Here is a 230,686-nt window from a genome sequence, read left to right on the forward strand (position 1 = left end):
AGCTGTCGAGGTCACGCGAGAGGCGGTTGGTGGGGTCGGCCACCATCGGGAACTGGATCTTGGCGATCTTGTCGTTGGCCTCGTGCCAGGCCTTGTGCACGAACTCGGTGTCGTGGGAGACGCCGTAGATCTCGCAGCCGGCTTTCTTGAACTCCTCGTAGTGGTCCGCCAGGTCCTCCAGTTCGGTGGGGCAGACGAAGCTGAAATCGTTGGGATAGAAGAAGACGAGCGACCAGTGGCCGAGCACGTCGGCCTTGGTGAGTTCCTTGATTTCGTTATTTTGGAAGTACTTGGCCGTGAAGTCGGTCAGTTCGTGTTGAAGCATGGTCATGATGTTGCCTTTACCTTTCTACGGTACTGATGAATTCCCGCTTACGTTTCATGTGTATATCGATGCACGTCGGTTGAGGAATCCCTAGTTGCAATCCTCTTTTATCTTAGTGATTGCGCATGCAAAACGTTAGAGGCTCTGCGTGTGTTACTAGTCACATTCGATGGGAGAGGGTGGATGGCATTCGTGGGATATATGTTCGACGTAGCTGCAGGCGCTCTTATGCTCACAGGCGACGACTGTGCCTTGACGGTAGCTGGAACCAACGATAAATAACTGACAGTAAATAACCTAAAAGTAAATATTGAAGTTCGCAGTGGGGGTGATGCTGTGATTGATGCCATAGTAGAGCGGCAGGAGCATGATTGATGGCAATACGTCTGCACACGCCTACTAAAAGGAACCGATGATGGCAACCAACACCACGTCAAACTTCGCAAATCCGACCGATATGAATGGTTCTGAGGGGCCTCGCGCCACGGCCGCTTGGAGCCAGTTGCTGGAAGGTAATGAACGGTTTGCTGCGGGTAAAGCCATACATCCGCATCAATCCGAGGCGGTGCGATTACGGTTGGTCAATGGTCAGCATCCGCGCTCGGCAGTACTCTCGTGTTCGGATTCTCGCGTGGCGCCTGAACTGATTTTTGACCAAGGGTTTGGTGATATCTTCTCCATCCGAACCGCCGGCGAGATACTTGACGACGCGGTGGTGGCCTCACTCGAATACGCGATTGAGCAACTGGGCGTGTGCCTGCTGGTGGTGCTCGGCCACGAGCATTGCGGCGCTGTGGCTTCGGCGGTCGAGGCGCTTGACGAGATGGCAGCTGGGCTAGGTGACGAATTCGTGGAGGTCGAAGAGCGGTTCGACGAGTTGGACAGGCTCATTGGGCTTTCAGACTCCATCGTGGTGAGGTCGGTGGGCGCCAGCGTGCAACAGGCGCGAGAGGCTGAGCTCGACGACACAGCTGATTTCGAGCGCGTTCACATTGCGCGCACCATCGAGGCTTTGGTAGATCGTTCCGAGGTGATCCGTCAGGCGCTGGCTTCCAGCCAGGTCTCCATTGTGGGCGCTCGCTACATACTTACCACCGGCAAGGTGGAAGTGCTTTCTTTCTGAAGGCGGTTAGACTCTAAGTGGTTCGACTTTCGGCCTCTTGGTGGTTGCGCCTCCGTTGGTTCCCGCAGTTAGCGACGCAAAGTGACGGTTTTTGTAGTGCTTATTCTAATCTGCGGCAATTAATGCCAGAAAATGACACTATGTATTGCGCCTGATTCGATTGATGACATAATGTGTCGAACGATGGCACAATTTGTCGCACTTTCATTCAACGCCGACAGATAGTGCCATTATTCAGCACTATCTGTCGGCATTCATCAACACACCGGCAAATAGTGCCAGATAATGGCATCGTGTGTAGTCTGAACACGGAAGTGCGGTAAATAATGACATTTAACGGCACTATTTACCGCTTTCATTGGAGATAACGGCAAATAATGCCGTCTAGCGTCATTATTTGCCGCATGAATTATGTTTGTTGACGTTTTATGACATCTTGATGATTAGCGTGTGGCGGTCTCAGCGGGAGAAGTTCGTTGGTTTCTGCCTATCTCACACTGATGCGCAGACCCGTTGCCACGTGCTTCGCTTTGGCGCGAGCCTGAGCTTCATCGGCGCCGATTGCCAGCGCTACGGCCATCCGACGATGACCCTCAACGCGTGGCTTGGAGAAGATGCGCAGATCAGTACCGGGCTCGGCCAACGCCTCGTCGATGTTGCTGAACGTCGCCTCCCCATTGCCTTCAACGACTACAGCATGGCTTGCGGCCACTGCGCCAGTTGGCAGTGCCAGCGCCACATGCTCTTGCGTCACTGGCAGTCCGAGTACGGCGCGGGCCTGCAGTGCGAACTCACTCAAGTGTTGCGAAATCATGGTCACCATGCCGGTGTCGTGAGGCCGCGGCGAAACTTCGTTGAAGAGCAACGAGCCGTCAGGCAACACGAACAGTTCCACGCCGTACACTCCCCAGCCGAGTTCGCCCTCCGTCTGCGCCTTACGCACCATGCCCTCGACCAGTGTTTTCGCCATTCGACGGGCCTCGGTCAGAACTCTCGTATCTAAGACTTCCGTATCCGGTACATTCGCCGATGCCGATGCCGATGCCGCTGATGCCTGGACGCCGCCGAATTTGGCAGCATGGGCCGGCAAGGTTGATGGAGTTACCTTCTTTTCGCAATGAGACGGGTTCATCGGTGTTGGCAGCAGTGATGAGGTCAATGACGTAGACGCTGCTGATGAAGTTGATACCGCTGATGTCGGTGTTGCTGATGTAGTTGGCACCGCTGATGTCGGTGTTGCTGATGCCTGGAAGCCAATGGATTTGGCATCATCGGTTGGTTTGTGTACTGTGGCTGCACTGTTAAGCGCATCGTTGGCTGGTGCTGTGGCTGTTGTGGTTGATGCGGCTGATGATGTTGCGATTGTTGTGGTGGTTGCGGCTGGCACGGCTGGTGCGGTTGTTGCGCTGCCGTGAGAGATAGAGTCGCGATACGCTGGTTGCCAGGATTCCCTATAGTCGCCGTGTTCCTGTCGCTGGCCGATGGGCTCGCACGTAACAACTCCGGCGCATGAGCTCACGGTGATGACCGTCAACTCTGCCGTCAGCGGTGCCAACGCTTCCACGATGACGCGTGAGACCTCGCCGGCCCGTGACGCGCGCCGTCCGCTCTGCGCTTCGTTCCAGGCCGCTTCGAGCTCTTCCTTGCTGCGTACCACGCTCTGCCCGTGCCCCGACGAACTCATGATTGGTTTGACCACGCAAGGGAATCCGACCGCAGCTGCCCCGGCCTTGAGCTCCGAAAGCGAGCCGGCGAACCGATACGGAGTGGTGGGCAGGCCGAGCGTCTCGTGCGCGAAGACCCGCAGTTTCTCACGGTCCATGCACATCGCTGCAATGCCTGAGCTGGGCGACACCTGCACGCCGTGCCTTGCAGGTGTCGCAATCCCTTCCTGACCTTTCTGCCTGCTTTGGGCCAATGGCACCGTTTTGCACATCGTTTGCACACTATGGCCCGCCGGTACGGGCTGCCCCGGTGTTTGCCCGTAGCTTGCCGAAGCAACATCCGCCAGCACGGAAGTGGCGATAGCCTCCACCTCGGGGATGACGATATCGGGTTTCACTTCATCGATCAGTTCGTGAAGTTCCGCAGCATTGCTCATGTCCAGCACACGGCATTCATGCGCCACTTGAGCCGCAGGGGCTCCCTCGTAGCTGTCTGCGGCGCACACCCACGCCCCGAGCCGCATCAGTTCGATAGCCATTTCGCGCCCGAGCTCCCCGCTTCCCAGCAACAGCACTCGCGTTGTGCGCCCAGAGTCAGCGCTTAACGGCGCCCCCAGCGGTCGGTCGGTGAGCAAATCGTTCTTCAGGTTCATGGTTCCATTGTGGCACAGCGGGCTTGATGATGTGGCGGAGAATGCATGATTCCGAAATATTTTTATAATGTGCCGCTCTAAGCCATTGGAGGTCGTTGTTCTGCACGTTGTCATCTAAAATGGTGACAACTTCAAATGTGGGCTGGCGTGATGTGGCACTATCGATTGCAATAGCTAAAGCAGTTGAACATACCGAATGAAGCTGGGAAAACAGGTAACGGCAGTGGTGAAGAGGCGTTGCAAAATCGTGCTTTGCCGGGTTGCCCCTCACGGGATCGCCGTTGAGCAGACAAACATCGTTGTGCCTTTGTTCGAAGGCGTCTCCCGCAAGGACCTGCAGCCGCTACCCGGGCTCTCGCAATCAGGCACAGGAGTGTTACCGCGTAGACTTATGAAAGTGGGAGCAAGTCGAAGACTCAGCAATGGGCGCAATACAAGGTACCGTGCAAATCATGACATAGGACTTTCGCAATCACTGACATAGAGACTCTGCAAGTCATGACATAGAAACTTGATTTCGGTTTGAATTTTACGGTTTACCTTTCAATGAAAGCTCCGTGCGGATTTGCACATACGGTCGTACTTTTAAATCGCTGATATGAAGTCACTGGATATTTCGTGCGAGCAGCTGCGCCAAGTCGTACATTTCGTCCGTTAGTAGTTGTGTTTTGCCTGTAAATCAGCCAAAACAATACATTACATTCTTACCTGTAAAGTTATACTTGCCAAAGTCGTGCGTTTGGAAGCGCTCATCGTAAAAGGGTGAGAAATTATGGACGAATTACCAGCATTATTCGACGATGACAATTTGCAGCAATACGTTCCCATTGCTGTCGGTATTGTAGGTGTCATCCTTGTCGTGGTAGTTGCCATCATCTTGTTCAAAATAGTGTGTTGGCTGGTTCGCGCTATTGTACTTCGTGTCCATAAGTCACAAGTCAAGCAACAATATGGTGTCGAGGTTCCCGATTTCATTGTTGTGAAGCGTTCGGAATCCGAGCAATCGATCGGTTCGTTTCGGTTGCGGTATCCGCGCTGGTTGGCTCGCAAACGCGATGGAAACCACGACGGGCGGAGCAAGGATTGGACCGTCATAGAGCCAGAAAGTGTTTTGAGACTCGGACGTTGGGAATTCGTCGGTAAGAATCCCTTTGCATTCTATGACTTCGTCAATGATTTTCGCGCTCACGGGGTGACTATTGGGTATTGCCGTGAGGAACAGCATAAGCGGCAGCTGAACGCACGCAGAAAACAATCAAGGCGCAATGCCAATTCCATTGACAACATCATCGCCCAGTTCCAACAGCAGCCCACTGATTTCGAAAAGTTCTGCGCAGATTTATTTCGTGCGTTGGGATATCGCAACGCCCAAGTCACCCCACCTGTGCGTGACGGTGGTTTTGACATCCTGCTTACCGAAGCCAGCGGAATCAGAACTATTGTGGAATGTAAATGTTATGCCCGCAATCATCACATCGGCCGACCGGTGATTCAGAAGTTACAAGGTGCCAACGCAGTGACAAGGGCTGAGAAAATGATGGTCGTCACGACCAGTTCGTTCACGCCGGATGCCACCACTTATGGCGCTCAAGTGGGTGTGCAGCTTACTGACGGCAATCTGCTCGTTCAACTCTGCCAACGCGCCTGGGGCGCTTTCTTGCCGGATTCGGTCATCCCTGAAATGCCTGTCTACCTCACGCGGGCAGACCTCCTGATGCAGTTGCCTGCTGATTTGCGCGGCCGGTATTAAAGCCGAACCATAGGTTTCGTCTACTGCTCAAACCTCAAATAATCTGAGGCGGGAACCACTCGGAATTGTTTGCCGTATCCGGGTTCGCCGCGATAAATAACACTGCGGCGCTCAGATGGAACGCCTAGGGTGTCACCGATATCGACAAGGGTCTTTCCATACTTGCCGTGATAGGTCTGCGAGGATTTGATCTCGGCCATTGACGGGTTCGCTTGGTCGGTGAAATCGAGCAGGTCCACCTCGCGTTGCGAACTGTCACGATAGAAATAAAGCTCTGGCTGTTCACCCAAGTTGTAGTGGTTCTTAGCTGTTTCTGCGACAATGAGATTCTCGAACACGGCACCGAGCATCGGATGACGCAGTAGCGCGCTCAGGCTATGGATGCCGAGCAGATAGCAGAGCAGGCCGGTGTCGTAGAAGTAGAGTTTCGGCGTTTTGGTGATGCGTTTGCCGAGGTTCTTGTGGTATGGCGGCAGCTCGAAAGTGATGTAACTGGATTCCAGGATGGAAAGCCATGATTTCACGGTTCTGAAACTGATGCTCAGGCTGTCCGCCATGGCGGTGTAGTTGACAAGGTTGCCCGAGTTCTGTGCGCAGAGCTGCAGGAGGTTGAGGAATGCGGATGCGTCGCGCACGTCAAGGTATCCTTGCACATCCCGCTCAATGTATGTGCGAACGTAGCTGTTGAAATATATGCTGAGCGCTCTGCCGACTGCTATCGTTGGATCAGCGGTTTGAGCAGCATCAGTCCCTATGCCGCCGCCATTGCCTGCCGTCCCGGCGACGCCAGGCCTCATTGCATTGAGCATACCGACGTCATAGGGCCGCGGATAGCCTCCAACGAACATGAACTCATCGACGTTCGGCGCGATATCTGTCTGCTGTGCTTCGCTGAAGGAGAGAGGCAGCAGCCGTAGGAGGCCGACGCGGCCGGCGAGCGACTGGGTGATGTTCTTGAGCATCAGGAAATTCTGCGAGCCTGAAAGCACATATTGCCCCGTCGTGCCTCGTTCGTCAGATGCCACCTGGACCATGGAGAAAAGTTCCGGGATGTACTGTGCTTCGTCAATGATGAGCTTGCCGGGCCGCGTATTGATGAAGCCGACTGGATCGTTTTCGGCTAGTTGCCGCGTGCCGGGGTTCTCGAGATTGACATACTCGTAATCATTGAACGCGCTGCGGATCAGTGTGGATTTGCCGCTTTGACGTGGGCCCGTGACCGAGACAACGGGGAACCAGGAGGCAATCTGCTTCATCTGTGTCACCAAGCTGCGTGGAATCATTGCTAGCTCCTATTCACGAATAAAAGATGCACCGTGCAAATCATGACATAGGAACTTCGCAAATCATGACATAGGAGTTCCGCAATCACTGACATAGCTTACCTGCAAATCATGACATAGAAACTCAGATAATCATGACATAGGAATCTGATTTGCGCGTGATTGCGCGGATTCTCACAGTCATCGGACGTTTCGTGCAAATCGGTATGTAGAGTTGTACATTTTGTCTGTTGGCCGCTGCCCACTGGTTGTTTTGTGCGAGCGGCAGCGCGGAATATATCAGGCTGCTTCCTACGTTTTGCGACGTTGGATGTCGCTTTTGGTAGAGGAAAATTGCGAGCGACCGTGATTTGTGCCTTTTGGCCATCCAATGGGTTTTGTCGCCGCTGTTAGAGGCTCAGCGTAAGATAAATGGCGTAATTGACAGTTAGGAGCCACTATGGGTGTACTCGATAAATTTGAGCATGGCATAGAAGGGGCGGTGAATGGCGTTTTTTCGAAGTTCGGTTCGAAGGACCTGAAACCGGTTGACCTTTCCAGCGCTCTTGAGCATGAGATTGACGCCGAGGCCATGCCCGTTGGGCAAGACCGCACCGTGGCACCCAACGAGTACCGCATCAAGCTGAGCACCCCCGATTTCGATCGCATCGAGGAGTGGGGCAGCGCCACACTCGCGGATGAACTGGCCGAAAATCTTACGAAGTATGCCAAAAGCCAGCATTATGCCTTCGTGGGCCCCGTGGTGGTGATCTTTGAGGAAGATCTTGACCTGAGTGCCGGCAACTTCAACGTTACCTCCGAATCCGTGCAGGGCAACGCCGTGCCAGTCACGGTGGAGGACCAGGCTCAAGACAGCCCGGTGCTGGAGATCAACGGCAGCCAGTACCTGCTCACCAAGCCCAAGACGGTGATTGGCCGCGGCTCAGGTTGTGACATCGTCATCGACGACCCGGGCATCTCCCGCAACCACTTGGAGATCGACATTACCGATGCCGGCGTGGTGGCCCGGGACCTCGGCAGCACGAACGGCACGTATGTGGAAGGCCATCAAGTGCCGGCGGCCACGTTGGTGGATGGCAACACCATCACCATTGGCCGTACGCGCATCATGTATTGGGCGTCTTCCCAGGAAGATGCCTGAGCGATGCTTGGCCACGCCTAAGGTTGGGGGGAAATCGTTGGGCGCTGGCCGTGAGTGTGGGTATGAGGTGAGCCGAACCGATCTGTAGTAGTGTTATAACGCCGGCGTTAGAGCCTGCGCGCCGTGGAAGAGATATAGGATGTACACAAAATGATTGGGGGCAAGAAGCGTAATGACTGATTTGACATTCACCATATTCAGGTACGCCTTTTTGATTTTGCTCTGGGTCATGGTCTACTTTGTTGTGCACTCGTTATATAAAGACATCGAAACCTTAAGTCCCCATAAGTCCTTTGGCCATCATATGCGTGACCGTAAGGCGCAGAAAGCGGCAAAGGCTCCCGCCCCTGCGGCTTCGCCATTGGTGGCCGGAAGGCATAGGCCGTCAGGTGGTATGCACAGCGCGGCACCTACGTTGCTCACCGTTCTCGACGGCCCAGCCGCCGGCGCCTCCGTTCCGTTGAAGGGGTCAACCACCATCACCTTGGGTCGCTCCTCCTCCAACACCGTGGTGCTTGATGATGAGTTCGTCTCCTCCCACCACGCTCGCGTCTACTTGGACCCGGTTTCCCAAGCTTGGGCCATTGAGGATTTGAATTCCACCAATGGCACCGTTGTCGATCATCACCGCATCTCCAACCCCGTGACGTTGCAGGCTGGAGTTCCGGTGCGCATCGGCTCCACCACGATTGAGTTGAGGTGATGCGATTGGGCGATACGTCAACTCAAGATCAATCGGGTGTGAAATCTGCGCAGGCTGAGCGTCAAGGGGAGCAACAAGAGGCTGGGCCGAAGAGTTCAGCTGGACACCTGTTTCTATACTCCACCACTGTCTCTGACGTGGGCACGGTGCGTAGCAACAACCAGGATTCATCGTTTGCAGGGGAGCGGCTGGCGGCCGTATGCGACGGCATGGGCGGCCATGCCGGAGGCGATACCGCCTCTACGATTGCCATCAAATCGTTGGCTCATTTGGAGAAATCGGGTGATGATCCAGGTGATGGCGCCGCCGATGCGGATGTAGTGCATGGCGAGCCGGCGCCGGCAACTCAGGGTGCCACGCAAAAGGGCTTGGGAGACACGAACGATGGCGCCGATGATGGCGCTGCCAATCGTGGTGCCCATGACGACGGCAATGAGATTCTCTCTGTTGCCTCTGCGCTGCAAAAGTCCGTTAAGAACGCCCACGATTCCATTGTTGCCACTGCGCAATACGACCGGAGCCTGGCTGGCATGGGCACCACACTTTCAGCCGTGGTGTTGGTCGACGATCACTGGGTGTGCGCTCATATAGGCGATTCCAGGGCGTATATGCTGCGCGATGACCGATTACGCAGGATGACCCACGATCACAGCTACGTTCAGCATTTGGTGGATTCTGGCCGCATCAACGAAAGCGAGGCCCGCAGCCACCCCCAGCGCAACGTGGTGATGCGGGTGCTTGGAGATTTCGACATTGACCCCACGCCCGACATCTCAATCTCTAGGGCATATCCGGGCGATCGCTGGCTGCTTTGCTCCGATGGTTTGTGCGGGGTGTTGGACGATGCCACGATCGAGGATGTGCTGGCAGCCGTTTCCGACCAGCAGGAGTGTGCTCGGCGATTGGTCTCCATGGCGTTGAAGGCGGGCAGCACTGACAACGTCACGGCGGTCATCGCCGATGCCACTGCGGCTCTGCAGCTTGACCATCAGATTCCAGTGGTTGGTGGAGCCGCCACTTCTGGCCTCGATGTCATCGCCGACAATGTAGGCAAACAGGTGATTGCGGCTCCCTCGCTCGTACGGGCTGCGGCTCCTTCGGGGTCCCCTGACGAAGCCGGCGAACAATCCGGTTCTGTCAATCAGGCTGGTGGAGAGCCTTCCGATGAGCCTATAGTGGCGTTGCCGGCTGCCATGGGCGAGGAGGACAAAGGCGATCTGGACACCAGCGAGATTCCGGTGGTCAAAAAGCGGGACGGTCGTCTCTCGTCTGATCCGCATGACCCTGAGGTCGCTGCGTTCATCGAGCATGAAAAACAGAGCAAGACACGTGTGGTCGGCAAGCGTAAGATGCGCAAACGCTTGGCAAAGATCGCAATCGTGCTGCTGGCTGTCTTGCTGGCTGTATTGGGTCTATCTGCGGGGTATCAGTGGACTCGCAGCCAGTATTACATCGGCGAATCCGAGGGAGTGGTGGCCATATATCAAGGGGTCAACACGAATCTATTCGGATTGAGTCTTTCTCGCCCTGTGGAAACAACAAATATCGACGTTGCTGAACTTTCCCAGGATTTGAATGACAAGATCACGCAGGGGGTGAGTGAGGAATCCTTATCTGACGCCCGTGAGGGGATTCGGGTCATCAAACGTGACCTGGCCAAACAAAACCGCGACAAGGCGAAGGATTCCAAAGCCAAGGCCAACTTGGGGAATTCGAATGGCTCCAGTGGCACCAGCTCCGCAGGCAAGGGGGCTCAGTCATGATAGTCACCCGTTTGCGTCAGATTTCGTTGCTACTGTTCTCGTTCGCACTCAGTGCGTTGATTTTCTTTCAGATGTTCGAGCGAACGTTGGGGTATGTTCCGGTCAGATATATCGTCATTCTGTTGGTCACTGCTGTGTTGTTCGTGGTGCTGTGGGCTTTGCTGCTCATCTTCCAGCCGTACGCCAACCAGACCATACTGCCTTGCGTGGTCATGCTCACCGCCATAGGAACGATGATGATTGTCCGTATAGACAATGCGTCGAAGCCTCGAGGCGATGTGGGTTACCAGCAACTTATCTGGGTGTGTCTTGCCCTTGTTCTGACATGCGTTCTCGTTGTGCTGCTACGCAACTACCGTGTGCTTCGTCGTTTTTCCTACCTTAATATGGCCATCGGCCTTGTGCTGCTGCTTTCGCCCATGATTCCCGGTATCGGGCGCACCATTGGGGGCGCTCGCATATGGATCGGCATCGGCAGTCATACGTTTCAGCCAGGAGAGTTTGCCAAACTGTTTCTGGCGTTCTTCTTTGCGGCATATCTGTTTGGGCATCGCGACCAGTTGGCGGTGGGTGGCAAGAAGATTCTCGGCATGCAGCTTCCACGTATCAAGGATCTAGGCCCTATAGCCGTGGTCTGGGTGGTGTCCATCGGAGTGCTCGTGGTGCAAAGGGATTTGGGAACATCCCTGATGTTCTTTGCCCTCTTCGTTTCGATGCTTTACGTTGCCACTGGCCGCAAGAACTGGTTGGTCATCGGCGGTGTGGCCTTTGCCGCGGCTGCCGTGTTCGCCGCGAAGGCGTTTGCCCATGTGGGCTATCGAGTGGATGGTTGGTTGCATGCGTTCGATCCAGCCGTGTACGGGCGTAAATACGGCAGTTCCTACCAGCTGGTCACCGGTCTCTTCGGCATGGCCGCAGGGGGCGTAGCCGGCACCGGCGTGGGGCAGGGTAGCCCATACAAGACCCCCCTCGCCAATTCGGACTTCATCTATGCATCGCTCGGTGAAGAGTTGGGGCTGGCCGGCATGCTGGCCATTCTCATGCTGTACCTGGCCATCATTGCCTCGGGTTTTATCACTGCCATGAAGATCAAGGACGGGTTCGGCAAGCTTTTGGCCTCGGGCTTGGCGTTTACGATGGCTTTTCAGATTTTCACCGTGGTCGGCGGCCTGACGCGGGTGATTCCCATGACCGGCCTCACCATGCCGTTCATGGCGTCAGGTGGCTCCTCCTTACTGGCGAATTATCTGTTGGCGGCATTGATCATCATCATTTCCAACGATGCCAATAGACCGGCTCAAGATGACGAACTTTCTGCGACCATGCAGTATGAGGCGTTGTTGGCCATGAACAACCGTGCGGCGGCCAAAGGCCGTGAGGAAACGGAGAAAAAAGTTCATCGGTCAGGTGGCAATGCCGGCTTGGTGGGCTCTGCCGAGGCTGCAGATTCATCGGCGCCATTGGCTGGGCGCGTCGGTTCGCCTTCCACCGGTTCGCAGAATATGAAAACCGAGGCCATCGACCGTGGCCAGCTCAAGGCGGATGGGCTATTGGCTGGCGCCTCATCTGAAGATGGCATGGGCACGCAGATTCTTGAATCAAAGCCGCGTCAGTCATCGTCGGTTCCAGTTGGTGGGGTTCAGGCAACGTCGGTTCCGTCGGCGCCAGTAGAATCGGCTTTCACGCCGCCGGCGTCCGATTCAGCCGTGCAACCGCAGACTCGAACCGTTCAGTCGGCACCGGCCGGAGAGCAAGGAGGTGAAAACGATGAATAAGTACTTGCGGCAGCTGTTTGCGGTGGTGCTTGTGTTGTTTGTCATCATCGCTTTCTCGAGTTCCTGGTCATCAGTGATTATGTCTGATAAATACAATTCAGACCCTCGAAACATGCGTGCATACGAACTTTCGGTGGGTGCGCCTCGAGGCCCCATTCTTGCCTCGGACGGCACCGTGATCGCCAAGTCGACCCCGGTGAACGACAACTTTGCGTATCAGCGTATCTATACAGACGGCCCGCTCTATGCTCCGGTCACCGGCTACTTCTCCATCAACCAGGCCGCCGATCGCGGTATTGAAGCCTCGCGCAATAAGCCACTTACGGACGAGTCGAGCAACATGTTCTGGAAAAAGCTCAAGAGCACGGTGGACGGTAGCAAGAACAACGGTGCGACCATCGAGACATCGATTGATCCGGAGATGCAGAAAATAGCATATAACGGCTTGTTGAGCACGGGTAAGGAGGGTGCGGTCGTGGCCATCGAGCCCAAAACCGGGAGAATACTGGCCATGGCCAACTCGCCTAGTTATGACCCGAATCAGTTGGCTGGGCATAACGGCGCCGAGGTCAACAAGAACTATGCGGCGCTGACCTCCGGGGATTCAAGCCCCATGGTCAACCGTGCCACCTCCCAGCTCTACCCGCCTGGGTCCACGTTTAAGACCATTGTGGCCACGGCGGCACTTTCATCGGGTAAATACCAGCCTGATACCGTCATACCCGCAGGCTCCTCCTATACATTGCCCGGCACCAACACGCAGCTTACGAACGCAACGCCTGGAGCCGAGGGCGTCGATGGCCATATCTCCTTCGAAGACGCCTTGGCCTATTCGTCGAATACGGCGTTCGCCCAGCTGGGGGTGTCGCTCGGCGGCAATGCGATTGCGGCGCAGGCCAAGAAGTTCGGCTATGGTTCGCCGGTTACGATTGACGGCACGAACGCGACGGGCATGCCGATGCGGACCGTGGCCTCGAAGTTTCCAACCAGTCCAGCCAACGACAAATTGGCATTGGCCTCCATAGGCCAGGGCGACGTGCAGTCCACGGTGCTGCAGAACGCATTGGTGGCCGCGACCGTGGCCAACGGCGGTACGATGATGAAGCCCACGCTCGTTGACAAAGTGCGGGCCAGTGACCTATCAACGATCTCTCAGACCCGCCCTGAGGCGAAGGTGAATGTGATGTCGGGCGATGTGGCCAATAAGCTGACCGGCATGATGGAGTCGGTGGTGACGAAGGAGAATGCGAATCTTTCCTTGCCGGGCATCAAGGTGGCGGCCAAGACCGGAACGGCTCAGATAGGCGTGGGCAATTCAAGCATCGATGGCTGGGTGATAGGATTTGCACCAGCGGACAATCCGCAGATTGCCGTCGCTGTGCTGGTGCACGGCACTGATTTGTTGGGCAGTTTTGCAGCTGGCCCGATTATGAGGTCGATCATGCAGGAGGCGTTGGCGAAATGAGACTTGTGGAAGGGCAGTTGATCCACAATCGCTACCGCTTGGATCGCAGGCTTGCCCAGGGCGGCATGGGAGAGGTGTGGAAAGGTTACGACCTGCAGCTGAACCGCGATGTGGCGGTGAAGGCTCTGCGCGCCGATACGAGGGACACCGGTGCGAAATTGCGCAGGTTGCGTCGCGAGGCTTATAACTCTGCCGATTTGGCGCATCCTAACATTGCGGCATTGTTTGAATACTATGAGCATGACGGCATCGGTTTCATCATCATGGAGTATGTGCCGAGCGATTCGTTGGCCGATCTGTACCGCAGGCAGCGTGGGCCGATGGACCCTCTGGAATTGCTTCCCATTCTCATTCAGGTGGCTCGTGGATTGTTCGTGGCGCACTCTCATGGTGTGGTTCATCGCGATGTGAAGCCGGGAAACATCATGGTTTCGACCGACGGTGAGGTGAAGATCACCGATTTCGGCGTCTCGCACTCCACCAATCAGGTGCAGATCACGCAGGACGGAATGGTGGTGGGCACGGCCCAGTATATTTCTCCGGAGCAGGCGCAGGGTGAGCAGGCCACTGCGCAGTCCGACATCTACTCCTTGGGCGTGGTGGCATATGAAGGGCTGTGTGGCCATAGGCCGTTTACAGGTGCCACGCCGGTTGACATCGCTGCGGCGCATGTCAATGATGCAGTGCCGCCATTGCCTGATTTCATCGATTTGCAGCTTCGGCAATTTGTGATGTGCATGCTTGAAAAAGATCCACGTGACAGACCGAAGAATGCGCTCGTGGTTTCGAGTACGTTGGCGCGCATCGAGCGACGTTTGCTCGACCAGCGCACCGAACTGGAGAACAACGTCATTCGCACCCGTGGTGGACGCGTTCCCCGGCGGGTGGTGAGCATGCCTGGCGGTGTAGGGAGGCCGCGGCGGTCTACTGAGCATTCGGTTGTTGCTGGAGATCTGCAAGACGAGTCAGGTGTGCAGACGGATGCCGGACAGCCAAAGCTTGAGCTCCCTGAGAAGATGAGGGGCGCCGAAGGGCAGCAATCGGAAGCTGAGCAGTCTCAGTCTCAACAACTGCAGCCGGAACTTGATGAACAGACACAGAAGGAGCAACTATGAGCGTGAATTTGCCTTCATCCCTTGCCAATGGACGCTACCAGCTCGGTGCACTTATCGGCAGGGGCGGCATGGCCGAGGTGCATATCGCACAAGACACCAGGCTCGGGCGTGTGGTGGCCATCAAGATCATGCGCAGCGACCTGGCCAATGATGAGATCTTCCTGCGTCGCTTCAGTCGTGAGGCCCATTCCGTGGCGCAGATGAACAATGCCAACATCGTCAACATCTACGATTCCGGCGAAGAGACATTGGTGGACGACAACGGCGGCACCGAACGTGTGCCCTACCTCGTCATGGAGTACGTCAAAGGCCAGACCCTGCGTGACATCATCAAGGCGAACGGGCCCCTGAGCCAGCGCGACGCCGAACAGGTGATGCTCGGCGTGCTCACGGCGCTTGACTACTCGCACCGCATGGGGATCATCCACCGCGACATCAAGCCTGGCAACATCATGATCTCTGAGCAGGGCATCGTCAAGGTGATGGACTTCGGCATTGCCAGGGCCCTGGATGACTCCGTGGCCACCATGACCCAGTCGCAGGGCGTGGTCGGCACTGCGCAGTATCTCTCCCCCGAGCAGGCCCGAGGCGAGACCGTCGATATGCGAAGCGACCTGTATTCCGCAGGCTGCGTGCTTTACGAAATGCTCACCGGCAAGCCGCCGTTCACCGGCGACTCCGCCGTGGCCATCGCCTACCAGCACGTTTCCGAAGTAGCCACCCCGCCTAGCTCCATGGTGCCGGGGCTTCCGCGCATGTGGGACCAGATCTGCGGCAAGGCCATGGCCAAGGACAGGCAGAATCGATACTCGACGGCTGCGGAATTCCGTAACGACATCCTCACCTTCATGAATGGTGGTGTGCCTGTTGCCGCTGCGTTCAACCCGCTTTCAGACCTTTCCAATATGCAGGCTCGCAAGCAGGCCGAGGAAACGGCTGCCACAGAGGCCATGAATCCTCTGGAGACGACGGCCACCCAGGCGTTCAACCCACTTGAATACGACCCCACCACGGGGACGTTGGGCAATACTGCGGGCACGGCAGTGAAGACGCGGGCGGAAGAAGCCGAAGCGGCAAAAGCCAAGAAGAAAAAGAAGATCATCATTGCATCTGTTATTGGCGGTTTGGTGGCGGTTCTGGCCGTGGTTGGCGTGATGTTCGCCCTGACGCATGCCAAGAAGCCGCAGTTTGTCACCGTTCCCTCGTTCAGCGAGAGCACCACGGAGAATCGTGCCCGTAAACAACTGGAAACCGTGGGTCTTAAGATGCAGGTCGAACAAGACACAGATTCCACTCAGCCGGCGGGCACATTCACCAAGCAGTCGCCTGCGGGGGGCAAGAAGGCCGTCAAGGGCTCGACTGTGAAGGTGTGGTTCTCTGCAGGGCCTCAGGCAACGGCTGTGCCCGATGTGAAAGGTGAATCTCAGGAACAGGCCCGAGCCAAGCTTGAAAAGGCCGGCTTCAAGGTGACTGCGAGCACACAGACCGAGGGCAGCGCCGATGTGCCCAAAGACATGGTGACCCGCACCGATCCGGCTGCAGGCAGCTCCGCACCCAAGGGTTCCACGCTGATGCTCTATATTTCCTCCGGCATGACTAAGGTGCCTAATGTGATTGGGCAGCCACAGGCTCAGGCCGTCAAGGCGCTGCAGGATCAGAAGTTCATGGTGAACACCGTTCAGGAGAACAACGATGCCGCCAAGGGAACGGTGTTCCAGACCGATCCCGGGGCCGACACCAGTGTGGCGCAGGGGTCAAGTGTTACGGTGCACGTTTCGTTGGGCAAGGCGCAGGTCACGGTGCCCGATGTGCCCAACGGTACCACGGTCGGCACTGCCAAGCAGATTCTCCAGTCGGTCGGCCTCACTCCTAGCGTGCAAGGTGGCGACAATGACATTGTCACCGGCATCAACCCTGGACAGGGAACGACTGTAGACAAGGGCTCAACCGTTACCATCAGCAGCAAGCCGGCGTCTTCCAGTTCCCAGCCGGGAGGCAATGGCGATGCCAACGGCGGTGGCGGCGAAACCAGCGGCCATTAGAACCATGAGTAGGTATTGACAGCTTACGGTAGTTGAGGCTGCTGTGGTTGTTGATTGGCATGCACTCTCGGAGAGGAATGGGGTGCATGCCGATTTTGCTTCTGCAATGGCTGTTGTGAGGGGGTGAATGGTTGCTGATCTGCCGCTAAACAGATGTTCAAAGCAGATATTAGACGGTTTTTGGGCAATGACTGAGTAATTGCCAGTGGAGCGGTTTCCAAAGTTAGAACTGAAGCCTACAGCTGCCACACAATTTGCTGGTTAAGCTCACGCCGTAGTGCCCGCCAATTGGGCAGATAAGCGTCCATGCGGCGCTGGAACTGCGGGCCGTGGCCATTCTCCCAGAGATGGGTCATTTCGTGCACGAGCACGTATTCCAGGAGCGCCGGGTCCATTAGCCCGAGTTGGAGATTAAGCCTGATTCGGCCGGTGGCGGGTGTACATGAGCCCCAGCGCGAGGTCATGAACCGCAAGGTGATGTGCGAGGGGCCGCGGCCGATGATTGGTTCCCAGTGGTCCAGCAGTGAGGGGAGTTGTGCGTTGATGCGTGCGGATGCCTCTTGTTGACGCCCGTCGGTCCAAAATGCTGAAGTTACAGTGTTGGCATCACTGCTTTGCCGAGGACCATCTACTTGGTTGTTGCTGTTTTGGTGGGTTTTTTCTTCGTGGCCGAGGATGCGCTGGAAGCCCTTTTCGCTGTTTGCCAACGCATCCAGGCTCGTGGCCTGCATATTGTTCACAGCCGCCTGTATGCGTTGCTGTTGTTTGGCTATCCACGTTCTGCGCAGCTGCACGAATCTTGCGATGTCTTCGCTCGGCATTCGATTGGGCGCGCTCACCTCTACCTGCCCGGTCGGAGGCTTGACTCGCAAGTACATGTTGCGTATGGCCTTGCGCGTCACCCGCACGCTCAGTTCATCCACCGCGAGGATCGATTCGCTGGCGGCGTGTGCGTGGCTGGTTCCGTGGCGGTAAGGCATACGAGCATTGTCGCTCGGCGGTTTGACCGCGGCGTTGGTGCGCCTCAAAATAACACTTATGTACTTGGATTTGTTATTTTGTGCTGCTCGTCGCAAGTGAAGCGTCACATCATGGAATTTGCTCGACACGCAACGCACCATGAGTTGACTCGTCTGCATCGGCTGTTAGTATATTTTCTTGTACGTTTTAGTACGTGCGGGCCCATAGCTCAGCTGGTTAGAGCGCATCCCTGATAAGGATGAGGTCGGAGGTTCAAGTCCTCCTGGGCCCACGCAGTGTTCTCTGCTTGTTTTTCATACGCGAATCGATGGCGATATGATGTTGCTTTGAACATGTGCACCACGGGGCTATAGCGCAGTTGGTAGCGCATCTGCTTTGCAAGCAGAGGGTCGCCGGTTCGAATCCGGCTAGCTCCACAATCACCTCAGAATCGTTGAGGTTTTGGTTTTTTACTGTGCATTATGAATGTTCATTTCAGATACGATGCGGTGTGATGGCTGTGACTGTTCTGGACTTTTCGGTCAGAGGGGGTCTTTTCTGGAGAATACTTCATGATGTTGAAATAGGAATGGCAGAATTTCAATGTTTCTATTTTTATAGGGGTATCTGCTTTGAAAAGTCTCCTTTGAGCGGATGAAGCGTGGCTTGCGAGAACGGTGTGGATTTGGGTTCGTCACCGCGTGTGATTGATTCTCACTGGCAATTACAAGCAGAACGATGTCGTTGTCTGCGAACCACTTACGTGTCAAATAAACGCCATTTGAATTTAGGTAGGGAGATTTTCTCGGTATAGTCATGTCGCGGAAAATAGGAATGGCGGATTTCCAATGTTTCTATTTTCCATAGCGGACCAATACCGAGAAAATCTCCCTACCCAAATTTCCCAGACTCATTTTGGGATGAAAATGCGCCGATTTATGGTCTGGCGATGCTTATCGCCTCTATAACCACCGATTTAGGTTTGGACTACAACGCCTCGGTGTCCTGCTCGCCGGTGCGTACGCGGGTTACGGAGTCGATGGGCAGCACCCAGACCTTGCCGTCACCCACACTGCCGGTGTGCGCGGCGTTGACGATGGTGTCCACCACCCCGGCTGCCTCGGCGTCTGTGACCACGAGGTCGATTCGGGTCTTCTGCACCAGTTGCGTGGTTTGCTTGACGCCCCGGTAAACCTCCGAATACCCACGCTGGCAGCCATAGCCGGCCACGTCGCTGACGGTGAGTCCGTTGATGCCTTTGTGTTCCAGTGCCTGCCGTACGTCGCCGAATTGTTGTGGGCGAATGATGGCTGTAATGAGTTTCATGATTCTGCTCCTTGTATTGTCCCTATTGCCCAACGTTGACCAACGACATGGCCGAGGCGAGCACGTCGTAGGCGCTTTCGCCCTGATCGGACAGATCCACGCCCAGCTCTTCATCATCGGAGCTCACCCTCCAACCGAGCGTCTTCTGCAATGCAAACGCAATAGCAAAGGTCACTACAGCCGAATAGACGATAGCTACCAGTGCCACCACGATTTGCACCGCCAGTTGCCTCCAGGATCCACCTGTAAAGAGACCGGTTCCGGCGCCGAACAACCCGACGAGCACAGTGCCCGTGAAGCCGCCCACTCCGTGTACGCCCACCACGTCGAGCGAATCGTCGTAGCCGAAGCGGAACTTCAATCCGCATGCCAAGCAGGTCAGCACTCCTGCAACTGCGCCGATCACCATGGCCCATAGCGGCGAAACCACGTCTGCTGCGGGCGTGATGGCAACCAAACCAGCCACCATGCCGGAGGCTGCGCCGAGAGCTGTAAAGTGGCCGTTGCGAAGGCGCTCCGTGAATCCCCACGAGAGCATTGCCGCACCTGCTGCCACTGAGGTGCTCACCCAGGCGTACCCAGCGGTGCCGTTGGCGGCGAAGGCCGAGCCGGCATTGAAACCGAACCAGCCGAACCACAGCAGGAAGGCACCCAGCATGACGAACGGCACGTTGTGTGGTCGGGTCGCCGTGGTGCCGAAGCCCTTGCGCTTGCCGATGATGAGCACAATGACGAGCGCTGCCACAGCCGCGTTGATGTGGATGACGGTGCCTCCGGCGAAATCGTGTGCTGCGGCCCCAATCGCCTTTGAAATGGCTCCCGTGGGAGAAAGGAGCCCGCCGTTCCACACCATGTGGGCCATAGGCGCATAATCGAAGGTGATCCACAGCACAACGAACACCAACCAGGTGCTGTATTTGATGCGCTCGGCCAGGGCGCCTGTGATGAGTGCCACGCAGATCATGGCGAAGGCCATTTGGAAGGCCACGTCTATTGTCACCGGGTAGTGGCCATTGGCGTTCAGAGCGGTCGAAGTGAACGCTCCATCGTGCCCAACTTTCATGGAATCCTTCAGCAAGAAGCCCGTTGCCGGGTCGCCGAAAATACCGCCGATATCCTTGCCTGCGTATGCGATGGACCAGCCCCAGAACGCCCACACGATGGACCCAATGGCCAGTGCGCCGGCCGAGAGCATCAGCATGTTGAGCACGGCCTTGCGTCTCACCATGCCTCCATAGAAGAATGCCACTGCAGGTGTCATCAGAAATACCAACGATGCCGCCACAAGCATCCACGCTGCGTTTCCGCTATTCATTGCTTTCCCTTCGCTTCCCCTATCCGAGCCGTAACCGGCACGTTAGGATATATGAAACCCTTTGCGTGAGTCGCTGCGGTTACGCCAGATTACGAGCAGTTAAAACCTTGATTACGCGGAGGTAACATGCCGTTAGATTGCAGGTCTTGAGGGTGGATGCCGGGTTGATTGTGCCTATGGGGCGCAGTGTGGGGTTATTTGGCGTCAGTGAGGTCTGGAACGCAGGATTTTGGGTCGAGGTCGATTGGTATTCAGTGGGTGCTTTTGGGCATAGTGAGTGAAAGGCAAATATAAGAATGGCGGAATTCCAACGTTGAGTTGTTTGGTTCGGCGGCAATGTTCCATCGAAAGTACCCACTGAATGAAACTGAGTGAATGGTGGTGATTTTGGATGGCGCTATGGGGTTGTGGTCGTTTTGATGCAAGGGACGGCTCGTGCGCTCATGGAGCGATTGCGCACCATAGAGCGCATTCCATTCAGGCAGATGGGCGGCTTGAGGGTTTGTGGAGCGATTGGGGCGGTGCACTGCGTAACCTCCAACGTATGCAGGGCTGCTCGGGTGTTTATGGGGGCGATTATCAGCGTTATTTTCGTTCAGAGGGAGACTTTTTCTGGGATTTTTGTGGAGACAGAACTTGGAAAGGGCGGAATTATGCCATTCTTTATTTTGAGTCTCCAAGTTTTCATTGGGAAAGTCCACTGTGAACGGGAATCGCTGCGTCTGCCATGAATCGTCGCTTCATATTTGACCGCATCGTATCCCCTTGCATCATCGGGCAGAGGGAATGGGTACGTTTCAGCCGCATAACGGCCGATTCTTGTCTGGAATATCCCCATAATTCCGTACTCATTACGTCAGTGGGTATATTTCGGTCAAGAAGTGGTCAATTACTGTCTGGATTGTACCCACTTAGTTGTGTTTGCGGCGTAAGTGGGTACGGCTTGGTCATGCGGTGGCCAATGATCGTCTGGATCGTACACACTTGGGAACGGAACCCGATATAGTGCGTACGGTTCGGTCGTAAATGACGGGATGACGGCCGAACCGTACACATGATGTCGTATTACGAGCTGTTGTGGGTGCGATTCGGAAACTTCTACTAAGAGGTCAGTCATCTTACAGCTTCTGCCACGCAATGCCGCTAGGAGCAAGGTCGACGTGGAGCGTCAAGGTGTCGTCGTCAGCGCTTGCCGTCGCGCTACTATCTCCGCTGCCGGGCAGTGCCACATCGGTGCTCTGCGGCTGGTCGGTGTTGTTGACCACGCACAGCCACCCGGTTTCGGGGAATGCGGCGGTCTCGCACTCGGAATTGGTGGAGCTGTAGGCGGCATAGTCGGCCTCGCGGCCGGCGGCATAGAACAGAATCCGCTCCAGCAGCCGTGCGTTCTCACCGGAGTACGGCAGGCCGGAAAGGTACACGCCGCGCCCGGCCCCGTACTGGTTCGCCGCCAGTTGCACACGGCCATCCGCCGCCGAAAGCAGTTGAACATTCTCGTCGATGGGGTAGGTGCCGGTTACGGGCTCTCCGAAATCGTAGCCGATGCCGCTCAAAGCGCGAGGAGTGGCGTAGACCGTGCCACCGAAGTCCTCCGGCTGCCCCTGCGCCAAGGCCTCTGCGGTGACGCGCTCCGGTGCATCCGAAGTGATGAAATGCCCCTGCGTCATGGCTGGGAAGTATTTGTCGACCGACAGCGTCTGGCCCGTCTCTTCGTCCACGCCGAACACGTCCGCCAGCTGGAAGTAGCGCCCCTGCCAGGCAACGGCGCTGGGTTCCCCGAGCCCCACCAGGGCGCCGCCGCCGCGCACCCAAGCGCGCAATGCGGTGACGAGTCGGGCATTCTTCCACACCTCGCCGCCGCTGAAGGCTGTGCCGGCCTGACCGCCGGAGATGATGACGTCGATGTCGCCGTCAACACCGTGCGAGATTACGTCATCGAAGCTGATGAACCGCACGTTGACCCGCATGCCCGAGAGCGCCTCAAGCACACCGTAGTAGGAGCGGGTCTGCGGGTAGGGCTTGGCATGGGCCACCGTGTAGGCCATCCACGAGCGCTGGTGCCCCCAGGCGTTGAGCACCGCCACATTGAGCACTCCAGCAGCGCCTTTCCCGCCTGTTTTGGCCGTCAGGTCGCGGAACTCGTCGGCAATCTGCGTCACCGAATCCACGAACTTGGGGAACTTGGCCGCAAGCGAGAGATAGCCGCCGTAGCCCATCCGGTTCAGCGGGCTGCGCAGAATGGCGCGACGGGCCTTGCGCCAGTTGCTCCAGGCCTCGATGCTGGGGTCGTTGCCCTCGTGGAACGTGTCGGGGAAGAAGTATGGCAGGAAGCGGCCTTCCGTATACTTCACGCCTTTGATGTCGGCGATCATGCGCGTGGTGGTGCCGTCGCCCACCGAGCCCACCACCGCGTCAAGGCCGAGGTCTTCGAACCCGTCCACGTATGGCTCCGTGCCGATCCACTGGTCGCCTAGGAACATCATGGCTTCCTTGCCGGCCTCGTGGGTCATGGAAACCATGCGCTTGACGTTGCCGCGCACGGTGTGCATCACGAATTCGAGCCAATCTCGTAAGGCCTTGGTAGGCTGGCGGAAGGTGGAGTTGTAGCCTCCCTCGGTGACGAAGTCCTCCGGGCGCATGCGGTAGCCGTATTCCTGTTCGAACCCGTCGAGTGCGGCTGGGGAGACGGTGCAGGCGCAGCCGAACCAATCCACGATCTTCTCGCGTTTTTGCGAGTTGAAGATGAGTGTGAACTGGTAGAAGAAGGTGGTCAGGCGCACCACATCCACCTCGGGGTTGGACTTGAGCCAGTCACCGTAGGCCTTCATGATGTAGTCGCGCGTGGCCGGCTGATACACGTCCATGGGGATGGCGTGCTCGCGGTCGCCCCAGTTGTTGGTGATGTGATTGTACATCTCCACCGGGTCCCAGATGATGGAGGCCAGAAAGGTGACCGTGTATTCGTGGAACGCTGCCGCACCGTGCACGCTCACCACGTTGCGCTCGCGGTTCGTACTCCATTGCTCGGCTGGAACGACTGCTCCGGTGGTGCGGTCGGTGACTTCCCAGTATCGTTTCGGATCGGCATCGTAATTTGGCTGCAGTTGCTCGCTGTAGAAGGTCTGCATGAACGGAATCTCCACTGTGCCAGTCTTGCCCTCGGCGAGCACGCGCTGGCTCAGCAGGTAGACCATTGGGGTCTCGTCCATGTGCAGTTTGGCCCATTCGTTGTGGCCTCGTGCGGGGAAGTAGGCGCTGTAGATCTTCTTGCCGAGCGCCTTCACCTCGTCGTCCAGATGCGTGCCGTCGGAGTTGCGAATGGCATCCGCTCCCCAAAGCTCCGCCAGTTCCTTGGTCTTGGCCGCGAAGTTCTCCTCCGCCGGAAGTGTGAATAGTCCTTCGGACATCCTTATCCTTTCTTTTTTAAAAGTTATGTTAGTTTACATTATATAGCATCGAAGATATGGAACTCAGAGAAACTCTCAGTAAAAGTATGTCCAATAGCTAGGTTTGCGTGTTTTATGTATTCCGTCTTGTTAAATACATAAATTAATTAGAGATAGTAAGTAATATGGTGCAAAGAATACGTGTCTGAACACTATTCGCATATTGGTTATTCAGACACATGTTCTTATCGGCTTATGAATGTTCCATCATGGCTCAGTGGTCGATGCGACGCATGGAGAGTATGTATCCGGCCATAAGCAGGCAGAAGCATGCGATCATAAGGATGGATGCTCCATCGGTGCCTGTTTGGGCCAGATTCTGTTCATTACCTGAAGGAGAACGACTGATCGGTGTCTCGCCTGGTTTCGTGTCTGGAGCGCTGGCGCCGATTACCTTGACTCGCGTCCAGCCGAGCACGGAATTCATATAATCGGTGACACTGAGAATATGTTTTCCGGAATATCGATTAGGGATTCGAACTTCGATGTAGTGGCGTCCCTGATCGTCAACCTGTGCTGGGATATTGGGGGACCCATTGGAGTCGGACAATAATTGCGGTTCGGAATAGATGAATGCATGCAGCGGTTTGTCGGTTGAAATTGATGGATCAAGGTAGATGTGAACAATGCTTCCAGCATGTACGGTGCGTTCCGCCAATGTGATTTTATCTTTCCGGCCTGCCGGCAATTGATTCATGTCAGGTATGGGGGCAGGCGTTGTTGGCTGGCTCGGTTTAGTTGGATGACTCGGCTTGTTTGGCTGGTCTGGTCTATTCGGTTCATCCGAAGCGCTCAGTGTCGGATGCATTTCGGCGCTGGAAACGTAACCCGTTTTATTGCCTTTGACCTTCATGCCATAGACGCTCAGTGGAACGATGCGAACATTGGTGACGACCTGTTCTGGTATAGTCAGTAGTTTTTCTTTCATACCGGGCTGAATGGAACCTGTGGCGACGCGGGTATAGGAAGTGCCATTGTCGGTGCTGGTCTCAAGGCAATAATCCATGATGGTGCCGTCGGACGTGCTGAACCAGCCTGGATGGATGCCGGTGTAGAAATACCCGCCAATATAGGGTAAATATGTGATGCCATTGACCTTTGTGGGTGTTGCAAATGCAAAATCAACCCACGCCCTTGAAACGTCGCCATACGCGTGCGAGATCCAATTGCTGTTTCTATCGCCGTCGTCGATATAGCTCAGGGAGCCTTCTTTGTTTGCCTGATCATAGTTGTCATACACCGAGCCGGCAGTGACAGTGTATGTGGATTTTTCCGCGCGCTTGACTGCATATGTCGGTTCCACGTCATCGACGTTGAAGTCCATTTTGCCTTCATTGACCCAATCGTTGTCGATGTAGTTGCGGGTCTTGATTTGTACGTGGCTGCCGGTTACGTTAACCTGATAGCCGTTGCCCTCGCTCAGGTCGCTGCCGTAGTCGGTGTTGTGGAAGCTGGGCATGTCCACTACATGGCCAAATGGAGTATTGTAGGTGTCCAGCAGGTCGGCACCGTTGTGCACATGGCCGGTGAAGATTACCGCTTGGGGGTAGTTGGCGAGGATGTCCTTGATCTTCTGCTCGTTGACACCTCCCTCGCTGCCGCCTATGTCGTCTTCGGGCACATGGTCGGCTGTACCGGAAAACGTCTGATGTACAATGAGGAAGATCGGCTTGCCGGTCTGGGCATCGACCGCTATGGTTCTGGAAAGCCATTGTACTTGGGCGTCGGAGATGGCGGCTTGGTCTTTGAGGTCCTTTTCGGTGTTAAGTACTAGGAAATGGTATCCTTTCACCCACTGGTCCCAGTAGAGTTGTCCCTTATCTGCAGCGTTAGCACCAGTTTTGGAATTCGTCATGTATTGCCGGTTATATTTGAAGTAACGCTGGAATACAGGTGTGGTTCCTCCAGGGGCCGTGGTGGGGTCTTGCAGGCCTTTTTGTGGATTGCTTGGGTGCCCGTTCCACCGTACATCATGATTGCCTAATGCCACGATTGGCACTTTGGTGCCTTTGCCTTCCTTTAATGTTTTGAAGAAATCGTGTACTTGGCTTTCGGAGCCGTTGTCTGAATTGTCACCGCCAAACAGCAATGCGGAGGAATCGGGATTGAGGACGGCTATGTCTCCAAGAGCTTTTTTGAGGTCATTCTTGCTTTGCACGCTGGAAAGGTGGATATCTGAAAGCACATCGAAGGTGATGTCAGGGTTGGCCTTCGGCGTCAGCAGTTCCTCCTCCATGAGTTTCAGGTCACGTATGTGCCGTTCAACCGCATCGATGGAGTCTCCTGACGATGACTGTGCCTTGGCGATTGCCTGGCTGAGTTGGTCGCGTTTGGCCGTACTGGCCTCGGGGTGGGTGGTGAGCATGGCTTGTGCCTTCGCTATCTCATCTGTAAGTTCATTCCTGGATTTGCCTATCGTATATTGCTGATATGCGTTGGCGATTGTCTCAGGGCTGAGAGTGCCGCGATAGATGGCGAGATTGTCGATGGCGGAGTCTTCCAAGCCATATGCGCCATTACTGTCGGCTCCAAGAATTACGTCTCCTGCGTCGGCGCTTACACCGGCTAATGGGGCGAGGCTTGTAGTGGAAGTGAGTTCACCGTCACGATAGACATCGAGGTTGCTGTCACGTGCATAATCGGCAACGAGGTAGTGCCATTGGCCGTCAATCGTATTGCCGATTCTTGAGCTCTCGCATCGTGTCGATCCGTTCGCAAGGTTGATTCGGACGTTTTCTTGGAAGCTGCCGAGTACGAATCCTTGGTTGCTCCCGGAGCTGTAATCTTTGTTACCGAGAATCGTTCCGCCGTTGTTGTTTCCTACGGAGGTTTTATACCATAGCGCCACGGCGAAGTTATCTGTCCCGAATTTCAGCGTATTCTGTTTGGCGAATCTTACCGATTGCTCTGCCACCGCTGCGCTGCTGTTTGTGGCGTTGGTAATGTGCAGGGCCTTGCCGTCTATGCCGTCGACGTACTCGGGTGTAATTTTTGCCTGGCCGTCATGTCCATTACCGCTGACATCGTTCAGCTCGTCGTTGAAGTCCAGCTTAAGCATAAGCTGAGCGTTGTTGGTGTCGGCGGCATAGGCCGGTTGCCCCATGGCGAACGCGGTGGCTGTCGCCATAATCATTGCAATTAATGTAAAAATACTTGACAGTATTTTACTTTTATGCATAGAATCCCTTCTTTCTTTGAAGTATGCATCTTCGCATATCTTTGCATTACAGGGGAATGACCGCTGCGTCAATTTTGATTATAATGTAAAGATAGTAAACATTATAGCAATGGGACGATACCGATGAGAAATGGTACCGTCCCATTGCTATTGCAATTAAATATAGGTCATGAGATTATTTATGCGTGTGGTTGTAGTACCAAAGTACGCCTACCACTCCTGCCAGACCTATGCATTCAAGCCCCAGACCTTTCCAGGAGAGGTCGCGCTGGCCAATGATGGTGAGTATCATGAACCCGATGAAAACCAGCAATTCGACTGCAATGATCAGTGCCGAACGAAGTCTGTCACTCATTTGATGCCTCCCATGTTCGAAGTTTCAAGCAGTTTCTTCTGTACAAGTGCGTAGAAGATGAGCACGGGCACCATGACGATGACCATGCCGGCGTAGAGACGGCCGTAATCGGTCGCCGCCTTCTGCGTCTGCATGAGGTTGAGCAGGCCCACTTGCACTGTGCGGTTGTCCACGCCTTCCGATGGCGGCATCAGGGTCTGAGCGATGATATAGTCGTTCCAGTAGCTCAGGAAGTTGAACAGCATCGACATCGAGATTGCCGGTCCTGCCATGGGGAAGAAGATGCGCGTCATGATGGTGAATTGCGAGGCGCCGTCCAGAAGGGCCGCCTCCTCGTAGGTGGTCGGTATCGTGACAAAGAAATCCTGTAGCAGAAAAATGGTGAACGGCAACGATGTGGCCGCGTACACCAACGCAAGTACGAATACGTTGTTGATGAGGAAGCCATTGGGGAAGAGGTTGTAGAGCAGCTTGTCCCCGTCGGAGAGCATGAGGAAGATTGGCACGACGATGTAGTTGACGTTGATGAACAGACCGGCCTGGATGCCGATCTTGATGATTTTCTTGCCAGGGAAATCGAAGCGAGCCAACACGTAGGAGCAGGGCAATGCCACGATGAGCACGATGACAAGTGCCAGAATGGTGACAATGACCGAAGTGCCAAAGTATTTGCCCAAATGGGCATCTCTGAAAGCGGTCACATAGTTCTGCCAATATAGGCCTTTCGGAAGGGACCAAGGGTTGCCGTAGAACTCGCTCTTTTGCTTGAAGGAGGCGAAGAACACCCAGATGGTTGGTATGAGAATGGTGAGGGAGGCCAGGATGAGTACCACCTCACCCACTGCGCGACCCACTGTCCACGCATGGGCGTTGCCGCGATTTTTGGCGGGTTTGAATTTTTTGCTTGTCATGATCCGGATCTCCTAGAATTGCAGGACTTCGCGCTTGGTGGTTTGGTTGACCGCCAAGGAGAGCAGGAAGCTGAAGAGGAAGAGTACCACGCCGATGGCCATGCCGTAGCCGTATGTCGCATCTCCGTATGCCGTTTTATACATATAGCCGAGCACGGTCTGTGAGGCGCCGTCAGGGCCGCCGTTCGTCATGGCGGTAACGAGCACGAAGCTCATGTTCACGGAACTGATGATGAAGAACGTAAGCGTGGTGCGGATGTTCTGCCAGATGAGCGGAATGGTGATGCTGAAGAGTTGTCGTACCTTGCCGGCTCCGTCAATCTCAGAAGCCTCGTAGAGCTCCTGATCGATGCCGGCCATGGCGGACATGTACATCACCATGTAATAGCCGAAGGCCTGCCAGACCATAGCGAAGACGATGGAATAGATGACAATCTTCTGGTCGCCGAGCCACACTCGTTGTAGCGCTTTGAGGCCAAGAAAGCCAAGTGTGCCGTTGAGCAGGCCATCCTTTTGATCGTAGATGGCGGAAAACATGGCCGCAATAACCACAGATGAGAGTACTGAAGGGATATACATGACGAAGCGCAGGAAGCTCGCGCCTACTATCCTGCTCTGTGTGAGGATTGCCGCGAAGATAATCGAGATCGGCAGTGTGATGGCTGTGACAAGCACAAGAAGCAGTACTGTGTTCTGGCACGCCTTCACAAATTTCATATCACCGGCAAGCGTCTGAAAATTGGCCAGTCCCACAAATGTGCTGGAGTCTGAAAGCGGACTTGACTTATATAAGGACATACGAAAGACGTTGATGGTGGGTATCACCATGAAAATGACGAATAAAATGACCGCAGGTGCGGCGCAGATCAGTCCGAATACCGAATGCTGATGTTCGAGTTCGCTGCGTTTACGCTTGGGCTTCCGGGCGGATTTTGACATGGAATCTCCTCTCCCCCTTGAAGAAACTGAGAACAGATTGGCGGGGCTGCAAATCTTCAGAGCCCCGCCAATCTTATGCTGTTATTGTTTAATAGTGACTTGAGCGAAGCGTCCCATTACTTTGAGGCCGCGGCGTTGAGTGCATTGCTGGTGTCGTTGAGGGACTTTTGCCAGGCGTCAAGGCTCTTCTGCTTGGAGGCGATGGAATCAACGGCGGTGTAGAGGTCGTCCTTGATGTTCTTGCCTTCAACGGATGCCGTGGCGGAGAAGGAACCGGTGATGGCCTTCACGCCAGCTTCCTTGTAACCGTCATAGAATACCTGCATGGTTTTGTCCGCTTTGTCTGAGGCGCCCTTGATGGGCTGTACCGCACCGGTCTTGGCGAAGATCTCGGCGGCCTTGTCGGAGTACATGTAAGCCATGAACTTCTTGGCGGCTTCCTTGTTCTTGGCCTTGGCTGGAATCCAGATGCCTTCAATGGTTGTGTTGATGTATCGGGTGCCGCCTGCCTTGGGTGCCGGAACCGGAGCGAAGCCCCAGTCGAAGCCCTTGGTGCGTGGAGCGTCCTTCATCTCGTTGACGATCCAAGTGCCGTTGGGCATGAAGAGCGACTTGCCATCGAGCACGGATTGCTGGTTCTTGGTGAAGTCCTGTGCGTTGGCATAGCCCACGGTGGCGGGGTTTAGGTACTCGGTGACGAGCTTCTGCACGAGTGTCAGCGCTTCCTTGGACCTGCTGTCTTTCCAGATGTCTTTCTTATAGGTCATGACATCCTTGTAGTAATCCTCGCCGCCCATATCGGCCAGCAAGGCGTTGAAGAACGCGTCGAAGTAGCCTGAGGTGGAGTAGGTGAACAGTGAGATGCCCTTGGCCTTCGCCTCATCGCCCAGTTTGAAGAAGTCATCCCAGTTAGTGGGAACCTCCCAGCCGTTTTCCTTGAGCAGGGTCTTGTTGTAGACCAGTCCTGACGGCGCATAGTACATGGGCATCAGGTAGGTCTTGGAATCACCGTAAGGATTGGTGTACAGGCCGATGATGTTGTTGACCAGCTTCTCTTTCACGGTCTTTTTCTCGCCGGGAACCGTCTCGTTGAGCACGTCGCTGACATCTTCCAGCGCATGGTCTTTGAGCATGGTCTCCACGAGTCCAGATTCATTGCCTTGAGCCATTTCGACGATGTCAGGATATTTGCCAGCCTTCATACCTGGTGTTATTTCATCGCCCAACTTCTTGGATGTGGTCAGCTCGATTTTGACATCCGGGTTCAGCTTTTCATAGGCGGCGACCACCTGTCTATAGATGTCGGAACCGTAACCGCCCTCAAACGCGGCGAATTTCAATACCGTCTTGCCGCCATTGGCATCGCTTTTGGAACCACCGCAAGCGCCAACGGACATGAGCATGGCGGCAGCTCCCACAAGCGCCACCGCCTTCTTCATGGTTGCATTCAGTTTCATCTTCGTACCTCCTCGTAATTCCTTTCATGGAGCAGCAGTTGGAACTCCATAATTCCTCCGCAAAACTTCTCTTTACGAGCTACATCTACGTAAAGAACCGCACATAAATTAATGTACACCATCTTTCTTTTAAATGTAAAATCGGTGCGCGTCGGTGATAGGGGAATGAAGGGAATCAATGTGGGTCCAATGTATATTGGACGGGTTGATCTAGTTGTTTGTGTATGGTTATTCTATCCTTAAAGTGTTCTTAATCATTGATTTTCTCTATTTATTATTATCCTTTCTCTACTATTGCCTGAAAAATTGGATATTGGTCCATACTTTAAAAATAAAGAGTGTTATCATAAAAGTGCGTGTCACGGTGACGCGTCTATATGCATAGTTGCAGAGGAGTCTATTTTAATGAAGAAAGATTCATTGTTACGAGCGAGTTTGGCAGCTCTGCTGGCGCTCGGTTTTATGGGAGGGACGGCGTTTGCCGATACATCGGCGCCTCTTCATGCATCTGCGCCGCCCTCAGTTTCACGGGCCGATGCGGCAGAGCCAAGAGCTGTGCCTCTTGTGGCACCACGCGATCTTAATCCGGTCAACGGCTGGACGATGGAGAACCCCGTAGGAGGAGAGACACTGGAATCCAGCGATGGATGGACACATTTCAAGTCCTCAAGCAGCAACGGCAATGCCGCCACAGGCACGAATCTGCCTGCCGTGGCGGTGTATGGCACACCTTTTGACTTCGCCCATGCCGGGTCATTCCATGCCACGGTGAAGAGCCCCCAAGCTGCGGGAAACAATCGTTTCGGCTTTTATCTGGGCTACGCCGATCCAGGCAATGGCCTGTTCATCGGCTTTGATTCTGGTGGATGGTTCTGGCAGAAGTATGTTGGCGGCGAAGGCGACTATTATTCCGGTTCCCGCATCTCGGCACCTGCGGCGAACACCGAAAGCGATGTTTCGGTGTCTTGGACAGGCACAGTGGCCACGCTGACGGTAGATGGGCAGAAAGCCTTCGATGTGGACTACGCCTCCATGACCGCACTGACTGGAACAGTGGCAATGAAGGCCGGAACATACGGTACGGCATTGACTGATATGTATATCAAGGACTTTCCGCAGGCCGACAGATCCACTTACAACGTGAGCGGCACTGTCGTCGACAACAATGGTCCGCTTAGCGGTGCGAAGGTGCGCATCGCCGGAGTCACGAGCGTGGAGACCGATGCCCAAGGCAAATACACACTGACGGATCTGAGAAATGGGAAGTACACCATCAGCGTTGGGAAAGCCGGATATGATGAGATTACCCAGGACGTGATTGTTCAAGGCGGGAATGTTGTAGTGCCGCCAATCGAGCTGGTGAAGTCGAACGCCGTTGAGCCGGCGACTCAGACGCTGAAGACCGATGATATGAGCGTGCGCGTCAAAGAGGCGTTTCCTGCGGTCCTGGACTACACCATGACCAAGTTGGGCGGCAAGAAGATGTATGGCCAGCCCTCTGATGCGCGTGTTGTCAACGTCAACGGCACTGATGTGACACTCGGCGGCCATGATGTGGCATTCACCAGGATGAGCGACACCCAGGCGCACTACTTGCTGCGCGTCAAGGACGTTTCCAAGCACATCGATGCACAGCTCACGGTTGACGTGAACGTCAAGGCCAACACCTTGAGCCTTGAAGTCACGAAGATCGTCAACAACCTCGACGAGAAGACCTATCCTATCCAGACGGTCTCCTTCCCTGGCCAATCGCTTGTTTCTGTGCGGTCCAACCAGACCGGTGCCCAGTTCACGGGTGCCCGCATGTCTTCGGACACCAACAAGAACGGCGATACCACCATCAACGTCACCGACACCACGGCCATTACCGATGCAGGGGATTACATTTACGGTTTCGTTTCCGGCGGCTCGCTGAGCGCCGGTCTGTGGAGCAACTCAGAGCATGACGGCACCACGGTCGCCGCTGTGGCCGGCGGTGCGCAGAACACGCGTGTGGTGGCATCGACAACCGCATTGAACGGCGAGACCTCATTGGGGCTGGCAAGCGCTCCTTGGTATTACCATCGTGTGGTCAAGGATTCGAAGAACAAGTCATATACGGATGACCAGATTGAGATGCCCAAGCTCAAAGTCGCCATCGCCGGTGATGAGAACAACGACGGTGTGACGAATTGGGAGGATGGCGCTCTGGCCTATCGCTCGATTATGAACAATCCAGTGAAGTCCGAGGAAGTCCCCGAGCTTGTTGCCTACCGCATCGCCATGAACTTCGGTTCGCAGGCGCAGAACCCGTTCCTCACCACGCTCGACAACGTGAAGAAGGTGGCTCTCAATACCGACGGTCTCGGTCAGTCAGTGTTGCTCAAGGGCTACGCCAATGAGGGGCATGATTCAGGCCATCCTGATTATGGCGACATAGGCCAGCGAATCGGCGGCGCGAAGGATATGAACACATTGCTGAAGAAGGGTGCGGATTATGGCGCTCGATTCGGTGTGCACGTCAACGCCGGCGAGATGTACCCGGAGGCCAAGGCATTTAGCAATGACCTGGTGCGCCGCAATCCTGATGGATCGCTGCATTATGGCTGGAACTGGCTTGATCAAGCAGTCGCCATCGACAGCATCTATGATCTGAACCATGGCCGTGCCGATCGCTTCCAGGATTTGAAGAACAAGGTGGGCAACAATCTCGATTTTGTCTACGTTGACATCTGGGGCAACCAGACGGGCGGTTCTGATGATTCCTGGCAGACCCGCAGGCTCTCCAAGGAGATCAATAGCCGCGGTTGGCGCATGGCCAACGAATGGGGTGCTGCCAATGAGTATGACTCCACCTTCCAGCACTGGGCTGCGGATTTGACTTACGGCGGCAGTGGGCTTAAGGGCGAGAACTCCCAGGTGATGCGTTTCCTGCGCAATCATCAGAAGGACAGTTGGGACGGCGACTATCCGTCTTATGGCGGCGCGGCGAACGCGCCGTTGCTCGGCGGGTACAGCATGAAGGATTTCGAGGGCTGGCAGGGCCGCAACGACTATGCCGACTACATCGACAACCTTTATAGCCATGATGTCTCAACCAAGTTCCTACAGCATTTCAAGGTGCAGCGTTGGGTGAACAGCCCACTTGATGCATCCTCAATGCAAGACCCCGCTACGAATGGCGGCAACGAACAGATTGTGTTGAAGGACGACGATGGCAACACTGTGGTCGTTTCCCGCAAGAGTAATGATGCTGCCTCTACTGATTATCGCCAGCGCACTATCACCTTCAATGGGCAAGTGGTTTCCAATGGTGCGGTGAAGGCCGGCGACGGCAGCTCGCAGGGTGATGAGGCGTATCTGCTTCCTTGGATCTGGAATGTGAAGACAGGAAAAAAGGAGAAGGCTGCGAATCAGCGGCTGTATCATTGGAATGCCAAGGGTGGCAGGACTACCTGGACGCTGCCCAGCGGTTGGTCGAACCTCTCCAATGTGGTGGTCTACAAGCTTACCGATCAAGGCAAGACGGAAATGCAGTCGGTTCCCGTTACTGGTGGGAAAGTGGCGCTCAACGCTCTGGCTGAGACTCCGTATGTTGTCTATCAGGGCGAGCAGAAGCCGATGCAGGTCAATTGGAGCACAGGCATGCATGTGGTCGATGCCGGTTTCAATGGCGGGCAGAACACCCTCGCCAAGAACTGGAATACCACCATTCCCGCAAAGGGCAATGGCAAGGCTGAGATTGTAGGAACCAACAATGCCATGCTTCGCCTTTCCGGCGCAGCGAGCGCCTCGCAGAAGATTACCGACCTCACCCCGGGCACGCGCTACGCGCTCTACGCAGGCGTCGACAAGCGTGGCGGCGGCAGGGCGTCAATCACCGTCAGCAACGACGGCAAGACGCTGGCCAGCAACTACACCAACCAGAGCATAGCGCAGAACTATGTGAAGGCATATGCCCACAACACCGACACCAAGACCGAAAACGGCATGAGTATGTTCCAGAATATGTACGTCTGGTTCGTGGCCCCGGCAAGCGGCGAGACCCGCGTCACGCTCTCCCAGAGCGGCACGGGCAACGCTGCGGACCACGCCTACTTCGACGACGTGCGCATCCTGGAGAACAGCTACGATGGTCTTTCCCTCGAGAAGGATGGTAGCCTGAAGGAGCTCGACAACGACTTCGAACATAACGCTCAGGGAATGTGGCCGTTTGTGGAGTCAGGCTTGGAGGGCGTGGAGGATAACCGCACCCACCTTTCAGAGCTGCACGCGCCCTATACGCAGGCCGGCTGGGATGTCAAGAAGATGGATGACGTACTCGGCGGCAAGTGGTCGGTGAAGGTCAATGGCCTTGCCGATTACAACTACCTGGTCTATCAGACCATTCCCCAGACGGTGCGTCTGGAGCCCGGTCAGAAGTACGAGGTCTCTTTCGACTACCAGTCAGGCTCCGACGGCATCTACGCCTTCACCACCGGAGACGGGGTCTACGGCTCTCGCAACACCCTCACACCGTTGGGTAAGGCGCTTGGCACTACGGCCCATGCGAAGTTCACGGTGACCGGGTCCCCGAGCGGTGATTCGTGGTTCGGCATCTCGTCCACAGACAAAGAGCCCGACCTGCAAGGATCCACAGGCAGCGCCCAGGACTTCGGTGGCTACAAGGACTTCGTGCTCGACAACCTCTCCGTGAAGCGTGTCGATTCAGGTTCCCACACCAAGGCCGAGGCTGAGGCCAAGCTCAAGGAAGTCGGCGACAAGTATGCCTCCGAAGACTCCCGGTTCAGTGCCGGTGACTGGCAGCTCTTCCAGAAGACGCTCGCCAAGGCCAAGGTGCTGATCAACAAGGACGGAGCGGATGCCGGCAGCTATGCTCAGGCGTACGCCCTGTTGGTGAGTCTCGATGAGTACATGCAGAACGCTCCGGTCGATGCCGACACCGATGCCTTCGACGTGGCCTACGACAACGGCGCTGGCTACACCGTTGAGGCGGGTAGTGCGCAGCCGTCGTCCAGCGGTGGCAAGGAAGGCCCCATTGAATTTGCCCAGGATGGGGACCAGACCACGTATTGGCACACCAAATGGGGCACCGATGAGGTCACTGCCGGTAATGCCTGGTATCAGTTCAACCTCGCTGAGCCGACCACCATCACGGGCCTGCGCTATCTTCCTCGGCCAAACGGCACGAATGGTAGGATCACAAAGTTCAACATTGACGTGGCCACTGCCGACGGTCAGATGCGTAGTGCTTCTGTTGGTCCACAAAGCGTGACTCCGAGCCAGCGTGTGGTCACCGACGGCACGTTCACCACGAATGTCGATTGGCAGCGGGTCGTGTTCGACCAGCCTGTGGAGAATGTCACCGCCGTGCGCATCACCGCCACGCAGACTGCCGGCAGCCCCGCAAACACGTATGCCTCGGCTGCTGAACTTCGAGTGACCACCAATCGTGAGGTGCAGCCGGCGAAGGTGCTCGTCGATAAGTCAGATCTCGAGAGTGATATCAGTTCGGCTGAGGCGCTCAATCAGGCTGACTATACACCGGTGAGCTGGGGCGTGCTGGCCAGTGCATTGAGCAGGGCCAAGACCGTCGATGCCGATGCATCCGCCTCGCTGTATGACGTGGAGCTGAGCCAGACAAATCTGGAGACCGCAATGGGCGCTCTGGTGCATGTGCAGCCGGGCACGCCGGGTCAGCCGGGCACGCCGGGTCAATCGGGTCAGCCAGGTGTGCCTGGCGCTCCGGGTCAGCCGGGCACACCAGTTGTTTCGAACTCCGTTGACGTGGCCAAGCACAACGGCGGCAGGCTGAGCTCCACCGGTAATTCCGTGGTGTGGATTGCGCTCGCAGCTGTCGTGCTGGCCGGTGTGGCACTCCTACTCGCGGCGTTCCTGAAGCGAGGTGGTAGCCAGTCGGATTGTTAATGACATTGAACCATCTGAAGTTCGTCCGAAGCCTGGAAGCAGCTTGGGCCGCATCCCTCACGTTGGCCAGGCAAGACGAATTTGGTTGAATTCTTAAGCTCAGCCGTATGGCATGTCGTGGGGCGGGCTCAAGGCTTTCAGCTACTTTAGGTGCCATGGGAAATGCTGTGGAAAGAAGGTTGACCAGTTAATTGGTGGGGCCAAGATAAGTAATCTTGGCCCCACCAATTTTTCTGTATTTGGCCCAAAGAAGCCACTCAAGATGGTTCTGGCAAGTCATGCCAGCAGCGATTTGAGGTGCGGGTAAGCTATCACGATGCCCACAATGTAGGCATGTTCGTTTGGCGGGCATAGGAACCGCATATTGTACAGCTCAAGCAAACGAACGGTTTGCGGTTCATAATCGCCGAAAGGAGGCTGCCGAGATGAGCAGACTGATTTCCATTGCACTGCATATACAAGTCGTACGAATTATCGTCCTGTCTCCGTCGGCGGTCCAATAGGCAAACTCAAGCTTAGGCCCTACCGATGAAGGCAGGGCAGGCAAACAGCATATAGCAGCTTCATCGGCCATCTTGGTGTTTGCGTTTGTCTTTCCCCATATGTTCTCCGGTCAGCGCAATTTCGTTGAAACCATGCTGTTCCCATGCTTGGGCTTTGCGCTGATGGGCGTTTCATTCGGGCAGCTCGGCGCGGAGTTGCTGGAGCTGTTCCCGGCGAATGTGCGTTACTCCGGCTCTGGTCTGGGCTATAACCTTGCAGCCACCGTTGGTGCGGTCTTTGCCCCATCCATCGCCACTTGGCTCGCCAGTCACTGGGGCGTTGGCTCCGTGGGTCTTTATATGGCTATGATGGCTGTGTGCAGCGTCGTGGCTCTGCTCACCAGTCGTGAGACTAAGGATACTGACTTCGCCCAGTGAGTTGGGCTGGACCCTTGGGGCTCTGGGGTTCCATTCTTGCTGCTTTGAGGGTGACTGGTTGGTTTCGGTTTTCATTTCGTGAGCACTTTTTCTTGGATTTTGGTGAAGATCAAAATCGTGAATGGTGGATTTCCAACGATTGCAAAATTAGTCTCGCAAAAATCGCGCAAAAAGTGCTCACGGAACGAAACAGAGACGAATTTAAGTCGGAATTTGTGCGGAAACGGGGCAATCAGCATGTCATTGGGAGCAAAAATTCTCTTCAGACTCATATTGCCGGCGAAAATGAGTAATAGGCGTGTCTCCATATGGTGGGTGCGGTGTCAACGGAACCGTCGTGGTGGGTTAGCGTCTTTACACCACTAATATGTAGGTTTTCTTATGTAGATTGTAAATATTGTCGGAAACATAAAGGGAATAGAATCCATGCGTTATGGTTTTCGAAACAGCTTTGCCGGATCCGGCCGTGGAAAAGGTAGGAGATGGCTTAAGGTCTATGAATGATTGACGTGAATGATTGATGAGTATGTTGTTCGGATTCAATGGGTTTGTTGGAGGCGGGTATGAGCGGTAGCGATAATGAGAATGGCGTAGGCGGCAAGAAGAACGAACTTGAGCGGGGGCTTTCCAATCGCCATGTGCAGTTTATTGCCATCGGCGGCACCATCGGCACCGGCCTCTTTCTGGGCTCCGGCAAGTCGATAGCCCTCACGGGCCCGAGCATCATCCTCGTCTACATTTTGGTGGGGATCATCATGTTCCTTCTGATGCGTGCCATTGGCGAACTCATGTACCACGACCCGGACCAGCACACGTTCATCAACTTCATCGGCCGCTACCTGGGCCCCGGCTGGGGTCACTTCGCCGGATGGACCTACTGGATTGTCCTTATTCTTATGGGGCTTTCAGAGCTCACGGCGGTGGGCACCTATTTCGTCACGTTCTTCGACACATTCGGCTTCCACTTGGAGCGCTGGCAGTGGCTCATCGAGCTGTGCTTCCTGGCTGCGCTCATCGGCATCAATCTCATCGCGGTCAAGGCGTTCGGCGAGGCCGAGTTCTGGTTCTCCATGATCAAGATCACGCTGATCGTCGGCCTCATCGTCACCGGGGTTGTCATGGTCATTGTGAACTACCATTATCCGGCGGTGCGCGTGCTGGGTATGGATCACATGGGCAAGGCGGGCCATGCCGGGCTTGACAACATCTTCGCCGGCCTGACTCTCATGCCCAACGGGCCTATGGCGTTCCTCATGAGCTTCCAGATGGTCTTCTTTGCCTATGAGATGATCGAGTTCGTTGGGGTTACGGTCTCGGAGACCAAGAACCCACGCAAGGTGCTGCCCAAAGCCATCAACGAGATCATCGGTCGCATCCTCATCTTCTACGTGGGCGCGCTCATCGCCATCATGCTCATCGTCCCTTGGCGCACCTTCCAGCCCAACAAGGATGGCAGCTTCGCCTCGCCGTTCATCATGGTGTTTCAGTACGCTGGCCTCAAATGGGCCTCCGCCTTGGTCTTCTTCGTGGTCATCACTGCTGCGTCCTCGGCGTTGAATTCCCTGCTGTATTCCACTGGGCGCCATCTCATGCAGTTGGCGGGCGAATCGCCGTCGCCATTCATCCGTAAATTCGGTGTGGTTTCAAGTCACAAGGTCCCGGCTCGCGCCATCCTGGTTTCGGCGGCACTCATCCTGCTGGCGCCCGTCATCAACGCCATCCCTCAGGTTTCCAATGTGTTCGTGTTCTTCTCCTCTGCCTCCAGCGCCGTCATCATCTTTGTCTATATTCTCACGATGGTGGCGCACCAGCGTTATCGCCGGTCTAACGATTTTGATCCGGACGGCTATCTTATGCCTGCATATAAGGTGACCAATACATTGACCATCGCATTTTTTGTTTTCATATACGCCACCTTGTTCCTTTCGAAGGACACCATCACCTCGGCGGTGCTTGGCCTGACCTGGCTGGCCCTCTTCGGCGGTTACAGCCTGATTCGCAGCCATAGGGCAGGGGCTCGGCTCGAAGAGTGATTGCTATGTCTCGGCGGAGAATGCACTGAGGCTGTTTTGGAATGTGAGGGGTGCTGGCGTGTGGTGGATGCTGAGATTGTTGCCGTCGAAACTGAGGTTTTTGGCGGCAGACTCTTTACTTGCGGCCTGTAAGTAGGTAGGCTCATAGGTATGCATGATGTAACGTTACGAACCTGCCCTCTGGGTGCGGATGTGGAGATCTGCAGGCTTGAGTTTGCGGGCCGCAGCCAGTTCAGGTTGGGTGAGCTTGGATTTCGTGTGCACGAGTCGGTCAGGGTCATCCAAAAGTCCATGTTCGGCGGTTGCATCGTGGCGCATGGCAGTGAGCGTATCGCGGTGGGTGGCGATACCGCACGTCATATTTTCGTCAAGACAAGATAGTGATTGGCTAGTGGAATTGCGCTGTCAGGTTTCGATGGTCGTGGGCTTGACGCTTATGTTTGGTAGCCGCGCGACCGAAGGTATTGTATGAATGCAGGGCAGGGGCAGGCATGATGGATGTTACCGATGGCAACGATGTCCACGCCATGCCGGAACCGGCTGATTGCCATGGATCCGGTCATCATCACAGGCGTGGCCTCGCCGTGCTTCTGCCGGATAGGCATCACAGTGGCCACGGGAGCCGGGAGGATTCCTGCAGTGTGGATATGGACGGCGGTGCCTCTCATTCCATGGGCCACATGGGGTCTGAGACTTCATGGCAGGCCAATCCTAGAATCGTGTTTGTTGGCAACCCGAACGTGGGTAAGTCGACGCTGTTCAACGCCATCCTAGGCGCCAATGCTTCGGTGATGAACGCCCCGGGAACCACCGTACTGGTGGAGCAGGGGCAATTGCACCGCCCCGATGGCACCACTTGGGATTTCATCGACACCCCAGGCACGGCTTCCCTCGATGCCATCAGCCCGGATGAGCAGGTGGCCAGCGAGGCCGCCATGGGCAGGGCGCATCACCCGGTTCCTGATGTGGTCATTGTTGCATTCAACGCCACTTCACCCTCCAAATCGCTGTATCTTATGAGCCAGCTGATGGACCTGGGGCTTCCGCTTGTGGTTGCCGTCACCATGCTCGATCTGGCCGAAAAACAACATTCCTCCATTTCGATTGAACGGTTGAGCAAGGAATTCCCCAACATTCCGTTCGTGCGCGTGGACGGCCGCAGCGGCGAGGGCACCAACGAGTTGATCAAGGTCGTCGCCAGGATGCTCGCCGCCCTCAAATTGGGCGAGACTGAAGCGATTGGAACAACTGACGCAGTGACTGAAACCCATTCGGGCAACGGAAGGACCGTTCGCGCCATCGCTGCCGTGAATGCCGTGACCAGCAATCCGATCCCGCCTCGTAAAGCTGGCGGTAAGGAAGTGGCGCAGTGGGTTGAGGCTTCCTCTGATGAACGATTCAATTGGATAGCCTCAAAACTGCGCGATCTGAACGAAGGCAACGAGCAAGCCGGGGATGCCGTCACGTTTTCCGACAAGCTCGACCGCATTCTTCTCCACCCCGTTGTCGGCCTTGTGGTGTTCCTTGCCACTATGTTCCTCGTGTTCGAGGCCACAACCACGCTCGCCGGTCCGCTGCAGGACTGGTTCGACGTGACGTTGAGGGGCTGGTGCACCACCGGCATCAGCTGGGTCTTCACCGTGGTCGGCGGCAAGGCGAGCCTCGACGGCTGGCTGTACTCGTTGGTGGTTGACGGACTGCTCAACGGTGCCATCACGGTGTGCACGTTCATTCCGCCGATGGGCATCATGTTCATCATTCTTTCGCTTCTGGAAGACTCGGGTTACCTGGCTCGTGCCGCATTCGTGATGGACCGGGCCATGCGCATGATCGGGCTCGACGGCCGGGCCTTCCTGCCGCTGGTGGTCGGCTTTGGCTGCAACCTTCCGGCCCTGGCCTCAACCCGCACGCTGCCGGATTCGCGCCAACGCCTCATGACCGGATTGCTGATTCCGTTCACTTCCTGCAGCGCACGCCTGAGCGTCTATATTGTGTTGGCGTATGCATTCTTCAAGCAGTATGCCGGTTTGGCCATTTTCCTCATGTACGTAAGCTCCATCGTCATCATTTTGGTGGTCGGCTTCGCTTTGCGCCACACGCAGTTCAAGGACTTGGAGGTCCAGCCGTTCGCCATGGAGCTGCCGCCCTATCAGATGCCGCGCATGATTCAGCTGTTCAAGTCTGTGGCTCTGCGGCTCTGGTCGTTCATCACCGGTGCCAGCTCGGTGATCATCACCATGCTCATCATCGTATGGTTCGCCTCCGCCATCCCGCTTTCCGCCGGGGCCGCGGGCACGAATACGTTCGGCCATGTGGACAACGTGGAGGACTCGCTGTACGGCAGGGTCTCCGGGGCCATCGCGCCCGTCTTCGAGCCCGCTGGCTTCAATGATTGGCACGCCTCCGCGGCTCTCGTCACCGGTTTCGTGGCCAAGGAGGTGCTGGTCAGTTCGCTTTCTCAGAGCTACCAGCTGGGCAATGCGGACAATCAGACCGAGCAGCAGCAAGGGCAGGGCAGCCTTGGCAGCCATCTGCACGATAGTTTCGTGGTTTCCAGCCACGGCCATCCTTCGGCTGCCGCGGCGGCGTTTATGATTTTTGTGTTGGCGTACACACCGTGTTTGGCCACGGTGGCGGAGATGAAGCGGCAATATGGAGGCAAAATTGCATTGCAATCCGTGGCCACGGGGCTGGTGATGGCGTATGTGCTTGCCGTGGCGGTGTTCCAGGTCGGGCGGTTGCTATGAGGTGCCGGCATGAGCGTGGATAACGGGTTCCGTCGCACAGCATTGCACGGCAAGACGACGCGGTCGCAGGCCGCATCACCGAAGATCGCTCGGGCATTGTCGACCGCCGCGCCGCAAGCCGTTTGTCTCACGCCCGACAACGCATCCTTTGACCTCACGCACGCCGACACATCGAGAGGCGCCGATCAAGCGCCGGCCGATGCATCCCTATCCGACCAGGTGCTCGATGCGGTCACGCATGGCCAGACTCCGCGCATGGCTGCGCAGAGTCTTGGACAGCCGTTGGAGCTCATTGACCTCATCGTCGAGCGGCTGCGAGCCCAGGGCCGTCTCACCGTGTACGACTTGACGAGCTGCAATTGTGTCACCGGTGAGGGCTGCAACCCCGACCCAAAGTCGCTGGTGTGCGCCAGCTGCCCAATCCTGCCTAGCCAAATCCGCAAGCGGCAGTCCGTTTTCGGCCGTCTTAAAGACAAATTTGGCAAGTTGAGATAACTCCGGATTGCGCCAGTGTACACAATTTGCACTGTCGGAGCGTTGCATGAAGTATGCTTGTATAGGCGTATTGCGTATTTAGCCATATGAATAACAGCAAATTGCATGGAATGGCTCACAATTCTTTTAAATTCGAACCGCGTTAGTTTCAATGGATTTAACAGTTCCACCATCTGGATGTCGCCTGAAAGCTTTGTTTTGCAGCTTGATTTTTCATTTTGGGAGCGAGGGCCTTTTCTGAAATCTGCTCGGGGCGAATTCGGCGGCAGGTGTCCAGTTCTGGGTCAAGGCCTCTAAGGCAATAAGGTGGCCAACCTCGTCAATTGCGGTGGCGCGCAGTGCTCACCATCATGGGTGTGCTGCTCTCGCTGGCTTTGCTGTGAGCGCCGAGGCATGCAAAAAGCGGGTCACCGGATGGTTCCGGTGACCCGCTTTTGTAGTGATCGGATAGTTAGTGGCTATAGGCCGTCACTGAACATTCAACCATCACTTACAGCGTTGCGACCGCATTGGCTGATGCGGCGCTGCTTTCACGGCGCTTGAGCGCGTAGAGGCAGCCGGCTGTGCCGAGCAGCAGCACGGCGACGACCACGCCGAGGATGGCACCCGCGCCGCCGGTGAGGGGCAGCTGGCTGATGCCGTTGACGGCGTAGACCACAATCGGTGCGCTGTCGGCGTCGGTGGCAGCGGTGTGCTTGGTGACGAGGCCCCAAGTGTCGCCAGTGTTGGTGTAGGTGTTGGCATCACCGGTGGCTGTCGTCACGTCGAATGAGGGCTTGAAGGTGCCGTTGTAGCCGGTAGGCGCGGCAGTCTCCTCAACGGTGTAGGTGTCGGACTCGGCCAGACCGTCGACTTGCAGCTTGCCCTTGTTGGCATCGGAGGGCACGGTGAGGGTGCTGGTTGCATTGGTGTCGTTCTGGTCGGCGGCCTTCTTGTAGGTGAATCCATCGGACTGCTTGATGAACTTGATGGGCTCGTTTGCCTGCGTACCGGTCTTCTCGGTGACGGTGAAGGTGGCTCCGGGCAGGAGGGTGTCATCGGACTTGGCTTTGCTCCGAAGGTTGAAGTGCTTGATGTAGATCTTTCCCTCGTTGTTGTCGCCGCCTGTTGAAGGCACCTTGTCGTTGTTGGTGATTGTCTCGTTGTTGTCGCCGCAAGGTGTGGTCTGGCCAGCGGCGCAGTCTCCATCGTTGCCGTTGTCCTTCGGAACGCCGTCGGTGTCGGGCACCGGCTTGTCGGTGAGCGGCGGGTCGGCAGGGTCGCTGGAGTAGCTGAGCACCACGCCGTTGGAGAGGTTGGTCTCGGCGTTGGCGTTGCTGCTGATCTGCATATGGTAGTCCACGGTGATTTTCTCGCCGTAGTGTGCGGTGTTCTTGGCGTACTTGGAGAGGTCGAAAAGCACGTACGTGGTGTCGCCGTCGGCCTTGGATGCAGTGGTGACCTGGTAGTCGGTGCCTGCGGTCAGCGTGGTGCCATTCGCCTTGACGACGGGCGTGTAGTCCGTGCCATTGATGGTGCCCGTGACGAACTTCAGGCCGGCGCTCGGCTGATCGGTCATGGTGAACAGGTAGTGGTTGTCGGTCGTGGTGAACAGGTAGCGGTTGAAACCGGTTGCCAGCGGTACTGTGGTGGTCAGCGTGTAGGGAATGTATGAGCCGATGGATGGCTTGTTGACGGTGCCCATGGTCTTGGTGACCGATGGGCTGTCGGCCTTCATACTGACGGTGCCTAAGGGCTTGCCGTCGATATTGTTGTAGACGGTGTCCACTCCACCGTTCGTAGCGGGGATGGTAATGGCCGTGCCCAGCAGCATAGGGATGGCGTTTTTGGGGCCGTCCGTCTTGCCGCGCGCGGTGGTGACGTCCTCGACCACGTAGATGCCTGGGGTCAGGCCGGTAATGGTGGCGGTGCCGTTGGAGGCCTTATATGCGGTGGCGTTGCCCAGTGCTGTTTGGAAGTCACTCTGCTTGACCAGCGAGGTGACGAAGCTACGCAGTGTGCCGTCGTAAGGGGCCTTTCCGGAGGTTGTGTCGGTGTTCGTGGTGCTGCTGGAAGCATAGCCAAGGTAGTCCGCTGCCACCTGGCCCACCGGATTGCCGGTGTAGGCCTGATCCGCTGAGGCGCCGGTGGCGCGCATGGCGGCTTCGGCTCCGGTCAGCACGCTGTTGGTGCCGTCGACGGTGGTGACGGCCACGTTGGAGAGCGTGGAGTTCTTCGGGTCGCCGCTATTGACGGTGCCGGTGGCGTTCTGGTAGTTACCGATACGCACGGCTTTGAACGAGTGTCCGTCGATCTTTGCCGTGCCCGTGCCCGTTGCCGCATCGGTGGTGATGGTGATGGTCTCTATGTTGCCGGGGGCCGACATGTCGATGTTGACGGGATCTGCACTGGCAACGCCCAAGGGCGCGACCGCCAGCAGCGTGGCTGCAGCCACGGCCAGCCCGGCCATCCTGCTGAGTCTTCTTGTGTTGCTCATCTGGATTACTCCTTGTTCTATTCTTTATTTGTTGTTTTGAAAAGATGCATATAACACCAACTTCTGGCGATTTACGCCGATGAGCGGCTCGTCGGAGGTCTGGGCCTACATCGAGGGAAGACGTGCGCAGTCGTGCTGCCAAGATTATCAGATTGCATGGCGGCCTCGGTTCTGCCTGCTGCGCATGACGGTCATGCCAAGCGCTGGAAATATGGCTGCAAGAGCGGTGATGACCAGCCAAAGACTGCCCCCTTGCAAGGCCGATGTCATTTTGCCTTTTGCACCGTCCTGTTTGACGCTCACGGTGGTGGCCAAGCCGGTCTGCGGAGCCCAAAAGTCGACGAGCTGGTTGGGCAGGGTGTTGCCTGAGGAGGTCATGTTGTCAGCAATTTTGGCCGTAAAATCGAATCTTGCGGCGCTTGCTGCGGCATTATCGTGGAACCATTGGGTTGCGGATCCGGAATATGTGCAGGTATAGGACGCTGTGGCACCCGCCGCAACATTGGTTACGTCCCAGCTTGGAGCTGGGCCGTTGACTGTGGCGCTGCCTGTGCCATGGATTGTGGCTTCAGAGTCGGCATCGTCCCTGCTTTTGACTTTGAGCGTGGTTTTTGTGTCGCTCAGCGCATGATTGAAGGAATCACTCGGATTAATGGTCTTGAGCTGTTTCGGGTCGTTTCCCATGGCTTTGTCGTCGATGTTGTTGGAGACGCTGTCAATGGTGGGTGGGTCAGGACACTTGACGTCAAATTTGTAATGCGCAGTGTCGAGGGTCCATCCCACTTGTATGCGCCTCTGCACGTTCGTCTGCATATTGGCGATGCGTTGTGCCGTCGGATTGGCCGGCAGCGATGTATTGATGTCGGTGGGGTAGGTGGTGCTCGTGTCTGTAGCCTCATTGGGGATGTTCATGTCGCCTTCCACGCTGATGGTGAGGTAGTCGTATATGCTGGATTCGATGGCCTTCTCGATGATGTAGTACTCACCGTTGTTGGCCCAGGTCACACCGCCTTTGGGGCCGTTCAGCGTCTTTTTGCAGTTTACGGCGTGCCCGTAGTTGGGTACGTATGAGTTTTGCGGCCCGGAGCCGTCGTCATAGTTGTAGATGATGTGTATTCCGGGGTTACCGCCCATGTTGACCGAGGAGTCAACCTCGTCATGGGCCGCGCGCAGCACAAGGTCCATACGCAGTTCGTCGTTTTGCGCGTCGATTTTGTTGTTCTCGGCCAGCATCTGGTAGACCTGTGGCTTGCGGTCTGCACCGGTGTCGGACACGGTGGTGTCGTAGGTGCTGCGCCATGGCCTATCGACAAAGGTAACGGTGCTGGCCGCCTGTGCCTCGGGTTCGAGAGGTCCGCCGCTAATTGCGTTGGGTGCGTAGAAGCTGGCCGGCGGCCAGGGCGACCGTTGCAGACAGTGCAAGCTTGCGTGTGCGCCCGCTTTGGTTGCTGTAACCATGCCTATCCTCTATTCATGAATTGCTAGGTGTGCCGTTGGAATGTGATTGATGGGATTTTTGTTGTCACATAGCGGTGCATACTCCAGTTAAATTCAATATGCATTTACGCAGATTATAAACTCTTTAAAAACTCTCTGTATAATTAACTATTTATTCAATTACTTAAATAATAATACTGCAATCGTTCGAAATATTGAAAATTAATGATTGGGATAAACTCAATTAAATGGTTGGACAGATATTTGAGAAAATTGTAAATAGGTAAAAATGGCGAGAATGTTTAAAAATATAAGCGATATATAAACACGTGAATATTATATATTTATGAATAATTAATAACTTTTGTATAAGACAATTAAAAAAGTACTTATAAATGGACGCATTGTGTGGAAACGCCCAAGAGCTATCAATTTTAGTGCGACGCGAGTTGTGTGGATGAAGGCATGCTTGGCGGCCGATGAGGTCGGACTGATTAGTTGAGTATATAAAAGGGCTTGGCCGCCGGATATGCCCGGTGGCCAAGCCCTTCTTGAATTTGCAGGTTTAGCTACAGGAAGACGTTGAGCTGTGTCAATTGTTTACAGCGTCATGGTCGCGCTGGCAGCGGCTGAAGCGTTGCTCTGACGGCGCTTGAGCGCGTAGAGGCAGCCTGCTGTGCCAAGCAGCAGCACGGCCACGATGACGGCGAGGGCAACGCCCGCGCCACCAGTGAGCGGCAGTTGGCTGATGCCGGTGACGGCGTAGACCACGATTGGAGTGGCATCAGCGTCTGGATCGGTCGCCGGGCTGACGTTGACCAGACCCAAGTGCAGGGTGTCGGCGGTGTTGCTGTAGGTGTTGGCGTCACCTTTGCCGGTCGTCACGTTGAATGTGGGCTTGAAGGTGTCGCTGTAACCGTTCGGGGTCTTGGTTTCGGCCACTGTGTAGGTGGCGTTGGCGGAAAGGCCGTCGATCCTCAGCTTGCCCTTGGCACCGGTCGGGCTGTCTCCGGGCACGGTCAACGTGCTGGTTGCCGTGTTGCTGCTCTGGTCGGCGGCCTGCTTGCAGGTCACGCCGTCCGCAGTAGCTGCGGCGCAGTTGAACTTGATGGGGTCGTTGGCACGAGTTGTCGTCTGCTTGGTGACGGTGAACTGGGCACCGGCCAGCAGACTGCTGTCGGCCTTGGCCTCGGAGTTGATGGTGAAGTGCTTGATGTGGATCTTGCCGCTGTCGCTGCCACCGGTGGCCGCCACGGTGTCGTTGGTGGTGACTTCCTTGTTGTTGTTGCATGGGGTGGTCTGTCCAGGTGTGCAGTCGGTGCCGTTGGTCTCGGGAACGCCGTCGGGGTCGAGCACGGGCTTGTCGGTGGCCGGCGAGTTGGCCGGATCGCTGGAGTAGCTCAGCTTCACACCGTTGGCGATGGGTGCGGTGGCGGTGGCGTTGTCGCTGATCTGCATGTAGTAATCGATGGTGACGGTCTTGCCGTAGTTGGCGGTGTCTTCGGCGTACTTGGAGAGGTCGAACGCCACATAGCGAGTGTCTCCCACCCTGCCTTCGCTGTCGGTGTCGCCGGCGGTCCAAGTGCTGGATGAGATGCTGTAGTCGGCTGTAGGCACGTCGGTGGAGTCGGCTTTGACGGTGGGCGCATGGTCCGTGTCGTCCACATACTTGAGACCTGCGCTCGGCTGGTCGGTCATGGTGAAGAGGTAGTGCTCGAAGCCGGTGGTCAGCGGCACGTTGGCGGTCAGCTCGTACTTGATGTAGGAGCCGATGGACGAATCGCTGTCGTCGAGGATCTTCTTGCTGACGGATGGGCTGTCGGCCTTCATGTTGATGGTGCCCAAGGTGGTGCTGCCCAGCTTGGTGTATTTCACAGGGGTGGAATCGCCGGAGGTGATGCCGGTCTCCACGAACATGGGGATGGAGTTCTTCTTGCCGGTCAAAGTGCCACGGGAAGTCGTGACGTCCTCCACCATGTAGACACCGGGCTTCAGACCGTTGAAATCGGCCTTACCATTTGCGGCGGTGGCGGTTGGCGTCGTGCTCGCCGCAACCGCCGTTGTGAAGGCACTCTGCTTGGCAAGTGCGGTGACGAACTTACGAAGGTAGTTGGAGCCGGAATCGGTGTACGGGGCGGTTGTGGAGCTGGTGTTGCCAGCCACAACCTGACCCACTGGGTTGCCGCCGTACACGTCGGTGTTGGCTGTGGCGCCCGAGTCGGTCAGTGCCGTTTCTGCAGCCGATTTGAGGTCACCCACGGTGCTGACTGCGACGTTGGAAAGTATGTTCGTAGTGCTGTCGCCCATGGCGTTGTCGTAATTGCCGATCTGTACTGCGGCGAACTTATGGCCATTGATCAGCGTGGCGGTGTCGCTGGCAATTTCAATGGTTTCCTGATTGGTGGTCGGCATGGTGACATTCGTGTCAGCCGCACTGGCCACACCGGGCGTGAGCGCCAGCAGTGTCGCTGCGGCCACGGCCAAGCCTGTGAGCTTGGCGAACCTTGTGTTGTTACTCATTTGGATTTCTCCTTGTTCTCATTTTCAACGCTTATTAGTTTAGTTATTATTGCATAAACTGGCGTATTGTATGTGTTGTTTGCGCGTGGCGCACGATTTATGTCGGTGGTGGCCGTAGGTGCCATAGACGGATAATGCCTAGAAATACAATTATGCCGGTCAGCGGTGCTTCACAGCGCATGGCGGCCCCGGTTCTGCCGGCTGTGCACGGCGGACAGTCCAAGGGCCAATGCGATGGCTGCAAGTGCGGCTAGCACCAGTCCGGCGGCGAGCCACCACCATGGCTTGGCGCCGGTGAACGGGAGCGCGGATTGCACGGGTGTCAGCTGGAAGTTAGCGGTCTGCCTGGCGGATTTGCCGTAGACGGCATCCGTGGCCACGGCGCTCACCGTGCCGCTGCCGCTCACGCCGGCAGGAGGCTTGGCGCTCCATGATCCGTCGTCGGCGGCATACACGCGTCGGGTTACGGCGGTACCGGAATTCGGCTTCCAGGTCAGATCCACGTAGGCGGTGTCGTCGATCGCCAGTGATGGATCCGTGGCCAGGGTGGATGTCATCTTGCCTTTGACCCCATCCTTGCTCACTATGGCGTTCTGGTCCATGCCGGGGCTTGGCGCGTAGAAGTCGATGAGCTCGTTCGACCTGGTGGTGGGGCTTGCCACGCCGCCGCCGGTGAGGATGGCGGTGAAGTCGAATCTGGCGTCATTGGTGCTCGAATGGCTACGGAACCATTGCGCGCCGGCACCTGAGAACGTGCAGGTGTAGGTTTCGTCGGAATCGACGGGCAGGCTCGTCACATCGCAGGAGAGGTCGTCGGTGTCGGTGTAGGTGGCCGAGCCGTCGTGGGCCTTGGCGGTCAGCGAGAGCGTCGCCGGGCTGGAATGGGTCACGGCCGAACCGGTGACCACCACTTTGGAGTTCGCCGGCATCTCGCCGTTCTTGGTTGACGTGTATTCGATGTCGTCGATGGAGGGATTGCCGGACTCCACCATGTGGACCACGCCGATGGGTGTGAAGTTCGAGGAAAGCTGCATGCCGGTGGTCTCGGATTGGTAGGCATGGTAGCGGCGGGTGACGGGCAGGCCGGAGAGTGCCTTGGAATCGGTGATCTTCCAAGTGCCGTCGACCCCTACGGTCGCTTTGCCCACCAGCGTGCCCTGGGTGTCGGTCTCCTGCGGATCGCTCTTTTTGATGGCCTTGCCTCCGGCGGCGCTGGGCTCGTCATCGTAGAGCGACACCACGTCTCCGGCTGTGCCTGTGCCGTGGATCTCTGGTGCGGAGTCTATGGCATTGCCGTCCTGCACCTTGATGGTGACTTTGGTGTCGCCCAGGGCGTAGTTGGTGGAGTCGTCTTCGGCAATGGTCTTCAGCGCCTTCGGAGCCGTCTCGGTGGCGGAGGCGTCGATGCCGTTGGAGACGCTGTCGATGGTGGGGGCGTCGGGGCGGTTCACGTCGAACTTGTAGTAGGCGGTGTCGATGGTCCAGCCGGTGTTGATGCGGCGTTGAATGTTTGATTGGTTTGCCTCCACCTGTGCCGGTGTATCGGTATCCGCATCGGCGGTGGAGCTCACGTCCGTGGGATTGGCGGCGTTGGTGTCGCTCGGCTCAAGCGCGCCTTCATACTGTGCATCGTCCACGTTGCAGTCAGAGGGCATGACCGGCCAGGTGACCAATTTGAAGTAGCCGTCGAGGCCTTGGTCGTCCTTGGCCTTTTTGAAGTCGATGGAGCCATCGGCGTTCTGCGCGGGCATGAGATTGCCGGAGGCGTCCTTGGCCATGAGGTTGTAGGGGTTGGTCTGGTTGTCGATATTGGTGACGCTGTTGTATGACGAGGAGTAGTTGGTGTACCAGCCGCCGCCGTCGGTGGGCAACGGTGGCTCCGTCCAGCGCATGGCGGGCTGCCCATCGACTTCCTCGGCCTGCGGAGTCAGGTCCGTGACCGGTTCCCACTTGTCGCCGTCCTTGAGACCGAACCACTGGAACTTGAAATCGGTGTGCCGGAAGCAGGGGTTCGTCTCATGGTCCTTGGCGGCGATGTCGAACCAGTTGACGAAGAAGGAATTCGGCGGGGCGGTGCCCTCCGGATAGTCCGTGCCGTTCTTGTAATATCTGTCGCTGTCCTTGAACCCATTGTCCGTGTCCAGGCCCCAGTTCGACTGGTGTGCGCTCCACAGCTTGGGGTTGGCGTCCCAGCCCACGAACGACGCGGGGTTCTGGCAGCCGCGGTCGAACTGCCCCACGTGGTCGGTGTAGTTGAGGGCCCCGCAGTAGTTGGGGTAGACCGTCGCCTTGTCGTTCTCGCTCGTGATCCTGGCGGTCAGCGGCCAGACGTTGTCCAGATTGTCCGTGGTGGCGTTGCCCAGGGCGTAGTCCCCGCCGTTGACCGAGGCCGGACCCACTGACACGTAGATGTGCTGTTGCAGGGTGAGGCCCTCCGGTGTCGATTTGGCCCACCAACGGTAGTCTTTGCTGTTGGGGTCGTCGCTGTCGTTGTCGGGGTAGTTGAGGTCGCCCTCCACGGAGACCGTGAGGTAGTCATAGGGGCCGGACTCGATGGTTTTCAGGATCGTGAACCGTTCATCCTGGTTGTTGGCCCAAGCCACTGAGCCATCGGCGGAATCGGTGTTGAGGTACGTCACGGTGTGGGTGTAGTCCGGCACGGACGTGTAGCCGCCGTTGCCGTCGGAGGCGTAGCCATCGCCGTAGTCGTAGATGATGCGCATGCCGGGATTGGCGCCGGTGGCGACCGTGGGGTCCACCTCGCCGTGGGCCACACGCAGCACGAAGTCCATGCGCAGCTCGTCGTTGCCGGTCTCCACCTTGTTGTTCTGCCCGAGCAGGTTGTAGAGCACGGGCTTGCGGCTGGCGCCTTCGGGCGTGGTGGCGGCATCGGTGTTGCGCCACGACCGGTCGGGGAAGGCGAACGTGCCGGTCTCGGCGGCCTGCGCTGCGCTGCCGGTCGTGTCGATGAGCGTCATCGGTGCGCATAGGCCCAGTGCCAGTGCCGCCGCCGTCAGTAGGGATGTCAGACGCTTCGCCCTGCGCCCTCCTTGCCTTCGTATATCCATCGTTCGTCGCCTCGTCAATGTCAATTGCATGTCGAGTAACATGTGCAACGTTCGTGCATCGTTGTCGTCGCTATATCAGGAGGTATGCAACTTCATCTTCTTAAAATATAGCCGATTTACTTTTAAAAATCATCCAATGAGTACTTTATCAAAAGATGTCAGAATGCGCAAATGAAGAGCTTTCGACTGTGTAGTTACGACAATACTGAGATGGACGTAAAATTTTGATTTAATGAATTAATATGTCAATATTTTTACTTTGCTGGTGTAAAAGGGTTAAAATGTTGAATTTACAATGGTTAATACGACGTTCGAAAAGCGCATGCTATAACGAGGAGTTGCATCTCAGGGTACTACAAAATGTTTCTGCTTAAGTGATATGCATCACTTTATATTCCATTGTTGTAGATACTGAGCTACGGCATCGCAGCGTTGTGGGCTCATGGTAAGTGGCTTCGAGAATTCAGCTCGGAGCCACTGGTGGATTAATAAGAGGAGGATTGTGCTCATGCGTAATCACGGAGGAAAGAAGTCGCTTCCTCGCTTCCGAATGTAAGACGAAGAAGGGCGGAACCCTGGCTTCGCAATGAAACCAGGATTCCGCCCTCTCAAATACAGCAAATGGGCGGAACTCTTGCGAATTCCGCCCATTCGGGTGATATTGGGCTAAATTGCCATCGAGTCGTTCAGCGGTTCACAACGTTGCAGCTGCGTTCGCGCTGGCGGCCTCCTGACGGCGCTTGAGCGTGTAGAGACAGCCGGCGATGGCGAGCAGCAACGCCGCGACGATAAGAAACAGGATGATTCCTGCGCCGCCGGTCAACGGCAGCTGAGCGGTGGACGTCACGTTTCTTACCATGATGGCGGTCGCCACCGGAGTGGCTGTGTTTTGCGCGTCGACCAGGCCCCAGATGTCGCCGGTGTTCGTGTACATGGACGTTGCGTCTTCGGCTGCGGACTTTGCGGAGGTCGTCACGCTGAAGCTGGGCAGGAAGCGGTTCGAATAGCCGTTGCTTTCTCGGGTCTGCGAGATGTTGTAGGTGGCGTTGCCCAGACCGCTTACTGCAAGGTGACCGTCGATTGAGACATCGAGCGTGGTCACACGTTCGTCGGATTGTACGGCGGGCCCAGTGGGGTCTGACTGGTCGGCGGCCATCTTGTAGGAGCCGTCCGAGATTTTGAGGAACCTGATTGGGGTCTTGCCGTTCATCACTTGGAACTGGGAATCGGCCAAGTGTTGTGTGGTGTCGGTCTTGCTGACCACTTGCAGATTGAAGCTGCGCTGGTAGGAGTGCACCACGGAGTCGGCATCGGCGCTGGTGGAGATGACGGAGCCGTTGCCGTTCGCGCCGTTGGTCACATTGCCGTTGTCGTCGACCGACGCTATGGATGCGGTGCCGTTCGGGTCGCTGGTGCTGGAAACGGGTTGGTGGTTGGTGTCGTTGCTGTAGCTCAGGGACACGCCGTTGGCGAAGCCGTTGGCGGCTGCGTTGTCGGTCACCTTCATGGTGTAGGTGATGGTGATGGCCGCGTTGTAGGGCTGGTTGACGATGCTGGGGGAGAGGTCGAAGACCACGAACCTGGTGTCGTCCTCGCTGGGGAAGGACAGGCCTTCGCTGCCTGCGGCATACGTGGTGTTGGTGATCTTGTAGTCCGTGCCTTTGGTCAGTTCCTTGCCGCCGATGGTGACCTTCACGCTGCCTTCCTCAAGCGCCAGACCGGGGGTCGGTGCGCCGGAGGCGTTGACGGGTCTGTCGACCATGGTGAAGAGGTAGCGCTGATAGCCGGTGGTCATCGGCACATTGCCGGTGAGCCTGTAGTGCAGCTCACCGCCTGCATTGGCGTTGTTGACCATGCCGTCTGAGGTGTCCAGGCTCTTCTTGACGGAGGGAACATCGAGCTTCATGTTGATGGTGCCGAGAGGCTGGCTGTCGATGGTGGTGTATGTGTCGTCTCCGACGGTGATGCCGGTGCTCACGAGCATGGGGATGGAGTTCACGCTGCCGTCCATGGTCGTGGTGTCTTCCACCACGTAGATGCCGGGCTTGGCCACGGTGATGGTGGTTGAGGCGGATCCGTCGGGCACGGCTGCCGAAGCTGTGCCGTTCGACTCCACGTATGCCTTGAACCCAGGGGCCACCGAGTCGTTGAAGAGACCCGTCACAAAGTCGCGCAGTCTGCCGGCGTAGGGTTTGCCCGCGTTGGATGACTCATCGAAGTTGGTGTTTGCCGTGACTGGTTTGTAGCCCAGAAGATGGGCGGCCACCTCGCCCACGGGGTTGCCCTTGTAGCCTATTGCGGCGGTGGATCCCTTGGCGTGTCTCAATGCGCTTGTGGCTGCGTCGGCCACGGTTCCGGAAACGGTGGACACCGCCACGTTGGAGATGGTGTGTGTCTTGGCGTCTCCGGTGGCATCGTCGTAGCCGCCGATCTGCAGTGCCTTGAAGGTGTGGCCGGTGATGGCCGCCGGCGAATCGGCGTTGACTGTGATGGTCTCCGCGCCCGCCTGCGATGTGTTGATGATGTCAGCGGCATTGGCCGCGCCCAGCGGAGCGAAGGCCAGCAGGGACGCTGTGGCCGCCGCCAGGCCTGCGAGCCTGTGGTGTGAGATATGCATGCGCATGTGTTGCTTTCTCCTCTATATATTGTGTTGTTGATGGAAAATCTGAAGTTATGGTGTCAGGAATGATGTTGTGTGGTTCTGGCATGCCTGCCGACGGCCTTCGGCTTGGCCAGGGCAAGGACCGTGCACAGCAGCATGGCCAGCGCCGCGATTCCCGCGAGCAGGAGGGCGAGCCGGAAGTTGCGGTTGCCGGTGAACGGCAGGGACGAGTCCAAAGGCGTGAAGGCGAACGAAAGCGTCTTGGGCGTGGAGCTGTTGCCATATGCATCCGTCGCGGTCACCGTCACCGTTCCCGAAGTGTGTCTCATGATTGAAGGCACAGATTGCTGCCAGACTCCTGTGGCTTTTTTGAACGTGGAATCCTTGGGAATCGTGGTCGTGCCATCCACCGCCTTCCACACCAGGTGCACATGGCCGCCCACGACTCCGTATCCGGGGAAACCAGGCATGGTGGACCGCATGGTGCCCTGCAGCGTGGTCTTGCCCACGGCGTCTCCCACGCCGGCGGTGGGGGAGTAAAGGTACACCCGCTGGTCGGCGAACACCGACGAGGGTGTGAAGGTGAACGTGTCGGTCTGGTCGGGCTTCACCGACATGACCGGCATGAAGTCGAATCTCGCGCCGTCGCCGCCGTTGGAGTGGTCCCTGTACCATTGCACTCCGTTCTCTCCGGGGCCGGAGTCAGTGCATGTGAAACTTACGCCTTTTGCGTTCGCTGGAATCACGTTGGGGGAGCACTGCGACATGGTGTGGATCTCCGATGCCGTATCGGTTCTGGCTGTGGCTGAGTCTCCCGATTCTGCCGTGGGCCTGACGTTGACGAAGAGCCACGTGGGGTCGGAACCCCCGTCCGCCGTGCCGGTGACAGTGACCTTGATGTCGGAGGTGATGGCGTTGCCCACCACCGGCGAGGAATACACGTCGTTGATTTCGGGATTGCCGCCCTTGTGGAAGTCCACCAGATTGATGGTGGAGAAGTTCGAGGAGAGCTGCATGCCGTCCGGTTGCGATTGATAGGCGTGGTACCTCTTGATCGACGGCACGGTGGACACGGGGTCGGGGTCGATGATGACCCATTGCCCAGTGCTCTTGCCGTCCTGCGCGGGTCCGACTGTGGCGGAGCCTATGGAATGGCCTTCGGTGTCGACCTCGTCGGGATTCGCCTTGTCGATGACGCGCTGGTATTTGTCATCGGGGTCTTCGCTGTCGGGGTTGTCGGCGTACAGCGAGACCACGTCGCCGGGCGTGCCCTGGCCTTTGATGGTGATGGCGTCTCCCGCTTTCGACTGCAGGTGGGCCTTTCTGTCGCCGGAGACGAATTTGTTCGTCTCGGTCGGCGAGATGTCGGTGAAGTAGGCATTGGTGCCATTGGTGGTGTCGTCGGCCTGCCCGATTGACGGGGCCTGGGGGCGGGCCACGTCGTACTTGTAATACGCGGTGTCGATTGCCTCGCCGGTGTCGACCTCCTTTTCGGCTTCGGCCGGCGTCATTGTGTCGGTGATGCCGGGGTCAAGGGGGTTGCGCAGGTTGTCCTTGGACGGGGCCGTGGGGCAGGCGGGGTTGATGACCGGCCAGGTGATCAGCTTGAAGTAGCCGTCGAGGCCGCGGTAGCCATCGCTGCCCGGGGTGCCTGGGATCTGGGGGTTTTTCTGGTCGCGCTGTGCCTTGGCGAAGTCGATGGAGCCGTCGGCGTTCTGGGCTGGCATGAGTTTGCCGTCGGTGTCCCTGGCGATGAGGTCGCCGATGGTGCCGCTGCCGTTGTTGATGGTGCTGTTGAACGCCACGTTGTACGAGAGGCCGCTGAAACCGCCCAACACAGGCTGCTTGACTGTGATGGGCTCGGGTGTCAGGTCGTCCACCGCCACCCAGTTGTTGTTCTGCAGCGCCACCCATTGGTATTTGAAGCCCGTCACCTGGTAGCAGGGATTGGAGCCGTCCATCGCATTGGCGAGATCGAACCACTGTACGAAGAAGGAATTGGCGGGGGCCACCCCCGGCTTCAGCCCGTTGAGGCCGTAGTCGGTCACCAGACCCCAGTTGGGTTGGCCGCCGCTCCAGAGAGCCGGTGTGGTGCCGTTCCAGCCCACGAGGGGGCTAGGTACGTCGCAGCCGTTGTGGGCGTAGCCGGAGATGCACGCTGGCGGCAGGACCCTCACCGGGTAGTCCTTGGTGGTGTCGACGCCGAACGGACCCGAATCCATGGCGTTGAGCTGGTCCGGCTGCCAAGTGCCTGCGACGTGCCAGGTGTCGGCGGCCCACGGCCCCACCAGGGCGAATACGTAGGGGTCGGTCTCCTTGCCGTCCTTGTTGATGTTCCTGTCGCCGCTCGGATTGTTCCACCAGCCGTCGAGCTGGCCGGAGTAGTAGAGGTCGCCTTCGATCGAGATGGTCAGGTAGTCATAGGCGCCCGAGGTGATCACTTGATGGATGGTGTAGAACTCGTCGATGTTTTGCGCCCAGACCGTGGCGTTGGCGCTGCCTGTGGCGATATCGTCGGCGTTGTAGGTGTTCTTGATCTTCATCTCGCTTAGGGAGTATGGCGTGGCGCCGCTTGGTTCGTAGTTGAACAGGATGCGCAGCCCCTGGCCGGTCTTGGGGTTCACCTCTCCGTGGGCCACGCGCAGGGTGAAGTCCATGCGCAGCTCGTCGGCCGAGTAGGCGGTGATGCGGGTGTTGTGCGCCGCCACGTTGTAGACCATGGGCTTGCGGTCGGCGCCGTCGTGCGTGGTGATTGATGGGTCGCTCTTCCAGGGGTCGTTCGTCCAATCGCTGGATGCGTCGCGTGTGATGTCGTGCGTCGAGACGGTGTCGGCGGCCGGGCTGCCGGACGGCGATGCCGATGTGCTCGCCGAGGTTCGAAAGGTGTTCGTTGGCTCTGGGGTGGTGGGGGCCGCTGCCTGAACCGTGGGTGCCAGGGCTGCGGCCAATACGGCCGGCCCGAGGATCACGCGTGCACATCTCGCGAAAATGCCCTTGCATCTCACTGCCATCATCTCCTGTCGTTCCGCAGCGAAATTGGCGTATTCCGACTGTGGGTATGTTGTTTTGCGGTTGTTCAAGCGTTGTTTGCCACTGGTGTGGCTGTTTGCGTCCAGATCCATGGCGGCCTGCCTGAGTCGCATATGGCTGCCGGGTTTGGCCGGTTCTCGTTCGTTGGCTTCGGTTCCGTTGTGCGCGGGTGGGGAAGCGTGTTTGCAATTCCTCAACGATTTTGGGATTTGGACTCGTGCAAATATAACAAGATTGCTGAAAGATTTGGGCAGTTCGGCGGCACATGTCGTAATACACGCCACATTGCGTGTATGCGGGGATTGTGAAAACCTACCAATCGGTAGGTTTTCCAGGACGCCGATATTTCCTTGTTATGTATCTCTCTTTTCTCAGAGACGATGGAAAAGTTTGAAGTAGGTCACACTATGAAGCCCGGTGGTCGGTGTTTGCGCGGTGGGATGTCTTGGGCCGGATGTGCGGGAGGGCCCTGATTTGGCTTCGGGCATGGTGAAGTGCATGAGTGTGACGTGGGGCGGCACGGCGCTATGCTCCGTGAGCGTCCCTGATGCATCCCATCCGCTGGTTTGCCGTTTCGTGACGATGCAAAATTATGCTGTCGATAAAATGTTAACAGTGTAAGATATCTTTCATTGTTAGTAATTCTGTGCGGCGATGCCGGTGGTTCTCGTCCAATGGCGTAGGGCTGTGGCTACTCAATATTGGCTCTGTTGTGAATTGTGGCGTATGCCGCATGCCAGACGCGCTGAATGCTGCGGGGAAGGTGAGATATGGAAGGTTTTGAGCAGGAGGCGCTCCGGGAATTGCATGACAGCATGCACCACCAGAAGCCGGGGATGGCGCCTGAGCTTAATCGCACAAGTCGTGGTGGCCCTTATGTGCTGCACCACTTGCTGCGCCACGGCACGTCTACTCCATCGGGGCTCGCGGCTGCTTTGCACGCCAGTTCCGGGCGCATCTCGGCGTTGCTGGGCACGCTGGAGAAGAAGGGGCTCGTCACCCGGCGCATCGATCCTGATGATCGGCGCAATATCCTTGTCTCATTGACCGGTGACGGCAGGCGGCAGGCCAAGGTGGATCACAGCGAGATCAGTTCCGCCGTTTGCTGGGTCTTCTCGCAGATGGGTGAGCGGCGCACGCGCGAGTTCGTCGACCTTGCGGACGAGTTCATGACCTACTTGTCGGTGTGCAAGCCGGGCGAGCCAAGGCCCAGCGCTGATGCGGTGAAGGCTGCGTTCGAGGAGCGTGACAGACACCGCGAGGCGGGGCTTGCGGATGTGCGGCCCGGCGCTCGCGATCGTGCGGCGAATGGTACGGGCGGCTCGGACGGTTCTACGCGCTGAGCAAATCGGTCGTGAAAGATAGTGAAGCCGAGTATGTTGTAGTCTCATACGCGAATATCTAACATTGAAAGATATTACATAGTATTTAACGGTATTTCCTATTCCGGCGCACATACTTGATACGCCTTGGATATCGGAATGTCAATATATAAAGGAGAACAATGCTTCGCATTGCCAAATACCTCTCCAAAACGGAGATAGGGCAGTTCGTGCTGGGCCTGGCGTTCATTGTGGGCCAGGTCTACTTCGACCTGAAGCTGCCCGACTACATGTCGCAGGTCACCAAATTGGTGGAGACCCCCGGCAGCAAGATGGCGGACGTGTGGAAGGAGGGCGGCAAGATGCTGCTCATCTCCTTCGGGTCGCTGGTCTGCGCCATCGCCGTGGGCTACCTCATGGCGCGCATCGGCGCCTCGTTCAGCCAGAGGCTGCGCTCACTGGAGTTTCGCAAGGTGGAGTCGTTCGGGCCGGCGGAGATGGACAGGTTCTCCACCGCCAGCCTCATCACACGTTCCACCAACGACGTCACGCAGATTCAGATGTTCATCACCATGGGTGTGCTCATGATGTTCCGCGCGCCGATCATGGGGGTCTGGGCCGTGTGCAAGATCGCCGGCAAGGGCTTCGAATGGACCTGGGCCACTGCCATCGCCACCATCGTCATGATGGTGTTCATGGCCGTCATCATGGCGTTGGTCATCCCCAAGTTCCGCGCCATGCAGAAACTGACAGACAACATCAACCTCGTGGCCCGCGAGAACCTCACCGGTCTGCGGGTGGTGCGCGCCTACAACGCCGAGGATTATCAGGAGCAGAAGTTCGACAAGGCGAACGCCGACCTGACCAACACGCAGCTGTTCACCACACGGACCATGAACATCATGATTCCCGTCATGAATACCGTCATGAACGGGCTGGGCCTGGCCATCTACTGGATCGGCGCCTATCTCATCAAGGACGCCGGCGCGCTCGACAAGCTGACGCTCTTCTCCAACATGGTCGTCTTCTCCAGTTACGCCATGCAGGTCATCTCCGCCTTCCTGCTGCTTGCCATGGTCTTCGTGCTCTGGCCTCGTGCCGACGTCTCCGCAAGGCGTGTGCTCGAGGTGCTCGACACCGAGCCCGGTGTGAAGAACGGTTCGGCGGTTTCGGGCAAACCGGGCGAGAGCGGCACCGTGGAGTTCAGGAATGTGCAGTTCACCTATCCTGGTGCCCGCGAGCCGATGCTCAGCGACATCAACTTCAAGGCCGGCAAGGGCCAGACGGTGGCCTTCATCGGCTCCACCGGCTCAGGCAAGACCTCGCTGATTAATCTCGTGCCGCGCTTCTACGACGCCACCAAGGGCCAGGTGCTCGTGGACGGTGTGGACGTGCGTGACTGGGACATGGAGGCCTTGCGCGACCGCCTTGGCTACGTGCCGCAGAAGTCTGTGATGTTCAAGGGCACTGTGGCATCCAACGTGAGCTATGGTGCCAAGCCCGAGCGCACCCAGGAGGTGGAGCTCGCCGACACGTCCACCGCCAAGGGGCGGCGTGAGGAGGCGCTCGAGATCGCCGGCAGCTCCGACAACGTGGGGCTCACCGCCGCTCAGAAGGCGGATGTGGTGGCCGCCGGCGAGGTGGCTCAGGCCAGCGAGTTCGTGGACCGCATGGACGGCAAGTGGGATGCCTCCATCGCCCAAGGAGGCTCCAACGTCTCCGGCGGCCAGAAGCAGCGTCTCTCCATCGCCCGAGCCGTGTACCGCAGGCCGGAGATCATGATCTTCGACGATTCGTTCAGCGCCCTTGATTTCAAGACCGACCGCGCGGTGCGCGATGCCCTGAAGAAGGAGGCCGCGGGAACCACCAAGCTCATCGTGGCACAGCGTATCGGCACCATCATGGACGCCGACACCATCGTGGTGCTCGAGGACGGGAAGATGGCCGGGGTTGGCACCCACAAGGAACTGCTCAAGAGCTGCGACGTGTATAAGCAGATCGCCGAATCGCAGCTCAGCCCGGAGGAGCTGGCTTCGTAGGGCTGGTAGACGTCCGGAGCTATTCGCTGTAGGCACACGCCGGACGGATGGAACGAATCGTAACGAATGCTGATTGACGCACTGACAGCGTAAGCGCCGCAGTGCAGGCAAAACTGATATGTAAGGAAGGAACGCAATGCCTAGAAGAAATCGCGGGCCGGTTGAGAAACCGGCCGATTTCGGCGGGGTGATGAAGAAGCTCATCCGCTATTGCAAGAGGTATCTGCCGTCGGTCATCATCGCGCTCATCTTGGGCGCGGTGGGCACCGTCTGCCAGATCGTGGGGCCCGACAAGCTCAAGGACATGACCAACGAGATCCAGAAGGGTCTGCCGGCCTTGGTGCACGGCAAGCCGGTGATGGGCTCCATCGACATGACGGCGGTCACCCGCATCGCCTGGACGCTCGTGGCGCTCTACCTGGCCTACGCCATCCTCGGCTACATCCAGCACTGGATGATGGCCACCGTCACCCAGCGTACGGCCCAGAACCTGCGCGGCGACATCTCCAAGAAGATCAACAGGTTGCCGCTGAGCTACTTCGACAGGACCAGCTACGGCGACGTGCTCTCCCGCATCACCAACGATGTGGACGCCATCGCCCAGACGCTTGGTCAGTCGCTCGGAAGCCTCATCACTTCGGTGACGCTGTTCATCGGCGCCCTCGTCATGATGTTCTGGAACAACGTGCTCATGACCGTCTGCGCCATTGTGGTGGCGGCCTTGGGCGGCGTGCTCATGGTCGTGGTCATGAAGGTCTCGCAGAAGTACTTCACCCGCCAGCAGGTGGCCTTGGGCGACGTCAACGGACATGTGGAGGAGATGTACTCCGGCCACACCATCGTCAAGGCCTACAACGGCGAGAACGACTCCATCCGCCAGTTCGAGAAGTACAATTCCGACCTCTACGATTCGGCTTGGAAGAGCCAGTTCCTCTCCGGACTCATGAACCCGATGATGAACTTCATCGGCAACCTCGGCTTCGTGGTGGTCTGCATCGTGGGCGCTTCGCTGGCCCTGAACGGCAAGATCGAGTTCGGCGTCATCATCGCCTTCATGATGTATGTGCGCCTCTTCACCCAGCCGCTCAGCCAGTTCGCCCAGGCCTTCCAGAATCTGCAGCGCTGCGCCGCCGCTTCCGAGCGAGTCTTTGGCTTCCTTGAGGAGCCTGAGATGAGCGACGAGACCGGCAAGGAGCCTCTGCTTGGATCCAAGGAGCCGGTGAAGGGCGACGTGGAGTTCAAGGACGTCAGCTTCGGCTACGTGCCCGGCAAGACCATCATCCATGACTTCTCCGCGTCTGTCAAGGCTGGCCAGAAGGTGGCCATCGTCGGACCGACCGGTGCCGGCAAGACCACCATGGTCAACCTCCTGATGCACTTCTACCGGATTGACGGCGGATCCATATCCATCGACGGCGTCGACACCGCCCGCGTCACCCGCGCCAACGTGCACGACCAGTTCTCCATGGTCTTGCAGGATACGTGGGTGTTCAAGGGCACGGTCAAGGAGAATGTGGCCTACTCCAAGAAGGGCGTGACCGACAAGCAGATCGAGGACGCGTGCAAGGCCGTGGGCCTCGACCGTTACGTCCGCTCGCTGCCGCAGGGCTACGACACGGTGCTCGACGAGAACTCCTCGCTCTCGCAGGGCCAAAAGCAGCTGCTCACCATCGCCCGTGCCATGGTGCAGGACGCGCCTATTCTCATTCTCGACGAGGCCACCTCGTCGGTCGACACCCGCACCGAGGAGCTCATCCAGAAGGCCATGGATGCGTTGACCGTTGGCCGCACAAGCTTCGTCATCGCGCACCGTCTCTCCACCATCAAGGACGCGGACATGATCCTGGTGATGAACCACGGCGACGTGATTGAACGCGGCACTCACGAGGAGCTGCTGGCGAAGGGCGGCTTCTACGCCGACCTCTACAACAGCCAGTTCTCGGAGCTCGCCGCGTGAGACGCTGAGGTGCACAAGGTAATGAGACCTTGAGATGCTTGAGGTGTCGAGGTGCGTGAGGCGCTGAGACTGTGATGCCGTGTAGCTCCACGGCATCTGTCTGCAAGTTGGCCCGAAAGAACGCAAATTCGTTCTTTCGGGCCAACTTGGGTATCATGAGCCAACCAAATTGACACCGTGGCGAGAGCGGGGCACTCCAGCAGCGGCAAGCGCACGAATGACGGGTGTGCGACTCATCACTTGGTCATAGTCGAATCGAATGATCTGATGCACATTGCGTTCGGCGAACAACGCCCGCTCGCGTACCTGTTCGTCGTGCACCACGGCGCGTAGACTACGATTCCGCGTCATGTCGAGGTCCACATATTTGCGCATACCGTCGAACTCCACAATAACGTTGCCGCCATCCACGGTTGTGAACTCGAAATCGGTTCGGAACGTATGGCCGTGATTGTAAGGATTAGCGTGCCCGACCTGCATCTGAGGCACCGGGAATCCTGCTTCGAGCATGGTTCCGCGGCACAATGATTCGCCCACGCTTTCACTCGAAGCGCTGGCATATTGGATGAGAAGTGGTATGTTTTTCAGGCGTCTGTTTCGTTTTGGCTCCAAAGCGGTGAACATTTCAGTGAGTTCTTCCTTGCTGGTCAGCTGTTGACGCAATGCCGAGTCAAACATAGCCAACATGTCGCGGAATTCGTACCGTAGCGCGCAGTCGATGAGGGTGCGTGCCGCTGGTGTGACGGGCAGACCGTTGACTTTGGTGAGGTTTTGCGCGGGTGTGTATACACGTTGGACGTGGCGTCTCTTGTTGACCGCGTTTTTCTTCTCGCCGCAGATATAGATGTGCTGGTCATGATGCAGCCAGCCGCGGTATTCGAATCCATGAATGGCTGCCGCACTCAGCGAGGCAAAAACCCACTGAGGGTGTTCGCTGGAAAGTGTGGAGATAAGCTCAGCTGCCTGCTGCTGCGGGTATAAGCAATTCCATGCCTGCGTCTCAACGTATATGCCACGGTAGATTCTAGTGATTGTGCCGGTTTTACATTTTCTGATCAGCATTTGTTTTTCAGCTTCGGTTTGGGCAACGATGCACAGACGATGATTGGTGTTGTTTCTTGCCTCAGGGTCGTGTTGTTTGCCGCTCATATTCCAGAATCTACCCTTGTGTTCAGGCTGCGGTCAATGAAATACATCGATGTGGGTAAATGGTGGTCAGCCGTGTCGAGCTGGTAGGACGGTGATAGTTGGCCCTAAAGAACGCGAAATCGTTCTTTAGGGCCAACTAAGCATTGGTTCCGATGAAGAGTAAACTGAAACCAAGGCAATATCGCGACAAACGATAAATAAGGCAATCAATAGAATTACATGGCTTGAGGGTCCTGAACGTAAGCGGGGAAATGCTGCAGATGCGGGGCCAGGGGAGCGGTTATGAAGGTTTTGGTCATCGGCTCGGGCGCTCGCGAACACGCCATTGCATATACCTTGCTCAAGGGTGGGAGCGTTTCGGAGGTCACCGTGGCACCGGGAAACCCGGGCATGGAGCGAGACGGGATTCGTACCATGAGGATTAGCCCTCAGAATCGTATGGAGCTCATCGAATTCGTGCGGGACAACGGTTACGACTGGGTGTTTGTAGGGCCCGAGGTGCCGCTGGTGGAAGGCATTGTGGACGACTTCGCGGATGCGGGAATCAAGGCGTTTGGCCCTACTCGTAAGGCGGCGATGATTGAGGGGTCGAAGACGTTTGCCAAGACGCTGATGCAGGCTCACGGTATCCCTACTGCCGCGTCGCGCACGTTCATCGATTTGGCCAGTGCTGAGGCTTACGTCAGAGGGCATGGGGCGCCGATTGTGGTGAAGGCCGATGGATTGGCTGCCGGCAAAGGCGTGACGGTGGCGATGGACGAGGAAACCGCCGTTGATGCGTTGCATGAGATTTTTGTGGATCATCGGTTTGGCGCGGCGGGACTGCGTGTCGTGCTGGAGGACTACCTGGAAGGGCAGGAGTTCTCGCTGATGAGTTTCGTGAACGGCAGGCGCTTCTGGCCCATGCCGATTTCGCAAGACCACAAGCGGGCTTACGACGATGACAAAGGCCCCAATACCGGCGGCATGGGGGCCTATAGCCCGGTGCCTCAGATAGGTGACGATGTGGTGAAAACTGCCGTCGACACCATAGTTCGGCCAACGGTTGAGGCCATGGCAGATGGGGGAGCTCCCTTCACCGGCGTGTTATACGCAGGTCTCATCGCCACGGATGAGGGCCCGAAGGTGATTGAATTCAACGCCCGATTCGGCGACCCGGAAACCGAAGTAGTGCTTCCGTTGCTCTCTTCTGATTTAGGCAAGGGCATCGACGACATTCTCTCTGGGCGTGAGCCCGAGTTTACTTGGGATACCGATCACGCCGTGGTGGGGGTCGTTCTGGCATCAGATGGATATCCGACGGACGCGAAAACCGGTGCCACTGTGCCGATCATTGAAACCGATGATGACTCTCATGTGTACTATGCCGGCGTGAAGATCGCAGACACTGATATGACGGCGAGCCGCGATTCAGGTATGTCTGCCGCTGCTGGTGAGGACGGCGAGAGCAGTGCGGAAACCACGGTTCGAAGCGGTTCTGGGTCTTCTGGCCATATAGGAACCGTCAACAATATCACCGGTGCCACCTCGTCCATGCTCAAGACCGTGTCGCAGGCTTCGCTCGCCTCAAGTTCGGGCCGCGTGCTGCTGCTCGCCGCCAAAGCGGAAAGCATTGGCGGCGCGCAGACACGTGCCTATGAGCTTCTGAATTCAGTCGACACTGACGGCATGTTCTATCGCCATGACATCGCCGATAAGGCGCTGAGGTAGGAATCAGCCTCAACCGCTGATGGCAGAAAGAATCACAGATACAAGGTTTTGTGTCAATGATTTGTGTTTCGGGTACTATAGGTTTGTAAACTGGCCCAGACTATAACGGTTTGGGCCAAAACTGTGTCATCTTGTCGACTAGGTATCGGAGGTTGTTCATGGACACGGATAAAGGGCGTCTAGATGCACAGCGGGGCGAAGTCCGGGCGGATTCTGAATCCGACGCGAACCAACGGAAACGGGTGGTGATCTACCTCACTCGCCACAGTAGGACCACAGGCAACGAGATGCATTTGATGCAGGGGTGGTGCGATTTCCCGCTTTCTGTGGAAGGGGTCCGCATCGCTCGGCAATTTGGACGTGGGCTGAAGGCATGTGGCATCAGGTTCGGTGCGGCGTACTGTGGCAACCTCACCCGGCACTATGACACGGCTCGCATTGCACTGCAATATTCAGGTAACAGTGGTGTTGTCATTAGGGTTGACCCTGATTTGCGGGAGGATAATTTCGGGAGCTTTGAAGGGCGCCCGGTAGTTGAAACCAGGCGTATGGTGTTGGAGAGATTGAACTGCTGCGATGCTGCCGAGGCCAACGTCAAGTTCGGTGACGATTTTATTGTGCACTGGCAGGATGCATTGCACGATTTGGATTTGGAGAATGCGCTGCACACAGATTTGACCGATGAAGACCGCGCGGAAAGTGTGGCGGAGATTCGCGCTCGTATGGTGCCCGCCATCATCCGGATTGCGCAGGAAACTGAGCGACGCGGCGGCGGCAATGTACTCGTGGTGAGCTCAGGCAGCGTGATTAGCCAATTCCTGCGAGCCGTAGCTCCGGCGGCCGGTGTGCCCAACCAGGAGAACACCGCGGTAACGAAGGTGATCTATGTTGATGGCGAGTTGGCCATTGTCGGTGAGCCAGGGTCGATGGAGTATTACGAGCACGGTGCACAATAACTGTCTGATCCATTGGGAGTGGTGGCGTTCCGCCCGCGGGTTCAGTGTTTGCTCTTCAAATCGTCCCAGCAGCCTGTGGCCTCCAGCTCGTGCACAGTGCGGGAGGTGTCGTCGGTGAGCACGGTGATATGGCCCATCTTGCGGTCCTGACGCACTTCGGCCTTGCCGTAGTCGTGCACGTTCCATTCAGGGTGTTCGCCGATGAGCGCGCGGGTCGGTGCCACATGCTGGCCGAGTACGTTCGCCATCACCGCTGGGCTCAGGAGCTTGACCGGCGGCAGCGGCCATCCAGCGATGCCACGGATGTGGGCATCGTATTGGTTGAGGCTGCAGGCTTCGATGGTGTAATGGCCGGAATTGTGGGGGCGAGGAGCCAGCTCGTTGACAATCACTCGGCCGTCCTTGGTGATGAACAGTTCGATGGCCAGTGTGCCAGCAAGTTCGAAACCGCGGGCAAGGCGAACGGCCAGATCGTGCGCCTCCTGGGCGATTTGTGGCGAAACCTGCGCCGGGGCAATGGTCAGGTGGAGGATGTTGTTTCGGTGTTCGTTGCGCACCAGCGGGAAGGTGACCAGTTCGTCGTTGTTGCCGTTGCCTGAAACGAGCACGGAAGCCTCGAAATCGAAGTCGACGAAACCTTCCAGGATGCTCGGCGGGAACGTTCCTTCGCGCTCTGCGCGCTCGCGGATTCGTTGGAGGTCTTCCGGGCCGCGCAATACGTCTTGGCCGTGGCCGTCGTAGCCACCGCTGCGAGTTTTGAGCACTGCCGGATAGCCTATATGCCTGCGCCTGCAATCCACGGGAGCAATCGATGGGGCTGAGGTTGCCGAAACCGATGTGGCTGTGTTCTTTGAATTGGCACCCGTGAGTGCAGCGGCAGCTGGTGTAGTTGTTGCCGGAGCACCATACTTTGCGCCGGCTGCTGAAGCTTGATCATTGGATGCACCTTCGTCGGTCTTGCTGCTTGGTGTGGCATGCATATTCTCGTTATCCTCGGCTTCCCCATACCCACCTTCCAACGCGTCAGCCAGCTCCTCGATGTTGTCGATTGGCCTCCAGGGTGCAGTGGGTGTGCCGTGGCTGTTTATGAATGTCTTTTCGTGAACGCGTTCCTGGGTGACCCGCAGTAGGTCCGTGCCCTGCGGCACGGCTGCTTTGTCTGCTCCCGTTCCACGCACGGTATCGATGGCATCGGCGTCGACGTTCTCGAATTCGTAGGTGAGCACATCGCTGCGTCTTGCCAGCTCGCGGATGGCGGCCTCGTCATCGTAGTCGGCGGTGATTTGGAAATCGGCCACTTGCGCGCAGGGGCAGTTGGGTGTGGGGTCGAGTGTGCCAACGCGAAACCCGTGGTATTTCGCCGAAATTGCCATCATCTGGCCAAGTTGCCCGCCTCCGATGATGCCGATGGTGGCTCCCGGCATGAGCTGTTTGATTGTTCCATTGGTTTCCTCAGCCAAACTTGGCATGTATGCTTCCTTCCATGGATCTGGTCAATATTGAATAAAATAGTGCACGACAATCTGATATGGGCTGACGGTGCGAATTTTCGTCGAGTTGCCTCAGTCTCAGTCAATGAATCATTGCGATTGAGATGGAATAGGGGGTGCAGGTCTCGGTTTTGTCCGTTCTTGCCGACTTCAATTTTCCAGTTGGGCTAAATGGACGATTTTGCGCCGGATTGTGTCCGTTTTACCCAACTGCGATTGAAAAGTCAGACTAGACGGACAATTGCGGTGTAGCTTGCGGCCTATTGTGGTCCTGTTGAGGAGCGGTCTGCGGCTTGGCCGACTGTGACTCACCCTAGACGAGTTGTGCGTTCGATGCCGCGACCTTCGCCTTGAGCTCGTTGCGGTAGTCCTGCAATTTCTGGGCAAGTTCGGCGTCAACGGTGCTTAGGATGCTGACCGCGAGCAGCCCTGCGTTCTGTGCGCCGGAGTTGCCAATGGCAGTGGTGGCCACGGGAATGCCGCCTGGCATCTGCACGATGGAAAGCAATGAGTCGATGCCTGAGAGCGCATGCGATTGCACCGGCACTCCTATCACAGGAAGTGTGGTCTGCGCAGCCACCATGCCTGGAAGGTGCGCTGCGCCGCCAGCTCCGGCGATGATGACCTTGATTCCAGCTTCTCTGGCACCATGTGCAAAGCCGGCCATAAGCTCGGGTGTGCGATGCGCGGAAATGACCTGCTTTGAATACGTCACACCGAACTGATCGAGCGTTTCGCAGGCGTGCTTCATGGTCTCCCAATCACTCGCTGATCCCATGATCACCGCCACTTTCGGGCGTGTGCCCTGCGGATCTCTCGGGAATGAGGGATTCATGGATTGGGGCTGCAGATTCTGGGAATCTTGGGTTTGAGCATTGTGATTCCGCAGGTTTTTCTGATTTCTCGAATCTGAGGACGTCGGAGAAGGAACCGTACGGCCGCCTCCACCATGAAGCTCCTGGAGATTGCCTGGACTCTCGAGACTGTTGAAATCGTTGGAATTGTTTGATGTTGCCACTGTTGCCATGGAAAGCCTTTCGGTAGGAACGTCTTCAATATTACGCGTCTCGTGTGATGAAATAGACTTTGAATCGCCTCTTTTCTGTTCAGTGGGTACTTTTCTTTAGAAATTTGCTGAGCCACATTTTCGAATCGTTGGAATTCCGACATTTTCGAAATTGGTATTCAGATTTTTCCGAGAAAAAGTGCCCACTGAACGAAAGAAGGGCGGAATTCAGTGATTTTTGACTGTCTGGACACCAAAATTAATTTAATTATGTGGTTTTAAATCTTGTAATGCCCGCTCACAGTGTGCTGCCATGAAGTTTGGATTTATGTAGGGAGATTTGCTCCGATAAGGCCAGAGAATGGTGAAGTAGGATTTTCAATAATCGCCGTAATGGCAATGATTCTGAAAGCGGTATTATGGCAGCCCGCCAAAATCTTCCTACATAAATTTCAAAGGCATTCCTATTGCCACCACAATTGACTTCGAGTGTACTTTAAGAGCTAGCGTAAGTCTTACATTTGCACGGATTACGCGGGTTACAGGGACTACTGGGACTGTAGCGACACATCTATTGCAAAACACTGGAACGGAGGAACAATGACCAACATCATCATTTTAGGAGCATACGGGCAGATCGCACGCCTGACGCGCGCTCGTCTCTTGCGCGAGACTGACGCACATTTGACGCTCTACCTGCGTAATGCGCGGCGTATTACGGATGTTGACCCCAAGCGCGAGACCGTGGTGGAAGGTGACGTGAACGATTACGCCGCCCTTGCCGCCGCAATCAAAGGTCAGGACGTGGTTTTGGCGGATTTGGGTGGCCGTTTCGAACCGATGGCCGCGAACATTGTCAAGGCTATGGATGAGGACGGTGTGAGCCGGCTCATCTATATCACCGGTCTCGGGCTTTACTTCGAGGTGCCGGGTGAGTTCGGCCGCTGGGTTGAGGAGAGCTGTGGCAAGGAGGTCATGGACGACACCCGCCGCGCCGCCAAGATCATTGAGGATTCCGACATCAACTACACCATTATCCGTGCCGCTTACATGGACAACGCGGATGACACTGATTATGAGATTACGCAGAAGGGCGAGCCATTCCGCGGCACCACGATCTCGCGTGCCTCGATTGCCGATTACATCGTGCGGCTGCTGGCCGACCCGAAGCTTGACAACCACGCCAGTGTGGGCATTTGACCGCCCCGGCACCGATGGCGACCGCCCGGTATGGTGACAGCGGCGCTGAATCTACAGTAGTTGAGCATTGTCCGCCGCCAAGCTGGCTCAGCCCCGTATACTGGAAGTATGAGCGAACAAACGAATGTGGATGTATCGGGAAATGGACAGGGCACTGGAGCCGAGGCAAATGGCATGTCTGGTCTGAGCGAGGCGAATAGTGCACATGGGCCCAGTGAGGCGAGGGCCATTGCACAGTTGCCGCGTCGCCGCGCCCAGTCGCTGCGGTTCGGTGCAGGTGCCCCACGTTCGGCCCAGGTGATGGGAGATGGCAGGGTCGCGCTGTTTCTGCGCTCGGATGGGCCGCAGGACGTGGTCACGTCGCTTTGGGCCAGCGTGCTTGACGGCGTCGGCGAACATAGTGGTGCGCATGAACCTCGGGAAGTAAAACTGGCCGACCCGCGCGAGTTGCTTGCCGATGCCGACACTGAAGACGTACCGCCGGAGGAGATGGCCCGCCGTGAGCGTGCGCGAGAGGGCGGCGAGGGCATCGTTTCCTATTCCGCCGATGTCATGGGTGCGCGCGTGGTGTTCACCATCAATTCGAGATTGTATCTGACTGAGATTTCGCAGGTGCTGGTGGAGACTTTTGGAGAAGCGTCTCCCACGTTGCGGAACGTCAGGGAATCAGAAGGTTCTGCGCAGATGCCTGGTGAGGTTGGTAGCTCCGGTGCCTCGCCTGTTTCTAAGGAGTCGGCTACCCGTCAGATTCTGCCGGACGTGCTTGCCGATGCGCAGTGGCAGCCAGTGCTCAACCCACGTATCTCGCCAGACGGCATGCACGTGGTCTATTCCACCGGTAAGCGCTTAGTAATCGTAGATATTCCGAGCATCGACCCTGCTAAAGACTCAGTGCATGAAGTTGCCGCAATCGCCGAGGACGAGGATCCTGAGACTCACAAAATTGGCTTGGCTGAGTTCGTGGCTGGCGAAGAGATGGACCGCTACGAGGGCTTCTGGTGGAGCCCCGATTCGAATGCCTTGCTTTACGAAACATTCGATTCCACACCCGAGCCGATGTGGTACATCAGCGACCCTGCGCATCCCGACCGGTCTGCATCCGGCCGGCGTTACGCCCGTGCACTGACGAAGAACGCCATCGTCACCATGAAGCTTGCCAAGTTGCGTTTCGAGGGTGCAGGCGGCCAGTATCAAGGTTGCGAGACCTGCCTTGTGAGTTGGGACAGCAAGACGTATGAGTATATGTCGGCTGCGAGCTGGAAGCGCGGGCAGCGGCCCGTCATGCTGGTGCAGAACCGGCGGCAGAACCGTGACCAGGTGCTTGAGATCGGCGTTGATGGGGCCACGACGGTGCTTGAAGAACATGAGAACCCGCAGTGGCTTGACATCGTGCTCGGCACGCCTTCTCGTACGCCGGACGGCCGATTGGTCTGTGCTTTCAACGATATGGCTACCGATACCAACCGTCTTACGGTTGACGGCAAGGCCTTCACACCGGTCGGCTGGCAGGTGCGCGAAGTGCTGGACATCAGCGACGAGAATGTGCTCGCAATAGTGCAGCGCACGCCTGAGCTGGCGGATGCCGCAGCTGTCGGTGGTGACTCCAACGCCGCGTTGCCGGCTGCTTGGCGCGGTGACAATAACAGCGAAACCGGCTTGGCGCATGACGCGCGCAGCATGGACGTGGTGACGATTGATTTCACCGGTGCCATCACGCCAGTGAGTATGGAACCAGGTGTGTGGGGCGCTTCCCGCAGCGGCAATGGCATCGTGCTCTCGGGTCGTGGTATGAGCGAGTCTGGTAGTACCATGACGCATACCTTTATTATGCCGGCTACGGGTGGATCAGAGGCATCCAGGCCTCTCAGCGAAAACATTGCCAATTATGCTGATGTTCCGGGGTTCACGCCGAACACTAATTTTGTGCGGCTGGGCAAACGTAGTATGTATGCCGCCATCACCCGTCCGAGCGCTGGCAGCAAGTGGGCCGGTACCAGGAAACTGCCGGTGCTGGTCAAGCCGTATGGTGGCCCTGGGGCGCAGCAGGTGTTACTTAGCCAAGCGAACTACTTGGAGTCGCAGTGGTGGGCAGACCAAGGTTTCATCGTGCTCACCGCCGACAATCGCGGCACCACTGGGCGCGGGCCGAAGTGGGACCGCGAGATGTTCGAAGACATGAAGTATGTGAGTCTTGACGACCAGGTGGAGGCCGTGCAGGCGTTGCCAAGCGTGGCTCCCGAGGCAGATCTCGACCATGTGGCCATGATTGGTTGGTCATACGGCGGATTCCTTTCGGCGCTCGCCGTGCTTGACGCGCCCGACACCTTCCAGGCTGCGTGCGCCGGTGCCCCGCCCACCGATTGGACGCTCTACGACACGCACTACACGGAGCGCTATCTGGGCCTCGACCCGAAGGTCTACGAACGCAATTCGATTGTGGCTGATGCGCCCAAGCTTACCCGGCCATTGATGCTCATCCACGGTTTTGCGGACGATAACGTCACCATCGCGCATTCGTTGCGGCTTTCACAGGCGCTCATGGCCGCTGGCCGTCAGCATACGTACTTGCCGCTCACGGGCATCACCCATATGACCAATGACCCCACGGTGGCGGAGAACCTGCTGGTGCTCCAACGCGACTTCCTCTACAACGCGCTCGGCATTGAGGCATAAAAGGAGAATGAATTTGAAAGGGCCGTTGCCCAACAAGGCAACGGCCCTTTTATTTGTGCGAGTAGGGGGAGTTGAACCCCCACGAGCATTCGCTCACTGCCACCTGAAGACAGCGCGTCTACCATTCCGCCATACTCGCAGACAAATATTAACGATACCTCTGCTTGTCGCCTTATGCAAGGAACTTCGCACGCGTGTCGAAGTCTCGACGGCTGAGAGGCTGTTTGAACCTACTTGCGCTACCTTTTGCGACGTTAGGTGTCGTCATTGGTAGCGCAAGAAGTCGGCAGCCGAATGAAGGTATCGGGTCGTCTGCTTGATCGGATGGCCTACTTGATCAAATGGCTATTCATGAACCAGTTGAAGTGCTCCAGTTCCTGCACGTGGTCTTGGATGATGTTTGAGCTGATGATGTCGATTGGATCGAGCACCTTGATGGACTCACGTTCGGCCACGATGAACTCGGCGTAGTAATCCACGAGCGCCTTCAGGTAGTCCTGCGTATCCTGGCGGCCCCTGAGCGGGAATTCCTTCCAGTCGCGTTGGGAGATGATGAAGTCTGGGCCGCCTTCCGCAGCGGCACCTAAAGTCGCAATGCGCTCGGCGGTCTCATCGGCCATGTTGCGCACGGAATCGACTTCGGGGTCGATCATCTCATGCACGCCGATGAAGCTTGGCCCAGCCACATTCCAGTGCGCGTGCTTAAGCACCAGCGAGGCCTCTTCCTCATGCGCCAGGCACTTGAGCAGGATCTTCGCGATCTTGTCGGATGTTGCTTCGTCAAGTCCGGGACTCAAAAACTTGTCTGCCATAATGTACGTCCTTTCTTACCTTAAACCAACTTTATTCAATTATAAAGGAATAACAGAGTCACGATCAGACTGCGCCGTAAGGCTAATTCTCCACGGAGCTTCAAGTGTGGTATGCGGATATGTATCGCGTATCTTTGATGCCATTGATACTGATACCATTGACACGATGAGCAGGCGATGGGTGTCCGTTGTCTGACGAACTGTGGGATTCAGATGGGTTGGTTGGTAACAGTGTCATTAGCGGTACTATCGACTCGTCGTTGGCATTCATTGGGCACGTAATTGGGCGCTTATTCCGTGTGGTTTTCGGCATTGATGATAGCCGTGCCGTGGCCACTGTTGCCGTTGGCCTCGTTGCTGTCACTGCTGGTCGCCTTGCGCACCTCGATGGTTTCGATTCTCCGGCCGTCCACTTGGGTGACGATCATATCGTACCCGTCATCGGAATGCAGCACATCGCCCACAGCGCCGAGTTTGCCGGTGTGCGCCAGAAAGTATCCGGCGACGGTCTCGTATGGCCCGTCTTCCAGCTCGATGCCGGTCAAGTCGGCGAAATCCTCTATGGTCATCCCGCCGTCAATGGTGGCCACGCCGTCAATGAAGGCTGTTGCCGCCTTGCTGTTACCGTTGTGATCGCGGTCGCCGCCAGGTTCGTCCGGTAAGTCATATTCATCGCGAATGTCTCCCACCAGCTCCTCGGTCATGTCTTCCAGCGTCACGATGCCGTCTGTGCCGCCATATTCGTCGATGACCACGGCCAGATGGATGCCGCGTTTGCGCAGTAGCTCAAGACTTGGCAGCAGTTTGGACGTGCCGGGCAGTGAGATGCCCTCGCGCACCACATCGGCGACCGTCTTGGCATTGGGGTCGCGGATGTCGAGCAGGTCGCGCACATGCACGAAGCCGAGCACGTCGTCGAAATCCTTGCCTGTGACGGGGTAGCGGGAGTAAGGCATTTCGCGCACGTAGGCGGCCGCATCGCCAAGCGGCATGTCTCCGTCGAGAAATGTCACGTCGGCACGAGGGCGCATGACTTCTGCCACAATCGTGCCGGAGGCGTCAAATACGTCATCGAGAATGGTGCGTTCGTCCGAGCTTAGACGTGAATTGGAATCGACCAAAACCCGCAGCTCGTCGTCGCTCACCTCGCTGCCGGTCTCGTTCGGGTCAAAACCTAGAAGCCGCACAATGCCGTTGGTGCATTTGCCAATGGCCCAGATGATTGGCCTGCAGATGGTGGAGAATACGTCGATGGCGGGCACGACGGCGCGGGCGATTTGCACGGTGCGTTGCATGGCGATGCGCTTGGGCACCATCTCGGAGATGACGATGGAGCAGAAGGAGATGATGAGCGTCAACACGATGGTGGTCAATGGCGCAGCGATGTGAGTAGGAACGCCCCAGCCTTCCACCACCGGCACCACGAACGGTGAGATGGAGGATTCGCCGAACGATGCCGAAAGGAAACCTGAGAGCGTCACGCCGATCTGCAGGGTGGAGAGGAATGTGTTTGGATTGCGCGCAATCTTGGCCACCCGAGCCCCGCGCACATCCTGTTCCTCCAACTGGTCAAGCTGGGAGCCGCGCAGACTCACCAATGCCAACTCAGTGCCGGAGAACACCGATCCGAGCACGAGGAAGACGAAAATCAGCAGAACATTGAGCCAAACGGACATATTTCCAGTCTAATATAAGGAATCGATTCATTCAGTGAGCACTTTTTAGAGGGGCAATAGTCGAGGCCAAAATCAAGAACGTTGAAATTCCATATTTTTTGATTTTGACCGTATCGTGTTTTGAAAAAGTGCTCACTGAATGAATGCTAAGTGATTATGGAATGAATTTGCACGATGGGTTCGTCGCAATCCAGATCCTCGACGTTTCTGGAATGTGCTATAATCACAATTACCTACCGTTCGGTAACTAAAGGATGTCGGCCTTCCGAAGTTCGCCAAATCCTGGATGCCGTACGGGTGCACACCACTGTGCACATGGCGTGGCGCCGCTTCTGGAGCATCGAGGTTGACATCAGTTCCAAGCGGCTATACGAATGAAAGGATCAATATGAGTGATCAGAATTCAAGGCATCAGGCGGAGTTGCCAAAAGCGCAGGACCTTACCGTTGAAGAGCAGGCGGCGCTGACCAGCGGCACCAATCCTTGGAGCATCGGCAGTGTGCCGGAAAAGGGCCTGCCCAATTACACCATCACCGATGGTCCTCATGGCTTGCGCAAGGCGCAGAATCTTGAAGGCATGGACGTGGACGTGGCCGTCCCGGCCACCTGCTTCCCCCCGGCTGCAGGCATGTCGAGCAGTTGGAATCCTGACCTTATCAAGAAGACGGGCGAGGCCATGGGTGAGGAGTGTGTGCAGGAGCAGGTCGCTGTCATCCTCGGGCCTGGAGTGAACATCAAACGCAATCCGCTGGGTGGCCGTTGCTTCGAGTTCTGGAGCGAAGACCCCTACCTGGCCGGTCACGAGGCCGTGGGCGAGGTCGAGGGCATCCAGTCCAAGGGCATCGGCACGTCCGTGAAGCATTTCGCGGCCAACAACCAGGAGACCGACCGCCTGCGTATCAGCGCCCGCATCAGCGACCGCGCCCTGCGCGAAATCTATTTCCCCGCATTTGAACACATCGTGAAAACTGCCCAACCTTGGACAATCATGTGTTCCTACAACCAGATTAACGGACAATATTCTTCTCAGAACCACTGGCTCCTTACGGACGTGCTCCGTAAGGAGTGGGGTTTCAAGGGCATTGTCATGAGTGATTGGGGCGCCGTGCACAACCGCGCCGCCGCGCTCAACGCCGGGCTCAACCTTGAGATGCCGCCCACAGGCACCGACGACGAGATTGTGCATGCAGTGCGCGATGGTGAGATCAAGCCCGAGCAGCTTCAAGCCATGGCGCAGGGCATGATTGATTTGGTGGCCAAGGCCCAGCCGGCCATGGAGAAGGGCAAGGCCGGTTACCGCTACGACGTGGATGCACACGACGAGGTGGCGCGTGAAGCCGCCCGCGAGGCCATGGTGCTCCTGAAGAACGAGGATGACCTCCTACCGGTGAAGCCGGGCACGAAGCTCGCCGTCATCGGTGAGTTCGCCCGCACCCCGCGCTATCAGGGCGCTGGATCCTCGCTCATCAATCCCAACAAGCTCACCAGCTTCCTCGATGCGTTGAAGGAGCGTGGCGTGGATGCCGACTTTGCCCCGGGCTTTACGCTCGACGCTGAGGCGCAGGCGCAGTCGCTTACGGATGAGGCAGTGAAGGCCGCCAAGGGCGCGGACACCGTGCTGCTCTTCCTCGGGCTTCCCGCCGAGGCGGAATCCGAAGGCTTCGACCGCACCACGCTGGCCATTCCCGCCAAGCAGATGGAGGTACTCAAGGCCGTGGCCGCGGCCAACAAGAACGTGGTGGTCATCCTTTCCAACGGTTCCGTGGTCTCCATGCCGTGGGCGGGGAAGGCCAAGTCGATTCTTGAGACATGGCTCTTGGGCCAGGCTGGCGGCGCCGCCACAGCCGATGTGGTGTTCGGTGACGTGAGCCCGTCCGGCAAGCTCGCGCAGACCATCATCAACGATCTGGGCGACGACCCGACCTCGATGAACTGGCCCGGTGAGGAAGGCCACGTGGACTATGGCGAGGGCGTGTTCGTGGGCTACCGCTACTACGACACCTTCCACAAGAGCGTCACCTACCCATTCGGCTACGGACTTTCCTACACCACGTTCGACATCCACGATGTCAAGGCCGTCAAGACCGGCCCGCAGAGTGTGCATGTGAGCGCCAGGGTGAGTAACACCGGCACCCTTGCCGGAGCTGAAGTCGTGCAGGTCTATGTGGCCCCACCGGCATGCAAGGTGGCTCGCCCCGTCCATGAGCTCAAAGGGTTCAAGAAGGTCTTCCTGGAGCCTGACGAGACCAAGGAGGTTGGGCTTGACCTCGACTCCCGTGCGTTTGCCTATTGGTCCGAGGGCTTCAACGACTGGAAGGTTGAGGGCGGTTCCTACGGCATCGAAGTGGGCAACTCCTCTCGCAACATCGTCAAGACGGTGCCCGTGCAGCTCGACGATGACGGCAAGGCCATGGAGCTCACCGGTCAGTCCACGCTCGCCGAGTGGCGCGACGATCCACTTGGTGCCAAGGTACTCGACAAGGTGATTCCTGCGCTTAACAAGAAGTATGGCCGCTCGGTCATTCCTGACAGTGACCTTATTGTCATGTTCCTGAATTCGGCGCCTTTGAGTGGCATGTCCATGTTGCTCGGCGCTGATGTGGCGAAGGATATCTACGAATCCGCCATGGAGGAATACAACAAAATGACCAAGTAGCCGGTTGGTTTACTCCAGATAATTGCTTTGGTTCCCTATCGACGTGGTTGGTTGGATGCGTCGGTAGGGTTATTTGTCTCCAACTGCTGATTCGTTCACAGTTTTGAATGAATCGGTGGCCTCGTCCCCATTTCCAAAGAGCGTTGATTTCCCATGAGTCGATAGTTGCGTCTTTGTCCCTCGAACCGATTTGCTCACATTGCGTTTGTCGAGTAAAAGAAGGCTGAATGTTGAATGCCGATGAACAATAATTGCGACAATCTTAGCTATGATGACTGTTGAACGAATGAAAATATCATGATACAGCACTTACCAACCGTTCGGTAACTATGGATGTTACTGATTTCTTGGGGGAGGTAAGCCATGGAGGCAGTCTCATTACCTGATGCAGCGAACTTGGCACCAGACACAGGAAAACCACTGACCAATAAGGTGCGCTTCGGCGTTGGCTTTATCATGGTCTCACTACTTTGGGGCATACCATTTTCCATGGGCTCCGGAGTCCTGCTGCCGCAAGCGTGCGCCGTGGATTGTGCTTGGTGGCGTGATCGGTGCCGCAGGTTATTTCCTCACGGCCCACGCTTCCTCGCTTGCGCTGATCGTCACCGGCTGGTGCATCGTGCAGGTTGGCATCAATTGTCTTATCGCCCCAGCCGTTGCTGTGCTTTCTGACCGCATCCCCGAAGCTGTGCGTGGCACGTTCTCTGCAATTTACGGTGCGGGCCAGATCATTGGCATGCAGCTAGGTAGCTTCATCGGCAGCTTCTTTCTGACCAAGCTCAACACCGGGTTGACCATTGGAACGCTGTTCTTCCTCTTTTCCGGCCTCATCACGGTGCTGATTTGGCCGCGTGAGCAGTCCGCGGAACACAACACGAAGGTTACCTCGTTTTCCGGTATTTTGCGCTCCTTCATTCCGCCCACCAAGAACAGCCGTGATTTTTATCTCGCCCTTATCGGCAGGCTCACCTTCACCATCGGCATGTTCATGATCACTGGATTCCAATACCTCATTCTGAAGAATTACATTCATTTGAGCGTTCCTGATGCAGGCACTGCCACCAGGGTCATCGCGATCATCACTTTGGTCGCCACCATTCTGGCATCTGTGGTTTCCGGCCCGCTTTCCGATTTCCTTCAGCGTCGTAAAGTGATGGTTGCCCTCGGCTGCGTTCTGACCGCCTTGGGTGTGGCTATGCCGTGGATCATGCCCACCACCACAGGCATGTACATCTATGCCGCTCTTGCCGGTCTTGGCAACGGATGCTACATGTCTGTTGACCAGGCGCTCAACGTCGATGTTCTACCTAACGCCGAGCAGGCCGGCAAGGACCTTGGCATCCTGAACCTCTCCAACACCATCGGCCAGGCGTTGGCTCCATGGTGCACCAACGCCATCATCAAGATCGCCAGCAGCTATAAGGCGGTCTTCCCCGTGGCGGCTTGCTTCCTGCTTGTCGGAACCGTCGTCATCATGATGATTCGCAAGGTTAGGTAAGGATGAGGCAGATCACTTCTCTTGGAGAAATGTGAGAAAGTGGGCTCCACCATGTTTTGCCGGTGGAGGCCGCCTGCATAGCTACTGATTTCACTGAAAATCAGACAGTCTACTGTACCGTGCACAATGAGAAACATATCCATAGCGCCAACAGAAGAAAGAAATCATGATATCGCTTCACCGGAGTAGGGAATATGCGAATGGCGCAAACAGACGCGAAGCCATACTCAACGCTGCTGTGGTTTTGTTCGGTCAACGAGGATATTATGGTACCTCGTTGCAGAAGATAGCGAATACCGTTGGCATGACCAAGGCCGGTGTGCTCCATCACGTGGGTAGTAAGGAGGGATTGCTCAGCATTGTGCTCGACGAGGTTTATGACAATGCGGGAGCTGAGGTGCTGAGTCGTTTTGTTGCCGCCCAGCGACCTCTCGTGGCATGTATGTGGCGCGACATGGTCTCGCTCAACGCCAGGCGGCCTGAGCAGGTTCACATGTTTTCCACACTCGATGCCGAGGCCATTGACCCGGCGCACCCCGCGCATCAGTATTTCCTCGACAGGGACAGGAACCTCATAGAGTCGATGATGACGGTGCCATGGGTGCTGCCCGAAGGCGTTGATGCGCGTCAGATACTCAACGCTGGCTTCAGCATGATGGATGGCATTCAGTTGCGGTGGCTCAGGGCCCCGCAAAGTGACCTCAACGAGCTGTGGGCTCAGTGTGAGAACCAGCTGATGCCGTTGCCCATGTGGGAAGGGTATCGGTAAATCGTTCGGTAGGGACTTTTTCGACGAAATACCTCAGAGGCTCAAATCAGGAGTTGCGCAATCCCAACGTTTTGTTCTTAGATTTCTTTCAATGACGCAGGAAAAGTTCCAACCGAACGAACATTGGTTCACTGCGCACACCATCGGAAGCTGTCTGAGGGGGTATTGAGGCCTGCACCTACCTCGAAATTGTAGATTGCGCACCCGAGGCCCACGTTGGCGAAGAGGCCATCGGTAGCCTGAGCGTTTACAGTCATGTCTTCATGAAGGACGAAGGCAAATGGCTGCTGGTTCAGCGAGGTTGGCGCCTGCTCGCCGCTGGGCATGCTGCTTGGCGCCGTGCTGCTCGCCGTCTTCACCAATGACGTGCTGCGCTTCGTGGTGCCCGGCGTCATCGGCATTGTCTGCGACCTCGTCTTCGTGTGCACCCTGAAGGACCGCACGCTCCCCGAAGACACCCACGTGGAGCCGTTCAATGCCAAGGAATTCGTCGGCTCCTTCTTCTTCAACCCGCGCAAGGCCTCCGACCTCGGCTGGGCGTGGCTCTCCAAGGCGCTCATCATGTTCGCCTACGCCACCGTGAGTACGTACCTGACCCTCTTCCTCGGCGCCAAGTTCGGCATGGACACCAATGCGCAGACCAAGTTCAACCTCTACGTCAACATTGTTTCGATGGGCATGATGATCGTCATCTCCGTGGTTGGCGGCAACCTTTCCGACAAGATCGGCAAGCGCAAGATCTTCGTCATCTGGTCCGGCCTGCTCATGGCCATTGGCATCGTCGTCATCGCGTTCTGCCCGTTCGCCGGTCACACCGCTGGCCTCGCCCTGCTACTTGTGGGCGAAGGCTTCCTCGGCGCTGGCGGCGGTCTGTTCTTCTCCGTCGACATGGCCATGTGCACCGATGTGCTTCCTTCCCAGGGAGACACGGCCAAGGATCTTGGTGTGCTCAACATTGCCAACACCCTGCCCCAGTCCATCGCTCCGTTCGCCGCTCAGGCCATTCTTGCGGCGGTCGGTACTGGTGCCGGGTTCTCCGTCTGGTTCTGCGTGGGCGCCGCCGTCGGCTTGGTCGGCAGCTACACCGTCACCAAGCTCAAGGGAGTCAAGTAGACGGTCGCTTGCATGCTGAACCATGAAAAGCGGACAGTTGATATAAGCTAATTGCATAAGGAGTTGTGATTATGACAAATTCAGAAGAGGGGAAGCTTCCCTTCCAGGATTCGAACCGTTCCGTCGACGAGCGTGTGGGCGACCTGTTGGGCCGTATGACGCTTGAGGAGAAGGCGGGGCAGATGTTCCAGAACATCACCGTCTTCGGGCCGGTGGACCAGGGGTCCGAGGCCTTCGGGCTGAAACCGCTTAAGGAGACCATTGAGACGAAGCACATGACGTTCTTCAACCTCAATGGGAACGGCACCACGGGGCGGCAGATGGCCGAGTGGTTCAATTCGGCGCAGAAGGTGGCGATGAGCCAGCGGCTGCCGATTCCGATCACGCTCTCCTCCGACCCGCGCCACGGCTTCACCGACAACCCCGGCACCATGATGGCCGCCGGTCCGTTCTCTGCGTGGCCCGAGTCTCTGGGCTTGGCGGCGCTGCGTTCGAAGGACCGTGTGCGGCAGTTCGGCGACATTGTGCGCCAGGAGTACACGGCTGTGGGCATGCATTCGGCGCTGCATCCGCAGGCCGATGTGATGACCGAGGCTCGCTGGGCCCGTTGCAACGGAACGTTCGGCGAGGATGCGGATTTGGTGAGTGACTGCACCGCGGCCTACATCGAGGGCCTGCAGGGCAAGGAGCTCGGGCCGCACTCGGTGGCGGCCATGGTCAAGCACTTCCCTGGCGGTGGCCCGGAGAAGGACGGCGAGGACAACCACTTCGAGTATGGCCAGGATCAGGTGTACCCCGGAGACAATATGGAGTATCATCTGAAGCCGTTCAAGGCGGCCATCGCTGCTGGGGTCACGCAGGTCATGCCCTCCTACGGCAAGGTGGTGGGCACCAAGTACGAGGAGGTCGGCGCGGCCTTCAACAAGGGGCTGTTGCAGGATTTGCTGCGAGACGAGCTCCGTTTTGGCGACGGCATCATCTGCAGCGACTGGGGTGTGATTTCCGATGCCACCGTCGCCGGTCAGTTCATGCGGGCTCGCGCTTGGGGCATGGATGGCACCACGGCCGAAGAGAAGATGCTCAAGGCGCTCGATGCCGGCGTGGATCAGTTCGGCGGCGAGGAGTGCACCGAGTTGTTGGTCTCTCTGGTCCGGTCCGGCAAGGTGCCCGAGTCACGCATCGACGCTTCGGTGCGCAAGTTGCTGCGCAGCAAATTCGTGCTCGGCCTCTTCGACCACCCGTATGTTGATTCTGATGAGGCCGGGCGAGTGGTGGGCTGCAAGGCGTTCCGCGATGCGGGCGACCAGGCTCAGCGCGATTCGCTGACGCTGCTGCGCAATGTGGCCGGTGCCGATGGCAGGCCGACGTTGCCGCTCAAGGCTGGTGTCAAGGCGTATGTGGAGGGCATCGACCCTGCGGTGGCTGCGGATTACGGCACCGTGGTCGATTCCCCGGAGGCCGCCGATGTGGCGATTCTGCGGATGAAGGCGCCGTATGAGCACCGTAAGGGCGGCTTCGAGCAGTTCATGCACGCCGGTTCGTTGGACTTTACGCCCGAGGAGATCGCGCACGTGCGTGAGGTTGGGGCTGCAGTACCGACCGTCGTCGACCTGTATTGTGACCGTCCGGCCATCGTGGCGCCGCTCGTGGACTCCTGTGCGGCGCTGCTGGTCAATTATGGTGCCAGTGCGCGGAATCTGCTCGACGTGCTCTTCGTTCGCGGCGGTGCCGCGCCCAAGGGTCGCCTGCCGTTCGACATTCCCAGCTCGATGCAGGCTGTGGTGGGCGCAAAGAGCGATGTGCCCTTCGACACCAAGGATCCCACGTTCCACTTCGGTGACGGCTTGAGCTACTGATGGCTGATTTGTGAAAGCAAATTCGTTCAGAAGGGACTTTTCCTGCAAAGATTGTGAGACCAAAATCGGGAATGGTGGAATTCCAATGTTTTTGATTTTGGTCTTTCTGAAATTTGTCGGAAAGGTCCCCTCTGAATGAAAACTGTGATGAAGTAGTGTCGATTGTGGCTGTCGATGGCGTTTTGCCGATCAAATATCGTTGACAACGTGCTGTCGAAGCATCGTTCAATCATTTTAACTGCATTCGCTACTGGCAAATGCAGCTGAGTTGCCATGGTCGACGCTCAAAAAATCGTTATTGCATGGTGTCGCCGTTCTTTGTGGCTTCTTCCTTCGCCTGCGAGCCGTCCATGTATTTATGTAGCAGTTCGCGGCTTTCGGGGCGGGGCAGTGATTCGATGAGGTAGCTGCTGCACTCGACTTCGGTGCGGGTGAAGGGGAAGCGGGTGTCTTTCTTTGCTAACTTGGTGACGAGCAACCAGTCGAACACGATGAGGTAGGAGGCTGCTGGGTAGATCATCGCCACCAGGTACATCCACCAGATCGGGCCATTGCCCGCTGAATAGACGACCTTGAGGTAGGCGATGCCGAGCGGCAGGAAGCCGAGCAGAGCGGTCCACAGGCCTGGGTTGTAGGGGCGCTTCAGAATGACATTGAAGAGCGCGGCGTGCATGAGCACCTCAAGGAAACCGAAGAGCGTGACGCCCAGGGTGAGCCAGGTCTGGGAGGGGAAGAGAAAGGCCGGCAGATAGATGAGGAGCATGAACCAGTTGTTGCCCGTGGCGGCATTCCACTCGTTGAGCGGCCAGCGGTCGGGCACCTCGCTCGCCTTCTCCACGGTGTTGGCGACCAGTGGGAAGCCGCCGGGAGCTGCGAATTCCTCCACGAAGTGCAGGTTGATGACCGTCAGCTGGCCGAGCATGAGCCATTGCACCGCAGGCAGTTTGCCCCAGGTGAGAGCCAGTGCCACTGCGGCCACGATGGCCACGGCACCGTTGAACCAGTACCAGTTGCGGAAGGACCATTTCGCTGTTTTCAGTGTTGTTTCCTTTTCATAACGTGATCAGTTGATTCGTCATGATCAATTGATTCGTTGAGATTTTGCGCGAGTTCCAGTTGCACGGCCGGACTTACCCGTGCCACCAGTTCGTTGAATGGCAGATCGTATACGCCTGGGATGCGGGTGATGTGGCGCATGACGGCGATGCCAAGCAGATTGCCCAGCGCCAGACTCAGCGCGAGGCTCTGATCGGAGTCGAGGCCGCGCTCGTCGTCGAACAGCGCCGCTGAAGTGAACCGGCGCAAGGTTTTCATGCCGTGGCCGCTGGTCAGTGCCGACCGGACGATGGCCATTATCTGCGGGCGGGTGGATTCGTCCTCCCAGATGCCCAAGTAGGCGCGGGTGAGGCGCTCGCCGGTACCGCTATCGGGATTAGAACCGGGGCCGTGCAATGCCGCCCTCAACGTCTCCTTCACCGTCTCCGGTAGCAGCTGCACTTGCCTGAACAGTGCCGCTTTGCTGCCGAAATAGTGGGAGACCAGTGCCACGTTGACTCCTGCGGCTTCGGCGATGGCGCGCATCGTGGTGCCCTCGTAGCCGTGCTGAGCGAACTGCGCGCGTGCCGAGGCGAGGATTTGTTCCTTGGTGTTCTGGTTGCCTGGTCGTCGACCGATGTGGGGGGTGCGTGTTCGGCGTTTGGGTCGAGGATTGACTTGTGCTACAACGCGGCTGGGTTCTGCTCCAACGATGGTGCTCGAAGTAGCGGTGTCTGAATGGGTGCAAGGTGTAGCGGTCATACCTGCCTATTCTAGGAGGCGATACTGAAAATAAACAAATGTTGACATTTCTCCGTTTGAGGATAAGATGTAAATGTATAATTCAACGAATGTTTAATATGCTTGCTGTCGCTGCTGGAGCGTCTCCTCCTTCTGCCTGCTGACGAAAAGTGACGTTTTGGATTCTCAATTCGTCACGTTCGGTCAGGAATCGGGTAACGGAATGATGCAAAGTGACATTTTCGTGGTCCAATCCGTCATCTTGCGTCAAAGCAGAGGGTTGTGGCTGTAGCTATGACGGCATGCGGTGGGCGAATCAGGAGGTTCGTGGGATGAAACGACTCGGCAAATGGTACATGCACAATTGGTACTACGTGGGCGCGGTGATCTTCGCGCTTATGGCGTTCTACATGGGCTTCTGGGGCGCCGGGCAGTTCGGCCGCCTGCGCGTCATCCTCGTCTACAGCATGATGGCGCTGTTCTGCCACCAGTTCGAGGAGTACCGCATCCCCGGCGGTGCCCCGATCATCATCAACGTCGGCACCTATGGCGAGAAGAAGGACTACAGCCACTACCCGGGCAACGCCGTGAGCATCGCCATCGTCAACACCGTGGCCTGGTTCATCTACGCCGCGGCCATCATCTTCGAGAACGCCATCGGCTTCGGACTGGCCACCATGTTCTTTGGCTTCGTTCAGGCACTGGGCCACGGCATCGAGATGAACGTGCAGACCAGGGGCTTCTACAATCCAGGCATGGCCACCGCCCTGCTGCTCCACCTGCCGATCGGCATCTACTACATCGTCTACATCAACCAGCACGGCCTGGTGCACGGCATCGACTACCTCTGGGGCTTCCTCGGCCTCATCGCCATGTTCCTCATCACCGTCATCGGCCCGGTTCAGGGGCTCAAGGACAGGAACTCGAAGAACGCCCTGACGGACGAGGAGATGGATCGCTTCCACATGCGCACCAAGCTCATCAAGCGCGGCATCATCGAGCGGTGAATGCGTCATTTTCAGTCAGCGCGCTTTCTAACGGCAATATTGGGCCAAGACCTCACTTGTTGTGCGGCTGGCCGGTGGAGGCCATCGTTCCGCCGTCCACGTTGAGCACGGTGCCGGTGATGTATGCGGCATCCGGTGAGGCGAGGAACAGCACTGCGGGTGCGATGTCGTCGGGGTGGCCAGGGCGGGCAAGGGCGATGCGGTTGGTGAACTTGGCAAGCTCCTCGGGGCTCTGCGCCACGCCTGCGGTCATGTCGGTCTGGGTGAATGCCGGGGCCACCGCATTGATGCGTACGCCGCGCTCGCCGTAGTCCAGCGCCAGCGACTTGACGAAGCCGACGATGGCGTGCTTCGAGGCGTTGTAGATGGACTGGCCCCAGTCGCCCGCGAGCCCGGAGACCGAAGCGGTGGCGATGAGCGAGCCTTTCGTCTTGGTGAGTTCGGGCAGCGAGGCCTGGGCCAGGTGGAAGAAGCCGTCGATGTTGGTGTTTCGCAAGGCCTCCCACTGGGTTTCGGAAATCTGCTCGAAGTCGCCACTGGCGTAGGCGGCCGCGTTGGAGACCACTACGTCGAGCTGGCCGAACTTGGCGATGACCTGGCGCACTAGGTCGTCCGCACCCTCGGGCTTGGCGATGTCGTTGACCACGGTGAACGTGCGCTCGGCGGGGTAGCCGCTCACGGTTTGCTCCAGCGGTTCGGCTCGACGGCCGGAGACCGCCACGTTCGCGCCGTTGCTCAGGAACGCCTGTGCGATGGCGCGGCCGATGCCGGTGCCGCCGCCGGTGACGAGCACGGTCTTGCCTTCGAATGGGTAGGTGTTGTATGTCATGCGATTGCTCCTTTGGTTGGATATGTTGAATATGGTTGATGATGTCAAGTAGTTGGCTCAAATGAACGGTTTCTATCAGTTTTCGTTCTCTTTTGAGCCAACTTGGCGTGAAGGTTCCTGCTACTTGCCGGTACCGCCTTCCATAGGGCTGAGCGTGGTGCGGTAGCTGTTGACCTTGCCGCCGGTGAAACGCATCGCCTCGCTGAAGCCGGTGGTGAGATTGCGCTGCAGGCCCCGCGGAATCTTCAGCTCATCCATTTCGCTGGGCGAAAGGCTGTAACGGATGCTCGCCTCGTCGCCGGTGAGCACTTTGTCGAGCCAGAGCGGCTCGCGGATGAGCTCGCGGCCCATAGCGGCGAAGTCGGCGCCGTCCGCAAGCGTCTCGTCCGCGTCGGCTGGGGTCTCGATGGAACCGACCTCGATGAGCGGCTTTCGGCCGGCCAAGACCTTCACGATCTTGCTGTTCGTCGGCTCGGTGTCGCTCGGGTCGTTGAGTGAGGTGCGTTTGCGGTCGCCCATAGAAATGTGCAGGTAGTCAATCGGTTGGCCGGCGAGCACGTCCACCAGTGCCAGGGTATCGTCGATGCGGATGCCGGGTTCCTCCAGCTCCTCGGGTGAGAGGCGGTAGCCCAGGATGAAGTCGGGGCGTGCGTAGCGATTGATGGTTTCCCGGCAGGCCTTGATGACCGCGAGCGGAAAGCGCATCCGCTTCTCGCGGGTTCCACCCCACTGGTCGGTGCGGCGGTTGGAGTGCGGGGAGAAGAACTGCTGGATGAGGTAGGTGTTCGCCCCGTGAATCTCCACCCCGTCGAAGCCGGCTTCGACGGCGCGGCGGGTGGCCTGGCCAAAGTCGTCGATGAGTTGCTCGATTTCGTCCTTGGTGAGTGCGTGTGGGATTTCTCCGTCGCCGCGGCGGGCTGACACGGCGCTGGCACTGTAAGGCCGGAGGCCGCGCAGGATTTTCGAGTTTGTCTTGCGTCCGGCGCTGAAGATCTGCAGGATGGCCTTGGAGCTCTTGGTCTTGATGGCGTTGGCGACGAGTGCAAGTCCGGGGATGAATCGGTCTTCGGCCACGGACAGCTCGCCTTCGAAGCCTTTGCCGCCGTTGTCCACGTTGGCCACGGCGGTGATGACCAGGCCCGGCCCTGAGCGGTGGCGGTAGTACTCGATTTCGTCATTGCTCACCGACCCGTCGAAGAAGCTTGACATGGTGGTCATCGGAGCCATGACGATGCGGTTGCGAACCGTGGCCCCGTTGGCGAAGGTGAACGGTTTGAGGAATGCGTGGTCGGCAGCTGCGCCGGATTCGGTGCCGTCCGTTGGCGATGTCTGGTTGCGAGCGTTGGCATCGGTGGTGGCTTTTGCGGGGGTTGCGTCGTAGGACCCATCGGATGTTGCGGAGGTTGTGGTCTTGCTCATGAGTTCCTGCTTTCTTTTGTCTGCTCTCGTGCATGGCAGTGTTGATTGATATTATGGCATCTAACAGCCAACGATGTGAGTAGGTACATTTTTGTTCCTAAGGAACATTTCTAGGTGTAACAACGCTTGAGGCATAGTGCAGGGCGATATTTGCGTGTGCACAGTGATTTTCGAAGAATCAGTGGCGCTGGTGTGTCGATATGCTCACAGTGGAATTGATAGCAGCGTATAGGGAGTGGTGCAGCAATGAAGAAGATCTATCATCTGGGTGTCGAGGTGACGCTCGACGTCATCGGCGGCAAGTGGAAGCCGATCATTCTGTGCCACCTTGGCATGGGCACGATGCGTACCGGTGAGCTGCGCCGCCGTATTCCAGAGATTTCGCAGCGCATCCTTACCAAGCAGCTGCGCGAACTTGAGGCCGACGGCATCATCAGTCGGCGCGTCTACAACGAAGTGCCACCGAAGGTGGAATATTCGCTCACCGATGAGGGGCGGAGCCTGCGCGACATTCTCGTGGCGATGAGCGAATGGGGCGAGCGGCGTGCCAAGGCCCGGCAGGCCAAGGGCGAGCCGGTGGAGATAGAGACACACGAGTTCAACGGTTTCAAGCGCATGGGTGAGGAAGATGTCAATGGCATATGCGGCTCCAATGCTAGTTGTATGGCGATGTTTGGCTCATGCTCCTGAATCCCTCCCACAGCTCGCTGAGATTGCCGTTATGGATCCACGCCTTTCCGCCGAAGAACAGATTCGATGTTAGTGGTGCAATGCGGTCCATATAATCCTCTGAAGATATCTGTGAGCTGTCGCTCGAGTGTTGTCCGTTCAAGACGTAGACCCATTCGCCCATTAACGTTACCAGTCCGCCGGTGATGAACTCTAGGGCCGCGCGTGAGGGCATGTCCGGCTGTGGATCTCTCAGGTTGAATACGCGGTATGCAATCTGTTTGAAACCGTCCTGTAGCATTTTTGCGAGTTCGGGTGTGCCATGTGGGCCGGCTACCAGACTCATACGTTTGAATCGGCGGATGAGCCGTGCAGTGTTTGCCTTATCGTCCCCGTCGATGTTTTCGTTTGCTGAGTTGTTGATGAAGATGAGGCCGTTCAGATTGAGTATCTCATGTCTGAGTGCGGTTTTTGCAAGGTCTTTGAGACTTTTGTAGTGGTAATAGAACGTCGGTCGGGTAACAACGGCGTGAGCGCATATGCTTTTCACGGTGATTGCGTGATACGATCGTTGTTGCAGAAGAAGCCAGAAGGCATTTTCCAGGTTAGTTGCAGCATTGGCGTAAGAGGTGAGATTCTTTCGATTCGAGTGTGTCATAATATTCCTTTTGCTATACGGTATATCCGGTTGGCTGCGCTGATAGGAACGTTTTATATTAAAACTGATATTATCAGCAGGATGTCGATTTACGAAACGCAGTTCTTTTTCAAAACTGGTGAATTTGTTAAAACAAAATTTCACTTAAAGTCTAGTAAATTATATAAATAATAATATTATGTTGAATAAATTTGTATTTTTAGTTCTGAAATGATGCTCAAGCAGCTTTTTATCGTTCATCTTTGTCTGTCTATATTTTGTAAGCTACATATTGTGCTGATAGTTGTCAAACGTTTGCTGAAGGAAGGCGATATATCTATGCGAATATCGATGTTGTCATAGAGGATATGAGAAATTTTCAACTAGGCATGTGATTTTGGCAGGGGCTGTTGGTGTTGTGGCTCCTTGAGGGATTGGAGTTATGGCTTCACACCGTTCGACAACGATGCGCACTGATGATGGGCATCGCGACTGAGGTATTGGTGTCAAGCTGAGTGTTGTTGTGTTTCTCGATTCCCGGTTGATTGATGCAGATTAACAAAAATAAGACATTGAATAAGGGTGAATATGAGAAGAAAGAGATTTACCGTTGTCGCGGCATTGCTGGCATTGGCGCTTTTGGGGGCAGGCGGGGAGATTTTGCCCGCGCAGGCCGAAACTTCTGTCTCCGGCGAGATTCCGACTCAAGTATCTGGTTTGCAGCGTTCGTCTTCCGGCAATGGCGACGGCATATCCAACAGAAGTATCGTGGATGAAAGCGTTTCGATTACCAGTAGCTTTGCGCAGAATGCGACGCTTTACAACAACAATGTATTCACCGTCACGACTGTTTTCTCCAACACTGCCGGTGGCACCATCCCGAAGGGGACGACAATTACATATAGAATAGCTAATCCTCAAACGGTTGTCTGGGATTCTTTCTGTTCAGCCGGCTATAACCCCGGCAGCCATTCGTATGGCACGTGCGCGGCCGATGGGCAGCAAGGCACGGTCACCTATACCACCAATGCCGATCTGCCGCTTTCGGGCAATGCAAAAGTTTCGTTCATATTGAATTTTGAGATCGGTGCACCATCTGCCGATACGACTTCAACGTTGAGCGCCAGCGTAAATTCGGTCGCGAAAACCATTTCAGGCGGCACCTCGTTCTCGGTCAAAGCCGGAGGGGGAGTCGGACCTGCTGCTCCAGGCAGGCATGACGATACGATGCTTTGGGGGTATTCGTTTTTGGCAGACGGCAACACCCGCGGTACGTCGCATTTGCCGAGTCCATATGTTGAGAATGCAATCTATACCAGTGGTCAGTTTGTTCCAAACAGTCAAAGCATGTATGGCACTTTTGGCTATGATCTGAACAATCGAAATAATAGTCTCTACAATGACTATACGGGTCGGAAGATAACGTTCACCGCAAGTTCTGATGTTTCACCTGATGATGTCACGCTGGATAAAAATGACATTCTGATAACCGATGCCGCAGGCAACCATTTTCCATCGAATGCCACTAAGTTCTATGGGCTTTCCAATAAGAACATAACCGCCACACAGGATGATCCGCGGACAGTCACTGTTTCATTGCCGGATCACGATCTGTTTTGGTACAACTACTTTGCTCCTGTCATCAAGGTTACGAATCTTGATGCGACATACAACATCAAGGCTTGCTATACCTCGGACTATGCGACGTATCGGCAGACTCCCAGTTGCGCGACGGCGAATAATCTGCGCTTCCAAAACGTTGGCAATACAGGATTCATTCCTAGGATTGAGGCTGGTAACAAAACGTTGAAACTCGGAAGCGATGTGACTGATGTTCAGGCCTGGCTTCTGCACTCGGTGACGGCGTTTGATGTTCAGGATGGTAATATCAGCTCGAAGGTCACCGTTGCCAGCGATGGAGGTCTGGCTCAGGCTTGGACTGCTCACAAGTCGGGAACCTACACCGTGACTTACAGTGTTACCAACAGCTTGGGAGATACGACGACAAAAAGTATTCAGGTCGTCATCTATGGGGATATTGTCGTAACGTATGAGGACGCCACGCATCCTGGCAATAAGATTCATGCGGATGTTCTTCTTTCTGGCTCCGCAGGAGCGGCCTTCACAATCGATCGCCCGGCTTTATTGACGAGTTCGACAGGGAACTGGGAAGGTCAAAAATTCTATTTGGCAAGTGCTCAGCCGGATATTACGAGCGGCACCTACGGTGAGACTAATCAGCCGGACAAAGTCGTATTGTCTTATAAGGCTGACCAGCGTTCGCTTAGGGCGTCTGATTTCACGATGTATGTTGGCGATGCGGCTCCGTCGGTCTCTGATTTCAAGGCGTCTGCCACCGACCGTGATGGTCGTGCCGAGCAGGTGGGTATGGATCTGTCCGGGGCGGACCTCGGCGCCGCCGGCACCTATGACGTGAGGTTCTCGACGGCGGACGGCCAGTCGAGGACGGTGAGGCTCACGGTGAAGGCTGACCAGCGTTCGCTTAGGGCGTCTGATTTCACGATGTATGTTGGCGATGCGGCTCCGTCGGTCTCTGATTTCAAGGCGTCTGCCACCGACCGTGATGGTCGTGCCGAGCAGGTGGGTATGGATCTGTCCGGGGCGGACCTCGGCGCCGCCGGCACCTATGACGTGAGGTTCTCGACGGCGGACGGCCAGTCGAGGACGGTGAGGCTCACGGTGAAGGCTCATGCGACAGTTAATTCGGCACTTGCCGGTAACAGTTCCAATGCGAATAAATTACAGCCTGGATCACGGTCTGGGTTGTCTGAGACTGGAGCGTCTGTGTTGGCGTTCTTCGTCGGCGTAGCGGCGTTGGTTGCTGCTGGTTTGACAGTGCTCAACTTGCGCCGCAAACGTGCCTTTTGATAGGCGTTGACATAGCGGTTGGTCCCGAATCTGATTAATTCGGTGACGCGCTATGATCTGGCTGGGTACGGGAATGATGTCTCTCCCGTACCCAGCCATTTTGTTTTCCATGCGCCTTAGCGATGGTTTTGTTGCAAATCATATATTGCAACGTGATGTTTTGTAAGGAGCATGGCCCACAGCTACTGTGCGGGATTGATTTTCCTATTGTGCGTTAGCGGCTTTCGTGGCCTTGAGCTGGGCGGCGGCGAGGCGTGCACCGCTGCGGAACTCCACGGCGTAGTGGCGGGCGTGATTCTCCAGATAGATCTTGGGGCAGCCGGCCGGGTAACAGATGCGCAGGCTGACATCCATGCCTTCGGGGGTGTCCTTGTATTCCTGCAGTACGTAGTTGAACAGCGCACCATCGGCGATGGTGGCGCTGCCGACTGTGGCGGTGTCGTAATAGGGGTCCATCAGCTCGGTGACGAAGTCCGGTGCCTCGTCGAGTGGCACGAACTTGGGGAAGGTGCGTGTGAGCAGACCGCCCATTGTCTCGATGCTGCCGCCGTCGGGTGAGGGTGTGTAGTGCTCAGGGTGGCCGGCGAACGCAGCTTCCTGGGCTTCCTCGCGGGTCTTGTGATCCTCGGAGAATGGACGCCGCCGAGCAGCTGGCCCAGCATCGGGGTGAACTCCTTGGTGGAGAGTCCTGCGAAGTGCAGTTTCACTTGGATTCGTGAGAACTTGCCATCGGACTCAGCGATGTACTGCTTGATGAGACGGTCTGATTCCTCCACTTGGTCTTTGATGAGGTCGTACATCTGGTCCTCAAGCCGCACGCGCAGGCTGGCGAGGATGCGGCGAGAGGCCTGCAGCTCCATAGGTCGGTGTCGGTGATGCTGCTGCCGAGGGCCTCGCCAGTCACGGTGGCGCTACTGGCGTCGTTGACTGCGTCTGTTGCAAAGTTGCTCATGAATACTTCTTTTATTTGTTTGATACCAAGCCATCGGACCTTGATACCGGCCAGGTTGTGCATCTGGGTGCGCATAACGTTAGACCTCTCTGTAGAGAATGCACATGCTTATTCTATTGAGAAAAGACCGGCGTGTTGCGTTTGGATTTATGGCAAGATTCGTAGCTTTTCGCAATACTTTCAATGATGGGTTTGCCGTCAGGGGCTAGCTGCGACAGTGATGGCTGGTTTGGCTGCTGGTCCTGGTTGCTGGTTCCGACTGCCCTGAGCGAAAGCGACGAATTCGGTTCCGAAACCGTCATTTTCGCTCAGGGCAGTCGGTCGTCTCGTCAGCCCGTGTCCGTCTGCTCGAGAGACGGCAACCGCTAGACTGGATTCAAGTGATATGGGTCAGATGGGGTGGGCTATGAGGAAGAATGCGGCGTGCGGTGTTTTGGCACGGATGCGTACAGGTTCTGTGCAATCGGAACGGTCCGAAGGTGGTGCCGTCGAAGACGCCCCGAGTCGTAGCACTCTTTCCGATGCCACGGTCCGTGAGGCGCAGGAGCTTGCCACCGCCCAGGCGCTTCAATCGGTGCAGAAGAAGGGCGAGGCAGTAGGGCGGCGTCGTACTTCCCCGATCCTTCGTGTGTATGGCGTGATTGTGCTCGCCTTGGCCTTCGCCAATCTGCCTGGAATGATCCGTGACCTGCTCGTTGCCTGGCGCAATATGTCTGACGGAAAGTTGCACCTGGATGTGCTTGACCTGTCGTTCATGCTTTCGGCCATGCTTACGGCCTCGATTATTGCAAACCTTGTGGTTCTTGCTGTTTTTGGAATTTCGCTGCTGCTCGGCCGCCGTCGTCATGCCGCTCGATGGGCCTGGCTGCTCATGGTGCTGACTGCGCTATGGGGGCTACTCACCTTGGCCTTCGATGGCATCGGCACCAATTTGGTGCCACCCATCGTCCAGCTGTTTGTGTTCGGCGTGCTCTCTGCCATTCTTGACCCGACTCTTGCGCAAGAGCGCAGCCTCAAACACAGCCTCAACCGGCTTACGGCTCGTGAAAGTTACGATCGCTTGCTTTCCCGTGGCATGGCCGGCCGCGACCCTTCAGGTAAAGGGTACATTTCGCTGGATGTGTTCAACGTGGTTTGGCTATTCACCATCGCCAGCGTCGTCGGATTGCTGGTGGAGACGGTGTACCGCTTCGTCTGCGGACATCCCTACGAAAGCCGTGCCGGCCTGTTGTGGGGCCCGTTCTCGCCGATCTATGGCTGTGGCGCGGTGATTCTCACTGTATTTCTCAATCGGCTGTGGCGATCGAGCACCATGCTCATTTTCTTCGCCAGTGCGGTGATCGGCGGTGCGTTCGAATACTTCGTTAGCTGGTTTATGCAAACGGCATTCGGCGTGGTGGCCTGGGACTACAGCGGCCAGTGGCTGTCGATCGACGGTCGCACGAGCGGCCTGTACATGGCATTCTGGGGTGTGCTGGGTGTCGTGTGGGTCAAGCTGTTGCTGCCGCGGTTGCTCTGGCTCATCAATGCGATTCCCTGGCGGGTGCGCTACACGCTTACGGCGCTGCTCGTGGTGTTCCTGGCGGTCGACATTGTGATGACGCTGATGGCGTTGGACTGCTGGTACGGCAGGGTGGCCGGGGTCCAGCAAGGTTCCGCCGCCGCGAGGTTCTTCGCGCGCAACTTCGACAATGCCTACATGCAGCACCGTTTCGCCACCATGAGCATCGACCCCGCCCGTACCGGCCGCTTGGGGTAGGTATGGCTGGTAGTCATTTGGATATGACAAGTTGGCCCGAAAGAACGGAAACTGACGAAATATCGTTCTTTTGAGCCAACTTACCAAAGCCTGCTCAAACAAGTTGGCCCGAAAGAACAGATTTCCAATGATTTTCGTTCTTTCGGGCCAACTTGTGGCGCGTGTGCCAGCGCTACGCCCTGCTTGCAGCATGTAGTTCACACAGTCCTCCACCTCGGTGCATTCGAGCGCCTGCTGACTTTGTTGCGGCGTGGAGCCCCGACTATCGCGCCTGTAGGTCAGGCCACTGGTCTGGGAGCAGGGTACTCAAGGGGACGCCCAGTACCTGTGCTATGGCCATGATGTTTTTCAGGCTCGGATTAGCGGGAGTGCCCGGCCTCGACTCGCCCTTTTCAAGTTGTTGGTATGAGAAGCGTGAGATGTTGGCAGTGTAAGCCAGTTGCTCTTGACTGAGGCCGTGGGTCAGACGTTCGCGTTGAATGTTGATTCCAACTTCACGCATGTAATCGGCCCATTCCACGGTGGTCGAATCTTGGTGCATAACGTCAAGATAAGGCTGTCTCCACCGTAGTGTAGCTTTACTTGTAAAGCTTTATAGGTAAAGCAAAATGGCTGGCGAACTGCTGTGCTGGTTGTCTGTCTGGTGTGCTGTAGAAAATCGAGGCAGATAAAAGAAAGAAAGCGTTTGCAAGATAGAACAACATTGAATAAGAACAGAGAAATGAGAGGAGGCAAAGTGAGCGTTTACTGTGATTCGGCGGTAAGAGAGACGTAGGAAGGTCTGCGTCTCAATGTTCATTCAGAGAAGAGAAAATAGAAAGGAAACTTCGATGCCGAAGTTTTGGAAATATACAAAACGTCATGTGTATGGTGCCTGTACGATATTGGCTGTGTTTCTCTGCGCAATAGGCAGCTTGTTGGCCAATGCGGTGCAGACCGATTTCGGCAATGTGACCAAGGAAAATCTGATTATCGAGTCGGATTCCGGTCATCGCTTGGCTATCGATATGCTCAAACCTAAATCCGTGACCAACAAGAACCCTGCGCCTGCAATCGTTTTCGCCCATGGTGGCAATGGCAACAAGGAACGGTTCGATTTTTATCAAGTGGAATGGGCCAGGCGCGGCTTCGTGGTGTTTTCCTTCGACCTGTATGGTCATGGCAGTTCGGAAGTGCTGAACACCACCGATTGGCTGGTCAATGGACGAGGGCTGTACGACACGGTGAGATATGCTTCTCGGCTACCGTTTGTAGATGCTGACGAGATAGCCGTTTCTGGCCAGTCTCGCGGCGGCAACACGGTGCATGAAACCATGGCGCTTGATAACAAGGCCAAGAAACCGTTGATTAAGGCGGCGTTGTACGTCAGCCGTGATGCCATCTACAAGGATGCGGAAACCCAAGGATTCGGATATGTGCCAGGCAAGACCACCTCCGCCCAGGGCGCCTCCCAGAAAAACGGCAAGTACTTCAACTATTATGGCAACCGTGATGTGGGCATTGTGGCAGGTAAGTGGGACCAGTACTCCTTCAAGGAAGTCGATCCGAAGACCAAGAAGATGTTGCCCAACCCCGACTATCTAAAACACGACAACGCCAAATCATTCCTCCATTTTGGTGCCACACCTACTGCATCCACCCCAGACGGCATCAGTGGAAAGTGGTATACGAAGACCATTGATGGTAAGGAGGCCGCGCGTGTGGTCTACCTGCACGACGGCTTCCACACAGCCCAGCTCTATGAGGGTGGGTCGGTCACCTCGGCGGTCGACTTCATGGATAGAGTGTTCAATATGCCGACTTCGCTGAAGCCGACGAATCATCTCTATCAGTGGAAGATTGTCGGTGGGGCGATCGGCTTCTTCGGAATGTTCATGTTCGCCGTCTTCTGTGCACTCTGGCTCTCGCAAAAACATATGTTCCGCGAAACCAACGAAGGCGTGGCGACCATGCGCATCGCCGCTGATTACAAAGGCAGCAAGGCGTGGTCTTGGGGCACGATGATCGTCAACGCCCTACTGGCAGCCGGCAGTACGTTGGCGCTGTACTTCATGAACGCCGATACCCACATTGGCAACTTCTTCAGGCAAGGGCAGCCGTTGTTCTCCGGTCTGATGTGTGCGGTCTCGGCGGTCTTCACTGGTATCGTGACGTTGGTCTGGTATTACTGCTTCGCCAAGCGCAACGGTTTGAGCCTCGATGAGATCGACATCAAGACCTCGTGGCGGAAGCTATGGAAAACGGTTCTGCTGGCGTTGAGTGTGGTGGCCGGCGCGATGATTCTGGTTTGGGGAGCGCAGTACTTCTTCAAGACGAACTATGGGTTCCTCTATTGGTGCATCATTCCGTTCCCGGCCTATAAGATCACGGAGATGCTCAAGCTGCTACCGATCTTCCTTGTGGCGTACGTCATGTCGTCCGTGTTCATCAATTGCCTGAACTACAACACGTCGTTCAGCAAGAACAAGACGGTGAATATGTTCATCATGGCGTTCATGAACGCGGGCGTGCCGATCATCATCTCCATCGTCGGTTGGGGCCGCTTCATGATCACCGGTGTCAACGACATCTTCGGCGCAGCCTATACAAGGGTCATCGACGGCATTTTCCAGACGATTTTCATGCTGTTTGTCACGCCTATCACCGCGCGCAAGATCTATGAGAAAACTAAGAACCCATATCTTGGCGGCATCATCAACGCCTTCCTCGCACTCGCGATTGCCTGCGTGAACTCACAGATCGCATTCCCGGCCTGAACTGAGGGTGGATGTGAAGCGGTAGAGGCTGCACGCATATAAAATCTGGCTCTAAGCGGCAAATCCACATCTGAAAATGCCATTTTGAGCCAGATTTTGCCCACTAGGCGTTCAATGTGCACTTTTCTGCCGGATTGTTCGAGCGCGAAATCAAGAATGGCGGAATTCCAACGCTTTTGATTTGCATCTTGTCGGTTTGCTGCGGGTAAAGTGCACACTGAACGAAATCGAGTGAAAATGATCCTCACCAGGCAGTGGCGAGAAGGAATTCATCGATATCTAACTGTCGCACTGTGTTATTCTAAATTAAATTTAACTGTCGTATTCTGTGGTTTTCAACGATATTTAACTGTCGTATTGTGTTATACTGTAGTAAATTAACCCTGAATTTCAACGTTTCTGGAGTCGGCAAGCGTGAGTACTCTATTCAAAAGAAAGGCCTACGACAAGTTGTTGCGTTGGAAGCGGGAGAGCAACGGATCCAGTGCGATGCTCATTGAGGGAGCAAGGCGTGTAGGCAAAAGTACGCTTGTACAGGCATTCGGCCGCCGAGAATATGCCGCGTATCTGCTGCTTGACTTTTCGCAGGTCGCGCAAGAGGTCAAGGAGCTGTTTCACACGCAGCGCGGGGATCTGAACACGTTTTTCAGATATCTTTCGGCGTACTACCCGGAATTCAAACCGGTCCTGCGCAACACATTGATTATTTTCGATGAGGTGCAGCTTTTTCCCGAGGCTCGGCAGTTCATTAAGCAGCTTGTGGCTGACGGGCGCTACGACTATGTGGAAACCGGGTCGTTGATTTCGATTCGCCGGAATGTGCAGGATATTCTGTTGCCTTCTGAAGAGGACGCGATGGACCTCGAACCGCTGGATTTCGAGGAATTTCTGTGGGCGTTGGGCGAGGACGCGCTGGCCAGCTTAATCCGTGAATCATACGAGCAACTCGACCCGCTGCCTGATGCTTTGCACCACAAGGCGGAGCGACTGTTCCGCGAGTATATGCTCGTCGGAGGTATGCCCCAGGCGCTGGAAACGTACCTCGATGCTAATAATTTCCAGGCTGTGGATGTGGCCAAGCGCCGTATTCTGCGCCTGTACTGTAACGACATTGCAAAATATGCGGAAGGTGACGAGAAACGAATCGGGGCTATTTTCGATGCAATTCCCTCGCAGCTTGCCAAGCATGAGAAGCGTTTTACATTGGCTTCGTTGGGTTCGGGAGCAAGGTATGACGCTTACGAAAGCGCATTCTTCTGGCTTGCCGATGCGAGACTGACCAATATGTGCGTGAAATCCAACGACCCGAATGTAGGTCTTGGTCTTAATCTTGAACAGTCGGCGTTCAAATGTTATATGGCGGACACGGGGTTGCTGGTCAGCCATGCATTTGCAGACAATAGTAGCACTTCCGATGAGGTATACCGCAGCATCCTTGCCAACAGGCTGCATGTTAATGAGGGCATGATTGTCGAAAACGTTGTGGCGCAGGAGCTTAAGGCGCACGGTCACAAGTTGCACTACTACTCGCATTACGATACCGATGCGCATAAGAGCGATGTGGAAGTGGACTTTCTCTTGGTTCGCCCATTCGTCGATGCTGTGGGCAAGGATCGCGTGAGCCCCATCGAGGTCAAATCCGCCCAGCGATATCGCGGAACCCCCTCGCTCGACAAGTTCCGCACAATGTTTGGCAAACGCGTGGGTACGGAATATGTTCTTCATCCCAAACCGCTGAAGTGCGAAGGGAATCGGATCTATCTCCCGCTGTATATGGCTGGTTTGCTGTAATTGTTGCCGAAATAGGTGGATGGCGATTTCTTCGATATAAGAAATTGCCATCTATTTTCATAAGTTCTTCTCATATGAAAGAAGAATTCCTAAAAGAATGAAAATTCCTTGTATGAAAGAAACTTTCTGGATTGAGGAACCGGAAAATGATGCTGAAGAAAGTCGGAATTCATTCAGTGGGTACTTTTTCTCCGAAATCGCGTGAGACTGAAAACAGGAATGATGGAATTCCAACGTTTGTGATTTTGGGTTTGTAAGGTTGCTGCGGGAAAAGTACACACTAAACGGAATGAGGCATCTATGGAGATATAAAATTGGCTCAAAGTGACAGTTTCATAGGCGAATTCGTCACTATGAGCCAGTGAAATATAGAAAGTTGGCCCAAAAGAACGAGATCCTTGTCATTTTTGTTCTTTCGGACCAACCTGTGCGCGTGGGCAACGCTCCGCTTACAGCATGCAGCTGACGCAGCCCTCCACTTCGGTGCCTTCGAGCGCCTGCTGGCGGATGCGGATGTAGTAGATGGTCTTGATGCCCTTGCGCCAGGCGTAGATCTGCGCCTTGTTGATGTCGCGCGTGGTGGCCTCGGCGGGGAAGAACAGGGTCAGCGACAGGCCCTGGTCCACGTGCTGGGTGGCCTCGGCGTAGGTGTCGACGATCTTCTTCCAGCCGATTTCGTAGGCATCCTGGAAGTATTCGAGGTTGTCGTTGGTCATGTACGGCGCCGGGTAGTAGACGCGGCCGGTCTTGCCTTCCTTGCGAATCTCGATCTTCGAGGCGATCGGGTGGATCGAGCTTGTGGAGTGGTTGATGTAGGAGATCGAGCCGGTCGGCGGCACGGCCTGCAGATACTCGTTGTAGATGCCGTCCTTCAGGATCTCGTCACGCAGCTGCTCCCAGTCGGAGACGGTGGGGATGTGCACGCCGAAGCGCTCGAACAAAGCCTTCACGGTGTCGGTGCGGGGCTCAAGCGAGCGGCGCCCATCGGTGTACTTGTCGAAGTAGTTGCCGGCTCCCGCTGCCTTGGCGTAGTCGGACTTCTCAAAGCCGGCGAACGCGTGGCCGTGCTCCACGGCCAGCTGGTGCGAGGCCTTGTAGGCGTGGAACGCCACGGTCATGAAGTACATGTCGGTGAAGTCCAGCGCCTCCTCGGACCCGTAATACATGTGCTCGCGGGCCAGGAAGCCGTGCAGGTTCATCTGACCAAGGCCGATGGAGTGGCTCTCCTCGTTGCCGCGCTTGATCGACGGTACGGAGTCGATGTGGGTCTGGTCGGAGACGGAGGTGAGGGCGCGCACCGCGGTCTCCACCGGGTCCGCCAGCCCGCCGTCCATCGCCTTGGCGATGTTGAGCGAGCCCAGGTTGCAGGAAATGTCCTTGCCCACATGGTTGTAGGAGAGGTCGTCGTTGTAGGTCGAGGCCTCCTGCACCTGCAGGATCTCGGAGCAGAGGTTGCTCATGGTCACGCGCCCGTCGATGGGGTTGGCGCGGTTGACGGTGTCTTCGAAGAGGATGTAGGGGTAGCCGGACTCGAACTGCACCTCCGCTAGGGTCATGAAGAACTCGCGGGCGTCGATGTAAGTCTTGTGAATTCGTGAATCGGCGAGCATCTCGTCGTAGTGCTCGGTGACGGAGATGTCGGCGAACGGCTTGCCGTACACGCGCTCCACGTCGTAGGGGGAGAAGAGGGCCATCTTCTCCTTGCGCTTGGCCAGCTCGAAGTCGATGTCGGGGATTACCACGCCGAGGGCCAGGGTCTTCACACGAATCTTCTCGTCGGCGTTCTCGCGCTTGGTGTCGAGGAAGCGCAGGATGTCGGGGTGGTTGGCGTTGAGGTACACGGCTCCGGCGCCTTGGCGTGCGCCCAGCTGGTTGGCGTAGGAGAACGAGTCCTCCAGGAGCTTCATGACGGGCACCACTCCGGAGCTTTGGTTCTCGATGTGCTTGATGGGTGCGCCCTGCTCGCGCAGGTTGGAAAGCAGCAGAGCTACGCCACCACCGCGCTTGGAGAGTTGCAGGGCGGAGTTGATGCCACGGGAGATGGACTCCATGTTGTCTTCGGTGCGTACGAGGAAGCAGCTGACGGGCTCGCCGCGCTGCGCCTTGCCGAGGTTCAGGAAGGTCGGGGTGGCAGGCTGGAAGCGTCCGGAGATGATCTCGTCCACGTACTTGACGGCGGCCTTCTCGTTTCCTGCGGCGAGCTCAAGCGCCACGGCTGCGCATCGCTGCGGGAAGTCCTCGAGGTACTGCTTGCCGTCGAAGGTCTTCAGCGCGTAGGAGCGGTAGAACTTGAACGCGCCCAGGAAGGTCTCGAATTCGAAGCCCAGCGACTCCACGTGCTTGTAGAAGTCGTCGAGGAATTCAGGGGCGTACTGGTCGAAGACGGCCTTGTTGTAGTAGAGATTGTCCTCCAGGTATTTGATGCGCTCGGCGGTGGAGGCGAACTTCATGGTGTTGGGCTCCACGTGGCCCTCGATGTAGGCGCGCTCGGCGTCCACATCGGCGTCGAACTGGATCTGCCCGTTCTCGTCGTAGAGGTTGAGCAGTGCGTTGAGGGAGTGGTAGTCGTGCTCCGGGTCGAAGACGTCGTCCTCGTCCTCGGTCTGGTCCATGCTCAGCGCGGTGTCGCTGATGCTTAGGGTGTTGCTGGCCATAGTCGGCAGTTCCTTTCGGTTGTGTTCAGGGCGTTCCGCTTCAAGGCTTCCCGCTTGGTTTGCTGTTGAAAATATTTGGTTATATCGGTTGGGTGCCCTCTCGCCTTTCCTACCCATGTTCAGTTCAACGTTGGTTGCGTTGCGCAAGGGCTGGCAGGCTTGGGCGTGGTGCGCTGGCTCGCTGCTTTCTTCCGTTTTTGCGGCTGCGCCGCATTGCCGGGAAGGTCTGCAGCTGTTCGCTGCCGTTCATGAGTCAACGGCTTGGCGGTCAATGATTCGGCATTGGTGCGGCGGCCAATCTTACTCTTGGCGAGTCTCGCCCCGTGGCCTTGCGCTGTTCGCGGAAGAAGTCGCGCACGCCCTCGCGCACCTTGCGATGGTCGTCGGGGGTGCCGATGAGCTCGAAGTTGTACATGAACGGCACGTGGCATTTCTTGGAGATGATGTCGCCAGCGGCGCAGAAGGCGCTTGCGAAGTTTCGGTTGCCCGAGGAGATCACGCCGCGGATGAAGCTGCGGTTCTTGTGTTCGTTGAGGAACTTACGGATCTGGGGAAGCAGCGCCTTCTCCATGTTGCCGCCGCCGTAGGTGGGCACGATGAGCACGTACGGTTCGCGCACATGCAGTGGCGCCTCCTTCGGTTTGAGCGGAATGCGGTACACGTTGATGCCTTCGTTCGGGAATCCGCACGCCTCAATGAACCGTGCTGTGTTGCCGGAGATCGAGGAGAAGTAGACCACGGCGCCGATATGCTCGGTGCCGGGAGCAACCGGAGTCTCCGGGGCGCTGGGCGTGGGTGCATCGGCCATATCATTGCCATTGCCGTTCTGCGCTGTGGCGGTATCACTCGCCGTATTGCTGCTGACCTGAGCCTTGCCGCCGATCACTGGTACATTGTCGGTGGCACTGGTGTTGTTGGTGCCGCTTGCGCCGGCAACACCGTTTGCATTGCCGGATGGTTCAGCCTCATTCGTAGCGGTGCCGTTGATTCGAGCATCCTCTGCGTCAAGATTTGCCTCTGCAAATGGATCGGCTGCAGTGACGGCGGCTGTAGCGGCGGTCTCGCGGAAGTGTGAGGCCACCGCGTCTGAAACCGATGAATGCTGTTGTTTCATTGAGCCTTTGTTGCTCATGACTATGCTAACGCCTCTTGCTTTTCCTTAGTGACGCTTCCGGAAGCGGCGTTTGCATTCACTGCGGCGCCGGCGGTTTCGGTGCCGTCGCCCAGTTCCTTGATGAGGTCGGGGCGGTAGCCGCTCCACGAGGCGTTCGGCGTGATGACGATGGGGCTCTGCTTGTAGCCGGCATCGATGAGCTGCTGCAGTGTCTCCGGGTTCTCGGCCAGATTCACGGTCTCGAACTCAAGCCCCTGGCGCCTCATCTGGCGCATGGTGGCCATGCATTGCGGGCAGTGTGGTTTGGTGAATACGGTAACGGTCATGATGCCTCCATCAGCTTGGATTCAACTTGCTTGATGAGTACAGATTACATGCTTGTAGTTCAAAAGAAAACACTGCTTGTAGTAGTGTGTCGCGTTCTGAACTACTAGATATAGTGAAACTGGCAGGCTTAATGGTAACTGCCAGTAGTCATGCGAGACTTGTCCACAGGCCTATCCACATGGGCCAGTGTAGCCTATTTCACACAGTCGTGATACTGGTGCGAACCGGATTCGAGTGCATTTTCGTTCAGTGGGTACTTTTCCCAAGTAATTGGGTGAATCCAAAAAACAGAATGGCGAAATTCCAGTGTTTCAGATTTCGAAATGCCGCCTAAGAGCGAAACGTTCCCTCTGAAATGGCATCGATTGAATTTTGGGTTGTTGGAATGGACGTGTGGGTGTTCCTAAGCGGCGTCAGCAGTTCGATTTATGTGAGTTACCCGTATTTCTTTCAATATAATATGGTGTGTTGCTTATCCTTCTTTCTTACAATGCCGTCTTGATTGCTTTCGAAATTATATTGTTGGACAAGAAAGGCGGGGTAGATGACCGCAGCGAGTAGAGCCATTGTTCCCGATTCTGTGCGCGTCAACGGTGCCACGCCGAATCCGTGGTGGGCCAGTGCAGTGGTCTATCAGATCTACCCGCGCAGTTTCCAAGACAGCAATGGCGACGGTATCGGCGATATTCCAGGTATCATCTCACGGCTGGATTACCTCAAGGACCTGGGGGTGGATGTGATTTGGCTTTCGCCCGTCTACAAGTCGCCGCAGGCCGACAATGGCTATGACATAGCGGATTACCAGGCTATTGACCCGATGTTCGGTACCATGGACGACATGGACGAGTTGCTCCGCCAGGCGCACGCCCGCGGCATCAAGGTGATCATGGACCTGGTGGTCAACCACACCTCCGATGAACATCCTTGGTTCCAGGCTTCCCGCGATTCCTCCGACCCGCACGCCGACTGGTATTGGTGGCGCCCTGCACGCCCGGGCCATGAGCCGGGGACTCCGGGTGCAGAGCCAAACCGTTGGGGTGCCACGTTCGGCGGTTCGGCATGGAAATACGATGAGCGCCGAGGTGAGTATTATCTGCACCTGTTCGCTGAAAAGCAGCCGGATCTCAATTGGGAGAATCCGGAGGTGCGCCAGGCGGTATACGCGATGATGAATTGGTGGATGGATCGTGGCATCGACGGCTTCCGCATGGATGTCATCACATTGATCTCCAAGACGCTGGATGCCACCGGGCATCTGCCGGGTGAGGCGGGAAGCACGATTGCCGACTCCGAGGTGGGCGATACGGGCTACGCCGATGCTCGCGTGTTTGTCACTGATGGGCCGCGGCTCGACGAATATTTGCGCGAGATGCGTCATGCCGTGTTCGACGGTCGTGAGGGTTATCTTACGGTTGGTGAGTCCAATGTCACGCCGGCGCGCAGTGCCGAGATCACCGATCCGGCCAACGGTGAGTTGGATATGCTGTTCGTCTTCAACCATCTTGAGGGTGTGACGGCCGACGGGTCAAAGTGGAGGCCGGCGCCGCTGAATCTGCCTGAGCTTAAACGGGTGCTCGGTCAGCAGCAGCGTGCGGTGCGTTCACGAGGTTGGGCCACTGTGTTCTTCGACAACCATGACCAGCCGCGCACGGTCTCGCGCTGGGGCAATGATGCGGATGAGATGAGCCGCATAGCTTCGGCCAAGGCGTTGGCACTGCTGCTGTTCACCCATCGTGGCACACCCTATATCTATCAGGGTGAGGAGCTGGGCATGACCAATGCTCATTTCACGAGGCTAAGCCAATATCGCGATATCGATGCGCTTGATGGCTACAACCAGCGGGTGGAGAGGAGCGGCATTCAGAGCGCTCAGTCGGCTCTGGATGCGCTTGCCGCGCGCAGCCGTGACAATGCCCGTACGCCGATGCAGTGGGACGCTTCACGCTACTCTGGGTTTATGGATGCTGCGGATGCGATGGGCCGGTCGGTTTCAGCCGCCTCTGATGCCGTTGGAACTACGGCTGTGCCTGCCCGACCGTGGATTGATGTCAATCCCAACCACACTGTCGTCAACGTGGCGGCCCAGAAGGACGATCCGGACTCCGTGCTCTCCTTCTTCAAACGCCTCATTGCCTTGCGTCAGAGCGACGAAACGTTGATTGCCGGCACTTGGAATCTGATTGATGCCGCCGATCCGCAGGTCTATGCGTTTACCCGTGAGCTGGATGGGCGTCGCCTGCTGGTGGCGGTGAACTTGTCTGGTAGGCGGGCGCCGGTGCCGGCTGAGAGCGCTGCACTTCTGGGTTTTGGCGAAGAAGTGCCTCAAGCCAGCCGATTCGTCATCGCCACCGATGGTGTTCAATCCGTTCTTGCCGCGCTGTCCCAAGGGGAGTTGCTCCCGTGGCAGGGCTTCGTATTGGAATTGTGAGGTTCCGCTTGGTCCTTGGTAGCAGACCTGTTCTTCAAACTTGAGTGAGAAAGACTCAAGAATTTTTCGAAATATCGGGAATAAAACTTGACGAGAAAAGTTGAGTATAGTAGGCTCAGGTTTTGGAACGAAAACGGACACCGTTTGGTTCCAGCCGGCAGGACGCGAGTCCAAACGGTGGAGCCTGAGCGAGTAAACGTAACGAACACAGTGCGGTTTGGCTGTGCGGTGGTCGGTTCGCAAAAACGAACCGCCAGGCCGCGGGGCAACGGCCGCGAAGATATTAAGGAGTATAGATATGGGACGTGCAGTAGGTATCGATCTGGGTACAACCAATTCTTGCATCGCCACGCTTGAGGGTGGCGAGCCCACCGTCATCGTCAACGCCGAGGGTGCGCGCACCACGCCGAGCGTTGTGGCGTTCAGCAAGTCCGGCGAAGTGCTCGTCGGCGAGGTGGCCAAGCGTCAGGCCGTCACCAACGTCGACCGCACCATCAGCTCCGTCAAGCGCCACATGGGCACCGACTGGACGGTTGACATTGACGGCAAGAAGTGGACTCCCCAGGAGATCTCCGCTCAGATTCTCATGAAGCTCAAGAGGGATGCCGAGGCGTACCTGGGTGAGCCGGTCACCGACGCGGTCATCACCTGCCCTGCATACTTCAACGACGCACAGCGTCAGGCCACGAAGGACGCGGGCAAGATCGCAGGCCTCAACGTGCTGCGTATCATTAACGAGCCCACCGCCGCGGCTTTGGCCTACGGCCTGGAGAAGGGCAAGGAGGATGAGCGCATCCTGGTCTTCGACTTGGGCGGCGGCACCTTCGATGTGTCCCTGCTGGAGATCGGCAAGGACGACGACGGCTTCGCCACCATTCAGGTGCAGGCCACCAATGGCGACAACAAGCTCGGCGGCGACGATTGGGATCAGAAGATCATCGATTGGCTCGTAGAGCAGGTCAAGAACAAGTACGGTGTGGATCTTTCCAAGGACAAGATTGCTCTGCAACGCTTGAAGGAGGCCGCTGAGCAGGCCAAGAAGGAGCTTTCGAGCTCCACCGAGACCCAGATTTCCATGCAATACCTGGCCATGACCCCTGACGGTGCGCCTGTGCACCTCGACGAGACCTTGACACGTGCGCACTTCGAGGAAATGACCTCCGACCTGCTCAACCGTTGCCGCACACCGTTCAACAACGTGCTGCACGATGCGAACATCTCCGTCTCCGACATCGACCACGTGGTGCTTGTCGGTGGTTCCACCCGTATGCCTGCCGTCAAGGACCTGGTGAAGGAATTGACCGGCGGAAAGGCTGCGAACCAGTCCGTCAACCCCGATGAGGTTGTGGCTGTCGGCGCTGCCGTGCAGTCCGGCGTCATCAAGGGCGACCGCAAGGATGTCCTGCTCATCGACGTCACCCCGCTTTCGCTCGGCATCGAGACCAAGGGCGGCATCATGACCAAGCTCATCGACCGCAACACCGCCATCCCGACCAAGCGCAGCGAAGTGTTCTCGACCGCCGAAGACAATCAGCCTTCAGTGTTGATTCAGGTCTATCAGGGCGAGCGTGAGTTCGCTCGTGACAACAAGCCGCTGGGCACCTTCGAGCTGACCGGCATCGCTCCGGCTCCCCGTGGCGTTCCGCAGATCGAGGTCACCTTCGACATCGACGCCAACGGCATCGTGCACGTCGGCGCCAAGGACAAGGGCACCGGCAAGGAACAGTCCATGACCATCACCGGCGGAAGCGCCCTGCCTAAGGACGAGATCGACCGCATGGTCAAGGAAGCCGAGGCTCACGAGGCCGACGACAAGAAGCGTAAGGAAGACGCCGAGACCCGCAACCAAGCCGAGTCCTTCGCCTACCAGATGGAAAAGATGGTGAACGACAACAAGGACAAGCTCTCCGATGACGTGGTCAAGGAAGTCACCGACGATGTCAACGCTCTGAAGGAAGCCCTGAAGGGTGAGGACATCGACAAGATCAAGTCCGCCCAGGAGAAGCTGACTACCTCTTCGCAGAAGATCGGTCAGGCGCTCTATGCCCAGCAGGGTGCTGAGGGCGCAGCTGCTGGTGCAGCCGGTGCCGGCGCTGCAGGTAGCGCTTCCGGTTCGGCCTCCTCATCTGACGATGACGACGTTGTAGACGCCGAAGTCGTGGATGACGATGACGACAAGAAAGACAACAAGTAATCATGTCCCAGTTCGACAAGGATGACTACTTGAGAGACTTGCCGGACCCCGATGATCCAATCCTCAAGGCCGCTGGAACCGGTTCTTCCGGCACCAGCGGCCCAGGGTCGCAAGGCGAGGCTGGAGGATTCGGCGGATCCGGGTCGGTAGGTCAGGCAGAACGTCAGGAGGCGAATATGTCGAAGGATACCGAAAACGGCAACGGTGACAACGGCAACGACGCTGCCACGCATAATGGCCAGCATGCCGGCACTCAGGGCAACCCTGCAGATGCGGATTCTGCTCAGCGTGCAGACGAGGAGGGCTCCATGGGTGCTGATGCTTCGCAGCAGCAGGATGGCGCTCAGCAGGGCAACACTCCGGGTGCCCAATCTGAGGACGGCGCCCCCAACGCTGATGCATCGGCAAATGCCGGGGCTCAGGGGGGCGATGGCGACACGTTAACGCCACTTGGGCAGGCCAAGAAGGAAGCAGCCGAATATCTGGACGCCCTCCAGCGTGAGCGTGCAGAGTTTGTCAATTTCCGTAATCGTGCTCAAAAGGAGCAGGATGTTTTCCGCCAGCATGGCATCATCGACGTGCTCACGGCATTGCTTCCAGCACTTGACGACATCGATCGCATTCGTGAGCACAATGACTTGGATGATTCCTTCGCGGCCGTGGCTACGAAGATTGACAAGGCCTTCCAAAAGTTCGGTGTTGAGAAGTTCGGCGAGAAAGGTGAGGACTTCGACCCCACCAAGCATGAGGCCATTCTCCATAAGCCGGATTCCAACGCCACTAAAGAGACCGTTGACACGGTGGTGGAGGCGGGCTATCGCATTGGTGATCGCGTGATTCGCGCGGCCCGTGTGGTGGTTGTTTCTCCGCAAGCCTAGCAAGGTTCCATTTCAGACGGGTGCGGAACCTTACCGTTGAGTGAGGCCGCACCCGTTATGTATACGTGATTGTCGATGTGCTGGGCGCCCTTTGTGTGGTCGGTGCGTCAGTGGGAACCGGCGAAAGCTAGGAAAGGTGTGAATTATGGCTGAAAATGAGTGGTTGAGTAAAGACTTTTATAAGACACTGGGCATTTCAAAAGATGCATCCAGTTCCGACATTACCAAGGCGTACCGCAAGCTGGCGCGTAAGTATCACCCGGACCTCAACAAGACCAAGGAGGCTGAAGAGAAGTTCAAGGACATCTCCGAGGCATACGACGTGCTGAGCAACGCTGACGAGCGTAAGAAGTATGACGCCATCCGTCAGTTCGGCATGGGTGGGGCTCGCTTCGCGGGCGGCTCCGGCACCGGTCAAGGCGGTTTCAGCGCCGATAACTTCTCCGACCTCTTCGGTTCGATGTTCGGTGGCGGCGCTGGCGGACCTGGCAACATCCGCTTCCAGACCTCCGGCGGCGGGCCAAACAACATCAACGACATCTTCTCGATGTTCGGCGGCGGCGCAGGCGGCTCGGGCGCCGGTGGCTACGCCAGTTCCGGCAGCAGTCCCTATGATGGCGGCAACTCCAGTTATCGCGAGCCGCAGGAGGCTGTGCGTGGTGCCGACCGCAACTCCAAGATCACGTTGACGTTCCGTCAGGCGGTCAAGGGCTCCACGGTCTCGTTGAAGGTGGATGGCAGGACCTTCAAGACGCATGTCCCTGCAGGCGTGAAGACGGGTCAAAAGATACGTCTCGCCGGCAAGGGCAAGCATGGCATGAACGGCGGCTCAAACGGCGACCTGTACTTGAACATCACCGTCAAGCCCGACCCGAAGTTCTCGATGGATGGCAATGACATCGTCATGCCGTTGCCGGTCACCATTGGTGAGGCGGTTGCCGGTGCCAGGGTTTCGGCGACTGATTTTGACGGCAAGGAAGTCAACATCAAGGTGCCTGCAGGCTCGTCCAGCGGCACCGAGGTGCGGGTCTCGGGTAAAGGTGTGCCAGGGCGCGGCGGTGACTTGGTGGCTCGCGTTGAGATTCGTGTGCCTGCAAAGCCAGGCCTTGAGCTCAAGCATGCAGCAAAGGACTTCGACAAGAAGGCTGAGGGGTATGTCGAACAGGTGGCATCCGAGCGCGTGTGAACGACTGGTTCGTAAGGGCTGCAGCCGATTGCGAGTCGAGCATGGTGATATTGGTCGCAGATGTGGTTGAACAGTAGCAGATCGACTGAATCTGCGGCAAATGCACTGATTCTGGATGGTGCTCGTCGGCGGCTTCGCCAAACGCAGTGGTGGTATGGCGGGCTATATGCAACTAGACCGCGCGAAGTGCGATGAAGTGCGCTTCGCATGCATTGGACACCATGGTATTTGTTGTTGGATAATGACGGCTGCTCGGATGCGGTAATGCGATATATTGGTAGTGGAATGTCAAGAAAATAGGCAAAACAGACAAGATAGGTGATTTTGATGGCAAGTGTGGATAGGCAGATGCGTATGTTGTACGCCATGTGCGCCATCGCCTTGGAGCAGCATCGCGCTGATTTGGATGGTGCCGACGATGTTGGCTTCGACATTGACCTTCCTGTGTTCAGCGTCGGCCTTGCCGCACAGTTGGCGGATATTCACCCCCAGACCTTGCGTCAGTATGACCGCATGAAGCTTGTGGTTCCTCAACGCACGGAGGGTGGTGCCCGCCGTTATTCGCTGCGCGACATCGACCGTTTGGTGCAGGCTCAGCATCTGAGCCAGGACGAGGGTATCACGTTGGCGGGCATCTCCAGAATCCTGAATCTGGAGGAGGAGAACCGTCAGCTGCGCCGTGAGGTCAAGCGCCTCAAGAGCGAGGGGCAGCCGAGTGTCTTTGCCGCCGACAAAGACGGTGGCATCACCGAAGTGCAGCGCAGCGCCCAAGCACGCCGTTGGCGCCGTGATATGCATCAGCAAGTCCGCGAGCTCCCCACCCGTGAAGCCGCCTGGGCCGATGCCGCCGCCAGAGCCGGTGCCCGAAACGGTGATAAGAACAACGCGGGTCGTGCCAATGGCTATGCCCCCAGTGAAGGCACTGGCGGTGGAACCCCTGAGGCTTCACTTGTTGAGAACCACGCCTTGGCTCTCTGGGGCGATTTTCTGGACTAGAGGGTTTTTGACCGAGAGCCGTCAGTGTCTGCATTTGATTTTCTTGGGTATCATTCGTCAATAGTTAGGTCTGAGCTCAATGAGCCCGCAAACCTGATGGATGTTTACGAGCGTACACAATTATCAATGTTTACGAACGTGGCCATTCTGGTTATTGCAGGTGATGTTGGGGGTGTGTGGCTCGTAGTGTCTTTTCATTTCGTTTTGCCGGAATCGTGTTATCGGGATGCACTATTTGCCAACTTGGTGATTTCGTTTTGATACTCTTGTTCAACGCCGTTCATCCTTGTCCGAAACATCTTCCAATCCATTGACTGACTAGGGATCTGTATGGATTGGTGGAATATGATGGCTCCGTTTTTATCGCGTCCGGCGAGACGTCCTATTGAGTCGGTTGTAGTGGCGGTCCATGAGGGGTGCACCACTCCTGCCCACGTTGCGTTGCGAATGTAGGCGTAGCTGATGATCTGGTAGAGGTCTTCTCGGCTGATGGAGCTGCCTGGCGCCGCGCCGTGGTCTGCATTGAGCGACGAATCGAGGTCTTTGTATTTGGCATCGAGGATGATTCCCGCCTGATCATTATGGTAATCGGGATAGATGGAGCGGTTGCTATGGTTCCCGAAAGTCTCTTCGTAGACGCTGACTTTTCCGATGCCTTGTTTGTTGTGTGAATGAATGAATCCACTGCCGAGCAAAGTGCTTACGTATTCCTCCCAGAGCCATGCCACATCGAAGAGAATGCCGTGGATTCGGCTTGAATTCCCGCCGAGTGACCGGTGATTGTGCTGCAGGATCATCAGGCAGAGCTGTTGTAACGTACGATACTCGGTGTAGTAGGCGTGGTGCAGGGGGTGTGCTGCGTTACGAAAGACGATTCGGCCTCGGTCGCCGTGGTGGTAGGTTGGCGTTGAACGCTCCACGGCTGCCACGTTCTGACTGGTCTGCGGTGAGGAGACGAATATGCCGAGCCACGTCGATGGGTCCGCGCACGTTCATGTCGTTGTGTTCGAAGCGACGGTACTGATGGAGCAACCCTTTGCGCATGGCGGCGTTGAGATAGTACGGAAACATGTAGGGCAGGAAGTGGTAGAGCTGTTCTTGCATCGAAAGTTTGGTGTCGAGCGAGACGATGTTGATGTGCAGCACCTTCTGCAGCATGTAGTACAAGAAGTTGTCGTCATTGTCATTGCTTGCGTCTCTTGGCGAGAACCGCGAGTGGATGGTCAGCAGGTCGTCTTCGCAACCGATGAACCCGATGGCGTTGCCGAATCGAATTTGGTCGTTGACGGTTTCCACGATTTTCGGCTTGTCTTTTACTTCGAAGTCATCTGTTTGGCAGACTTGCGGTGGGAAGATGAACACATTGCGTTCTTGCGATAACTCGTTGAGCGTCATATCCACAATCGATTGGAATTTGCCGTTGTTCGCAGGTTTCGTGCCGCAGAGAATCGGATGCTGACGCTGGAACTCATGCTTGTCGTAGCCGGTGTTGTCCAGGAAACGCACAGGTGCCTCAGTCCCGCTGGCCATCGGCGTCATCTGCCTGGGCGGAATTGTCGGTTGCTGGGTCTAGATCCACGTTCGTAGCTGGGGACCCATCATCTGCCGCAGTTTGTTCGGCGGCCTGTGAGCCTATTGGTTTCCACTGTGGGTCGCAGATGCTGTGCAGTTTGTCGAGTATTGCCTGCTCATCTTCGAACCCGCGCAGATATTCCTCAAGAAGCGGGCCTATGTAGTCCGCCCAAAGTGTGGAATAATCGTAATTCAGGTCAGGCAGTTTCATGAAGTAGCTTGGTCCGATTTCGTACGATTCGCCAAGTCCATCGGTTGCGGCGATTGTCTCATTCAACGCTGTTAGGCAACGTTTGGCGTCGTCAAGTTTGTTCGTGTCGATCCTGCCGTCGAGCATGAACATGGTGTCTTGTGCGGATATATTGATGAAGCGGAACCGGCGCCGCATGGCGAAGTCGAAGCTCTCAACCGACCGGTCGATGTCGTTCATCGTGCCGATGATGTAGACGTTTTCAGGAATGTAGAACCTATCATTTGGGTCACGGTGCATATTGGCATACTGCGTCTGCACGCCGCCCCTCGGACCGCGGTAATCCGGGTCGAGCGAGAAGAACAGTTCACCGAAGATCTTGGATATCTCTCCTCGGTTGATCTCGTCGATGACGAAGATGTACGGTTTCGATTTGTTGTCTTGATTGTTGTTTTGTGATTGGGAAGGTCTGAGGAAGTCAATAGTTGCTGAAACTGTGTTGTTCCGTTGCGCCTCGTTGAGTATTCCCCAATAATATGTATCTTTGCGTTGTCTGGAACCGCCGCGAGATTGTGCAATTTCCTTGACTTCATCAAAATTAGCCTGACTTTGCAAAAGTCGGATAAGCTCTTGGCGATCAAGATGTGGCAACGGGGAGTCATCGTCATCACCAATGAGTTTTATTGAAACAACATTTCCTGAGATTCCCACGATGGAGAATGTTGGGTACTCGCCGCCGCGTGATGTATCTTTTTTATGGAAGACGTTTTCGGGATTGCCGATTGCTGTCAGGAAACCGTCGACCTGTTGTTGTGTGGTCTTGGTAGGACCAGCGTCATCAGCCGTAACTTCGTTGTCCATGTTGTGCTGTGCTTTTGCGACGAATTCGCTGAAGGTACCGGCCTTGAGCTCGAATCCAAGCGTCCCGTCGGCATCGGTCTTGGGTCTCAGCCCCTCCACGAAGTCGGTGTAGTCGTAGCTCGGGTGAAATTGGACGAATTCAAATTGGTCGGAGTCGGCAAGTTTCTCGTTAATTTCGTCAGAGGTCTTTCCTGTGATGCCAATCATCTGCGCCGCGATTTGTTTGGCGAGGTAGGTCTTGCCCGTCCCCGGTGCCCCGTGGAAGATGATGTTCTTTGACTTCTTCAGTTCGCCTACATACTTGTCGATGCGGTCTTGATTGATGGGTTGAAGCACTGCATCTCCTTGCTGTTGTGCGTTTTGCGCAGCAACGTACGATTGGAAAAATTTGTCATAATCCTTATAGAATTGTTTAAGGTTGTCGTTCGGTTCTTGGTCCGGAGACTTATCGAATACAGATTTGCTGACTAAGCCCAAGCTTGTCAAAGAATGAAAATGGGTATCTTCCGAAAATCGTCGCTTAAGAGGGTCTTGGTTGTTGAAGTGGAACTGAAGTCCTATTATGTCACCCTTGCTTTTATTCCATTTTGCGATGATGTTACATGGGCCTCTACCGATGAAACAACTTACAGAAGTAATTCTAAATACAGCTACGTTGATGTTTATTTTTTGTCCATTTGAAAAAGATAGATATGGAGCGCAGTCTTTCATAAGTCCTTTGTTTCGGTCTCGTGGACCGCTCAGATTCTCTGGGTCTACACGTTCTTCCAAGTGAGCTCCGCGACGCAGCAAGTGCACAAAATGTTCGAGGAGCCGTTGGAAATAAACATAATCTTGCTCAGTCGGTTCAACGGTTTCGTTGGTTTCAGTGTCGGTTTGCGCCATTGCGATTCTGTGTTCCTCTATCTATTGCTACGCTTCATTTAAACATCATGTTGGTATTTGTAAGGTTTGTCAATTGACTGTGAGCTTTGAATGCTGCTTGATGCCTTTAACAGTTTTTTCGATGATGCTGTTGCCGTCGAGTGCCTGCATCTCAGGACTTTCGGCCACCTTCACCAACGCGTGCCACAGCGCCTCGATGGTGCCGCCGACAATTGTTTCGGCCTCGTCTCGCGCCAGACCAAGCGAGTTCGTGCCTTCAGTTATCAGCGTCTCGGGAAACACCTGCTCCAGGTCATAGGTGGCATGGTTCCCGCTGCCAAAGCGCATCGAGAACTTAGGATGTGCTCTGCCCGGCGTGAGATAAGGCGCGATGGAGAGCACGTCGTACATCGGTGCGAGTCGGACGTCTGGCCCGTCAAGCAGCAGTGAGTAGTTCTTGGCATGGGCATCGGTGTTGAGCAGGAACACGTTTGCAGTCAGCTGCTGTAAGAACCCTCGTGCGCACGCGTCCGCATCTTCGGGACTGAGCTTCGTGCGAAACAGCTGACCGATTTGGCGGATGCCGGGCCCGCCGTCGTCACGCTGGTACTTTTTGGTCGGAGGCACGCTCATCGCCTGGCAGAGGTCCTCTTGGTGGAGACGGGAGTAGGTGCCATCGGCATTGCGCCTGCGGTCGTACCGTGTCGAAACGACCGCGCTGATTGACTTGTCTGGAGCGGTCCACAGCGTGGTTTGCGCCGCTGGAATCTCCGCAGCCGAAACCACGCGCTCGCAGAAGAGTTCCACAATGTCGGCATCAGGGAACGCCACCATGCCCGTCGCCCCGGATGCGCCGGTTGGTTGCGGTTTGAAGATATGCGTGGTCGGCACTCCCCGTTCGGGCACGCCCCAACCGCCGGAAGGCAGCTTTGCTAGTGCAATTTTTGCTTGTGCCCCGGCAAGACTCATACGTTGCTGGTCAAGTGCCGGTCCAGCGCCTTCATACAGGGTGAGTGTGTTTTTCAGACGTGTCTCCAGTTCAGCCTCGCTGATTGGCCGTATCGCTGTGCGGTCTGCGATGGCGTCTTCTGATTGCTTGCCTGGCTGGACGATTTGCAGCGCTCCTGCCACATCTTGTCCCATGTGTTCGAGTAATGCAAACGGAGAGGCCGCCGAAACGCCATAGTTTGCGGCGATGGCACCAAGTGCGGCGGCGTTGTCTGGTAGCAACCCCTGCAGAAATGGTAGAACGGGCTTGTTGCCGTACTTTTTCTGGCTCAGTGGCATGGAGAGCGAAAGCGGGGTATTGCTTGGGTTTGCAGCGTAAGCGCTGTCATAGGTGAATGACAGCGTCCCGGCTGAGGTCATGGCGAGCCGGCCGGTGAAGGTGCCGTCCATATAGACGTCAAGTGTGCGTTCGCTCATTGTGCGGTTCCTTGGCTATTGTGTGTGCTTTGCGCTGGAACCGAGTCGGCGAATTCTCTGGTGCTCAAATGGTTCGGATGTCGCGTTTCGGTTTGATTCTGATTTTCGATAATCGCCGTATTTTTAGGCCAATTGTCATCGGCAACGAGAGTCAGGCCGAGTGCCTCAAACGTACTGAGGATCTTGAACAGGTCAATTGAGGGCTTGCCGTTCTCCACGTGCACGAGCCAGCTGCGTGAGACGCGGGCTTTGCGGCACAGCTGTTCCTGGGTGAGACCCTGGCGCTCGCGTTCGTCACGGATCACCCTACCAACTTCCGCCATAGTGCGGATGCGTCGCTGTGCCATGCGCCGGTCACCTCCATTCGTCGGCGCGGAACTTATTCGGTAGTAGATGTTCGCCGAATGACTGCGCTTTTGCGTTATACTGCGTCCTCTTTTGCCGCCTTCCATTCTAACGTAATTGTGTACGAACGGCAACATTCAGCATTGTGTACGGACGAACACAATGCTGAATGTGTTTGCTCGCATACATGGCTGCCACGTACTGCGCACTGCGTACGGGGCAGGTATGGGTGCGGGCGGGCGCGGTGAGAAGCAGCTCTATGCGCTTCATATTGCCTGCTGTGGCTCCACTGATTTGACCCTGTCCAAAAGATGCAAAATGATTTCAGTGATGCTTCAGTGACTTCCTCGAAAAAAGCACTGCCCGCGCTCTCAGACCTTCTCGATCGGCACTTCCATGCGACTCACATAGTCGCTGAAATCGTCTGATTCGTACTCGCCGATCAGGCAGAACTCAATGGGGTCGCCGCACTCGCGGTAGCCTTGCCGCTGCATCTCCTGGTGGATTTTCTCGTAGGCGCCCACGCATTTGGCGAACGATCCGGCGAAGGTCAGCCCGGCGTATAGACCGGCATCCAGGTTGTAATCACCCTTGAAGTCTTGGTTCTTGCAGTACAACAGAATGGTCTTTGCGGGAAAGCATCCGTTGACGCGTTGCGTGGTGTCCACTTGGTAGCAGGGGATGGTGCGCAGCGTCTGCAAGGCCTCGTGGTGGATTGCCGTGTATTGGGCGAAGGCGAACGGGATCTCGTCGTAGGCTACAAGCGTGCGGCTGATGAGCGCGCACTGCCGTTTTGGTGCCTTGAAAATGGAGATGTCGCTGTCCTGCGAGGCTGTCACGGCCTGGGTGTACCGCTGCAAGCTGTCCACAATGCTGTTTTTAACACCAGTGAGGTAGCCGATTTGCCGGTCGATGTGCTGCATCTCGTCGTTCATGAGCCCGATGGTGGAGCTGAATGAGTGGTGATCGAAGTATCGGTGGATTTGATTGAAGCTGAAGTCCATGGCGCGCAGTTCGGTGATGACGTTGAGCTTGGCGAAGTCCTCCGGTCCGTATATACGGTAGGAGTTGACGGGGTTGCGTTTAGGCACAACCAGCCCAATGCGCTCATAGTAATACAGCGTATCGATGGTGATGTTGTAGATTTTCGCTGTTTCTTTAATTGAGCGTCCCCGCTCGATTAGATGTTGGGCCTCCAGCATGTGTGTCTCTTTCCAAGCCTTGTCTAGCACAAAGGATATCGGTATTGTGCCAACTAGCAAAACTGTTGAGTATTGCATTAATAATCATATAGAAACGTTGCGATAACAGTGATTGTTGACGTTTGGTAACCGTGCTTTCATTGTTTTCTGCCAAACACAACGGATGATTTGACTCTTGCCTAACACAAGGGTATACGCTGAGCGTGATTTGAAGGACGGGTGAGAGGAACAGCCTTCAACGTAAGAGAGGTTGCTTAGCTAAGGAGCAGCAATGGTTCAAGTCAAAACGAAATATGGAACGATGGTAGGGCAGGATACGCCTGAGGGAGTGCAACGTTTTCTAGGCATTCCGTTTGCCAAACCGCCGGTCGGCGTTCGCCGCTGGAAGGCTCCGGAGCCGCTGGAACCCAGCGATGAGGTGCGCGACTGCACCGATTACGGCTATTCGGCCATGCAGAAGTACGATCCTGTCATGTACGCCTCCCGTCGCCAGCAGAACGAGGACTGCCTGACGCTCAACATTTGGCGCCGTGACGCCGATGCCAGGAACCTTCCGGTCATGGTCTTCATCCATGGCGGTGCTTACGTGGAGGGAGGCTCGTCCGACCCCATGTATGACGGCACCAACATCGTCAAGCGCAACGATGTCGTCTATGTGACCTTCAACTACCGTGTGAACGTCTTCGGTTATCTCAACCTGGCCGGCCTGCCCGGCGGTGAGGAATACAAGGATTCCGGCCATTGCGGCACGCTCGACCAACTCGCTGCGCTCCAGTGGGTGCACGAGAACATCGAGGACTTCGGCGGCGACCCGAACAATGTCACGCTGTTTGGAGAGTCCTGCGGATCCGGTTCCACGTTCCTGCTGTCCGTCAGCCCCAAGTCGAAGGGCCTCTTCCAACGCGCCATTGGCGAGTCCGGTCCCATTCAGCTTTACAACACGCAGGAGCAGACCGCGCCCTATGCGCAGGAGCTCATGGAGATGCTTGGCTGCAAGAGCGCTCAGGAGATGGCGGCGTTGCCCGTCGGCGACATCATGATGAAGTTCACCGGTGAGTTCTTCGAGAAGCACATTCACGAGGTCTCGCTAATCTTCGCGCCGACCGTTGACGGCGACGTGCTGCCGTTGCAACCGTTCAAGGCCTTCAAAGAGGGCGCGGCCAAGGATGTGCAGCTCATGATGGGCTGCAACGCCAATGAGTTCTCTTACTGGCGCATGTACTTCAAGGATCTTGCCGCTGAGATGCCTGACTTCTGGCATCATCAGGCCGTCTTCCACTTCGATAACAAGCTCGACTCCGCAAAGTACGAAGCCGAATGGAAGAAGTTGCATGCCGGTGAGGACGAGGGTGAAAGCTATCTGGAGTACACCAACCAGATCGGTTTCCGTGTGGGTACCGACCTTATGGCCGAGTTCCAGTCGCAGTATCGTGACGACACGTATGACTATCTCTTCACCTATGCCTCTAAGCTGCCGAATATGGGCTCCTGCCATGCCATCGAGCTGCCGTTCGTCATGCACAACACCCAGCGCCCCGACCTTCCTGCCACAATGACGGGCGAGGTTCCGCCGATGCATCTCTCCGACGAGATGGCCGATGCGTGGGCAAGCTTCGCCGCCAATGGCAAGCCTGTCTCCGGCGTGGGTGACGAGTGGTTGCCGTACGGCGCCAAGGGAGAGCATCACACCATGGTGATCAGCGAGGACAAAGGCTGGAATCTTGGCGTCGATGTGAACAAGGCCAATATCGCCGAACTGCGTCCCGCCTTCGATGAGTGCCTGCTCAAGTAGCGTCGACTGTCTGGTCGGGGGCGACGCGCTCCTTTCCGAAAATTTGGATTTGTGATAATAGAGAAAGAACAATCATGGAAAAGATGAAAAAATCCAGTTATCGCTGGGTCATTTTGGTGGTTGTATGTATCATCGGCATCCTGTCGAACTACATGCAGTATCAGATTTCGTCATTGGCGGTCTCGCTGATGCCGATGCTCCACATCAGCCAGGCGGGCTTCTCCACGCTGCTGACCATGCCTATGCTCACCGCTGTGTTCCTGAGCATCCCCATGGGCACTTACGGTGATCGCATTGGGCCTAAGAAGGTTGTCATGGTCGGTCTGGTCATCGCGGTCATCGGTGCGTTTCTACGCACCTTCTGCCTGAATTTCGTCATGCAAGCAGTTTCTATGTTTCTGCTGGGTGCCGGTATCGCCGCTCTCAACTCGAATCTGGCCAAGATCTTCAGCGTCTGGTTCGGGGCGGACACACAGATGGCCATGGGCTGGTTCTTCGGCTCCGCCGGTGTCGGTGTCATTCTGGCGCAGATGGTCGCTCCGATGATGCCGGTCTTCACCTCCTATCTGACCGCTGCCATTATTCTTGCTGTGGCCACCGTGGTATGGCTTGTGCTCATCAAGGACACCCCTGAAGGCATCACGCTTCCGCCTGCCACCGAGTCGCCGCTCAAGCACTTCGGTGTGGCGGCCAAGAGCCCCAGCGTTTGGCTTATTGCCATGTGCTACGGCTTGCCCATGGCCGCTTCGACCGCATTCGCGGGCTTCATTCCGCAGACTTTGATCAACAGCAATGGTTTCGACCAACGTACCGCCGGTATGGTGGCATCGGCCGCGGCTCTTGGCTCCATCATCGGCTCCGTGCTTGGCCCCGCCATCAGCTCGCGCTTGGGCAAGTGGAAGGCTTATCTGGTCTTCACCATCGTGGTCGGTGCGGCGCTCATGGCCTACTTCTGGGGTGTGGTACTCATGCTCAAGAAGGCTCCGGCACTTATCGTCCTGCTCATCGTCATGTTCATCTCCGGCACGTTCGGTTCCATGAACGGCCCGATCGTGCAGGCCATGCCGCTTGCGGTGCCTGAGATTGGTCCACGTTTCGCCGGTAGTGCGGGTGGGCTTATCAGCACCATCGGTCTGCTCTGCTCCTTCTTCATCCCGATTGTCATCTCTGCGGTGGCCGGTGGCAACTATGTGCTGAATCTCGGCATCGAGAGCGGTGTCTTTCTGCTCTCCGCTCTGTTCGTCATTCTGTTGCCCGAGCTCGGGCCCAAGGGCAAGATTGCCCAGCAGCAGGCTGCCAAGGTTTCATCTCAGTCTCAGCAGGCGTGATGACTGATGCGATTGCCGTGATGAGGCAATGATATTGAGTTGTAGTCTGATATCATGATTACGTCAGTACCATGTCATTGTAGTTATTCCAGGTGGCGGCCGGCTCTCCGGTTCGCCACCTGGAATTTCTTGTATAGGTCACTGTGAAACCGCAGCGACCGATTTTGCCATGTGTGGGTCTCTTTTGTCGCCATTCCATTCTGCATGTATTGGTATGCTGATTTTTGTGTAAAGCCGGCTGTGCTTGTTTTCCGCGAAGAATATTGGTTGTGAGATGCGTGGCGTGGGTTGGTCTCGGCTTTACGACTATGGATTTCTTATTGGTGTTCAAGGAGAGATTTGACGAATGACGTTGCTCAAGGCTGTGCTGTGGGACATGGACGGGACGCTGATCGACTCCGAGCCCATCTGGCATCAGGGTGAGGTGGAGATTGCGCGAGCCCACGGCGGCCAGTGGAGCGATGCCTTGGGCTGGAAGGGCACCGGCAAGCCAGTCCCAGTGGTCGCCCAATGCATGATAGACAACGGCACTCAGCTTAGCGTTGAGGAGATTACAGAGACACTCATCCGGTATGTGTTCGATGCCGAAAAGCGCCAGATGCCTTGGGTTCCGGGCGTCGAGCCGGTGTTGCAGGCGCTCGTGGACGCGGGCGTTCCCTGCGTGCTGGTCACCGCTTCACCCCGAGAGATGGCGGACAATCTCATCGCTCAGGCGCCTAAAGGCGCGTTCGTCGGTAGCGTCAGCGGCTCGGACAACCTTCCCAAGAAGCCCGATCCCGCCTCCTACATCGCCGCGGCACGTGTGGTCGGCATCGATGCGGCGAATGATCCACGAGGCATGGCGCAGTGCGTCGCTCTTGAGGATTCTGTACCCGGGTTGCAATCGGCTTTCGCCAGCGGCGCCACCACCATCGCCCAAACTGCCTTCAATCCTTCCGACACTTCCGCCGGTCCTCGGTTCGCCTCCATCGACGGATACGATGGCGTCACTGTCGAGGTGCTTGAGGACTTTGTGCGCCAGAATCTGGAGATAAATCACTGATTTTTGGAGTGATTTCGTTCAGAGGGGACTTTTTATCGATATGCTTGTGAGCTTCGATTACAGAACTGATGTAAAACCGCCATTTTGTGGGTTTGGGTTTGTGTGGGTCGCTGCATTCTGGCATAAAAAGTCCCCTCTGAACAAGGAAAAGCCTGATTTTTCTGTTTTCCCAATCCATTGTTCGTTCCATGAGCACTTTTTGGTGTGAATGAGCGACTTGGCTGACTATCAAAATAACCAATCGTTGAAATTCCGCCATTCGTGATTTCCGTATTCGCATGGTCTCAGAGAGAAAGTGCTCACGAAACGAACAAACGATGAGGATTGGGTTTTTGTAGGATTCCATGATGATTCTGCGTGACTTTTTACACGCTATAACTGGAGTCTATTGCCGAATTTGTCAGATTCCTTTCATGTCGGTCCGTGGCGGCTTTCGTTGTGGTACGCTTGCCCTCAAGACTACGCGAATCTGCGGGTCTACCGTCGATTGTTTTTAGTGATATTTTGGCGGGGAATCAGTATCAACATAGGAGCATCCCATGAATAATCCCAAAGCACAAGGCGTAACGTCAACCCCGACACTAGCCCAGCGCTCGTCGGATTCGTTCAACGCTCCCATCGCAGAGGCCGACCCTGAAATCGCCGTGTTGCTCGACAAGGAACTTCAGCGTCAGCAAGAGGGTCTTGAAATGATTGCCTCCGAAAACTTCGTGCCTCGCGCGGTGCTGCAGGCGCAGGGTTCCGTGCTCACGAACAAATACGCCGAGGGTTACCCGGGCAGGCGGTATTACGGTGGCTGCGAAGTCGTCGACCAGGTTGAAACCATTGCCCAGAACCGTGCCAAGAGCCTCTATGGTGCCGAGTACGCCAACGTGCAGCCGCATTCCGGTGCGCAGGCCAACGCCGCCGTCTATCAGGCGCTCATCAAGCCGGGGGACACGGTGCTCGGCTTGGCGCTCGACCACGGCGGCCACCTAACTCACGGCACGAAAATGAACTTCTCCGGCAGGTTCTACCATGCCGAATCCTACGGTGTCAATCCCGAAACGTTCCGCATCGACCCCGAGATTGTGCGCCAGCGTGCCCTTGAGGTGCATCCGCAGCTCATCATCGGCGGCTGGAGCGCCTACCCGCGTATCGAAGATTTCAAGGCGATGAAGGAGATCGCCGATGAGGTGGGTGCGAAGTTCTGGGTCGATATGGCCCACTTCGCCGGTCTCGTTGCCGCCGGCCTCCACCCGAGCCCGGTGCCGTACGCCGACGTGGTTTCCTCCACAGCCCACAAAACGCTTGGCGGCCCTCGTTCCGGCTTCATCCTGGCCAGGGAGGAGTATGCCAAGAAGCTCAATTCCGCCGTGTTTCCAGGCCAGCAAGGCGGCCCGCTCATGCACATCATCGCTGCAAAGGCGGTGGCGTTTGGCGTGGCAGCGACATCTGCGTTCAGGGATCGCATGCAGCGCACGCTCGACGGTGCGAAGATTCTGGCCGAGCGCCTGAGTGCCGACGATGTCAAAGCCCAGGGCATCACACTGCTCACCGGCGGCACGGATGTGCACCTTGTCATGGTGGATCTTCGCAACAGCGAGATGGACGGCAGGCAGGGTGAGGATCTGCTGGCCCAGTGCGGCATCACCGTGAACCGCAACACCGTTCCGTTCGACCCGCGCCCGGCTTCCGTGGCCTCCGGCATCCGCATCGGTACGTCTGCGTTGGCGTCCCGTGGTTTCGGTGAGGAACAGTACCGTGAGATTGCCGATGTCATCGGCACTGCGCTCGCAGCGGGCAATGATGCCGACGTGGAGGCTCTCCACGCCCGCGTCACCAAGCTGGCCCATGAGTTCCCGCTCTACCCTGGTCTCGACCAGACCCACTGAGCGGTTCACTCCTATTCTCCGCCCTTGAATCCGAGCTGCCGCCACGCCTCATAGATGGCGATCGACGCGCAGTTAGTGAGGTTGAGCGAGCGCAGGCTCGGCCGCATCGGCAGGCGCACTTGTTCGGCCACGTGCGGCCCAGTCATAATGTCCATCGGATCGGGGATATTCCCGGGTTCCGGCCCGAAGAGCAGGATGTCGTCCGGCCGGTATTGCACGTCCGTATAGTTTTTTGTGGCATGGGCGGTGAACGCGATGATGCGTGAGTTCGGCATGGAGCGCACCAAGTCGTCAAAATTGGGGTGCAAGACCACGTGGGCCATGTCATGGTAGTCGAGCCCGGCTCGGCGTAGCTTGGTGTCGCGAAGGTTGAATCCAAGAGGCTCCACCAAGTGCAGAATCGTCCCGGTCACCGCGCACAGGCGAATGGCGGATCCTGTGTTGCCAGGAATGCGCGGGGAGTAGTAGCACAGGTGCGGTGTGACGGTCTGTGTGGCAGCGGCATCGCGTGCGCTCATCATGGCGTCGGTCACGCTGATGGGGTTGCCGTGTGCGTCGGTCACCAACTCATCTGGTCCGTAGTTTGACTTGCGGTAGCCATATTCATACATATCGCTCACCTTGGCCTGCGGGTCTGCGGCTGGTGCCGGTTCGTTCACATGTGCCACTGATTCGGCCTGCCGCTTTGGTTTCATTGCATCTTGCGTCATGGCTCAAACGTATCCCGGTCAACAGACAGTCTTGACCGTTTCCTGTCTCTTTGCCGGCTGTCGAGCAGAATAGTAGGCAGAGTGGCGATTGAGCAGAGCATGTAATGGTTCTTCCCTCTTACGCTGATTAGCGCGAAGCCGCATTCGAGTGCGGGCTCCACTGAACGTCCGCCGGCGGCGCATTCCGCTGATTTGATAGTACGAAAACACAGTGGGGAAGGCGGTGGTGTCTGATGCCTCGAAGTTTCCAAATTGTGAACCTTTACTCAAAATCTGTGTGGTCGGCCGGTTTGGTGCCCACCTCGCGGCACAATAGGACTGTGAATCAAACCAAATCTCATCAAGAAGAATCAGCAGAAACCTCAGAATCCCAACTGGCTCCGACCATGTTGCACCACATTCAGGGGGAACTGGCAGCTTGGTGGGATGAAAACGCCCGCGACCTGCCGTGGCGCTTTGGCCGCACGTCGCCATGGGGCGTGCTCGTTTCCGAAGTGATGAGCCAACAGACCCAGATGAGCCGCGTGGTGCCGTACTGGGTTTCCTGGATGGAGATTTGGCCCACGCCGCAGGCACTTGCGAAGGCGAGCACCGCTGAGGTCATCACGGCCTGGGGCAGGCTCGGCTATCCTCGCCGTGCACTGAGGCTTCAGGAATGCGCTCGTCAGGTCGCTGAGCAGTACCATTGCAAGCTTCCAACGGACTACGACAGTCTGGTGAAACTCCCCGGCATCGGTGACTACACCGCCAGTGCGGTCTTGAGTTTTGCGATGGGCCGTCGCACAGTGGTGCTCGACACCAACATTCGTCGCGTGCTTTCGCGTGTGTTTCGTGGTGAGGAATCAATCGGCGGCTCAGCAACGGACGCGGATCGAAGCCTTGCACAGACCGTTCTGCCACAGGATGATAACCAAGGTGCGCCTGACAGCAGTGCAAAGGCATGTGCGCTCGCCAACGCTGTCACAGGCTTGCGAGCTGATGCCGACGCTCTTCAATCCGGTTGTGTTGCATCCGTTGGTGGACATGCGAGCGCTTCAGGTCTTGACGCAGTCAGCACCCACGCCAACGGTATTTACCGACGCACCAAGCCCAGCGTGGTGTGGAATCAAGCTGTTATGGAGCTCGGGGCTTTGGTGTGCACTGCAAAGAGCCCGCTCTGCAAAGTCTGCCCAATTGCTGATTCCTGCGCTTTCCTTAAGGCAGGTTTGCCGAACTTGGGAGAACGTCGTACACGCCCACGCCAGCGTTTCAAAGGCACCAATCGCCAGGTGCGTGGCATTGTGCTTGATGCGTTGCGCCCTCTCAATGGCGAAAGACTCTCGCGTGCGGAGGTGGAGCGGCTCTGGCCCGATGCCGTTCAGCTTGACTCCTGCATAGCCTCACTTGATGAGGATGGTCTCGTTGTGATGTACCGAGATGGATCGCTGAGCCTGCCCGATTGATTTCGCGGTTTCGTTGTTCATCTTCCACCGCGTTTAGACTGAAGATATGGTGTCAAAAGAGCCTCGTAGATCAGCCCGAACCGGCAAGCCGCTCCAATCGCCGCGTGTCAGCGCTCAGATGAGCCGTGTCTATGTTCGGCGACGTATTGTGGCCGCTTTGGTGGCGGTGCTTGTGTTGGTGCTTATCGTATTTTGCATCTACAGTCTGGTTCGTGGCGCATCCGTCATCAGCGATGCTCTGCCGAATCAGCACTCTTCGGCAATTTCGCGGTCATCGGCTCCTGCTCCCAAAGGCGGAACATCCAAAGGAGGCAAAAGCACTGCTGCGGATTCGAATACCACGAGCACCGGTGGCAAAGAAAATGATGACGCCAAACTGCTTCCTCATTGCAGCGCCAAGGATGTGAAGCTGGAGCTTTCCACAGGTCAGCCGGAGGTTTCCGTGGGCGAGCCCGTTGATTTCAATGCCGTCATCCGCTATAACGAAGCTGCCTATAAGTCCGGCTTCAAAGGCTGCATCGTCGACGGTTCAAATTCCTCGCGAGTCCTTACCATCTCTTCTGCCTCAGACACAGTCTGGCGCTCGGATGTCTGCCCATCCGACCCGCGTAAACTGGCCCTATATAAGACCTCTGACATGAACAAAGACGAGCAGAAGCTCACTTGGCCTGCCGATCGCACCGGATCCACCTGCCAGGATGATGCCCAGCTGCCTCGCGTCGACCGCGGCACATACACCGCACAGCTCAGTCTCAAGGAGCATCCGAGCTTGAAAAGTAATAAGGTGACCATTACCGTCGAATAATGTAGCCTGTTTGATGAAGTTTGAACGTTTTTGAGTGCCGAAAGGGTGCCGAGCGCTCGAATTGGGGTTTATTTTTTCGATAGGGAGATTTTCCGATTTCGGCGGCATAATCATGTAAAGGAATGGCGGAATTTAGGGCTTTTCATATTTCACAGCAAGGCCAAAATCAAAAAATCTCCCTACGTAAAACACCGGGGCAGATTTGTAGCCAGAATTGAGGATTTTTGTGCGGATTGCGAGCCGGTTGCGCGGTTTTCCGTTAAAATTGCCTTATGACATTGAGTATGGGGCAGGGTTTATCGCGCTCGCGAGCGTTGACGGATCTCTTCGAGCAGATTGCGGGCGTACGCTCCGTCAGCGGCGAAGAGACCGGTCTGGCAGACGCAGTTGAAGAATTTTTGCGTGGCCTTGGCTACGGCAACGCCAACGGCGGCGGTGCTGATAGCGCTGCAAGCAACTGCAGTGCAGACAGTCGTGCTGTCGGCACTGAGAACAGTGGCAACAGAGGTGCCGGCAATTGCACCGTCGGCGGTGAAGGTGTCTGCGACAAGGCCAGCCACAATGAGATTCTTGGATTGCATCGCATGGGCGACACGGTGGTGGCGTCCACCAATTTCGGCCGTCCACAGCGCGTCGTGTTGGCCGGCCACCTCGACACGGTGCCAATCATCGACAATTTCCCACCCGTTTGGCTTGAGCCTGGCGACCCGCGCATCCGTGGGGACGTGGCTGCCGAAGCTCCGGAAGACCGTGTGATGTGGGGTAGGGGTGCCACGGATATGAAGGCCTCCGATGCCGTGTTCCTTTACATTGCGGCCCTTGCTGCTCACAGCGGGGCAAGTGGCATCGCTATGCCGAGGTTTCAGTATGATCTCACGTTTGTTTTCTACGACCACGAAGAGGCGCAGGCCGATCTCAACGGCTTGAAGCGCGTATCTGAGGCGCATCCTGATTGGCTGAACGGTGATTTTGCCGTCATCGGTGAGCCCACGAATTGCGGCATTGAGGGCGGTTGCAACGGCACCATGCGTTTCGATGTGGTCACGCATGGTGTGGCTGCGCATTCGGCCCGTGCGTGGATGGGGCGCAACGCCATTCATGATGCCGCGCCGGTACTGGCCAGGCTTGCGGCCTATGTGCCAAAAGACGTTGAGGTCGATGGTCTGATATTTCGGGAAGGTCTCAACGCCACCATGATCTCGGGCGGCAAGGGCACCAACATCATTCCCGATGAGTGCCGCATCCACGTCAATTATCGGTTTGCCCCCGATAAGACCACCGAGCAGGCCAAGGTGCTCATGTTTGCAGACCCTTTGAATGGTTCGAATGGTCTGAACTGTTCGGGCTGTGCGGATGACGCGGATGGCGTAGACGGTCTGGTTGATTCGGACGGCGCGGATGGCATGGCCAGTTCGGATGGTTTGAGCGACTCCTGCGAGTCTGGAAATCATTCTACCATGCCGCGTCTCGGCGGTGGAGAGCAAGTGGCTCAAGGTGGTTTCTTTGCTGGATTCGGCATTGAGATGAAGGATGAGTCTCCATCTGCGCGGCCTGGCATGGATGCTCCTCTTGCGCGTTCGCTGGCTTCGTTGGTCAAAAGCCGCACAGGTCTTGACCCTCAGGCCAAACTTGGCTGGACCGACGTGGCCCGCTTCTCGCTGCTGGGTGTGCCCGCCGTCAATCTGGGTGCGGGTAGTCCGCTGCTGGCGCACAAGGCCGATGAACAACTGCCGGAATCTCAACTGGAGACGTTGGCATCCATTCTGCTTGACTGGCTGTGTGAATGACCCCGGCCGGCAAATGTACGTCGTCGCACGAAGTAGCGACTCCCACGTTGCGTCGGTTTTGCCCACCTGCGGGTGGGAAATCGGATGAAACGGACGTTTTTATTGTGGGATAGTGTCCGTTTCGTCCGTCTATGGATTGGAAGGTTGATGGAACGGACGTTTTTACTGTAGACGCCGTCCGTTTTGTCCAACAATGCAATCAAAGTCCGACGAAACCAACACTAGCGTCACCTGATTTTCTTCATCGCGTTGATTGAGTTGCCAGCCGAGGCCATTATCGCCACGAGGCGCACCGCCTCAACGTCTCATCGTATGGTTGGGTAAGGTCGGTTGTGGTGATGGCGATAGCCATTCAATAACCGCAGGAGATATGCCCAAAATCTAAGGAAGCGGTTTGTCTGGAGCTGTGGTATAATAAATTTTTTGCATGAGGTATGTCATATTGCGGGCATGCTGCAAGTGACGAAGCGCCCGCGTATTTCAGCGTTTTCAGTGTCTGTGAATCGGTATGAGGCCAGTAGAGTCTTGTCAGGCACATTGCGCGGCGTTTCCACGAAAGTATTGAACATAAGCAAGTGATAAGGAACGTCCATTGGCTGATACAAAGCTTCAGACAAGTACCACACAGGTCATTGCCCGTGCCGATCCGCACGACATCGAATTGCACAAGGCCTCTGACCGTGTGAACTTCGGGTCCATTCGTGAGCCCATCGAACCGCCCTATCTGCTGGGTGTGCAGACCGATAGCTATGACTGGCTCATCGGCAACGACCGCTGGAAGAAGCGCGTCGAAGAGGATGAAAAGAACGGCACCCACGTGGTGGCTCATACTTCGGGCCTCGACGAGGTGTTCCAGGAGATTAGCCCCATCGAGAACTTCGCCCAGACCATGAGTCTGACCTTCTCGGAACCCTATTTCGAGGAACCTCGCCACACGGTGCAGGAGTGCAAGGAAAAGGACTACACCTATTCCGCACCGCTCTACGTCAACGCCGAGTTCGAGAACGAAGAGACCGGCGAGATCAAGAGTCAGACCGTGTTCATGGGTGACTTCCCGCTGCAGACCCCGCATGGCACCTTCATCATCGGCGGCACCGAACGCGTGATCGTCTCGCAGCTCGTGCGCAGCCCTGGTGTGTACTTCAGCGCCGACCAGGACCGTACCTCCGACAAGGAGATCTACGGAGCGAAGATCATCCCGAGCCGTGGCGCATGGCTGGAGTTCGAGATCGACAAGCGCGACGTGCTCGGCGTGCGCGTAGACCGCAAGCGCAAGCAGTCCGCCATCGTCTTCCTCATGGCAATCGGCATGACCAAGAGTGAAATCAAGAAGGCCTTCAAGGGTTACCCGCTGGTGCTCGATGCGCTCGAAAAGGAGACCATCGAAACCCAGGACGAGGCTCTGACCGACCTCTACCGCAAGATTCGCCCGGCGGACACCGCCACTGCGGAAGCCGGACGCAATCTCTTGGATTCCTTCTACTTCAACACCAACCGTTACGATCTCGCACGCGTCGGCCGCTACAAAGTGAACCGCAAGCTGGGCCTCGAACGAGATGCCAACGACCGCGCACTGAGCCGTGAAGACATCATCGCCACCATCAAGTATCTTGTGGCCCTGCATGCCGGCGAGAAGACGTTCCCCGGCAAGCGTGACGGCAAGGACGTCGACCTGCGTGTGGAGACCGACGATATCGACCACTTCGGCAACCGTCGTATCCGCCAGGTGGGCGAGCTCATCCAGAACCAGCTGCGCACCGGCCTGAGCCGTATGGAGCGCGTGGTCCGTGAGCGCATGACCACCCAGGACGCCGAGGCCATCACCCCGCAGTCTCTGATCAATATTCGCCCCGTGAGCGCCACCATCAAGGAGTTCTTCGGAACCTCCCAGCTGAGCCAGTTCATGGATCAGAACAACCCGCTTTCCGGCGTGACCAACAAGCGCCGTCTGTCCGCATTGGGTCCCGGTGGCCTTTCGCGTGACCGCGCCTCCATGGAAGTGCGAGACGTGCACCCCTCCCACTTCGGCCGTATGTGCCCCATCGAGTCACCAGAAGGCCCGAACATCGGCCTCATCGGTTCGCTGGCGACGTTCGGCCGCGTCAACCCGTTCGGTTTCATCGAGACCCCGTACCGCAAGGTCGTCGATGGCCATGTGACCGACGAAATCGAGTATATGACCGCCGACCGCGAGTCCGACCACGTCATTGCCCAGTCCAACCAGAAGCTGGACAAGAACGGCAACTTCGTCGACAAGACCGCACTTGTGCGTTCCGCCACCGACGAGGCCGTCGATGTGCCGGTGAGCACCGTGGATTACATGGATGTCTCACCTCGCCAGATGGTTTCCGTTGGCGCCTCGCTCATTCCGTTCCTGGAGCACGACGAGGGCCACCGAGCGCTAATGGGCACCAACATGCAGCGTCAGGCCGTGCCGCTGGTCAAGTCCGAGCGCCCGCTCGTGGGAACCGGCGCCGAGTGGCGCACCGCCGTGGATTCCGGCGACACCATTCTCTCCGAAAAGGACGGCGTGGTCACCTACGTCTCCGCCGACATGATCCGCGTCATGAACGACGACGGCACCACGTCCAGCTACAAACTGGCCAAGTTCCAGCGTTCCAATCAGACCACTTCCTACAACCAGGTGCCGCTCATCAAGGATGGCGAACGGGTTGAAAAGGGTACGGTTCTGGCCGATGGCCCCGCCACCCAAAAGGGCGATCTGGCCTTGGGCAAGAACGTCCTTGTGGCGTTTATGCCTTGGAACGGATACAACTACGAGGACGCTGTCATCATCTCCCAGCGTCTGGTGAAGGACGATACGCTTTCCTCCATCCACATCGAAGAGTACGAAATCGACTCCCGCGACACCAAGCTTGGCCCCGAGGAGATCACCCGCGACCTGCCGAACGTCGGTGAGGACGCGCTTTCGAACCTCGACGAGCGAGGCATCGTCCGCATCGGCGCCGAGGTCGAGGCCGGTGACATTCTGGTGGGCAAGGTCACGCCTAAGGGCGAGACCGAGCTGACTCCTGAGGAGCGTCTGCTGCGCGCCATCTTTGGCGAGAAGAGCCGCGAGGTGCGCGACACTTCGCTGCGCGTGCCCCACGGTGAGACCGGCACGGTGATTTCCATCAAGGAGATCACCCGAGAGGATGCCGAGGAGGACGGCGACGAGCTGCCCAACGGCGTTAACTCCATGATTCGCGTCTACATCGCCCAGCATCGTAAGATCACCGTGGGAGACAAGCTTTCCGGCCGCCACGGCAACAAGGGCTGCATCTCACGCATCCTGCCCGAGGAAGACATGCCGTTCATGGCCGATGGCACCCCGATCGACATCATGCTGAACCCGCTGGGCGTGCCTAGCCGTATGAACCTGGGCCAGGTGCTGGAGCTGCACTTGGGCTGGATTGCCCATGCCGGTTGGAACATCAAGCTCGACCCGGATCTTGAGGCTGCTTGGAAGCAGTACGTGCCGCAGGGCGCCGAGCAGGGCGAGCCGAACACCCCGGTGGCAACGCCCGTGTTCGACGGTGTACGCCCCGATGTCATCCAGGGCCTCTTGAAGACCACACTGCCCAACCGCGACGGCGACAGACTGGTGGGCGACGACGGCAAGGCCACGCTCTACGATGGCCGCACCGGAGAGCCCTTCCCCAAGCCGATCTCCGTTGGCTATATGTACATGCTCAAGCTGCACCACTTGGTGGACGACAAGATCCATGCCCGTTCCACCGGTCCGTACTCCATGATCACCCAGCAGCCGCTCGGAGGCAAGGCCCAATTCGGCGGTCAGCGTTTCGGCGAGATGGAGGTGTGGGCTTTGGAGGCCTACGGCGCCGCTTACACGCTGCACGAGATGATGACCACCAAGTCCGATGACGTGGACGGCAGGGTCCGCGCCTACGGAGCCATCGTGAAGGGCGAGAACCTGCCGCCGGCAGGCATCCCCGAGTCCTTCAAGGTGCTTCTGAAGGAGATGCAGTCGCTGGCCTTGAACGTCGAGGTCTTGAACGCCGACGGCCAGGCCATCGAGATGAAGGAAAGCGATGACGACATCGAGTCTTCCTCTCACGACCTTGGTTTCAACATCGGTGCCCGCCCGGACGCTGCCGCCAAGGAGGATCAGGTCGCGCCCCAGCCGGAATTCCGCTGAGTCTCCGCTTCATTTCCGCATACCCGTTTGGTGCGGCCGCAAACCGTGCCGCACCAGCGGTGAGCTTACAAATCGTGAACAATCATTAACAGACAGGACAAAACGTGCTGGACGTCAACGCATTTGACAAATTGAGAATCGGCCTGGCAACCACCGAGGATATCCACAATTGGAGCTACGGCGAGGTCAAGAAGCCGGAAACCATTAACTACCGTACTTTGAAGCCCGAGAAGGACGGCCTCTTCGGAGAGCAGATCTTCGGGCCCACCCGCGACTGGGAGTGCGCCTGCGGCAAATACAAGCGCGTGCGCTTCAAGGGCATCGTGTGCGAACGCTGCGGTGTGGAGGTCACCCGCTCGCGCGTGCGCCGTGAACGCATGGGCCACATCGAGTTGGCCGCGCCCGTCACCCATATCTGGTTCTTCAAGGGTGTGCCGAGCAGGCTTGGATACTTGCTCGACATCGCGCCGAAAGACTTGGAGAAGGTCATCTACTTTGCCGCCTATATGGTGACGAGCGTGGACGAGGAGCAGCGCCATCAGGACCTGCCCGATCTTCAGGACGAGTTCGACGCCGAGATCGCCAACATCACCAAACGTCGCGACAACGAAATCGAAGAGCGTGCCAAGAAGGTTGAGGTCGATATGGCCGCCCTTGAGGCTGAAGGCGATGTGAAGGCCGCCTCCAAGTCGAAGCTGCGCAACTCCGCCGATCGAGAGATGGCAGCCATTCGCCAGCGCTACGACGACCAGATTCAGCGCCTCAACGCCGTGTTCGACCGCTTCAAGACCTTGAAGCCCGGTGACATGGAAGGCGACGTGGACCTGTGGCAGGAGATGAAGGACCGCTACGGCGACTACTTCGAGGGTTCCATGGGTGCCGAGGCCATCAAGAAGAGGCTTCAGGACTTCGATCTTGAGGCCGCCGCCAAGCAGCTGCGTGAGGAGATCGACACCGGAAGCGGCCAGCGCAAGGCCCGCGCTCTGAAGAGACTCAAAGTCGTGAACGCATTCCTCACCACCGACAACAAGCCCGAGTCCATGGTGCTCGATGCCATCCCGGTGATTCCGCCCGACCTGCGCCCCATGCTGCAGCTCGACGGTGGCCGTTTCACCACCTCGGATCTGAACGACCTCTACCGTCGTGTGATCAACCGTAACAACCGTTTGAAGAGGCTCATCGAACTCGGCGCCCCCGAGATCATGCTCAATAACGAGAAGCGCATGCTGCAGGAGGCCGTTGACTCCTTGTTCGACAACGGCCGTCGTGGCCGTCCTGTCACTGGCGCCTCCAACCGCCCCTTGAAGTCCCTGGCAGACATGCTCAAGGGCAAGCAGGGCCGCTTCCGTCAGAACCTGCTCGGCAAGCGTGTGGATTACTCCGGCCGTTCCGTGATTGTGGTCGGCCCTTCGCTGCGTATGAGCCAGTGTGGTCTGCCCAAGCCCATGGCCTTGGAGCTGTTCAAGCCCTTCGTCATCAAGCGCTTGGTCGATCAGGACTATGCGCAGAACATGAAGAGCGCCAAGCGCCTCGTCGATCGTGCCGATCCGTCCGTGTGGGACGTGCTCGAAGACGTCATCAGCGAGCACCCCGTGCTGCTGAACCGTGCACCTACGCTGCACCGCTTGGGCATTCAGGCGTTCGAGCCCATCCTCGTCGAGGGCAAGGCCATCCACCTGCCGCCACTGGCCTGCGCCGCATTCAACGCAGACTTCGACGGCGATCAGATGGCAGTCCACCTTCCGCTGAGCGTTGAGGCGCAGGCCGAGGCCCGCTCCTTGATGATGGCTTCCGACAATATTTTGAAGCCTGCGGACGGCCACACCGTCACCATGCCTTCCCAGGATATGATTCTCGGTCTGTATTATCTTTCCACCGTCATCGATGGTGCCAAGGGCCAGGGCCGTGTGCTTGGCTCTGTTGAAGAGCTTGAGATGGCCGTTGACCGTCACGACGTGGACGTTCAGGCCAAGGTGCTGGTGCGCCTGCCCAAGGAATTCGTGCTGCCCACCGATTGGGAGCCTGGTGAGCTCAAGGTCGTCGACCCTGAGCCCGGCAGCCCCGATGTGGTCAAAGAGGAGCGGTTCGAGGACGGCTCTGTGCTCTTTGCCACTTCGTTCGGCCGTCTTCGTTTCAACAAGACGCTGCCCACCGACTATCCGTTTGTCAATGAGCAGGTGGCCAAGGGCAAGCTCTCCACCATCGTCGACGACATCGCCATGCGTTACTCCACCGCCCAGGTGGCGGCCACGCTGGACGCGTTGAAGGACTTGGGCTTCACCCAGGCTCCTTGGTCCGGCGTCACCATGGCCTTCTCCGACATCGTGGAGCCCAAGGAACGCCTTGCCATCATTGCGGACTACGAAAAGCAGGCCGATAAGGTCGGCGATCAGTACGACATGGGTCTGCTTACGGAGGAGGAACGCCGTCAGGAGCTCATCAACCTGTGGACCGAGTGCACCGACAAGGTCGCTGACGCCATGCGCGCGAACTTCAAGGACGACAACAATGTGAACATCATGGTGCAGTCCGGAGCCCGTGGAAACTGGATGCAGATTCGTCAGATCTCCGGTATGCGAGGCCTCGTGGCCAACCCGAAGGGCGAGATCATTCCCCGCCCGGTCAAGTCGAACTACCGCGAAGGTCTGTCCGTCCTGGAGTACTTCATCTCACAGCACGGTGCCCGCAAGGGTTTGGCCGATACGGCACTGCGTACCGCAGAATCCGGCTACCTCACCCGTCGCTTGGTGGATGTGGCCCAGGAGGTCATCGTGCGCGAAGAGGATTGCGGCACGAAGCGTGGTCTTGACATGAAGGTGGCCGAGCGCGACGAAAACGGCAATCTGGTGCTCGTCAAGGCGGCTGATGGTGGTCCATACTCTCGTCTGCTCGCCAAAGACGTTATCGATCCGTCCGACGGCAAGACCGTGCTCTACAAGCGGGGTGACGCACTTTCGATGGATGTGTTGCGCGACCTCGTGGCCCACGGCGTGGAGAGTGTCAATGCCCGCTCCGTGCTTACCTGTGAGTCCAAGCGCGGCGTATGCGCCAAGTGCTACGGCTGGTCGTTGGCCACCAACCATTTGGTGGATGTGGGCGAGGCCGTCGGCGTTGTGGCGGCCCAGTCCATCGGCGAGCCCGGTACGCAGTTGACTCTTCGTTCCTTCCACTCCGGTGGTGTGGCTTCCGCTTCCGATATCACCCAAGGTCTGCCTCGTGTCACTGAGCTCTTCGAAGCCCGTACTCCTAAGGGCGAGGCTCCGATTGTTGAGTTCTCCGGCACCGTCAAGGTGGAGGACAACGACCAAGGCCGCAAGGTCACGCTCACCCCTGACGACCAGAATGTCGAGCCGATCACCTACCCGGTGACCCGTCGAGCTCCGCTGCTGGTCAAGGATGGCGAACATGTCGAAGTCGGCACCCAGCTCATCGAGGGCTCCGTCGATCCCAAGAAGATCCTGCGCATCCTTGGGCCTCGTGCCGCTCAGGTGGCCATTGTCGAGGGTGTGCACGACGTGTACCGCTCCCAGGGCGTGGATATCCACGACAAGCACATCGAGGTCATCGTCCACCAGATGCTTCGCCGCATCACCGTCATTGACTCCGGTTCCACGGCGCTTCTGCCCGGTGAGCTGGTCGACCAGGCCAAGTTCCGTGAGGCCAATATCGAGGCTGTGAAGGCCGGTGGCAAGCCCGCCGCGGGTCGTCCGGAGCTCTTGGGCATCACCAAGGCTTCGCTGGCCACCGATTCCTGGCTCTCTGCGGCTTCGTTCCAGGAGACCACCCGTGTGCTCACGGAAGCGGCTCTGGAGCAGAAGTCCGACGAGCTCAAGGGCCTGAAGGAGAACGTCATCATCGGCAAGCTCATCCCTGCCGGCACCGGTTTGGCTCGCTATCGCAACGCGAAGGTGGAGCCCGACAAGGCCATCCGCGACACCATCTACCCGAACTTCGGCTTGGGTGGCGACGGTACGGTTGATGGCTTCCAAGATGATGCTGGCGATGTGGACTTCTCCAACATCGACTTTGGCGATTTGAAGCTGGGCGATGATTTCAATCCGGACGACTTCCTCGATGACCAAGGTGGCCAAAGCGATTTGAGCGATATCACGTCGAATGATTCAGACAGCACGAATCTTGGTTTTGAAGGTGGTGCAGGATTTGGCGATCATCTGGATCTCGGTGGTGATTTCCATGCAGGCACCGATAGTGCGGATGCTGGCGACAGCAACAACGCTGATTCCGGCAAATCGCAGGAGAAAACCGAATAATAGGTAATTGAGTCGCTAACGCCACTGTTTGGGTTTAACCATGGATTCGAACAGTGGCGTTAGCTATTTCTGCCTGGCGCATTTTGACGCTTCATCTTGTCGATTGGTGCAAACCATCTCTAAAATGCTGCTGATTTGCATTAGGTTCCTAGCTTCACACCTCCACGGTGGTCAGACGTTCCATTGCATCGGTGTGTGTCTCATAGTGCCAGGAATATATCACCAGGCATGCCACTGCGGCGATGGCCATCGGGATGCCGCCCAAGGCCGGCGTGTGGTAGTTCATATTTGAGGACGAAAGCATGAATGCACCAAGGGATGAGCCCACGGCGTTGCCGAAGTTGAAGGCGACCTGCACGCAGGCGCCGCCGATGAGTTCACCGCCTCCCACACCGGCCTGCGCCATGAGCAGCTGCTGAGGTGTGGAGACGAAGAAGAGTGCGAAGGCAATGATGAATGTGCACGCAGCCGTGCTGAGTCTTGCGTTTGCGCTGAATGCCACGAATGCCAACCCGATGACAGAGATGGTCTGGCCCAGGGCTGCAGTGCCTGCCGTGCGCCAATGGTCGGCCATATTCCCGCCGATGAGCCCACCAACCACCATCCCAAAGCCTGCCAACATCATCAGCAGTGGCACAAGCTTGTTCGAGTAGTCGCCGACACGCATAAGCCATGGTGAAACGTAGCTCCACCAGCTCATTATTCCAACATTTCCTAAGAACGTTGCGGCGAGAATGAGCCATGGACCGGGTTCAGCAAGAAATCGAAACTGACCGACGATGCCGTTGTCGGGCACCGGGGCCACATACGGTATCCATTTGAGTGCTAGTCCTATGGTGACGAGTGCAAGGACGGCGAGGAGAAGGAAGGCCAATCTCCAACTGACACGTTCTGCCAGCAGTGTTCCAGCGGGGACGCCGAGCATGTTGGCCACGGTTTGCCCGGTGACCGCCAATGATACCGCTTGCGCCTCTTTCCCCTTATCCGCCACCATCTTTGCGATGAGTGCCGAAGTGCCGAAGAACGCTCCATGTGGTAAGCCTGCAATGAATCTGCCGACCAATAGGAGTGGGGCAGAAGGTGCAAGGGCGCTGAAGAAATCGCCCACGGCCGCAATGACCATGAAGGTCAAAATAAGGTGTTTTGGTGCCATCCTGCGGCCAAACACCAATATCAATGTTCCGGCGCACACGCCGATGGCATAGGCGGAGACGAAGTTTCCTGCGGTGGGTATGCTGACACCCATGTCGCGAGCGGCCTGTGGAAGGATGCCCATCATGACGAATTCGGCCGACCCATAGACGAATGCGCCGCATGCCAGCGCGAACAGGCTCTTTTTCATGTTTCACCTTGCATTTGTTGGTGTGTGCCGGTTTCGACGAGCATGTCACATTTCACACTCGCTGCCTACCAGTTCTCAAGGATAGAAGGGATTGGTCTCCTATGCGTCGTGTGTTGTGAAGAAATGAGATGAGACGGGCACTCCCGCGGCGTTAAGACGAGATAGAGCGAAATTCAGCGACCGTTGTTCAGTGACTGTCATTGTGGCTAACAACGAGATTGGGGTGTTGGCATGCCATGAACGGCAATGTAGCAATGTGATGATGCACGGGAAATTGGAAAGTGGCAATACCATTGCGCAAATGGAATGGCACTGCGCAAAGCAACAAGGCAGATCCTAAAAATAGGAGTCCATGCAAGATAGTGCTGCTACGTAACAATGACTCTCGGCAGGATGACATTGCGGATGACATTTCGTAAGAGAAGTCGTTGATGCAAGTGAGGTGGATTCCGCGTCGTATCGATTTTGGTGACATTTCGTGAGAAATAGCATTCATACGTGTAATTTTGCGCAATGAACTTGAGTATGTTGGTCGGGCTGGCGAGATTTGAACTCGCGGCCTCTTCGTCCCGAACGAAGCGCGCTACCAAGCTGCGCTACAGCCCGATTACAACGCATGTCATTATACTCCACCCGCCCACCTTGCATTCCTAGCGTGTTGTCGTAGCTAAGGCGCGTGTCGCTAGTCATGATAATCGCTTCAAATGTTGCGTATCTTTGTCATTATTGGTCGTATTCATGGCGAACCACAATACATGCTGCTGTATTGCGTCACTACTTGTAGTCATAAACTTTTACTACGGTAATAAGTGCCATTAGCCGGCACTGTCTGTCGTATCTGCTTTGAGATGCGGTAATAAGTGCCGTATTTCGTCACTATCTGGCGCTGTTCATTTCTTGCACGGTAAATTCTGCCGTTTTGTATCACTATTTGTTGTATTTGGATAGGCTTGCGGTAAATAGTGTCGTCGTGACATTATTTGTTGCCGTTCATTTTTTCACGGTAATTTGTGCTGACATTTGTCACTATTCGTCGGCATACAATCTTACGTCGATAAATAGTGCCGAGTGTAGCGTCTCTTCGGTACAATTCGGGTATGAGTGAAACGAATAATATCAACGAAACCAAAGGCGACTCGGCCGATGACGCCGAGGTGGAAGCACCGCACATGACCACTGTAGAGCGTGCCGAACTGTTGCTGAAGCAGGACGATGCCATCGCTGCCAAGGTGAGTGACGGTGCCTCACTTGACGATGCCATCGACCCCACTAATAAGGAATTCGGCCCTGAGGCCCACCCTGAGCAGGTGCAGATGCGCGTGGCCAAGCGTGCCCAGATGCTTAAGAACGGTGTCTCGCCGTACCCCGTCAAGCTTGACGTCACGGACACCATCGAGTCCGTGCGTGCTCGTTACGACGGCAAGCTCCAGCCCGGCGAGGAGACGCAGGACGTGGTCGGTGTGGCCGGTCGCGTGTTGTTCCTGCGCAACGGCGGAGGCCTATGCTTCGTGCAGCTTTCCGCAGGAGACGGCACCAAGATTCAGGGCATGATATCCAAGAAGGAGATTGGCGCCGACCGCTTGAAGGAGTTCAAACAGATGGTCGATTTGGGCGATCATCTCTTCCTTAAGGGGCGCGTTGTCGCTTCCAAGACCGGCGAGCTTTCGGTGTTCGCCAACGAATGGCGTATTGCTGCCAAAGCGCTTCAGCCGTTGCCTGCCCTCCACAAGGAGCTCACGGACGACACCCGCATCCGCAAGCCCTACATCGGTATGATCGCCGACGAGAAGGTGCGTGATATGGTGCGCAGGCGCTCGCATGTGGTTACTTCCCTGCGCGATACCTTCACCAAGCGCGACTTCCTAGAGGTGGAGACGCCGATGCTTCAGACCGTGCATGGCGGTGCCGCGGCCCGTCCGTTCACCACCCATATGAACGCCTTCGACATCGATCTTTATCTACGTATCGCCCCTGAGCTCTTCCTGAAGCGTTGCCTGGTGGGCGGTATCGAGCGTGTCTACGAGATTAACCGTGATTTCCGCAACGAGGGTGTCGACGGCACGCACGCCCCGGAGTTCACCATGCTCGAGGCGTATCAGGCCTATGGCACCTATGACACCATCGCCGAATTGACGAAGAGCCTCATCCAGAACGCGGCGATGGATGCCTTCGGCACCATGAAGGTGACGCTTGCGGACGGCAGCGAGTACGACTTGGGCGGTGAGTGGAAGCAGATCACCATGTATGGTTCGCTTTCCGAGGCGCTTGGCGAGGAGATTACCCCTGAGACGAGTGTGGAGCACCTGAGTGCCATCGCCGATAAGCTCGGTGTGGAGAAGGATGAGGTGGAGAACCACGGCAAGCTGGTGGAGCACCTCTGGGAGCACTTCTACGAAGACAAGCTGTACGAGCCCACCTTCGTGCGTGACTTCCCTGTGGAGACCAGCCCGTTGGTCAAGGCCCACCGCAGCAAACCCGGCATGGTGGAGAAGTGGGACCTGTATGTGCGCGGCTTCGAGTTGGCCACCGGCTACTCCGAGCTCAACGACCCGGTGGTGCAGCGTCAGCGTTTGGTGGACCAGGCGCGCGATGCCATGGCCGGCGACGTGGAGGCCATGGACATCGATGAGGACTTCCTGGAAGCCCTAGGTGTCGGTATGCCCCCCGCTGGCGGCATGGGCATGGGCATCGACCGCTTGCTCATCGCGCTCACCGGTGCCACCATCCGAGACACCATCACCTTCCCGCTGGTCAAGCCCTTGGTTTGAGGCAAGTGGTGGCGTACGCCATCCAGAGGGAATGTCATCGGTCGCCATGTGTGCCCCCTCGACCGTACGAAACGTCCGCTGACACGCACTCAGCGAACGTTTTGTGCGTTTAGGTGCGCTACGTCGTATATTTCGTCCGTTGGCGCGGTTTCAGTAAGCGTTTTGCACGGGAATGTGTTGGGTTTCGTACGTTTTGCCCGCTGAGTCGAAGTTGGCAGGCGAAATGCCTCTATGCGGTGCGCGTCTTGACATGTAAGGTGACGCTTTGGCCTGATGCCACGCTTTCGTGCACTTTCACCGCAGCGCAGTCGCGTAGGTAGACCACTTCGGCCTGATAGCGCCGTGACTGTCCGTCCAGGTCCACGTCCTCCAGCATCTCACCGGGCTGCAGTGCAATCTGAAGCGTCGCGTTCAGAGTCTCGGGCGTGCTGTTGGTGAAGGTGAGTGAATTGCCGTCAAGATGCATGCCGATGGTGCCGCCGCAGAACTCCATGCCGTCCCAGCTGAACTCACGCCAGGGGGCATAGGGTGCCACGGTGATGGACTGCGCGTCCTCGTCTCTGCGGATTCCCGCGATGTCGTGGATGAGGAAAGCCACGTATTCGCCTGCGCACCAGCCGCATTTGCCAAGTCCTCGCTTCACCCGTGAGGGGTCGCTCTCCGCGTGTTCGAACGGCCACCACCAGAATGATCCGTCTACGTCGGTGGTGCGGCGGATGCGGTGCAGCGCGGCCGAAAGCTCATGCCGCGAGCCGGCCGTGCACAGTCCATGGATGGTGCCGGGGTAGGTGATGCCGTTGCTATCGTCGAAGTCCCAGAAGTCGATGCCGCCGGTGATGGGGGCGTAGTAGGGATCGTCGGTGCTGTGGGCCCACTGTGCATGCGCCCGGATTCTGGGGTCGTCGCGGTCGGTGAATCCATATACGCTGGCAAGCGTCAGGTCGCTTTCCTCGCCGTCGTGCACGCCGATCACGGTGCCGTCGCGGTCCACGCCTTCCACAAACATATTGACTCCGCAGACGTTGCGTACACAGCGGCTGCTCAGTGCATCACCAAGTTTTGCCGCGATGCCGCTGAGTTCCTCGCATTGCTGCGGTTCGAGCAGATCCGCGAAATCATGCGTCAGTGCGGTGGCCGCCTTCCAGGCGAGGATGTTGGAACCGGTGTGGAAGTCTCCGCGTGAAGGTCCGTCAGAGATGTAGAGCGTGGTGTAGAGCTCGCCGGGTGCCGGTTTGCATTCGATGAGATTGCCGGCGAGCTTGCGGATATAACCGGTGAACGTGTCGTTCGGCACCTTGAGGCTTGCCCGACCATGGCGTTGCACTAGCATGGACGCAAGCACCGCGCCGAGGCAGGCGTTGCCCAGAGAATGCTCGAAACCGTTTGCCTTGGGGTGCATCCTCGCTTCCCGTTGCCAAGCCATTTCGGGAATTCCGTATCTTGCCAAAAAGTCTATGGCCGCGCAGGCCAGTTCCGGGTTGTTCTCCACTAGGCCCATGGCTCCATACGAGAAGTCACGCGTCCATACGTCAGGCAACGGATTGGCGTTGGAGCCCCAGAATGACCCTGCGGCCCGGCCGTCGTCAAGTAGCAGCATCGATTGGCGCGCCAGCTCCACGGCCCGTGTCGCCATCTCGCCGTACCACGGGTCTTCCGGCACGGTGAGTGATCCCATGGTGCCGTGACGTGCTGCTAGGGTGCTCTCCAGTGCGTCATCGATGGTTTGGGTGGTGTGGAAACAAGCGAGATTCGCGCCGTCCGAGGTGAAGTCCGCCACGAATCCGAAGGTCACGGACAGACCGGCTGGCACGTCTAGCGTCGTTCCGTGCGGCTTCGTCTTGTCGCTGGCGGGCAAGGTTGCCGATGGATCCCGGCGCCTGCCGTCCTGCGTCGCGTTGATGAGGGCAACGTGGCAGGGGAGGGCCTGCGTGGTTTCTTTGGTGCTGGTTTCGTTGTGGCATATCAGCGTGATATGGGCTGCGTCGTCGCCGTTGTTTGTAATGTGGCCGAGCTGCAGTATGCATAGTGGCCTGCGGACTGCATTCGTTTCGTTGCCTGCTGTGTCGATTTGTGGGGCGAAGAGTGTGGTGCTGACGTTCACATCGCCGATTCGACTGGTGAATTCAGGTATCACGCCATCGATGAAATGAAGGCCCGGAGTCTGGCATTGCCGTCCGTCCACAAAAACGTCCAAGCCAATGTGCCCCTCGCAGAAGGCAAGGCGCTTGTTGATGTACACGCCTGGAATGGATTTGCCGCGGACGTCATCAATGCCTGTGGCCACCACTGCGCGACGGATCTGCCCCGATCTGTCGAGCGCGGCCAGCAGCCGGTTGTTCGATACGTCGACGCTGAACGGGTAATGGGTGAATCGGCCGAGGTCGAATTCCATATCCGCTCCGTCCGGCCAGTCCAGACCGGCCGCAGGGAACAGACTTGAGCGGTCGAGTGCCGCGCCGTGGTCGTCGAGGCCGATTGTGGAAAACGTGGAATGCATGGTGTCCTTTCTTTCAGATGGTGCGTAGTTGCGCCTGGTTGAGGTACATTCCGGTGACACCAGCTTGTGCCGTTGGTGGTGCATCAGTTCAATTCCAGAATGATAACGTATACATATTACATTGGCAAATGCCGATACCTGTATTCAGGTGCACACGGATGTGGCATCAGTGGATTGCCGCAGTGGTGTTTCGGGTCACAAGATATGAGGTAGCGATGAAGTGTTGGTGTTCCGGCGATTTCCCGTCAATCAGATTGAGCACTTCCCTGCCGGCCTGCCGCCCGATGGCGTACGGGTTCTGGCGCACGGTGGTCAGTCCGGCCTCCTGCGCATATGTGGAGTCGTCGAAGCCGACCAGCGAGTAGTCTTCCGGAACGCGTAAGCCGCTGCGCAGCATCCGTGTCAGCAGTGGCACAGCGTATTCGTCGTTCATGCAGCAGACGGCGGAGGGGCGTGTTTTCAGGCTGTTGAGTCGGGAGAACGCCTCATCGGCACGATTTGCGTCCTTTTGTGCGAAGATCACTTCGGCATGGTGTACCTGTTCGCTGGCGTCACAGGCGTCGAGAAAGCCCTGCAGACGTTCCGCACCGTTCCATTTGAACGTTTCCTGGCTGGGGTCAAGGCTTACGTATGCCAGGTCGTGATGACCCAGATCGGTGAGATGGCCCACCACCTGACGCATGCTCGATGCCTCGTCGATGTTGATGGTGGCCGAGAATTCCGGCATGGGAGCGGTGTTGATGGCGAGGATGGGTATGTGTGTGGCCTTGAGCTTCGCCGCTTCGTCATGGGATACCTGGAATGAGACGATGAGTACTGCATCGGCGTTGCGCCGTATGGACATGTCTGCGAAAAAGTCGTGCCGCTCCTGCGAGTTGGAGACCTGGAAGAAGGAGATGTCGTATCCAGCCGGGTGCAGTGCCGAATTGAGACCGGCGAACAGATGCGAGTCATACCATGATTCCAGTTCGCCGCCGGTGAGGAAGGCGATTCGTGACGATTTCCCTCTCTTGAGCGCTGAGGCCGAGCGTGAGATGGTGAAGTTGAGCTCGGACGCGGCATCCAGCACGCGTTGGCGGGTCTGGGGCCTCACCTTTTGGGGTTGTGTGAAGGTGCGTGAGACGGTGGCTATGGAGACCCCGGCGTGACGAGCCACGTCATGGATCAAAGACTTTGGCATGGACCTCTCCTCAGTTGATACGGCGAGTCTATCATGAGCAATCTAAATAAGATTACGTATACAATTTTGGCGAAATTGTAGACCATAAAATGTGCATAACAGCATGACAGGTATTAGAAAATGCTTGAAATTCCAGTAAACACGCGAATAAAAGAAGTTTTGATTTCTTTTCTCATTGTGCTAACGTTTACATTTACAAGGCATCCATGTCGTGTGATGACAGTGTATGGTTCGCATGGCATGCGGTTGCAGTCTACGCGTGGACCCACGAGGTGGTCGGTTACGGAACGGTCCGGACCACAGTTGCATGCGCGGACGAACCTTCGAAAGGAGATTGATTGATGAAGATGACAATCAAGCGGGCGGTTCGCACGGTGTTCGTCACCGCCTGTGCGTTCGCTATGGCCGTTTCCACTGCGGCCTGCGGCTCGGGAGGGTCGGGAACGGTGACGTTGAACTTCTTCCAGACCAAGCCCGAGGCCGCTGCCGACTACGACAGGATCATCGCCGATTTCGAGGCCAGCCATCCTGGCATCAAGGTTGTTCAGAACCAGGCTGCGGATGCCGAGACCCAACTGCGTGCGCTGATGATCAAGAACCGTGCCCCGGATGTCATCGCTCTGAATCCCAACGGCAACATGGGCGGCATGGCCAAGGCCGGTGTGTTCTACGACTTCAGTTCCAATCCCATTGTGGGGCGCATCAAGCCCGCCCAGCAGAAGATTCTGGCCGACCTCGGCCACAATGGCAATGAGACGAATATGCTGATGTACGCAGGCAACGTGTGTGGCATCATGTACAACGTCGATATGTTCAAGAAGTATCACGTGGCGGTGCCCAAGGATTGGAACGATCTGGTGGCCGCGGCGAAGGTGTTCGAATCACACGGCGTAGCGCCGTTCATAGGCACTCTAGGCGATTCTACCCGCATAGGCTCACCGTTCGACGGTCTGGCTCCCTACTATACGAAGAATGACTTCTGGGGCAGGATGCGTGCCGAGGGCCGAAATGTGACCCCAAGCTCCGAAGTCTCGTTCAGCAGGAACATGAAGCCGTTGATGGAGCATCTGCACTGGATTTTCCAGCACACCACCAAGGACGTGCGCACCATGAACTACGAGGATGGCAATGCCGCGTTCGCCAACGGCAAAGGGGCCATGATCCCCATCGGCAACTGGGCGCTGACTCCGATTCAGCAGACCAATCCGAAGATGCATGCCAAGTTCTTCCCGTACCCTGCGGACAAGGCCAAGGACGACATCATGATCTCCGGCGGCGATGTGGCCATTACCATGGGCGCCCACCCCAAGCACGAGAAGGAGTCGTTGGAGTTCATCGACTATCTCTTCAAGGAGAGCGTCCAGAAGAAATTCGTCGACGATCAGCAGCTCATTCCTTCCCTGAAGGATCTTAAAGCCAACGCCAATCCTGCTCTTGCCTCGGCCGAGCCGTGGATCGATAAGGGCAAGATCCAAGGCTATGCCGATCACCAGATCCCCACGAGCATCAACTACAGTTCGCTGCTCAACCAGGCCATGATCGACGGTAACCTCACCGGTGCCTTGAACACGCTCGACAGCGAGTGGGCCAAGGTCTACGGCAGGACGATTCAATAGAAAGGACATGTAATGAGTGCTGTTTCAGCTTCAATCCCAAGTTCGTCCGCCAAAGCCGCGGGAAATGCGGGGCAGACTGCGGGAGCGGGGAAGTCCACCTCCAGCCATCGTCGCTTCGCCGATGCCACCTACTACTGGATGGTCTGGCCGTTTGTCATTCTCTTCGCCGTGTTCCAGACGTTGCCCATGCTTATCGGCGTCTTCTACAGCTTCACCAACTACGCCGGTTACGGCAAATGGCATTGGGTGGGGCTTGCCAACTATGGCAACCTGTTCAGGGACGGCCGCACTTGGCATTCCTACCTCTTCACCTTCGTCTTCGCGCTTGTAGCCACATTGCTCACCAATGCGATATCCCTGGCCGTGGCCCTGCTGCTCAATTCGAAGATCAAGTTCCGTAATTTCTTCCGTGGTGTGTTCTTCGTGCCGTATGTGCTTTCCATGCTCATCATCGGTTATGTGTTCCAGTTCCTCTTCTCCAAGTCGATTCCGAAGATATTCTCCTCGGTGCCTATACTGAGGGACAACATCCTGACCAATGAGCACTGGGCTTGGCTGCCCATCGTCATCGTCACGGTGTGGCAGGCGTGCGCGTTCGCCATCATCATCTACCTAGCCGGCCTACAGACCATTCCCCAGGACCTCTACGAAGCGGCCTCGCTCGACGGTGCCACCGGTTTCAAGGCGTTCAAATCCATCACGATGCCGCTCATTATGGGTTATGTGACGGTCAATGTGGTGCTCAACATCAAGAACTTCATGCAGGCCTTCGACCAGATTGTGGCCTTGACCAACGGCGGGCCTGGCACGTCCACCGAATCGGTGACCATGCAGATCTACAACGGCGGCTTCAAGGGCGGGGAGTTTGCCTATCAATCGGCCGATGCAGTGGTGCTGTTCGTCATCATCACCGTCATCTCACTCATCCAGCTCAAAGTCCTGAATCCGAAGGAGGACTGAGGTATGTCCGAAGAAATGTCAATGTCGCAAACGGCCACTGCCGCTTCGTCTGCGTCTTCTGCTGTGCAAAGGCGGCGCAATGCGGATGGCAAGCCGAAGGTCTCGCATGACCGTCATCACATCAATTGGTGGGCCACGGCGCTTGCAGCCGCATGCTCGCTCACCATCTTCGTGCCGCTGTATTTCGCGGTGGTGGTGGCGCTCAAGACACCCAAGCAGCTTACCCAAGGTAATGGCTTCGAATGGCCGAACCCAGTCAACTGGAGCAATTTCGCCGCGGCTTGGCGCCGTACGAACTTCCCGCAGGCGTTGATGAATACGGCGTTCATCACTGTGTTCGCGGTGGTGTTCACCATACTCACCAGTTCGATGGTGGCCTACGCCTTGGCGCGTAACATGCACAGACCATTCTTCAAGTTCGTGTATTACTACCTGCTGGCGTCCATGTTCATCCCGTTCCCCATCATCATGCTGCCGATGGTCAAGGAGACTGGCATGCTGCATCTGGACAACCAAATCGGCCTGATCATCCTTTATACGGTGTATGGCCTTTCGATGAACATCTTCCTGTACACCACATACCTGAAGTCCATCCCCATGGAGCTTGAGGAGGCCGCCCGCGTCGACGGCGCCTCAACGTGGCGTGCGTTCTGGCAGATCATCTTCCCACTGCTTGGGCCCATGAACGCCACCGTTGGCATCATCACCTGCGTCTGGGCCTGGAACGACTTCATGATGCCGCTGGTCACGCTCACCGATCCTTCGGCGCGTACGTTGACGTTGGCCCAGTACGTGTTTCAAGGGCAATACAACACGGATTACACCGTGGCGTTCGCCTCCTACCTCATGGCCATGGCACCGTTGCTCATCGTCTACGTGTTCTCGCAGCGTTGGGTCATCTCGGGTGTGGTACGTGGATCAGTGAAATAGGGCGTATTCATTGCAACTGAGGTTGTGCAGGAACGGCTGCTAGGATATCCTGGCGGCCGTTTGTCGCGTTCTGTTTGACTGTGCCGCACGAAACGTCCGCTGACACGCACTCAGCGAACGTTTTGTGCGTTTAGGTGCGCTACGTCGTATATTTCGTCTGCTGATTGAGTGTCAGAGAATGTTCCGTACGACGTAGTGAATTGACTCGTATATTTCGTCCGTTTGTTGCGTACATGCCGTTGATACCACTAATGTGGATGACGGATTGTTGTTGAGATCGTAGGGACAGTGATTGCATTGAAGAACAAAGAGTTATGGCTTTCGGGAGTGCGCCCCAAGACGTTGCCGGCCTCAGTGGCTCCGGTGCTTGTCGGCATTGCAGCAGGATTGCGCTTGGCAATGTCGCCGAAATCCTGCCGCACGGTGTTTGTGCAGCCTCGGGAGTGCATAGCGACCGCCATGGGTTCTGGGGCGACTGGTTCGGCGGCCGCGTCGGATGCCACCGGCGTGGCTTCGCAGCAGTTCGTCGGCTTGAACGTAGGGTTATTCATTCTGCTGGCGGTGCTCTGCGTCGTCGTGGCGCTGTTCCTGCAGATTGCCGTCAACTTCTCCAATGATTATTCCGATGGCATTCGCGGCACCGATGCCGGCAGAGGCGATACTGAGCTGAAGACCGCCAAGCCGCAGCGCATCACCGCCTCCGGCCTCGTGCCGCCGGGGCGCGTGCTCGCCGCAGCCGGCATCAACGCCGCTGTGGCCTGTGTGGCGGGTTTGGCACTTATCGCCATCACAGGCCATTGGTGGCTGTTGGTTCTAGGTGTGCTGTGCCTTCTGGCCGGCTGGTTCTACACCGGGGGCAAGCATCCTTACGGATATGCCGGTTTCGGCGAGGTCGGCGTGTTCCTCTTCTTCGGTCTGGCCGCGGTGCTCGGCACACAGTATGTGCTGGCTGGCAGTGTGAATCTTGACGGCGTTGTCGGAGCCGTATTCTGCGGCCTGTTCTCCTGCGCCATTCTCATGGTCAACAACCTCCGCGATGTCGATGAGGATGTGGTCAGCGGCAAGCGCACACTTGGTGTGCGGCTTGGCAAGTCCGGTGCCCGCACGGTGTTGTTCGTCACGTATCTCGTTCCTTTGGTTCTCACCGTTGTCATGGCGTTCGTGCCGTTGGTGGCCGTGTTCTACCGTGCGCAAGGCATCAATGTGATTGGTTTGCTGCTTGCCGTTGCGACATTGCTGTTCGCGGTGCCGTGCGTCAAGGCGGCCCGCAATCTGGTCGGCGCCGTGAATGCCGGCAACTTCCGCAAGGCATTGCCCATGTGCAGCATGACGGTGTTGCTGTTTGCAGTCGTTTTCGTGCTCACGGAGCTTTCGCTCATCTTCTGAGAAGTCTTGCCGCCACAACGGCGCTTGGAAGGCCATTTTCTTCGTTTCCTTGCCCTACAGCCCCGGTTCGCGGTGCCGATGCAGAGTTGCTGGTAGCCTAACAGTGTTGTCGATGATTAGATTTGTAGGTTAGGTAGTGAGATTCATTGAAGAATAAAGCATTGTGGCTTTCGGGAGTGCGCCCCAAGACCCTTCCGCAGTCGATTGCACCGGTTTTGGTGGGTGCGGCAGCAGGTTTGCGTCTGGCGGTTTCGCCTCAGGAATGTCATGTGATGTTCTCGTGGTCGAGGCAGTGCGTTGCGGGAACGTCGTTGCTTCATGGTGGTGGTGCGGCCCGTGGCGCGGGTGTCAACGTCGGGTTGTTTGCATTGCTTGCCGTGCTGTGCATGCTTGTGGCCTTGTTCCTTCAGATTGCCTGCAATTTTTCCAATGACTACTCTGACGGCATCCGTGGCACCGATGCCGATCGCGGGGAGGATGAGGAGCAGACCGCCAAGCCCCAGCGCATCACCGCCTCGGGAGTGGTGGCTCCTGTACGCGTGTTGGAGGTGGCCGGAGCCAATGCCGCGATTGCATGCGTGGCTGGTGTGGCCATCACCATCATCAAAGGGGAGTGGTGGCTGCTCATCCTTGGTGCGCTGTGCCTGTTGGCTGGCTGGTTCTACACCGGTGGCAAGCACCCTTACGGGTATGCGGGCCTTGGCGAGGTGGCAGTGTTCCTCTTCTTCGGCCTGGCTGCGGTGCTCGGCACCGAGTATGTGCTGGCTGACGCAGTGAACGTGGATGGCATTGTGGGGGCTGTGATGTGTGGTGTCTTTTCCTGCGTCACGCTCATGGTCGACAACCTTCGCGACATCGATGAGGACAAGGTCTGCGGCAAGATCACGCTCGACGTACGTATGGGGCGTGAGCGTTCCAAGGTCATGGTCTACTTCGTCTACTTGGTGCCGTTGGCAATCACCGTGGTCATGGCCTTCGTGCCGCTGGTCATGGTGTGGTATCAGAGTCACGGTGTCGATTTCATCAGTTTGTTGATGGCCGTTGTCTCCATGCTGTTGGCGGCGTTGTGCATCCGGTCGGCATACGGTCTGGTTGTGCCGCTTCGTGCCGGGCGCATCATGGAGGCGTTTCCTTACAGCGGCAAGACGGTGTTGCTGTTCTCCGCCATATTCATTCTCATGGAGCTTTCCCTGATTTTATGATTTCCGACTGCTGCACCGTGGAGGATTGTGAACGCTAACATACATCGCTTCATCCGTCCTCTTCACCACTTAGACTGATATACATGGCATATAGATTAGTATTGCTCCGGCATGGCCAGAGCGCATGGAATAAAACGAACCAGTTCACTGGCTGGGTGGATGTTCCGCTCACCGACAAGGGCGTAGAGGAGGCGAAGCATGGTGGCGAACTCTTGAAGGAAAAGAACGTGCTGCCCGACATCGTCTTCACCTCTCTGCTGCGTCGCGCCATCAACACCGCGAATTACGCGCTTGATGCCGCCGACCGCCTGTGGATTCCCGTGAAGCGCAGCTGGCGCTTGAACGAGCGCCACTATGGCGCTCTGCAGGGCAAGGACAAGAGCCAGATTCGTCAGGAATATGGCGATAAGCAGTTCATGATCTGGCGTCGTTCCTACGCCACGCCGCCGCCGGACATCAACCCCGACGACCCATACGCACAGAACCACGACCCGCGCTATGCCGGCGACCCGGTGCCGGAGGCCGAGGCGTTGGCCAACGTGGTGGCCCGCGTCACCCCGTATTGGGAGTCCGACATCGTCCCTGAACTCAAGAGTGGCAAGACCGTGCTCATTGCCGCCCATGGCAATTCGCTGCGCGCCATCGTCAAGATGCTTGACGGTTTGAGCGACGAAGAGATCTCCAAGGTCAACATTCCCACTGGCATCCCACTGGTCTATGAGCTTGACGAGAACATGAAGCCCATCAAGCCTCGCGGCGAGTATCTCGACCCGGAGGCTGCTGCCGCCGGGGCCGCAGCCGTGGCCGCTCAAGGTCAAGCCAAGAAGTGATTTGGGGTTGTATCAGAACATGTCGGGCATGGTCTTAATGGCAGCCTGATGACGTTTATTGCGGTGGCTGCCACCCGGATTCCATGTTCCGGGTGGCAGCCACCGTTTGATGTGAGGATTATCTACAGTCCAAGCCGTCGGTAGTCCCAACGGTCGTAGGTTTCCCAAATGAGCAGCGCGGCACCGATGGCCACACCACCTGCGCATATGACCACCGGCTCAACCACATGGAACCCGATGGCTAGGAGAATCAAAGCAACAATCAACGCCACCACCCAGCAGCAGGACACCACAAGGAAGATTTTGCGCAAGTCGACACGCACCGGTTTCGGTGCGGGTTTGCACACGTCTGGGTTGAGTATAGGCGCTATTTTCATGCCATCAGTCTAACTTCAAGCCTACCCGTGCAAAAAGATGCCCACCCTATATGATTTTCCAGCTGCTACAACGTCGTATTGCTGCAATGTCAGTCATATTCCCAAAAAACATCGCCAAAGAGCATAAGCGAACGCTACCTGCGGCCAGGCGTTGATGATATCCGAACGTTTGATTATGCTGTTTTATCCTCTGGCTTCAATAGCGTAAGCTTGTTGAATGTGTCGTTGGCGTGTCAGTGAGCATAGAGCGGCAGCCGAGTGACCATCTTGCAACAGTTCACTTTGAAGAGGTCAGGCACGCCTAATGAGAGGAGAGGCGAACCGTGTATCCGATCCAACCCGTGGCGAAGCGCTATGCCTGGGGTTCGTATACGCGTTTGCAGCGCATGTTTGCGTCGTGTCCGTCCCCATTGACGCCGTTACCTGAAATCGGCGAACCCTTGGCTGAAATGTGGTTCAGCGGGCATTCGGGGTCCCCCTCCACTGTTGAAACGTCAGTTCCCATACTGCTGCCTGAATTGATCAAAAACGACCCAGAGGGCATGCTCGGGGCGCGGTGTTCCGAACAATTCGGGCCGGTTCTGCCGTATCTGCTGAAGATCATCTCTGCTAGGATTCCGCTTTCCCTTCAAGTCCATCCCGTTGATTTCGAGGCCCGACGTGGATTCAACGCACAAAATGCAGCCGGGGTTGCCCTTGACTCTCCTGAGCGTTCGTTCAGTGATCCGGTGGCAAAGAGCGAGATGGTTGTGGCGTTGGAACCGTTCGAGGCGTCGATTGGTTTTGCGCCGGTGGCAACGATGCTCGCGAACCTGACGTTGGTGGAGCATCCGGTGGCCAGGCGCATGGTTCGTGAGCTTACGCCTCATCGCACCGGTTTTCCGCTTTCGGCCGGCAGGGTGGGCAATCCAAGTGGTTCTACTGGTGCCGTTCTTGATTCGTCGGCTGTTTCTCCTACCTACCCGGATGGTTTTCTGAGTGAAACAGGTGGTCTCGGCTTCGAAGCATCCGCCAAGGCCGGTCTGGGCGCAGATCAAGTTGATGCCATCATGCCGCCGTCCGCACAATACTGGAGCCCTTCACGCCGTAGGGTGTTCCGTGCTTTTTGCGCCGCGGTCTGTGCCACGCCCGAAGAGGGGAAGGGGCTCGCCCATGCCCTGCGCCAGGCAGCTGCACAGGTTGGAGAGGAGAAGGCGTCATTGGCGTTCAAACATGCGATGCTTGCCAGTCAGACCTTCAGTGAAGATCCCAGCTCGCTTGCCCTGCTCATGATGAATTCCGTGGCGTTGCAGGAAGGCGAGGCTGTCTTCATACCAGCAGGTACGCCTCATGCCTACATCCACGGCACGGCAGCGGAGATCATGACGAATTCGGATAATGTACTGCGCGCCGGCCTCACCGCGAAGCACAAGGACATCGTTGACTTTCTCCATACACTCGACTGCAGACCGGCTTCTCCCATCGACCCCAGCGTCAACTTGCCTGAGGCGCTTTCGGGCGATCGTGTGGTGTACCGGCCGCATATCAGTGAGTTCATGCTCATATATGGCAGAGTCGGAGGTCAAGGTAGGCAGTGGCCATTGGTTGCCAACCTGACCCGTCGGTATGGCAGGCTTGTGGCAGGGGTGCGCCATCTTCAGCGTCATCACGGACCGCGCATCGTGGTGTGCACACAAGGTGTGGTGCAGTGCGCAACCGCCAATCAACAGCGCATACTCCATCAAGGCGAGGCCTTGTTTGTGCCTGCTTGTGACGGTTGGTTGGAGTTTGCCAGCAGGAAAGGCAGTGCTGGAGAGAATGAAGGAGCTTACGTCTGTGCATCTACGCAGATTTAGACAAGCGAAGATCTCTCAATAAACGTGGACCTCAACTAGCGTAGATCTTGGCAAGCGCTAAGCGCCAAACTGCCGGGCCTAGGCTCTCCGGGAGTTTGTATTTCGTGGCGTGATGAGTGATTTTGCCACTCATCTGCGCCAGCCACTGGAGCCACTTTGCTTTGGTCAAGGTTCGTAACAAGATGCATATACATATAACAAGAATGGCTTCAAAAATGGCTTCGAGACTATTGTAAGGATTCTGTATGGTTTTTGTAAGACACGCCGAACGAATCTTGTGGTTCTTATTGCTGTGTTGCGACATTCTAGGGGGCTATGAGCATTTGCAGTGGAAAAAAATGAAATTAATTGGTATGCTTGTATGATGCTTGATAAATTTACGGCAGTTGTTCATGGCGTTATTCACACGGTTGTGAGCAGTAACGTCCGTCATGAGTAATTGATTGAGTTTGCAGGGAGCAATTAATAAGGAGAGTTGCATGAGTCACGCTGCGCATAAGGCAACGAGAGGCAGCAGTAATGGGATTGTGTCTGCTTGGCTGCCGAGCCTCTCCACACCTTCTCGTACGGGCTCACGGCCGAGGCATAAGATGGGTTCGCGTCATGCTCAGGCATTGGCGGCCAATGGTGCCGTTGTGGATTTGGATGCTGAAGTTTTGACGAGTTTGAACTCGTCTGCGCCTAGTACGCGTAAGGCTTTGCGCGAGGCTCGCAGAGCGCAGACTCACCGTTCGCAGCTTGTAGCCTCGGTTTCTCTGGCGGCTTTGGTCGGCATGACCGCCACTGCTTCTGCATTTTCGGGTCGTGCATCGGGCCTTAATGTGGCCGACGAGCCAACTACAACAATTACGCGTACCATTGCGCCTATCGGTTCGGCTTCGGCGTCGCGTTCCGAAGACAGGTCTGCAATACCAGGCACCGCAATCGACGGCACCAAAGAGCAGACCACCAGCGGTGGTAACTGGCAGCTTGGCCATGATGCCGCCCTTGATGCTGCGCAGATGTCGAAGTCAAAAGCCGGCAATCCCAAAGTTGCCTCGTTCATGGACGGCGATTACGCCTACCTTCCCGCCGGCTTCAATCCGAATCATGATTCGGGAGATAAAGGCAATGCCTACGACTTCAGTGAGTGCACCTGGTGGGTGTACACACGCCGTCAGCAGTTGGGCCTGCCTGTGGGTTCGACTATGGGCGACGGATACATGTGGGCGAATTCAGCCAGAGCCTTGGGCTATTGGGTCGATAACTCTGCAAGGCACGTGGGCGACATCATGGTTTTTGACAAAGGTCAGGACAGCAGCGACCCGGTGTATGGGCATGTGGCCATCATTGAAAAAATCAATGCTGATGGCTCTGTGGAAACTTCGGAATGCGGGGCTTCCCACAACGGAAAGACGTTCTCGCGCACGTTTAGTGCAACCCAGGTTGCCCAGCATCAGATTATCCATTACTGATCGGCGCGGCCGCTCCATTCATTGTTGTCGCAGTTTTTGGAAATGCCGACATCAGTCATCTTTCCACTGCTGCTGAGTGCCCTTAGGCTCAACTGTGTGGTGGCTGTGGGCGATGTTGCTTTTCGGTTCACTGGTCTGCCGCGATACGAGATGGCATTAATTCAGGTTTAGAAGCTGTGTTACCATTGTCTTCATGATGAAATTGTCGAAGATAACGTCTGTCGTTGCGTCTGTTGCGCTTGTAGGCTCCATGGCTGTAGCTGTGCCTACGATGGCCTACGCTACCGATAATTCCACCTCTGCCACATCTTCTCGTGCATTCCGCAAAATGACAACGGTTCGTAAGGACTTGCTGCTTGAATCCGCTTCCGCGCAAGTGGATGCAAAATCAAATTGGGGTGGCGTTGAGTCACTCAACGTGCCTCAGACCCAGTCTCAGGCTGAGAAGGATGCCGCGGCTAAGAAGGCTGCTGACGATGCCGCCGCGGCGGCAAGTCGCTCTGCGGCGCGTGATTCTTTGACTGCCGGCACCTTCACCGTCACACCTCCCAATGGCAAGACCGCCGCCGCGCTCGTAGAGTATGCCCAGCAATTTGCCGGCGTGGTTCCTTACGTGGCTGGCGGCAATACTCCTGCTGGTTGGGATTGCTCCGGGTTCGTGCAGTACGTCTTCGCTCAATTCGGCATTGCTCTGCCGCATTCTTCCGGTTTGCAGGCGCAGGCTGGCCGGCCAGTGGCCAGCATCGCCGATGCCATGCCTGGTGACATCCTCGCCAACGGCACTCATGCGGCCATTTATCTTGGCAATGGCATGCTGATCAACGCTGCTGATCCACAGGATGGTACTTGCATTAAGCCAGTGTCTTGGCCGTGGCGTGAGCCGTATCAGATTCGTCGTGTGCTATAAGGTTTGTTAGGAAGTGCACTGCAGCACTACGATGTGAGCCGGGCCCTGATGGGTCCGGTTTTTGTTTTCTGGGATGGTGGCACGTTGAATGCCGGTATGGCTGGGCATGTGACGATTTCCGTTGTGTGTTAATGCCCGTAGCATTCGGCCAAGGTACACCCCTTGCATCAAGTCAGCCGGTTGCGATCACTGCATGTGTCTTTGTGGAATTTGGACTATTCTGGATGTAGCAGGTGTCGAGGGGGCACTGTCGTCTAAGGGAGTTGACATGGTAAACGAAAAGGTTGTGCTGGTAGGTGTTGACGGTTCCAAGGCCAGTTACAAGGCCACTTGGTGGGCTGCGAACTACGCCAAGCATGCGGGGCTCAAGTTGCAGATTGTCTGCGCCTACTCGCTTCCGAGCTACGCCGCGGTTTCATTTGATTCAACGTACACCTCCATGGGCGACGACAACGCGGCCCATGCCGACGCCCAGGAAATTCTGGCGCAGGCCAAGGCGGTGGCGCAGGAGCAAGGCGTAGAAGCCCAGACGCTCATCGTCACGGGAGACCCGTCTTCGGTCTTTGTTGAGCTTTCGCGCAACTATAATCTCATCGTCATCGGCAACCGTGGCAAGGGCGGCCTCGCTGAGCGTCTGCTGGGCACCACCAGCTCCTCGCTGCCGGCCTACGCCTACTGCCCCATTATCGTGGTGCCCTACACCGACGACGACGGCAATACAATGCATCTAAACAACACCATCTCCAAGGTGGCAGTAGGCATCGATTCAAGCCCATGGGGTCTGAAGGCCCTTGAAATGGCCATGGACCTTGCCGCTGACAACGATGCCACACTTGATGTTATCGATGCTGTGCCGGGCCTTCAGGGGGCAGGCAAGGAAGACGGCGTGATGGACTCCTACATGGAGGATTTGGAGGAGATGATCAAGCCGCTTCGAGAGACTCACGCCAATCTGAAGATCAACAAGACGATTGTGCCGGAGAGCGCTGTGAGCGCCTTGACGAAGGCCAGTCTCGACCACGACGTGGTGGTGGTGGGCTCACGCGGCCGTGGGGGATTCACGGGCCTGCTCGTGGGCTCAACTAGTCAGGGCCTCATCCAGCATGCAGCCGGCCCCGTATTCGTGGTGCCGCGCAAGTATGTGGAGGCTGAAAAGTCTCGCTCCGACGGTGCGATTGACTCGATCGACGGTGTGCAGAAGGTCTCGGTGCAGCCTGCCGACAGCGAGCGGGCAAAGGCGCTTGAGGCCACGATTGACCCGAAGCATGAGGCCTAGCCGTAGCATCATCGGACTTGTTGGCGCAAAATGACGATTTCAGCCTTGATTTCGTCATTTTGCGCCAACTTTATTATTGGGTTGTAGGAATCAGACCCAGTGTTTAAGTCAGATATTTGGTTTTAGCGGTCGTGTGCGTTTGTGGCCGCCGTCGTTATCGAATCAAACGGTTTACTGCACTGACAGATTGACGGTTGTGATGACATTGCGGATTCCGTTAATTAGATAAAAGTAAAGCTTTCAACCATTTTTTACAACGATATTAGCTAGTTTTGTTCAATATCGTATAGACTGTATAATAAAAATTTATATTTCATACATAAGAATAGCTTTTTGCTACCATGTGTGTCATGCACTCCGTTTAAAGCATTTAAAGAGCTATTATATGGGGTTGCATACTTGATATTGTCATGCCGCTTGTAAGATGGGGGATATACAATTTCCGTGTATTTTCATCTGAGAGAGGAATGGATACATGGAAGTGCCAGATGAGCGAATAGTTGGGAAGCGGTACCGCATCCTGACCCAGATCGGCCATGGCGGAATGTCTACAGTGTATCTGGCGCTTGATGTGAATCTTAATAAGCAGTGGGCTGTTAAGGAGATCCGGCATATTGACGACAAGGCCAGCGCTCGCCGCATCATCGACGGCCTCATCAGTGAGGCCAATCTCATCAAGTCTTTTGACCATCCGGCAATTCCTCGCATTGTTGATCTCATTGAAGAGGATGGCAGCCTATACATCGTCATGGACTACGTAGAGGGTCAGACGCTTGAGAAAACCTTGGAGGCCAATGGAAGATGCTCCGATGAGCAGGTGGTTTCATGGGGCATCCAGCTTTGCGACGTTCTCGATTACCTGCATCGACTGGATCCACCCATTGTCTATCGTGATTTGAAGCCGTCGAATGTGATGGTGACACCTGAAGGCGCAGTTCGTGTGATTGACTTCGGCATCGCCTGCCCGATGCCTCCCAAAGAGGGCCCTCTGCCTGAAGGCTATGAGGCCCGAATGGGGACTCCTGGTTTTGCCGCTCCTGAGCAATATGATGAATTTGGTCGATGTGACGCTCGCACGGATGTGTATGGTCTGGGTGCGCTGCTCTACACTCTATTGGTCGGCAAGAGGCCCAAAGGCGAGCCTTATGATCTACCGCCTATCAGGCAGGTGCTGCCCAATGCCTCTGCTGGCCTGGAACGTATCTTGGTAAAGGCACTGCAGAAGGATCCTGACGATCGTTATCAAAGCTGTGCTCAGTTCGCCTATGATTTGGAGCACGCCAACGACAAGGATATGCAGTTGCGCAAATCCATGCAAAACAAATGGCGTGCATTTTGTGCAATGTGCGCGGCAACGGTTGTTTTGGCCGTTGCGGGCGGCGCTTCGTTGGGTGTCGGGGCTCTGGCGGCATCGTCGAGTTATGAGCATTATATGAATTTGGCGAATCAGTCTTCGGATGATGTGGCTGCCGAAGGCTACTACGTGAAAGCCGCCGATATTAGACCCTCTCAGTCCGCACCTTATGAGGGTTTGATCAAACGGTATGAGGCGGATGGGCGCTTCAGCGATGCCGAGAACGAGCAATTGCAGCAGTCCGTCGACGAGCATGCAGACAGCTTGAGAAACCAAGGGGAAAACTGGGGCCAGCTTTCATTCGATATCGGCAAGCTCTATTGGTACTACTACACGCCGCGCGTTGTGAAAAGCGATGGTGGTTTAGGGTCTCAGCTTCAACACGTACGGATACTGGCGGCAGAAAACTGGATGAAAGACGCCGGCGATTCTGGTTTCAATGACCACAAGCTTGCCAAGTTGTATGCCACAATAGCTGATTTTGAGTCCTCAATTGTCCCTCTGATCAATGAAGGGTCAGACCAGGGCAAATATGCCCCTTATTTCAAAGAGCTTTCTCGATTAATGGATTACATGAATTCGAGCAACAACGACGTGATGCGTTTGACTACTGCCAATTTGGCCTTGGACACCGTGCGGACATATTCGCGCAAATTCAGGGCCGATGGTGTCACTCAGGAGAGCTTGATGAAGTTCGTGGAATCTGCGGAGCGTCTGGCCAAAACGTCAAGCATAACTACAGACAAACTTCAACAATTGCAAGGTCAGGCGTTGGGAATCGTTGATTTGGCTAAACAGTCAGTCAATGAAGCGTTTGTGGACATAACGGGTAAAGGGGCAAAGTGATGGCATCCGGATACAAAGTGACGGCTCTTGTGCTGTTTTCGTTGGCCGCAATATGCCTCGTGGCTACTGTGGCGCTGTATTTCATATGGCACATCCGCCAAGTGCGAGATACGTTGACGGGTAAGACCGCCGAACGTCGTATAGCGCAATTGCGCAGTGTCAGTGGTCGCTGGCAAACAACCAAATCTAGGGTTGGTGTTGGTGGCTCGGCTCTTGAGGAGCCTTGGAATGCCAAGGACATTGACAGGGCTCTGGGCTTTTCTTCACTGGGCATTGCTGGCAGTGGGCGCACAGACATGCCTCAAGTCGATGCCGCTGAAGACAAAGACGATGCATTGGGCACCACACTGCTCGGGGACGATGGTGGCGAAACTCATCTCAACCTGGACGCCGAACATGTAACGAAGCCTATGCAACCGCAGGATTTCCAAACCGACTCTGACGATGAACAGGAAACCAACATCTCACTTTCGTCGGGAGAGCGGAAATTTGACGAGGATGATGAGCGCGACACCACGTTGCTGGGGAAGGATAGGCAATGAAACGATTTGCGTCTGAACACCATGGATTCTCCGGGCTTAATGCAAAGCTGATTGTGACTATATCGCTGGCGTTGGCTCTGGGAGGAGCCAGTCTCGGCGCTTCGATGATGGCTTATGCTGACTCCGGCTCGGCTGCCCATGCAACCGACCAATCGACTTCGTCGGCATCCCCTAGTCAAGGTACGTCAACATCGCCAAAGGATGCCGATGGTCAGAACTCACCAACATCTGCACCCACAAACCCGCCATCGAGTTCCGCGAATCCTCCGGCAGACTCTTCGAACTCTCCTTCCACCGAGCCGGGTGGCACAACACCGACCATGCCCGGCGACACCTCGACGGCCGCGGCAAAATCTCCACAGATTGGGCCATATTACAGTAATGCCGATGGATCTATGAGTACTTTGGCCAAGCACATCAAGATTCTCAACTATGGAGGCTGGTTCAGTCCCTCAGGTACTTTCTCTGATGCAACGGTCACCGGGGATTGGCGCAAAACAGAGACGAACACAACGTCTGGCGAGGTATCCGCTTCACCAGAGGGGCTTCACATCTGGCAGCAGGCGAATAATCCCGCGGCGAAGCTCAAGATCTGTGTGGTGGACCCCAGTGCCACTGGTTTATCTATGTGGCAAAACGGCTGCCTGCCTGCAGGGTCGCTCAACAGCGGTGGGTACGAAGTGTCCACTACGCTGAATCCAGACAACACCTGGCCCGAGCAAGCCAATGGGCAGCTTTCCGTGACGGTGAGTCCCATCACTGCACCGAACACTGCAAATCAACCGACTAAATATGTCTATGTGAAGCTTGGCGAGGATTTGAACGAAAACACCGGCACCGCCGACAATCCAAAGACCGAAACATTCCCGGCTGGCACCATCGTCAAGCTTCCTATCGTGCGGGATGCCTCCGCACCGAGCATTGCCCAGGTGAGTGTAAACGAAGTCAACAATGACGGAACGAAAGGGAACGAGGTCGATTTTTCAAACCCCAAGGGAATCGGTCTGAGCAATGACGGTGAGCTTCCCACCAGCGGTAAAGGCATCATGGTGACCGTCGGTATTGATGACGCGTGGCCACAAGGTGCCCACAGCGATGCTGATGTGGCTGCAGTCTCTGGGCCCCAGAAGCTGATGCTGACCTACAAGAACAAGCCCGTGCCGGCGGCATGCACGCCGGAGCCGGCAAGTAAGGGGCCTGCCTTCGACCGTATGGACTGCCAATTCACCATGGGCGCAGATGAAAGTTACCTCAATCTGAATGCCTCTGCATTCGGCAGACTTGGAAAGGTGAGTCTCAGCGACTTCTCCTTGCAGGCGGTCGACAACATGGGTAATACCAGCACGAAGAAGACATTGGTTGATTTTCAGCCATTCAAGGCTGATTCGGCTTCAGCCAATCAGACTGGCGTGCGGTCCGTGGAGTTCTATGCGTTCCCCACGGCGGAGGATGTCAACATGGACCTCCGTGTGAGCAGTATTGTTGGCTCAACGAAGACCGTTGTCTGCGGTTCGAGTCAAACGGGACCCTGTACGAAGAATAAGTTTGTTCAGGCCAAGCAGGCTGTGGTGGAACCGGTGATTTCCCGGAAAGCGGTCTCATGGTTCAATGATTTGGAAGAGTATAAGCCGAGAATTCAATATTCGTGGCGTGATCAGAAGTCTCAAATCCAGTCATCCCAGTGTGATGCTGAACATCCTTGCGACATCTCCACAACCATTCACGAAAATGAAAAGGCGCATCTTACCGAAGGCGAGTATTCGGTGACATACAGTATTTCATATATGAATGCAAACGACCTGCCGCTTATGATTAGTCATGCTATCAGTGGTGCCGTTGGTGATTCCGGCCGCCAGACATTGGCTACGCTTGATGGATTGTGCGTCGACGGCACATCTCCAAGGGTGAATGTCTCTTCCTCCTTCCCGCAGGGCGACTGGCTTGCGGATAACTCGTATACCGATGGCACGGGTAGCCGTGCCATCAAGGTGGTGGCCACGCATCCTGGCGAGAACTTCACGTACACCGTGAGCGCGAAAGACTGCTTGGGCTCGGCTGGCGCCCAGCCGTCTGACTGCGATGAGAACGGCGTTTCGGGCATGAGTGAGCTTTCCCTGACCTATAAGTGGTACGCTAATTATGATGACGCTCTCAAGGCGGCAAGAGGCCAAACCCCTGCCACTCAGCCCGCGACGAAGACCATCACCCCTAAGGAGGGGTACTCTCTTCAGCTGCCGATTCAGTCTGATGGAGCCTACGTTGTCTCCGATATCAGTGTTACTGCCAAAGATATGGCCGGCAACACTGCGGAGTTGAGTGCTGCGGATTCATCTGACTCGTGCCCTGGCGTGATAGTGGTCGATGGTGAGGAGACAAGTGCCAAATCGGTGGCGATCAAGCTGAACGATGCCGCGGGCACACCGACGAGCGACAAGCCGAATTATTACCATCGCGGTTCCGTCAGAGCCACCCTCACTGTCAATGACAAGTGGTTCGAAGCGGCTCGTCAGCTTCCACATCGCGATGATGGCCTGTTCACAGCAAGCCTGTGCAAAGTCGATATGCCCCGGGGAGCGACATGCCCAAGCTCAGACGTGGTTACAATTGCGCCCAATACGTTTGCTGATGTGAAACTGGCCAACTTTAGCCGTGAACATGCAGATGGTGATGCTTGGTCGCTCAACAATGTGAATATGCCCGTTTCGAGCGTACCTTCGGAAACGCGATCCGCAGAAGGCAAATACGCCTTGCATCTGAGCTACGTGCCTATTGGCCATTCCACGAACACGGCGGTACAAGGAGGTTCGGAGTTCTGTATCGATTACACGAGTCCTTGGTTTGGCGCGGTGAATTATTCGACGGTCCAACCGAATCAGTGGGGCTGGATTTTCGCAGATGGCGATGAGACCGTATCCGTCAAGTCGAGCGATGCCGTCTCCGGTGTCAACGACGGACGGTCGGCGTTTGACGGTCAATGGAGCAAGGCCCCGCAGAACCCTGATAGGTTGACCAGCAATGACGGACAGATTGCCATGACCTTTGGCACTGACTCCCAGCGGCTCACACTTTCTGGATCGAAGTTTGTTGCTCGCGACAAAGCTGGCAATGAGTCTCAGATTGATTTGGGCCGCAATCTGCCTCTGCCTGGTGAAACACACGCAATCTTCGGCATTGCCATCGATAGGCAGACGCCTCGGATCTCCGTGGCGTATGACAACAACGATGTACGTAATGGAAAGTATTACAAGGCAAACCGCCATGCAACGGTGACCATCACCGAATCGAACTTTGATTTCATCAAAGACAACGATCAATGGCGGTCGATCGTCACCAGCAATGTGGACGGTTCCAGAGGTGCTTCCGTTGCAGCCAAGGATTTCAAGAACGCAAGTGGCGATGGATTGACTTGGACGGCGCAACTGCCATGTGAGCATGATGGAGATTGGGCAATCGATGTTGGTTTGACGGACCCTGCCGGTCATGTTGCCGCACCCTACCATAGCGACTTTACGATTGATACGGTCAAGCCCCTGCTCGGCATTAAGTTCGACAACAACAGTGCTCAGTCAGGCAATTATTACAAGGCTGCAAGGCATGCTGTCATCAAGCAGACCGAACGCAACTTCAGCGGTGCCGATACTGTGATCACCGTCAGCGCCAAGGATGCGGGCGGCGCTTCCGTGGCGTCGCCTTCGCCCTCGCCTTGGACGGGAGCCGACAAGGACTATGGGCACACCGCCAATGTGGATTTCACTCATGAGTTGCATTACACACTCAAAGTGCAAGCCACCGATCTGGCCGGGAATGTGGCCGAAGCGGTGGAGGAGCCCGAGTTCATCATCGATACCACAAGCCCCAAGCTCTCGATTTCCAACGTGGCGGACAAGACCGCTTACGCCGGTGATGTCATGCCTAAGATTGATTACAGCGACACCAACTTCGACCCAATGCTCACCGACTATACGTTGACGCGTACGCATAAACCAGGCAATTCTCCCGATGAGAACGCCAAAGAGACCAAGAGCAAGGCGAACAGCGTCTATGTGGACGATGCGGAGCATGTCGATGCCACGTCCAAGAACGTGTCGTTCAAAGACATCGAGCATACCGTCGACAACGACGATGTCTACACGCTGACGGCGTCGATTCGAGATAAGGCTGGCAACGAAACCAAGCAGAAGGTGGTTTACAGCTTGAACCGTTTCGGCTCGGACTACATCTTCGACGGAGCCACTCAGAATTCACTTGGCAAGTACATCAAGGCCCCACATGACGTTAGGGTCACGGAAGTGAACGTCAGCGGCATCGATAGTGCCAAATCCCACATGGAGTTGGTGCATGACAGTGACGTGAGGGATTTGAAGGCGTTGACGGACTATTCGGTCGCCAAGGACAGCACCACGGGCTGGCAAGTCACCACGTACGATTTTCCAGCCAAACTGTTTGCCTCCGATGGCTACTACCGTCTGCGGCTCACTTCCGTCGACACTGCGGGTAACCTTTCGCAGAACACGATGAACAAGAAGGACGAACAGCGTAAAAGCTCGGCCGAGGTGAATTTTGCTGTGGATGGTCAGGCACCACAGGCGCAGATCGCAGGCTTGAGCAGCAGATCGATGTTCTATTCGCCTTCTCACGACTTTGTGGCCAACGCCAAGGACGATGTGGCGTTGCGTTCTGTCGAGATGCGTGTGGACGGCAAATCGGTAGGCAAATGGAATGGAAAGTCCACACTTTCTCCCATGTCATACAACCTAAGAGCCGACGAGAAGTCACATGACGTTCAACTCGTGTCCACCGATATGGCTGGAAACAAAACAGTCTCGAACTATGGCAATGTTGTGGTGGCTTCCAGTTGGTGGGCGTATGCCATGGCTCGTGGGTTCCTGTTGCCGGCCATCGCTGTGGCCATCGTCCTTCTAGCCCTCATCATCTTGGCAATCGTACTCATGGTGAGGCACCACAAACAGACAGCCTACCGCAGGAATGTGTTTGGGCGGTAGATAAAAATTTTGCGCCGGCGACGGCGTAAAGATTTCCGGAAATTCCGGAAACACAATGAAAGGAATGTCATTATGGCAGGTCAGATCAGAATTACGCCGGACACCATGCGGCAACGTGCAGGTCAATACCGCACCGAAGCCGGCAATGTGGGAGACGTTATCTCCAAAATGGACAATCTGCTCAATCAGTTGCAGAGTGAATGGGAAGGCGCGGCGAGTCAGTCCTATGCACAGCGTTTTAGCGAGCTTCGCCCAGGGTTTGTGCAGGCGCAGGAACTCATCAACGAGATAGCCCAGTCGCTTGATCAGACCGCAGCCACCTTGGAGGAGACCGATAGCCAGATAGCGAGTGGCTTCAGGGGCTGATTCGAATTTTGGGCTGCCGATGACGCATCATCGTCGGCAGCCCAAACAATTTTGATGTTCTTTTTCCGAATGTCAGATGGGGAGATGCAGTCAAGGCCAGTTGTTTCGGCTTGGGGAGGTCATTGGAACGCTGTTGGCTTGTGTGAATTGGGTCGGTAGCTCTTCTTCGGTGCTGGTTTAAGGCTTGCAGGGGCCAAACTCTTATTTGCGGACGAATACTACTTAAAGGATTGCTGATGTTGATTACGGTTATGGCGAGTGGTCGGGCACGCACCATGTCGTTGCCAGATGTTCCTTCCGGCATGCGCTGGATTGCCTCTCCTGCTGCTCAGGGCAACGAGCGTCTGGTCCAGCTGGAGGCGCGCGACGGCTCTTGGGTGATGACGCCAAAGCACGGAAAGTCGATTCTTGACGCATCCGGGAATGTCGTCAGGAGTGTGAAGCTCAATAGCCAAGGTATGGCTGCGTACAACGTGGACGAGGGTGGCGGGGCCCAGTCGTCGATTATCGTCAGGCCTGATGATGAGGGCGACAAAACCTTTCATATCGTCGGTTTCACCCGTGAGACGCGTGTGACCATAGGCCGTCTTGACGCCAATACGTTCGTTATCGACATACCGTTCGTCTCTGCCAACCATGCCGTCATCGACTTTAGGCAGGATCAGTTCGTCATCACCGACTTGGGTTCGGCGAACGGCACCTACATCAATGGGGTTCGACTAACCGCAAATTCACCTTACATACTGCATCCGTCCGATACCATCGAAATTCTCGGGTTCCTCGTGACTGTGGGCCATAGGTTTCTGTGCTATAACCGCCCTGCGTGTCTTACGATTCGTCCGGACCCTGCCTTGAGCGCCTACCGCGAACCGGATGCGGGCAGCGCGATGCCTGTAGCATCGGATTTCCAGGAAGGTGACGATGAGGAGCCGCAGTATTTCTACCCAGCGCCAAGGTTCAAACGCAATGTGACGCCATTTGCCGTCTCCGTTGACGCCCCTCCCGCACCCCAGAAGCCGGACGAGGAATCTGTAGCCATGAAGATTGGCCCCTCGATGATCATGGCTTTGGCATCGGTGTTTTCGGCGGCAACCATGATCACTCGCGTCAGGCAACCAGGCGGCTCAATCATGACTGCCTTGCCGATGCTCGTCATGGCTGTTTCGATGCTCGCAGGCAGTGTGATTTGGCCCCTGATGAGCCATCACGTGCAGAAAAAACAGCGTATTCGCAGTGACCAGCGGCGCCACCAGCGTTATGCCGAATATCTCGACGGCGTTCGCTCCTGCATCTCCCAGGCCTCCCAAGAGCAACGGCAGATATTGAGTGAGAACAGGGTATCGGTCGAGGAATGCTTGAAACGGGTGGTCTCACATGATCCACATATGATGGACCGCACCGTTGCGCATGACGACTTCCTTGAGCTACGGCTGGGTGTCGGCACGCTGCCGCTCAGCGCCGACATCCGTTACCCAGAGGAGCATTTCACCATTGAGAAGGACGACCTTTCCCAGGTTGTCTATAACCTGGCCAAGGAGCCCAAGGAGGTGGCGGATGTGCCGATTTCCGTCAAGCTTGCGGACCATGCTGTTGTGGGCGTTTGCGGAGAAAGTGCGGTGGCTTCCTCATTGTTGCGAGGCTTGGTGCTTCAGATGGCGGCCTTGCACTCGTACGAAGATGTCAAGTTGGTGCTTCTTTGCGACCCTGAGGAACGTGAGGATTGGATTTGGGCTGCGGAGCTTGCGCACATGTTTTCCAACGACCGCACCGAGCGGTATTTTGCAGACACGCTCGAAGAGGCTTCCCAGCTTTCGCTGAGCCTGGGAAAGGTGGCTCAAGAGCGCCGGAGCAATGCGAAGGATGCCGATGCCGGCAAACCGTTGCCTTGGTATTTGGTGGTATGCACCTCAAAGGACCTAATGGAGAAAAGCGATCTCATAGACGACCTGAGCCGCAAGCCTGCACCGGGTTTCACCTTATTGTGCCAGACGCAGGACCGTAGGGACTTACCCAAGCAGTGCAGCAGCATCATCGACGTCCGCGCTGATACTGGCACGCTGTTCGACGTGAACGATGCTTCGGGGCATGGGCAGCAATTCGTTCCCGATGCCTGCGCCTCCGCCTCTGAGTGCCTGGACTTCTCCCACGCCCTGGCATCGGTGCGCCTTGACACCGCCGAGGCCCATGCGAGTCTGCCCGATTCCCTCGGTTTCCTCGACATGTATGAGGCGGGGAACGTCGAGCAGCTCAACGTGCGCTCGCGGTGGAAGGATTTCAAGGCGGCGGATACGCTTGCCGCCAGAGTCGGCATCGACGCACAGGGTGAGCCTTTCAACCTCAACCTGCATGAGAAGTTCCATGGTCCGCACGGTCTTATCGCAGGCACCACGGGCTCGGGTAAGTCTGAGTTCATCATCACCTGGATCCTATCCATGTGCGTGGAGTATTCGCCGGAAGAGGTGGCCTTTGTGCTCATCGACTACAAAGGCGGCGGTCTGGCGGGAGCCTTTGACAACAGCCGTGTACGGCTGCCCCATCTTGCGGGCACCATCACCAATTTGGATGGCAATGCCATCATGCGCAGCCTGGTCTCCATCCAAAGTGAGCTTAAGCGACGTCAGGCTCTGTTCAACAAGGCACGAGACATCGCCGGCGGCGACAACGTGGACATCTACGACTACCTACGCATGTACCGCGACGGCAAGGTGAGCGAGCCCTGCCCACACCTGTTCATCGTTGCCGACGAGTTCGCGGAGCTCAAAGCGCAGCAGCCCGAGTTCATGACCGAGCTGATTTCGGCGGCTCGCATAGGCCGCTCGCTGGGCGTGCACTTGGTCTTGGCCACCCAGAAACCCAGCGGTGTGGTCAACGACCAGATCTGGAGCAATTCACGATTCAAGGTGTGTTTGAAGGTTTCGGACGCAGGGGATTCCAAGGAGATGATTCGCCGGCCCGATGCAGCCGAGCTGACCCAGGCCGGTAGGTTCTACTTGCTGGTCGGCTACAACGAGCTGTTTGCGTTGGGCCAGGCTTCGTATACAGGCGGTGTCTACACGCCCACCGAGCAATACGCTCACAAGGTGGACGATTCCGTGGAGCTCATTTCCAACCTCGGTGCTGCGGTGGGGTCGCAGCGCCCAGCATCTGAAGCTGTGCAGGAATCTCAGACACCCGAATTGGTGGCGGTGCTCGAGCACATCGCGCAGATAGCCCAAAGTGAGCACATGCAGGCTCAACAGCTTTGGCTTGACCCGTTGCCTGCCCGCCTTCTGGTGGAAGATGTGGAGAAGGCCCGCACGTCGGCTGAAGCTCTTGATTCGAAAGGAACTGTGAAGCATCCGTATGAGCTTGACCCCGTGGTGGGCGTGCTCGATGACCCGGCGAAGCAACAACAGCGTGTACTGACCCTTCCGTTGACTACAGGTGGCAATGCCGTGCTCTATGGAGGGTCGAGTTCAGGGGTTGAATCCGTGCTATTGGCCATGCTGTTTGATTTAGTTAATACGCACACTGCAGCCGAATGCAACATCTATGCCATTGATTTTGGCGCGGAGGCATTGACCGCGCTGCGCGGTGCCCCACAGGTTGGCGACGTGATCACCAGCGGCGATGACGAGAAAATGCTGAGGCTGTTCGACTACCTGGAGTCCGTGTCTGCAGAGCGCAGGAAGGCGCTGATACCGTATGGAGGTTCTTTTGAACGTTATACGCAGGAGCATGAGGATATGCCCGCCATTGTGTTTGTCATCAATGGTATTGCGGCGTTCACCGAGCTGTATGAGCAGACGCTGATGGACCGTTTGGTGAGGCTTTCCCGCGAAGGCACGCGGGTTGGAATTTCCATTGTGCTCGTCGCCGCCGCGCAAAGTGATATTCGTGGCAGGCTGAGGTCGAATTTCAAGAATCAGCTGGTGTTCTCTCTCGACAACGCAGATGATTATCTTGCTGTTCTTGGTTCGATGCGTGGCGTAGCCACTCCTCAGGGCTACGCTCAGGGCCTCGTCAAGATGGGCGATGACACATATCTCTTCCAAGGCGTTCAGGTGCTTGGTCAGGACAAGGATGAGTTCAGATACGTGGAAGAGCAATGCGTCGGAACCGGCGGAGAGGATTCGCGCGCCTTGGCCATTCCAACCATGCCTGAGTCGGTGGATGCGCAGTATCTTCTCTCCCGTTCAAAGGAGGGGGTCGACTTTCCATTCGGCGTGTATGCCGATGATCTTTCGTTGGCCGGTTTTGATTTTGCCGAAAGGCCGATTGAGCGAGTCGCTTTCAACAGGCTTAAGGATGGTACTGATTTCGTATCCGCATTGCTGCAGTTCGAATCGGCGATGGGATGCGAATCGGCTTTGTTGGACGTTGCAGGGCACTTCGGCAGGTTGCCGGGTATTTGCATGTTCGAAACGCAGGACGATAATGAAGCATTGGATTTCCTCTGTGGGCTTGGACATGAAAAATCAGGCAAAGGTGTTGTTTTCGTGTCCGGAATTTCTGGATTGCTCATGCGCGGGCTTCCGGATAAGGTAGAAAAGCTCAAGGAAGTTCTTTCCGGTGCTGACGGCTCAGTGGGAATCGTGTTGTTCGATATGGCCAACGATGTGCTGTATAACTCGGATCCTTGGTTCCTTGCCCATTCGTCTGCTCAAAACGGAATCTGGATTGGTGGCGGTCTGGACGGCCAGCAGCACGTCCAACACGTGTACGGAGTCGGCGAGAAGGTCGATTCGAAAGTCAAGGTACCTTGGGGCTATGTGGTTCTCGATGGCGGGCCACGAAAGGCAAATCTGATTGTAAGTAGTGTAAGTGAAAGGAAAGGCAATGACTGAAATCAAGGTGAGCTCCGCTGATTTGTCGGCTCGGCAGTTTGATTTGAATGCAGCCAATCTGGGTATGCCTCAGGCTGCAAAGCTAAAATGCGGTTCCAGCAGAGGCGAGGGGTTCAATGCCTTCAAGGACCATGTCGGACGCATCGAGCGTTTGGTCAACCAGTATTCGGAGTTGCTGGCCAAGGATATTTCGGCCCTTGGTAATGTGTCTACGAACCTTGCCGAGGCAGATAGGCATGCGGCCTCCGCGTTGGAGGGAGGGAAATGAGTATGTATGTTCGTTGTTTCGTTTCTGGTCTAGGGGGGTTGTGATGGGGTTTGATGTGAGGTCTTCGGATGTGGACGGGCTGTACCAGTCCGTGTCCGCCTATGCGAGGCAGTTGGATTCCGCGGTGAATGAGCTGCAGACGGCCATAGACGGTTTGGCGGGCGACGGCGGGTTCACCGGTGCTGCGGCGGCCAATGTGAAGGCGTATTTCTCCGAGGTCCACGGGGGCGTGGCCTCGGCGCTTTCCGAGTTGGCCTCTGGCCTTAAGGATGATTGCGCGCGGTATGTGAATGCGTATGCTGGTGTGGATTCCTCGCCGTCCTTCAGATTCAGCGATGCCGTGCTGAGGAAGGCGGGTGACGGCATGCAAGGGTATTCGAACCGTGACCGGCGCCTTGCGGAGGATCTGGCGACCGTGTTGGGGTCCGTGGGTGACATCGTCTCGATTGCGAATCCGCCGGTGGGCGGTTTGGACGCGGACCTGCTTGCCGCCAAGTCGGAGGCTTCGGATACGTCCTCGAAGGTGGCCGGGGTGGAAAGTAGTTATGCTTCAGTGGCGGGCGGTTTGGCCCAGCTGGAAGCGGCCCTTCGGTCGGCGATGGCCTCCTGCGGTGCCAGCGGGTCGGCTGGATGTGGCTATGTGAAGGGCTCGTTTGCCAAGAGCGGGGCGGGTGCCGCTCTGAGCTCCGCGGTCGCGTCCTCCGCCAAGGGGCGTGAGGGATGTGCCAGACTGGTGAAGAAGATTGACAAGGCTGTGGATGCCCGGCAGCGCAAACGCACTGAAGATGCTTCGAAGGCGACGGGAAGGGGTGAGCGCATCGGCGAGAATGTCGTGGATGCTTTCCTTGGAAGGCCGCTTTTGAGGGCTATAGGCGGCAAAGTCAAGCGTGGCACGATGGAAGGCCGCAGCCTTTGGGGCAAGGGGGTGCACCGCGCCGACGTAACTGTGCTGAAGTTGGAGGCTAGGGCCAAGGGTGTTGGCTCCAAGGCGCTGGACTGGCTCAAAGTGAGCGATGGCAAGGTTGCTAAGGGCCTCAAGGGAGCTGTCGGCAAGGCGGACAAGAGCGTGGACGGGTTGCTGAGCCATCTACCCTCGTACAAGCACAGCCAGGTGGCCAAGGACCTGAATCAGACCAAAGCGGTCAAACGTCTGAATGCGTTCAAAGGAGGCAAGGCGATCAAGGGCCTCGGCATCCTTGGCACGGTGGTCGGTGTGACATCGGATGCGGTTGGGCTGAATGCGAAGGGCTATGACAATGCCCAGACGATTGCCTTGACGGCCACTCATTTTGCCGTGGACGCGGCGGCCTCCGCCGCCGGAGGAGTGGCGGGAGAAGGAATAGGAACGGTGGCGGGAACAGCCATTGGAGGTCTTGTCGGTCTTATAGGAGGACCGGGTGCTGTTGCTCTTGGTATGTCAGCTGGTGCTGCGATTGGTTCGGCTGTGGGCGGAATATTGGGCAATATCGGTGCCGGCTGGTTTTCGAGCGAGGTGGTTGACGATGCGATTGATGGGATGGTGAGGCCCGATGGCAGGAAAGGGTAATGTTGGTTTCGGTGTTCGGGATGATACTTCTCGTCTGCGTCTGTTCCGCGATTTGGGGCTTGGCGTTGTGGGCAATGATGGACATTTAAGCGCCGTGTGGCATTGGCGGAGTCGTTCGTTTTCGTGGATTGTCTTCTCGGATATACCCAAAAATGTCAATGACAAGGCATATGGGGTCGTGGCGGTGGTTCTTACGGTGGCGAGTATGTTCCCAGGCTCGTTGGGTGCCGTGGGCTTGGTGCGTGCTGCGTCAGGAGTGTCTAGTGTGCGTCTGGTGGATGTGTTAGGCCCGGTGTGGTTCTGGCTGCTGCCGTTCCTACCTGCATTCGTTGGCTGGGTGCTGGCCGAGTTGTGGTCGGTGCGCCGGTACAACCGCTGGCAGGAGCCTGCGGACCCTTCGTTGGAGGAACGCACTAAGTATGTGGAATCGCTGTTGGAGGTGGGGTACAGGCATCCGACGGGCGAGGGCCATTTCCCCCGTCTGAAGATACCGTACCTAGGTCTGATAATTCTATCTTTAGTTATGGCGGGGTGCACAGCATTAATGGAGTGGGTGTTGTGGGATACGGACAACATCCTGGTCATGGTCGTGTTTTTGTTGGGGCTGGTATTAGTGGAGTGGGGTGTGCTGGTGCTGGTGCTGCTTGTGCTTCCTCGTTTGTTGTTGTTGTTGTGTTTGGAGCGGCGGTGCAAGGCTGAGTTGGCGGCCCGTGGCGAGTCTTTGGATTCCGTTAGGCCACGGAAGGCGGTGCGTCGTGGGAAGCGTCCCGTCGTCTCGCGTCCCTGTGGTGCCGGCAGTGCGCGGGATGCTGGAAGGCAGTCCGGCCATGGTGAACGTTCGTCTGGGGCGGTGAAGCCTAATGATGAGAAAAAGTGATGGCGACTTGGCGGTTTGCTCGTTGCCTCGGTTGCATGCGTTCCGTGACATTGGTCTGGGGTATATGGGCGACATGTCTAATCTGGGTGCGGTGTGGCATTGGCGTACGCGTTCGGTGACGTGGATTGTCTTCTCTGGTGAGGCCAGGAAGATGGACGCCAGGTTGTATGAGGTGGCGGCCGTGGCGCTTGCGGTGGCCGGCGTGCTTCCTGGGCCGTTGGGTGCTGTGGGCTTGGTGCGTTCAGCGTCGGGTGTGGTACGTGTGCGTTTGGTGGACGTGTTGGGCCCGGTGTGGTTCTGGCTGCTGCCGTTCCTGCTGGCGTTCGTGGGCTGGGTGGCGGTCGAGTTGGATCAGGTGCGTCGGTACAACCGCTTGCAGGAGCCGGTGGACCCCTCGTTGGAGGAGCGTGCCGGGTTTGTGGAGCTGGTGTTGGAGGAGAGTTACCGGCATAATGATGGCGTGGGTCTTCTCCCACGGTTGAGGACGCCTTATCTGATGTTCGGGCTCGTTGCTGCAGTGACAGTGGGGTGTTCGGCTTTGATGGAGTGGGTGCTGTGGGATACGGACAACATCCTGGTCATGGTCGTGTTCCTGTTGGGGCTGGTATTAGTGGAGTGGGGTGTGCTGGTATCGGTGTTATATGGATTGCCACGTCTGGTGGTGTTGTTGCATTTGGAGCGGCGTTGCAAGGCTGAGCTGGCGGCCCGTGGCGAGTCGCTGGACTCTGTTAGGCCGCGGAAGGCGGTGCATCGTGGGAAGCGTTCCGGCGGGTCGCGTTCCCGCGGTGTGGGCAGCGCGCAGGATGTTGGAAGGCAGGCCGGCCATGGCAAACATTCAGGGGTCGGTGGTTCTGATGGCAGGAAGTAATGATGCGAAGAGCGTGTCTGATTCGTTGCCTCGGCTGCATGCGTTCCGTGATATCGGTCTGGGTGTCTTGGGAAATCCTGGTGATGTGTCGCGTCTGGGTGTGGTGTGGCATTGGCGTACTCGTTCGGTGACGTGGATTGATTGTTCGGGCACTCCGCGTGAGCTTGCGGACAAGGCGTATAACGTTGCCGCAGTGGCCCTTGCAGTGGGTGCGCTGCTTCCGGCTCCGGTGGCTGTGGTGGGTCTGGTGCGTTCTTCGGCTGGTGTGTCGCGTTTCCGTCTGGTGGATGTGTTGGGCCCGGTGTGGTTCTGGCTGCTGCCGTTTCTGCTGGCGCTCGTGGGCTGGGTGGCGGTCGAGATGTTTTCGGTGCGTAGTTACAGCCGTTGGCAGGAGCCTGCGTACCCCTCGTTGGAGGAGCGTGCTGGGTTCGTGGACACGATGCTGGAGCAGACTTGCCGTCATAACGTTACAGAGGGTGAGCTGCTTCCCCGGTTGAAGATCCCGTATCTGACGTTCATACTGATGCTTGCATTGGTGGTTGGGTGTGTGGCTCTGTTGGAGTGGATCCTGTGGGTGGCGCGCAACATCCTTGTTATTGCCGTGATGTTTGTTGGTCTGGTGCTGTTGGAGTGGTGTGGGATGTTAATAGCGTTCTCAGAGTTGCTTCGGTTGCCGTTGTGGCTGCATTTGGAGCGGCGGTGCAAGGCTGAGTTGGCGGCCCGTGGCGAGTCTTTGGATTCCGTTAGGCCACGGAAGGCGGTGCGTCGTGGGAAGCGTTCCGGCGGGTCGCGTTCCCGCGGTGTCGGCAGTCCGCATGATGCTGGAAGGCAATCCAGCCATGGTGAACGTTCGTCTGGGGCGGTGAAGCCTAATGGTAAGAAAAAATGATGGCGGCATAGTGTCTGGCTCGTTGCCTCGGCTGCGCGCATTCCGTGATGTGTGTCTGGGTGTGCTTGGCGATCCTGGTGATACTGGTCGTCTGGGGGCGGTATGGCACTGGCGTAGCCATTCGGTGTCTTGGATAGATTGCTCGGCCACCACGGGGGACATAGCGGCACGCATCTATACGGTGCTTGCGCTATTGGCACCTCTCTCAAGTCCGGTTTTGATCAGTGCGATGGTTCATGGTATGTCCAGAGGTGGCAAGGTCCGTGCGGCGGATGTTCTAGGACCGGTGTGGTGGTGGCTGATTCCCGTTCTGGGCGGTATCGTCGGCTGGGTGTTCATGGAGTTGGGGTCAGTACATAGCTGCAACTATTGGGGCGTGTCAGCGGATCCATCCCTTGAGGAACGAGCCGGATATGCGGAGGTCATGTTGAATCAGAACTACCGCCATGTCGGTGGTGCAGGCTTCGAAATGCCCTATTTGAATTCTCTCATCGTATGGGTTGCCCTTGCTGTGTTCACGGGCTGTCTGGTTTGGCTTGAAATGACTCCCGAGACTGTTGCCATCCTTGTGGTGGATGAACTCGCTCTGGCGATTGTGATGTTCGCCTGGGTTGCCATTTTTTGTGCATTTGTTCCACGTCTGATGCTGTTGTTGCATTTGGAGCGGCAGTGCAAAGCTGAGCTGGCGGTCCGTGGCGAGTCGCTGGACTCCGTTAGGCCGCGGAAGTCGGTGCGTCGCGGGAAGCGTTCCGGCGGGTCGCGTTCCGGTGGTGTCGGCAGCGCGCAGGATGTTTCAAGGCAGGCCGGCCATGGTAAACGTTCGTCTGGCTGACTTATTGGCGGCGCTTTATGCAAGGTCTTGTTAGCTTACAGATGGTGTTCTTGGTTGTATTTTTGTATAAAAATGAATATATGAAAGGTTGATTGATATGAGTGATGTGAAGCAAGGCAGCGGCTCCGCTGATGAAGCTGCCGAAGACGAGAATCCGATTCTACCGATGGGTTCGGTGGTTCGTCTGGTGCCCGATGGTGCGCTGGTGATGGTCACGGGGCGTGGGGCGCTGACTGTGCAGGAGGGGGTGAAAGGCTGGTTCGATTACGTTGGTGTGCCGTATCCGTTCGGTGTGGCTGACGGTGACGCCTTCCTGTTCTTCAACCGTGAGGATGTGCATGAGATTGAATATTTCGGGTACGTGAACGCGGACGAGCAGGTGTACGCGGCGAACTATGACGACGAGGTCGCCAAGAGTCCGTATCCCAAGCTCACCGTGCCGAAGGACGATGAAGATGGTAAGGGTGGCGAGGAGTGAACCATGGCTGAGAAGTATGAGCTGGACCGTCAGATAGCTCAGAGCAGGTCCTGCATCGTTTCCGCGCAGACGGATAATAACAACATCGACAATCGCATAGCTCGCCTGAAGCGGGCCTTGGGGCAGGTTGACGGTGTGTACCAGGGTTGCAAGCGGCTTCGCCGTGATGTTTCGGGTTGTAATCCTGGGTCCGGCTGGCAGGGGGATTGCCGGAATCGTTTCAATCGGAAGCACAGTGCCGCCGAGAGCAGGGCATCGGCCTATGAGCGCGCTGTCGACGGCGTCTACGACCGGATTAAAGACGAGATACGCAATCTGAACAACAGGAAGAACGACAACCTGGGCTTCATCGGCGATTGCGAGGATGTAATCAACAACTGCCTCAATGCGTTGCAGAAGATGGTCCACGACTGGTAGAGCGTTGTGGTGACTGAGAGCGGAGGCCGGGTGGATTCCAGCGAAGAAGGTCGGTGAGAGAGGGGAGGCTGGTGAACGAGTGTGAGGCTCTTCTACCTGTTTCCTTACTTTCAGACGAGCACGAGCTGCGAGCCGTCGACGAGTCCTGCGGCGTGGATGGTGATTGCAGGGTTGAGCAGTCTGCCGGTGCGCTTGTCCATGAGGGCCTTGTCGCCCTTGTCTGTATATCGTTCGGTCTCCTGTTTGGCCAGGATGGATGCGATGAGTGCCGTCGCGCTATGGATGTTCATGTCGGCGGGGACCTTGAGGTCGTAGGAACGTTGCGTCGCCGGAAGTGTGATGTTGAGTATGGTCTTGCTGCCCATGGTCGCCTGCCTTGTCGTATGCTTGTAGTGTGCCCGACTGCCATTCTAGGTTACATGCAGCATACTGCATGGTGCAAGCGGGGCTGTGTGGGTGGTTGTTGTGAGTTGTCAGTGAATGGTTCGCCTTTAGGGTGGCATGCCGGGATATTTGTCTGCCGGCTGTATTTCGTAATGGTGCAAGGGTGGTGTTGGCTGTGGTGAAGGAACGGAAGCTGCATGACAGGCGCACGGGTGCGCAGACGCTGGTGTTGCGCACCACGCGCGGGGAGTCGCTGGACTACAAGCTGGCCGAGCGACTGCGTGAGGGGCGCGATTCCTCGCTGTTGCCGTTCAAGTATGAGTCCAAGAACGACGGCCATAAAAGCACCTTCTATTATGACATCACCGGTTGTGTGACGTTACGCAGCTATCTGGCGGTGGGCATATCGGGGGCGCAGTATGTGCAGCTGCTGCGTTCCATCGCTCGACTGGGTGATTGTTCCTCCTCCACGGGTCTGCCGTTGGAGGCCGTTCGGTTTGACTTGGATTCGGTGTATGTCAGCGGCGGCGACCTGTTGTTCTGCTGTGTGCCCATTACGCCTATGGCTTCCGGGGGCGCGCAGATCCTTTCACTGCTTGCCGTCCTCGCCAATGCATCTGCCATTCGGTTCGTGCTTCCCCAGGATGCGCGGCTCACGGCGGTCACCGGCGACTACGTGAAGCGGGCATCGATCTTCTCATCGTTTGATTTCGACGATTTCCTCTCCAAACGCTTCGGTATTGGCCCTGGAGATAGCGCTGGAGTTGCTTCTGGGAATGGTGCTTCTGAGGGTGGCGCTGTGGGTTCGGCGGGTGTCCGGCGCGCTCCGAGCGGGGTGGCTGGCGAAGGCCCAGCGGCTGATGTGTTTTTTGACCCCTTCGATGCAGATGCGGCCGCAGTAGGGCGGGCAGATGGTGATGGTCGGGCTGTTTCTGAAGATGTACGTCACGCGGATAACCGTTCCGCAGATGAGTCTGATTCCGCTCTTTTTGCCGCCGGTACAGGTTCTGCAACAGGCCTGGTGCCATCGGTAGGGAACCATGCCAGGAACCCCGTCGCCCAATCCGCGTCCGAGCCTGAGCCTTCAAACCCCGGCACGCGACTCCTTGGTGCCTCGGGTCAGCTGGGTGAGCGATTGCATGGTGTTGGGTCTGCAGCCTCGGCCGGCGGATGGGCCTCTTCGGACAGTGCTAGGTTCGTCTCTGCCGGCTCGAAACCATCTGCCGGCTCGACTTACGCACCGAAGAATTCCGCTTCGAGGGATTCGGCTTCGGCGGCATTCTCTGAATTTCACGCCTCTTCGGCGGCATCAGCAGGTTCTGCTTTGGCCCCGGCCAGTGCGAATGCAAATCAGGCCAACCCTATTGTGGCTTCGACGCCGGTTTCTGACCAACCCATTGTGGATCTGGCCCAGCGTCCTGTAGCCGTGAGGCCTGAAGTGGATGGTGCTCCGAAGGCTCCGCAGACGGGTGCTGCCGGCGCTGAGTTCCGCATTATTCTCGACAGGGATGGCTCCTGTTTGTGCAGGGCCAGAGTTGACGCTTCGGTGGGTCGTTCCTCGCGTTGCGTGGCGCGTATCCGTGGAAATACAAACGTGAGTCGCATGCACGCGCTCGTAACGGATATGGGAGGCGGCAGGTTCTGTGTGGAGGACTTGGGCTCAGGCAACGGCACGGTGGTGCGAGGCGTGCGGCTCGCAAAGGGTGAGCGCGCCGAGGTGAGGGCCGGGGAGCGCTTCAACGTGGCCGATGAGGTGATTCACGTCGAAGTATGATGGCGGTTGTGACCTGTGCGCGTTTTGGTGTTTCCTGACTCTCATGCGTTGGCAGTGCCAATCTTGAGCCTGGTGGCATTGAGCGATAGGGTCGCAGTGGGAAGGTGGTTGGTGGTGTCTGATTCTGGTTGGTTTGGTCTGGCTCGTCCGGATGGGTCGCGGCGCTACCGGTTTGTGGATGAGCGTGTGGATGGCTCGCTGCTGCCGGTGGATGGCTCGAAGTGGCGTGTGAGGCATTACAAGTCGATGCGCCGCAGGACGAGGAACTTGGGCCGCTATTGTTTCTTCGCGACAGTGTTTTTTGCCGCAATTGCCGCGTTTTCCATCTGGGTGGGTGTCGACAACAGCTATGGGACGGCGGATCCGATGTATGTTTGGCTTGGTGTGGGTGTGTTGTGCATGGCGTTGTCGATGGTGCCTCAGGGGGTGTTCGCGTTGCGTATGGCGCGGGGCCTGTCGGCGTTGTCGCTGTGGCGGTTCCGTGTGGCGACGCGTGCGGGCCAGGGGCTTACGGTGCTGTGCGGTCTGCTGCTGATGGGTGTGGTGGATGACAGGATGATGGCCGTGATGGTGTGTCTGCTGGCGGTGGTGCCTGGGTTCGTATACGGTATGATTCGTGATTTCATTGTGGAGGTGAAGCCGGGCGGTTCCGGTGTCTATTCGACGGCGGGCTCGCGCTGGTGGTGATTGGAATGCCGCAATTTAAACTTGCCACTTCGCAGTAAACATGCAGAAAAACTGGTCAATGACCTGTTGAGCATCAGTTAACCAGAGCTCACCGTCGCAGTGCTACTTGCGCACGGTAATTTCCATACGCACTGGCGTGGCCTGTTGGTAGGTATGCTTGACGGTGCACCCCTTGTCGATGTGGCGCTTGATGCGTTCCTTGAGTTTTTCGGCATCCTCGTCGCTGATGTCAGAATTCGTGGCGTCCACCACCACCTGCTCATCGAAGGAGGTATATGCGTCCTCATCGTTGTTGTAGGTGCCGTCCACCACGATCCTTGCGCCCCTGCCCTCGCCGAGTGTGTTCTCGATGGGGAATTGGCTGGAAAGCGCGCCGCACGCGGCCAGCGCGACTTTCATCAAATCTCCGGGGTTGAAAAGCCCTTTGCCATGCCCGAACTTCAGGTGAGCGCCTTCGTCGCTGAATGCATCCCATGAACCGTCCTTGTTGCGCTCAACCCATAGTCTTTTAGCCATGTTGTCTCCTTGCGAGCTTGATGTTGTTGTATGGTGTTCCCGTCTAATTCTAGCGCGCGGCATGGGCTGCTACCGGGAGAGAGTCATTGACTTGGTTTCGTGTATCTTGATAAAGACAACGATTGCAAACGATATGCTTTGGTCATGGTGGTTTTTATCTATTTTTGTCGCGAGATGCGATCATTGGGACGTTCCATGTATTATATTTATATAACTATTACCAAAATGATAAATTGTCTATCTTTGTTCAGCCATCTGCAATACAAAATGGATTAATTTGTACCATGATAAACGGGTGAGGCAATAATTGTGGTCCATCGTTGGATTGTAGGTTGGGTTACGGCGGAGCTAGACGATATATATGGAAGGGCATGTCTATGAAAGCATGGGAATTTAATGGTGCGGGTAACCCGCTTGTGCTCAAGGAGGTTCCAGACCCTGTGGCGGGGCCGGGCGAGATCGTTATCGACGTCCAGGCCGTGGGCTTGTGCCATTCCGATGTGTCTGCGCTCGACGATCCGAACTGGGCCGTCAACTTCAGCCGGCTTCCGGTGGTGCTGGGCCATGAGCCGGCCGGTGTTGTTTCGCAGGTGGGTGAAGGTGTGACGAATCTCAAGGTCGGCGACAGGGTGGGCGTACCTTCCGGCCCGCCGAACAACTTAGGTTATTCACGCAACGGTGCATATGCTGAGAAGACCTGCGCCATTGCCGATGCCGTTGTGAAAATTCCCGATGGGGTTGATTTCACTGTTGCGGCCGCATGCACTGATGCGGGTAACGTAGCCTATCATGCCGTGGTCAACCGCGGCCATGTTCAGAAGGGCGAGAAGGTCGCTATCATCGGCGTTGGTGGTCTTGGCCAATTTGGAGTCCGCATCGCATCTCTTCAGGGTGCCGAGGTCTATGTGGCCGAGCCCAAGGAGTCTCAGTGGCGGATGGCCAAGGAACTTGGTGCGGTCAAATGCGCTAAAGACATTCGCGATTTTGCCGGCATGGGTCTGGACGCGGCAATTGACTTCGCTGGCTTTGGAACCACATCCACCGGTGCTATCGATGTGGTCAAAGAGCATGGCCGCGTGGTGCAAGTGGGTATGGGGCGCCTTGAGTTCCCGTTCAACTCGAACAACCTCATCATCCATCAAGTGGACTACATAGGTTCTATGGGCGGCGGTATTGACGACCTTTCGGGCGTATACAGTTTGCTTGGCCCAGGTCGTCTTGAACCAAGGGTCGAGGTTATCCATTTCGATCAGATTGATGAGGGTCTCGATCGTCTGCGCCATGGTCAGGCCAACAATGGCCGCCTCGTGGCTGACTTGCGTCTCGACAAGTAATCGATGACAGATCAGTAGCGGTTCGGTGGGCTGGCGGGTTTCCGTCAGCCCACCTTCACTGTTACCATAGATGTCATGTTGACTCCTGAACAGCTTGAAGAAATTCGCACCCGCATCCCTGCCCGCCCCGAAACCGACATTCCTATGCCGTATGAAGATTTGGTTCGCAAGATCCTTACGGAGGGCACGCTCAAGGGCGACCGCACCGGCACCGGCACCATCTCCCTGTTTGGCCAGCAGATGCGCTTTAGCCTCAAGGATTCCTTCCCTCTGCTCACCACCAAACGTGTCTATTTCAAGGGCATCGCCTACGAGCTGTTGTGGTTCCTCAAAGGTTCCAGCAATGTGCGCTGGCTGCAGGACCACAACGTGCACATCTGGGACGAGTGGGCCGATAAAGATGGCAATCTGGGACCGGTCTACGGCGTGCAATGGCGGAGCTGGCCCGCGCCCACTGCCGATGATCCGGGCCGCACCATCGATCAGATTGCCAATGTGCTGAACCTCATCAAGACCCAGCCAGATTCCCGACGTATGATCGTCACCGCCTGGAACCCTGCCGAGGTCGACCAGATGGCGTTGCCGCCCTGCCATGCGCTCTTCCAGTTCTATGTGGCCGATGGCCGTCTTTCCTGCCAGCTCTACCAGCGCTCGTGCGATATGTTCCTGGGTGTGCCGTTCAACATTGCCTCCTACTCGCTCTTGACGCTCATGATGGCGCAGCAAGCGGGCTTGGAGCCAGGCGAGTTCGTTTGGACAGGCGGCGACTGCCACGTGTACGACAATCACATCGACCAGGTGCTGGAGCAGCTGAGCCGCGAGCCCTATCCATACCCACAGATGAGGATTTGCAAAGCCGATTCGATTTTCGACTACACCTACGAGGACTTCGAGATCGTCAACTACCAATACCACCCCGCCATCAAGGCCCCTGTGGCGGTGTGAGAGCGCAGATTCGTGCTCGGTAGGGAGATTTGTTCGTAATCGTAAATTAATAAGATTCAGAAACGTTGGAATTACGCCATTCTTGTTTATTCTGATTCCAGTGGATTTGAGAGATCTCCCTATCGAACGAAAATCTGACCCGCTGACGCACGATTATCATTGACTATTGCACCGGCGATTTCGCTGTGAGTTCATGTTGCGGATTTGGCCTTTACGCGGTCTGAGCGATTTTGTAGAATATATTTCGTTTATCACTCTCAAGGAGAATCTGAAATGGAGCATGACAGTAGTCGCAGTGGCTATCACGAACCCGAGCCCGGGTATGCCGGGCTTGCAGAGACCGAGGATTGGGGAGACGACGAAGTCAAGACCTTCTCGGTGAATCTCATCTGGGCCTGTGCCCAAAGTGGAAGCGGTCGTTATAATGCATTGGGGCTCAATGGTGGCATGCCATGGCATTTGCATGAAGACATGCGTAGGTTCAAGGAACTGACCGTTTCCCATCCTGTCATCATGGGGCGCAAAACCTGGGACTCGCTCAATCCTAAGTTTCGCCCGCTTTCCAATAGGGACAACATTGTGGTTTCGCACTCCCCGGATTTCAAGGCCCCGGGTGCCACGGTGGCCACGAGCTTTGAAGATGCCCTCGATTTGGCTCGCCAAGAGGCCATTCCTGACGACGGCCTCGATCGCGGTGAAATCTGGGTCATCGGCGGCGCACAGGTTTTCAAGGCAGCCATGCCCTTTGCCAACAAGGCGTATGTCACGTACATCCGCAAGACGGTGGATGCGGACACGCACGCCCCCGACATGGAAGATATGGTGCGTTTAGGCGCGTGGCATGTCTTGAATGAGGGTGGCTGGCAGACCCCGCACAAATCGGAGGATGGCATTGAAGCCTACCGTTTCGTGGACTATGCCAGGAACGAGTAGCGCGAGGAGATTGTTGATGAACGAGCGTAGGCCATATACCGTCATGACCGTGTGCACGGGGAACATCTGCCGTTCTCCGATGGCCGAAATCATCTTGCGCGCTCGATTCGAAGAGCGTGGGCTGGGGCAGGCCGTCCGAGTGGAGTCGAGCGGGGTCAGCGATGAGGAATTCGGCAATCCCATCGATCCCAGGGCCGTTCGTGTGCTACGCGCCCGTGGATACGAGATTCCTCGGCATCATTTTGCCCACCGCATCACGCCCGACGAGATTGAGGAAAGCGACCTCTTCTTGCCCATGACGGCCTCGCACATGCGAGCGCTGCTACCTCAGTTGCCAGCAAGCAAACGCGGTGAGGTGCATCTATACCGCAGTTTCGACCCGGCGCTGCCGAAGCCGGCTCCTGGCCGTGAATCCGAAATCGATCTTGTCGATCCGTGGTATGGGGGCCCCAAGGATTTCGACCTCGCCATCGATCAGATTGACGGTGTGGCGCCCTATATTGTCGATTGGGTGGCGCAACGCTTGGACTAAGTCCTACGTGACTCGTGCCGAAATGCTCTCTGAGTCGTAGTAAGAGATGCTTTTGACACATGATAGTCATTTTGTCTATTTTAGGAATCGCCCTATGGTTTAGCGCAGGAAAGAATGCAGACAATGGTGGCTCCGAGCGGTATCGATCCGCTGACCTAACGATTTTCAGTCGTTCGCTCTACCAACTGAGCTACAGAGCCATAGAAGAGCCCGCTCAAACCGAACGTGAACTTCAAGCGACTCCGGCCGGACTTGAACCGGTGACCTCCGCCGTGACAGGGCGGCGCTCTAACCAGCTGAGCTACGGAGCCGTGGTTGCTTCACAAAACAACCGAAGAAAAGTCTACTTGGAAATCTGGACGCGCGCAAATTTTCCTCGTGTCTGCGTGTCGCTACACTGGGCGATATGTGTGAACATGATGGAATACGCGCCTCACGGTCTTCGTGCGCCGGTGCGCGAGAGTGCGGGCCTCGGCCTGAACAATCGGTGCGCCGCGGTGTTGTGTCATTCGCCTTACGCAACGGCCATATGGACGACCGCCTTCAGCGGGCGTGGGCGAAGTATGCAGGTCGCTATTTGCTCGACGTGGGTGCCGATGCGGTCGACGTACGGCAGGCAGCACCGCACTCCCTTGATGTGCGCCCTGGGTTTCGTTTCAGCAGGGAATTTGTCAGGCAGTCGTGGGGCAACGATAACCCACTCATTGTGGAGATCGGCACGGGGCAGGGAGAGAATATTGTGGCAGCAGCCCAGGCTCGTCAGGACTCCGACTTTCTGGCGGTGGAGGTCTACGACCATGGTGTGGCCCATACCATGTTGCTGGCTGGCAAGGCGGGTCTGAGCAATCTACGCATCGCCCAGGTCAATGCCCCTGAGCTCATTGACCGTGTTGAAGCCGGCGTGGTCAGCGAAGTCTGGACGTATTTCCCTGATCCTTGGCCCAAAATGCGGCATCATAAGCGTAGGATTGTTCAGCCGGCGCTTGCTTCTTCCATTCACAATGCGCTGAGAGCCGGTGGTTTGTGGCGCCTAGCCACCGACATCGAGGACTACGCCTTGCACATCCATGAGGTGATGGATTCTCGAACGGATTTTGAGAATGTGGGAGGGCTTACGGTTTCCCTACCCACCCAGCATGTGGGGAAGGGTACGGCAGACGAGGCAGCAGCCCTGCCGCACGCCGATTTCGCTGAGTCCCACCGATTCGACGGCCGGGTGCTCACCAATTTCGAGCGCAAGGGATTGGCGGCGGGCCGTACCATCCATGATTTCACATATCGTGCACGGTAAAAATCTCGAATGAGCGCAGATATGGCTATTAAGAGCAAAGTAGTGACCGTGGCATGTTGTCTGTGCAACATGCCGACTTGCCTCGGTCTGTGCCATATTTTATGATAATAAGGTTGTTGGCCCCCCTCGTCTAACGGTTAGGACACCAGACTTTCAATCTGACAACGAGAGTCCGACTCTCTCGGGGGGTACTTCTTACAATTGTGGATGAGGCTAAGCTCATTCATTCTTGCGCTGCTTCCATTTTGATGATTTGTTGCCATCAAGCCCCTGTTCCTTGCATGGCTTGTTGCCAGAGATGCGGGTTCGGACTGGATGGAGTGCATCCGAGCGCCGTATGCATGGGGTTGCACGTCTGGTGTGTGAACAATGGGCGTTCATGGACACTCGATTCAAGCGGCTAAATGGTATTTGGTGCGGTGGGGCATTGTTCACATTCCGCCTGTTGCGAACGAAGTGAGAATTAAAACGTTTGACATACCGGTTAGGTTTTGTTTTGCCTAAAGCAATGATGTGGGGTGGTTCCCTTCGTCTTGATTGTTCGCGTTTTGCTTGAAAATGAACGAAAATGTTGCAGTTGGAGTGTTTGGAGTGTTCTGTGAATTCTCCTTGCATGCACATCAACTGAAATTGATTGCAAATGATGTTCCATGGTGGGATTAAAATGCTTAACTGAAAAGGATGTAAGAAGTTCGGTTTCGATTATCTGTTGCTGAAGCCGCGACGTAGAGGCTGCAGCCTTGGAGGAGAAAAATGAAAACTGTGGTTATTGCAGGTGCCGGATATGCGGGTTTGCGTGCAGCGAAGAAGCTTTCGCACGCGAACCTGGATGCACGCATCGTGCTCATCAATAAGAACCCGTACCATTACGAGTCAACCCAGCTGCATCAAGTTGCTGCTGGCACCAAAGATCCGGAGGACATCACATTCGATATTCGTGATGTGGAGCGTAAATCCGTCGATGTCGTCATCGATGAGGTCACGCAAATAGATAGGGCCGCCCATACGGTGTTGCTCAAGGACCACGAACCCATGGCCTATGATTACCTGCTCAACGCATTGGGCTTCGAATCGGAGACCTTCGGCATCAAGGGCGCTGAAGAGAATGGCTGGCCCCTTGTCGACATCGACACGGCCGTGGCCGCCCGTAACCACTTGGAGTCCACGCTTTGTCGTTACAACACGAGCCACGACGAGAACGACCTACACATTGTGGTGTGTGGGGCCGGCTTCACCAGCATCGAGTATTTGGGTGAACTGGTTTGGCGCATGCCAAAGCTGGTCAAGGAATACAATTTGCCGTCTGACAAGATCCGCATCGACTGCATCGAGGCGGCTCCCAAGATTCTTCCCATGTTTGAGGAGCATCTCGGGCAGTGGGCAGTGAAGTATCTGGAAGGTCATGGTGTCAGTTTCCATGCCTCGACCCCAATCACAGAGGTAACCCCTGATAGTGTGGTCAGCAACGATACCCAGTACAAGGCCAATACGATTATCTGGACTACTGGCGTGCGCGGCAGCAGCGTCATTGCGAATTCCGGGTACGACCAGAAGCGTAATCGTGTAATCGTCAAGGATGATCTTTCCGTTGAAGGCAATCCGAACGAATTCCTCATCGGTGACGTTTCCGCCGTTCCGAATCCGGACGCCGGCGGCAGGCCATTTCCTACCACCGCTCAGATTTCCATTGCCCAGGCGGATTGCGCTGCGGACAACGTCATTGCCCTGCTCAGTGGGAGGCCTACAACTAAGTTTGCGTTCAAGAGCGTCGGCACCGTATGCTCCTTGGGTCCGCACACGGGTATCGCTCAGCTCGATGCCCTTGGAGGCATGAAACTTAAGGGCTCGAAGGTTCAGGTCATTAAGAAGATGATAGCCGACCGTGCAGTGCTTGAGTTGGCTGATATTAAGACTATGCTGGAAAGTAACTGACATATATTCTGCTTTTGTTGCAGAATATGGGATTTATAAATGTGCAAAGAGAGAGCATAAGAAAGGAGTGGCGGAATGAATATTCTTGATTTATCGCGGTTCCAATTCGCGATGACCACTGTATTTCATTTCTTCTACGTGCCACTGAGTATTGGTTTGGCGTTTACCGTAGCCGTGATGGAAACTCTGTATGTCGTCAAACGTAAGCAGGTGTATTTGAGGATGACGAAGTTCTGGGGGAAGGTGTTCCTCTTGAGCTTTGCCGTTGGTGTCGTAACCGGCATCATCCAGGAGTTCCAGTTCGGCATGAACTGGTCGAATTATTCTCGGTTCATGGGAGATATTTTTGGTGCTCCTCTGGCCATTGAGGCCCTGTTGGCGTTCTTTATGGAGTCCACATTCATCGGTGTGTGGATGTTCACGTGGAACCGTTTCAAGCCGGGTGTGCATGCCATCTTCATTTGGCTGACCTGGCTAGGTTCCACCATTTCCGCAGTATGGATTTTGGCTGCCAACAGCTTCATGCAGCATCCCGTGGGCTTCCGTATCGATCCCAAGGACGGCCATGCCAAGATGACGAATTTCTGGGCCGTCATCGGTAATCCGCAGTTGTGGAAGGCTTTCCCGCACGTCATCTTCGGCGCGCTGATGACAGGTTCCTTTGTCATCGTCGGTATGGCGGCGTTTGGCCTACTGAACAAGAAGCAGGTGGGCAACCGTGAGTTCTATGTCTCTTCATTGCGCGTGGCGGCTGTGATCGCGCTGGTTTCCGCCGTGCTGGTCATCATCGCAGGCGATCAGCAGACCATGGAGATTATCAAGGACCAGCCCATGAAGTTCGCGGCAACTGAGGGTATCTACAACGATACCAAGGATCCGGCCGCATGGACGGTCATCGCACTCATCAACGAGCAGGCGAAGACCACAAAGGGAATTGAGATTCCGGCCATGCTTTCGCTGTTGGCGTTCCACAGTCTGCATGGCTCTCTGAAAGGCATGAACACCTTGAACCAAGAGTTGCTGACCAAGTTCGGCAAGGCTCATCCTGAGATTTCGAACTACTACGTGCCCACTAATGTGCTGTTTTGGAGCTTCCGCTTCATGGCCGCCGTCGGTTTTGCGGTGCTCATTCTCGCAGCTTTGGCCCTTTGGTTCACACGCCGTAAGAAGAACACTCTGGCCGACAGCCGTTGGAAGCTGTGGGTGTTGGGTGTTTGCCTCTACCTTCCGTTCATCGGCAACACCGGTGGCTGGCTCATCACCGAGCTCGGTCGTTACCCGTGGCTGGTGTACGGCCTGCAGACCATCGCCGATGGTGTTTCGCCCACCGCAACGGTGCCCAGCCTACTGTTCACCAACATCGTCTACTTCCTATTGTTCCTGTGCCTGGGTGGCGTCATGATTTTCTACTCGCACCGTACGTTGCGCCAGGGGCCGCAGTCTATTGACGACAAGGAGAACGAGAAGGATGCTTTAAAGGCCCCGGCTCGTCAGGCCGAAAGAAAGGTGGCATTGGCATGAGTATGGTAGATTTTCTTCAGCTGCTGTGGTTTTTTGTCATAGCTTTGCTGTTTGCGATTTTCCTCTTCTTGGATGGCATTGATTTCGGTGTCGGCATGGCCACTCGTCTGGTGGCTCGCAACGGCGACGAACGCGCGCTCTACATGCGTGCGGTCGGCCCGCATTGGGATGGTAACGAAGTGTGGCTCATCACCGCTGGCGGTGCCATGTTTGCAGCCTTCCCACTGTGGTACGCCAGCCTGTTTTCCGGCTATTACATCCTGCTGTTCCTGGTGCTCGTCGGCCTCATTCTGCGTGGTGTCTCCTTCGAGTTCGCCGCCCACGCCATCACCGAGCGTGAGCGCAACGTGTGGCAGTGGGCCAACTTCATTGGCAGCGTTGTGGCCCCGTTCTTCCTGGGCATGATGCTTACCAGCCTCATCCAGGGCGTGCCGATGGACGCCAAGCAGAACGTTCACGCAGGATTCTTCGACGTAGTCAACTGGCTCTCCATCGTTGGCGGCGTGGCTGTGGTGTTCTTCAGCTTCGTGCATGGCCTGCACTTCCTGAGCCTCAAGCTCGACAAGGAAGATTCCCGCCACATGCTCAATGTCAGTGAGAAGGTCTACTGGATTGCCTACCCGGCCTTGGTCGTCTTCGTCATCCTCGCCTTCTTCTTCACTGACTTCTACAAGGTGCGTACGTTCTCCACACTGTTCATCACCGTGGTGATTCTTGCGGCCACCATCTGCGGACACGTGGCGGCTACGAAGAAGCGCGGCGGCTGGGCGTTCATCTCGTCCGGAGTCACGCTCGCAGCGGTGATTGCGTTCATCTTCAATGGCATGTTCCCGCGCGTCATGGTCGCCAAGGATGCCTCGAAGAATCTGCTCTACACCACGGCGTCCGCTTCTCCGTACACGCTGAAGGCCATGACCATCGTGTTGTGCATCTTCTTGCCCATCGCGCTGATTTACTTCTGCTGGAGCTATTACATCCAGCGCAAGCGGTTGGTCTACAAGCCCACGCAGGTCGCTTCAGTGCAGCCTGCCCAGGCCTGATGGTTCAAGGCTGGTCAGCTGGTGACTGACGAAATGCCCGATGTCTGCAATGTTCCTATCCCGATGAGGGTGCGGGACTGAGACATCGGGCATTTTCTGTTGCAACATAGAAATCGTTTGATAATGTTGATGATGGCATAGCCTACGGGTTTGATGCTCGTTTGGAACCGTCGTTGTAAGGATCGTGTCGTAACCGTGATAGATAAAAGTCTTTTTACGTTCTCGGGGGTTCGCCGCAGCATGGCGCTACTCGCAACGCTGTCGTTTGTTCAGGCGTTCTGCATCGTGGGCCAGGCGTATGGGCTCACCTGGGGTCTGGTGGAGGTCTGGAAGCTTCACAGCCTGCGCACGTTGGGATGGCCTATCGTGATGTTCCTGGCCTGCTATGCGCTGCGTCAGCTATGCGACGTGGCCAAGCAGCATATCTCCGCCAAGCAGGGAGACGACGTGGTCGTTGAGCTTCGCCCGCGAATCCAGGAGAAGGTTTTCCGCCTGGGGCCTTCGGCGTTGGCTTCCCGCGGCACCGGCTCCACGGTGACCATGCTCATCGACGGGCTTGACGAGACCAAGAACTACGTGCAGATCGTGCTGCCGAAGATGCTCGACATGATGCTCATCCCAGTGGTGATTCTGGTGTTCGTATGGGCGCAGAACTGGATCAGCGGACTTGTGCTCTTGCTGATGTTCCCGTTGCTCATCTTCTTCATGGCCATCCTTGGCCTTGCCGCCCGTGACCGGTCAAACAAGCAATACGCCCAATTCAAGATTCTCAACTCCAAGTTCGTCGACAGCATCCTCGGCTTGCCTACGTTGAAGATGCTCGGCGTGAGCGACGATTACGAAGGCGAGATCTATTCGGTGAGTGAGCAGTTCCGCAAACGCACCATCAACGTCATTGCCGTGGCCATGACTTCGACGTTTGCGCTCGACTTCTTCGCCACGCTTGGTATCGCCATTATGGCCGTCTTTCTGGGCATCGGGCTGATCAACGGCACCATTATGCTCTTTCCGGCCCTCTTCGCGCTGATCATGGCTCCCGAATACTTCTTGCCGATTCGCCAGTTCGGTGAGAACTACCACGCCACACTCGATGGCAAGAACGCCATGGCCGATGTGATGAGTTTCCTCGGCACTCCGGAGCACAAGCCCAACGAAACCCTCGATTGGAACGGCTGGAAGAAGGACAGCAAGCTCACCATCAACGGCCTCGACTTTGCGTACGGTAACGATGGGCCGGCACAGGAGAGTGCTAGTGACGGCATCGGCAGCAATTCCATGGCTATGAGAGCCGTGGAACAGCAGCGTGACGATAAGGACGATAAAGGCGAGTCAGCTGGGAAGGTGGCCAAGACCCCGCAGGTGCCCGATGCATTGCACGATGTCTCTCTGACATTGAACGGCAATGAAAAGGTAGCTGTGATCGGCAAGTCCGGTTCCGGCAAGTCCACACTGGTCAATCTGCTGGCCGGTTTCAGCATTCCCCAATCCGGGAAAATCGAGCTGGATGGCAAGGAACTAGGCGATTTCAATGCCTCTGCATGGCAGAGCCATATCAGTTACATACCGCAGACTCCTTATATCTTCAGTGGGAGCATCGCCAGCAACATCCGGTTCTACGTTGAGAGCGCAAGCGACGAAGATGTGGCATCGGCGGCCAGCGCTGCAGGTCTGGATGATTGGATTGCACAACTACCAGAAGGCTTGCAGACCCTAATAGGAGAGGGACATCGCGGCATCAGTGGCGGTCAGGCCCAGCGCATTGCCCTTGCCCGCGTTTTGCTTGACAAGTCACGTGAAATTCTGCTGTTTGACGAGCCGACAGCCCACCTCGACATTGAGACCGAGTATGAGCTGAAGAAAACGTTGCTGCCGATCATGGAAGGTCATCTTGTCATCTTCGCCACGCACCGCCTGCACTGGCTCGCCGATGTCGACAAGGTGGTGGTGCTCGACCATGGCAGAGTGGTGGAGCAAGGCACTCCGCATGAACTGGTCGGGGCCGGCGGCCCGCTGGACTCGCTGATTGAAGAGATGGGAGGTAACCAGATTGACGGATACCGCAAGTGAAACTGTGAACAAACGCACCGACTATCGCAAGGTCTGGCAGGGCGACCACTGGTTCTGGCCGTACCTGAAGCACAACAAGGGCAAGCTTGCGCTCATCTTCTTCCTAGGTGTGATGACGTTCGTCTGCGGTGCCGGGCTCATGTTCACCTCAGGCTACCTCATCAGCCGTTCCGCGCGCAGACCGTACAACATCCTGATGGTCTATGTGCCCATCGTGCTCACCCGTGCATTCGGCATCGGCAGGCCCACGTTCAAATATGTCGAGCGCCTGCAGAGCCATGACTGGGTGTTGCACGTCATCTCCAAATTGCGTGTGCAGCTCTACCGCACCCTATCCAAGGACGCCTCGTTCCTGACCGAACACGAACGCACCGGCACCGTGCTGAGTCTGCTTGCCGATGATCTCGATCATCTGGAGAATTTCTACCTGCGCACCATCTTCCCGACCGTGGTGGCCTACGTCATGTGGGTTGTCGTCACCTTGGCAATGGGCGTGTTTTCGTGGGTCTCCAGCCTGTTGCTGTTTTTGATGCTGGCGTTGGTGTTGGTGCTGATTCCGCTCATTTCACTCACATTCTCAGATGGTCATTATCTGTTGGAAAAGGCGCGTCAGCGTGACGAATACACCCAGGTAACCGAAAGCTATCTGGGGCTGAGCGATTGGATTATCACCCATCGTGGCAAGGAGTTCGCCGGGATCGGTGCGGACGACTTTAAAGAGACCACGCGCAGCAAGGCCGCGCAGAAGCGTTTCGAGCGGTGGCGCAATTTTGCCATTCAGATGATCTTCGCACTCATCGCTGTCGCTCTTATGGTCGGGGCCGACCTGACCATGACCAGTTCCAAGTCGCTCGCCGATTTTGCCGCAGCGGTGGTGCTCGCCATCTTCCCGCTGGTCGACTGCTTCATCAACGTGGCGCAGGCCGCTGCAGAAGTGCCGTTGTATACGGATTCGTTGACCCATCTCAACGATCTGACCGACCGGGTGGAGGCCCGGCAGGTGGAGCCGATGGCTCAGCAAAAGCTGAATGGTCCTGTGGAATCCATCGATTTCAACCACGTCACGTTCTCATATGGCCCTGGCCAGCCGGTGCTGCTCGACGACTTCTCGTTGCACGTGGATCGTGGGCAGAAGGTGGCTCTGCTCGGGCCCAGCGGCGAGGGGAAGACCACCATCCTGCAGCTCCTGCTAGGCGATTTGCAGCCTCAGAGCGGGGCAATTCTGGTCAACGGCATTCCCGTCATGGCATTGCAGGATGAGCGAGCACGCATCTTCGGGTACCTGAACCAGCAGGCGTTCCTCTTCAACTCCACGGTCGGCGAGAATGTGCGGCTTGGTGTTCCCGATGCCAGTGATGATGACGTTTGGGCGGCGCTTCAGGCTGTGCAGCTCGACGACGTGGTGCGGACTTTGCCTGGCGGTCTTGACGCTTCCATCGAAGAATCCGGCCAGCGTCTTTCCGGGGGGCAGCGTCAGCGTCTGGCGCTTGCCCGCATTGTGCTCAAAGACAACCCGGTGGTGTTGCTTGACGAACCGACCATCGGCCTCGACCCCATCACCGAGCGTGAGGTGATGGCCACGATGATGCAGGCCGTGGGCTCTCGCACGCTGCTTTGGGTGACGCACCATCTGCAGGGCCTTGAGGACGCGGACAATGTGGTGTTCCTGGAGAACGGCCACATTGCCATGCAGGGCCGCCCTGCGGATCTGTACCAAGGCAATGAGCGGTTCAGAGAGTTGTATCGTCTGGATGTAGGAGACCTGGTCTCCCGCTGAATCAGCCTCACAGTCGTCCATGAACGTATGTTGTTGCCGTCCCCGCTGCGGGCCGTCCTGGCCAAGTCTTTGCACAAACGGCGACATACGTCTGTGGACGACTGCTCTTGCAGAGTCAGGTGCTCTCTTTTGAGAGGGAATATTGCAAACCCTGGGATTTTAGGTTAGTGGGAACGCACCTATTCCATGCGGTTGTGCCCGTAGATTTCCTCGAAATGAGGGCCCGTGGATTTCAGCTCCCGCATAAAATCGCCCTGCCACCCACTGAACGGCCGTGCGGCGAGGCCATCGTTGGAGAATCGCGCTTGATCGGTGATTTCGGTGACGCAGAAGTCAGGTATGACTAGGTTCGTGACGGGCCTGCTGCGTTTTGCCTCAGCAATGACGAGGGGGTGATTTGCCCCGCCAAAGATGTCGATATCCCAGCCGTCCTCGCCGATCCAAGCGTTGTAGCGGTTCTTGATGATGTCTGCGCCGCCGCGCCGGATGAGTTCGGCGGCGATGCCGGCATCGATGGGCATCTCCGCTTCATACCGTGTGCCGCCTACGGACGGCCCCTTCACCGTCACCGAGCCATAGGTGAAGTCGTCGCGGTGCCTGCTCAGCACTGTCTCCGGGTCGGTGTCGGGTGTCATCTCGATGCGCAGGCTATGGCTGATCAGACGCACCCGCAGCGCGTAGTTGTCGCTGTCCACGTAGTAGCTCTGTACGATCAGAGTGGGAGCGGAGCCGTCATCGAGCTCCGCTGGCATTTCATGGCAGAAAAAGCGCCGGTCATACTCAAATTCCTTGGCTTCGGGAATGCCATTCATCGCGTTCAAAGCAGTCATACCTTTATTCTAACGGATGCATCCGGTACAGCGTACGTTTCGTTCGCTGGGCGTGCATCAGTGGTCTAACTGTGCGAGGTTAGGGTTGCGGTCGTGCCGGATGTTCGTTGGGTGTGTGTCGGCGGACGAAACGTACGAATGGTGGCGGTATATCGTACTAGACCCTCGCCAATGTGTGGCTTTTGGTCGGGCGACGGTGTAGACTTAACTGCGCTGAGGGCTGGTAGCTCAGTGGATAGAGCGTCTGTCTCCGGAACAGAAGGTCGTGGGTTCGAATCCCATTCAGCCCACTTACAAGTGTTGGGAACGTTGGTGTTCCTGATTGTGATCGAATGTCTCTTCAGCAGTCTGTTTCATTGCACGATGAGGCGAAGGCCGTGAGCGTGTTGGCCGTGCTGTGGCCGTGTGGCTGCTGCAAGCGTGTGCCTCATCGTGACGTGTAGACTATATGTACTTTTACTGTGGCAATACGGTCTGAGCCCAGGTGCGGATGAGCGCCTCATTGTCTACGGCTGTGGCAAGTCGGACCTTCACCGGGCTGCTGGCATCTGCGGGTAGGTCTGGATTGTCGGCCAGATAGAGCTTGCCGTTTGCCCCAATCGAAAGCATCTGGGGCTTGATGCTGACCAAGTCTGGATTGCTCAGTGCGGCCAAGGCGACGAGGTCGTGAATCCACATGCCATCCACTGGCCTGGTGCGCTCGCTGAAGTCGAGCCAAGGGCTCAGCCAATCGTTGATGCTGGATTTCCAAGGTGCCCGACTGCCGTCCGCTTCGTTGAGCAGACGCTGCCAGGTGGCTCGTGAAAGACAGGTCGTGCGGGTCACATCGAGTGGCACGAGCGTCATCGGGATTCCGGATTCCAGCAAGGTACGTGCAGCCTGGGGGTCGACGGCGAAATTGGTGTCGACGAGGGAGCCGAACCCAATGGCGCCGCCCATGGCATAGACTGAACGAATGGCTGCCGCTGCTTTGGGCTGCGAGGTAATCAACGAGGCAATGTTGGTCATCGGGCCGATGGCTACAACGTCGACTGGGCCGTTGTGGCGCAGAATGTCTTGTGCAAGGTCCTCTGGCTGGCTGACCGGCGGAACGCTTGACATTGCAGCCTGAGTTGCCGGCGAATTCGCCTCCGTTTCGCTGCGCCAGGTCAATGGTGCATCATTCGAGGCGGCGGAGTTGAGTCTGTTGTCAATCCAATGTTGCCGGTCCCCGGTCTGTGGCCCGTCAGCGCCACGCAGCACTGTGACATTGTTGACTCCGATGGACTGGAGCAGGTTCGTGGCGCTGTAGTAGCCCAGGTCCGATGTGGTGTTGCCGAACACCGTCCAGATGGAGGCCAGATTGATGTCAGGATTGAGCGCGGCGTAGGCCAGAGCGATGGCGTCGTCGACGTTGGCTCCTGGAATGTTGTTGCCTGGGTCACAGTCAATGATCAATGGAATATTGGTTTGCATGAAGTTCCTTTTTTGACAGTGTCTTTGAGCTGCGCGTTGTTGATTCGTGGCACCCGCAGCTGCGTCCGATGACCAATTGTGGTTCCACCGCAATGACATCGCCACTGTCGTCTTGCGTGCCCTGGGTGAGGATCTCGGCGATGTTCATCGCCAATGATTCGTGGGGCAGCGTCACCGTGGTCAGCGCCGGAATGAGGTATTTCGAACCTAAGGTGCCATTCATCGAAACCAGAGCGATGTCGCGAGGCACATCGCGTCCGGCGTCGTGGAGGCCGGCGAGCATGCCGATGGCCTGCAGTTCGTTGGAGACGAATATGGCATCCGTGTTCGCGCTCACCTGTGCCGCCGCGTCATACCCGCCTCGGCGTGTATAGGGTTCGGTGATGATGTCACCTTCTTCAAGGCTGGCCTCCTTAACGGCTTCGCGCCAGCCCCGGATGCGCTCGCGGGAATTAAGGCGTTCCTTAGGCCCGCACACCATACAAGGGTGCTTATAGCCGTGGGAAAGCAGATGTGATGTGGCTATTCGCGCCTCGTCGAATTCACTCACGGCAACGCGTATACGGCGGCCGCTCTGATTGCCGCTGACGTAGCCTTTCGGCTGATTGAGCAGCACGGCGGTGCCGGGAAAGTCCGCGATGGCGTCCAGCGGCAGCGGCTGGTCGACGCCGTACCAGACCAGCCCCGCCACTTGCTGACGTTGGAAGGCCTCAAGCAGCTCGATTTGCCTGCTGGCGTCGTCCCCGCAGTCCCCAATGAGCAGTGTCTTTCCCTTGGCAAACAGACTGCGTTCCAACGCTTGGGCTATTTGGGAAAGGAAGGGATTGGTCATGTCGGTCACCAACAGGGCGAAGGTGTTGGTGTTGCCGTGAGCCAATGATTGTGCAATGCCATTGGGCCGGTATCCGGTGGATTTGATGGCTGCCAGCACCTTGGCTCGGGTCTGGTCGGAGACGTGGCGTGGGCCGTTGTTGATCACATAGCTCACTGAGGCTGTGGAAAGGCCTGCAGCCCTCGCCACGTCGTCTCGCGTTGGTCGTTTGCTCATATTGCAGGCTTATATGGCATCATCGACGAGTGTCAGGTCCCTTCCACGTGTTTCAGGTGCGAAGAAGGTGGTGATCAGGCCGATGGCCGCCATGATGCAGAAGTAGGTGGCCAGAGGTACCCATGAATTGGTTGCCGCCAGTAGGGCGGAGGCGATCATTGGTGCGGTGCCGCCGGAGAGAATCGAACCCAGCTCCTTGGCGATGGCCATGTGGGAGTAGCGGTATTTGATGCCGAAGAGCTCGACGCCGTAGGCTGCCTGCACCCCGAAGATGCCCAGCGAGCCCAGACACATGCCGATGATGATGACGACGCTCACCACCACTGGATTTGTTGTCTGCAGTGCCCAGAATGCCGGGTAGGCGTAGATGACCAGCAGAATGCAGAAGACGCGATAGACGATGCGCCTGCCGAACTTATCGGAGAGCCATCCGGCGAACGGGATGACCGCGAATCCGAGGATGGAGGCGATCATGACGGCGGTGGTGGGCACGGACTTCTTGACACCGAGCGTCACCACATAGCCGAGCAGGAAGCTTTGGGCAAGGTATGAAGGGCCGTTTTCTCCGATACGCAGGCCAAGCATGACGAAGAAGGCCTTCCAGCCCTTGTTGTGCTTTGTCTGTGCCTCCGGTTCATCCTGGTGTTGCTGCTCTGAGGCGGATAGGATGTTCGCTTCCTTCTTGCGCTTCTCCTGGTAGGCCAGGTAGGCCGGAGTCTCTTGCATGGACTTACGCAGATAGACGGCAAACAGGGCAATGAGCACGGAGAGCAGGAACGGGATGCGCCAGCCCCAGGCAATGAGTTTGTCGTGGGGAAGCATCAACACCAGCAGCCACACGCCGGAAGCCAGCAACGTGCCGGTGTTGGAGCCGACTCCGATGAGCGAGGCCACCAGCCCGCGGTGTTTGACCGGGGCGTATTCCGACAGCATCACAGCGCCGCCCGAAAGTTCGGCGCCGGCGCCGAATCCTTGGGTGACACGGCAGAGGATGAGCAGAATGGGTGCCCATATGCCGATTTGCTGGTAGGTGGGCAGGAGCCCGAGCAACGTGGTGGAGACGCCCATGAGCAGCACGGTGAACACCATGACGAACTTACGGCCGTGTTTGTCGCCGACGCGACCGAGCACGAACGCCCCGATGGGGCGTGCGATGAAGCCAACCGCGTAGGCGGCAAATGAGGAGAGTAGGGCGATCACCGGGGTCTGGCCAGGGAAGAAGAGCTCGCCGAACACCAGGCCTGCTGCCAATCCGTACAGTGCAAAGTCAACATATTCCATTGTGGTGCCCAGCCAGACCGAAACGATGTTGACCCAGAAGTTCTTGCGCCCTGTTTTGGTGCGCAGGTTGAGGTCAGCGGCCTGGTCTGTGCTTTCTTTGGGCGACACTGAGTCGTTTGCCTTGTCGATTGGCTGGGAATTGGCCTTCTTGTGGTGTGAGTCGTCTGGTATGTCTGACGAATCATGAGGCGATGTCATGTTTCCTCCTTGTAAACGTGCAGCATCAACTACTGTGATACTGTGACAAATCGATAGTATTCTGCGTTTCTATGCGCGTAGCTATCGAAAACAGAATAACACAAAATTGCATAATTTAACCATTCGGCCTGTCGGATAAGGCAGTGATAACGGTTCAGACTACAATCGTGGCATACCTTACGGTTTCATGTCCTTCGATGGCGGAAGCGGCTGCAAACGCCTGAGGATGCTGGCTTTCAGCCAGATTCAGCTCGCGCGCTAACCTTGAGGTATGAGTGGGTTGTTTATTTCGTTTGAAGGCGTGGACGGCGTTGGAAAAACCACACAGGTGGAGCGTCTGAGGCGCTATGCAGAGTCACAGGGGCGAGAGGTCGTGGTGACGCGTGAGCCGGGTGGCACAGCGTTGGGGCAGAAGTTGCGTGAATTACTGCTTCGGGAGCACGGCGATGCCCAGGATGCAGCCTGCGCCAATGAATCTGCCGATATTGCGCCGCGCGCCGAGGCGCTGATGTTCGCCGCGGACAGGGCCCAGCACGTGGCGGAGGTCATCGCTCCGGGGCTTGCGCGCAATGCCGTGGTGGTTTCCGACCGGTACATCGACTCTTCGCTGGCCTATCAGGCTGGTGGCCGCGAACTGACGGTGGGGGATGTGCGGCGCTTGAGCCTTTGGGCCACGAACGGTCTCATGCCGGCGCGTACGTACCTGCTTGACATGGACCCTGCGGCTGCGCATAGCCGTCTGACGCATAGTGCAGACCGAATGGAGTCGGCAGGGTTGCAGTTCCAGGAGCGCACGCGCGAGGAGTTTTTGAATTTGGCGGGTGAGGAGCCTGAACGCTTCCGCGTGGTCGATGCCTCGCAGGGCGTCGATGCGGTGTGGCAGACGATTAAGTCTGATCTCAGTGCATTGCTGCGTTAGTCGCTGCGTTGATTTAATCCGCTGGGCCTCAGGGGTGCGGCTCGAAACAACAATATTGCAGATGGTTCCGCCGCAATATCTCCAACCCCGTATGATGGGAGTAAACGGTAAGCGGCGCAAGATGCGTAAGTGGTGGTGGACGCAGGAAGAGAGGGTGCAATGAGCGTGTGGAACGCGATGGTCGGGCAGGACCGTGTGGTTGCGCAATTGAGCGCCATCGCCGCTGGCGACCCAAAGGCGCTCGCCCAGTCATGGCTCATTTGCGGCCCTCCGGGGTCTGGTCGTTCGAATATGGCTAAAGCGTTCGCTGCTGCGCTCGAGAGCCCAGACCATGGGCTGAGTGACGAGCCCACCCGCGTCACCCGTGAGGTGCTTGCCGGCACTCACCCGGATGTGACGGTTCTGACGACCAACAAGGTGACCATTGGCATTGATGAAGTGCGTGGCCTCATCGAGGCTTCGGAGCAGACTCCAAGCATCTCGCCGTGGCGCATCATCATCATCGAGGACGTGGACCGCATGTTGGAGCGCACCACCAACGTGTTGCTTAAAGAGATTGAGGAACCCAGCCCTCACACCATCTGGCTGCTCTGTGCACCGAGTGCCCAGGATGTGCTGCCAACCATTCGTTCGCGCACGCGTGTGGTCAATCTGGCGATACCGCAGAGTGCCGATGTGGCGAAGTATCTGCATTCGGAGTATGGAGTCGAGCCTGCGCTCGCCAGTCGTGCCGCTAGGCTTTCCGAGGGCCATATCGGTGTGGCAAAGCTCTATGCCGGTGTTCAGGGAAATGGGTTGGACGGTGTTACCGGTGGTACAGATGCTGGCACTGGTGCCAGCCGGAGCGGCATTGGGCAGACAGTCAAGGGTTCAGAAGGTCGCAATGAGGGCGCATGGAACCAGAGTGGCACCGTGCGGAGAGCCAGGGGCAAGGGGCGGTCTGCAGCTAAGTCCGGAGCCAAAAGTCGCAAGCAAAGTACGGCGGAACTTGATCCGTTGCGGGTGTTGCATGATCGCGACAATTTGGTTGTAGCCGTGCTTTCCCTCGCTCGTGCCTCGGACGCCGTGTTACTGGCCGATCGGCTGATCGACAATGCCAAGTCTCAGGCGCAGGTTGATATCGAAAAGCAAGTCGCAGCTCAGGAGCGGGCGTTCCGTAGTGACAACGGCTTGAGCGACGATGACCGCATTCCCTCGCAGCTGCGTGGTGCCTTCAATGCCATTGGCAAAAAGGACGAAGTCAAGCGGCGCGTCACTCGCCGTAGCCGCGATGTGCTTGACCGCGCGCTCAACACCATTGCCAGCATCTATCGGGATGTTTCGGTGATTCAGAACGATGCCGAAAGTGCTGCGGGTTTGGTGAACCTTGAAAACCGAAGCGCTATAACCGACTTATCAGTTCGACTTACGTGTGAGGCCGCCGTGCAGCGTATGGATGCCGTTGCCACTGCCCGCCGCCGCTTGAACGGGAACGGCAACCAGCTTTTGGATTTCGAGGCCCTGTTTTGTGCGCTGATTCCTTGAGTCGACAGTCCTTCTGTCTTGCAAGACCAAATCCAGCAGGAGTTTTCATGTGTGGTGACGAGTGGTGGGAATCTGGCTCGTCACAGCGCTGAGCGATACTTGAAGCATGAGGATTTTAGCTGATTTCAAGGTTATACCCGATGCATACACCGGTGCAGCCGCGTTGGCGGACAAGATTAACGGCACGCCGGTGGTGTCGTTCCCATTCGACATCGATTCATTGAGTCCACAAGCCCAATACCTTCACTGGCAGCTTGTTGACCCCGATTCCATTCCGGTCTGCGGATTTGCTTGGATTCACTGGGCTGTAGCGAACGTGCCGGTGGATGCGCTCATGTATGATTTCAACGATTCGCAGGCTTTGCAGATTCCTCCTGATTTTTCAAGGACATTGCCCTCAATGATTCCGGAAGCATTGCAAGGGCGTACGTCCGCTGCCAGCAAATTCGTGGGGGCTAGCGATCCCGCTGTGACCATGCATTACAATGGGCCCACTCCTCCGGACAAGCCGCATGGCTATGAGCTGGCTGTTTGGGCTACAGCTGAGCCGCTGCCAGGGCTCAGACAAGGCTTCTGGCTCAATGAGCTGGAACATGCCATTGACCGTTATTCCGGTCCTCTCGACGCTTCAGGGATTGTTTTGACGGGTAATCCCGCTAAATAGCAATTCAGCTGGTGAGGCTCCCGCTTCATCGCTGTAATTGTTGATTTCTCTGAGACTGTAGAATCTAATGATTAATCATCATCCACAAAATTCTGTTGTATCCGCCGCCAGCTATATGCAGAACAAATATACTTGGGTCTCACCAAGGCGAATCTGCAGATGACGGCAGCGCGTAATGGCATATTGGAAAAATAGAAGTGCAAAGGAAGTAAGACTATGGGTTGCACCACCCTTTTAGTAGGTAAGGATGCGAGCTACGACGGCTCCACCATCATCGCTCGCAACGAGGATTCGGCGAATGGGGAGTTCAATCCCAAGCGATTTGTTGTTGTTCGCCCCAGCGATCAGCCTCGGCATTATCGCAGCGTTTTGAGCCATGTTGAGTTCGATTTGCCGGATAATCCGTTGCAATACACCTCCATGCCCAACGCAGACACCAAAGATGGCATCTGGGGTGAGGCCGGTGTCAACGAGGCGAACGTGGCCATGAGCGCCACCGAGACCCTGACCACCAATGAGCGTGTGCTCGGCGCCGATCCATTTGTGGAACTCGTGCCTGCCAAAGGCAAGGAAGGTGATTCCGGATATGTGCCTGAGGTGGCTGGCGGCATTGGTGAGGAGGATTTCCTCACCATCGTGCTGCCGTACATCAAAACGGCTCGTGAGGGTGTGGAGCGTTTGGGTGCGCTGCTGGAGCAGTATGGCACGTACGAGATGAATGGTGTGGCGTTTTCTGATGTCAACGAGATCTGGTGGCTTGAGACGGTGGGTGGCCACCACTGGATCGCCAAGAAGGTGCCGGACGAGTCATATGTGACCATGCCCAATCAGCTTGGCATCGATGAGTTTGACCTCACCGATGCGTTCGGCGACAAGCAGGAGCACATGTGCTCGTCTGATTTGAAGGAGTTCATCGAAGCCAACCACCTTGACTTGGCGGTAGAACCCAGTTCGCCGTTCAACCCACGCGATGCCTTTGGTTCGCATTCGGATTCGGACCACGTCTACAATACCCCGCGCGCATGGTACATGCAGCGCTTCCTAAACCCTTATGATGAGGTTTGGGACGGACCAGAGGCGGATCATACGCCGGAATCGAACGACATTCCGTGGGCACGTCAGCCTGAGTGCAAGGTGACCATTGAGGACGTGAAGTACGTGCTCAGTTCGCACTACCAAGGTACGCCGTTTGACCCTTACGGCCACAAGGGCGACGAACATACGCATCACATGTATCGCACCATCGGCATCAACCGTCAGAGTCAGCTGTCCTTGATGCAGATTCGTCCGTATTGCCCGCAGTCGAATCGCGCCATCCAGTGGATTTCCTATGGCTCCAACCCGTTCAATACGTTGATGCCGTTCTACCCGAATGTCGATCGCACCCCGGAATATCTGGAGAGCACCTCCACCCGAGTGACTTCAGAAAACTATTATTGGGTCAACCGGATTATTGCTGCGTTGTGCAACTCCGCATTCGACGAGACCGCGAACGCCGTGGAACGTTACCAGGAGAAGACGGGCAGTATGGCACACCGTATGGTGGCGGCCACAGACGGGCAGGTCGGCCGTCTGGCCGGTGGCCGTGACACCAATGCTGAGAAGCTGGCGCACGCTAAGATCAAGGCTGGAGATTTTGAGGGGGACGTGGAACCCATCACTCCCGACGAGATTATTACCGCCACTCGCAATCCGGAGATTAGAGAAGTGCTCGCCGTCGCCAACGATGCCACCGCTGCCACGCTCAAGTCGGAGACCGATGAGCTGCTCAATGAGGTGCTCTACACCGTGAGCATGCGGATGTCCAATGGATTCAATCGCTCCGATAACTAATTGGCCTCAAAGCGGAGATAATGAGGAACCGGCTACTTCTGCGGTCTCGACTATAAGGCTGCGGAAGTAACCGGCTCCTTTTTATCCAGGTAGCTGATCTTAGCTAGGTAGTTGCTATTCGCGCCAGGCAGTCTACTCCTGTTTATAATTATTCTGTGTATTTGATGAGCTTCAAACAGTTTTGATTGGCCTTGTGCCAGCATTATCTTAGTTCTTAGTATTCAGTGGGATACCATACAGAGATTTATAGTAATCGGCGAGAATGTTGACCCCATGGGTCTCTTTGCGACGTGCCTCAAATTCGCGTTTAGTATCCGCATAGATTTTCTTTTCCATTTCTTCGTAGAACTCGTTTATACGTTGCTGTGTATCATCAGAGTCTTCAGCGTTGTCCAAGGCTTTCAACGTGGCCTCCTCAAGTTTATGTTTTGGATAAAGTTTCAAATATTACAGTAGTGCAGGGTTATGCTTCATATATTAGTTGCTTTCGACTTGTTTTTCCACTTTTCCACAGTGAAGTGAATGCCGATGAGCGGTGTTTCATCGGTTGTTTCGAGACTTAATGACATTTGACTTTTACCGATGAATTCGAGAAATTCATGATGAATTACAGGATAGACGATATCGTCAAGCATCAGATCGCAACGGATATATGTGCAAAGTTGTTCGAGCTCGGAAAACAGAACATGAATTCCAGCTCTTCCCTGAGTTTGAACTATAAGCATGTCTTTCATAGAATCCGGAATCGGGTGGTCGGGAAAGTCGTCGATTTGGGATGTTCCGGTTTGCACAAAGCTGTTGAGTAAGACTTGGTATTCTGCTTCAAATTTTCGCTGGTAAGTTTCCAGCTGCGGTAGAAAAGTGTCATTGAACATTCCGATAACGTCCATGGAGTTGCGCATTAGTTGCGTTTGGTTGGCTTTGCTGGTGTCGTGCACGGACTTGCGATAGGTGACCACAGCCACAATGATGCCGACTATAGTGGTGATTTCGGCGGCACGGCCTGAAAGCCAGGCGACCCACTGCCACCAGCTGTTCATTTTTCACCTCCCTGACTACGTATAGATGTGTAACGATATGAATAGGCTAAGGATGTGTAAGGTTGAATACTAATTTGAACATGGGTATGTGGTCAAATGCTAATGAGCTATCCACATTCTGGGCGTGTCTGGTCATCCTTATCAACAGGGTATCAATCATTGTTTCGCGCGCAGGAACATTTCCAGAGGCGTTGGTTTAAATAAACAAAACAGTATCAATCTAAGGTATGCTGAGTAGAGCATTCATAAAGAAAGGCAATGGCATGGCACTGATCGACGAATTCACCACGCAGTACGGGTTGGTCCAGAAAATTGACGCATTCGGCTATCTTGACAGGCTCAAGGCCGATTCAGCCGAACCGCGCAAGCACGGGAAAGTGGTGCTTGTCACCGCCGATACCCCGCTCAAGGCCTCGCGTGGGGAGGGTAAGACCACCACCACCATTGCGCTGATCGATGCGCTGCGCGCTCGCGGCGTGGATGCCACGGCGGTGCTTCGTCAGCCGAGCATGGGCATCACTGCGGCCGGTTCCAAGGGCGGTGCTTCGGGAGGCGGCAAGGCATCGCTCATGCACCCCGAGCTGATTGACTGGGGCTTGACCGGCGAGATGGGTGCCATCGAAGCCGCGCAGAACCTGCTCGTGTCCTTTGCCGAGAAGGCCGTGGACGATGGGCTGATTGATACAATCCTGGTGCCGCGTGTCTCTGAAGTGCCAAGCCGTTCGCTGCGTCAGATTGCTGTGGACCGCGGCAAGGGCGATGTCCCCGAACGCGTGGTGCTCACCCCGACCTGCGAGCTGATGCAGATTGTGGTGCTTTCGCGCTCGATGGACGAAATCAGCGATCGCGTGGCGGCCATGGTGGCAGGTACGAAGGACGGCAGGCCAGTACGGTTCGGTGAATTCATCGATCTTTGGCGCGTCACAGGCATCCTGGGCGACGCGGTGAAGCCGGCGAAGACAGAGACGATGAATGGCTCTCCGGTCTATGTGCACGGAGGACCTTTCGCCAATGTTTCGCTGGGCATTCCCACCCTTATTTCCGTTGAAATGGCTTGTGCCTTGCACGACGTGGTTGTGGTGGAGGCCGGCTATGGTGCTGATGCCGGCGCCCAGAAGTGGCTTGACATCGCCTGCCGCGAGTTCGGCGCACAGTGGCCTGCCGCCGCAGTAGTGGTCACGCGTGCTTCCACGTGGCGAGATGATCCGGCGCTGCAGTGGCGCTACCCATTCCATGTGAACCGCTTGGAAAAGCTCGGGATTCCTACGTTCCCGTTGGTCAATCTCTGGGATGGCGAGGACGATCAGATCGACTCGCTTAAAGTGACTGCTTCTTCGCTCGGTTTCCGTAAGCCCATTCTCGGAAACCTCTTCCGCGACGGCGGCTTGGCGCTGACCGAGCAGCTCGACGGCTTCGTGGCTGCGTTAGGCGGTGCTAATGCCGGCTCTCATGGAGCTGATGCTGATATTGCAAGTGCCGGCAGTGATGGTGAAGGTGCAAGTGTTGGCAGTACAGCTGCGGCTGGTTCGACAAGCTCGGGCAGCCTACAGTACAGCCATAAGGGCATGGACGTGGTGGAGAACGCCAAGTGGGTCGCTGCTCATGCCTACGGTGTGTCTGCCGAGCGTGTGATGGAAAAGCCTGGATTCGAGGAGTCATTGGAAAGCGCTCGCCAGCTGTGCAGCAAGGCGGGCGCTGACATCGATGATCTCGCCTTCCTTGCGGTGAAGTCGCCTGCCACCATGACCGACAACGATTCCGCGCCCGAGTCCGAACGTACGGTGACGTTGAAGAAGGTGGAGCCTCACTTTGGTGCCGGCGTGCTTCACGTCAACCTTACGACGAGCTTGACCACCCCGATGCCCAAGATTGTGTGAGGTATTCAGCAGGATTGTGCAGTGATGCCGCTCAAGGCGAGGTTCTGTGCAGGAACGGTTGTTCAGAGGGGGCTGTTTGATGGCTCTACTGTGTCGTTGAAAATCAAAAATGGCGATTTTTCAACGCATTTTGCAAAACGGATACGTCCATTATCTGTAAAAGTCCCCTCTGAACGGTTTTGATGTTTTGGGATGCCTAGTCGTGAGGCTTCCTGACAATGGCAGGGAGTTAAATGGTGGATTATGAAGAAATTGTTTGAACAGATTGTGAAATTCGGCTTTGTGGGTGTCATCGCCTTCGTCATTGATGAGGGGGTGATGAACCTTCTGCTGCTGGTGCATCTGCACAACGTGGTGGCAAGCACCATTTCGTTCTTGGTCTCGCTGGTATTCAACTATTGGGCAAGCATGAAATACGTCTTTGTGCATCGCAACGACATGGCGCGCTGGATGGAGGCGCTTATTTTCCTCGTCTCGTCGGTCATCGGTTTGGGAATCAACGAGCTCATCATTTGGGCCAGCACCTTGGGCATGGGTCCCGGCGCGATGATATCGCAGCATGGCATGTACACCCTGCGCACCAACATCGGCAAGCTCATCGCCACGGTGGTGGTGGCTGTCTGGAACTTCATCATCCGCAAGTGGCTGCTCGATGCCACGAGCAGCGCGAATGCAGGCGTCGCTGGTGTTGGCGCTGCTTCCGCGAAAACAGGTATGGCAGCGGCGAAGCGGACAACGGATTCTGCTGGTTTTGCACAAGGCGCCGCCCATGTTTCCGATGATGGGGCTTCGGGCGTTCCTCAGGCAACTGACGGCACTGCCGAGCCCGTCAGTAGTGCCGGGGAAAACGCGTTCTCGCACAAACTCGGCATTTGGTCGATTGAGCATACGCCCAAGGGTTGGAAGTGAGAGCATGCAATGACGGATACACCTTTTACTGATAATCCATCGTCGGGCTCAGACTTGCAGGCTCCGCGCGTATCCAGAGGGGATGGCCAGCTTCAAACCACGACATTGCATTTTGTCAGGCACGGGAAAGTGGAGAATCCTGAGCATCTGCTATATGAGCGGCTGCCAGGGTTCCATCTTTCCGCACTTGGGCAGCGCATGGTTGAGGCAACGGCTCGGTATATCGTAGCCGATAGGCAAATGAGCCAGGCTGTGGCCGTGTATTCTTCGCCGCTTGAGCGCACGCGTGAAACCGCTGAGGCCATTCTTTCGCAGTTGAATGGCAGACGAGTTGAGCTGGGTGAGCCTCTTCTTACAATCAAGACCGACGATCGGCTCATCGAGGCCGGCAACGACTTTCGGGGCACACGTATAGGCCACGGCGCTGGTGCGTTATGGAGGCCTCGTAATTTGAAACTTGTGTGTAATCTTTGGCGCCCAAGCTGGGGAGAGAGCTATCAGAGCATTGCTGACAGAGTTTCGGATTTCGCCCAGCAAACGGTGCAACATCATCCAGGTGAACAGGTCATTGTCGTGAGTCATGAATCGCCTATATGGAGTTACAGGCATTTGTTGGAGACCGGTCGGCCGGAGCACAATATGCTGTTGCGTCATACGGCGCTCGCCTCCATAACCTCGATCACATACAACAGCAAAACCGGCAAGGTCGTCAGCGTTGTTTATACAGATCCGGCTAAGGATGTGAGGTAGCTCGCTTTACAGTCGCTCGTGCCGAACGTGCTGAAGGGTTGAGATAGAATAGACGCAGAATCAAAGTTGAGGCCGTGATTGGCGAGGGAGCGGTTATGTCGTTTCAGATTGAAACTGGTATGTTGGGGCAGGTTGCAATGCTGCCGGAAGTGCGCAATGCAGCGAAGGTGGGGGCAAAGCTGATTGGCCTTTGGCCATTGCAGGAAGCCATTCGCATGGCAAATGACGTGCAATATGCTGAGACGCTTCAGGTGCGGGTTACACGTGCCGTGGCGCAACTGATATTAGGTACTGAGGTTCCTATGGCCGATGCCGAATTTGTGTACGATGGCGCCCAGAGCATTCCGGGCAGGCCTGATGCCGAAGTCGCTGTGCTTGTGGATGTCACCGAGGCTTATGAGCAAATGGCAGACTATTTCGAAAGTGGCGATACAACGCAGATCATGGCCGGTGCCGGGGACATGAAAGTGAGCTGGAGTGGGCAAGCCGTTACGCAAATCTCCAACGCGCTTCAGACTGTTGAGACGCTGATCGGCACAGGCACCCACGAGGGAAACCAAGGGGCGCAGAGTGCGGACGTGGAGTCCGTGTCTCAGCGATTTTCTCTGGTCTGTGTAGCCTATGCCGAATTGCTTGGAATCCTCAGTGAGGATTCAGCCGCTCAGGACGCTGATGCGACTCAGGTGTTGGCTCGTCGAAGCGCTCCTTTGCCGCTGTACGCCAATGAGCTGTGTGAAAGGCTCTCATTGCCACGTCTGGCATTGCAGCCTGATGATTTACTGAGACTGGTGAATGTGTATGTCGGTGACGGGGCAGTGCAGAATGATGTAGAAATAGTGCAGCACGTGACGTCTATTTTGGCTCCCTTGGCTGCCAAGGAGTGGCAACATCACTATGATGAAGTGGTTTACGATGCCGAAGCAGCAAAGAAAGCCGCTGAGGAGAAGGAAGAAAAAGAGAAGAAAGCCAAGCTTGCCGCCAAGTTTGCGGATATTCCGGAAGACCCGAATAAAGAGCCGGTTGATTTGTAACGGTATCAGGGTCTTTTGACGCAAAGAATTCGATTCGCAGAAGCGGACGGCATGCTCAAGTTCGGTCTATAAATAAAGGCTTCTTAAGCGTTCGGCTTGCCGAAGGCACGTGTATGCATGCTTGTGTATGCTGTGCAACAAGACAATATGATGTTTCCTGTCCTTCAGTTTGCACTGAGGGAGGCAAAGAGCGAGCTCAAGAGGTTGAAGAGCACAGTGCCAAACCGAAAACCTAATTGTAAAAAGAACTAGTCTGGTTCGTAGATATGGTTTCTAGCAATAATCTAGTTTTGCACATGCGTGCCCGACTCTTATGTGTCATCGTATAAGACTCCCCATAGCACAATATGTTGCTATGGGGAGCCCACTGATTGAGTCTGTATTGCCATCAAAGCCTCATTGTCCCAGGCCTGATGGTTTCAGATGGTCACTTCTATTTTCAGTTGAATCACTGTTCTAAGCCACCGCTGTGGTTTTCATGAGCCTGCTTGAATTCGTTTCCTTGATCTCCGGATTGTGGATTGTCCGTAGATGGTGTTGTCGTCTGATGAGTCTGTTGGGCATCTTGCTCTTGTTCCGGGTAGTAGTAAGGAGATCCTTCCTGGGATTCGGGAGCATTGTTTTGAGTGGATGTCGGGAATTGCGATGATGTCTGTCCAGATTCGAAGGGATATCCGGCCGTGGAACGCTGGTCAGTTTGCAATGGCTGTTGCATTGGCTGGTAAGGCTGTGGCTGAGGTTGTGCTTGTTCCGATGGCTGATACGTTGCCTGTGGCTGAACCTGCTGGTTCATCGGTTGTTCGGCAGCGTAAGACTGCTGTGGATTGCCGGGATTCTGCTGGAACGGTTGCTGCCAGGCACCGGCGGGCTGCTGTTGCTGGCCTTGCGGATATGTGGGTTGTTGCGGCTGCCCCATCTGTTGTGTCGGTGGCATTCCTTGGCTTGTCGGATACTGCTGCCCCATAGGCTGCTGCGACCCGTAGTTCGGTTGGCTTTGCATCCCTGCAGTATAACCATACATGGCATTAGGGAGGGAAGTTACAGGAGCGTCGAATCGGGCTCCCTCAGGCTTTGAGTGGGCCACCATGAGCAGAATATAAATGATGAATCCTGCGACATAGGCAATCAATCCGATGACGAGAATCATCACACTCCCGACGCCGGGTGTGCCGAAGTTGGTGTCGGGGTGGAGAACCATCGTGATTGCGGCGGTGCCTATGCCTGCCACCATCAAGATGATTCCACCGAATATCGGACCGTATGCCGCAAACCACCAGCCACCGGATTTGCCTGAATCATGTAGTCGACGCACGCTCAGGGAGATGTTGGGCACAAGAACGGCAAGTTGCCACACTCCGTAAAGCACTGAGATCAAACTCCTTAACCCTCCTCCTACTACGCCTTCAAGGAAGGTAGCCACAAAAGCCACCAAAGCGAGGAACAGCTGGGCATACCAGAATTCGCTGCGGGAAGCCCGGCCCTTGAACACAATGTACTTGAGGAAGAAGCGTTTGATGGACTCTATAAATGAGCAACCGTAGTGCGGAAGCTCCAGGGAAATCTGCGGAATGAATGCTGGGTTCGGCGCCGGTGCGCCATTCATATTCATATTAGGGTCGTTCATGCTGCCTTTCGGTCGAATGCGGTAACTACGCGTGCGCCGCCAACCTGCCATGTGGCGTAGGTATATTTGTTATATTCGTAATGCCTAAACACTTTCATTATACTGCTTGTATTCCCTGATGTATGTGCCACCGTTCAATGTGAATAAACGGTTGCCCGCATTGCACATGCCATATATTGAAATTCTTCAGTGCTCGCGGGTGCAGAAATGCTTGTATCATTGGCGTCTCGCCGAGCATCTACTTGTTGCGGCTCAATGTTTCGTTGGGTGTGTTTTGCCAATCATCAGTAGGATTTCGCATACAACGCCGACGCTGGTGAATATGAGATATGCGTAGCCACCCAAGATGACGAACGCCACCGCCCCTAGGGTGTTGCCGTTTGTGCCCTCAGTATCCGGAGCCTCCAGGGAGATTTTGGCACAGATCAGGGCAACGATGATGACAACGATGCTCGCTGCGTAGAAACCGTAGGGGAGGGCCAGCATTCGCTTGGAATATCCTGCGTCAAGCAGACGGCGCACGCTGACTGAAAGTGTCGGCACAAGATTGAGAAGCGCCCACAGAGCAAGTACCGTAACTGTGATCAGGTTGCATCGTTCGGTGCTGGTGTAATCTTCGATACGGTCGAAATGCTTATAGAACATTGATCCAATGATGTAGATCGCACCTGCCACACCTAAGGTGAACAGCCTTGGCCACCAGAATTCACCGCGCGTGGATCGCCCATGGAATTGTCGATTCCATGTAGAACCGTTTGATCGCTTCCAGACCGGTGATATGCATCCCATGCGTTTTGCGCATTTGGAGTTGAGCGGGTTCGACTGACTCGACCGACTTTGGCGTTCGTACCATGATGCCGCTCCTGCCTTTGAACCCCGAATGCTAACGAATATAATATTGCCTCAATCGTGATGGTGTACCATTTCCACCAATATGTGCACGCTACCTTCACGTTCCGCCCTGAGGCAATGCTTCGCGGGAATATATGCTTGTCTTCTTATCAAAGAGCAGGCGGTTGCTGACTAAGGCGTGGTGCGTCTATTCTTCACTCTCGTCCAAGGTCTTTGCGCTGTCGTCACTGGCAGGCCCAAGCATGACTCTTTCCATTAGCCCCACTAGCGCGAGCAATATTGCGGTCAGCATCACCGCCACAAGGGTGGCGGAAAAGATCATGGGTGTCTGGAACGAGTTGAACGCTCCCTGCAGCCAGACCCCCAAGCCATTGGTGGCGCCGAGGTATTCGGCCGTCACCGCGGTGCCGAACACATAGGCCGCACTGATGCGAATGCCGCTGAAAATCTGACGTGCGGCCACCCGAAGTTTGACGTGGAACAGCGTCCAAGTGCGCCCGGCCCCGCAGGTCAGCGCCACCGCCTCGTAGAAGTCAGGCACTGCCGTGAGCCCGCGCGAGGTTTCCACAGCAATGGAAAACACGCTGAACACTGCAACCAGAACAATCTTACCGGCGACGTTGAAACCAAACCAGATCATGAACAGCGGGGCGATGGTGATGATGGGGATGGTCTGGGCAGCAACGAGTAGCGGGTATATGGCGCGGTGCATCGCCTTTGAAACGTAGAGTCCCATGCCGAGCGCTACACCGACCGCTATGGAGATGAGGAAGCCGCTTACCGCTTCAAACGTAGTGATGGCGGCTGCATTCGCCAGGTCCGCCCAGGTCTGGCCGATGGAGACGGCAATGTCGGAGGGGGATGCGAGCGACTGCTCAGGCACCCATTTGGCGCTCACTGCCACCTGCCAGAGCACCAGTACGGCGCCGATGGTGATGGCTGGCGGCAGCGCCTTGCTCCACCAGTGTTCGCGTTGCTTGCGATTGAGATGCATATTGATTTCTTTCGTCCTCGTTGAAGGTTTGCCCCGATATTTGATGATTTCCATGTCCGTTATCACGCTGTTTTCATTCCGTGAGCATTCGATGAGTGCTGTTCAGAGGAAACTGCAGCGTTTTTGGGAGCTCAATCGTTGGATTTTCGCTGTTCTGCATTCTTGGCCTCATCGATCTCGATAGGTGAAGTGCTCGCGGAATGAAATTCGCCGCCCATTTCGACTATTTTGAGCTTCGCATCAACTGATTTGCCTGAATTCTGATCAATCATTTCGTTCAGAGGGGACTTTTCCGCGGATCTTTAGTGAGACAAAAAACATAAATGTTGGAATTCCGCCATTTGGGATTGCCGAGATCCCAGATTCGCCTCAAAAGTCCCCTCTGAATGAAAACGAGCGGCAAAATGAGTGGATTTCTGCTCATTTCTTGTCAATTCTGCTCATTTCTTGTCGATTGGGCTCATTTCGTATGGATTCTGGCCCACTCCGCAAGATTTTGTCGCTTTCTTTAGGATTGCAGCTTTTCATGATTTTTGCCCAAAATATGCAAACTGCACAAGGTCGAGTCCTCACCTACTGCTTGCTGAGGAACTCGTTGGTGCTCAGTTCACTGGCCTGCGGGGCGCGGGCGAGCTTCTTGTGCGCCTTGTCTGTGTAGGTGCCGGCCGCCTGCTGGAAGTCGAGGTACTTTTGGCCTTCTGCGGTGTTCACAGTGCCGGGCATGTGCTTGGACCCGCTTTCCGATGTGGTCCAGAAGTTGTTCTTGATGATGGTCTTCATCGAGGCCTTGGTGAGCTTCGGGTCGAGGTGCGAGGTGTGGGTCTCTTCGACGAGTATGTCGGAGGCCTTGTCTGGATTGGCCAGCGCGTAGTCATATCCCTTCTGCGCGGCCTGTACGAACTTGCGCACGTTTGTGGCGTTGGTTTTGTTCTTGAGCCATGAGTTCTTCACGGCGAATCCGAGCTGATCGGGATTGCCGGGCACACCCCACTGGTCGGCGGCGAAGCAGTTCAAGGCAGGCCCGTTGAGTTTGCTCTCCACCTCCTCCCAATTGGCGTAGAAGCCTGCGAAATCGCCCTTGCCACTGGTCAGTGTGCGGAAGGTGTTGGTGCCTGCAGTGGCGGTCTTGAACTCACCATTGCCGCCGGCGTACTTGATCATTTGGCGCACGGAAGCGCTTTGCTCGGCAGATCCGAAGGTGACGAATGTCTTGTCTTGGAAGTCTTTCGGGGTCTTGATATCCTTGCGGCTGGCCAGCGAGCACCAGCGTGCGATTGGCTTCTGCGTCAGGTCGAAGACCAGCTTGAGGTCCGCTCCCTGAGCGTCGGCGTTGGCGAGGTCGGTGAGCTTGGAGAAACCGATGTTGGCCACGCCTGAGTTCACACTGGTTTCGGCGCCGGCCTGCGCGGTCGGCAGGATTTTCACATTGATGCCGGCGTTTTTGAAGTAGCCGAGTTTTTGGGCTACATAGATGCCGATGTGGTTCGTGTTCGGTGTCCAGTCGAGCATGAAGGTGAGGGTGGGGGAGCCGTTTGCGCTATTGTTGCCGGTGCTGTTACTGCCGGACCCGCCGCATGCGCTTAGGGAGAGCCCCAACGCCGTTGCCACGCCTGCCGCCACCAGCGTCTTGACTCGTTGCCTGCCCTTTGGAAGGGCTGCTCGGATGGCTGTGCTGAATCTATTCATGGTTCACCTTGGCTTTCTTTCATGGCCTGGCTGCGTCAGCGGAAAGGTGAGGAGTCCGTACGGCCGCTAGGCCCAATGTAATGGGATGATGCGCGGTTGCTGCCACCGACCGCGCGAACGCATTCCAAAGTATAGTGTGCGGTGCGCATAAGAAGATGGATGGGTGAGCGAGTTATGCACCCTGACTGTAGCCGATTTTGACTGGCGGAATGCACATGCCTGATTATGGAGGATGACATGTGGAGGGCGATGTTTCTCAGCCAGCGAAGGGACGGCAACTTATGGCAACCGGCGTCGTTGGAGCCTTATTCGGACCAAGATTAGACTTGGCGTCATATTTGGCGAATGGTGCCGTATGGAGGCCCTGCGAGACTGCCGTCTGGAATATGGGTGTTTAGCATGGGCAGCGGTGGATCGAGGCCTGTTTATCGATGATGAGGTGAAATGATGAGGAATATTCAGCAATATGCCAGATCGATAGGAGTGGTTTGCTTGGCAGTGGCGGTGTCGGCATCGTTGGGTTGCGCGTTGCCGGCCTACGCCGATGACGATGTTCCGGCTGTTCAATCGGCCGCCGGTTTCTCGGATAAATCGGCATTGCGTGACCATGGGCGTGCGGTCGTTGCGCAAGGATGCATGCATGTCGATGACAGTTCCGTGCACACCGGGAAGGGAACCACCTATTATGTCAGCTCCGCTGATGGAGACGATTCCAACAATGGTACGAGTGCAAGCACGCCGTGGCGGTCGTTCCATAATGTTAATGGCCGGGTCTTCAAAAGCGGCGACCGCATTTTGCTCAAGGCCGGAAGCGTGTGGAACGCACAGGGGTCGAGCATTGCCAAGGAAGCGTATCAATACACCGATTGGAGCGGCAGCACGGCAATCGACAGGACGGCTCCCGGAGGTGCCGACTCCTCGGCGTTGCTCAGTCCTAAAGGCTCCGGTGTGAGATCGGCCCCCATAGCCATCTCAAGCTATGGCAACGGGAATGCGCCGAAGCTCAATGGGCGTGGCGTGGTCAACGATGTGATCAAACTGAGGAACCAACAGCATTGGGAAATCTCAAATCTCGAGATCACCAATGAAAAGTCCGGTTTCGACGCCACCCATTTCACAGCGCAATCAGGCAATGGGCAGACGCCAGGCACGCAGAACCCTGATACCAGCGATTTGAGAGGTGTGCATATCGAGGCGGAGAACGCCGGAACCTTGAGTGGTTTCAACATCCATAACCTGTTCATTCACGACATCGCAGGAGTGACATGGTCGGTGAGCAAAGCCGGCGTCGACCGGTCGAAACGAACTGGCGGCGTTGTGTTTGAAGGGCTTAAGGGCGACGGCAGAACGGTTTCGTAGTTCTCCTACGCGCACGTGCTCAATAATGTGATAGCCAACACCTCATTTGCGAACATCACGTTCAAGCAGTTCTCGGGGATGGGCACCGCTCGCTACCAGGACAAGGCCCCGGGTTGGGGAGACCGTGCCGTGGCCAAGGCCGACACGAAGGGCAATGTCAGTGAGGATCCCGACTGGCGGCCACATGACCATGTTTCCGTCGAGGGCAACTATTTGACTAACCGAAACACGCAATATGGCTGGGATGCCATGTATCTGACCAGCGTGCGTGGTGCTGAGGTCGATGACAACCTCATCGATGGTGCCGGCGTGTGCGGCATCGAGATGTATTGGTCCGACAACATCGATGTGGAGAACAACGACATTGGAGAACTCGCCAAGCGGGTCGGGGCCACGGACTCCAACGGCATCGACCCCGACAGGGGCACATCGAACATCCTGGTCCAGAAGAATTTCGTCCATGACTCCGGTGAAGGCATTCTGCTGTGCGGCTTCATGTTCAGCACTGCGATCATTCGATACAACATTATCGAGAACATCGATCGCAACTATGTCAATCCCCACGGCAACTCCGGCCTGCAGGTCGTCTACAACAACCTCATGTACAACACGCAGGCGCCCGGGAGCATGAACTCCGACGGCAAGGTGCATTTCTTCGCGACCTCGGGCGACCCCAGCGGCATCTATCGGGGTTCGAACAGGCACTATCTGGTCAACAACGCTTTCGTGAACACCAATACCAGTGCCGCAGGCGTGCTGTTCCAGGACGGCCACACAGGTGTGACGTTTGACAACAACGCATATTATGGAGCACGAATGACCGTACCGGCGACCGATGCCCATGCCGTCACGGCGGATCCACAACTGATGGGGGACCCGAGCTCCGATATCGGCAATGCGCGGCTGGCTTCCGCGTCCTCCGCGCTCGCTGGGCACGGCGCTGTGGTCGACCTTGCCCAAATTGCCCCGGGGGTTCGCGTGACGGGGAACTCCGATTCCGATTGGCTGTCGGGGCTCACTGACTTCTTCGGCGTTCCTGTGTCTGCCAAGCCCAACATCGGTGCCACTTCGGTTGCCGGTGTCTAAACGGCATTGCCGTATCGAAGCCTCGAAAGCGTGGGGGAGGGGAGCAGTGCCTTCCCCACGCTTTCGCTTCGGGAATGGGTGGTGGCCGATGGCTCAGAAGGTTTGGAAGCCCTGTGATTTGGCATAGTCCATGAGGTCGGTTTGCCAGGATTTCAGCACGTCGGGGGAATGCATTCCCGGACGCAGTTGGGGAATCATGCTCTGTTTGAACAGCGTGCCAAGGTAGGATGCGAAGGGTAGGCAATCCCAGTTGTGATTCACCAGTTGCGAGGACTGTTCGTAGATCGGGTAGATCGGCTGATTGAAGTATGAGTCGACCTCGGTGCTGGCCTTGCTCTTCTCCTCGAAATATTTGGTGGCTGAGTATCCGCCGGCAGTGCGCATGTCCACAGAGCGTGGCGCGCTTTGGAACCAGTGGACGAAGCGGAGTGCGGCATCCCTATGGCTGCTTGGCAGCCCGGAGCTGATGGTGAGCATCGAGCCGCCTATCTCCGCCGTGCGCAGCCTGCCGTCGTTGAATGCGGGCGGCAGCGCCACTTTCCAGAGGTCGCGGTCCTGTGGGTATGACGTGGCGATGATTTTGCCGAACCAATTGGCATAGACGATGGTCACGTATTTTCCGTCATGGGGCAGGGAGTACTTGCCGTCCCAAAGCGGTTCGGCATTGAGTACGCCGTCGTCGATGCAACGTTGGATGAAGGCTGCGGTCTTCGCGATCCTGGGGTCGTCAAGGGTGAATTCGATGATGCTGGTTCCCGTGGTGCTCCACGGTTTGGCGTCTGCCATGCGGAAGAACGAGAGATAATGCTGCACGTCTGTGGTGTCGATGATTCCCATGTATCTGTTGGGGTTCTGGCGGTGAAGCCTGATGCCCTCCTCGTAGAACTGCTGCCACGTGGCGGGCAGGGCCAGGTGATACTTCCTGAGCAGGTCCTGCCTGTAGAACATGACGGTTTGCGATTGGTCGCCCGGAAGTCCGTATAATCTGCCAGCAAAATGGGCCGACTGCCAGACGGAGGGGTTGAATTCCCTGCTCCATCGGTGTTCGGTGGTCTCGTTGCCGATGTCGAGCAGGGCGCCGCTGGCTGCGAATTGAGGCATCTTGTCGTATTCCACGTTGAAAAGATCCGGTGCCGGCTGTCCGGATTGCAGGCGTTCCCAGTACAGGTTCATCGTGCTTTCCTGGGTGTGGCCTTCGATGGGGTCGACCACGATGTCAGGGTTCTCCTTCATGAACGTGTTGATCCTAGGCATCGTTTCGTTGAAGGAGCTTGAAAGCATGGTGAGTACGGTCGGGCGTTTTGTGTTGTCCGCAGGTTTGGCGTACGGGCCGAGTTTCATCAAGCGACGTTTTGCACTGCTGACCGATTTGCGTGAGTTGAAGGACGAGGTGATGGAGATGGTTTTGGTATGCCGTCTGCTTGACCCGATTTGTTCGAGAAGGATGGTGGCGGCCTGCCTGCCGAGCGACTTGGCGTGTGGCTCGATGACGCTCAGGGCGGGGGATGAGAGCATGGCGGCCTCATCGTTGCCGAAGCCGATGACGGATAGGTCGTCGGGCACCCTCATTCCTGCCTTTTTTGCGCCGTTGATGAAGCCTGTGGCCAGTTGGTTGTTGTAGGCAAAGACTGCGTCGGTGGGCTGCGCGAGGAATTGGCTGACGGCCTCCTCCCCTCCTTCATAGTCCGAGGTGAAGCTGTGCAGCACGTGGTAGGTGGTGTCATAGCGGTATGAGGCGGTGCGGATGTTTCTTCGGTACGTTTCGCTGAACCACGAAGTTGACGCGCCGGCAAGGTAGGTCACCGACCGATGGCCTGTGGCGTACAGGTATGCCATGGCTTCGCTGACGGCCGCCTGCAGGTCGCTGACGGTTCCCGAAACGCCTGTGACCGCTGCGTTGACGGTCACGGTCGGCACCTCCATGGCGTAGCGAAGCAAGTCGGGTTCGCTCAATAGCGAGGAGACGACGATGAGTCCGTTTGAGATGTGGATGAGCTGTGAGAGCGCCTGGCGGTCGAACCGACGTGTGATGTCGCTTTGCAGCACGACCAGTGAGAACTGCCTGGCCCCCAAGGTCTTCTGCATCGCCGTCATGAGGGGTTCGTATGTGCGGTTGAGATAGTCGGGGATGACCGCCGTGACTATTTTCGTATGTCGTGGTTGCCAATCCGGTTTGTCCCCGAAGTCCAGGTATCCCAACGACTTGGCCACATTGCGGATGCGCAGCTCCGTGTCCATGGCGAGCCGTCCAGGGTGCGAAAGCGCTCGGGAGACGGTGGAAGGACTCACTTTGGCGGCCTTGGCGACGTCATAGATGGTGACGGGTTTCCTGTTCATGTGCTGCATTCCTTTGGAAGGACTCAGTATACAAGAATACTCGTTGGTGTGGCAACTTTTGGCAACAATATGCGGTTCGATGGCACCTGCTCAATAATGAAGCTACTGCGGGGAATACCGACGAAGTGTTTCCCGGCTGGCTGTATCCATTGATGTTGGGAGGAACAATGGTGATTTCTGTCACGCATTCCACAACAGTGAAGGGCAATCCTTCGCGAGCCGTTCAATATGCCGTTGAGGACATCGAGCGCGATATCGCTGCCGTGACGACCAACGATGGCGGCCAGGGTGCCGACATCGTTCTACGCTCCGAGCAGTGCGAGCCGGAGACATATCGTGTTAATGTGGAGGATGGCCAGCTGATCGTTCGCGCCGGCGATGATTTCGGTTTTATCTTTGGTTTGTATGCCATCAGCCGCAGCATCCTAGGCGTGCAGGATTTCTGGTTCTGGAACGATCAGCGCTTTAGCAAGCGGCCTCGGATCGAGGTGGCCGGTGACCTCAGCCTGCACAGTGGGAAAAGCGCCGTGAAGTACAAAGGGTTCTTCATCAACGACGAAGTGCTTCTGGAGAATTGGCAGGTCGACAACGACCATGAAAAGCCGTGGCGGCTTGCTTTCGAGACCGTCTACCGCCTCGGTGGCAACATGGTGATCCCCGGCTCCGGCCAGCGCGGTGAGCCACACCTCAAGCTGGCGCAGGACATGGGCTTCTACATCAACCAGCACCACGCCACTCCGCTGGGTGCCCGCATGTTCGCCGCTGCGTATCCGGGTGTGCAGCCCAAGTGGCCTGAGGAGAAGGACCGCTTCGAGGCGTTGTGGAGCGAGGCCGTTGAGGCTCAGAAGGGCAAACGGACGGTATGGACCCTGGGCTTCAGAGGCCAGGGCGACAAGCCGTTCTGGGATGCCGATCCTAGGTATGCCACCGATGAGGCGCGCGGCAAGCTGCTCAGTGAGATCATCGAGCAGCAGTACGAGCTGGTGCAGAAAAACGACCCAGGCTCGCAGTGCTGCATCTACCTGTATGGCGAGGCGATGGATCTCTATCGTAAAGGCGTGCTGACCTACCCTAAGGAGGTCGCGAAGATTTGGGCCGACAACGGCTTTGGGCGCATGGTCTCCCGCCGGCAGGACAACTGGAATCCGCGTGTGCCGTCGATGCCCGAGGGCGACGGTGCCAACGGCATCTACTTCCACGCGAGCTTCTACGATTTGCAGGCTGCGAACCACATCACGCACCTGTGCAACGACCCTCGGCTGGTGGCCCATGAACTTGAGGACGTCATCAAGAACGGCGGAGACGACGTATGGATTATCAATGCTTCCAACATCAAGCCTCACGTCTATATGCTCAACATGATTGCCTCCATCTGGCGGGATGGCAGCATCGATTTTGAACAGTGCGCCAAGCGGTACATCGCCACGTACTATGGCGAGGCCGCAACCGACCGGGTCTTCGACCTGTACGAGGACTACTGGAAAGTGGCTGTACCCTATGGTCCAAACTGGGACGACCATGCCGGCGAGCAGTATTTCAACCATGTGCCACGAATGCTGATCACACAGTTCCTCCGGGATCGCGGCAGCGCCTCTGAGGATCTCAAGTGGATGTTCGACGGCAAGGATCTCAAGGAGCAGATCGCCCATTACAGTGGGCAGATTGACGGTGGAGTGGAGCGTTATGAGCGCTTGTCCGACAAGATGAGGCGTTGCGTCTGTGACCTTCGGCTGGAGGGAGAGGACCACGCCGCGCAGTTGGTCCTCGACTCCATCGGTCTTTCCATCAATATCTACAAGCATTGTGTGAAGGCCGCCTCACTGGTGTGCAAGGCCCTCTTCGCTGCCTATGACGAGCACTACCGCCACGCATTCTATTACGCAGGTCTGGCCCGCGAGGAATACACGGCCGGCAATCAGTCCATGCGCGGGCGTGAACATGGCAAATGGGCCGGGTTCTGGGCCAATGATTGCCTTACCGATGTCAAGCAAAGCGCTTGGGTCTGCTCGCAGCTCATGGGCTATCTGCGTTGCGTCGGCGACGGCCCGCACTACTACCAGTGGAAGCGTGACTTCACGTATCCGCAGTGGGAGAAGGATGTCTTCGTGATTATGAACATGGAGAACCACGAGACGGACGACCAGATTTTCGAGGCCATGAAGAGGGCGTGGCAGGACTAAGGCTGCCATGCGCTCATCTATGGCGTTGCAAATGTTTACAAGGAAGAGAAAGGTATTGTAATGAAGCAAGAAAAAGCCGCTTCTGGGGTGCAGTCGTCTCAGGGCCGCAAAGTGAGGCTTATTGACGCCATCGGATATGCATTCGGTGATTTCTATGGTGGCGGTTTCGGCCAAGTGGCCACGTTCCTGACGCTGTTCTGGACAACGTACGCCGGCCTGGAAGTCGCGCAGGCCGGTTCGATTGTAGGCATCGCAACGATTCTCGCCGCGTTCTCCGCGTTGGTGTTCGGCACGCTGTCCGACAGTCTGTACAAGTACAAGATCGGCCGCAAATTCGGTAGGCGCCATCTGCTGATTCTTCTTGGCATCCCGCTGCTGCTGGTCACCTCCATCATGTGGTTCCCTCACATGCCGGTGTGGGTCTACTTCGTGGCCTACGCGCTGTGGATCGTCGTCAACCAGTTGGTGATGACCCCGTACTCGGTGCTGCCCAATGAGATGACGACCGACTTCAACGGACGCACCATGCTCTCCACCACCCGTATGCTCTTCTCCGGTATCTCCACCGTCATCGTGCCGATTGCGGTCGCCGCCGTGCTCAAGGTGCTCGGTGAGAACAAGTCCTCGAGCTATACCATCGCCATGGTCGGCTTCATCATCGTCTTCGCCATCTGCATCTTCATCGCCTACAAGTCAACTTGGGAGCTGACTCCCGAGGAGGCTGGCTTCACCGGTGAGGAGACCGAGCAGAAGGAGCCGTTCAGCTTCAGGAAGTTCTGGAAGGGCTTTGTCGACATCTTCGCAGGCTATTTCTCGACCCTGCGCAATTCCTCGTTCCGCAAGCACATCCTGATCTATTTGCTCGGCCAGACGTTCCTCGACATCTTCGGCCAGGTGTGGCTGTTCTTCGTGTTGTTCGACCTGAAGAAGCCGGTGGCTTTCGGTACGGCGCTTCTTGGCCTGGCTATCATTGGCGAGCCTTTGAAGCCTGTGTTTGGCTGGCTGTTCGCCAAGCTTGGGCCTCGTAAGCTCTATTCGATCAACTTCGCAGGTGCCATCCTCGGCCTGCTTGGCCTGTTCTTCCTTTGGAAGACCGAGCCGACCATGAACTCCGGGTTGTGGACCACGCTGCTGTACGTCGTGATGGTCTGGTGGCTCATCTTCCGTGCACTGGTCTGGTTCATTCCGTGGAACGTGTTCCCCCTGATCCCCGATGTCGACGAGATCATGTCGGGCAAGAACCGTTCAGGCATCTACATCGGCTTCCAGCAGTTCGCCCGTAAGATCACCGCCGGCCTTGCCGCCATGGCCTGGGGCTTCTACCTTGGTGGCCTTGGCTTTGTCAAGGGTGCCAAGACGCAGCCGGCTGCCGCGGTCAACGGCATCGGCACGGTCATCATCTGGTGGATCATCGCAGGTCTTGCCATCGCCTGGATTATCTCGTTGTTCTTCAAGCTCGACAAGAACACCGACAGTATCGTCTTGAAGGAGATCAAGAGGCTGCGCGCCGGTGGCAAGAAGAAGGACGTCGATCCCGAGACCAAGAAGGTGGTCGAAAATCTGACCGGCATCAAATATGAGAAGTGCTGGCCGCAGACCACTGAGTGAGGTTAGGTGAGCAGAGGCTGCTGTCCTGTGATTTCGTGCAGCAGCCATAGATGATTAGTGAGTTTAGGCGATTCCTATGGTTTCGCCTAAACTTGTCATAGCCTGGATCAACAGGGTAGTCATTGGATTGTATTGTGTACATGCAGGGATGAATGTGCATAGTGCCGGCAATGGTGCCGGAGCAGAGAAAGGAAGATGCTGATGAACGCCATCTCCGAGCTGGAGGCCCTATTCCATAAACGCTCAAGGAGCGAGCCGGAATCGAAGGACAACAAGGCCGCCTTTGGATTTCTTGCGCCGTGGCTGATTGGTGCGGTTGTTCTGTCGCTATTGCCGATGATCGCCTCTCTGGTGATTTCGTTCACCAAATACAATATGATCACCAAACCGCAATTCGTCGGCCTGCGAAACTATGAACATATGCTGAAGGATCCTCGCTTTTTCATGGCGCTCAAGGTGACGTTCAGCTATGTGGTGGTTTCGGTTCCTCTGCAGCTGCTTGCCGCGCTTGTTCTGGCGATGGTGCTCAATCGGGGCATGAGAGGCCTCGCCTTCTATCGTTCCGCGCTCTATCTGCCCTCAATGCTTGGGGGATCCGTGGCTGTGGCCGTGCTCTGGAAGATGGTGTTCGGCTCGTCGGGGCTGTTCAATGCGTTGCTGTCGCTGTTCGGCATTGCAAGCTCACAGTCGTGGATCGGCAATCCATCCACGGCGGGATGGACCTTGGTCGTTCTTCATGTCTGGCAGTTCGGCTCGCCCATGATCGTCTTTCTCGCCGGTCTGCGCCAGATTCCACGTGAGCTCTACGAAGCCGCCAGCGTGGATGGAGCCGGGCGATGGATGAAGTTCTGGCATATCACGCTGCCCACGCTCAGCCCGATCATTTTCTTCAACCTGGTCATGAGCGTCATCAATTCGTTCCAGACGTTCACGCAGGCGTACGTGGTCTCCGACGGAACGGGAGGTCCCAGCGATTCCACGTTGTTCTACGCCTTGTATCTTTATCAGCAGGGATTCGCATCACTGAGGATGGGGTATGCTTCGGCCCTTGCCTGGGTGCTCGTTGTGATCGTCGCAGTGCTGACGATATTGAACTTCGCCCTTTCGAAACTGTGGGTGCATTATGATGACTGATGTTCATAGTGGCGCATCGCCGAAGGTTCTTGCCGCCAACAGGCGGTCTGCCGTATTCAAGGGCTGCCTGCACGTGGTGCAGCAGGTCTTGGTGTTCATCCTGGCCGTCGTGATGCTCTACCCCGTACTGTGGATGGTCGCGAGCTCGGTGCGCTCGAATGCGGACATTTTCACCAACATGGGTCTTGTGACGAGGAATTTCAAGTGGAGCAACTATGTGCAGGGATGGAATGCACTGAGTTATCCGTTCAGTAAGTATTTCATCAACTCGTTTATTCTGGTGGTCTTTGCGGTGATTGGCAACACGTTGACCTGCTCGATGGCTGCATATGCGTTTGCACGGTTGCGTTTCAGGTTCCGGGGCCTGCTGTTCGGCTTCATGCTGTTGATGCTGATGATTCCCGTCCAGGTCACGGCGATTCCGCAGTACATCATGTGGAACGCCTTGCATCTGATCAACACGTTCGTTCCGCTCATCGTGCCGAAATTTCTGGCGATGGACGGTTTCTTCACATTCCTGTTCTATCAGTTCATCCGTGGCCTTCCGCGTGAGCTCGATGAGGCGGCGACGCTGGACGGGGCGGGGCATGTGCGGATTTTCTTTGGTATCCTGCTACCGTTGATGAAGCCTGCGGTGGGTACCTGCATTGTCTTCACCTTCATCTGGACCTGGAACGACTTCTTCAGCCAGTTGCTCTACCTGACCAAGCCGGAGATGTACACCGTGCCGATTGCGCTGCGCAACTTCATCGACGCCCAGAGCCAGTCCGACTACGGGCCGATGCTGGCCATGAGCGTGCTGAGCCTGATACCGCTGTTCTTGGTGTTCCTGTTTGGGCAGAGATATCTGGTCTCTGGAATCTCGACCACTGGAGGCAAGTGATGAGATCGATGTTGCGCATGCTGAAACGCTGCATTGGGCTGGTGGTTTCCTGTGTTCTCGTGCTTACTGTTGCCGGATGCGGCTCTTCGGTGGGCCAGAGTGATGCGAAAGTTGCGCTCGCCGACGGCGATGTGACCCTCACCTTGGATTGGTGGGGTGGCGATAGCCGTATCAAGGCGACCCAGCAGGCCGTTCATCTCTTTGAGCGGCGGCATCCGCGCGTTCATGTTGATGTGCAGTACGCTGATTGGACTGGCTATTGGGACAGATTGGCTGTGCAGTCGGCGGGCGGCAATGCACCGGATGTGATGCAGATGGATGAGCTGTATCTGGCATTCTATGGGTCGATGGATTCGTTGTTCGATCTGGGGAAGGTGAAGCGGTATCTAAAGACCGATGACATCGATCCGTCCGTTCTGAAGCTTGGACAGGTGGACGGAAGCCAGTTTGCCGTGCCGATGACCACCACCCAGTATGGTGTCATCGTCAATACGGATGTTCTTAAGCGGCTTGGCTTGGCGTTGCCCGACACCACGCACTGGACGTGGAGTCAGTTCGAGAATTTCGCCCGGCAGGTGGGTCGTAGTTCACATGGCCGCATCACCGGTGCCATTGCGCCAAATAACGGATTCGGCTTGCAGGTGTGGGCGCGACAGCACGGTGAGAATCTATTCACAGGCAACAGGATTACGATTTCCGCAAAGACGCTTGCGTCATTCCTCGCACTTCCCGCCTCATGGGTGAAGAATGGGATTTCCGGCAGTTCGGAGCGTTGGAGCGAAAACACCACGGCTTCTCTCAACGATACCGATTTCGGCAAGGGAAAGCAGGCGATGCAGATTTCCCAGGTGACCCAAATCACGCCGTATGCTCAGGCTGCGGGCAATGCCAATATGACTTTGGTCCCGCTGCCACAGGACAATCGCGAGGCTCGGTCGATGTATCAGAAGGCCGGCATGTATTGGGCCATCTCTTCGCAGTGCCGGCATCCGGCGGAGGCCGCCATGCTCATCGATTTTCTGATCAATGACCCGCAGGCGGGCAGGATTCTGGGCACGGAGCGGGGCATCCCGGCCAATAACGGCATTCGCAGACGGTTGAGTCGCACGGCTCAGGGCACGGATCGAACCTCGCTGAATTTCATTGACCGGATTCGTTCGACGACCGGCAAGGCTCCGGACATCACCCCCAGCGGTGCCTCCGACCTGGACACCACCATCGTGCGGTTTGAGCAAAATGTGGTGTTCGGGAAGAGCACGCCATTGCAGGCTGCGCGAACGATGATTGACCAGCTGCAAGAATCGATTGATTTTTCGTCTTGAGCCACGTCCGAGTTTCGCGGCACAATGGAGACATGACTGAAATGAGTAGTGAGAACACCGAAAAAAATGACACCAAGCCCGAACTGCCCAAGGATGTGCGAGTTCGGTTCTGCCCCTCGCCCACGGGCACCCCGCACGTGGGAATGGTGCGTACCGCGCTGTTCAACTGGGCTGAGGCGCGGCACACGCACGGCACGTTCGTCTTCCGCATCGAAGACACCGACAATGTGCGTGATACGGAGGAGAGCTACAACCAAATCCTCGAGGCGCTCGACTGGCTGGGCATCGACTGGGACGAGGGCATCAACGTGGGCGGTCCCGATGGTCCGTACAAGCAGTCGGAGCGCGGTGACATTTATAAGGACGTGGCTCAGAAGCTGCTCGATGCCGGTTATGCGTATGAGTCCTTCTCCACATCCGAAGAGATTGCCGATCGTAACGTGAAGGCCGGTCGTCCCAAGGAATTCGGCTACGACGGCTATGACCGCAACCTGACCGAAGAGCAGAAGGCCGCCTTCCGTGCCGAGGGCCGCAAGCCCGCCTTGCGAGTGAAGATGCCCGACGAGGACATCGCCTTCGACGACCTCATTCGCGGCCGCATCGAGTTCAAGGCCGGCTCTGTGCCCGACTACGTCATCGTGCGCCCGAACGGCGACCCGCTTTACACGCTCACCAACCCGGTGGACGATGCGTTGATGCGGATCAATGTGGTGCTTCGCGGCGAGGATCTGCTGAGTTCCACGCCCCGCCAGGTGGTGCTCTACCGTTACCTTATCAAGCTTGGCATTGCCAAGCAGATGCCGCTCTTCGGCCACATGCCGTACGTCATGGGCAAGGGCAAGAAGAAGCTCTCCAAGCGCGACCCGGAGTCGAACCTGTTCCTGCACCGCGAGAACGGCTTCATTCCCGAGGGTCTGCTCAATTACCTAGCGCTGCTTGGCTGGTCTATCGGCCCCGATCGCGACGTGTTTTCCATGGATGAGATGGTTCAGAAGTTCGACATCCGCGACGTGAAGGCCAACCCAGCCCATTTCGACATCGACAAGGCCACCGCCATCAACGCCGAGCACATCCGTATGCTCGATCCGCAGGACTTCATCAGCCGTTCCGTGCCGTATTTGCACCGCGATGGCGTCGTCTCGGCGGATTCCTGGGACGCGCTCACCGATGACGAGCGCCGCATCCTCGCCGCCGCTGCACCGCTGGTGCAGTCCCGCGTGCGTCTTCTTGGTGAGGTCTCCGGCATGGTCGGCAGCCTGCTGAGCCGCGCCGAATACATTGCTCCAGAGGACGATGCCAAGAAGCAGATTAAAAAGCAGCTCAAGGACGGTTCCGCCGCCGACGTGCTCGCCAAGGCCATCGAGACGCTTGAAGGTGTGGACGAGGCCGCTGGCGAATGGAAGGCCGAGTCGCTGCACAATCTGCTTGACAAGGCGCTTGTGGAGGAGGGCGGCTACAAGCCGCGTCTGGCGTACGGCCCGGTGCGCGTGGCCCTTTCTGGCCGTCGTGTCTCTCCGCCGCTCTTCGAATCTATGGAGATCATCGGTAAGGATCTGACCATTGCGCGTCTGAAGGGTCTCAAGGAGCATTTGGACGAGCTTGAATAGCTGAAAATTTGCCCTTGAGTTTTAGGTAGGGATTTTTTCTCGGTACAATGAGATTTGTGTTTTCGGGAATGGCGGAATTCCGCCATTCCCATTTTTGTTATCAAAGGATTGCTCAAAATCTTCCTACCTAAATAAAAGTCAGGATTCAACTTCGACATGCTACCTTGCATGCGGTGCGACACTTTTTTCAGTGAATCATTGAGACCGGAATTATGAATGGCCATTACCGCCATTCATGAGTGTGATTGTAACGTTTGCTTTGAGAAAAGTTCCCTCTGAACGAAACTATGTATCGTGGCGTGGCTCATGTAGTGCATTTGGCCGACTGCAAAGGCTGCCAAGCGTCGTTGCACAACCATCACAGTGACTGCGGCTGACACTGTGATGTCAACCGCAGTCCATCGCCTTTCCTCTTTGTTATGGTGTATTCTTCTTTATTCGAACCCATCGATGGTTGTATGCGGTCGTAATCTAAAATGAAAGCAGTTCACTAAGGAAGCGGAGGAGTGTAGTCGAAATGGGTGCTAGAAGACAACGCGTGACTCTCCGTGAAGTGGCATCGGCTGCAGGGGTGTCGCTCAAAACGGCATCCAATGTGATTAACAACAGCGGCCGTATGACTGATGAAACCAGAGAACGGGTCAGACATACGGTGCAGGACCTTGGCTACCAGGTCAATGTTGCTGCGCGCAATCTCAATCGAGGTCATACGGGGTTTATCACGCTTGCAGTCCCCTCGCTTACTCCACCTTATCTTGCCGAGCTGGCGAACTGTGTCATTGCGGAGGCACGTAGGCGGCATTATTCCGTGTATGTTGTCACCTATGACGAGGCGTCGGGGACAAGCATATGGGATGTGATTCGTGATTTTAACGTCACCGTTTCGGATGGGATGATTCTTTCATTGGGTGAAGTGGGGCCAATGAAGCCGCAGGATTTGGATGTGGATTTCCCCCTAGTGGCGGTGGGGGCCAGGGACACGTGGGGCAAGGTCGATCATGTTTCGATCGATGATGTGGATGCTGCGGCTCGTGCTGCGGATTTTCTTCTCGATCGGGGTAGCAAAGACATTGCGGTGGTAGGTGTTCGTGATTCATATGACGAGATGAAGCTGCGCAAGGCCACGGAGCGTAATGCCGATCTTCGTCTGCGTGGCATCATTGAGGAATGCGATCGTCATGGATATGCGTTGGATGGCCGACGTATAGGCGTCACCTATCAGGATTGGACGATTGGATCAGGTGCCAGGACGACGAAGCGTCTGCTCGAATCGGGGATTCATTTCGATGGTTTAGTGGCGCTCAACGATCAGCTCGCCACGGGCGCATTGTTTGAATTGCAGCTGTATGGCATGAATGTTCCCAACGATGTGCAGGTCATAGGCTTTGACAACATCGAGGAATCCGCGTATCTGCAGACACCGTTGACGACAATGGATTCCTGCATTCCGTGGATAGCGAAGACCGCTGTAAGTCGCATCATCAAGCGGATTGGTGGCGATACCGTGGCGCCTGCGCATTTGATGACGCAATCGCGGGTCATAGCCCGTGCCACGACCAGAGCCTAGGATCCTGTATTGAGCCGATTGGTGTGTTGATTCGACGTTACGGATGATGATGCCAAATGCGGCATATAGCCCTATTGCTGGTTTGAGAAACGCTGTGCCTGGTCAATAGATTGACAGATAGGTACAGCGGAGTATCATAACGTTTACAATTGCTCTACAGGTGTATCAATTGCAAGAAATAAGGTTCTGACGTTGTAGATGTCAGGCAGGAAGGACTGAAGGATTACAATGAAGTGTTCAATGAAGAAAAGTGCAAAGGTGATTGTGGCCTTTGCTGCTGCGGTTGCTATGCTGTCCCCATTCGCAGCCTGTGGGTCCTCCAAGAAGGATGACGCCGGTGAGATTACGTTCTTTGCCAACAACACTCAGCAGACCTATCAAAAGGTCATCGACGGCTTCCAGAAGGCGAATCCCGGTCTCAAAATCAAATTCAGCACTACCAGCGGTGCCCAGGCTGGATATCAGCAGACCTTGCAGACCCGCATCTCCGGCGGTCAGCTTGCGGATGTCTTCGTGGCCCCGCCCGAACAACTCAACGATCTGGTGAAGAACAAGAGCGTCAAGGATCTCACCGGTGAGTCGTTCATGAAGGTCATAGGCGATACCAACAAGTCGCAGTATTCCGTGGATGGCAAGGTCTATGCCATGTCCGTTTCGGCCTGGTGCAACGCCTTTGCCTATAACAAGGACTTGCTTGCCAAGGCTGGTTATAAGGAAATTCCCGCTACTTGGGACGAATTCCTAACGATGCTCAAAGACCTCAAGGCTGCAGGCGTGGCCAAGCCCTATCTTGAGCCCAAGTCCGGGCTTGGAGCCCCCGTTGAAGCTTGGATCGGCAATGATTCGAAGAAGTCGAGCAAATCCATTGATCAGCAGATCTCCGATGGTTCCACCACGTTCAAGAAGACGTATGGCAAGTATTATGCCCAATGGGACAAGTTGATCAC

At 56.6% G+C, this 230,686-nt stretch carries 156 protein-coding genes, 8 tRNA genes and 7 pseudogenes (2 of these 171 only partly in view); 106 read left to right on the forward strand and 65 right to left on the reverse strand.

The annotated features are described in order from the left end of the window. Positions 1-331 carry the 5' portion of a redoxin domain-containing protein gene (locus ACSYSS_RS00205; protein WP_491703549.1) on the reverse strand. It extends 233 nt beyond the left edge of the window, so the window shows 331 of its 564 coding nt (coding positions 1-331); it begins with the start codon at positions 329-331; the stop codon falls past the left edge of the window. Positions 332-782: 451 nt separating this feature from the next. Here ACSYSS_RS00205 and ACSYSS_RS00210 point away from each other — a divergent pair, with 451 nt between their 5' ends. Next, positions 783-1,448, forward strand: coding sequence for a carbonic anhydrase (locus ACSYSS_RS00210; protein WP_491704293.1), 666 nt, complete (start codon positions 783-785; stop codon positions 1,446-1,448). 487 nt (positions 1,449-1,935) lie between these two features. On the opposite strand, the pseudogene ACSYSS_RS00215 reads toward ACSYSS_RS00210, so the two are convergent. The 3 pseudogenes from ACSYSS_RS00215 to ACSYSS_RS00225 form a co-directional block, all read right to left on the reverse strand. After that, a pseudogene (locus ACSYSS_RS00215) lies at positions 1,936-2,427 on the reverse strand (ATP-grasp domain-containing protein); the annotation flags it as partial. 453 nt (positions 2,428-2,880) lie between these two features. Then, positions 2,881-3,312 (reverse strand): annotated as a pseudogene (locus ACSYSS_RS00220) (ATP-grasp domain-containing protein); the annotation flags it as partial. A gap of 126 nt (positions 3,313-3,438) precedes the next feature. Next, a pseudogene (locus ACSYSS_RS00225) lies at positions 3,439-3,765 on the reverse strand (formate-dependent phosphoribosylglycinamide formyltransferase); the annotation flags it as partial. A 772-nt stretch (positions 3,766-4,537) separates the two neighbouring features. On the opposite strand from ACSYSS_RS00225, the gene ACSYSS_RS00230 reads away from it, so the two are divergent. Then, complete coding sequence (locus ACSYSS_RS00230; RefSeq protein WP_491703550.1) at positions 4,538-5,515, forward strand: restriction endonuclease; 978 nt, start codon at positions 4,538-4,540, stop codon at positions 5,513-5,515. Positions 5,516-5,535: 20 nt separating this feature from the next. On the opposite strand, the gene ACSYSS_RS00235 is transcribed toward ACSYSS_RS00230, so the two are convergent. Continuing rightward, positions 5,536-6,798 carry an ATP-binding protein gene (locus ACSYSS_RS00235; RefSeq protein ID WP_491703551.1) on the reverse strand — a complete coding sequence of 421 codons (1,263 nt, stop codon included), beginning with the start codon at positions 6,796-6,798 and terminating at the stop codon, positions 5,536-5,538. Between the two features lie 439 nt (positions 6,799-7,237). On the opposite strand from ACSYSS_RS00235, the gene ACSYSS_RS00240 reads away from it, so the two are divergent. From ACSYSS_RS00240 to pknB, 7 genes are all read left to right on the forward strand, one after another. Then, complete coding sequence (locus tag ACSYSS_RS00240) at positions 7,238-7,939, forward strand: FHA domain-containing protein (RefSeq protein WP_491703552.1); 702 nt, start codon at positions 7,238-7,240, stop codon at positions 7,937-7,939. 172 nt (positions 7,940-8,111) lie between these two features. Next, positions 8,112-8,642: an FHA domain-containing protein FhaB/FipA gene (locus ACSYSS_RS00245; RefSeq protein WP_491703553.1), complete on the forward strand. Its 531-nt coding sequence runs from the start codon at positions 8,112-8,114 to the stop codon at positions 8,640-8,642. A 107-nt stretch (positions 8,643-8,749) separates the two neighbouring features. Next, positions 8,750-10,405, forward strand: a complete 1,656-nt coding sequence (locus tag ACSYSS_RS00250; RefSeq protein WP_491704294.1) for a protein phosphatase 2C domain-containing protein — start codon at positions 8,750-8,752, stop codon at positions 10,403-10,405. Beyond that, complete coding sequence (locus ACSYSS_RS00255; protein WP_491703554.1) at positions 10,402-12,180, forward strand: FtsW/RodA/SpoVE family cell cycle protein; 1,779 nt, start codon at positions 10,402-10,404, stop codon at positions 12,178-12,180. The genes ACSYSS_RS00250 and ACSYSS_RS00255 overlap by 4 nt, the downstream gene beginning before the upstream one ends. Then, on the forward strand, positions 12,173-13,645 hold the full coding sequence (locus ACSYSS_RS00260) for a peptidoglycan D,D-transpeptidase FtsI family protein (protein ID WP_491703555.1): 1,473 nt from the start codon (positions 12,173-12,175) through the stop codon (positions 13,643-13,645). Before ACSYSS_RS00255 ends, ACSYSS_RS00260 begins: the two co-directional genes overlap by 8 nt. After that, complete coding sequence (locus ACSYSS_RS00265; RefSeq protein ID WP_491703556.1) at positions 13,642-14,760, forward strand: serine/threonine-protein kinase; 1,119 nt, start codon at positions 13,642-13,644, stop codon at positions 14,758-14,760. The genes ACSYSS_RS00260 and ACSYSS_RS00265 overlap by 4 nt, the downstream gene beginning before the upstream one ends. Then, on the forward strand, positions 14,757-16,802 hold the full coding sequence (gene pknB / locus ACSYSS_RS00270; RefSeq protein WP_491703557.1) for a Stk1 family PASTA domain-containing Ser/Thr kinase: 2,046 nt from the start codon (positions 14,757-14,759) through the stop codon (positions 16,800-16,802). Before ACSYSS_RS00265 ends, pknB begins: the two co-directional genes overlap by 4 nt. 236 nt (positions 16,803-17,038) lie before the next feature. Here the strand turns inward: pknB and ACSYSS_RS00275 are convergent, their stop codons facing one another. Next, positions 17,039-17,782, reverse strand: coding sequence for a M48 family metallopeptidase (locus tag ACSYSS_RS00275; protein WP_491704295.1), 744 nt, complete (start codon positions 17,780-17,782; stop codon positions 17,039-17,041). Positions 17,783-17,980: 198 nt separating this feature from the next. On the opposite strand from ACSYSS_RS00275, the gene ACSYSS_RS00280 reads away from it, so the two are divergent. Both ACSYSS_RS00280 and ACSYSS_RS00285 read left to right on the forward strand, forming a co-directional pair. Next, positions 17,981-18,054 (forward strand) — tRNA-Ile (locus ACSYSS_RS00280). 72 nt (positions 18,055-18,126) lie between these two features. Then, positions 18,127-18,199 (forward strand) — tRNA-Ala (locus ACSYSS_RS00285). 550 nt (positions 18,200-18,749) lie between these two features. Here ACSYSS_RS00285 and ACSYSS_RS00290 read toward each other — a convergent pair. Both ACSYSS_RS00290 and ACSYSS_RS00295 read right to left on the reverse strand, forming a co-directional pair. Then, positions 18,750-19,088 (reverse strand): P-II family nitrogen regulator, encoded by a 339-nt coding sequence (locus ACSYSS_RS00290; RefSeq protein ID WP_491703558.1) that lies wholly within the window; start codon positions 19,086-19,088, stop codon positions 18,750-18,752. Positions 19,089-19,110: 22 nt separating this feature from the next. Beyond that, on the reverse strand, positions 19,111-20,403 hold the full coding sequence (locus ACSYSS_RS00295) for an ammonium transporter (RefSeq protein WP_491703559.1): 1,293 nt from the start codon (positions 20,401-20,403) through the stop codon (positions 19,111-19,113). Positions 20,404-20,774: 371 nt separating this feature from the next. On the opposite strand from ACSYSS_RS00295, the gene ACSYSS_RS00300 reads away from it, so the two are divergent. Further along, positions 20,775-21,134, forward strand: coding sequence for a hypothetical protein (locus ACSYSS_RS00300; RefSeq protein ID WP_491703560.1), 360 nt, complete (start codon positions 20,775-20,777; stop codon positions 21,132-21,134). Between the two features lie 387 nt (positions 21,135-21,521). On the opposite strand, the gene gnpA is transcribed toward ACSYSS_RS00300, so the two are convergent. The 6 genes from gnpA to ACSYSS_RS00330 all read right to left on the reverse strand — a co-directional run bounded on the left by gnpA (position 21,522) and on the right by ACSYSS_RS00330 (position 30,689). Continuing rightward, positions 21,522-23,810 carry a 1,3-beta-galactosyl-N-acetylhexosamine phosphorylase gene (gene gnpA, locus ACSYSS_RS00305; protein WP_491703561.1) on the reverse strand — a complete coding sequence of 763 codons (2,289 nt, stop codon included), beginning with the start codon at positions 23,808-23,810 and terminating at the stop codon, positions 21,522-21,524. Positions 23,811-24,063: 253 nt separating this feature from the next. Continuing rightward, a complete protein-coding gene (locus ACSYSS_RS00310; protein WP_491703562.1) occupies positions 24,064-26,982 on the reverse strand; it encodes a LamG-like jellyroll fold domain-containing protein in 2,919 nt (972 codons plus the stop codon). 220 nt (positions 26,983-27,202) lie between these two features. Then, positions 27,203-27,382 carry a DUF6903 family protein gene (locus tag ACSYSS_RS00315; protein ID WP_491703563.1) on the reverse strand — a complete coding sequence of 60 codons (180 nt, stop codon included), beginning with the start codon at positions 27,380-27,382 and terminating at the stop codon, positions 27,203-27,205. Then, the gene (locus ACSYSS_RS00320) at positions 27,379-28,293 is read right to left on the reverse strand and encodes a carbohydrate ABC transporter permease (protein ID WP_491703564.1); all 915 of its coding nucleotides are present in this window, start codon (positions 28,291-28,293) and stop codon (positions 27,379-27,381) included. The genes ACSYSS_RS00315 and ACSYSS_RS00320 overlap by 4 nt, the downstream gene beginning before the upstream one ends. Positions 28,294-28,305: 12 nt before the next feature. Continuing rightward, positions 28,306-29,232: a carbohydrate ABC transporter permease gene (locus ACSYSS_RS00325; RefSeq protein WP_491703565.1), complete on the reverse strand. Its 927-nt coding sequence runs from the start codon at positions 29,230-29,232 to the stop codon at positions 28,306-28,308. A gap of 116 nt (positions 29,233-29,348) precedes the next feature. Then, entirely contained in the window at positions 29,349-30,689 is a 1,341-nt protein-coding gene (locus tag ACSYSS_RS00330; protein WP_491703566.1) for a carbohydrate ABC transporter substrate-binding protein, read from the reverse strand. A 405-nt stretch (positions 30,690-31,094) separates the two neighbouring features. Between ACSYSS_RS00330 and ACSYSS_RS00335 the strand changes: the two genes are divergently transcribed. From ACSYSS_RS00335 to ACSYSS_RS00360, 6 genes and pseudogenes are all read left to right on the forward strand, one after another. Next, the gene (locus ACSYSS_RS00335) at positions 31,095-36,596 is read left to right on the forward strand and encodes an endo-alpha-N-acetylgalactosaminidase family protein (protein WP_491703567.1); all 5,502 of its coding nucleotides are present in this window, start codon (positions 31,095-31,097) and stop codon (positions 36,594-36,596) included. Positions 36,597-37,150: 554 nt separating this feature from the next. Continuing rightward, positions 37,151-37,516 (forward strand): annotated as a pseudogene (locus ACSYSS_RS00340) (MFS transporter); the annotation flags it as partial. Between the two features lie 563 nt (positions 37,517-38,079). Further along, entirely contained in the window at positions 38,080-39,549 is a 1,470-nt protein-coding gene (locus ACSYSS_RS00345; protein WP_491703568.1) for an amino acid permease, read from the forward strand. 150 nt (positions 39,550-39,699) lie between these two features. Beyond that, on the forward strand, positions 39,700-39,930 hold the full coding sequence (locus tag ACSYSS_RS00350) for a FeoA family protein (RefSeq protein WP_491703569.1): 231 nt from the start codon (positions 39,700-39,702) through the stop codon (positions 39,928-39,930). A gap of 146 nt (positions 39,931-40,076) precedes the next feature. Then, positions 40,077-42,296, forward strand: coding sequence for a ferrous iron transport protein B (feoB, locus tag ACSYSS_RS00355; protein WP_491704296.1), 2,220 nt, complete (start codon positions 40,077-40,079; stop codon positions 42,294-42,296). 9 nt (positions 42,297-42,305) lie between these two features. Further along, the gene (locus ACSYSS_RS00360; protein ID WP_491703570.1) at positions 42,306-42,791 is read left to right on the forward strand and encodes a hypothetical protein; all 486 of its coding nucleotides are present in this window, start codon (positions 42,306-42,308) and stop codon (positions 42,789-42,791) included. 490 nt (positions 42,792-43,281) lie between these two features. Here ACSYSS_RS00360 and ACSYSS_RS00365 read toward each other — a convergent pair whose 3' ends face one another. From ACSYSS_RS00365 to ACSYSS_RS00390, 6 genes are all read right to left on the reverse strand, one after another. Next, positions 43,282-45,267 (reverse strand): isopeptide-forming domain-containing fimbrial protein, encoded by a 1,986-nt coding sequence (locus ACSYSS_RS00365; protein ID WP_491703571.1) that lies wholly within the window; start codon positions 45,265-45,267, stop codon positions 43,282-43,284. A 147-nt stretch (positions 45,268-45,414) separates the two neighbouring features. Beyond that, the gene (locus tag ACSYSS_RS00370; RefSeq protein ID WP_491703572.1) at positions 45,415-46,725 is read right to left on the reverse strand and encodes a hypothetical protein; all 1,311 of its coding nucleotides are present in this window, start codon (positions 46,723-46,725) and stop codon (positions 45,415-45,417) included. Positions 46,726-47,304: 579 nt separating this feature from the next. Continuing rightward, positions 47,305-49,224, reverse strand: a complete 1,920-nt coding sequence (locus ACSYSS_RS00375; protein ID WP_491703573.1) for an isopeptide-forming domain-containing fimbrial protein — start codon at positions 49,222-49,224, stop codon at positions 47,305-47,307. A 170-nt stretch (positions 49,225-49,394) separates the two neighbouring features. Further along, the gene (locus ACSYSS_RS00380; protein WP_491703574.1) at positions 49,395-52,292 is read right to left on the reverse strand and encodes a hypothetical protein; all 2,898 of its coding nucleotides are present in this window, start codon (positions 52,290-52,292) and stop codon (positions 49,395-49,397) included. Between the two features lie 694 nt (positions 52,293-52,986). Next, entirely contained in the window at positions 52,987-54,915 is a 1,929-nt protein-coding gene (locus ACSYSS_RS00385; RefSeq protein WP_491703575.1) for an isopeptide-forming domain-containing fimbrial protein, read from the reverse strand. Positions 54,916-54,971: 56 nt separating this feature from the next. Continuing rightward, positions 54,972-58,016: a hypothetical protein gene (locus tag ACSYSS_RS00390; RefSeq protein ID WP_491703576.1), complete on the reverse strand. Its 3,045-nt coding sequence runs from the start codon at positions 58,014-58,016 to the stop codon at positions 54,972-54,974. Positions 58,017-58,694: 678 nt separating this feature from the next. Between ACSYSS_RS00390 and ACSYSS_RS00395 the strand changes: the two genes are divergently transcribed. The 3 genes from ACSYSS_RS00395 to ACSYSS_RS00405 all read left to right on the forward strand — a co-directional run bounded on the left by ACSYSS_RS00395 (position 58,695) and on the right by ACSYSS_RS00405 (position 63,242). After that, positions 58,695-59,267: a MarR family winged helix-turn-helix transcriptional regulator gene (locus tag ACSYSS_RS00395; protein ID WP_491703577.1), complete on the forward strand. Its 573-nt coding sequence runs from the start codon at positions 58,695-58,697 to the stop codon at positions 59,265-59,267. 161 nt (positions 59,268-59,428) lie between these two features. Then, complete coding sequence (locus ACSYSS_RS00400; RefSeq protein WP_491703578.1) at positions 59,429-61,285, forward strand: ABC transporter ATP-binding protein; 1,857 nt, start codon at positions 59,429-59,431, stop codon at positions 61,283-61,285. 136 nt (positions 61,286-61,421) lie between these two features. Beyond that, positions 61,422-63,242 (forward strand): ABC transporter ATP-binding protein, encoded by a 1,821-nt coding sequence (locus ACSYSS_RS00405; RefSeq protein ID WP_491703579.1) that lies wholly within the window; start codon positions 61,422-61,424, stop codon positions 63,240-63,242. Between the two features lie 153 nt (positions 63,243-63,395). On the opposite strand, the gene ACSYSS_RS00410 is transcribed toward ACSYSS_RS00405, so the two are convergent. After that, positions 63,396-64,391 (reverse strand): hypothetical protein, encoded by a 996-nt coding sequence (locus tag ACSYSS_RS00410; RefSeq protein WP_491703580.1) that lies wholly within the window; start codon positions 64,389-64,391, stop codon positions 63,396-63,398. 282 nt (positions 64,392-64,673) lie between these two features. Between ACSYSS_RS00410 and purD the strand changes: the two genes are divergently transcribed. Both purD and ACSYSS_RS00420 read left to right on the forward strand, forming a co-directional pair. Beyond that, positions 64,674-66,101 carry a phosphoribosylamine--glycine ligase gene (gene purD / locus ACSYSS_RS00415; RefSeq protein ID WP_491703581.1) on the forward strand — a complete coding sequence of 476 codons (1,428 nt, stop codon included), beginning with the start codon at positions 64,674-64,676 and terminating at the stop codon, positions 66,099-66,101. Positions 66,102-66,259: 158 nt separating this feature from the next. After that, positions 66,260-67,057, forward strand: coding sequence for a histidine phosphatase family protein (locus tag ACSYSS_RS00420; RefSeq protein WP_491703582.1), 798 nt, complete (start codon positions 66,260-66,262; stop codon positions 67,055-67,057). Positions 67,058-67,098: 41 nt separating this feature from the next. On the opposite strand, the gene ACSYSS_RS00425 is transcribed toward ACSYSS_RS00420, so the two are convergent. From ACSYSS_RS00425 to purE, 3 genes and pseudogenes are all read right to left on the reverse strand, one after another. Then, complete coding sequence (locus ACSYSS_RS00425; RefSeq protein ID WP_491704297.1) at positions 67,099-68,037, reverse strand: 5-(carboxyamino)imidazole ribonucleotide synthase; 939 nt, start codon at positions 68,035-68,037, stop codon at positions 67,099-67,101. Between the two features lie 36 nt (positions 68,038-68,073). Continuing rightward, positions 68,074-68,526 (reverse strand): annotated as a pseudogene (locus tag ACSYSS_RS00430) (5-(carboxyamino)imidazole ribonucleotide synthase); the annotation flags it as partial. Between the two features lie 334 nt (positions 68,527-68,860). After that, the gene (gene purE, locus ACSYSS_RS00435; RefSeq protein ID WP_491704298.1) at positions 68,861-69,382 is read right to left on the reverse strand and encodes a 5-(carboxyamino)imidazole ribonucleotide mutase; all 522 of its coding nucleotides are present in this window, start codon (positions 69,380-69,382) and stop codon (positions 68,861-68,863) included. 771 nt (positions 69,383-70,153) lie between these two features. On the opposite strand from purE, the gene ACSYSS_RS00440 reads away from it, so the two are divergent. Continuing rightward, on the forward strand, positions 70,154-70,753 hold the full coding sequence (locus tag ACSYSS_RS00440) for an NAD(P)H-binding protein (protein WP_491703583.1): 600 nt from the start codon (positions 70,154-70,156) through the stop codon (positions 70,751-70,753). 183 nt (positions 70,754-70,936) lie between these two features. Next, a complete protein-coding gene (locus ACSYSS_RS00445; protein WP_491704299.1) occupies positions 70,937-73,426 on the forward strand; it encodes a S9 family peptidase in 2,490 nt (829 codons plus the stop codon). A 56-nt stretch (positions 73,427-73,482) separates the two neighbouring features. On the opposite strand, the gene ACSYSS_RS00450 is transcribed toward ACSYSS_RS00445, so the two are convergent. From ACSYSS_RS00450 to ACSYSS_RS00460, 3 genes are all read right to left on the reverse strand, one after another. Continuing rightward, positions 73,483-73,565: transfer RNA gene (locus tag ACSYSS_RS00450), tRNA-Leu, on the reverse strand. Positions 73,566-73,755: 190 nt separating this feature from the next. Continuing rightward, positions 73,756-74,238: a Dps family protein gene (locus ACSYSS_RS00455; RefSeq protein ID WP_491703584.1), complete on the reverse strand. Its 483-nt coding sequence runs from the start codon at positions 74,236-74,238 to the stop codon at positions 73,756-73,758. A gap of 290 nt (positions 74,239-74,528) precedes the next feature. Continuing rightward, positions 74,529-75,914 carry a hemolysin family protein gene (locus ACSYSS_RS00460; RefSeq protein ID WP_491703585.1) on the reverse strand — a complete coding sequence of 462 codons (1,386 nt, stop codon included), beginning with the start codon at positions 75,912-75,914 and terminating at the stop codon, positions 74,529-74,531. Between the two features lie 388 nt (positions 75,915-76,302). Between ACSYSS_RS00460 and ACSYSS_RS00465 the strand changes: the two genes are divergently transcribed. From ACSYSS_RS00465 to ACSYSS_RS00475, 3 genes are all read left to right on the forward strand, one after another. Then, the gene (locus ACSYSS_RS00465) at positions 76,303-78,570 is read left to right on the forward strand and encodes an exo-alpha-(1->6)-L-arabinopyranosidase (protein WP_491703586.1); all 2,268 of its coding nucleotides are present in this window, start codon (positions 76,303-76,305) and stop codon (positions 78,568-78,570) included. Between the two features lie 445 nt (positions 78,571-79,015). Next, positions 79,016-80,068 carry an MFS transporter gene (locus ACSYSS_RS00470; RefSeq protein ID WP_491703587.1) on the forward strand — a complete coding sequence of 351 codons (1,053 nt, stop codon included), beginning with the start codon at positions 79,016-79,018 and terminating at the stop codon, positions 80,066-80,068. 166 nt (positions 80,069-80,234) lie between these two features. Beyond that, positions 80,235-80,837, forward strand: coding sequence for a TetR/AcrR family transcriptional regulator (locus ACSYSS_RS00475; RefSeq protein ID WP_491703588.1), 603 nt, complete (start codon positions 80,235-80,237; stop codon positions 80,835-80,837). Positions 80,838-80,965: 128 nt separating this feature from the next. Here the strand turns inward: ACSYSS_RS00475 and ACSYSS_RS00480 are convergent, their stop codons facing one another. Beyond that, a complete protein-coding gene (locus ACSYSS_RS00480; protein WP_491703589.1) occupies positions 80,966-81,163 on the reverse strand; it encodes a nitroreductase family protein in 198 nt (65 codons plus the stop codon). Here ACSYSS_RS00480 and ACSYSS_RS00485 point away from each other — a divergent pair. Both ACSYSS_RS00485 and ACSYSS_RS00490 read left to right on the forward strand, forming a co-directional pair. Next, positions 81,162-81,950 (forward strand): MFS transporter, encoded by a 789-nt coding sequence (locus tag ACSYSS_RS00485; protein WP_491703590.1) that lies wholly within the window; start codon positions 81,162-81,164, stop codon positions 81,948-81,950. The genes ACSYSS_RS00480 and ACSYSS_RS00485 overlap by 2 nt on opposite strands. A gap of 71 nt (positions 81,951-82,021) precedes the next feature. Further along, positions 82,022-83,806, forward strand: a complete 1,785-nt coding sequence (locus ACSYSS_RS00490; protein WP_491703591.1) for a glycoside hydrolase family 3 protein — start codon at positions 82,022-82,024, stop codon at positions 83,804-83,806. Between the two features lie 295 nt (positions 83,807-84,101). Here the strand turns inward: ACSYSS_RS00490 and ACSYSS_RS00495 are convergent, their stop codons facing one another. After that, a complete protein-coding gene (locus ACSYSS_RS00495) occupies positions 84,102-84,776 on the reverse strand; it encodes an HXXEE domain-containing protein (protein WP_491703592.1) in 675 nt (224 codons plus the stop codon). A 65-nt stretch (positions 84,777-84,841) separates the two neighbouring features. Then, entirely contained in the window at positions 84,842-85,603 is a 762-nt protein-coding gene (locus ACSYSS_RS00500) for a TetR/AcrR family transcriptional regulator (RefSeq protein WP_491703593.1), read from the reverse strand. A 335-nt stretch (positions 85,604-85,938) separates the two neighbouring features. Between ACSYSS_RS00500 and ACSYSS_RS00505 the strand changes: the two genes are divergently transcribed. Then, positions 85,939-86,589: an HXXEE domain-containing protein gene (locus tag ACSYSS_RS00505; protein ID WP_491703594.1), complete on the forward strand. Its 651-nt coding sequence runs from the start codon at positions 85,939-85,941 to the stop codon at positions 86,587-86,589. Between the two features lie 52 nt (positions 86,590-86,641). On the opposite strand, the gene budC is transcribed toward ACSYSS_RS00505, so the two are convergent. After that, positions 86,642-87,418 (reverse strand): meso-2,3-butanediol dehydrogenase, encoded by a 777-nt coding sequence (budC, locus tag ACSYSS_RS00510; protein WP_491703595.1) that lies wholly within the window; start codon positions 87,416-87,418, stop codon positions 86,642-86,644. 120 nt (positions 87,419-87,538) lie between these two features. Continuing rightward, positions 87,539-88,837, reverse strand: a complete 1,299-nt coding sequence (locus ACSYSS_RS00515; protein ID WP_491703596.1) for an NADH-dependent flavin oxidoreductase — start codon at positions 88,835-88,837, stop codon at positions 87,539-87,541. Between the two features lie 246 nt (positions 88,838-89,083). Here ACSYSS_RS00515 and ACSYSS_RS00520 point away from each other — a divergent pair, with 246 nt between their 5' ends. After that, positions 89,084-89,527, forward strand: a complete 444-nt coding sequence (locus tag ACSYSS_RS00520) for a winged helix-turn-helix transcriptional regulator (protein WP_491703597.1) — start codon at positions 89,084-89,086, stop codon at positions 89,525-89,527. On the opposite strand, the gene ACSYSS_RS00525 is transcribed toward ACSYSS_RS00520, so the two are convergent. Beyond that, a complete protein-coding gene (locus ACSYSS_RS00525; protein WP_491703598.1) occupies positions 89,493-90,308 on the reverse strand; it encodes a TetR/AcrR family transcriptional regulator in 816 nt (271 codons plus the stop codon). The two genes, ACSYSS_RS00520 and ACSYSS_RS00525, sit on opposite strands and share 35 nt — an antisense overlap. 423 nt (positions 90,309-90,731) lie before the next feature. Between ACSYSS_RS00525 and ACSYSS_RS00530 the strand changes: the two genes are divergently transcribed. After that, positions 90,732-93,032: a hypothetical protein gene (locus tag ACSYSS_RS00530; RefSeq protein WP_491703599.1), complete on the forward strand. Its 2,301-nt coding sequence runs from the start codon at positions 90,732-90,734 to the stop codon at positions 93,030-93,032. A gap of 204 nt (positions 93,033-93,236) precedes the next feature. Here the strand turns inward: ACSYSS_RS00530 and ACSYSS_RS00535 are convergent, their stop codons facing one another. Continuing rightward, positions 93,237-93,563, reverse strand: coding sequence for a hypothetical protein (locus ACSYSS_RS00535; protein ID WP_491703600.1), 327 nt, complete (start codon positions 93,561-93,563; stop codon positions 93,237-93,239). Positions 93,564-93,735: 172 nt separating this feature from the next. Next, positions 93,736-93,984, reverse strand: a complete 249-nt coding sequence (locus ACSYSS_RS00540) for a hypothetical protein (RefSeq protein WP_491703601.1) — start codon at positions 93,982-93,984, stop codon at positions 93,736-93,738. A gap of 406 nt (positions 93,985-94,390) precedes the next feature. Here ACSYSS_RS00540 and ACSYSS_RS00545 point away from each other — a divergent pair, with 406 nt between their 5' ends. After that, complete coding sequence (locus ACSYSS_RS00545) at positions 94,391-95,743, forward strand: putative ABC transporter permease (protein WP_491703602.1); 1,353 nt, start codon at positions 94,391-94,393, stop codon at positions 95,741-95,743. A 262-nt stretch (positions 95,744-96,005) separates the two neighbouring features. Here ACSYSS_RS00545 and ACSYSS_RS00550 read toward each other — a convergent pair whose 3' ends face one another. Beyond that, positions 96,006-96,284 carry a helix-turn-helix domain-containing protein gene (locus tag ACSYSS_RS00550; protein ID WP_491703603.1) on the reverse strand — a complete coding sequence of 93 codons (279 nt, stop codon included), beginning with the start codon at positions 96,282-96,284 and terminating at the stop codon, positions 96,006-96,008. A gap of 373 nt (positions 96,285-96,657) precedes the next feature. Here ACSYSS_RS00550 and ACSYSS_RS00555 point away from each other — a divergent pair, with 373 nt between their 5' ends. Together ACSYSS_RS00555 and ACSYSS_RS00560 are read left to right on the forward strand one after the other, a co-directional pair. After that, a complete protein-coding gene (locus ACSYSS_RS00555) occupies positions 96,658-98,499 on the forward strand; it encodes an alpha/beta hydrolase (protein ID WP_491703604.1) in 1,842 nt (613 codons plus the stop codon). Between the two features lie 450 nt (positions 98,500-98,949). Continuing rightward, positions 98,950-100,290 carry an ATP-binding protein gene (locus ACSYSS_RS00560; protein ID WP_491704300.1) on the forward strand — a complete coding sequence of 447 codons (1,341 nt, stop codon included), beginning with the start codon at positions 98,950-98,952 and terminating at the stop codon, positions 100,288-100,290. Between the two features lie 449 nt (positions 100,291-100,739). Here the strand turns inward: ACSYSS_RS00560 and nrdE are convergent, their stop codons facing one another. From nrdE to ACSYSS_RS00575, 3 genes are all read right to left on the reverse strand, one after another. Then, complete coding sequence (gene nrdE, locus ACSYSS_RS00565) at positions 100,740-102,902, reverse strand: class 1b ribonucleoside-diphosphate reductase subunit alpha (RefSeq protein WP_491704301.1); 2,163 nt, start codon at positions 102,900-102,902, stop codon at positions 100,740-100,742. 310 nt (positions 102,903-103,212) lie between these two features. Further along, on the reverse strand, positions 103,213-103,752 hold the full coding sequence (gene nrdI, locus ACSYSS_RS00570) for a class Ib ribonucleoside-diphosphate reductase assembly flavoprotein NrdI (protein WP_491704302.1): 540 nt from the start codon (positions 103,750-103,752) through the stop codon (positions 103,213-103,215). 326 nt (positions 103,753-104,078) lie between these two features. Beyond that, a complete protein-coding gene (locus ACSYSS_RS00575) occupies positions 104,079-104,384 on the reverse strand; it encodes a glutaredoxin domain-containing protein (RefSeq protein WP_491703605.1) in 306 nt (101 codons plus the stop codon). Between the two features lie 545 nt (positions 104,385-104,929). Here ACSYSS_RS00575 and ACSYSS_RS00580 point away from each other — a divergent pair. The 5 genes from ACSYSS_RS00580 to ACSYSS_RS00600 all read left to right on the forward strand — a co-directional run bounded on the left by ACSYSS_RS00580 (position 104,930) and on the right by ACSYSS_RS00600 (position 112,067). Further along, positions 104,930-106,813 (forward strand): glycoside hydrolase family 13 protein, encoded by a 1,884-nt coding sequence (locus ACSYSS_RS00580; RefSeq protein WP_491703606.1) that lies wholly within the window; start codon positions 104,930-104,932, stop codon positions 106,811-106,813. A gap of 298 nt (positions 106,814-107,111) precedes the next feature. Continuing rightward, entirely contained in the window at positions 107,112-109,007 is a 1,896-nt protein-coding gene (gene dnaK / locus ACSYSS_RS00585) for a molecular chaperone DnaK (protein ID WP_491703607.1), read from the forward strand. A 2-nt stretch (positions 109,008-109,009) separates the two neighbouring features. Further along, entirely contained in the window at positions 109,010-109,885 is an 876-nt protein-coding gene (grpE, locus tag ACSYSS_RS00590; protein ID WP_491703608.1) for a nucleotide exchange factor GrpE, read from the forward strand. Between the two features lie 145 nt (positions 109,886-110,030). Then, positions 110,031-111,071 (forward strand): DnaJ C-terminal domain-containing protein, encoded by a 1,041-nt coding sequence (locus ACSYSS_RS00595; protein WP_491703609.1) that lies wholly within the window; start codon positions 110,031-110,033, stop codon positions 111,069-111,071. A 327-nt stretch (positions 111,072-111,398) separates the two neighbouring features. Then, complete coding sequence (locus ACSYSS_RS00600; protein WP_491703610.1) at positions 111,399-112,067, forward strand: heat shock protein transcriptional repressor HspR; 669 nt, start codon at positions 111,399-111,401, stop codon at positions 112,065-112,067. 218 nt (positions 112,068-112,285) lie between these two features. Here ACSYSS_RS00600 and ACSYSS_RS00605 read toward each other — a convergent pair. From ACSYSS_RS00605 to ACSYSS_RS00625, 5 genes and pseudogenes are all read right to left on the reverse strand, one after another. After that, a pseudogene (locus tag ACSYSS_RS00605) lies at positions 112,286-113,606 on the reverse strand (5-methylcytosine restriction system specificity protein McrC). Then, positions 113,581-115,026, reverse strand: coding sequence for an McrB family protein (locus tag ACSYSS_RS00610; RefSeq protein ID WP_491703611.1), 1,446 nt, complete (start codon positions 115,024-115,026; stop codon positions 113,581-113,583). The pseudogene ACSYSS_RS00605 and the gene ACSYSS_RS00610 overlap by 26 nt, the downstream one beginning before the upstream one ends. Before the next feature lie 618 nt (positions 115,027-115,644). Beyond that, a complete protein-coding gene (locus ACSYSS_RS00615) occupies positions 115,645-116,979 on the reverse strand; it encodes a HipA domain-containing protein (protein ID WP_491703612.1) in 1,335 nt (444 codons plus the stop codon). Next, positions 116,976-117,326, reverse strand: coding sequence for a helix-turn-helix domain-containing protein (locus tag ACSYSS_RS00620; RefSeq protein WP_491703613.1), 351 nt, complete (start codon positions 117,324-117,326; stop codon positions 116,976-116,978). Before ACSYSS_RS00620 ends, ACSYSS_RS00615 begins: the two co-directional genes overlap by 4 nt. Before the next feature lie 369 nt (positions 117,327-117,695). Next, on the reverse strand, positions 117,696-118,526 hold the full coding sequence (locus tag ACSYSS_RS00625) for a MerR family transcriptional regulator (protein ID WP_491703614.1): 831 nt from the start codon (positions 118,524-118,526) through the stop codon (positions 117,696-117,698). Between the two features lie 271 nt (positions 118,527-118,797). Between ACSYSS_RS00625 and ACSYSS_RS00630 the strand changes: the two genes are divergently transcribed. From ACSYSS_RS00630 to glyA, 4 genes are all read left to right on the forward strand, one after another. Next, complete coding sequence (locus tag ACSYSS_RS00630) at positions 118,798-120,318, forward strand: carboxylesterase/lipase family protein (protein ID WP_491703615.1); 1,521 nt, start codon at positions 118,798-118,800, stop codon at positions 120,316-120,318. 74 nt (positions 120,319-120,392) lie between these two features. Further along, positions 120,393-121,646, forward strand: coding sequence for an MFS transporter (locus tag ACSYSS_RS00635; protein WP_491703616.1), 1,254 nt, complete (start codon positions 120,393-120,395; stop codon positions 121,644-121,646). Between the two features lie 346 nt (positions 121,647-121,992). After that, positions 121,993-122,688, forward strand: coding sequence for an HAD family hydrolase (locus tag ACSYSS_RS00640; RefSeq protein ID WP_491703617.1), 696 nt, complete (start codon positions 121,993-121,995; stop codon positions 122,686-122,688). Between the two features lie 539 nt (positions 122,689-123,227). Continuing rightward, positions 123,228-124,562: a serine hydroxymethyltransferase gene (glyA, locus tag ACSYSS_RS00645; protein ID WP_491703618.1), complete on the forward strand. Its 1,335-nt coding sequence runs from the start codon at positions 123,228-123,230 to the stop codon at positions 124,560-124,562. An 11-nt stretch (positions 124,563-124,573) separates the two neighbouring features. Here glyA and ACSYSS_RS00650 read toward each other — a convergent pair whose 3' ends face one another. Beyond that, a complete protein-coding gene (locus ACSYSS_RS00650) occupies positions 124,574-125,173 on the reverse strand; it encodes a tRNA (cytidine(34)-2'-O)-methyltransferase (protein WP_491704303.1) in 600 nt (199 codons plus the stop codon). 485 nt (positions 125,174-125,658) lie between these two features. Here ACSYSS_RS00650 and ACSYSS_RS00655 point away from each other — a divergent pair, with 485 nt between their 5' ends. The 5 genes from ACSYSS_RS00655 (at position 125,659) to ACSYSS_RS00675 (ending at position 137,736) form a co-directional block, all read left to right on the forward strand. Further along, a complete protein-coding gene (locus tag ACSYSS_RS00655; RefSeq protein ID WP_491704304.1) occupies positions 125,659-126,714 on the forward strand; it encodes an HhH-GPD family protein in 1,056 nt (351 codons plus the stop codon). Between the two features lie 46 nt (positions 126,715-126,760). Further along, positions 126,761-127,519, forward strand: a complete 759-nt coding sequence (locus ACSYSS_RS00660; RefSeq protein WP_491703619.1) for a hypothetical protein — start codon at positions 126,761-126,763, stop codon at positions 127,517-127,519. Between the two features lie 272 nt (positions 127,520-127,791). Continuing rightward, on the forward strand, positions 127,792-129,306 hold the full coding sequence (gene dapE, locus ACSYSS_RS00665) for a succinyl-diaminopimelate desuccinylase (RefSeq protein WP_491703620.1): 1,515 nt from the start codon (positions 127,792-127,794) through the stop codon (positions 129,304-129,306). Positions 129,307-129,898: 592 nt separating this feature from the next. Continuing rightward, on the forward strand, positions 129,899-133,465 hold the full coding sequence (rpoB, locus tag ACSYSS_RS00670; protein WP_491703621.1) for a DNA-directed RNA polymerase subunit beta: 3,567 nt from the start codon (positions 129,899-129,901) through the stop codon (positions 133,463-133,465). 104 nt (positions 133,466-133,569) lie between these two features. Further along, a complete protein-coding gene (locus tag ACSYSS_RS00675; protein WP_491703622.1) occupies positions 133,570-137,736 on the forward strand; it encodes a DNA-directed RNA polymerase subunit beta' in 4,167 nt (1,388 codons plus the stop codon). A 154-nt stretch (positions 137,737-137,890) separates the two neighbouring features. Here ACSYSS_RS00675 and ACSYSS_RS00680 read toward each other — a convergent pair whose 3' ends face one another. Next, on the reverse strand, positions 137,891-139,078 hold the full coding sequence (locus tag ACSYSS_RS00680; protein ID WP_491703623.1) for an MFS transporter: 1,188 nt from the start codon (positions 139,076-139,078) through the stop codon (positions 137,891-137,893). 529 nt (positions 139,079-139,607) lie between these two features. Continuing rightward, a tRNA-Pro gene (locus tag ACSYSS_RS00685) sits at positions 139,608-139,684 on the reverse strand. A 563-nt stretch (positions 139,685-140,247) separates the two neighbouring features. On the opposite strand from ACSYSS_RS00685, the gene lysS reads away from it, so the two are divergent. Next, positions 140,248-141,846 (forward strand): lysine--tRNA ligase, encoded by a 1,599-nt coding sequence (lysS, locus tag ACSYSS_RS00690; RefSeq protein WP_491704305.1) that lies wholly within the window; start codon positions 140,248-140,250, stop codon positions 141,844-141,846. 229 nt (positions 141,847-142,075) lie between these two features. Here the strand turns inward: lysS and ACSYSS_RS00695 are convergent, their stop codons facing one another. Then, positions 142,076-144,343: a hypothetical protein gene (locus ACSYSS_RS00695; protein ID WP_491703624.1), complete on the reverse strand. Its 2,268-nt coding sequence runs from the start codon at positions 144,341-144,343 to the stop codon at positions 142,076-142,078. Positions 144,344-144,509: 166 nt separating this feature from the next. Beyond that, positions 144,510-145,523 carry a LacI family DNA-binding transcriptional regulator gene (locus ACSYSS_RS00700; protein ID WP_491703625.1) on the reverse strand — a complete coding sequence of 338 codons (1,014 nt, stop codon included), beginning with the start codon at positions 145,521-145,523 and terminating at the stop codon, positions 144,510-144,512. A gap of 341 nt (positions 145,524-145,864) precedes the next feature. Here ACSYSS_RS00700 and ACSYSS_RS00705 point away from each other — a divergent pair, with 341 nt between their 5' ends. From ACSYSS_RS00705 to ACSYSS_RS00730, 6 genes are all read left to right on the forward strand, one after another. Next, positions 145,865-147,139: an ABC transporter substrate-binding protein gene (locus ACSYSS_RS00705; protein ID WP_491704306.1), complete on the forward strand. Its 1,275-nt coding sequence runs from the start codon at positions 145,865-145,867 to the stop codon at positions 147,137-147,139. A gap of 12 nt (positions 147,140-147,151) precedes the next feature. Next, positions 147,152-148,099 carry a carbohydrate ABC transporter permease gene (locus ACSYSS_RS00710; RefSeq protein ID WP_491703626.1) on the forward strand — a complete coding sequence of 316 codons (948 nt, stop codon included), beginning with the start codon at positions 147,152-147,154 and terminating at the stop codon, positions 148,097-148,099. Between the two features lie 21 nt (positions 148,100-148,120). After that, positions 148,121-149,029 carry a carbohydrate ABC transporter permease gene (locus tag ACSYSS_RS00715; RefSeq protein WP_491704307.1) on the forward strand — a complete coding sequence of 303 codons (909 nt, stop codon included), beginning with the start codon at positions 148,121-148,123 and terminating at the stop codon, positions 149,027-149,029. 297 nt (positions 149,030-149,326) lie between these two features. Continuing rightward, positions 149,327-150,415 carry a 1,4-dihydroxy-2-naphthoate octaprenyltransferase gene (gene menA / locus ACSYSS_RS00720; RefSeq protein ID WP_491703627.1) on the forward strand — a complete coding sequence of 363 codons (1,089 nt, stop codon included), beginning with the start codon at positions 149,327-149,329 and terminating at the stop codon, positions 150,413-150,415. 146 nt (positions 150,416-150,561) lie between these two features. Beyond that, a complete protein-coding gene (gene menA / locus ACSYSS_RS00725) occupies positions 150,562-151,617 on the forward strand; it encodes a 1,4-dihydroxy-2-naphthoate octaprenyltransferase (protein WP_491703628.1) in 1,056 nt (351 codons plus the stop codon). An 83-nt stretch (positions 151,618-151,700) separates the two neighbouring features. Continuing rightward, positions 151,701-152,447, forward strand: coding sequence for a phosphoglyceromutase (locus ACSYSS_RS00730; protein ID WP_491703629.1), 747 nt, complete (start codon positions 151,701-151,703; stop codon positions 152,445-152,447). 122 nt (positions 152,448-152,569) lie between these two features. Here the strand turns inward: ACSYSS_RS00730 and ACSYSS_RS00735 are convergent, their stop codons facing one another. Further along, positions 152,570-152,824, reverse strand: a complete 255-nt coding sequence (locus ACSYSS_RS00735) for a DUF2530 domain-containing protein (RefSeq protein ID WP_491703630.1) — start codon at positions 152,822-152,824, stop codon at positions 152,570-152,572. Between the two features lie 341 nt (positions 152,825-153,165). On the opposite strand from ACSYSS_RS00735, the gene manA reads away from it, so the two are divergent. The 17 genes from manA to ACSYSS_RS00820 all read left to right on the forward strand — a co-directional run bounded on the left by manA (position 153,166) and on the right by ACSYSS_RS00820 (position 177,408). Next, on the forward strand, positions 153,166-154,659 hold the full coding sequence (manA, locus tag ACSYSS_RS00740) for a mannose-6-phosphate isomerase, class I (protein WP_491704308.1): 1,494 nt from the start codon (positions 153,166-153,168) through the stop codon (positions 154,657-154,659). A gap of 479 nt (positions 154,660-155,138) precedes the next feature. Further along, positions 155,139-156,113, forward strand: coding sequence for a CHAP domain-containing protein (locus ACSYSS_RS00745; protein WP_491703631.1), 975 nt, complete (start codon positions 155,139-155,141; stop codon positions 156,111-156,113). Positions 156,114-156,306: 193 nt separating this feature from the next. Further along, complete coding sequence (locus ACSYSS_RS00750; protein WP_491703632.1) at positions 156,307-157,020, forward strand: C40 family peptidase; 714 nt, start codon at positions 156,307-156,309, stop codon at positions 157,018-157,020. Between the two features lie 268 nt (positions 157,021-157,288). Further along, positions 157,289-158,296, forward strand: a complete 1,008-nt coding sequence (locus ACSYSS_RS00755) for a universal stress protein (RefSeq protein ID WP_491703633.1) — start codon at positions 157,289-157,291, stop codon at positions 158,294-158,296. A 475-nt stretch (positions 158,297-158,771) separates the two neighbouring features. After that, positions 158,772-160,496, forward strand: a complete 1,725-nt coding sequence (locus ACSYSS_RS00760; protein WP_491703634.1) for a serine/threonine protein kinase — start codon at positions 158,772-158,774, stop codon at positions 160,494-160,496. After that, positions 160,496-161,038, forward strand: coding sequence for a hypothetical protein (locus tag ACSYSS_RS00765; protein WP_491703635.1), 543 nt, complete (start codon positions 160,496-160,498; stop codon positions 161,036-161,038). Before ACSYSS_RS00760 ends, ACSYSS_RS00765 begins: the two co-directional genes overlap by 1 nt. Beyond that, positions 161,035-166,041 carry a hypothetical protein gene (locus ACSYSS_RS00770; protein WP_491703636.1) on the forward strand — a complete coding sequence of 1,669 codons (5,007 nt, stop codon included), beginning with the start codon at positions 161,035-161,037 and terminating at the stop codon, positions 166,039-166,041. Before ACSYSS_RS00765 ends, ACSYSS_RS00770 begins: the two co-directional genes overlap by 4 nt. Positions 166,042-166,113: 72 nt before the next feature. Beyond that, the gene (locus ACSYSS_RS00775; protein ID WP_491703637.1) at positions 166,114-166,407 is read left to right on the forward strand and encodes a WXG100 family type VII secretion target; all 294 of its coding nucleotides are present in this window, start codon (positions 166,114-166,116) and stop codon (positions 166,405-166,407) included. A gap of 236 nt (positions 166,408-166,643) precedes the next feature. Then, positions 166,644-171,233 carry a type VII secretion protein EssC gene (gene essC / locus ACSYSS_RS00780; protein WP_491703638.1) on the forward strand — a complete coding sequence of 1,530 codons (4,590 nt, stop codon included), beginning with the start codon at positions 166,644-166,646 and terminating at the stop codon, positions 171,231-171,233. Next, positions 171,226-171,501 (forward strand): hypothetical protein, encoded by a 276-nt coding sequence (locus tag ACSYSS_RS00785; protein WP_491703639.1) that lies wholly within the window; start codon positions 171,226-171,228, stop codon positions 171,499-171,501. The genes essC and ACSYSS_RS00785 overlap by 8 nt, the downstream gene beginning before the upstream one ends. Before the next feature lie 43 nt (positions 171,502-171,544). Further along, on the forward strand, positions 171,545-173,047 hold the full coding sequence (locus tag ACSYSS_RS00790; protein WP_491703640.1) for a T7SS effector LXG polymorphic toxin: 1,503 nt from the start codon (positions 171,545-171,547) through the stop codon (positions 173,045-173,047). Beyond that, positions 173,031-173,924 carry a hypothetical protein gene (locus ACSYSS_RS00795; protein WP_491703641.1) on the forward strand — a complete coding sequence of 298 codons (894 nt, stop codon included), beginning with the start codon at positions 173,031-173,033 and terminating at the stop codon, positions 173,922-173,924. The genes ACSYSS_RS00790 and ACSYSS_RS00795 overlap by 17 nt, the downstream gene beginning before the upstream one ends. Further along, a complete protein-coding gene (locus tag ACSYSS_RS00800; protein WP_491703642.1) occupies positions 173,908-174,792 on the forward strand; it encodes a hypothetical protein in 885 nt (294 codons plus the stop codon). The genes ACSYSS_RS00795 and ACSYSS_RS00800 overlap by 17 nt, the downstream gene beginning before the upstream one ends. Then, entirely contained in the window at positions 174,749-175,681 is a 933-nt protein-coding gene (locus ACSYSS_RS00805; protein ID WP_491703643.1) for a hypothetical protein, read from the forward strand. Before ACSYSS_RS00800 ends, ACSYSS_RS00805 begins: the two co-directional genes overlap by 44 nt. Then, the gene (locus ACSYSS_RS00810; RefSeq protein ID WP_491703644.1) at positions 175,665-176,513 is read left to right on the forward strand and encodes a hypothetical protein; all 849 of its coding nucleotides are present in this window, start codon (positions 175,665-175,667) and stop codon (positions 176,511-176,513) included. Before ACSYSS_RS00805 ends, ACSYSS_RS00810 begins: the two co-directional genes overlap by 17 nt. A gap of 97 nt (positions 176,514-176,610) precedes the next feature. Next, positions 176,611-176,991 carry a DUF4176 domain-containing protein gene (locus tag ACSYSS_RS00815; RefSeq protein WP_491703645.1) on the forward strand — a complete coding sequence of 127 codons (381 nt, stop codon included), beginning with the start codon at positions 176,611-176,613 and terminating at the stop codon, positions 176,989-176,991. 3 nt (positions 176,992-176,994) lie between these two features. After that, positions 176,995-177,408 carry a YwqH-like family protein gene (locus ACSYSS_RS00820; RefSeq protein WP_491703646.1) on the forward strand — a complete coding sequence of 138 codons (414 nt, stop codon included), beginning with the start codon at positions 176,995-176,997 and terminating at the stop codon, positions 177,406-177,408. 110 nt (positions 177,409-177,518) lie between these two features. Here ACSYSS_RS00820 and ACSYSS_RS00825 read toward each other — a convergent pair whose 3' ends face one another. Continuing rightward, the gene (locus ACSYSS_RS00825; RefSeq protein WP_491703647.1) at positions 177,519-177,773 is read right to left on the reverse strand and encodes an EsaB/YukD family protein; all 255 of its coding nucleotides are present in this window, start codon (positions 177,771-177,773) and stop codon (positions 177,519-177,521) included. A gap of 182 nt (positions 177,774-177,955) precedes the next feature. Here ACSYSS_RS00825 and ACSYSS_RS00830 point away from each other — a divergent pair, with 182 nt between their 5' ends. Both ACSYSS_RS00830 and ACSYSS_RS00835 read left to right on the forward strand, forming a co-directional pair. Then, positions 177,956-179,566 carry an FHA domain-containing protein gene (locus ACSYSS_RS00830; protein ID WP_491703648.1) on the forward strand — a complete coding sequence of 537 codons (1,611 nt, stop codon included), beginning with the start codon at positions 177,956-177,958 and terminating at the stop codon, positions 179,564-179,566. 114 nt (positions 179,567-179,680) lie between these two features. Further along, positions 179,681-180,253, forward strand: coding sequence for a hypothetical protein (locus tag ACSYSS_RS00835; RefSeq protein ID WP_491703649.1), 573 nt, complete (start codon positions 179,681-179,683; stop codon positions 180,251-180,253). A gap of 102 nt (positions 180,254-180,355) precedes the next feature. Here the strand turns inward: ACSYSS_RS00835 and ACSYSS_RS00840 are convergent, their stop codons facing one another. Continuing rightward, complete coding sequence (locus ACSYSS_RS00840) at positions 180,356-180,769, reverse strand: OsmC family protein (protein ID WP_491703650.1); 414 nt, start codon at positions 180,767-180,769, stop codon at positions 180,356-180,358. Between the two features lie 371 nt (positions 180,770-181,140). Between ACSYSS_RS00840 and ACSYSS_RS00845 the strand changes: the two genes are divergently transcribed. From ACSYSS_RS00845 to ACSYSS_RS00860, 4 genes are all read left to right on the forward strand, one after another. Then, a complete protein-coding gene (locus ACSYSS_RS00845; protein WP_491703651.1) occupies positions 181,141-182,103 on the forward strand; it encodes a zinc-binding dehydrogenase in 963 nt (320 codons plus the stop codon). A 75-nt stretch (positions 182,104-182,178) separates the two neighbouring features. Continuing rightward, positions 182,179-183,048, forward strand: coding sequence for a thymidylate synthase (locus ACSYSS_RS00850; protein ID WP_491703652.1), 870 nt, complete (start codon positions 182,179-182,181; stop codon positions 183,046-183,048). 273 nt (positions 183,049-183,321) lie between these two features. Then, positions 183,322-183,981 (forward strand): dihydrofolate reductase, encoded by a 660-nt coding sequence (locus tag ACSYSS_RS00855; protein ID WP_491703653.1) that lies wholly within the window; start codon positions 183,322-183,324, stop codon positions 183,979-183,981. 16 nt (positions 183,982-183,997) lie between these two features. Further along, positions 183,998-184,513 carry a low molecular weight protein-tyrosine-phosphatase gene (locus ACSYSS_RS00860; RefSeq protein WP_491703654.1) on the forward strand — a complete coding sequence of 172 codons (516 nt, stop codon included), beginning with the start codon at positions 183,998-184,000 and terminating at the stop codon, positions 184,511-184,513. A gap of 124 nt (positions 184,514-184,637) precedes the next feature. On the opposite strand, the gene ACSYSS_RS00865 is transcribed toward ACSYSS_RS00860, so the two are convergent. Both ACSYSS_RS00865 and ACSYSS_RS00870 read right to left on the reverse strand, forming a co-directional pair. Then, positions 184,638-184,713 (reverse strand) — tRNA-Phe (locus tag ACSYSS_RS00865). A 37-nt stretch (positions 184,714-184,750) separates the two neighbouring features. Continuing rightward, positions 184,751-184,824: transfer RNA gene (locus ACSYSS_RS00870), tRNA-Asp, on the reverse strand. A 95-nt stretch (positions 184,825-184,919) separates the two neighbouring features. Here ACSYSS_RS00870 and trmB point away from each other — a divergent pair. The 7 genes from trmB (at position 184,920) to cydC (ending at position 194,141) form a co-directional block, all read left to right on the forward strand. Next, on the forward strand, positions 184,920-185,804 hold the full coding sequence (trmB, locus tag ACSYSS_RS00875) for a tRNA (guanosine(46)-N7)-methyltransferase TrmB (RefSeq protein ID WP_491703655.1): 885 nt from the start codon (positions 184,920-184,922) through the stop codon (positions 185,802-185,804). Positions 185,805-185,923: 119 nt separating this feature from the next. After that, positions 185,924-185,995 (forward strand) — tRNA-Glu (locus tag ACSYSS_RS00880). A gap of 562 nt (positions 185,996-186,557) precedes the next feature. Next, positions 186,558-187,736, forward strand: coding sequence for an NAD(P)/FAD-dependent oxidoreductase (locus ACSYSS_RS00885; protein WP_491703656.1), 1,179 nt, complete (start codon positions 186,558-186,560; stop codon positions 187,734-187,736). A 75-nt stretch (positions 187,737-187,811) separates the two neighbouring features. Next, positions 187,812-189,257, forward strand: a complete 1,446-nt coding sequence (locus tag ACSYSS_RS00890; RefSeq protein ID WP_491703657.1) for a cytochrome ubiquinol oxidase subunit I — start codon at positions 187,812-187,814, stop codon at positions 189,255-189,257. Further along, positions 189,254-190,297, forward strand: coding sequence for a cytochrome d ubiquinol oxidase subunit II (gene cydB, locus ACSYSS_RS00895; RefSeq protein ID WP_491703658.1), 1,044 nt, complete (start codon positions 189,254-189,256; stop codon positions 190,295-190,297). Before ACSYSS_RS00890 ends, cydB begins: the two co-directional genes overlap by 4 nt. A gap of 195 nt (positions 190,298-190,492) precedes the next feature. After that, on the forward strand, positions 190,493-192,364 hold the full coding sequence (locus ACSYSS_RS00900) for an ABC transporter ATP-binding protein/permease (protein WP_491703659.1): 1,872 nt from the start codon (positions 190,493-190,495) through the stop codon (positions 192,362-192,364). Continuing rightward, positions 192,345-194,141 (forward strand): thiol reductant ABC exporter subunit CydC, encoded by a 1,797-nt coding sequence (cydC, locus tag ACSYSS_RS00905; RefSeq protein WP_491703660.1) that lies wholly within the window; start codon positions 192,345-192,347, stop codon positions 194,139-194,141. Before ACSYSS_RS00900 ends, cydC begins: the two co-directional genes overlap by 20 nt. Before the next feature lie 179 nt (positions 194,142-194,320). Here the strand turns inward: cydC and ACSYSS_RS00910 are convergent, their stop codons facing one another. Next, positions 194,321-194,971, reverse strand: coding sequence for a CYTH domain-containing protein (locus ACSYSS_RS00910; RefSeq protein ID WP_491703661.1), 651 nt, complete (start codon positions 194,969-194,971; stop codon positions 194,321-194,323). Between the two features lie 217 nt (positions 194,972-195,188). On the opposite strand from ACSYSS_RS00910, the gene ACSYSS_RS00915 reads away from it, so the two are divergent. Further along, positions 195,189-195,261: transfer RNA gene (locus ACSYSS_RS00915), tRNA-Arg, on the forward strand. Positions 195,262-195,427: 166 nt separating this feature from the next. Here ACSYSS_RS00915 and ACSYSS_RS00920 read toward each other — a convergent pair. From ACSYSS_RS00920 to ACSYSS_RS00930, 3 genes are read right to left on the reverse strand one after another with little or no spacing between them, the layout of a single operon-like run. Then, entirely contained in the window at positions 195,428-196,426 is a 999-nt protein-coding gene (locus ACSYSS_RS00920; RefSeq protein ID WP_491703662.1) for a nucleoside hydrolase, read from the reverse strand. Next, positions 196,398-197,474, reverse strand: coding sequence for a LacI family DNA-binding transcriptional regulator (locus tag ACSYSS_RS00925; protein ID WP_491703663.1), 1,077 nt, complete (start codon positions 197,472-197,474; stop codon positions 196,398-196,400). The genes ACSYSS_RS00920 and ACSYSS_RS00925 overlap by 29 nt, the downstream gene beginning before the upstream one ends. A gap of 9 nt (positions 197,475-197,483) precedes the next feature. Further along, a complete protein-coding gene (locus ACSYSS_RS00930; protein WP_491703664.1) occupies positions 197,484-198,953 on the reverse strand; it encodes an MFS transporter in 1,470 nt (489 codons plus the stop codon). A 271-nt stretch (positions 198,954-199,224) separates the two neighbouring features. Between ACSYSS_RS00930 and tmk the strand changes: the two genes are divergently transcribed. The 4 genes from tmk (at position 199,225) to ACSYSS_RS00950 (ending at position 203,893) form a co-directional block, all read left to right on the forward strand. After that, positions 199,225-199,872: a dTMP kinase gene (gene tmk, locus ACSYSS_RS00935; RefSeq protein ID WP_491703665.1), complete on the forward strand. Its 648-nt coding sequence runs from the start codon at positions 199,225-199,227 to the stop codon at positions 199,870-199,872. Positions 199,873-200,031: 159 nt separating this feature from the next. Then, positions 200,032-201,396 (forward strand): DNA polymerase III subunit delta', encoded by a 1,365-nt coding sequence (locus ACSYSS_RS00940; RefSeq protein WP_491703666.1) that lies wholly within the window; start codon positions 200,032-200,034, stop codon positions 201,394-201,396. Between the two features lie 106 nt (positions 201,397-201,502). Then, the gene (locus ACSYSS_RS00945) at positions 201,503-202,060 is read left to right on the forward strand and encodes a YbhB/YbcL family Raf kinase inhibitor-like protein (protein ID WP_491703667.1); all 558 of its coding nucleotides are present in this window, start codon (positions 201,503-201,505) and stop codon (positions 202,058-202,060) included. A 216-nt stretch (positions 202,061-202,276) separates the two neighbouring features. Next, positions 202,277-203,893, forward strand: a complete 1,617-nt coding sequence (locus ACSYSS_RS00950; protein ID WP_491703668.1) for a C69 family dipeptidase — start codon at positions 202,277-202,279, stop codon at positions 203,891-203,893. A gap of 207 nt (positions 203,894-204,100) precedes the next feature. On the opposite strand, the gene ACSYSS_RS00955 is transcribed toward ACSYSS_RS00950, so the two are convergent. Both ACSYSS_RS00955 and ACSYSS_RS00960 read right to left on the reverse strand, forming a co-directional pair. Next, complete coding sequence (locus ACSYSS_RS00955) at positions 204,101-204,298, reverse strand: hypothetical protein (protein WP_491703669.1); 198 nt, start codon at positions 204,296-204,298, stop codon at positions 204,101-204,103. Positions 204,299-204,363: 65 nt separating this feature from the next. Further along, positions 204,364-204,933 carry a hypothetical protein gene (locus ACSYSS_RS00960; protein ID WP_491703670.1) on the reverse strand — a complete coding sequence of 190 codons (570 nt, stop codon included), beginning with the start codon at positions 204,931-204,933 and terminating at the stop codon, positions 204,364-204,366. Positions 204,934-205,196: 263 nt separating this feature from the next. Here ACSYSS_RS00960 and ACSYSS_RS00965 point away from each other — a divergent pair, with 263 nt between their 5' ends. The 4 genes and pseudogenes from ACSYSS_RS00965 (at position 205,197) to ACSYSS_RS00980 (ending at position 209,500) form a co-directional block, all read left to right on the forward strand. Then, positions 205,197-206,810 carry a formate--tetrahydrofolate ligase gene (locus tag ACSYSS_RS00965; protein ID WP_491703671.1) on the forward strand — a complete coding sequence of 538 codons (1,614 nt, stop codon included), beginning with the start codon at positions 205,197-205,199 and terminating at the stop codon, positions 206,808-206,810. 243 nt (positions 206,811-207,053) lie between these two features. Continuing rightward, a pseudogene (locus ACSYSS_RS00970) lies at positions 207,054-207,471 on the forward strand (GtrA family protein); the annotation flags it as partial. Between the two features lie 257 nt (positions 207,472-207,728). Then, a complete protein-coding gene (locus ACSYSS_RS00975; RefSeq protein ID WP_491703672.1) occupies positions 207,729-208,469 on the forward strand; it encodes a histidine phosphatase family protein in 741 nt (246 codons plus the stop codon). A gap of 95 nt (positions 208,470-208,564) precedes the next feature. Continuing rightward, complete coding sequence (locus ACSYSS_RS00980; protein ID WP_491703673.1) at positions 208,565-209,500, forward strand: hypothetical protein; 936 nt, start codon at positions 208,565-208,567, stop codon at positions 209,498-209,500. Between the two features lie 448 nt (positions 209,501-209,948). Here the strand turns inward: ACSYSS_RS00980 and ACSYSS_RS00985 are convergent, their stop codons facing one another. The 4 genes from ACSYSS_RS00985 to ACSYSS_RS01000 all read right to left on the reverse strand — a co-directional run bounded on the left by ACSYSS_RS00985 (position 209,949) and on the right by ACSYSS_RS01000 (position 214,656). Then, positions 209,949-211,124, reverse strand: a complete 1,176-nt coding sequence (locus tag ACSYSS_RS00985) for a DUF805 domain-containing protein (protein ID WP_491703674.1) — start codon at positions 211,122-211,124, stop codon at positions 209,949-209,951. 252 nt (positions 211,125-211,376) lie between these two features. Beyond that, complete coding sequence (locus tag ACSYSS_RS00990; protein ID WP_491703675.1) at positions 211,377-211,913, reverse strand: DUF805 domain-containing protein; 537 nt, start codon at positions 211,911-211,913, stop codon at positions 211,377-211,379. A 250-nt stretch (positions 211,914-212,163) separates the two neighbouring features. After that, the gene (locus ACSYSS_RS00995) at positions 212,164-212,970 is read right to left on the reverse strand and encodes an ABC transporter permease (protein ID WP_491704309.1); all 807 of its coding nucleotides are present in this window, start codon (positions 212,968-212,970) and stop codon (positions 212,164-212,166) included. A 573-nt stretch (positions 212,971-213,543) separates the two neighbouring features. After that, positions 213,544-214,656, reverse strand: a complete 1,113-nt coding sequence (locus ACSYSS_RS01000; protein ID WP_491703676.1) for an ABC transporter substrate-binding protein — start codon at positions 214,654-214,656, stop codon at positions 213,544-213,546. 492 nt (positions 214,657-215,148) lie between these two features. Between ACSYSS_RS01000 and ACSYSS_RS01005 the strand changes: the two genes are divergently transcribed. Both ACSYSS_RS01005 and ACSYSS_RS01010 read left to right on the forward strand, forming a co-directional pair. Continuing rightward, the gene (locus tag ACSYSS_RS01005) at positions 215,149-216,015 is read left to right on the forward strand and encodes a hypothetical protein (RefSeq protein WP_491703677.1); all 867 of its coding nucleotides are present in this window, start codon (positions 215,149-215,151) and stop codon (positions 216,013-216,015) included. 27 nt (positions 216,016-216,042) lie between these two features. Next, on the forward strand, positions 216,043-217,101 hold the full coding sequence (locus ACSYSS_RS01010; protein WP_491703678.1) for a right-handed parallel beta-helix repeat-containing protein: 1,059 nt from the start codon (positions 216,043-216,045) through the stop codon (positions 217,099-217,101). A 93-nt stretch (positions 217,102-217,194) separates the two neighbouring features. Here the strand turns inward: ACSYSS_RS01010 and ACSYSS_RS01015 are convergent, their stop codons facing one another. Continuing rightward, entirely contained in the window at positions 217,195-219,438 is a 2,244-nt protein-coding gene (locus tag ACSYSS_RS01015) for an extracellular solute-binding protein (protein WP_491703679.1), read from the reverse strand. Positions 219,439-219,605: 167 nt separating this feature from the next. On the opposite strand from ACSYSS_RS01015, the gene ACSYSS_RS01020 reads away from it, so the two are divergent. The 8 genes from ACSYSS_RS01020 to ACSYSS_RS01055 all read left to right on the forward strand — a co-directional run. Further along, a complete protein-coding gene (locus ACSYSS_RS01020; RefSeq protein ID WP_491703680.1) occupies positions 219,606-221,618 on the forward strand; it encodes a glycosyl hydrolase 115 family protein in 2,013 nt (670 codons plus the stop codon). Between the two features lie 60 nt (positions 221,619-221,678). After that, positions 221,679-223,226, forward strand: a complete 1,548-nt coding sequence (locus ACSYSS_RS01025; RefSeq protein ID WP_491703681.1) for an MFS transporter — start codon at positions 221,679-221,681, stop codon at positions 223,224-223,226. A gap of 201 nt (positions 223,227-223,427) precedes the next feature. Next, on the forward strand, positions 223,428-224,360 hold the full coding sequence (locus tag ACSYSS_RS01030; protein ID WP_491703682.1) for a carbohydrate ABC transporter permease: 933 nt from the start codon (positions 223,428-223,430) through the stop codon (positions 224,358-224,360). Next, entirely contained in the window at positions 224,350-225,243 is an 894-nt protein-coding gene (locus ACSYSS_RS01035) for a carbohydrate ABC transporter permease (RefSeq protein WP_491703683.1), read from the forward strand. Before ACSYSS_RS01030 ends, ACSYSS_RS01035 begins: the two co-directional genes overlap by 11 nt. Then, on the forward strand, positions 225,243-226,565 hold the full coding sequence (locus tag ACSYSS_RS01040) for an ABC transporter substrate-binding protein (RefSeq protein ID WP_491703684.1): 1,323 nt from the start codon (positions 225,243-225,245) through the stop codon (positions 226,563-226,565). The genes ACSYSS_RS01035 and ACSYSS_RS01040 overlap by 1 nt, the downstream gene beginning before the upstream one ends. Before the next feature lie 41 nt (positions 226,566-226,606). Beyond that, entirely contained in the window at positions 226,607-228,172 is a 1,566-nt protein-coding gene (gene gltX, locus ACSYSS_RS01045; RefSeq protein WP_491704310.1) for a glutamate--tRNA ligase, read from the forward strand. Between the two features lie 517 nt (positions 228,173-228,689). Then, on the forward strand, positions 228,690-229,739 hold the full coding sequence (locus ACSYSS_RS01050; RefSeq protein ID WP_491703685.1) for a LacI family DNA-binding transcriptional regulator: 1,050 nt from the start codon (positions 228,690-228,692) through the stop codon (positions 229,737-229,739). Positions 229,740-229,979: 240 nt separating this feature from the next. After that, on the forward strand, positions 229,980-230,686 hold the 5' portion of the coding sequence (locus tag ACSYSS_RS01055) for an ABC transporter substrate-binding protein (RefSeq protein ID WP_491703686.1). Its footprint extends 547 nt past the window's final position; only the first 707 of its 1,254 coding nucleotides appear in the window; its start codon is at positions 229,980-229,982; the stop codon falls past the right edge of the window.

The organism is Bifidobacterium sp. ESL1118, assembly GCF_058505595.1.

What these genes read in the sequence shown, in the direction of transcription:
- ACSYSS_RS00210 (WP_491704293.1), top strand. Translation starts at nt 783, where the DNA reads ATGAATGGTTCTGAGGGGCCTCGCGCCACGGCCGCTTGGAGCCAGTTG.
- ACSYSS_RS00230 (WP_491703550.1), top strand. Translation starts at nt 4,538, where the DNA reads ATGGACGAATTACCAGCATTATTCGACGATGACAATTTGCAGCAATAC.
- ACSYSS_RS00235 (WP_491703551.1), bottom strand. Translation starts at nt 6,798, where the DNA reads ATGATTCCACGCAGCTTGGTGACACAGATGAAGCAGATTGCCTCCTGG.
- ACSYSS_RS00240 (WP_491703552.1), top strand. Translation starts at nt 7,238, where the DNA reads ATGGGTGTACTCGATAAATTTGAGCATGGCATAGAAGGGGCGGTGAAT.
- ACSYSS_RS00245 (WP_491703553.1), top strand. Translation starts at nt 8,112, where the DNA reads ATGACTGATTTGACATTCACCATATTCAGGTACGCCTTTTTGATTTTG.
- ACSYSS_RS00255 (WP_491703554.1), top strand. Translation starts at nt 10,402, where the DNA reads ATGATAGTCACCCGTTTGCGTCAGATTTCGTTGCTACTGTTCTCGTTC.
- ACSYSS_RS00260 (WP_491703555.1), top strand. Translation starts at nt 12,173, where the DNA reads ATGAATAAGTACTTGCGGCAGCTGTTTGCGGTGGTGCTTGTGTTGTTT.
- ACSYSS_RS00265 (WP_491703556.1), top strand. Translation starts at nt 13,642, where the DNA reads ATGAGACTTGTGGAAGGGCAGTTGATCCACAATCGCTACCGCTTGGAT.
- pknB (WP_491703557.1), top strand. Translation starts at nt 14,757, where the DNA reads ATGAGCGTGAATTTGCCTTCATCCCTTGCCAATGGACGCTACCAGCTC.
- ACSYSS_RS00275 (WP_491704295.1), bottom strand. Translation starts at nt 17,782, where the DNA reads ATGCCTTACCGCCACGGAACCAGCCACGCACACGCCGCCAGCGAATCG.
- ACSYSS_RS00290 (WP_491703558.1), bottom strand. Translation starts at nt 19,088, where the DNA reads ATGAAACTCATTACAGCCATCATTCGCCCACAACAATTCGGCGACGTA.
- ACSYSS_RS00295 (WP_491703559.1), bottom strand. Translation starts at nt 20,403, where the DNA reads ATGAATAGCGGAAACGCAGCGTGGATGCTTGTGGCGGCATCGTTGGTA.
- gnpA (WP_491703561.1), bottom strand. Translation starts at nt 23,810, where the DNA reads ATGTCCGAAGGACTATTCACACTTCCGGCGGAGGAGAACTTCGCGGCC.
- ACSYSS_RS00310 (WP_491703562.1), bottom strand. Translation starts at nt 26,982, where the DNA reads ATGATTATGGCGACAGCCACCGCGTTCGCCATGGGGCAACCGGCCTAT.
- ACSYSS_RS00315 (WP_491703563.1), bottom strand. Translation starts at nt 27,382, where the DNA reads ATGAGTGACAGACTTCGTTCGGCACTGATCATTGCAGTCGAATTGCTG.
- ACSYSS_RS00320 (WP_491703564.1), bottom strand. Translation starts at nt 28,293, where the DNA reads ATGACAAGCAAAAAATTCAAACCCGCCAAAAATCGCGGCAACGCCCAT.
- ACSYSS_RS00325 (WP_491703565.1), bottom strand. Translation starts at nt 29,232, where the DNA reads ATGTCAAAATCCGCCCGGAAGCCCAAGCGTAAACGCAGCGAACTCGAA.
- ACSYSS_RS00330 (WP_491703566.1), bottom strand. Translation starts at nt 30,689, where the DNA reads ATGAAACTGAATGCAACCATGAAGAAGGCGGTGGCGCTTGTGGGAGCT.
- ACSYSS_RS00335 (WP_491703567.1), top strand. Translation starts at nt 31,095, where the DNA reads ATGAAGAAAGATTCATTGTTACGAGCGAGTTTGGCAGCTCTGCTGGCG.
- ACSYSS_RS00345 (WP_491703568.1), top strand. Translation starts at nt 38,080, where the DNA reads ATGAGCGGTAGCGATAATGAGAATGGCGTAGGCGGCAAGAAGAACGAA.
- ACSYSS_RS00350 (WP_491703569.1), top strand. Translation starts at nt 39,700, where the DNA reads ATGCATGATGTAACGTTACGAACCTGCCCTCTGGGTGCGGATGTGGAG.
- feoB (WP_491704296.1), top strand. Translation starts at nt 40,077, where the DNA reads ATGCCGGAACCGGCTGATTGCCATGGATCCGGTCATCATCACAGGCGT.
- ACSYSS_RS00360 (WP_491703570.1), top strand. Translation starts at nt 42,306, where the DNA reads ATGAGCGTGGATAACGGGTTCCGTCGCACAGCATTGCACGGCAAGACG.
- ACSYSS_RS00365 (WP_491703571.1), bottom strand. Translation starts at nt 45,267, where the DNA reads ATGAGCAACACAAGAAGACTCAGCAGGATGGCCGGGCTGGCCGTGGCT.
- ACSYSS_RS00370 (WP_491703572.1), bottom strand. Translation starts at nt 46,725, where the DNA reads ATGGTTACAGCAACCAAAGCGGGCGCACACGCAAGCTTGCACTGTCTG.
- ACSYSS_RS00375 (WP_491703573.1), bottom strand. Translation starts at nt 49,224, where the DNA reads ATGAGTAACAACACAAGGTTCGCCAAGCTCACAGGCTTGGCCGTGGCC.
- ACSYSS_RS00380 (WP_491703574.1), bottom strand. Translation starts at nt 52,292, where the DNA reads ATGGATATACGAAGGCAAGGAGGGCGCAGGGCGAAGCGTCTGACATCC.
- ACSYSS_RS00385 (WP_491703575.1), bottom strand. Translation starts at nt 54,915, where the DNA reads ATGCGCATGCATATCTCACACCACAGGCTCGCAGGCCTGGCGGCGGCC.
- ACSYSS_RS00390 (WP_491703576.1), bottom strand. Translation starts at nt 58,016, where the DNA reads ATGGATCTGGACGCAAACAGCCACACCAGTGGCAAACAACGCTTGAAC.
- ACSYSS_RS00395 (WP_491703577.1), top strand. Translation starts at nt 58,695, where the DNA reads ATGGAAGGTTTTGAGCAGGAGGCGCTCCGGGAATTGCATGACAGCATG.
- ACSYSS_RS00400 (WP_491703578.1), top strand. Translation starts at nt 59,429, where the DNA reads ATGCTTCGCATTGCCAAATACCTCTCCAAAACGGAGATAGGGCAGTTC.
- ACSYSS_RS00405 (WP_491703579.1), top strand. Translation starts at nt 61,422, where the DNA reads ATGCCTAGAAGAAATCGCGGGCCGGTTGAGAAACCGGCCGATTTCGGC.
- ACSYSS_RS00410 (WP_491703580.1), bottom strand. Translation starts at nt 64,391, where the DNA reads ATGAGCGGCAAACAACACGACCCTGAGGCAAGAAACAACACCAATCAT.
- purD (WP_491703581.1), top strand. Translation starts at nt 64,674, where the DNA reads ATGAAGGTTTTGGTCATCGGCTCGGGCGCTCGCGAACACGCCATTGCA.
- ACSYSS_RS00420 (WP_491703582.1), top strand. Translation starts at nt 66,260, where the DNA reads ATGGACACGGATAAAGGGCGTCTAGATGCACAGCGGGGCGAAGTCCGG.
- ACSYSS_RS00425 (WP_491704297.1), bottom strand. Translation starts at nt 68,037, where the DNA reads ATGCATGCCACACCAAGCAGCAAGACCGACGAAGGTGCATCCAATGAT.
- purE (WP_491704298.1), bottom strand. Translation starts at nt 69,382, where the DNA reads ATGAATCCCTCATTCCCGAGAGATCCGCAGGGCACACGCCCGAAAGTG.
- ACSYSS_RS00440 (WP_491703583.1), top strand. Translation starts at nt 70,154, where the DNA reads ATGACCAACATCATCATTTTAGGAGCATACGGGCAGATCGCACGCCTG.
- ACSYSS_RS00455 (WP_491703584.1), bottom strand. Translation starts at nt 74,238, where the DNA reads ATGGCAGACAAGTTTTTGAGTCCCGGACTTGACGAAGCAACATCCGAC.
- ACSYSS_RS00460 (WP_491703585.1), bottom strand. Translation starts at nt 75,914, where the DNA reads ATGTCCGTTTGGCTCAATGTTCTGCTGATTTTCGTCTTCCTCGTGCTC.
- ACSYSS_RS00465 (WP_491703586.1), top strand. Translation starts at nt 76,303, where the DNA reads ATGAGTGATCAGAATTCAAGGCATCAGGCGGAGTTGCCAAAAGCGCAG.
- ACSYSS_RS00475 (WP_491703588.1), top strand. Translation starts at nt 80,235, where the DNA reads ATGATATCGCTTCACCGGAGTAGGGAATATGCGAATGGCGCAAACAGA.
- ACSYSS_RS00485 (WP_491703590.1), top strand. Translation starts at nt 81,162, where the DNA reads ATGCTGCTTGGCGCCGTGCTGCTCGCCGTCTTCACCAATGACGTGCTG.
- ACSYSS_RS00480 (WP_491703589.1), bottom strand. Translation starts at nt 81,163, where the DNA reads ATGCCCAGCGGCGAGCAGGCGCCAACCTCGCTGAACCAGCAGCCATTT.
- ACSYSS_RS00490 (WP_491703591.1), top strand. Translation starts at nt 82,022, where the DNA reads ATGACAAATTCAGAAGAGGGGAAGCTTCCCTTCCAGGATTCGAACCGT.
- ACSYSS_RS00500 (WP_491703593.1), bottom strand. Translation starts at nt 85,603, where the DNA reads ATGACCGCTACACCTTGCACCCATTCAGACACCGCTACTTCGAGCACC.
- ACSYSS_RS00505 (WP_491703594.1), top strand. Translation starts at nt 85,939, where the DNA reads ATGCACAATTGGTACTACGTGGGCGCGGTGATCTTCGCGCTTATGGCG.
- budC (WP_491703595.1), bottom strand. Translation starts at nt 87,418, where the DNA reads ATGACATACAACACCTACCCATTCGAAGGCAAGACCGTGCTCGTCACC.
- ACSYSS_RS00515 (WP_491703596.1), bottom strand. Translation starts at nt 88,837, where the DNA reads ATGAGCAAGACCACAACCTCCGCAACATCCGATGGGTCCTACGACGCA.
- ACSYSS_RS00520 (WP_491703597.1), top strand. Translation starts at nt 89,084, where the DNA reads ATGAAGAAGATCTATCATCTGGGTGTCGAGGTGACGCTCGACGTCATC.
- ACSYSS_RS00530 (WP_491703599.1), top strand. Translation starts at nt 90,732, where the DNA reads ATGAGAAGAAAGAGATTTACCGTTGTCGCGGCATTGCTGGCATTGGCG.
- ACSYSS_RS00535 (WP_491703600.1), bottom strand. Translation starts at nt 93,563, where the DNA reads ATGGGCGGTCTGCTCACACGCACCTTCCCCAAGTTCGTGCCACTCGAC.
- ACSYSS_RS00540 (WP_491703601.1), bottom strand. Translation starts at nt 93,984, where the DNA reads ATGAGCAACTTTGCAACAGACGCAGTCAACGACGCCAGTAGCGCCACC.
- ACSYSS_RS00545 (WP_491703602.1), top strand. Translation starts at nt 94,391, where the DNA reads ATGAGGAAGAATGCGGCGTGCGGTGTTTTGGCACGGATGCGTACAGGT.
- ACSYSS_RS00550 (WP_491703603.1), bottom strand. Translation starts at nt 96,284, where the DNA reads ATGCACCAAGATTCGACCACCGTGGAATGGGCCGATTACATGCGTGAA.
- nrdE (WP_491704301.1), bottom strand. Translation starts at nt 102,902, where the DNA reads ATGGACCAGACCGAGGACGAGGACGACGTCTTCGACCCGGAGCACGAC.
- nrdI (WP_491704302.1), bottom strand. Translation starts at nt 103,752, where the DNA reads ATGGCCGATGCACCCACGCCCAGCGCCCCGGAGACTCCGGTTGCTCCC.
- ACSYSS_RS00575 (WP_491703605.1), bottom strand. Translation starts at nt 104,384, where the DNA reads ATGACCGTTACCGTATTCACCAAACCACACTGCCCGCAATGCATGGCC.
- ACSYSS_RS00580 (WP_491703606.1), top strand. Translation starts at nt 104,930, where the DNA reads ATGACCGCAGCGAGTAGAGCCATTGTTCCCGATTCTGTGCGCGTCAAC.
- dnaK (WP_491703607.1), top strand. Translation starts at nt 107,112, where the DNA reads ATGGGACGTGCAGTAGGTATCGATCTGGGTACAACCAATTCTTGCATC.
- grpE (WP_491703608.1), top strand. Translation starts at nt 109,010, where the DNA reads ATGTCCCAGTTCGACAAGGATGACTACTTGAGAGACTTGCCGGACCCC.
- ACSYSS_RS00595 (WP_491703609.1), top strand. Translation starts at nt 110,031, where the DNA reads ATGGCTGAAAATGAGTGGTTGAGTAAAGACTTTTATAAGACACTGGGC.
- ACSYSS_RS00600 (WP_491703610.1), top strand. Translation starts at nt 111,399, where the DNA reads ATGGCAAGTGTGGATAGGCAGATGCGTATGTTGTACGCCATGTGCGCC.
- ACSYSS_RS00615 (WP_491703612.1), bottom strand. Translation starts at nt 116,979, where the DNA reads ATGAGCGAACGCACACTTGACGTCTATATGGACGGCACCTTCACCGGC.
- ACSYSS_RS00620 (WP_491703613.1), bottom strand. Translation starts at nt 117,326, where the DNA reads ATGGCACAGCGACGCATCCGCACTATGGCGGAAGTTGGTAGGGTGATC.
- ACSYSS_RS00625 (WP_491703614.1), bottom strand. Translation starts at nt 118,526, where the DNA reads ATGCTGGAGGCCCAACATCTAATCGAGCGGGGACGCTCAATTAAAGAA.
- ACSYSS_RS00630 (WP_491703615.1), top strand. Translation starts at nt 118,798, where the DNA reads ATGGTTCAAGTCAAAACGAAATATGGAACGATGGTAGGGCAGGATACG.
- ACSYSS_RS00635 (WP_491703616.1), top strand. Translation starts at nt 120,393, where the DNA reads ATGGAAAAGATGAAAAAATCCAGTTATCGCTGGGTCATTTTGGTGGTT.
- ACSYSS_RS00640 (WP_491703617.1), top strand. Translation starts at nt 121,993, where the DNA reads ATGACGTTGCTCAAGGCTGTGCTGTGGGACATGGACGGGACGCTGATC.
- glyA (WP_491703618.1), top strand. Translation starts at nt 123,228, where the DNA reads ATGAATAATCCCAAAGCACAAGGCGTAACGTCAACCCCGACACTAGCC.
- ACSYSS_RS00650 (WP_491704303.1), bottom strand. Translation starts at nt 125,173, where the DNA reads ATGTATGAATATGGCTACCGCAAGTCAAACTACGGACCAGATGAGTTG.
- ACSYSS_RS00655 (WP_491704304.1), top strand. Translation starts at nt 125,659, where the DNA reads ATGTTGCACCACATTCAGGGGGAACTGGCAGCTTGGTGGGATGAAAAC.
- ACSYSS_RS00660 (WP_491703619.1), top strand. Translation starts at nt 126,761, where the DNA reads ATGGTGTCAAAAGAGCCTCGTAGATCAGCCCGAACCGGCAAGCCGCTC.
- dapE (WP_491703620.1), top strand. Translation starts at nt 127,792, where the DNA reads ATGACATTGAGTATGGGGCAGGGTTTATCGCGCTCGCGAGCGTTGACG.
- ACSYSS_RS00680 (WP_491703623.1), bottom strand. Translation starts at nt 139,078, where the DNA reads ATGAAAAAGAGCCTGTTCGCGCTGGCATGCGGCGCATTCGTCTATGGG.
- lysS (WP_491704305.1), top strand. Translation starts at nt 140,248, where the DNA reads ATGACCACTGTAGAGCGTGCCGAACTGTTGCTGAAGCAGGACGATGCC.
- ACSYSS_RS00695 (WP_491703624.1), bottom strand. Translation starts at nt 144,343, where the DNA reads ATGCATTCCACGTTTTCCACAATCGGCCTCGACGACCACGGCGCGGCA.
- ACSYSS_RS00700 (WP_491703625.1), bottom strand. Translation starts at nt 145,523, where the DNA reads ATGCCAAAGTCTTTGATCCATGACGTGGCTCGTCACGCCGGGGTCTCC.
- ACSYSS_RS00705 (WP_491704306.1), top strand. Translation starts at nt 145,865, where the DNA reads ATGAAGATGACAATCAAGCGGGCGGTTCGCACGGTGTTCGTCACCGCC.
- ACSYSS_RS00710 (WP_491703626.1), top strand. Translation starts at nt 147,152, where the DNA reads ATGAGTGCTGTTTCAGCTTCAATCCCAAGTTCGTCCGCCAAAGCCGCG.
- ACSYSS_RS00715 (WP_491704307.1), top strand. Translation starts at nt 148,121, where the DNA reads ATGTCGCAAACGGCCACTGCCGCTTCGTCTGCGTCTTCTGCTGTGCAA.
- ACSYSS_RS00730 (WP_491703629.1), top strand. Translation starts at nt 151,701, where the DNA reads ATGGCATATAGATTAGTATTGCTCCGGCATGGCCAGAGCGCATGGAAT.
- ACSYSS_RS00735 (WP_491703630.1), bottom strand. Translation starts at nt 152,824, where the DNA reads ATGAAAATAGCGCCTATACTCAACCCAGACGTGTGCAAACCCGCACCG.
- ACSYSS_RS00745 (WP_491703631.1), top strand. Translation starts at nt 155,139, where the DNA reads ATGAGTCACGCTGCGCATAAGGCAACGAGAGGCAGCAGTAATGGGATT.
- ACSYSS_RS00750 (WP_491703632.1), top strand. Translation starts at nt 156,307, where the DNA reads ATGATGAAATTGTCGAAGATAACGTCTGTCGTTGCGTCTGTTGCGCTT.
- ACSYSS_RS00755 (WP_491703633.1), top strand. Translation starts at nt 157,289, where the DNA reads ATGGTAAACGAAAAGGTTGTGCTGGTAGGTGTTGACGGTTCCAAGGCC.
- ACSYSS_RS00760 (WP_491703634.1), top strand. Translation starts at nt 158,772, where the DNA reads ATGGAAGTGCCAGATGAGCGAATAGTTGGGAAGCGGTACCGCATCCTG.
- ACSYSS_RS00765 (WP_491703635.1), top strand. Translation starts at nt 160,496, where the DNA reads ATGGCATCCGGATACAAAGTGACGGCTCTTGTGCTGTTTTCGTTGGCC.
- ACSYSS_RS00770 (WP_491703636.1), top strand. Translation starts at nt 161,035, where the DNA reads ATGAAACGATTTGCGTCTGAACACCATGGATTCTCCGGGCTTAATGCA.
- ACSYSS_RS00775 (WP_491703637.1), top strand. Translation starts at nt 166,114, where the DNA reads ATGGCAGGTCAGATCAGAATTACGCCGGACACCATGCGGCAACGTGCA.
- essC (WP_491703638.1), top strand. Translation starts at nt 166,644, where the DNA reads ATGTTGATTACGGTTATGGCGAGTGGTCGGGCACGCACCATGTCGTTG.
- ACSYSS_RS00785 (WP_491703639.1), top strand. Translation starts at nt 171,226, where the DNA reads ATGACTGAAATCAAGGTGAGCTCCGCTGATTTGTCGGCTCGGCAGTTT.
- ACSYSS_RS00790 (WP_491703640.1), top strand. Translation starts at nt 171,545, where the DNA reads ATGGGGTTTGATGTGAGGTCTTCGGATGTGGACGGGCTGTACCAGTCC.
- ACSYSS_RS00795 (WP_491703641.1), top strand. Translation starts at nt 173,031, where the DNA reads ATGGCAGGAAAGGGTAATGTTGGTTTCGGTGTTCGGGATGATACTTCT.
- ACSYSS_RS00800 (WP_491703642.1), top strand. Translation starts at nt 173,908, where the DNA reads ATGATGAGAAAAAGTGATGGCGACTTGGCGGTTTGCTCGTTGCCTCGG.
- ACSYSS_RS00805 (WP_491703643.1), top strand. Translation starts at nt 174,749, where the DNA reads ATGGCAAACATTCAGGGGTCGGTGGTTCTGATGGCAGGAAGTAATGAT.
- ACSYSS_RS00810 (WP_491703644.1), top strand. Translation starts at nt 175,665, where the DNA reads ATGGTAAGAAAAAATGATGGCGGCATAGTGTCTGGCTCGTTGCCTCGG.
- ACSYSS_RS00815 (WP_491703645.1), top strand. Translation starts at nt 176,611, where the DNA reads ATGAGTGATGTGAAGCAAGGCAGCGGCTCCGCTGATGAAGCTGCCGAA.
- ACSYSS_RS00820 (WP_491703646.1), top strand. Translation starts at nt 176,995, where the DNA reads ATGGCTGAGAAGTATGAGCTGGACCGTCAGATAGCTCAGAGCAGGTCC.
- ACSYSS_RS00825 (WP_491703647.1), bottom strand. Translation starts at nt 177,773, where the DNA reads ATGGGCAGCAAGACCATACTCAACATCACACTTCCGGCGACGCAACGT.
- ACSYSS_RS00840 (WP_491703650.1), bottom strand. Translation starts at nt 180,769, where the DNA reads ATGGCTAAAAGACTATGGGTTGAGCGCAACAAGGACGGTTCATGGGAT.
- ACSYSS_RS00845 (WP_491703651.1), top strand. Translation starts at nt 181,141, where the DNA reads ATGTCTATGAAAGCATGGGAATTTAATGGTGCGGGTAACCCGCTTGTG.
- ACSYSS_RS00850 (WP_491703652.1), top strand. Translation starts at nt 182,179, where the DNA reads ATGTTGACTCCTGAACAGCTTGAAGAAATTCGCACCCGCATCCCTGCC.
- ACSYSS_RS00855 (WP_491703653.1), top strand. Translation starts at nt 183,322, where the DNA reads ATGGAGCATGACAGTAGTCGCAGTGGCTATCACGAACCCGAGCCCGGG.
- ACSYSS_RS00860 (WP_491703654.1), top strand. Translation starts at nt 183,998, where the DNA reads ATGAACGAGCGTAGGCCATATACCGTCATGACCGTGTGCACGGGGAAC.
- trmB (WP_491703655.1), top strand. Translation starts at nt 184,920, where the DNA reads ATGTGTGAACATGATGGAATACGCGCCTCACGGTCTTCGTGCGCCGGT.
- ACSYSS_RS00885 (WP_491703656.1), top strand. Translation starts at nt 186,558, where the DNA reads ATGAAAACTGTGGTTATTGCAGGTGCCGGATATGCGGGTTTGCGTGCA.
- ACSYSS_RS00890 (WP_491703657.1), top strand. Translation starts at nt 187,812, where the DNA reads ATGAATATTCTTGATTTATCGCGGTTCCAATTCGCGATGACCACTGTA.
- cydB (WP_491703658.1), top strand. Translation starts at nt 189,254, where the DNA reads ATGAGTATGGTAGATTTTCTTCAGCTGCTGTGGTTTTTTGTCATAGCT.
- ACSYSS_RS00910 (WP_491703661.1), bottom strand. Translation starts at nt 194,971, where the DNA reads ATGACTGCTTTGAACGCGATGAATGGCATTCCCGAAGCCAAGGAATTT.
- ACSYSS_RS00920 (WP_491703662.1), bottom strand. Translation starts at nt 196,426, where the DNA reads ATGCAAACCAATATTCCATTGATCATTGACTGTGACCCAGGCAACAAC.
- ACSYSS_RS00925 (WP_491703663.1), bottom strand. Translation starts at nt 197,474, where the DNA reads ATGAGCAAACGACCAACGCGAGACGACGTGGCGAGGGCTGCAGGCCTT.
- ACSYSS_RS00930 (WP_491703664.1), bottom strand. Translation starts at nt 198,953, where the DNA reads ATGACATCGCCTCATGATTCGTCAGACATACCAGACGACTCACACCAC.
- tmk (WP_491703665.1), top strand. Translation starts at nt 199,225, where the DNA reads ATGAGTGGGTTGTTTATTTCGTTTGAAGGCGTGGACGGCGTTGGAAAA.
- ACSYSS_RS00940 (WP_491703666.1), top strand. Translation starts at nt 200,032, where the DNA reads ATGAGCGTGTGGAACGCGATGGTCGGGCAGGACCGTGTGGTTGCGCAA.
- ACSYSS_RS00945 (WP_491703667.1), top strand. Translation starts at nt 201,503, where the DNA reads ATGAGGATTTTAGCTGATTTCAAGGTTATACCCGATGCATACACCGGT.
- ACSYSS_RS00950 (WP_491703668.1), top strand. Translation starts at nt 202,277, where the DNA reads ATGGGTTGCACCACCCTTTTAGTAGGTAAGGATGCGAGCTACGACGGC.
- ACSYSS_RS00960 (WP_491703670.1), bottom strand. Translation starts at nt 204,933, where the DNA reads ATGAACAGCTGGTGGCAGTGGGTCGCCTGGCTTTCAGGCCGTGCCGCC.
- ACSYSS_RS00965 (WP_491703671.1), top strand. Translation starts at nt 205,197, where the DNA reads ATGGCACTGATCGACGAATTCACCACGCAGTACGGGTTGGTCCAGAAA.
- ACSYSS_RS00975 (WP_491703672.1), top strand. Translation starts at nt 207,729, where the DNA reads ATGACGGATACACCTTTTACTGATAATCCATCGTCGGGCTCAGACTTG.
- ACSYSS_RS00980 (WP_491703673.1), top strand. Translation starts at nt 208,565, where the DNA reads ATGTCGTTTCAGATTGAAACTGGTATGTTGGGGCAGGTTGCAATGCTG.
- ACSYSS_RS00985 (WP_491703674.1), bottom strand. Translation starts at nt 211,124, where the DNA reads ATGAACGACCCTAATATGAATATGAATGGCGCACCGGCGCCGAACCCA.
- ACSYSS_RS00990 (WP_491703675.1), bottom strand. Translation starts at nt 211,913, where the DNA reads ATGGGATGCATATCACCGGTCTGGAAGCGATCAAACGGTTCTACATGG.
- ACSYSS_RS00995 (WP_491704309.1), bottom strand. Translation starts at nt 212,970, where the DNA reads ATGCATCTCAATCGCAAGCAACGCGAACACTGGTGGAGCAAGGCGCTG.
- ACSYSS_RS01000 (WP_491703676.1), bottom strand. Translation starts at nt 214,656, where the DNA reads ATGAATAGATTCAGCACAGCCATCCGAGCAGCCCTTCCAAAGGGCAGG.
- ACSYSS_RS01015 (WP_491703679.1), bottom strand. Translation starts at nt 219,438, where the DNA reads ATGAACAGGAAACCCGTCACCATCTATGACGTCGCCAAGGCCGCCAAA.
- ACSYSS_RS01020 (WP_491703680.1), top strand. Translation starts at nt 219,606, where the DNA reads ATGGTGATTTCTGTCACGCATTCCACAACAGTGAAGGGCAATCCTTCG.
- ACSYSS_RS01025 (WP_491703681.1), top strand. Translation starts at nt 221,679, where the DNA reads ATGAAGCAAGAAAAAGCCGCTTCTGGGGTGCAGTCGTCTCAGGGCCGC.
- ACSYSS_RS01030 (WP_491703682.1), top strand. Translation starts at nt 223,428, where the DNA reads ATGAACGCCATCTCCGAGCTGGAGGCCCTATTCCATAAACGCTCAAGG.
- ACSYSS_RS01035 (WP_491703683.1), top strand. Translation starts at nt 224,350, where the DNA reads ATGATGACTGATGTTCATAGTGGCGCATCGCCGAAGGTTCTTGCCGCC.
- ACSYSS_RS01040 (WP_491703684.1), top strand. Translation starts at nt 225,243, where the DNA reads ATGAGATCGATGTTGCGCATGCTGAAACGCTGCATTGGGCTGGTGGTT.
- gltX (WP_491704310.1), top strand. Translation starts at nt 226,607, where the DNA reads ATGAGTAGTGAGAACACCGAAAAAAATGACACCAAGCCCGAACTGCCC.
- ACSYSS_RS01050 (WP_491703685.1), top strand. Translation starts at nt 228,690, where the DNA reads ATGGGTGCTAGAAGACAACGCGTGACTCTCCGTGAAGTGGCATCGGCT.